Origin of the sequence: Gordonia prachuapensis (assembly GCF_036350515.1) — a bacterium.
GTDB classification, from domain to species: Bacteria; Actinomycetota; Actinomycetes; order Mycobacteriales; family Mycobacteriaceae; genus Gordonia; species Gordonia prachuapensis.
Window position 1 is genome coordinate 172,017 of the sequence record NZ_JAZDUE010000003.1, and the last position, 179,867, is coordinate 351,883.

The window sequence follows — 179,867 nt, forward strand, 5'->3', positions numbered from 1 at the left end:
CAACTTCGTGAAGTACTGGGCAGCCGAGCTCATCGGACCTCGTATCTCTGAGAGGACCACGGCGCCGGCGGAGGCGGATACTGCTCGACAGGCCGTGCTGCTGAACGCCCTCGACGACGTCGGACCCCCAGCGCTCGTGACGGATGGGGCCACAACAGGTACGACGTCCTCGGATGATCCGAAATCGGGCGGCGCAGAAACCGACGCCGCCGCCGGATCTGCGACAGCGGACTCGTCCGCCGGGAGTACGTCGTCGGTGCCCGCCCAGACCACGACGCCGGACGCCGCTACATCCGCTGGACCCGATTTCCCTGGACCCGATTCGACTGCGCCCGATTCCGCGACGTCCGGCGAGCAGACTCCGAAAACGCCCTCCACGCCGCCCGACACGTCCGCGCCGTCCACGCCGCACGCTCCCGACCCCAGCGCTACCGACAGCGACGCCGGCGGGAGCAATGGAGTCGCCGGGGGGGACGTCGAGACCGACGGTGCGGAGGACAACGACGGCGACGGGAACGGCGAGGGCCAGACCACCGGTCCCGGATTGTCGACAACGGGTGCCGGCACCGGGTCCTCGAAGGACTCGTCATCGTCGGAGGCAGGCGACGACCCCGGGAGTGACGAGTAGGAGACGGCCGGCGCCCTTCGCGTGTGAATCAACTCACCTGAACGGTGGGGAATCCCGGTAGGGGAGCCGGGAGTTGGAGACTGAGTGTCCTCAGCGCCAACCGCACCCGCCGCAGCACCGGTGACCGCCTCCGTCCGTCGGTGGGCCGTCATCGCTCTCGCCGTCGGCGGATTCGGCATCGGCACCACCGAGTTCGTGGCGATGGGGTTGCTGCCCAACATCGCGACGACCCTGAGTGTCAGCGAGCCCACCGCCGCCCACGTCATCTCGGCGTACGCGTTGGGCGTCGTCGTCGGCGCACCGCTCATCGCGGCGCTCACCGCCCGGGTGCCGCGTCGCACCCTGCTCATCGGTCTGATGGTCGCCTTCACCGTGGGCAACCTCGCCACCGTGCTGGCGCCCACCTACGGACTGCTCATCGCGGCGCGGTTCGTCGCCGGTCTGCCGCACGGCGCCTACTTCGGCGTCGCCGCGCTGGTCGCCGCCCATCTGGCCGGTCCGCGTGACCGCGCCAAGGCGGTCGGCCAGGTGATGCTGGGTCTGTCGGTCGCCAACGTGCTCGGCGTGCCGATGGCCACCTGGTTGGGCGAGTCCTTCGGCTGGCGGGTCGCGTTCGCCATCGTCGTGGTGATCGGACTGTTGACCATCGTCGCCCTCGTCCGCAACCTGCCCGCACTCGCGGACATGCGGGTCACCAACCCCATGACCGAACTCGGTGCGCTGTCGCGCCCGCAGGTGTGGCTCACACTGTTCATCGGCGTCGTCGGATTCGGCGGGATGTTCGCCTACTACACCTATCTCAACTCGGCGCTGACGACCGTGACCGGCGTCTCGGTCTCGCTCGTGCCCGTGGCGATGATGCTGTTCGGCCTCGGGATGGTGACCGGCAACATCGTCGGTGGTGTGCTCGCCGACCGGAGTGTGCCCGCGGGCATCCTCATCGGTCTCGTCGCCACCGCGGCGTCGTTGGCGCTGTTCGCCCTCACGTTGGACAACGCGTGGGCGGCGATGATCCTCAGCTATGCGATCGGGCTGTCCGGGGCGTCGACGATCCCGGCGCTACAAACCCGGCTGATGGACGTCGCCGATGACGCGCAGACGCTGGCGGCCGCCCTGAATCATTCCGCGCTCAACATCGCGAATGCGGCGGGGGCGTGGCTGGGCGGTCTGGTGATCGCCGCCGGGTACGGCTATCGCGCGCCGTCGCTGTTGGGAGCGGGGCTGGCGCTGGCCGGGATCGTGGTTCTGTTCGTCGCGCTGGCGGCGGCGAGAAGCCGTCGCGGTCAGTCGACGGTGGGTGGCGTCGCGACGGTCTTGGACAGGTAGAGCTGCTCGCCGATCCGGTCCATCAGTTCGAGCTGCGTCTCGAGATAGTCGATGTGGTGTTCCTCGTCCTTGAGGATGTCCTCGAGGATCCTCGCGCTGGTGATGTCACCTTTGCCGCGGCACATCGCGGCACCGGGCCGGAGCCGCTCGACGACCTCCATCTCGATGGCGAGGTCGGACTGGAACTGCTCACGCAGGGTCTGCCCGATGCGCAGCGGCAGGATCTTCTGATAGTTGGGCAGGGCGTCGAGGAACAGGATCCGGTCGGTGAGGACCTCGGCGTGCAGCATCTCCTCGATCGACTCCGCGCGGGTCTTGCTCGCGATCTCGGTCAGACCCCAGTTCGCCTGCATCTTGGAGTGGAGAAAGTACTGGTTGATGGCTGTCAGCTCGCTGGTGAGCTGCTCGTTGAGTAGTGCGATCACCTCATCGTCGCCGCGCATGACCGATCCTCCGTTCGCCGTGGTATTGCGAACGTAGCACGCCGAAACTCCCCGCGTCCGCACTTGGACACGAGGATTGTGTTCGTCGCCGTTGGCCGGCGTGCCTATGCTGCCGTGGTCGCGGTGGCGATCCTTTCATCGACGATCTGCTGAATCCGTTCGAGGCAGGTGCCGCAGCCTTCGCCGGCACCACACCGGTCGCCGATCGCATCCACTGACATGGCACCGGTCGAGCAGTGGTCGTGCACTTCGTCTTCGGTCACCGCTCGGCAGATACAAACGAACATCGGTCTCACCTCGAATCAGTTCAGTTAGGTAAGGGTTACATAAAGCACGCCCTGAAACAAGGGTTGGCTTACCTTTGGTACGGACGCACCATTTCGGCCACGTACGCTCGTCTGCGTGTCGATCACCGTGAGCACCGTCAATGTCAACGGCGTCCGCGCCGCCGTGAAGCACCGGTCGGCCGCCAACCGCGGCCTGCTGGCCTGGCTGTCCGGCACCGAAGCCGACGTCGTCCTGATGCAGGAGATCCGCGCCGACGAGGAGCAGGCAGCCGAGGCACTTGCCCCGGCGCTCGACGACGGCTGGCAGTGGACGATGAGTGCGTCGGTCGTCCGCGGGCATGCCGGGGTGGGGGTGCTGAGCCGGTTGCCGTTGGGAGCGGTGCGCGTCGGTTTCGGCGACGCCGAGTTCGATTCCACGGGGCGCTACATCGAGGTCGATCTCGACTCACCGCTCGGCGCGACGACGGTGGCCAGCCTCTACCTGCCCAAAGGTGCCGCGCAGACGCCGGAGCCGAAGGACGTGGCGAAGTTCGACGAGAAGGTGCGTTTCCTCACCGGCTTCGGCCAACACCTCGACCGGCTGTCGCGGCGTCGGCGTCATGTCGTCGTGGGTGGGGACTGGAACATCGCGCATGCCGAGCCGGACATCAAGAACTGGAAGGGAAACCGGAAGAGTCCGGGCTTTCTGCCGCACGAGCGCTCCTGGGTGAGCGACCGCCTCGCGTCCGGATGGTGGGATGTGATGCGCGACCTCGCGCCCGCGGAGGACGGACCGTACACGTGGTGGTCGTGGCGGGGGAAAGCGTTCGACAACGACTCCGGCTGGCGCATCGACTACCAGCTGGCCAACAAGCGTCTCGCCGATCGTGCCGTCAAGGCGTGGGTCGACCGGGCCGACGCGTACGACCTCCGCTGGTCGGATCACGCGCCGATGACGGTCGTCTACGAGTGACCGGGCCGGCGGACGCTGACACAAAACCGTTCGCGCACGTCTGAGACACTGGGGGACATGAGCAGTGACGTCTCCCCGGCCGGGTCAGCTCGACCGCGCGTGCTGTCGGGCATCCAGCCGACCAGCGACTCCTTCCACCTCGGCAACTATCTGGGTGCGGTGCGGCAATGGGTTGCGCTGCAGGAGGACTTCGAGGCGTTTTACTTCATCCCGGACATGCACGCCATCACGGTGGCCTACGACCCGGCGACGTTGGCCGACCGGACCCGGCTCAGCGTCGCGCAGCTGCTCGCGGTGGGTGTCGACCCGGATCGTTCGACGATCTACGTCCAGTCCCACATACCCGAGATCGCCCAGCTGACCTGGGTGCTGTCGTGCATCACCGGATTCGGTGAGGCGAGCCGAATGACGCAGTTCAAGGACAAATCGGCCAAGCAGGGTGTCGACGCCGCAGGCGTCGGACTGTTCACCTATCCGATCCTGATGGCCGCCGACATCCTCGCGTTCGACGTGGATCGGGTGCCGGTGGGCGAAGACCAGCGCCAGCACCTCGAACTCGCCCGCAATCTGGCGCAGCGCTTCAACTCCCGGTTCGGTGCCGTCCTCAAGGTGCCCGAGCCGCACATCGTGAAAGAGTTCGCCAAGATCTACGACCTGCAGAACCCCACGGCGAAGATGAGCAAGTCGGCCGAATCGGATCGCGGTCTGATCAATCTGCTCGACGAGCCGAAGCGCTCCGCCAAGAAGATCCGGTCCGCGGTGACCGACACCGAGACCGAGATCCGCTTCGATCCGGTCACCAAGCCCGGCGTGAGCAATCTCCTGACCATCCAGTCCGCACTCGGCGGCACCCCGGTCGATGTCCTCGTCGACAAGTACGCCGGCAAGGGATACGGGGACCTCAAGGTCGACACGGCCGAGGTACTGACGGAGTTCGTCACCCCGTTGCGCGGTCGCGTCGCCGAGTTCATGGACGACCCCGCCGAACTGGACGCGATCCTCGCGCGCGGTGCCGAACGCGCGCGCTCGGTCGCTTCGACGACACTGCGCGCGGTCTATGACAAAGTGGGGTTCCTGGCACCCGGCGGGTGATCGAACGTCCATCGGGCTGACCCGCGACCCGACCGAGGAGGCGGTACAGGTGAGTTCGGTGGTTGATTCGGCCAAAGGGGCCGTGGAGCGCGCGAAGACGGGCTTCGCCGACGCCCGCGAACGATGGACCTGGCTGGATCATCTGATCAACACGGTCCAGCGCTACAACGATCGTCGCGGGAACCTGTACGCGGCGAGCATCAGTTTCAACGGCATCCTCGCGCTCGTCCCCATCGTCATGGTCGTCTTCGCGATCGCCGGTTTCGTCCTGGCCAGCCAGCCCGATCTGCTGAGAGACCTCCAGGACGCCGTCGTCGAGAACATGCCCGAGGGCATGGGCGACCAGGTCAACGACCTCATCAACTCGGCGGTCGACCAGCGTGCTGCGGTCGGTGTGGTCGGTCTGCTCGGCGCCGCCTTCACCGGCATCGGCTGGATCTCCGGTGTGCGTGCGGGCATGACCGAGATGTGGGGCGGCCGGGTCAATCGCAACCCGGTGATGTCCAAGGTGTGGGACCTCATCACCTTCGCTCTCCTCGGGATCGCGTTCGCGGTGACCATGGCGATCACCGCGCTCGGCAACTCGGGTCTCACGACCGAGGTGTTGTCGTGGGTCGGGCTAGACGACGCCTCATGGGCTCCCACTGTCGTCCGCGCCGTGTCGATCGCGGTCTCGGTGCTGGCGAGCACGCTGCTGTTTACCTTCGTCATGTCGCGTCTGCCGCTGGTGCAGTTGCCGTTTCGGAACACGCTCAAGGCGGGCCTGCTGACCGCGATCGCGTTCGAGATCGTCAAGACCGTCGGCGGGATCTACCTGGAGTCGGTGCTGAGTGGACCGGCAGGAGTGACCTTCGGTCCGATCATCGGTCTGCTCGTGTTCGCCTACCTGGCATCACGGATCGTGCTCTACGCCGCCGCCTGGTGCGCCACCGACCAGATCAACGAGGCCTACCAGGTCGAGACCGAGGACGAGACACCACCGCCGGTGCTGGTGTCCCCGAACTACGAGGTCCACCCCGCACCACGGCCGTCCACGTTGGTCGCCGTGGCCGGGATCGGTGCCGCGGCCAGTGCTTTCGTGGGGTGGCTACTGCGGCGGTGATCGTCAGGTCAGCGGCGGGAGAACAACCGCATCGCCACCAACAGGAGCAGGACCGACACCAACGCGGCCACCAGACCGATCAGCAGACGAACGGACCAACGGGTGGGTTCGTCGGTGCCGGTGCCGGTGGCGGTGACCGTCCGCGGCGCCGCGGTGGGCGACGGGACGACAGTAGTGGTGGCCGAAGCTTCCGCCGCGGCCTGCGGCGGTGTCACGAGATCACCGACGGTCACGCCCTCAGGCGCCCGAAAACCGTAGTCGAACAACGCCTTCGTCTGGTCCCAGTAGGAGTTGGTGCCGACGGTGAGCCCGAACATCTCCACGACCATGATCTGCCGACCCGACCGCTCCGTCACCCCGACATAGGTCTTGCGCGCGTCGTCGGTGTAGCCGGTCTTGCCGCCGATCATCCCCGGATAGCCTTCGAGCAGCAGCTGATTGGACGTGTGCATCTGGTAGGCAGGGTGATCGGTGTCGCCGGGCACGTCCGGGCGCCGGGGATAACCCGGGAACCGGTACTCCCGCATCCCGATCATCGACCGGAAGGTGCTGTCGTGCATGGCCTCTCGGAAGATCAGTGCCAGGTCGTACGGCGACGACGACATCCCGGGTGCGTCCAGGCCGGACGGTGACGCGGCCCGCGTGTCCAGCGCACCGAGGGCGTGAGCCCGTTCGTTCATCTTGTCCAGCGCGGTGTCCACGCCGCCCAGTTGACGGGCCAAGGCGTTGGCGCAGTCGTTGCCCGACACCATCACCAGCCCGGTCAGCAGATCTCGATTGGTGTACCGACCGCCCGGACCCATGCCGCAGGAGTCGCCCTCGGTGCTCCACTCCTCGGCGGTCGGGGTGATGACGGTGTCGAGATCGAGTTCGTCGAGTGCGACGAGCGCGAGCAGGACCTTGATGGTCGACGCGGGGCGGTACCGGCCGTGGGGGTCCTTGGCCGCTATCACCTCGCCGGTGTCGAGGTCGGCGACGAGCCAGCCCGCAGACGTCAACGCCGGTGGTATCGGCCCCACGGCGGGATCGGCGACGACACCGCATGCGGCCAGTTGCTCACCACCGACCGGTGTCTCCGGGACCGCCAGCGGGGTGGGCGTGGGATCCCCGGGCGCCACGACCTCGGATTCGTCGACAGGTGGTGGCGTGTCGATGCGGTGTGGGCAGTGGTCGGTCACCGGGGTGGTCGTCGGCGGGACGGGAGCTGCAGTGGCGGGCGAACAGAACGGGGCCGGTCCCAGCGTCATGCCGACGGTCACGGCGAGGCCGGCGATCAACGCTCGCGCGAAATGTCGCGGCCTCCCCACCGTCACCGGTCGGAGATTACCAGCGGGACTCTGTCGACGCGGCCAGCCACCCGTCGATTCCGTCGATGATCTCGCGTTGCCGCGACGCCGGAAGGAAGCTGGCGACCACGGAGTTGCGGGCCAGCCGGGCGAGCGTGTCGTCGTCGAGACCGAATTGTTCGGCGACGGCGGTGAAGTTGTCGTCGAGGTACCCGCCGAAGTACGCAGGGTCGTCGGAGTTCAGGGTGACGTGGGCGCCTGCCGACAGCAGGTCGGGCAGTGGGTGAGACGCCAGGTCGCCGACCGCCTGCAGACACACGTTGGACAGCGGACACACGGTCAGTGGCATGCGGGTGGCGACGAGTTCGGCCAGGAGGTCGGGGTCGTCGACGCTGCGGATGCCGTGGTCGATCCGGTCAACGCCGAGGTGATCGATGGCCTGGCGGATGGATTCGGGTCCCGCCTCCTCGCCGGCATGGGCCACGCGGCGGAGGCCGAGGTCCGCGGCGCGGGTGAACACGTCGGCGAACGGGGACGCCGGATTCCCCACCTCGGCCGAATCGAGCCCGACCCCGATGATCGGCGCGTCGACGGCGATCAACTCGTCGAGGGTCTCCGCTGCCTCGGCCGCAGGACGGTCGCGGAGGAAGCACGCGATCAGGTCGGCGGTGAAGCCGAACTCCGTTCGTGCCCGGGCGAACCCGTCGACGAGGCCGTCGACCACGTCGGCCGTCGGTACTCCGCGTGAGCGATGCGCCTGGGGATCGAAGAACACCTCTGCGTGCACCACGCCACCGGAATGCGCCCGGACGGCGTATTCGTAGGCGAGACGGGCGAAGTCGTGGCGCCGCCGGAGTACGTCGAGGTTCTCGTAGTAGATGTCGAGAAAGGACTGCAGGTCGGCGAAGACGTAGCGTCCGCGCAACGCGTCGGCGTCGGGGTAGGGCAGTGTGATCCCGGCGTCGGCAGCCAGTTCCAGCACGAGATCGGGCTCCAACGTGCCCTCGATGTGTACGTGCAGCTCAACCTTGGGTAGCTCGCGGATTCGGGACATCTGTCTACAACAGCGTGTACGCCTCGGTCAGGACCGACCGGAGGATCTGCTCGATCTCGTCGAACTCCGCCTGTCCGGCGATCAGCGGTGGAGCGAGCTGCACCACCGGGTCGCCGCGGTCGTCGGCGCGGCAGTAGAGTCCGGCGTCGAACAGCGCGGACGACAGGAAGCCCCGCAGGATGCGCTCGGACTCGGCGGGCGAGAACGTCTCCTTGGTCGACTTGTCCTTGACCAGCTCGAGCCCGTAGAAGTATCCCTCGCCCCGCACATCGCCGACGATGGGCAGGTCGTACAGACGTTCCAGCGTCGCCCGGAACGCCGGCGCATTGCGCTTGACGTGGTCGTTGAGCCCCTCGCGCTCGAAGATGTCGAGGTTGGCCAGCGCCACCGCCGCCGACACGGGGTGGCCGCCGAAGGTGTAGCCGTGCGGAAAGGTCGTGGTGCCGTCGCGGAACGGCTCGAAGAGCCGGTCACTCGCGATCATCGCGCCGATCGGGGAGTACCCAGATGTCATGCCCTTGGCGCAGGTGATGATGTCGGGGACATACCCGAAGTCGTCGCAGGCGAACATCGATCCGATGCGCCCGAACGCGCAGATGACCTCGTCGGACACCAGTAGCACGTCGTAGCTGTCGCAGATCTCCCGGACGCGCTCGAAGTATCCGGGTGGGGGCGGGGGAACATCCGCCGGCGTTCTGCACCGGCTCCAGGAAGACCGCGGCGACGGTGTCGGGCCCCTCGAACTCGATGGCCTCGGCGATCCGGTCGGCCGCCCACCGGCCGAACTTCTTCGGATCGTCGGCGAGTTCGCCGGTGCCGAACGGATCGGGCGCCCGGTAGATGTTGGTGTTCGGCACACGGAACGCGCCGGGCGTCAGCGGCTCGAACGGCACCTTCAGCGCGGGCACGCCGGTGATGGCGAGCGCACCCTGCGGGGTTCCGTGATACGCGATCGAACGCGAGATGACCTTGTGCTTGCCCGGTTTTCCCGTCAGCTTGTAGTACTGCTTGGCGAGCTTCCAGGCGCTCTCCACGGCCTCGCCACCACCCGTGGTGAAGAAGACGCGGTTGAGGTCGCCGGGCGCGTACGCGGCGAGGCGTTCGGCGAGTTCGATCGCCGGTGGCGTGGCATAGGACCAGAGCGGGAAGAAGGCGAGGTCCTTCGCCTGTCGTGCGGCGGCCTCGGCGAGTTCGTCGCGGCCGTGACCGACCTGGACGACGAACAACCCCGCGAGCCCGTCCAGATAACTGCGGCCACGGTCGTCGAAGATCCGAACACCCTCGCCGCGGGTGATCACCGGCGGCGTGATGCCGTCGCCGTGGCGGGCGAAATGTCCCCACAGGTGGGCCGCGCTGCGCTCACCGAGGGAGTTCGCGGTCGCGGCTGCGTTCGCAGAGGTCATCGGGTTCCCCAATTGTATTGTTGTTTCACGAGTTTCAGATAGACGAGGGTCTCGGTCGCGGTGACCTCGGAATGGACTCGAACCTTCTGGTTGAGGATGCGCAGGAGATGATCATCGTCCTCGCACACGACCTCGATGAGGATGTCGAACGAGCCGGCGGTGACGACCACGTAGTCGATCTCCGGGCAGGTGGCCAGCTGCCGAGCGAGGGTCTCGGTATCGCCGGTGCACCGGATACCGATCAGGGCCTGGCGCGCGAACCCGAGTTTGAGCGGATCGGTCACCGCCACGACCTGGAGCAGCCCGCTCTCGCTGAGCTTCTGCACGCGATTGCGCACCGCGGCCTCCGACAGGCCCACCGCCTTGCCGATCGATGCGTAGGAACTGCGGCCATCAGTCTGCAGTTCCTCGATGATCCTCTTGGCGGTGGCGTCGAGAGCGGGAGCGGACGATTCAACCACACGACGATCGTGACGGATTCAGCATCCATATGCAAGGCGCAGCTATGGAATCAGCAGAGAATGCCTCGTCTGGATCGCGAATCCGTCGGACCGCGGATAGTCTGGGCGCATGCCGAACACGGAGATGATGCCCACCGCCTGGATCGGCGGTACCGCCCGCCATGGCGACGGGCCGGCCCATACCGTGCGCAACCCGGCGACCGGCGATCCGGTCGCCACCGTGGCCCTCGCCGGTACCGGTGAGGTGGACGCCGCGATCTCCGCGGCGCGCGCGGCGCAATCCGATTGGGGCGGAGCCACTCCCGCCGAACGTTCGGAAGTGATGCGATCGCTCGCCGATCTGCTCCGGACCCACAGTGGGGCGCTGGCCGCCGAGGAGGTCGCCCAGACCGGACGCAGCATCCGCCTGGCCACGGAGTTCGATGTCCCCGGCAGCATCGACAACGTCGACTTCTTCGCCGGTGTCGCGCGCAACCTCGATGGCAAGGCCAGTGCCGAGTACTCCGCCGATCACACGTCGTCGATCCGTCGTGAACCGGTGGGTGTCGTCGGGTCGATCTCGCCGTGGAACTATCCGCTGCAGATGGCGGCGTGGAAGGTGTTGCCCGCCATCGCCGCCGGCTGCACGGTGGTGCTGAAGCCGGCCGAGATCACCCCGTTGACGACGATGACGCTGGCGCGGCTGGCCACCGAGGCGGGCCTGCCCGACGGCGTCCTCAACGTGCTGGTCGGCACCGGCGCCGACGTGGGTTCGGTCCTTTCCGGCCACGCGGGCGTCGACATGGTGACGTTCACCGGCTCTACCGCGGTCGGGCGATCGGTGATGGCGCAGGCGGCACGGCACGGCACGCGGGTGCAACTGGAGCTGGGCGGGAAGGCTCCGTTCGTGGTGTTCGACGACGCCGACCTCACCGCCGCCGTGCACGGGGCGGTGGCGGGTGCCCTGATCAACGCCGGTCAGGACTGCACCGCAGCCACCCGCGCGATCGTCGCTGCGAGCGTCTACGACGACTTCGTCGACGGCGTCGCGCAGGTGATGTCGGAGGTCACCGTCGGTGACCCCACCGATCCCGCGACCGACATGGGTTCGCTCAGTTCGATCGCCCATCGGGACAAGGTCGCGGGGATGGTCGACCGCGCCGTCGTGGCCGGGGCCCGGTTGGTGACCGGCGGGACGGTTCCCGACGGCCCGGGCGCCTTCTACCCGCCCACCCTGCTCGCCGACGTCGCCGAGGGATCCGAGATCTACCGCGACGAGGTGTTCGGTCCGGTCCTCACCGTCAGTTCCTTCACCGATGACGACGACGCGATCCGTCGCGCCAACGACACCGTCTACGGCCTCGCCGCCTCCGCGTGGACCCGCGACGTGTACCGCGCGCAGCGGGCCGCCCGCGAGATCCGCGCCGGCTGCGTCTGGATCAACGATCACATCCCGATCATCAGTGAGATGCCGCACGGCGGCTATGGAGCATCCGGGTTCGGCAAGGACATGTCGACCTACTCGCTGGACGAGTACCTGACGGTGAAGCACGTCATGAGCGACATCACCGACATCGCCGAGAAGTCCTGGCATCGTACGGTTTTCACGCGATAGCGCGCCATCGAGCGTCGTCGTCCCACGAACAACGGGCGACGGCGAGGTCCGTGGATCGCGCTCTGATCTCGCGAATCCTGACCTCGTTCACCCAGACGGCGCATGCCGCGAACCGGCCGCTCGATCGGAACACCGCGTCGATCCGTTGGTGACGGACGCGGCTGGTGAACGTGAGCGAGCCCGACCACTGTTCGGTCTTCCGGTCGAAGTGGGTCAGCGGCACCGCGGTCTGGTTGCGGAGCCGATTGTGGCTGTCGTACCAGGAGACCGCGCGGTTGACCTTCGTGTCCGACGTGAGCACCAGCGTGATCCGGTCACCGGTCCCGGGGTGTCGAGGCGACGCGTCGGCGCCCGGCGCCGCGATCGCGAGGGTGAGAATCAGGCCGACGATCACGAGGCGTATGCGTGTCATGGGATTTGGACGCGCAGCGAGTGCCTGCGGTTCCACCGCCCTCATGGAACGACGACGCCCCTCCGCGAGTCGGTCGCGGAGGGGCGTGGTCGGGGCTGCAGAGTGAAATCTGCGGTTTGGCGGCCGGGCTTGGGCCGCCGGGGATCAGCGCGAGAACATGAGGGCGCGCTTGACCTCCTGGATCGCCTGGGTGACCTGGATGCCGCGCGGGCAGGCCTCGGTGCAGTTGAACGTGGTGCGGCAGCGCCACACACCGTCCATGTCGTTGAGGATGTCGAGACGCTCGACGGCGGCCTCGTCACGGCTGTCGAAGATGAACCGGTGGGCGTTGACGATCGCGGCCGGCCCGAAGTAGCTGCCCTCGTTCCAGAACACCGGGCAACTCGTGGTGCAGCAGGCACACAGGATGCACTTGGTGGTGTCGTCGAAGCGGGCGCGGTCGGTCTGGCTCTGGATGCGCTCCCGGGTCGGTTCATTGCCCGAGGTGATCAGGAACGGCTTGATCGCGCGGTAGGCCTCGAAGAAGGGCTCCATGTCGACCACGAGGTCCTTCTCCACCGGCAGGCCCTTGATCGGCTCGACCGTGATGGTGAGCTCCTTGGACTTGTCCTTCGGGAGCATGTCCTTCATCAGGAGCTTGCAGGCCAGGCGGTTGACGCCGTTGATGCGCATCGCGTCGGACCCGCACACGCCGTGCGCGCAGCTGCGTCGGAACGTCAGCGTGCCGTCGAGGTAGCCCTTGACGTACAGCAGGAGGTTCAGCAGCCGGTCGGTGGGCAGCGCCGGAACGCGGAAGCTCTCGAATCCCTGCGCATCCGGGTTCTCCGGATTGAACCGGTAGATCTTCAAGGTCACCATGGTGGCCTCGTCGGGTACCGGGGGCAGTGGCGGTTCGTCGGAGGCCGGTGCCGGGTTGTCCATGATCGCTGTCATCAGTACTTACGCTCCATCGGCTCGTAGCGGGTCTGCACCACGGGCTTGTAGTCCAGCTCGATGTCCGAGAGAAGGCCTTCGCCCTTCTTGTACGCCATCGTGTGGCGCATGTAGTTGACGTCGTCGCGGTCCGGGTAGTCCTCGCGGGCGTGACCGCCGCGGGACTCCTTGCGGTTGAGCGCTCCGGCGACGGTGACCTCGGCCATCTCCAGCAGGAAGCCGAGCTCGATCGCCTCGAGGAGGTCGCTGTTGAACCGCTTGCCCTTGTCGTGGACGCGGATGTGGTTGTACCGCTCCTTGAGTGCATGGACGTCGGTGAGCGCCTGCTTGAGCGTCTCCTCGGTGCGGAACACCGACGCGTTGTTGTCCATCGTCGCCTGCAGTTCCGTGCGGATGTCGGCGACGCGCTCGTGCCCGCGATCGCTGAGCAGCAACTCCAGCCAGTCGTCGACCATCTTGGTCGGGGTGTCGGGGAGTTCGACGAAGTCCGCCGAGGTCGCGTAGTCGGCGGCGGCGATGCCGGCACGGCGCCCGAAGACGTTGATGTCGAGCAGCGAGTTGGTGCCGAGACGGTTGGCGCCGTGCACCGAGACGCACGCGCACTCGCCTGCGGCGTAGAGGCCGTGCACCACGGTGTCGTTGTCGCGCAGCACCTGGCCCTCGATGTTGGTCGGGATTCCGCCCATCACGTAGTGGCACGTCGGGTACACCGGCACGTACTCCGTCACCGGATCCACGCCCAGGTAGGTCCGGGCGAATTCGGTGATGTCGGGGAGCTTCTCGTTGAGGACGTCCTCGCCGAGGTGGGTCACGTCGATGTAGACGTAGTCCTTGTTCGGTCCTGCGCCGCGGCCTTCGAGCACCTCGAGCACCATCGACCGTGCCACGATGTCGCGCGGTGCGAGGTCCTTGATCGTGGGGGCGTAGCGTTCCATGAAGCGCTCGCCGTCGGCGTTGCGCAGGATGCCGCCCTCACCACGCACGGCCTCCGAGATCAGGATGCCGAGGCCGGCCAGGCCGGTCGGGTGGAACTGGTGGAACTCCATGTCCTCCAAGGGGAGTCCCTTGCGGAACACGATGCCCATGCCGTCGCCGGTCAGGGTGTGGGCGTTGGAGGTGGTCTTGTACATGCGTCCCGAACCGCCGGTCGCGAAGACGATCGACTTGGCGTGGAACACGTGGATCTCGCCGGTGGCGAGCTCGTAGGCGACGACACCGGTCGCGACCATCTCGCCGTCGGCGTTCTCACCGAGGCAGATGTCGAGCGCGTAGAACTCGTTGAAGAACTCGACGTCGTGCTTGACGCAGTTCTGGTACAGCGTCTGCAGGATCATGTGGCCGGTGCGGTCGGCGGCGTAGCAGGCGCGCCGGACCGGCGACTTGCCGTGATCGCGGGTGTGGCCGCCGAAGCGGCGCTGGTCGATCTTGCCCTCGGGGGTGCGGTTGAACGGCAGACCCATCTTCTCCAGGTCGAGCACCGCGTCGATGGCCTCCTTGGCCATGATCTCGACGGCGTCCTGGTCGGCGAGGTAGTCGCCACCCTTGACCGTGTCGAAGGTGTGCCACTCCCAGTTGTCCTCTTCGACGTTGGCGAGGGCGGCGCACATGCCGCCCTGCGCGGCGCCGGTGTGGCTGCGCGTCGGATACAGCTTGGTGAGCACCGCGGTCCGCGCCCGGGGTGCGGACTCGATGGCGGCGCGCATGCCGGCACCGCCGGCACCCACGATGACTACGTCGTAGCGATGTTCCTGCATGTCTTCGTCAGTCTCCTCAGCCGACGCTGTTCACGTCGAAGGTCAGCAGTGCGTAGGTGCCGAGCACCAGGACCAGGATCATCGAGATACCCAGCAGGACGTTCAGCCAGAAGCGGGTCGAGTCCTTGCGTGAGTAGTCGGCGATGATGGTGCGGACGCCGTTGCCACCGTGCAGCTGGGCCAGCCACAGCATGGTGAGATCCCAGATCTGCCAGAAGGGTTCGCGCCAACGGGCCGCGACGAACGATGCGTCGATGCGATGCACGCCGTCGTCCCAGGCGAGCATGATGAACATGTGGCCGATCGTCAGGATGATCAGGGCCAGACCCGAGAACCGCATGAACAGCCATGCGTACTTCTCGAAGTTGCCGCCCTTGCGCATCCGCGGCGAACGCGGATTGTCGAGGCTGGCCGGCCGGTCGTACTGGGTGCCCAGGGTCTTGGCGGCACCCGCGGTGTGCGATGCAGTCATCAGGTGCCTCCTAGAATGCGTGGCTGATCAGGATCTGGAGCAGTCGGATCGTGGCCGCACCGAAGACGATCACGAACAGCGTGAGGATCACCCACAGCATCTGACGCTGATACTTCGGTCCCTTGGACCAGAAGTCGACGAGGATGATGCGGACGCCGTTGAGCGCGTGATACAGGACGCAGGCCACGAGGGCGATCTCCATCAGGCCGATGATCGGCGTCTTGTACGTCTCGATGATCTCGGAGTACTTGTTCGGATCGATCCGGATGACCGCCGTGTCCAGGACGTGGACGAAGAGGAAGAAGAAGATCGTCACACCGGTGATGCGGTGCAGCACCCACGACCACATGCCTGGGTCGCCTCGATAGAGGGAGCGCTTGCGCACCGGCTCTGGTGCTACCTCGGTGGGGGTGCTCATCGCGAAACTGGCCTCCAACAGCGTCGATGGATGTGCCGAGTCGGCATTCTCACGCTCGGCCGTGGACCCATGCATGAGACTCTAAACCTATGCTGAGGCCGGGCATAAATTGCCCGAACGGATCTGGGCGACAAGTGATCTCGATTTAGGGTTGCCTAACCAACGTTCGCATTGGTAAGTGACGTCACAAATTGCTCACCCGTACCGATTGTGAGGAGCGCCTGATGCCGGCCGAGGTGGACTGGAAGTTACTGCGGGACAACGCACAAGCGATGATTGGACGCGCCTACGCGCCCTATTCCGGCTTCCCGGTCGGGGCCGGGGGCCTCACAACCGAAGGCCGCGTTGTGCGGGGCTGCAATGTGGAAAATGTCTCATATGGCCTCGGTATCTGTGCCGAGGTCGCACTCGTCGCCAACCTGGTCTCCGCCGGCCGTCAGCGGCTCGTCGCGGTGTCGGTGTGCGACGCTCGCGGCGCGATCCTGATGCCGTGCGGCCGCTGCCGTCAGGTGCTGCTCGAACACGGCGGGCCCGAGGTGGTCGTCGACCACCCGGACGGCCCGCGACGGCTGGCCGAACTGTTGCCCGACGCGTTCGGGCCCGACGATCTGGAGGCCTCCCGGTGACCACCGTGGACGGAGCCGGCGGCGACGGCGCGCAGGAGGACGCGGGGATCATCGACACCATCTCGGTGATCCGCACCAAACGCGACGGCGCCGAGTTGAGCGACGCCCAGATCGACTGGGTGATCGATCGTTATGCCCGGGAGCACGCCCACGTCGCCGACGAGCAGATGTCGGCACTGCTGATGGCGATCCTGCTGCGCGGGATGAGTCGACGCGAGATCTCGCGATGGACCGAGGCGATGATCAACAGTGGCCGCCGGATGGACTTCTCCGGGCTGCGCCGGGACGGACGGCGCCTGGTCACGGTCGACAAGCACTCCACCGGCGGGGTCGGCGACAAGATCACGCTGCCGCTGGCCCCGCTCGTCGCGTCGTTCGGGGTCGCGGTTCCGCAGTTGTCGGGACGGGGTCTGGGACACACCGGCGGCACGCTGGACAAGTTGGAGGCCATCCCGGGATGGCGGGCCGAGATCGATCCGGACGACATGGTGACCCAGCTCGAGCAGGTGGGGGCGGTGATCTGTGCCGCGGGCGGCGATCTGGCACCGGCAGATCGACGTCTCTACGCACTGCGCGACGTGACCGCGACGGTGGAAGCGATCCCGCTGCTGGCGAGCTCGATCATGTCGAAGAAGATCGCCGAAGGGACCGGCGCGCTGGTACTCGACGTCAAGTTCGGAACCGGCGCGTTCCTCAAGACCGAAGCGGAAAGCCGGGAGCTCGCCGAGACGATGGTCGAACTCGGTGAGTCCGCCGGCGTGCGGTCACGTGCGTTGCTGACGGACATGAACACCCCGCTGGGGCGGACCGCGGGCAACGCCCTCGAGGTGGCCGAGTCGGTCGAGGTCCTCGCCGGCGGCGGCCCCGACGACGTCGTGGAACTGACGCTCGCCCTCGCGCGGGAGATGCTCGACGCGGCCGGCCTCGACGTCGATCCGGCGGTGAACCTGGCCAACGGGAAGGCGATGGACGTCTGGCGGGCGATGATCACGGCACAGGGCGGCGATCCCGAGGCGCCGCTGCCGCAGGCCCGCCACACCGACACCGTCGTGGCGGAGGCTTCGGGCGTCGTGACCCGCGTCGACGCGTGGGACGTCGGGATCGCCGCGTGGCGCCTCGGGGCGGGCCGGGCGGTGCCTGGGGAGAAAGTGCAGGCCGAGGCGGGCATCACCGTGCACGCCAAGCCCGGTGAGCGGGTGCGGCGCGGGGATCCACTGTTCACGATGCACACCCGGACACCGGAGCGGTTCGCCGCGGCCCGGGCGTCACTCGCCACGGCCGTCACGGTCGGTGACGCGCCGAGCGAGCGCACCCCGCTGATCGCCGGTCGCGTTACCGTCGGTGCATGACGACCGTCGACGCGACCCCGACACCCGAGCGACCGGCAGACGGCCCCGGCCGGCCCCTCGACCTGCCGAACATCTCGCTGGCACCCAAGGTGCTGTTACACGACCATCTCGACGGCGGGTTGCGCCCGCGCACGGTGCTCGAACTGGCGCACGAGGCCGGGTACTCCGACCTGCCCGCCGACGACGCCGACGATCTGGCCGCCTGGTTCCGCGACGCCGCCGACAGCGGCAGTCTCGAGCGCTATCTGGAGACGTTCACCCACACGGTCGCGGTGATGCAGACGCCCTCGGCGCTGGCCCGGGTGGCGCGGGAGTGCGTCGCCGACCTGGCCGCCGACGGCGTCGTCTACGCCGAGGTGCGGTACGCGCCGGAACAACATCTCGAGCAGGGGCTGACCCTCGACGAGGTCGTGCAAGCCGTGCTCGCCGGGTTCGCGGAAGGGGAGCAGGAGGCCGCGGCCACGGGTCGCCCGATCATCGTGCGGTGCCTGGTCACCGCGATGCGACATGCGGCCCGGTCCCGCGAGATCGCCGAGTTGGCGGTGCGGTATCGCGACGCCGGGGTCGCCGGGTTCGACATCGCGGGGGCCGAGGCCGGTCACCCGCCGACCCGTCATCTCGACGCGTTCGAGTTCATGCGGGCCAACAACGCCCACTTCACGATTCACGCGGGCGAGGCATTCGGTCTGCCCTCGATCCACGAGGCGTTGGCGTTCTGCGGCACCGACCGGCTCGGGCACGGGGTACGCGTCATCGACGACATCACCCTGCCCGACGGCGCCGACCTCACCGCGGAGACCTTCGAGGGTGCCGAGCTCGGTCAGGTCGCGAACATAGTGCGCGACAAGCGCATTCCGCTCGAACTGTGCCCGAGCTCGAACGTGCAGACGGGTGCGGTGGCATCGATGGCCGATCATCCGTTCAACGTGCTCGCGCGGCTGCGGTTCCGCGTGACCGTGAACACCGACAACCGGCTGATGAGCGACACCACGATGAGCAAGGAGTTCCTGCGGCTGTCGGCGCAATTCGGCTACGGCTGGGCCGATTTCGAACGGTTCACGGTCAATGCGATGAAGTCGGCCTTCATCCACTTCGACGAACGACTCGCACTCATCGACGACGTGATCAAACCGGGGTATGCGGTGTTGTTGGGGTGACGGTGGATCAGTGGGCGTGCGCGATCTCGATACGCTCCTCGCTGCCGCTCGTCTGCTACTCGATCAACGGAAAAGCGACTTTCCGCTGGTCGAGTAGCTGCGAGCCGCTAGGCGAGCAGCGTATCGAGACCCGGTGACCCGTCAGCCCTTCTTGACCAGCCGACGCTCGAAGTCGTGCACCAGCGCGCGCCAGGCCTCCGACTCGTTCTCGAACGGCGGGCTCGGTGCCATCCGTTTCGGGTCGGGATTGATCGCGTAGTCGACGAACCAGCCCAGCGGGGTGGTGGTGCCCAGCGCCTCGGACACCGAGTCGTCGTCGGCGTAGTCGGCGGCGTCGGTGAGCAGCTCGACCGCGAGATCGAGCTGGTTGCGGTCCATCCGGCGTGGCCCGTCGGCGATGTCATCGACGAGGCCGGGCAGCACATAGACGTTGTCGTCGATGACGTCGAACTCGAGCGAGCCGTCGGTGGCCGCGGTGCGGACCTCGTCGAAGGTGGAGACGTCGGCGAGATCGTGGTCGTCGGCGTCGGCCAGGTACCGGCCCAGCCCGCGGGCCGAGGTGAACACGAAGATCTTGCCGTCGGCGCCGAGGAACACCGGATCGTCGCCGAGGTAGCAACGCAGAGACAGGTACTCGCCGTCGGCGGTGACGATCTTGATCGGGTCGATACCCACGTTGGCCCAGAAGTCGTCGTCGTCGACTTCGTCGGATTCGTCGTCCTCGTCCTCGTCCTCGTCGGCGGTGTCGCCCTCGTCCGCCTCGGTGTCCGAGTCGTCGTCGGTGTCGTCCTCGACCAGGTCGAGATCCTCGTCCTCGGGCTCGTCCTCGTCCTCGGCCGACGCGGCCGCCTCGAGTTCGGCTGCGGCCGTCGACACGGCTGCGGCATCGACATCGGGGGTGGTGATCACGTCGTCGATGGCGTCGACGACGTCGTCCCAGTGCTTGGCGATGAGGCGCCCGATGCGCACCCACAGGTCCACACCCTCACGGCCGGTGAAGTTCTGGGTTCCGGTCGTCACCGCCCCCAGGATGGGGTTGCCGTTGAAGAACTTGGTGATGACGGTCAGTTCGCAGACCTCGCCGAGGATCCGGACGATCTCGAGGGCGTCCTCGAGTTCGGCGATGACCTCGGGGCTGGGATCCTCGGCGGCCAGTTCCGGCACACCGACGAGGTCGTAGCTGTGTCGGTCGTCCGGGACCAGTTCATCGGCCTGCAGACCTGCCATGGTCTCCCACGCGGGGTGGTCGACGAGGTCGTTGTCGTCGTCGTTGCGGACAAACGCTGCGAGTTCGGCGACGCCGGGGAAACCGTAGAGATCTTCGTCGAGGCCGAGGAAGGCCTCCCATTCGTCGTCACCCTCCCGCCACCGGGGTGCCCAGAGGGTGAAACGGTTTCCGTCGGTGAGTCCGAGCTCGATGGGGACGATGTCTCCGGCCATGAGGACACAGCGTAGCGATCGGACCTGTGAACTCGGGTGGCGCCCCCGCGACCTCTCGGTGAACGTGGATCGATCGACCCTGGTTGTCACCGCGGTCGATAGAACCCTTGGAAACCCTGACCGGCGTTCGTGGTGCGCAGCGGCGACGTCTGTACCGGATCACCGGCCTCGACGAGTTGATTGTTCCCGACGTACATCGCGACGTGCCCGTCCCAGACGGCGAGGTCGCCGGGCGCCAGATCGGACTGGCTCACCGCGAACCCGGCGGTGTCTTGATCCTGTGCGAGTCTCGGCAGCTCGACGCCCGCCTGACGGTAGGCCCACTGGGTGAAACCGCTGCAGTCGAACCCGTCCGGGGTGGTGCCACCCCAGACGTACGGCACGCCCTGTTGACTGAGAGCCGCGCGCACGGCCTTGGCGGCTCGCTCGTTGGGTGCGTGTGCCACCGAGCCGTCGGGCAAGCGGATCGCGACGCCGCCGGAATCCGATGCGGGTGACACGCCGGTCACGGTCGCGGGTGCCTCGGTGCGGGCAAGCGCCATCATCGCGTCGGTATCGGCACGCAGGTCGGCCTGGGTGCGCGCCACGATCTGCATGCCGCGATGGATGTGGTCGAGCGCCACCGGAAGGATCATCGCCACGCCCTGCGGGCTGAACAGGTTCGGTCCCATCGCGGCCGCCACCCGGTGGAAGGAATCGACCAACCCGTTGAGTTGATCGGCGGCGATCTTCACCTTGGCACCCGCGTCCTCGATCAGCGCGGCGATCGCGGCGGAGTCGTCGATCCTCGCGATGGTGGCGCGGTGGGTTCGGTCCGCGGCCCGGACCGCGGAGTCCGCCCCGGTGCCGCGCCACTGCGCGGCCACCTGTTCGGTCGCGGCGGCCGACTGTCTGCGGACACGGTCGAGTTCGTCGGCGGTGGAGCGCAGCCGGTCGGCCGGGTTGCCGGGTGGCAGGATTCCGGTGCCCAGAGCGGTGATCATGATGCGTAGCGGCGCGATGACGATGTCGACGGTCAGCATCTAGAGCCGCAGTTCGGTGTCGGCCATCGCGGCGGCATTGCGGTCGTCGGCGTCGACGTAGCGGGTGTCGGCGGCGCGTGTCGTGGAGTCCTGGCCGCGATGGCGTTGTGCGATCGCGTCGAGTGCGCGCGAACGACAGTCCAGCACATAGGCGGTCGCGGCCAGGAAGTCGGCGCCGATCACACCGAAGCTCATGGTGAGTTCACCGACCTCGCCGCGCTGGGTTGCCGACTGTGCACCGACGTCGTCGGCCGCGGCGCCCTGGCCGCGTGCGTACGCCGTGAGCGCCGCTGATTGGGTGGTTACCTCGGTCATGTAGTTCTGACGTCCCGCCGCGACGTCTGGTTCCACTTAATGTGTTGGCATGCAGGTACAGATCGTCGATCACCCGCTCGCCGCCGCGCGTCTGACCACGATGCGTGACAAGACCACCGACAACGCGGCCTTCCGCGCGGCCTTGTCGGACCTGACCCAGATGCTCGTCTACGAGGCTCTGGCCGATGCGCCGACCGCGACCGTATCCATCGACACGCCACTGGCGGCGTTCGACGGGGCGCGACTCGCGACCCCACCGCTGCTGGTGCCGGTGCTGCGCGCAGGCCTCGGCATGGTGGAACAGGCACACGCGATGGTGCCCGAAGCCCACGTCGGATTCGTCGGGGTGGCCCGCGACGAGACGACCGCCGAGCCCGTCCCGTACCTCGAGTCGCTGCCCGACGATCTGGCCGGTCTACCGGTGTTCGTCCTCGATCCGATGCTGGCGACCGGCGGTTCGATGCTGCACACCATCGAACTCCTGGTGGCACGCAACGCCACCGACATCACCGCGGTGTGCGTCGTCGCCGCGCCGGAAGGTGTCGCGGCTCTCGAACGCTCCGGGCATCCGGTCCGACTCGTGGTGGCGGCGGTCGACGAGCGGCTCGACGAGACCGCCTATATCGTGCCGGGCCTGGGTGACGCCGGCGATCGGCAGTTCGGGCCGCGCTGAGCGCCGGGAGTCGACGGACGGGTCGGTGTTTCAGGCAGCCGTCGCCGACCACCGGCCGCCGGTGCGTCGGACCACCACATCGTGGTCGAAACACGCACTGATCGCGGTCGTGGTCAGCGTCTTGTCGACGGGCCCGGCGGCCACCACCTCGCCGTCGCGTAGCAGCATCGCGTGACTCGTGCTGGCCGGCAGATCCTCGAGATGATGCGTCACGAGCACACTCGCGAGTCCGGGAACCTCCGAACGGAGCAGGTCGATCCCGCTCAGGAGTTTCTCCCGCGCCGCGAGATCGAGGCCGGTGGCGGGCTCGTCGAGCAGCAACAGCGCGGGCCGCGGCATGAGCGCCCGGGCGATCAGGGTGCGCCCACGCTCGCCCTGGCTCATCACCGGCCAGACCGAGTCACGCCGCGCGGTCATCCCCAGCAGATCGAGCAACTCGTCGGCGTGGCGGTGCTCATCGGCGGTGTAGCGATGGCGACGGTCGAGTTCGGGGGTGTTGGTGAGTCCGGTGAGCACCACCTCGTGCGCCGTGAGCGGGATGTCGATGCGCCACCGCGGGTCGACGTGACCGACGTGTGTGCGGAGTTCCCGCATGTCGACCCGTCCCAGCCGTCTGCCCAGCACGTCGATGGTGCCGGTGGTGGGGTGGCCGCGGGCGCCCAGGATCGTCATCAATGTCGATTTCCCGGCGCCGTTGGGGCCGAGCAGCGCCCAGTGCTCTCCGCCGACGACCCGCAGATTCACGTCGCGCAGAAGGGACCGGCCGCTGCGGACCACGTGGATGTCCCGGGCGTCGAGGAGCGTGTCTGCGGGCACGTGACAACGGTAGCCATCGCCCGTGCGCCGACCCAGGCGGGTCGTCGCCGCGTCAGCCGGGCAGCGCGGCGAGGACGTCGTCGGCCAGCGAATCCAGTCGTTCGGTCGTGGCCGCGACATCACCGACCCCCGGAGGGGCGACGAGTTCCAGGTAGTACTTGAGTTTCGGCTCGGTGCCCGACGGCCGCGCGATCACGCGCAGGCGGATCGCGTCCTCACCGGCGGTGCCCGACAGCATGATCGCGTCCGTTCGGAGCCCGTCGTCGCGGTCGGCGAGGTCGTCGGCGGCCACGGCAATCCCGGCGAGCGAGGTCGGCGGTGAGTCGCGCATCGTCGCCATGATCTCGGCGATACGCCCCAGGTCGGTCACCCGCACCGACCGCTGGGCGGTGACGTGCACACCGTGTTCGACGGCGAGTTCGTGGAGAGCAGCGGCCAGATCCGACCCGGCCGCGACCTGTCGGTGGGTGAGCAGAGCCGCGACGACTGCGGCGCCGATGCCGTCCTTGTCGCGGACCGCGACCGGGTCGACGCAGTGGCCGATCGCCTCCTCGTACGCATAGACCAGCGGCTCCCCGGCACGGACCAGCCATTTGAATCCGGTCAGGGTCCGGACGTGCCGGGCGCCCGCGGCATCGGCGACCGCGGCGAGCATCGAACCCGACACGATCGTGCTGGCGACCACCGGGTCGTCGACCGTGGCAGCGTCGAGGAGATACCGGCCGAGCAGGGCGCCGGTCTCGTCTCCGGTCAGCATCCGCCAGGTGCCGTGGACCCGGGCGCCGACCGCACACCGGTCGGCGTCGGGATCGAGCGCGAGCGCGACGTCGGCGTCGACGCGGTCGGCCAGCGCGAGCAGCCGATCGGCTGCACCCGGCTCCTCCGGGTTCGGGAATGCAACCGTGGGGAAATCCGGGTCGGGTGCGAACTGCTCGGCCACGACGTGGATGTCGGTGAATCCGGCCCGTTCCAGGGCGGCGACGGCCAGCGCGCCGCCGACACCGTGCATCGGCGTGAGGGCCACCCGTACCGACGACCGAACCCGGCCGAAGCGGGCGGTCAGCCGCCCGAGATAGCGGTCCGCGTTCGCCAGTGCCCGTGTGTCGGGCGAAACCGGTTGGCGGGCAACGGTGTCTGCCGGCGGCGCGGTGGCGTTGAGGTCTTCGATCTCGTGGTCCGCGGGTGGGATGAGTTGTGCTCCGCCGGCCACGTACACCTTGTATCCGTTGTCGCCGGGCGGATTGTGGGAGGCGGTGACCGCGACCGCGGCCGCTGCACCGAGGTCACGGCACGCGAAGGCGATCAGCGGCGTGGGGGTGGTGCCCGGCAGCCGAATGACGTCGAACCCCGCTGCGGCCAGGATCTCCGCGGCGGCGTCGGCGAACCGCGCCGAGCCGTGCCGCGCGTCGCGGCCGACCACGACCGCGGCGCCGCCGTACCCGCGGTCGGCGAGCCAGCGGCCGAGGGCATGTGTGGTGCGCGTGACGACCGCCACGTTCATGCCGTTCGGTCCTGCCCGGACCGGGCCGCGCAATCCTGCGGTGCCGAAGTGCAGTGTGCCGGAGAACCTTTCGTCGAGTTCGTCCGGCGTGAGGTTGGTGAGCTCCGCCCGGTCGTGCGGGTCGGGGTCGGCGGCGACCCACTCGTGCGGATCGATGGCCGTCATAGCGGCATCACAGCTCGGCGACGATCGACGCGAGCAGCTCACCCATCCGGGTGGCGGACGCGCGGCCCACCTCGAGGACCTCGGTGTGGCTGAGCGGTTCGCCGGTGATCCCCGCGGCGAGGTTGGTCACCAGCGACATACCGAGGACGTCGAGGCCGGCGGCGCGGGCGGCGATCGTCTCGTGCACGGTGGACATGCCGACCAGGTCGGCGCCGAGGGTACGCAGCATGCGGATCTCGGCGGGCGTCTCGTAATGCGGTCCGGGCAACCCGGCGTAGACGCCTTCGGCCAGCGTCGGATCGGTGCGGCGGGCGATGCCGCGCAATCGCGGTGAATACGCGTCGACGAGGTCGACGAACTGTGCCCCCGCCAGCGGCGACCGGGCGGTGAGGTTCAGGTGGTCGGCGATGAGCACGGGCTGGCCCACCGACATGTCCTCGCGGAGGCCACCGGCGGCGTTGGTGAGCACGATGGTGTGGGCGCCGGCGGCGGCCGCAGTGCGCACCGGATGCACCACCCGGGCCAGAGCGTGGCCCTCGTAGGCGTGGATACGCCCCAACAGAATCAGGACACGACGATCGCCGAGACGGACCGAGTGGACCATGCCGCCGTGCCCGGCCGCCTTCGGCGGGGTGAAGCCCGGCAGAGCCGCCATCGCCACGCTGGCGATCGGGGTGCCGAAGGCCGCGGCGGCGGGCGCCCATCCCGAACCCAGCACCACCACGACGTCGTGGGCGGCGCAGTCGGTCTCGGCGGCGATGGTCGCGGCCGCCGCGATCGCAGCGGCATCGGCGTCGGCGGTGGGGTCCATGGGCCCAACCCTAGTGCCCGGCGATAAAGTCCCTACATGCCGTTTCTCCGTTCTGCAGGCGCCGTCACCGAGCTCTACCTCGGAACCGAGGGCGTGGAACTCGACGAGTCGAATCCCGAGAACCGCTTCGGGCCGGGATGGATCGCCTCCGTCGACGACCTGCTCGACCAGGTCGCCGCGGGACCGCTGACCCCGCTCGTCATCACGGCGACGGGCAAGTTCTTCACCAACGGCCTCGACACCGACCACATCGCGAGCAGCCCGAAGGGGCTGCCCGCCTATCTCGACAGCGTGCACGCCCTGTATCGCAAGGTGCTCACCCTGCCGGTCCCCACCGTCGCCGCGATCAACGGGCACGCGTTCGGAGCGGGAGCGATGTTCGCGCTGTGTGCCGATCACCGCATCATGCGGACGGGTCGAGGCTTCTGGTCGCTACCCGAGGCGGCACTGGGCATGCCGTTCCCGCTGGGGATGAGCTCGCTGATCCGGACCCGCCTCGACGACGCGGTGGCCACCGAGGCGATGCTGACCGCCAAGCGCTACACCGCCGAAGAGGCGCTCGAGAAGCGGATCGTCGAGGAGATCGTCGACGTGGACTCGCTGCTCGAGCGTGCCCGCGCCGTGGCCGCCGAACGCGCCCCGCTGGCCGGGCCGAACCTGGCCGAGATCAAGCGCAACCTGCGCCAGCCGCTGATCGCCGACCTCGACATCGCGTATCCGCGGACGGTGTTGTGAGGCACGTCCGATGGCAGTGAGTGAACGCGAGATCCGGCCGGCCGCACCGCGCGACGTCATCGATGCGTGGTGGGCGGCGCATGGCCAGGACGTGGTGCGGTGGCGTCGTCAGATCCACGCCCACCCGGAACTGTCACGCCAGGAGGTCAACACCACCGAGCTGGTGATGTCGGAGCTGAGTGCGGCCGGTCTGGCACCGCGCCGGCTGCCGTTGGGCACGGGAGTGGTCTGCGACATCGGCGGTGACGACCGACCGCGGATCGCGTTGCGCGCGGACATGGATGCGCTACCGATCACCGAGCACACCGGACTGTCGTTCAGTTCGTCGGTGGAAGGCGTCTCCCACGCCTGCGGCCACGATGCGCACACCGCCATGCTCATCGGCGTCGCCAAGCTGCTGGCCTCGGTCGACGAGTTGCCCGTCGGTGTCCGGTTGATCTTCCAGGCGGCCGAAGAGGTCATGCCTGGCGGCGCGCTCGACGCGGTCGCGGCCGGCGTGATGGGCGGCGTCGGCCGGATCTACGCGCTGCACTGCGATCCCAAACTGCCGGTGGGCTCGGTGGGTCTGCGCTCAGGTGCGCTCACGTCGGCGGCCGACCACATCGATCTGGCACTGCATTCGCCCGGCGGTCACACGTCGCGGCCTCATCTCACCGGCGACCTCGTCTATGCGATGGGCACTGTCATCACCGGTCTCCCGGGAATTCTGTCTCGGCGCCTGGACCCACGTTCGGGCACCGTGATGGTATGGGGCGCGGCGAATGCCGGCAGCGCACCGAATGCCATCCCGCAGGACGGTCGGCTGCTGGGCACAGTCCGCACCGGTGATCATTCGACGTGGGCGGAGCTCGAACCGTTGGTGCGCAGCGTGATCGGCGAGCTGCTCGCACCGCTCGGCGTGCGCTACGACCTGTCGTACTTCCGCGGGGTTCCGCCGGTGGTCAACGACGAGCGCGCGGTGGCGACGATGCGGGCCGCGGTGGCGCAGATCGGTCCCAACGCGGTCGCCGACACGCCCCAGTCACCGGGCGGGGAGGACTTCTCCTGGTATCTCGAACACGTGCCCGGGGCGATGGGTCGCCTGGGCGTGTGGGACGGGATCGCGCCGCGCGTGGATCTGCACCAGCCGAATTTCGATCTCGACGAACGGGCACTGGAGGTCGGCGTGCGTACGCTCGCAGGCATCGCCCTGGCCGACGACTGAGGTACGCCGCCGCTACGGTTCGACCGGCCCCGGTCCCGGCCCGACGTTACGGGACTCGCGTAGCCGCAGGTCCTGCACGTAGTCGGCAGGCGCTCCGGCGATCTCCGCGGCCTCGGCCATGACCCCGAGGTAGCGCGCCGAGGGCAGTCCACCCTCGTATGCGTCGAGCACATACAACCAGGCGAGGACCGGTCCGTCCGCGGTGTCGACCCGCACCCGCAGCTTCACGTGGATGCCGAGTTCGGATCCCTCCCACCGGTCGAGGTTCTCCTCGTCCTCCGAAGTCACGTCGTAGAGGACGACGAACACCTTCGCATCGGGGTCCTCACGATCCTCGGTCACGGTCGCGAGCGAGCCCTCCCAGCCGATGTCGCCGCCCCCGAACGTCAGCCGCCACCCGTTCAGCCACCCGGTGCCTGCCATCGGCGAGTGAGGGGCCCGTTCGGCCATCTGCTCGGGATGCATGTTGGACCCGTAGGCTGCGTAGATGGGCATGTATGCCTCTGACCTGCACTTTCTCGTCTCACCGGTCGTGGCGCCAGCACATGGGGATCGCTGGGGTTCCACATTCCCGATAGATCGTATTACGCCGAGCGGTAGATCACGTCGGGCAGCGCGCGGTGTCCACCGGCCGCGGATTCAGCGCGGAGCGGTCGGCGCCGAGCTGCTCGGCCAGTGCTGCGGGCACAGGTGCCGGACGGTGATGAGGAGGACCTGGTCGATTCCGGCCGGATGGGCTGCTGGTGAACCGGCGACCACGTCGGCGATGAAGCCACGTACGCGCTCTGGTGGTGACCCGCCGTCGACCATGTCACACACCTGCCGGCCGAAGTAGATGGAGCGAGGTGGGTGGTCGATCGGGAAGCCTTGGGACGTCAGTTCGCGAACGTAGTTGGTGTCGGCCTGCACGACCTGCGGATCGGCCGCCCCGTCGGGCGCGTCATGGCTCTGGTCCCCGCAGGCGCCGAGGATCAGGACGACAAGGAAAGCGCACCCGAGGACGCGCATCCATCGAGTGTAGGTCGCGACCGTCGTCGCCGATGCGGAGTCGACCAAGTCGCTCGCGGTCGCGGGGACTAGGTTGGGAGGCGGCACGGACGCGGCGACCAGGAGGACTTGTGACCAAGATCGTGATCATCGGCGGCGGGCCGGCGGGGTACGAGGCCGCATTGGCGGCGGCGGCCTACGGCGCCGACATCACGGTGATCGACTCCGATGGGGTCGGCGGCGCGTGTGTGTTGTGGGACTGTGTGCCCTCCAAGACGTTCATCGCCTCGACCGGTGTCCGCACCGAGGTGCGGCGAGCGGTCGATCTGGGCATCAATCTGAGCACCGACGACGCGCTCGTCACGCTGCCGCAGATCCATCAGCGGGTGCGCGACCTGGCGTTCGCCCAGTCCGCCGACATCCGTTCGCGGCTGATGAGTGAGGGCGTGACGGTGGTGTCGGGTCGCGCCGAACTGGACGAGCGGCAGATCGGGGTGTCCACCCATGGGGTCATCGCGACGCTCGCCGACGGGTCGACCAAGCGTTACGAGGGTGATGTCGTGCTCGTGGCGACCGGTGCGTCACCGCGCATCCTGCCCGACGCCCAGCCCGACGGGGAGCGCATCCTCACGTGGCGTCAGCTCTACGACCTGCACGAACTGCCCGAGCACCTCGTCGTCATCGGCTCCGGTGTCACCGGAGCGGAGTTCGTGCACGCGTACACCGAGCTCGGGGTGAAGGTGACCCTGGTGTCCAGCCGCGACCGGGTCCTGCCGGGCGAGGACGAAGACGCGGCCCTCGTTCTCGAGGACGCCTTGGCCGAGCGCGGCGTCGAACTCATCAAGCATGCTCGTGCCGACAAGGTCGAGCGGCACGGCGATTCGGTGACAGCACATCTGGCGGACGGTCGTACCGTGACCGGGTCGCATGTACTGATGACGGTCGGCTCGGTGCCCAACACCGGTGAGCTGGGCCTCGATCGGGCCGGTGTCGAGGTGGATCGCGGCGGCTACATCACCGTCGACCGGGTGTCGCGGACATCGGTGCCGGGGATCTATGCCGCCGGCGACTGCACCGGGCTCCTGCCGCTCGCCTCGGTGGCGGCCATGCAGGGACGGATCGCGATGTACCACTCGCTGGGCGAGGGGGTCAGCCCGCTGAAGCTGAAAACCGTTGCCTCGGCGATCTTCACGCGTCCCGAGATCGCGACGGTCGGCGTCTCACAGAAGGCGATCGACAACGGCGACTACCCGGCCCGCACGGTGATGCTGCCGCTGGCGACCAACCCGCGCGCGAAGATGAGCGGCCTGCGGCGCGGCTTCGTGAAGATCTTCTGCCGTCCGGCCACGGGGGTCGTCATCGGCGGGGTGGTGGTGGCGCCGACCGCGTCCGAGTTGATCCTGCCGCTCGCCCTGGCCGTGCAGAACAAGCTCACCGTGTCCGACCTGGCGCAGACGTTCTCGGTGTATCCGTCGCTGACCGGCTCGATCACCGAGGCCGCGCGCCAACTGGTCCGCCACGACGACCTCGACTGAGCGGCGAGATCTCGCCCATCCGCGCACCCGGCTACCATCCGCGCACGTCGCACAGTGCGCGGATGGTGGCTGGGTGCGCGTGTGGTGCAGGGCGTTCCGGGGCAGGTCAGGCGAGGTCGAGGCTGTGTTCGACCGCGCGGTTCCAGCCCGCGTACAGGCCGTCGCGGGTGGCGGTATCCATCGCCGGCTCCCAGCGGCGGTCCTCGGCCCAGTTCTCCCGGATCTCGTCCTCGGACTCCCAGTAGCCCACCGCCAGGCCTGCGGCGTATGCGGCGCCGAGCGCGGTCGTCTCGTTGACCACGGGGCGCACCACCGGGACGTCGAGGATGTCGGCCTGGAACTGCATGAGTAGGTCGTTGACCACCATCCCGCCGTCGACCTTGAGCGTCGACAACTCGACACCCGAGTCGGCCTGCATCGCCTCGATCACCTCGCGGGTCTGGAAGGCGCTGGCCTCCAACGCCGCCCGCGCGAGATGCCCCTTGTCGACGAACCGCGTCAGCCCGACGATGACGCCGCGCGCGTCGGGCCGCCAGCGCGGGGCGAACAGCCCGGAGAAGGCCGGCACGAAATAGGCGCCACCGTTGTCGTCGACAGACGCCGCGAGCGCCTCGATGTCGGCGGCCTGGGAGATCAGCCCGAGGTTGTCACGCAGCCATTGCACGAGTGACCCGGTCACCGCGATCGAGCCCTCGAGAGCGTACCGCGGGGCCTGGTCGCCGATGCGGTAGCAGACGGTCGTCAACAGCCCGTGTTGGCTGAACACCGGCTCGGTGCCCGTGTTCAGCAGCAGGAAATTGCCTGTTCCATAAGTGTTCTTGGCCTCGCCGGGATCGAGACATGCCTGACCGAAGGTCGCGGCCTGCTGATCGCCGAGGATGCCGGCCAGCGGGACCCCGGGCAGCGACCCGTGCTCACGCAACGGGCCGTAGACCTCCGACGAACTCCTGATCTCGGGCAGCAGCGACGTCGGCACACCCATCTCGGCACAGATCTGTTCATCCCAGGCCAGGGTGCGCAGATCCATCAACATGGTGCGCGACGCATTGGTGACGTCGGTGATGTGCAGGCCGCCGTCACGCCCGCCGGTCATGTTCCACGTGGTCCACGAATCCATTGTGCCGAAACACAGTTCGCCGGCCTCGGCGCGCTCGCGGGCCCCGTCGACGTTGTCGAGCAGCCACCGGATCTTCGGGCCGGCGAAGTAGGTGGACAGCGGCAGTCCGGTGCGGTCGCGGTATCGGTCGACGCCGACGTCCCCGGCCAGTTCGGTGCACAGGTCGTTGGTACGGGTGTCCTGCCAGACGATGGCATTGTGGATCGGTTCGCCCGTCGCGCGATCCCAGATGAGAGTTGTCTCACGTTGGTTGGTGAGACCGCAGGCGGCGATGTCGCCGTACTTGAGGTCCGCCGACGCCAACGCGGCCGCCACCACCCGACGGGTGTTGCGCCAGATCTCCGATGCGTCGTGCTCCACCCAGCCGGCCTGCGGAAACACCTGTCGATGCTCGATCTGCTCGCTGCTGACCACCCGTCCGCGGCGGTCGAAGACCATCGCTCGGGTGGAGGTGGTGCCCTGGTCGACGGCGGCGACGAAAGTGTTTGCGCTACCCACGCCGCCAGTGTCGCACGCGGTGGCATCGGACGAGATCAATTACGCTGGGCAAGCATGAACACCGAGTTCAACCCGGACCGACCAGCGGATATGGGCCCGCTCTACCGTGCGGAGGCGTGGCGGCGACTGGGTGACGAACAGTTCGACATCGTGGTGATCGGCGGCGGAGTCGTCGGCGTCGGAGCAGCTCTGGACGCTGCCACCCGTGGATTGCGGGTGGCGCTGGTGGAGGCGCGCGACATCGCGTCCGGGACGTCGAGCAGGTCGTCGAAGATGTTCCACGGCGGGTTGCGCTACCTCGAGCAACTCGAGTTCGGGCTCGTGCGTGAGGCGCTGCGGGAACGCGAACTCTCGTTGCGGTTGCTGGCACCGCATCTGGTGAAGCCGCTACCGTTCCTCTATCCGCTCACCCAGCGGGTGTGGGAACGCCCGTATGTGGCCGCGGGTCTGTTCCTCTACGACCGGATGGGTGGCGCGAAATCGGTTCCCGGACAGCACCATGTCACCCGGTCCGGGGCGTTACGGGTCGCGCCGGCGCTCAAACGCAACTCGCTCATCGGTGGCATCCGCTATCACGACACGGTTGTCGACGATGCCCGGCACAGTCTCACCGTCGCCCGGACCGCGGCGAACTACGGCGCGGTGATCCGCACCTCCACCCAGGTGACCGGCTTCTTGCGCGAGTCCGACCGTGTTCTCGGTGTGCGCGTGCGCGATTCGGAGAACGGTGAGACCACCGAGATCCGCGGACACTGCGTGATCAACGCGGCAGGAGTGTGGACCGACGAGGTCCAGGCACTGTCAAAGCAACGGGGACACTTCAGGGTCCGCGCCTCGAAAGGGGTGCACATCGTGGTGCCGCGGGACCGCATCGTCAGCGAGACGGCGATCATCCTGCGTACCGCGGCCTCCGTGCTGTTCGTGATCCCGTGGGAGACCCACTGGATCATCGGGACCACCGACACCGACTGGAATCTCGACCTCGCACATCCGGCGGCGACCCGCGCCGACATCGACTACATCCTCGACAAGGTGAACGAGGTGCTGGTCACCAAACTCACGCACGACGACATCGAAGGTGTCTACGCCGGGTTGCGGCCGCTGTTGGCCGGGGAGGACGACGAGACGTCGAAGCTGTCGCGCGAGCACGCGGTGGCGACGGTGGCACCGGGGCTGGTCTCCATCGCCGGCGGGAAGTACACCACCTATCGGGTGATGGCCGCAGACGCGGTCGACGCCTGCACCGACTTCATCCCGACCCGCGTCGCACCGTCCATCACCGAGCGGGTTCCCCTTCTCGGCGCGGACGGCTACTTCGCGCTCATCAACCAGTGCGAGCACCTCGGCCACCGATTCGGATTGCACCCCTACCGGATTCGTCGCCTGCTGAACCGGTATGGCTCCCTGATCGACGATGTGCTCTACTACGCCGACGACGACCCGTCGCTGCTGCGACCGTTGGCGGCGGCGCCGCAGTACCTGCGAGTCGAGGTGGTCTACGCCGCAATCGACGAGGCGGCACTGCATCTCGAAGACGTACTCGCCCGTCGTACCCGGATCGCGATCGAATATCCGCACCGCGGTGTGGATTGCGCGCAGGAGGTCGCCGAACTGCTGGCGCCGATCCTCGGATGGTCCGATGCACATACCGCTTTCGAGGTCGCGACCTACGTCGCCCGGGTCGAGGCAGAAGTCGCCTCGCAGCGGCAACCCGACGACGACTCGGCCGACGCACTACGTGCCGCCGCGCCCGAGGCGAGGCCGGAGATCTTGGAACCCGTACCGGTTCCGGAGTGAATCGGCGGTTCGCGACGGCGGATTCGGGACCTTGGACCCTGGTGTGCACCGTGTCGTCGGGCAGACAATAGTACATGGCAGAAGGGCAGAACATGGTCGACAATGCGGTACAGGAACTCGCCATCGACGAGGCCTGGAAGCTTCTCGGTGACGTCGAGCTCGGGCGAATCGCCCTGAGCGTCAACGGTCAGCCGGATATCTTCCCGGTCAACTTCTATGCGGGTGAGGGACGGATTCTCTTCCGCACCGGAGAGGGCACGAAGCTCTCCGAGATCGTGGTCAACGAGAACGTCGCCTTCGAGGCCGACGCGCACACCGATGCGGGTGGCTGGAGCGTGGTCGCGAAAGGCACTGCACGCGTACTGGTGTCGACACGAGACGTCGCCGCTGCCGACGAGTTGCCGCTTCGTCCATGGATTCCCACGATGAAGTACAACTACGTCGAGATCTCGGTCACCGAGATCACCGGCCGACGGTTTCTGTTCGGCCCTGAGCCGGAACGGTACCCGGTCTGATTCGGGGGCGGGTATCGCCTCGGTACTGCCGTCGCGGACACTTCATGTCTGACACCTCGGACAGAAGTAGATGACGCGATCCTCGCCGATCGAGCCGAGCTGGTCTCGCTCGATCGGCGATCCGCATCTCCGGCACAGTTGGCCGCGCCGCCCGTAGACCCACAGTCGCGCGTTGGGTGCGGTCTGACCGGTCGTCGTGCGCGCGCTGCGCAGCCGGTTCGCCCACAGCACCCGGCGGCTGAGTTCCACCATCGACGCGATGTCGACCTCCCGAACTGCTCGGGTGGGCAACACTTTTCGAAGGAAGCAGAGTTCGCTGCGATAGACGTTGCCGATACCGGCCATGAGTCGCTGGTCGAGCAGCGCGACACCGATGGATTCGTCGGGCACCGCCTCGATCCGTCGGACGGCTTCGGCAGGGTCCCAGTCGTCGGACAGCAGGTCCGGGCCCAGGTAGGCCAGATCCTCCTCCGGGGTTTCGGTCAACTCCAGAATCCCGAGTTCGAACCCGACGGCCTCGCTGGTGGCCGTCCGGAGGACCACGCGCGCTTGGAAACCGGGTCGGCGCCAGCGCGACCCCACCGCGTGTACGTGCCAGGCGCCCTCCATCTTCAGGTGCGAATGAATGCTCACCGCACCAGACTCCGGTCGATCGTCGTCTGCTCCGGCCACGTCGATCAGCAGGTGCTTGCCCACCGAACGCACCGACCGTACCGTCCGGCCCGCCAGGTCGACGGTGGCCAGAGACGGTACCCGGAACTGCGTGCGCACCAACCGTTGTCCCTCGAGCGCCGCGCGCAGCCGGGTGGCTGCCGCGAAGACGGTGTCGCCCTCAGGCATGCTGCCCGTAGCGCATCCGGATCCCGCGCGGCGTGGTGGCGAAGCCGGCCTCGACCAGCGTTCGGCCGAAACTCGACGTCAGGGCGGGCTGCGCATCAACCTGGTCGATCATCAGCCGCGAAACCCTGCCGGAGCGGACGAGTGCGGCGAGCGCGTCGGCCGCCGACCGTAGTGCTCCGTCCGTGTCGGTGAATGTGAGGATGGTCTTGCCGCCTCGCTCGACGAACACGACGAGCTCACCACCCACCACCACGACCAGCGCCCCGGGCTTGCGTCCGGGTCGATGTCCGCCGTCGTCGACGGTCGTGGCAGGCCAACTCAGGGCGGCACCAAACGGATTCGCCGGGTCGGTCGCGGCCAGCACGATTGCCGGCTGCGCACGGCGATCGTCCAGGGAGTGACGCCGGAGTTCGTCGACGGTGGCGGTCGAGGCGAACTGGGCACCCCCGAGGCCGTCGACGAAGTAGCCGCGCCGGACCTGCCCGTTGTCCTCGAACACGGTGAGGGCCTTGTAGATCCGCGCGAACCCGCCGGTGACGCCGTCCGTGGCGACACTGCCGCGGGTGATCACGCCGTGACGCGCGAGCAATTGGTCACACAACGCCTGCGTGGCGACGGTTGCGTCGGTGTCGATCCGGTCGATCGTCACCCAGCGCCCGCTCGCGGTCGGCGCGACCGCGCGACCGGCGCCGTGTTCGGTCAGATATCGCGTGGACAGACGCTGGGCGCGGAGCCGCGGAGCGCGGCCACGGGCCCGGTGGGCCGGTGCCGACCGCGCCGCGGAGGTGGTGCGACGTGGCGCGAGCAGAGCCCGGACCGGAGCGAACGAGTCGTTGCTCGCCCGACCGGCCCACACCAGATCCCACAGCGCTGCTTCGACATCGGCCGCTTTGACATCGGCTGCCGGCGGTGCGCCGTCGCCGGTGAGGGAGTCGACGATCTGACCGAAACGCAGAGCGCCACCCGGGTCCAGGAGCGCGGTCAGGCGCTCGTGCAGGGCGGTGGTGTCGATGTCGTCGGGCGGTGGAAGGGTCAACGGCGCGACGTCCACCGGGTGCATCGCGATCCATCCGTCCGAGCCGCCGATCCGGCCGTGCCCGGACCAGATGACCTCACCCGAGCTGAGCAGCTCATCGAGCATCGACGGTGCGTAGTCGGAGACACGGGCGGGCAGCACCAGCGACTCCCACGCCGAGGCGGGTACGGGATACCCGGCGAGCTGGTCGATCACGGTCGCCACACCGTCCACCCCGGTCAGCTGTCCCTCGGTGGTGACGTGCTGCCAGGACGCGACGAATCGGGCGAGCACATCGTGCCCCACCGGCTCGATCTCGGCGCGGCTCGCGGCCAACGATCCGCGGCGGATCTGTCCGAGGACATCGGCGTGACACCACTGGGTGGTGTACGGGGCGGCCGCGGTGTCGGGCAGGAAATCGCCTTCGATGACCCGCCGCTCACCGGCCAGCCGGATCAGGGTGTCCCGGACGACGCCGACCGCCATGCCCAAGGCCTCGGCGGCGTCGGTGAGAGTGAACGGCCCGTGGGTGCGCGCGAACCGGTTGACCAGGTCTCCGACCGGATCGGCCACCGGTTCGAGGTAGGTGGCGGGGATGCCCCGAGGTGCGGGCACCCCGAGGCCGTCGCGCAGGCGTGCGGTGTCCTCGATGGACGCCCACAACGCCCGTCGTCGGTGATTCACGGAGATGATCTGACCGGTCCGGTGCAGTTCGGTGAGGTGCTCGGACGCGGGCAACTCTCCCTGGTATCTGTCCTCGACCTCGCCGTTGGTCAGCGGCCCGAGCCACCGCAGCAGGTCGACGACGTCCTCGGCGTCGCGGGCGCGGCGTTCCGGCGCGGTGCGCTGCAATCTGGCGGTGACCTCGGCGATGACGGCGGGGTCGAGCAGTTCGCGGAGATCGACACGGCCCAACAGCTGTGCCAGCAGACTGGTGTCGAGGGACAGTGCAGCCGCACGGCGCTCGGCGATCGGCGCATCGTCGGCGTACAGAAAGGCGCCGACGTAACCGAAGAGCATCGACGCGGCGAACGGCGAGGGACTCGGTGTCTCGGTCTCGACGACGCGAACCCGTCGCTGCCGGATGCGCGTGAGCAGATCGGTGAGCGCGGGGAGGTCGTACACATCCTGCAGGCACTCCCGGACGGCTTCGAGGACGATCGGGAAGTCCGGGAATTTGGCTGCGACGGAGAGCAGTTGAGCGCTGCGCTGGCGCTGCTGCCACAGCGGTGCGCGTCGGCCCGGATCGCGTCGCGGCAACAGCAGTGCCCGGGCGGCGCATTCGCGGAACCGGGAGGCGAACATCGACGAATCGGCGAGCGCATCGGTGACGAGTTGCTCGATCTCGTCGGGGTCGAGGACGAACACCGACGTGCCGGGCGGATCGTCGTCGGTGTCCGGGAGACGCACGATGATGCCGTCGTCGGAGGCGGTGGTCGCGCCTTCGAGGCCGAGGGTCTGCAGCAGACGGGCGGAGATGGCGCTCGCCCACGGCGCGTGCACGCGTAAGCCGTAGGGGGAGTGCAGGATCAGCCGCCAGTCGCCGAGTTCGTCGCGGAAGCGTTCCACCACCAGGGTGCGGTCGGTGGGCAGATGTCCGGTGGCGTCGCGTTGTTCGGCGATGAGCGCCGCCAGGTTCTGCTGCGCGTACTCGGTGAGACCGAGTCGTTGCGCATGCTCGGCGAGCACGTCCGGATCGGCGACGGCGCCGGTGAATTTGCCGATGGCGGCGCCGAGTTCGGCGGGCCGGCCGAGTGTGTCTCCGATCCAGAACGGCAGCCGGCCGGGCTGGCCGAACGCCGGTGACACCATCACCCGGTCGTGGGTGATGTCCTCGATCCGCCAGCTGGTGGCGCCGAGCGCGAACACGTCGCCCACCCGGGACTCGTACACCATCTCCTCGTCGAGTTCACCCACCCGGGTGGCCTTCTCGCCGACCATGAACACGCCGAATAGGCCGCGATCGGGAATCGAACCACCGGAGGTCACCGCCAGGCGTTGTGCGCCGCGTCGACCGACGAGCGTGCCCGCATCGCGGTCCCAGGTGACCCGGGGGCGCAGTTCGGCGAACTCGTCGGACGGGAATCGCCCGGAGATCAGATCCAGGGTCGCCTCGTAGACCTGCCGGCCCAGTTCCCGATACGGCGCCGCACGGCGGACCACGTCGAACCACTGGTCCACGTCGAGGTCGTCGACGGCGGCCGCCGCGATCGTCTGCTGCGCGAGGATGTCGAGCGGGTTCTGCGGCACCCGCAGTTCTTCGATGGCGCCGTCGAGCATTCGCTCCACCGTGACTGTGCAATGGATCAGGTCGGTGCGGTGCTTCGGGTAGAGCACGCCCTGCGAGATCTCGCCGACCTGGTGACCCGCACGGCCGATCCGTTGCAGGCCGCCGGCGACCGACGGCGGAGCCTCCACCTGGATGACGAGATCCACCGCGCCCATGTCGATGCCGAGTTCCAGCGAACTGGTCGCCACGACGCACGGCAGCCGTCCCGTCTTGAGGTCGTCCTCGATCTCGGCCCGCTGTTCCTTGCTGACCGAACCGTGGTGCGCCCGTGCCAGGATCGGCTCGGCACCCCCGCTCGATCCGCTGGCCATGATGTTGGCGGGCGCACCACCCGGGACGGTCGGATTCCTCGCCCCGGTGCTCGTCGTGCCGGAGCGTTCGGCATGGATCTCGTTGAGCCGTGCCGTCAGTCGCTCGGCCAGGCGTCGGGAGTTGGCGAACACGATCGTCGCCCGGTTCTTCTCGATCAGATCGACGATCGATGACTCGACGTACGGCCACAACGAACCGGCGGTGGGGGAGAACGCGTCGTCGAGCTCGGCGGCCTCGTCGGCCTGGGGTGGCGGCGGGATGTTGGCCATGTCCTCGACCGGCACGTCGACCCGCAGGTCGAATGTCTTCGCCGCCTTGGGCCGGACGACCTGGTACGGCGCGGAACCGCTGAGGAACTCGGCGACCACCTGCGGCGGGCGAACCGTCGCCGACAGGCCGATCCGCTGGGCGGGCCGGTCGAGGAGTTCGTCCAGCCGTTCCAGGGTCAGCGCCAGGTGTGTGCCGCGTTTGGTCGCGGCCACCGCGTGCACCTCGTCGACGATCACCACCTCGACATCGGTCAGCGTCTCGCGCGCGGCCGACGTCAGCATCAGGTACAGCGATTCGGGGGTGGTGATGAGAATGTCGGGCGGTGACTTCACCAGCGCCCGGCGCGCAGCCGCCGGGGTGTCACCGGAGCGCACCCCGACGGTGATGTCGGGTTCGGGCAGATCGAGTTCCTGAGCGGCGCGGGTGATGCCGGTCAGCGGCGCGCGCAGGTTGCGCTCCACGTCGACGGCCAGGGCTTTCAGGGGGGAGATGTAGACGACCCGCGTACCGCGGCGGCGTTCCGGTCGGGCGGCGAGCCGATCGAGTGCCCACAGGAACGCGGAGAGGGTCTTGCCGGAGCCGGTGGGCGCGATGACCAGGGTGTTGTGGCCATCGGCGATCGACGACCAGGCACCGGTCTGGGCCGGCGTCGGCTCGTCGAACGCGCCGCTGAACCACCGCCGGGTGGGGGCGGTGAAGCGGTCGAGGACGGACGCGGCGCGAGGCACTCTGCCATCATCCCCCACACCTCCGACAACGCCGCGTCGTGCCTGGTGAGCGGGGAATTCGACGGGCCGGCCGGACCCGCAGTCGTGCGTGCCGGCGAGCGAAGACACGAAGTGCCGAGTATGTCTCTTTACTTCGCGAGTGACTCCTGACACAGTAACGTGGCGGTAAGTGAAACATGTTCAGCCCGCTGCGACGCGGGGTCCGGCTGTGGGGAGTATGGCGATGTTCGAGTGGTCCGACGAAGATCTGATGGTGCGAGATGCCTTGCGGGCGTTCGTCGACAAGGAGATCCGTCCGCACATCGACGAGCTCGAGACCGGAGTGCTCCCGCCCTACGACATCACCCGCAAGCTGTTGTCCACCTTCGGCGTCGACGCGATGGCCGCCGAAGCGCTCGAGAAGGAACTCGAGGCCGAGGCCGCCGGCACGAAGCCCACCGGAGGCGGCGGTGGCGGCAACATGTCCAGCTCGATGTTCATGATCCTCAACATCGAACTCGCGGGCGTCTGTCTCGGACTCGTCGGATCGATGGGCGTCAGCATGGGACTGACCGCCTCGACGATCCGCGGCAAGGGAACCCTCGCACAGAAGAAGCGCTGGCTGCCCGAACTGGTCACGATGGAGAAGGTCGGCGCCTGGGCGATCACCGAACCCGACTCCGGCTCGGATGCGCTGGGCGGCATGAAAACCACCGTCCGACGTGACGGCGACGAGTACGTGCTCAACGGCCAGAAGACGTTCATCACCAACGGTCCCTACGCCGACACCATCGTCGTGTTCGCCAAACTCGACGACGGAAGTGACACCCCGATGCGGGACCGCAAGGTGTTGTCCTTCGTCCTCGACAAGGGGATGCCCGGACTGACCCAGGGCAAGCCGTTCAAGAAGATGGGCATGATGAGCTCGCCGACCGGAGAGCTGTTCTTCGACAACGTACGACTCGGCGCAGACCGCCTGCTCGGCGAGACCGAGGACACCGGCACCGACACCCGCGGCGGCGAGGGAGCCAAAGCCGGTTTCACCGCCGAACGTGTCGGCATCGCGGCCCTGTCGCTCGGCATCATCAACGAGGCGCAACGGCTGTCGATCGACTACGCCCGCAACCGCACCCTGTGGGGTCAGGAGATCGGCCAGTTCCAGCTCATCCAGCTCAAACTGGCCGAGATGGAGGTGGCCCGGATCAACGTGCAGAACATGCTGTTCAACGCGATCGAGCGCACCAAGGCCGGCAAGCCACCGAGCCTGGCGGAGGCGTCGGCGATGAAGCTCTACTCCTCACGTGCGGCCACCGAGGTCGCCATGGAGGCCGTGCAACTGTTCGGCGGCAACGGCTACATGGCCGAGTACCGAGTGGAGCAATTGGCCCGCGATGCGAAGTCCCTGATGATCTATGCCGGCAGCAACGAGATCCAGGTGACCCACGTGGCAAAGGGTTTGCTGCGCGGGTGATCTCCGGGCGGTGAGCCTGCGATCAGCCCTGCGCCAGACGCCAGACGCGGTCGCGTGACATCGGCAGTTCGTACGGACGGACGCCGATCGCCCGCCTGATGGCGTTGGCCAGGGCGGGCGCCACCGGGTTGTACGGGGACTCACTCATCGACTTCGCGCCGAACGGACCGAGTTCGTCAGACGTTTCGGCGAAATACACCTCGGTGGTCGGCACATCGGCCATCTGCGGCACCCGATAGGTCCGGAACACGTTGGTCAGTGGTACCCCGCGCTCGAGCATGATCTCCTCGTACAGCGATGATCCGATCGCCTGTGCGACACCGCCTTCCACCTGCCCGATGCATTGTGCCGGGTTCATCACCGTGCCGGCGTCGGCGGACTGGACCGACTGCAGGATCGTCACGACCCCGGTCTCGACGTCCACCGCGACCCGGAAGGCCTGCACGTTGAACGCGATCGAGCGGAACTCGCCGGTCTCCTCGCCGCACGCCTCGAGTCGACGCGTCTGACCCGTGTCGTCGGCCGCGTCGATGAGTTCGCCGAAGGTGATCCGACGATCCCCGACGAGCGCGCCGTCGCGGTCGATCTGCACGGTGTCGGGTTCGGCCTCGGCCACGGTCGCCGCCAGGGTCACCATCGTCTCGCGCAGGGCGACGCACGCCGCGTGGATGGCCTTGCCCGCCACCGTCGTCCCGGCCGAGGCGAAGGCGCCGGTGTCGTAGTCGGCGGCGTCGGTGTCGCCGTGGCGCAACCGAATCCGGTCGAGGCCGGTGTTCATGGTGGTGGCGGCGATCTGGGTGTGCACCGTGGTGGTGCCGTTGCCGAACTCGGCGGTCCCCACGCCGACGCGGTACACGCCGTCTTCGTCGACACTGACTCGGACGCGGGCGATGTGGCCCCGTGGCGCCATCGTCGCGATGGCCGACAGGGCCATTCCCTCACCCACGCGCCACCGGTCACCGGCGGGTGGGTCCACGCCGTTGCCGCGCGCCAGCGCCTGCTGGGCGAGGTCGAGGCACTGATCGAGTCCGTAGCTGCCGAAGAGCAGATCCGGTTCCGGCTCCTCGTGCGCCATCAGCAGCGGGTCGCCGTCGGCCACCATGTTGCGCCGTCGCAGGTCGAACGGGTCGAGGTCCAGGCGCAGCGCGAGCTCGTCGAGCGCCGACTCGACGGCGAAGATGACCTGCCCCAGGCCATATCCGCGGAACGCCCCGGACGGCGGGTTGTTGGTGTAGACGACCTCGGCATCCACCCGCTTCACCGGGCAGTTGTACACCGAGATCGACTCGGCGCAGGCGTGGAACATCACCCCGATCGCGTGGTTGCCGTAGGCGCCGGTATCCGACAGCACGTCGATGCGTAGCGCCGTGAGACGTCCGGTGTCGTCGGCGCCGAGGTCGACGCGAACGCGGAACGGATGACGGTAGGTGGTCCGGGTCATCTCGTCGGCGCGACTCATCTCGTACCCGCAGGGTCGTCCGGTGCGCAGCACCGCCAGCGCCACCAGATCCTCGGTGAGCATCTCCTGTTTGCCGCCGAAACCGCCGCCGACGCGGGCACTGAACACGCGGATCCGGTCGCGGTCGAGGTCGAGGACGTGGGCGAGTTCGTCGCGGACGAGGAACGGAACCTGAGTGCTGGTCCGGATCACCAGCCGGCCGTCCTCGTCGAGCCACCCGATGCTGCCGTGGGTCTCCAACTGCGCGTGGGACACCCGCCCCGTCGACCATGTGCCCGACACCGTCACGGGCGACGCGGCGAGCGCGTCATCGACGTCGCCTCCGAACCCGTGGTGGAAGTCGGCGATGATGTTGCGGTCGGCGTGGTTGACGCGATCGAGCGGGGTGCGGTCGGGGTGGATGACCGGCGCCCCGGGGCGGCGCGCCTCGTCGGGGTCGAACACGGCGGGCAGCACGTCGTAGGTGACATCGATGAGGCGGCAGGCCTTTTCGGCGGCCGCCGGTGTATCGGCGACCACCGCGGCGACGCGCTGCCCGACGAACCGTACGACGGAGTCGAGCATGAGGGTGTCGTCGGGGTCGTCCTCGCGGTGCTCGTGTCGGGCGGTGGAGAAGCGGCGGGTGGGCACGTTCTCATGGGTGAGGATGAGCTGCACACCCTCGACCCGTTCGGCGGCGGTGGTGTCGATCGCGGTGATGCGGGCGTGCGGATGGGGCGACGACAGCACCCGCAGATACGTCATCCCCGGCACGGCGGTGTCGAAGGTGTACGGCTCGGTGCCGGTGACCACCCGCCGGGCAGCCGGTGGCTCGGCCGATTCCCCGACCGTGCATCCGCCCCGGGGAGCGGACACGGGGTGGTCCGCGGCCGCGACGCCCTCGGCGATCGCCGCTCGGATCGGGCGATATCCCGTGCAGCGACAGAGATTTCCCTTCATGCGCCGCGGCAGGTCGTCGACGTCGGCGGCCTCGAGGGTGGATGCGGTGACGATCATCCCGGCCGTGCAGAACCCGCACTGGAACGCGAAGTTGTCGACGAACGCCTGCTGCATCGGATGCAGGTCGGTGGGTGTGCCCAGCCCGGCGACGGTGGTCACCGAACGACCGTCGACGCGTTGCGCCGGATAGATGCACGAGTGCACGGGAACATCGTCGACGAGCACCGAGCACGCGCCGCAGTCACCGGCGTCGCAGCCCTTCTTTACCTCGAAATGCGCTGTCTCCCTGAGCAGGGTGCGCAGGCACTGGCCGGGACGGGGGTTCGCGTCCTGGTCGGTGCCGTTGACCGAGAACCTCACCGGCCCACCTCGTCGGCGAGTTCGGTCCGGATCTCCTCGGCGAGCACCGCGGATACGCCGCGCCGCCAGTCGGCCGACCCGAGGGGGTCGGTGTAGTAGCCGTCGAGCGCGAGCACACGATCGCGGAGTTCGGTCGCCGCCGGCACCCCGGCGAAGCGTAGAAGCCTCGGACGCGCTGTCGCGGCGGTGATCCCGATGACCGTCGTGCCGTCCTCGTCGCGACGCCCGGTCAGTACCGCCCCCGACCGGCCGAGTTGGGCCAGTGCGATCTTGCCGAACGCGGTGTGTGCACGCATCGACGAGCCGGGGATGTCGACGGCGCGCAGCACTTCACCGCGCCCCAGGGCGTTGGTGCCGTTCCCGGTGACGAGGTCGGCGACGGCGACGCGACGGTCGGTGCCGTCGGGGCACCAGATCTCCGCCACCGCATCGAGTCCCGCGGTGAGCGACACCATGGAGGCCGCGGCGAACGAGCGGCAGATGTTGCCGCCCACCGTCGCGAGGTTCCAGATCTTGAACGAGGCGAGCAACGCGTTCACACACTGCGCGAAGAGCGGGTGTGCCCGCCACGCCGGGTGCGGTGTGAGCGTGGCGATCTCGGCGATCGGGCAGGTCGCCGCGATGCGTAATCCGGCGTCGGGCAACTCCTCGATGTGGGGCCAGTCCATCGTGGTCAGATCGACGATTCCGGTGGTGTCGACCTGTGGTTCGGAGAAGAACCAGGTGCCTCCGGCGACGAGACTCTCGCCCGGCGCCAGCCGCAGGTCGTCACGCGTGCGGGCGTGACGGTAGGCCTCGACGGTGTGGAGATCCATCACCCGGCCTTCGCGATGAGTCGGCGGTGTTCGGCGGCGACATCGGCGGCCACTTCCTCGGCGTCCACGGTGAGCACTTGATTGCCGGCCACCACGGGCCGCCCGTTGACCCAGCTGCCCGCGATCGGCGGGATGGCGCCCAACACCAACGCGGCCACCGGATCCTCGATTCCGCTGTGTGCCACCGATGTCAGGTCCCACAGGACGAGGTCGGCGAGCTTGCCGACCTCGATCGATCCGGTGTCGGCCTCGCGGCCCAGCACGCGGGCACCGCCCACGGTGGCGAGCTCGATCGCGGTGCGGGTGGTCAGTGCGGTGGGTCCGCCCCGGGCGCGGGCCATGAGCACCGCCTGATGTGCCTCCTCGAGCAGCCGGCACGACTCGTTGGACGCCGCGCCGTCGACCCCGAGGCCGACCGGCACACCGGCGTCGACGAGGTCACGGGTGCGGCAGATCCGGTTTCCCAGCCGTGCGTTGGAGGTCGGGCAATGGGCGACCCCGGTGGAGGTGGCGGCGAGCCGGCCGATCTCGTCGTCGTCGAACTCGATGCCGTGTGCGAACCACACGTCGTCGCCGACCCAGCCGACCGACTCCATGTACTGCAGGGGAGTGCAGCCGAAATGCTCGTCGCAGTACGTGTTCTCGTCGAGCGACTCCGCGAGGTGGGTGTGCATCCGGACGCCGAGTTCGCGGGCCAGACCGGCGGATTCGCGGAGGAGATCGGTGGTGACCGAGAAGGGGGAGCAGGGGGCCAACGCGATCCGCAGCATCGCGTCGGGCGAGGTGTCGTGCCAGCGCGCCACCGCGTCGGCGCTGGCGGTCAGGATCTCGTCGATGCTCTGCACCACCGAATCCGGCGGCAGCCCACCATCCTTCTCCGACAGGTCCATGGACCCGCGGGTGGGGTGGAAGCGGAGGCCGACCGTGGCGGCGGCGTCGATCTCGGCGCCCAGGAGGTCGCCGCCCTCGGCGGGGAACACGTAGTGGTGATCGGTGGTCGTCGTACATCCGGACAGCGCCAGCGATGTCAGCCCGCCGAGCGCAGCGGTCCGCACGGCCGTCTCGTCGATACCCGCCCAGATCGGGTACAGGGTCGTCAGCCACTGGAACAGGGTGTGGTCGGCGGCGAGGCCGCGGGTGACCCATTGGTACAGGTGATGGTGGGTGTTGATCAGCCCCGGCGTGAGTACGCAGCCGGTGCCGTCGATCCGGGTCACGTCGTCGGGAAGTGTCCCGGGCGGATCGCCGACCGCGACGATTCTCGTCCCGTCGATCAACACCGACGCCGCAGGCAGTTCGCGCCCGTCGGGGTCGACGGTGACGACGTGGGCGTTCTCGATCAAGGTCATGCGGGACACTCGCGTCACGCTACGACCATCGCATTACGGATGCGTTTCGACCACGCGCGGCACACGCAGACGTCCACTCACACGTTCTGCACGGTGATCGGAGGCCGACGCGGAATCGCCAGGGCGAGGACGATCGCGAGTACGCAGGCACCCAGCGAGATGGACGACGCCCACAGATATCCGGTCTCGGACGGGACACTGACCGGAGTGCCGTCGGCGTCGGGGACCGACAGCATCGACCAGGTGAGGATCATGCCGACGACGGCGGCCGACGTCGACGTCCCGACCACTCTCATCAGCGCGTTCACGCCATTGGCCTCGCCGGTCTGCTCCACCCGGACCGACTGCATGATCAGCGCCGGCATCGCCGAGTAGGCCACCCCGAGGCCCGCGCCGATGAAGCAGGCGACCGCGAGCATGATGCCCCAGTTCATCGTCCAGGGCCCGCTCAGGGCGACGATGAAGACGATGTACCCCGCGCCGATCACGATGCCGCCGGTCGCCAGCGAGACGCGTGGGCCGAAGGCGGCGGTCAGCCGGGCGCTGACATGGGAGAACATGAACATCAGGATGCCGCTGGGCGCCAGCACGAGGCTGGCGGTGAGCATGTCGAGGCCGAGCCCGTCGGGTCCGGATGTCGGGGCCATCAGCAGCTGGATGGGGATCAGCTGCATCGAGTAGAAGGCGAACCCGGTCGCGATCGAGGCGATATTGGTCAGCAGAACCGGCCGCTGGGTCGCCACGTGTAGGTCGATGAGCGGGTTGGACCCGCGACGCTCCACGAACCACCACGCGACACCGACCACCACGAAGGCGGCGAACATCCCGAGCGTCAGCGGCGAGGCCCACCCCCACGTCGAACCCTTCGACAGCGGCAACAGGAGGAAGACCAGCATCGCGGCGAGCCCGAGGGCACCGAGCAGGTCGAAACGGCCGCCTGTGCGGGTCGGGCTCTCCGGGACGGTGAGCGCGATCCCCAGGGCACCGGCGAGGGCGGCCGCGCCGCACGCCCAGAACAGTGCATGCCAGCTGACCTGTTGGGCGATGGCGGCGGCGAACGGCAGACCCAGCGCCCCGCCGATCCCCAGCGACGCGCTCATCGTCCCGACCGAGGAGCCGAGATGTCGCGGCGGCACGATGTCACGCATCACGCTGATGCCCAGGGCGATCGTGCCGAAGCCCAAGCCTTGGAGTGCGCGTCCCACCAGGAACGGAGGTAGCGAGGTCGACAGCGCGCAGACCACGGAACCGGCCGCGACACAGCCCATGCTCGCCACCAGCATCAGGCGTTTGCCGTACATGTCGCCGAGGCGGCCGCCGATGGGTGTGATGACCGATCCCGCGAGCAGGGTGATGGTCAGCGCCCACGCCGTGTTGCCGGGGTCGGCGTCGAGCAAGGTCGGCAGCTGTGGGATCAACGGGACGATGATCGTCTGCATCAGGGCCACGACAATCCCGGCGGCACACAGGATGGTGACGGCGAGCCGGGGATGACGTTCGGGTACGGCGACGGCGCCAGGGTCCTCGTCCACCGGCCGACACATCGCACTCACTACTCACACACCTCCGAACGTTCACGGTATCGAGTCGGAGTGCGCGGTGTCGCGGCAGTATCGCGAACGTCGGGTCAGGACACGGTGTACTCCGCGCTGCAGTCCTCGGTGCTGACACTGTTCGGGTTGAGGGTTCCGGTGCTCATGGCGCCGAGGACGAGCGCGATCCGGCCGGGCTCGGTGGCCACGTCGGGGATGGTGAGGACAGTCTCGGAACCGACGACGCGTGCCGTCGTGTTGGCCACGCCGCTGTAGCCCGTGTCGAGGTTGGCCCAGCTCACCCGGAACTGCTGTGAGTACCCGATGAACGACCGGGAATCGGTGGTGAGGCGCAGTGTCACCTTGCCGGGCGCTGTCGGGGTGGCGCTGGCGGTGCTCTCGGCCCAGATCAGGGGCAGGTTGGGATTCGGGTAGGTGAACGAGCAGAGGGTGGTGGTGGGGGCGGCGGCTGCGGATGGCGCCGCGACGGCGCCGATACCGGTGGCGGCGAGGCCGGCCGCGGCGACGGTGGCGGCGATTCTGGGTGCACGATTCATCGGATTCTCCTGACGTTCGGTGGGCCCCACCGGGGACGTCGGAATCCGATGTGGTGTGCGTTACGTCGTCGGTTCGTCGAATGACGGGTCGGGGCGGTAGGGCACCGAGTCGCTGATCGTCGGGTCCGCGTGGATCGGCCGGCCGAGTTGCGGAAAGGCACGCTGTGGGCAGGCGGGGCGGTCGCACACCTTGCACCCCGCGCCGATCGGAACCACGGTGCGCGGGTCGGACAGGTTGACGCCGGTGGAGTACACCAGACGCTCGGCGTGGGTGACGTCGCAGCCGAGGCCGATCGCGAAACTCTTGTGCGGGCTGAGGTATCCGTCGTGTTCGGTGGTCGTGCGGGCCAGCCAGAAGTACGACCGTCCGTCGGGCATGGACGACACCTGGGTGACGATCCGGCCGGGGGTGGCGAACGCATCGTGGACCACCCACAGCGGGCAGCTGCCGCCGACGCGGGAGAAGTGAAATGCCGTGGCGGACTGCCGTTTGGAGATGTTGCCCGCCCGGTCGACGCGGACGAAGATGAACGGGATCCCGCGGCTGCCCGGCCGTTGAAGGGTCGAGAGCCGGTGGCAAACCGTCTCGAAGCCGACCTCGAATCCGAGGCTCAGGAGCTCGATGTCATAGAGCGCGGCCTCGGCTGCGCGCCGGAAGATGTCGTAGGGGAGTAGCAGCGCGCCCGCGAAGTAGTTCGCCAGACCGATCCGCGCGACCGGAACCGATTCGCGACTGAGGTCCTCCGCCCCCGCCACGATCGCGTCGATCTCATCCGCTTGGGTGAGCAGTGCCAACTGCGTCGCCAGTTGGAAGGCGCGCTGCCCGGCGGTGAGGCGACCGGCGAGATGCACCACCCGCTCGTCGGGATCGAAACGGCGCTTGGGTGTCCGGGCGCGGGCCTGCGGATCACGGTCGTGGGCGATAGCGACGCGGATGCCGTGGTCACGGTCGAGTAGCTCGGCGAGCTGGAGGTCGAGACCTCCGATCGACAGGCCGTTGTCGGCGAAGATCTGTTCTGCGGCCTCGTCGAGCACCTCGATGTGGTTGCGGCGGTCGTAGAAGAAGTCCCGCACCTCCTCGAAGGGCATCGGAGTCGATGCGGGTCGTGCCGGGTCGCCGGTCACCTGGGCGCGATAGGTCTCCAGTTCGTTCTCGGCGGCGGTCAACCGTCGGTGCAGACTCACCAGGGTCGACCCCACCGAGGGCATGCGAGCGACCAACTCCGAGATCTCCGCACGGCTGACGTCCGGTGTGTCCGGCTGCGCGGCGAGGACGTCGGAGAGATCGGCGACCAACCGGGCGTCCCCCTCGGCCGCGAAGTAATCGGCCTCCAGATCGAACTCACGCGACAGGGTGAGCAGGACGGGCACCGTGATAGGACGCTGGTCGTTCTCCAGCTGATTGACGTAGCTGGTGGACAGATCGATCCGACGCGCCAAGGCCGCCTGCGACAGTCCACGCTCGTCCCGGAGCCGACGCAGCCGCGCGCCGACGAACATCCGCCGCGCAGAACTCGCCGATGGTCGGGACATGACGCCAGCATAGAACAACGATCATCCACAACATTCGCAAAACTCGGTCCTTGCGTCCGCAAAAATATGCATCTGCCAGGTCTTTTCAACTGACAACAGGCCTGCGTACGGTGCGGACATGATCAATCACTCCGTCCGCACCCACCGCAGTTCCGAGGACTTCCCGCAGTCCGAACACCTCGCCCAGAAGATCGCCGAGGTCGCCGCAGACCCGGTCGAGGTCGGCGCGGACACCCGCGAGATGGTGATCAACCGCATCATCGACAACGCCGCGGTCAGCGCCGCATCGGTGATCCGCCGGCCGGTGACGTCGGCTCGGCGGCAGGCGCAGGCGCACGCCGCGACGCCCGGGGCGACGGTCTTCGGTGTCGAGGGCAGCTACTCGCCGGAATGGGCCGCATGGGCCAACGGCGTCGCAGTCCGCGAACTCGACTTCCACGACACGTTCCTCGCCGCCGAGTACTCGCATCCGGGCGACAACATCCCGGCTCTCGTCGCCGTCGGCCAGCACGTCGGGGCGAGTGGCCACGACCTCATCCGTGGCCTCGCCACCGCCTACGAGATCCAGGTCGACCTCGTGCGGGGGATGTGCCTGCACGAGCACAAGATCGATCACGTCGCCCACCTCGGCCCGTCGGCCGCCGCCGGTCTGGGCACGATGCTCGGCCTCGACACCGAGACCATCTACCAGGCGGTCGGCCAGGCACTACACCTGACCACCGCGACCCGACAGTCGCGCAAGGGTCTCATCTCCAGTTGGAAGGCCTACGCACCCGCCCATGCCGGCAAGATCGCCGTCGAGGCCGTCGACCGTGCCATGCGCGGTGAGGGAGCCCCCGCCCCCATCTGGGAGGGCGAGGACGGCGTGATCGCCTGGCTGCTCTCCGGGCCGGACGCCGAGTACACCATTCCGCTGCCGGCGCCCGGCGAAGAGAAGCGCGGCATCCTCGACACCTACACCAAGGAGCACTCGGCCGAGTACCAGAGCCAGGCGCCGATCGACCTGGCCCGCCGGATGCGGGAGAAGATCTCCAACTTCGGCGACATCGAGTCGATCGTGCTGCACACCAGCCACCACACTCACTACGTCATCGGCACCGGGTCAGGTGATCCGCAGAAGTTCGACCCGACCGCCAGTCGCGAGACCCTCGACCACTCGGTGATGTACATCTTCGCCGTCGCACTCGAGGACGGGACCTGGGACCACGAGAAGTCCTACGCGCCGGAACGCGCGAATCGGCCCGAGACCATCGAGTTGTGGAAGAAGATCTCCACTGTCGAGGATCCGGAGTGGACCCGCCGCTACCACTCGATCGACCCGAACGAGAAGGCCTTCGGCGCCAAGGCGGTCATCACTCTCCGCAGCGGTGAGGTCATCACCGACGAACTCGCCGTCGCCGACGCGCACCCCCTCGGTGCCCGCCCCTTCGGACGCGAACAGTACATCGCCAAGTTCCGGTCCATGGCCGACGGCGTCGTCGACACCGACGAGCAGGACCGCTTCCTCGGCGACGTCGAGAAGCTCGAGAGCGTCTCGGCCGGTGGGCTCGGTGTGCTCAACACCCTCGTCCTCCCGGCGGTCCTCGACAAGGCTCCGCAGACAGGTAGGGGGATCTTCTGATGTTTTCTGACACAACGGTTTCCGGTCTCTTCTCGTCCAGCGTCTCCGCCTCGGCCAAGCGTCAGGCGCTCCGTGCCGGTCTCGCATCCGGGACCCTCCAGCGTTGGCCGGGAGCATTCTCACCACTCGTAGCGAAACTGGTGGCAGAGGTCGGTTTCGATGGTGTCTACGTCTCTGGTGCGGTGCTCTCGGCCGACTTGGGGTTGCCCGACATCGGGCTCACCACCCTCACCGAGGTCGCGGGCCGGGGCGGATCGATCGCCCGGGCCGCCGACCTACCGACACTGATCGACGCGGACACCGGATTCGGTGAGCCCATGAGTGCAGCCCGGACCGTGGCGACCCTCGAAGACGCCGGGCTCGCCGGGTGTCACCTCGAGGATCAGGTGAACCCCAAGCGGTGCGGACACCTCGACGGCAAGGACGTCGTGCCGGTGGGTGACATGCTCAAGCGACTGAAGGCAGCTGTGTCGGCCCGCCGCGACGACGACTTCGTGATCTGCGCTCGCACGGACGCGCGTGCAGTAGAGAGTCTCGACTCGGCCATCGACCGCGCGAAAGCCTATGCCGACGCCGGCGCCGATCTGATCTTCACCGAGGCCCTGCGCGATCTGAGCGAATTCGAACAGTTCCGCAAGGCCGTCGACGTCCCACTGCTGGCGAACATGACCGAGTTCGGCAAGTCCGAACTGTTCACCACACAGCAACTCGGGGATGCCGGCTACAACGCGGTGATCTACCCGGTGACGACGCTGCGGATCGCGATGGGCGCGGTCGAGCGAGGTCTGCGCGAAATCGTCTCGGAGGGAACGCAAGCCGGACTGGTCGATCAGATGCAGCACCGCAGCCGACTCTACGAGTTGCTGCGCTACGCGGACTACAACGACTTCGATTCCGACCTCTTCAACTTCACTCTCGAGGGAGCCACGAAATGACCACAGCAGCAGCGGTGGACGCCCCGAAGATCCACAAAGGTCTCGCCGGGGTGGTCGTCGACACGACGGCCATCTCGAAGGTGGTGCCCGAGACCAATTCACTGACCTATCGGGGCTACGCGGTGCAGGACCTCGCCGCGCAGTGCTCGTTCGAACAGGTGGCGTATCTGCTGTGGCACGGCGAGTTGCCGACGGAGGCCGAACTGGCCCGGTTCACGGAGCATGAGCGCGCCAACCGACGGACCGATCGGTCCACTCAGCTACTGCTCCAACGCATCCCGGAGTCGTGCCATCCGATGGATGTCGTGCGCACGGCCATCAGCTACCTGGGCTCGGAGGACCCGGACGAGGACCTCAGTACGCCTACGGCGAACTACGAGAAGTCGTCGCGGATGTTCGCGGTCCTGCCGACCATCGTCGCCGCGGACATGCGGCGGCGACGCGGTCAGGACCCGATCGCACCGAGCCTCGAGCTGGGGTACGCGGAGAACTTCCTGAACATGTGCTTCGGCGAGGTCCCCGATCCCGTGATCGTGCGGGCTTTCGAGAAGTCGATGGTGCTCTACGCCGAACACAGTTTCAACGCATCGACGTTCGCGGCACGGGTGGTCACGTCGACGCAGTCCGACATCTACAGCGCGGTGACCGCCGCCATCGGCGCATTGAAGGGGTCGCTGCACGGCGGCGCCAACGAGGCCGTCATGTACGACATGATCGAGATCGACCGCCCCGAACGAGCGATCGATTGGCTCGACGCCAAACTCGATGCCAAAGAGAAAGTGATGGGTTTCGGACACCGTGTCTACAAGCGTGGTGATTCCCGGGTTCCGACGATGCAACAAGCGTTGATCGAGGTCGCGGAGCTCACAGGCGAAAACCGTTGGTGTGAGATCTATTCCGAACTCGAGTCCGCCATGGCGGAGCGAACCGGGATCAAGCCGAACCTCGATTTCCCCACGGGCCCCGCCTATCACATGATGGGATTCGACATCGCCTCGTTCACCCCGATTTTCGTGATGAGTCGTATCACCGGATGGACGGCGCACATCATGGAGCAAGCCGCATCCAACGCATTGATCCGCCCGCTCAGCCAGTACTCTGGTACACCCCAGCGTTCGTTGCCGGTGTAGCCAGCGCAGTTGTGTGCGCGTGACGAGAGAGAGCCCAGTGTTCGAGAAAGTCCTGGTGGCCAACCGCGGAGAGATCGCGATCCGCGCCTTCCGAGCAGCCTATGAACTCGGAGCCAGAACCGTAGCGATCTTTCCCTACGAGGACCGCAACTCCGTTCACCGGCTGAAGGCCGACGAGTCCTATCAGATCGGTGCCCCCGGGCATCCCGTTCGTGCGTATCTCTCGGTCGACGAGGTGATCGGCGCCGCGCAGCGCTGTGGCGCCGACGCGATCTACCCGGGCTACGGCTTCCTGTCGGAGAACCAGGGTCTGGCGGAGGCGTGCGCCAGCGCCGGCATCACCTTCGTCGGTCCGTCGGCGGACGTACTGGAGTTGACCGGCAACAAGGCCACCGCAGTCGCGGCCGCGAAGGCCGCGGGGCTGCCGGTGTTGGCGTCCTCGGAGCCGTCGGCCGATGTCGACCAACTCCTGCGCGAGGCAGCCGACATGCAGTTCCCGGTGTTCGTGAAGGCGGTCGCCGGAGGTGGCGGCCGCGGCATGCGACGGGTGGAGAAGATCGAGGACCTCGGGGAAGCGATCGCGGCCGCATCGCGCGAGGCGGATGCGGCATTCGGCGACCCGACGGTGTTCCTCGAGCAGGCGGTCGTCAATCCGCGTCACATCGAGGTACAGATCCTCGCCGACACCCAGGGCAATGTCATCCACCTGTTCGAGCGCGACTGCTCGGTACAGCGACGCCACCAGAAGGTCATCGAGCTGGCTCCGGCCCCGAATCTGTCGCCGGAGCTGCGGGAGAAGATCTGTTCGGACGCCGTCGCCTTCGCTCGCCACATCGGCTACACGTGTGCGGGTACGGTCGAGTTCCTGGTCGACGAGCAGGGTCGGCACGTCTTCATCGAGATGAATCCACGCATCCAGGTCGAGCACACCGTCACCGAGGAGATCACCGACGTCGACCTGGTCGGTTCACAGCTGCGGATCGCGTCGGGCGAGTCGCTCGACGACCTGGGCCTGAGCCAGGACAACCTGCAGATCCGTGGCGCGGCGATGCAGTGCCGCATCACCACCGAGGATCCCGCCAACGGATTCCGGCCCGACGTCGGCCGGATCACCGCCTACCGCAGCCCGGGTGGCGCCGGCGTACGCCTGGATGGCGGCGCGGTGCTCGGCGCGGAGGTGACGGGCCACTTCGACTCGATGCTCGTCAAACTCACCTGTCGCGGTAGGGATTTCGCGACCGCGGCGCGTCGTGCGCGACGCGCGGTGGCGGAGTTCCGCATTCGTGGTGTGGCGACCAACATCCCGTTCCTGCAGGCCGTGCTCGACGACACGGACTTCCGCGAGGGGCGGGTGACGACGTCGTTCATCGAGGACCGGCCGTGGCTGCTCACCTCCCGGTCGTCGGCGGACCGCGGTACCAAGATCCTCTCGTACCTGGCCGACGTCACCGTCAACAAACCGCACGGTGAACGACCCACCAAGGTCTATCCGCGCGACAAGTTGCCCGCGCTGGATCGTGCGACGTTGTCGTCGCCGCCGGACGGTTCGCGCCAGCGACTGCTGGACCTCGGGCCCGAGGGGTTCGCGGCCGATCTGCGCGATTCCAAGCGGCTCGGCGTCACCGACACCACCTTCCGCGATGCGCATCAGTCGCTGCTCGCGACCCGGGTGCGGACCAGCGGCCTGCTGATGATCGCGCCTTACGTGGCGGCGATGACCCCGCAGTTGCTGTCCGTGGAGTGCTGGGGCGGCGCGACCTACGATGTGGCGCTGCGGTTCCTGAAGGAGGACCCGTGGGACCGCCTCGCGCAGCTGCGTGAGGCGATGCCCAACATCTGTCTGCAGATGTTGCTGCGTGGCGCGAACACCGTCGGCTACACGCCGTACCCGACGAAGGTCACGACCGCGTTCGTCGCCGAGGCGACCGACGTGGGCATCGACATCTTCCGGATCTTCGACGCGCTCAACAACATCGATCAGATGCGCCCGGCGATCGACGCGGTCCGCGAGACCGGCACCGCGGTCGCCGAGGTCGCGATGAGCTACACCGGCGATCTGGCCAACCCGGCCGAGGACCTCTACACCCTCGACTACTACCTGCGGCTGGCCGAGCAGATCGTCGAGGCCGGCGCGCACGTGCTGGCGATCAAGGACATGGCCGGGCTGCTGCGGGCCCCGGCCGCCACCAAGCTGGTGTCCGCACTCCGCAGCAATTTCGATCTGCCGGTGCACGTGCACACCCATGACACCCCGGGCGGGCAGTTGGCGACCTACTTGGCGGCGTGGGAGGCCGGCGCGTCGGCGGTCGACGGTGCCAGCGCCGCGCTGGCGGGCACCACCAGCCAGCCCGCGTTGTCGGCGATCGTGGCCGCAGCCGCACATTCCGAGCGCGACACCGGCCTCGACCTGCAGGCCGTCTGCGACCTCGAGCCCTACTGGGAGGCGCTGCGCAAGGTGTACGCGCCGTTTGAATCGGGGCTACCCGCACCGACCGGTCGCGTGTACACCCACGAGATCCCCGGCGGTCAGCTGTCGAATCTGCGTCAGCAGGCGATCGCCCTCGGACTCGGCAACCGCTTCGAGGCCGTCGAGGAGGCCTACGCCTCTGCCGATCGCATGCTGGGCCGGCTGATCAAGGTGACCCCGTCGTCGAAGGTCGTCGGCGACCTCGCGCTCGCGCTGGTGGGGCGCGGGATCACGGCCGAGGAGTTCGCGTCCAATCCGTCGGGTTACGACATCCCGGATTCGGTGATCGGGTTCCTGCGCGGCGAACTCGGCGACCCGGCCGGCGGCTGGCCCGAACCGCTGCGCACCCTCGCCTTGGAGGGCCGCGCGGAGGCGCCGGCGATCGCCGAGGTGTCCGACGACGACTCCGCTGCTCTTGACACTCCCGGGCACAAGCGGCAGCAGACGCTCAACCGGTTGCTGTTCCCCGGTCCCACGCGGGAGTTCGATGAGCATTTCGAGACCTACGGAGACACGTCGCGGCTGTCGGCCAACCAGTTCTTCTACGGCCTGCGCTACGGCGAGGAACACCGCGTTGAACTCGAACCCGGTGTCGACCTGCTCATCGGACTCGAAGCGATCAGCGAGCCGGACGAGAAGGGCATGCGCACCGTGATGTGCATCCTCAACGGCCAGTTGCGTCCGCTGCAGGTCCGTGACCGCTCGGTCGACTCGGCCGTCGAGGTTGCCGAACGCGCCGACCGCTCCAACCCGCACCACATCGGTGCCCCGTTCGCCGGGGTGGTCTCGCTGTCGGTCGACGTCGGCGACGAGATCGCCGCCGGCGCCGCCATCGGCACCATCGAGGCGATGAAGATGGAGGCCACCATCACCGCCCCCATCGGCGGCAAGGTCGCCCGCGTCGCCGTCGGCCAGGTCACCCAGGTGGCGCCGGGTGATCTGCTCATCGAGATCGGCTGAGGCGCAAGCCCGTTCGGTGGTCGAGTAGCCGCGTGCGGTACCTAACCGGTGGTTGAGTAGCGGCGTGCGAGCTTGCGAGCCCGGCGCGTATCGAAACCTGGTGCGCGGGATCTCGATACGTCCTCGGCTGGCGCCTCGGACTACTCGATCAGCGGGGGGTTACGTCGGTGGTTGGGTAGCGGCGTGCGGTATCTAACCGGTGGTTGAGTAGCGGCGTGCGAGCTTGCGAGCCCGGCGTGTATCGAAACCTGGTGTGGGGGATCTCGATACGTCCTCGGCTGGCGCCTCGGACTACTCGATCAGCGGGGGGTTACGTCGGTGGTTGGGTAGCGGCGGTCGGTGCCTAATCGGTGGTTGAGTAGCGGCGTGCGAGCTTGCGAGCCCGGCGTGTATCGAAACCTGGTGTGGGGGATCTCGATACGTCCTCGGCTGGCGCCTCGGACTACTCGATCAGCGGGGGTTACCTCGGTGGTTGAGTAGCGGCGTGCGAGCTTGCGAGCCCGGCGTGTATCGAAACCTGGTGTGGGGGATCTCGATACGTCCTCGGCTAGCGCCTCGGACTACTCGATCAGCGGAAGGTGGTCTCGGCTGGCGCCTCGGTCTACTCGATCGGCGGAAGGTGGTCTCGAACTACCCGATCGGCGGAGGGGCGTCGTCGATGACGATGTCACAGCGGTGACGTGTGGCCGCGATGAGTCGGGCGTTGGGTTCGTCGACGTCGTCGACCCAGGCCTGCGCCTCGGCGCGGGACTTGCCGGCGGCGTGATGGCGTTCGACCAGTCGCGAACGACGCACATCGGCGGGGGCGCCGATGTAGTAGATGCGGTGCAACAGGTGCGGGAGCCTTCGCCACGGGTCATCCTCGAGCGCAAGATAATTGCCCTCCACCACGACGACGCGGGCGGCACGGCCGACGACGAGACGGGCTGCCACCGGTTCGCCCATCGAATGGTCGAAACCGGGGCAGTACACCGGACGGTCGTCGTCGGACGCGATCCGCTCGATGAGGCTGACGAACCCGTCGGCGTCGAAGGTGTCGGGAGCGCCTTTGCGATCGGAGCGCCCGAGGTCGTCGAGCACCCGGTTGGACAGATGGAACCCGTCCATCGGGACGAGCGCGCCGGTACCGACGCCGTAGGCGTCGTCGACGAGCTCCACCACCGATCGTGCGAGTGTGGTCTTGCCGGCACCTGGTGGTCCGATGATCCCGACAAGTACGCGACGGTGCTCGGTCAGCAAGGCGGGCAGGTCGGCGAGAACCGCGGGTCCACCGTCATCGTGAGGCACATCGTCGACGGTAATCGCGGGTCGTCCCGGATGACGCGGTTCGGCCCGGTTCACGCGGGTCGTCGACAACCCGCGTGGACCGAGACGAACCGCGCGCACCGAGAGGACCCGCGTGAGGCGCGCCGGGTCAGCTTGCCGGACCGAAGTAGCTGACGTCGTCGTTGCCGATGAGGTCGGGGACCGTCCAGCCATCCAGGTCGTACTCGGCCAGGCATGCCTCCGCGAGACCCTTCATCTGATCGACGCCGCCGCGGTTCTGCGCGGCGAAGAGCAACTCCGCCTTCACGTTCTCGTGGTTGCCGGAGTAGTTGCGTTCGTACAGTTCGTGTCGGCCACCGAACTCGGAGCCCACCGAATCCCACAGAGCCTTCATGACCTTCACCCGGTCGACGGCCGTGATTCCGTTGGAACCGCGGACGTACTTGTCGAGGTACGGTCGCACATCGGGACTCTTGAAGTCGGCGGCGCTCGACGGCAAGTAGATCAGGCCGGACGCCACGTCCTGCTCGATGATCTCCTTGACGCGCGGATAGCCCTGCATCATGAACATCCGATAGGTCAGGCCGTACTCCAGTTTCGGGATGACGGTGTCGCCGATCCACGGCTCCGGGTTGCGGGCCATCGCATCACTCAATGTCCAGAACAGATTTCGCCATCCGATGACCTCCCCGACCCGCGTCTGGACACCGCGGAACCCGCCGGAACCGGTGCAGTCGAGCGCCTTCATCAACAGTCCGGCGATGAAGTCGAGCTTGACCGCGAGGCGGGTGCAGCCCTGGAAGGTGAAGCGCGGCAGGAATCCCGACTGCGGGAAGAAGGCGTTGATGCGATCCACGTCGCCGTACATGAAGACGTTCTCCCAGGGGACGAGGACCTTGTCGAAGACGAAGATCGTGTCGTTCTCGTCCATGCGGCTCGACAGCGGGTAGTCGTACGGGCTACCCATCACCGAGGCCTGCTGGGTGTAGGAGGTGCGGCAGATCAGTTTGATCCCCGGTGCGTCCATCGGGACGGTGCAGATGAGCGCGAACTCCTTCTTGCGGATGGGGAGTCCGTAGTGGGCGATGAAGTTGTAATTGGTGATGGCCGAGCCGGTCGCCACCACCTTGGCGCCCGAGACGATCAGCCCGGCGTCGGTCTCCTTCTCCACCTTCATGAACACGTCGCCGACCTCATCCGGCGGGAGTTGGCGATCCACGGGCGGATTGATGATCGCGTGATTCCAGTACAGAACCTTCTCCTGGGATTCCCGGTACCAGCGTTCGGCATTGGCCTCGAACGGCGCGTAGAGGTCCTTGTTGGCGTGCAGGGTGCCCAGGAAGCTGGCCTTGTAGTCGGGTGAGCGACCCATCCACCCGTAGGTCATGCGCGCCCATTCGGCGATCGCGTCGCGCTCCTTGACGAGGTCATCCGAACTCGTCGGCGCCTTGAAGAACGGCATCGTCACCCCGCCGTTGCCGGTGTCGGTCGGGGCGGTCACCGTATCCTTGTGCGGCCCTTCGTGCATCGAGTCGTACAGGCGTGCGGTCATCCGCACGGGGTTGCGGAAGGCGGGGTGGGTGGTGACGTCTTTGACTCGCTCGCCATGCAACCAGATCTCACGTCCGTCGCGGAGGGATTCGATGTACTCGTCGCCCGTCATCGGGCGCGACGCGAAGTTGCGGGCCTGATTCGCCGGTGACTCGGCAGCCGGGTTCGTCTGCGGGGCATCGGTCTCGGGTCGCTCGATGGTGGTCATGATTGATACCTCTTTCTGATCGATTGATCGACAGTGCTGATGAATGATGCCGGTGATGAATGACGCCGGTGACTAACAGATCGGTATGAAAGGTCAAGCGGGCTGGTCGGTTCGCGTGAGGTGGAACGGTGTGAAGGTCGTGGCCGAGTCGAACCAGCCGGAGTGTGGGTCGTCGGCGCACAGCGTCCAGAGCGAGTTGACCGAGGGTTTGCCGAGATCGTGAAAAGTGCTGCGGTAGTAGAGTAATGGTGGCTTTCCGCTGGCCTGCGCGTCGACGATCTCGCCGATGAAGATGACGTGGTCGCCGCCGTCGTAGCTGCGCCAGGGTTGGCAACTGAGGGTCGCCGCGGCACCGCAGAGGACGGGTGCGGTGGGGCCGTCCGCCCATCGCGGTCCGGGTGTTGCCGGGCGCCCGGCGAAGTGCATCGCGATGTCGAGTTGATCGGCCGCCATGATGTTCACGGCGAACGGCTGGTCGTGTAAGAAGCCGCAGGCCTTGGACTTTCGCGTCAACGTCACCTGGCAGAGCCGGGGTTCCAGAGAGACGGCCGTGAACGCGGTGACGGTTGCGCCGTGCGGTTGCCCGTCGGCGTTTCTGCAGGTGATCACGGTGACGCCGCTGGCGAACTGGCCGAACACGTTCTGCAAGGCCTTGCGTTCCATGGTGGGCCTCCTTCCTCATCGGGCAGAATGTGATGTAGAACATAGGTCGGCCGTGGCGGTGTGACGATCCGCCGAACGCGACGGTGAGCCGGATAGCGCGGCGAACCGTCGAAGCGCGGAAGAACCGGCGGCCGTGAGGAGTGAGAATGAGCCGACTCGAGCAGATGCGCATTCCCGGCGAACCCGACTGGGATGCCGCGTCGGCCGCGGTGTCCGATGCGTACTTCCCGCACCAGCTCCACCCCCGGGAGTCGCGGAGTTCGGCGGCGCAGGCCGATGTGTCGGTGACCGTGATGGGCCCGTTGCGGATCGCACGTATCGGGTGGGGAGCGGAGGTCGCGATCCATACGGATCATCCAGGGGCCTACGGCATCAATGTCCCGCTCGGCGGTGTGTTGGAGACGCAGGTCGGGGGCCATTCGGTCGTGTCGACGAGCGGGTTGGCGACGATCAACCCGCCCGACACCCCCGCCGACATCACCCGCTGGTCGAGCACGTGCTCGATCGTCGGCGTGAAGATCGACAGAGACTTCCTCCGCCACGAGATGGATCGGGTCGGCGGTGGACCCGGCGCGACGATCCCCGATCAGCTGGATCTGCGAGCGCCGGCCGGCGAGAGCTGGTTCCGGTTGGTTCGTTCCATCGCCGCGCAGCCGGCCGACGACCCCCTGCTGGCGAACCCCTTGGTCGCGGAACAGCTGGCCGCGTCCCTCACCGATGCGTTCCTGCTCGCGGCCCTCCCCGATGATCCCCTCGACCACCATCTCCCACGCCCGCGGATCGTGACCCGCGTTCTGGACGCGCTGCGGGCAGATCCGGCCCGGCCGTGGACCGCGGCCGACATGGCCGACGTCGCCGGGGTGAGTGTCCGGCGACTACAGGAAGGTTTCCGTGAGTACGTGGGCCGTACACCACGCGACTGCCTCACCGAGATGCGCCTCGCCGCAGTGCACGACGAGCTGCGCGCCGGTGCGACGTCGGTGACCGACGTGGCGATGACGTGGGGGTTCACCCACACCGGGCGGTTCGCCGCCGCGTTCCGCCGGAAGTACGGCATGCCGCCGTCCGCGTTGTTGCGGGAGCTGTAGGTGCGGCCGGAGCTGCCCGCCTAGGTGAGCGAGGCCTGCATCCCCACCATCCGCGCACTCGCCGACCACAACGACTCCGCCACGTCGCCGCGGCGAGCGAGCGCGGAGGGCTCGATCCAGGTGATCCGGCCGCGACGAAGCGCTGCGTACCGATGGTGTCCATCGGGCGGCGATGTGCTCCCGAGGGCGAGTCGAGCGAGAGCGGTGCCTGCCTGGGCTCGCGAGTTGAGCGTCGGCGACAGGCGCCGGAGCGGGACGCCCACCGGTGTGCCCAACACCGACCACGCGGTGCGCCGCAGTCGTCCCAGGTCGCGGGCCAATCCGGTCCCGAACACCTGGCCGGGGTCGTAGGCGATTGCCGAGATGGATCGGGATGCGCTGTCCGGCAATGCGTTCAATGCGCGAACGGTGAGCACGGTGCACAACTTGGAGGCGGTGTACGCATGTTGGCCCGCCTGGGCGGGATTCGTGTGTCGGTCCGGGTCACGCTCGGGATGCGCCAGAAGTTCCGCGTCGGCGTGGCGGGGAACCGCCAGGCCCGCACCGGTCGTGGGGTCGTGGGTGCCGCTGGTGGTGAACATCATCCGGCCGCCCTCGGCGAGGTGCGGCAGGAGGAGTCGCGCGATCAGGTACGGCGCCAGATGGTTGGCGCAGAAGGTGGTCTCGATCCCGGCGGTGGTGCGAGAAGTGTCGTCGGCCAGGATGACCCCGGCGTTGAGGACCAGCGCGTCGATCCCCGGCGGGTCGAGTCTGCGCACGACGACGTCGGCGAACCGGCGGACCGAGTCGAGGTCGGTCACGTCGAGTTCGAGGACATCGCCGCGCGGGTTCGCAGGGGCTGATCTGCTGCCGACGATGAGTCGTACGTCGTCGTGTTCGGTCATCGCTCGGGCGGCCAGGGCGCCGAATCCCGACGTGGCGCCGGTCATCACAATCGTGTGCATCTGACACCTCGATTCACGAATGTCGTGCATCAAGTATGCACCCTTGGTGATTATCAATCAATGGGACGATCAATCGCTTTGACTGTCACGCTGCGAGCGTATTGTGGGTGCATGGTGACGTCTGACAAATCATTCCGCCCGCTGCGCCAGCGGCCGAGTTTCGTCCTGTCGCAGTTGGGTTTTCATTCCGACCGTACCTTCGACGAGCTGCTCGTGCCGGTGGGCGTCACCCGCCGCCAGTACGGCATGCTGCGCATCCTGGCCGACGCCGATGGCCGCACCCAGCAGGAACTCTCGTCGGTCCTGCGCGTTCATCGCAACGTGATGGTCGGCCTCGTCGACGAACTCGAGGCGGCCGGCTTCGTCGAACGACGGCGCAACCCGGCCGACCGTCGAGCCCACGCGGTCCACCTCACCGACCGCGGCCGCGCACTTCTCCCGATGGGCGAGGCCGCGTTGGACGCCTGCGACGACCAACTGTTCGGAACCCTGTCGGCAGCTGACCGCGAGACACTCGGTGACCTGCTCGCGCGGGTGGCCGACGCAGCGCACCTGCTGCCGGGCGTGCATCCCGGCTACGAGCAGGCCGGCGACGCACCGCCGAACCCGATCAGCTCCCGCGGTAGGTCGAATACGCGAACGGGCTGAGCAGCACCGGAACATGGTAGTGCCGGTCGGGATCGGCGACCTCGAAACAGATGTCGATCTCCGGGTAGAACGCCGTGATCGAGTGATCGGCGAACCAACTGCCGGTGTCGAAGACGAGGTGATGGATCCCGGCCACCAGCGGCTCGCCGTTCACCTCAGGGATCCGGCCATCCGCGTTGGTCACGCCCGACGCGAGTTCGGTGCCGGCGGCATCCTGCAAGACCACGGACATGCCGACCGCGGGCGCACCCGTCACCGCATCGAGTACGTGTGTCGACAAACCGGTCACGCGGAGACCTCCTGGGTCGCTGTGGATTCGGAGCCGTCGGCACCGAGCAGCCGCTCGAGCCGGAGGCGGTTGATCTTGGCCAGTTCGGATCGCATGACGCGGCGTTCGGTCTCGGGATCGTTGTCCAACCGGTCGGTGAGGATGGCGAGCAGTTCGTCGGCCGACTTGCCGCTCGCGCACACCAGGTAGACGTACCCGAACTTCTCCTCGTAGGCCCGATTGCCGTCGGCGAGTGCATCGAGGACCGACGCCTGCGCCCCGGCGACCCCGGCCTGCTCCCGCTCCGACGACGCGTTGTCGACCTTCCCGCCGATCCGTGGATGCCCGTCGAGGGCGGCGTCGATCTCCGCCTCCGGCAATTCCGCGAGTACCCGATCCGCCCTGTCCAACAACGACTCCCGGCTTTCGAACGGCTTGCCGGCCAGCACACGGCGAGCCCAGATCGATGACGAGCAGCACTCGAACAAGGCGTGCATCGCCTGCCGATCCGTCAGCCGTTCGAACCCGTCGAGGCCGATGCCTTCATTACGCAAATCTCATATCCCATCATGAGTGGGCGGTCGCCGGCCGGATGTCGGCTCTGCCTGCGACCACCGTAGTTCCGAACCGAGCCGCCCGCGAATCACCGACGGTGATCCGCGGGCGCGTTGCTCACGGTGTCGAGGAGTTCACCAACGATGTGGTGATCGGGTTGGCGTCGGCGACCAGGTCGCTGAAGCGGTAGTTGGTGATCTTCGCGATCTCGACCATCGCGAAGGAGCGTTCGGCGTCCTGTGGGTTCTCCATCCGCGACCATCCGGCGGCCAGGACCCGATCGAACCGATCCGCCTCGCGCGCACAGATGACCAGCGGGAATCCGAAGTGGTCCCGGTAGGACGCCGCGAGGTTGACCACGCCGGCGTGCTCGGCCTCGTCGAGGTGGGCGAGCGACTCGTGGTCGCTCGCGGTGAGCGCGCCGGTCTCGTCCTCGGCGCCGAGCGTCGGGAACGAGCGGATCAGTGCGAGTTGTTCGTCCTCGGTGCCGGCCAGCAACGACTCCTGGAAGGCGCTGCGCAGGTCGTGGGCGTCGGCGAACGGTCGCGCGTCGTAGGCGCGGTTGACGACCCAATCGACGTTGTTGACCAGGCCGCCGAACGCGTCGGCGAACTCCTCGCGCGACATCGCGTTGACGTCCTGCAGGTGAATCCGGCCGCCACCGGCGATGGCCTGGCCGCGTCCGCCGACGTGGAAGAACAGGACGTTGAGCAGTATCGCGGTGATGGCGCCCATCGTGATGCCGGCGCCGAACGGGATCTGCAGCAGGCCGGGTACCGCGTCGGCGATGCCCGGCGCGGAGACGGAGACCTCGCCGGTGGCGACGACGTCGCCGGCGGCGTCGGTGACCGTCGCGCCCGAATAGGTGCTGGTGCCGCCCTGCGAGTGCTCGACGTAGAGCCCGAGTGCCAGCGACGTGGAGACGATGATCAGGTTGCGGTGGTCGGTGAAGTCGACCTTCGACAGCGTCTGGATGCCGACCACGGCGACCGTCGCGAACAGGGTCATCGCGGCGCCACCGAGAACCGGCGCGGGGATGGCCTCGACGACGCGGGCGGCCTTCGGGAACAGACCGAGCAGGATCATGATCCCGCCTGCCGCGGCGACCACCCAGCGGCTGCGCACGCCGGTCAGCCGCACCAGTCCGACGTTCTCGGAGAATGCCGTGTACGGGAACGAGTTGAACGAGCCGCCGACCATCGTCGCGAGTCCGTCGGCCCGGACGGTTGCGGCGATGTCGTCCTGCTTGATGCGTTTCCCGACGATCTCGCCGACGGCGAAGACGCTGCCGGTGGACTCGACGGCGATGATCAGCATCACGATGATCATCGAGATGATCGCGATGGCGCTGAACTGCGGCCAGCCGAAGGCGAACGGCGGGACGAATCCGACCCAGCCCGCGTCGCCGACGTCGTCGAAGCCGGTGTCGCCCAACGCCCACGCGACACCCGTGCCGATCACCAGGCCCAGCAGCACGGCGATGGTGCCGAGGAACCCGCGCAGGAATCGTTGCAGCAGAACGATCACCGCGATGGTGCCCAGTGCGTACATCAACCAGCGGGGATTGTCCGGTTCGTGCACGTGGGTGTGTGGGTTGGTGACCGCGTCGCCGATGCCGACGGGCAGCAGCGCGATACCGATGATGGTGATGAGGGTGCCCGTGACGACGGGTGGGAAGAACCGGATCAGTTTCGAGAAGTACGGCGCGATCAGGAACGTCACCGCGCCGGCGACGATGACCGCGCCGAACACCACGAGCAGACCTTCCCGGCCGCCGCCGTTGGAGTTGGCGATCTGGATGATCGGCGCGAGCCCGGCGAAGGTGATGCCCTGCAACAGCGGGAGGCGGACACCGATCTTCCAGATGCCGACCGCCTGCATGATCGAAGCGATTCCGCAGGTGAACAGGTCGACCATGATCAGCATGGTCAGCGCTTCGCCGTCGAGGCCGATGGCGCGGGCGATCAGGATCGGCACCAGGACGGCGCCGGCGTAGAAGGCGACGACGTGCTGGAACCCGAGGACGGCGAGTTTGCCGGCCGGTGGAACCTCGTCGACGGGGTGGCGGCGTCGTTGAGCACGGGAGGGGGGAGCGGATGACGACATGGGGCGGGGACCTCGGTATGGGAGCAGGTGGTCAGAAGGAGATGAGCGCGACACTGCGCCGACCTGCTCAAATATCTCCCAGTCGGCCGGTACGTGCCACCGCGGACGCGACAAAGTTCGACGGGGTCGGCACAACGGGCTTTGTGTGATCCTCCAGATGGCGGCCCAGGCGCAACGGTGTCGAAACATCCGCGCCGTACCGTGCGGGCACCACACCTCTCGGAGGAATCCACATGCGGCTGGGTGACCTGCTGGACGACCCCGACCTCGGTCTGCGTCTGCATCATGACCCGGGGTCGGCTCGTGACATCGAGATCGACCGGGTGTTCACCACCGACCTCCCCGATCCCAGTCGCTACTTGTTCGGTGGCGAACTCGTGCTGTCCGGGCTCATCTTCCATTCAGGGGCGGCGGAGGAGTCCGATGTCTTCGTCGACGCCCTGGTGCGCAGTTCGGTGGTGGCCTTCGGCGTGGGCGAGGAGCGTTTCGGCCACGTGCCGCACCACATCGTCGACGCGTGCCGACGGCGCGGCATGCCGGTCTTCGGGGTGCCCGAGGCCGTGTCGTTCAGCCGCGTCACCGACCACGTGGTGGCCCGATACGCCGCCGACCGCACCGCGGAACTCACGTCGAGCCTGTCGCGGCAGCGCCGGTTGCTCGACTCCGTGGCGTCGGGTCATGCGCTGGACGGGATGGCGGCCGAGTTGGTCGCCACCACCGGGGTCGCCTGCTGGGTGATCACCGTGACCGGACGACAGGTGGTGGCCGTCGCCGGCGGAGGACGGACACTGTCGGCAGAGGTGATCGACGAGATAACCGCCAAGGCACTGTGCACCAATGTGTTTCCGGTTGCGGTGGGTGAGATGACGCTGATGAGGATCGGATTCGCACCGGCCCGTCGCGCGGGCGGTTGGTTGCTGGTGGTGGGACGTCATCTCACCGAGCTGGGGCCCCAGGTGCTCGCGGCCTTCGAGGAGTTCGCGGCGATATGCGCGCTGGTGCGTGCCCGGGAACGCGAGGCCTCGCGTGTGGGGGACCAGATCGGCGATCGTCTCGCCGAACACGTTGCCGGCGAGGCGAGTTCGGGCCAGGTCGACGACGCGCTCGACGACGCCGGTCTCGGGTCGGCATCGACCTGGATCGTGGTGTCGGCCGATCTGGGTGATCGGCCCGACCACTATCCGATGGTCCGTGCGGCCCTACGTGATTCGCTACTCGAATCGGGCCGGGGCACGGTCGGACAGCCGCGCGGGGCGGAGTTGATCGCCGTGGTCGACGGGGCCATCAGCGGTGACGTGTTGGAGTCGACATTGCGTGCGCACCTGGGTCGATTGACCCCGATCCTGCGCGGCACGCTCGACGTCGGGATCAGCGACCCGGTCGGCCGAACGCGGCTGTCCGGGGCGCTCGCCCTCGCACGGCGGGCTCGGTCGCTGCCCGCCATGGGGGTGGGTGCCGACCACGTGGACCGGCGTGTGCGGGTGAGCGGTAGTGGCCCTCTTGCGTCGGGGGCGGCGATCCTCGCGATGCTGCCCGATGCCGTTCGAACCACCTTCGTCGGCCTCGTGCTGGGGCCGCTGTCCGACGGCGACGATCGTTCCGCCGCAGACCTGCTGCGAACGCTGACGGTCTTCCTGGACGAGGATTGTTCGTGGAACCGAACGGCCGCGCGGATGCATCTGCACGTCAACACGGTTCGCTACCGGGTGTCGCGCATCGAGGCACTCACCGGTCGCGACCTGTCGACGACGGCGGACCGGTCCGACTTGTTCCTGGCGATCGCATGCCTGCCGGGTCGTTCGGCTGTCCGGCGGCAGGACCCGCGGTAGGTTGTCGACGATGATCATGGGTGCGGTATTGGCTGCTGGGGCGGGAACACGGTACGGAGGGCCGAAGGTCGCTGCCGAGCGGGGGGATTGGTTGCGTCGAGCGGTCGCGGCCCTGTCCGACGGAGGCTGCGACGAGGTGTTGGTGGCGATGGGCGCGTCGATCGTGGAGCCACCGACGCGAGCGACGACACTCGTGGTAGCGGACTGGGCCGACGGGATGGGCGCGACCGTCCGGGCCGTCGTCGCCGAAGGCGAGCGACGCGGCGCCGACGCCGTGGTCATGGGCGTCGTCGACACACCTGACGTCGGGGCGGACGTCGTGCGCCGCGTGCTGGCCGTGGCCGACGGTTCACGAACGGCGCTCGTGCGCGCCACCTACGGGTCGCGGCCGGGACATCCGGTGTACCTGGGAGCCGAGCACCTGCGTGGCGTCCGAGCGGTGGTCTCCGGGGACGTCGGTGCCCGCCCGTACCTCGACAGCCACCGCGACATGCTCATCGACGTTGAGTGCGGTGATCTGGCGACGGGGCTGGATCACGACGAGCGGTCGTGATCGTCTCGAAGGGCCGCCCTTCGTGACCCTTCGTGACGCTCGCAAGCTCGCTCCTCAGGGGTCGGGGGACGCTCGCAAGCTCGCTCCTCAGGGGTCGGGGGACGCTCGCAAGCTCGCTCCTCAGGGCGGCGCGCTCGCAAGCTCGCTCCTCAGGGAGCGGGGGTCACCGTTACCCCGAGCATGCCGGTGGCGAACCGCGTCACCGGCCCGACGGCGGCGTCGAACGCCTCCGCATAGCCGTCCCTGGCGCGGCCCCGCAATCGCGCCACGTCACCTTCGGGGATCAGCTCGACGACCGCGACCAGTTCGCCCGTCGTGGGGATACAGACGGCCCAGACGAAGCGGCTCTCGTCGGCCCAGCCGGTGTCGGCGGCCGTGACATAGCCGGCGGGGTCGTCGACCCCGAGATCGGACAACGCCGGGACGTCGGTGATCCGGTCGTCCGCACGAAGCGAACGCAGATACCACGTCCCGGCGTTGATCTCGACAGGCTCCACGGTCGGAGTACTCGTTCCGTGTGGTCCCTACTTGAGTTCGAGCAGCACGGTGCCCTGGGTGACCGGGGCACCGGCCTCCACGGCCAGCCCGGTGACCACGCCGTCCTTGTGGGCGGTGACCGGGTTCTCCATCTTCATGGCCTCCAGCACCACGACCAGCTCGCCCGCGGAGACCTGCTGGCCCTCCTCGACGGCGACCTTCACGACGGTGCCCTGCATGGGCGCTGCCACTGCGTCACCGGAGACGGCGGCATTGCCACCCTTCTTGCGGGACCGGGCCTTCGGCTTCTTGCGGACCACGCCGTTGGCGCCGCCGCCACCGCCGCCGAGCGCGAGGTCACCCGGCAGCGAGACCTCGACGCGCCGGCCACCGACCTCGACGACGACGTTCTGCCGCGGCAGCGACTCGTCGTCCTCGATCGGCTCACCACCGGTGTACGGCTCGATCGGGTTGTCCCAGTCGGTCTCGATCCACTTGGTGTAGACATCGAAGGTCTCGACGCCGTTCTCGTCGGTGTGGCCGTGGAAGGCCGGGTTCTCGACGATGTGGCGATGGAACGGGATGACCGTGGCCAGGCCCTCCACATGGAACTCGGCGAGTGCACGCGCCGAGCGCTCGAGCGCCTGCTCGCGGGTCTCGCCGGTGACGATCAGCTTGGCCAGCATCGAGTCGAACTGCCCACCGATGACGTCGCCGGCGACCACACCGGAGTCCACGCGCACACCGGGGCCGGTCGGCTCCTTGTACACGGTGACCGGTCCGGGCGCGGGCAGGAAGTTGCGGCCGGCGTCCTCGCCGTTGATGCGGAACTCGAACGAGTGCCCGCGCGGGGTCGGGTCCTCGGAGATCTCCAGCTTCTCGCCGTTGGCGATGCGGAACTGCTGACGGACCAGGTCGATACCCGAGGTCTCCTCGGTGACCGGGTGCTCCACCTGCAGGCGGGTGTTGACCTCCAGGAAGGACACCAGGCCGTCGCTGCCGACGAGGAACTCGACGGTGCCGGCGCCGTAGTAGCCGGCCTCCCGGCAGATGGCCTTGGCGGACTCGTGGATCTTGGTGCGCTGCTCGTCGGTGAGGAACGGCGCGGGGGCTTCCTCGACCAGCTTCTGGAAGCGACGCTGCAGCGAGCAGTCGCGGGTGCCGGCGACGATCACGTTGCCGTGCTGGTCGGCGATCACCTGGGCCTCGACGTGACGGGCCTTGTCCAGGTAGCGCTCGACGAAGCACTCGCCGCGACCGAAGGCGGCGACGGCCTCGCGGGTGGCCGACTCGAACAGGTGCGGGATCTCCTCGATGGTGTAGGCCACCTTCATGCCGCGCCCACCGCCGCCGAAGGCCGCCTTGATGGCGACCGGCACACCGTGTTCCTTCGCGAATGCGACGACCTCGTCGGCATCCTTGACCGGGTCCTTGGTGCCCGGCGCCATCGGCGCGTCGGCCTTGAGTGCGATGTGGCGGGCGGTGACCTTGTCACCCAGGTCGCGGATGGACTGCGGCGACGGCCCGATCCAGATCAGCCCGGCGTCCAGCACCGCCTGGGCGAAGTCGGCGTTCTCCGAGAGGAAGCCGTAGCCGGGATGGATGGCGTCGGCGCCGGACTTGGCGGCGGCGTCGAGGATCTTGTCGAAGACCAGGTAGGACTCGGCCGAGGTCTGGCCACCCAGGGCGAACGCCTCGTCGGCGAGCTTGACGAACAGCGCGTCGGCGTCGGGCTCGGCGTAGACGGCGACACTGGCCAGACCGGCATCTCGAGCGGCCCGGATGACCCGCACCGCGATCTCGCCGCGGTTGGCGATGAGGACCTTGGAAATACTGTTCGCAGAGGGACTTGGCACTTGTTCTCCTGGGCGTCGTGGTGCTCCGCGGAGCGCCACTGGCGGTCATGACTTACATCACGCGACTGGTTCCCGCTCGCCCGGCCCGGTGTGCGGCCGAACGAGTGAGGCACGACACTCGAGTCTAAGCATCACGCGTTCAGGGCAATACCCTAGCCCACCGATCAATCGTTCGGTCGACCCGTGCCCGGTTACTCGTGAGTATGAAAAACGCTGGTGTCGCCGAGTTCTCGGACAAGCTTCGCAAAATCCTGCAGATAGGTCCGCACAGGCCTCTTCTCGGTGCCCGTCGGCGGGTTCGCGTCGTTCGACGGAGTGGGATGGTTCACATCGTCTCGCGACGTTCCGGGCCCTTCCACGGACCTCGATTCCGGGGGAAAACGTGCGGACACACGCATTCCGCCAGGCGTCCGGTTGATCCAGATGTAGACCTCGTGTGGTGCGTAGCTGTGGCTGCGCAGCACCTTCGCCCGGCCGGCGTCCGCTTCGGCGGCTCCCGGCGCGTACCGGGTGTCGATGAACGAGATCACGAACAGCGGTTCGCCCCGGTGGCCGAGCAACTCGGCAACCCGTAGGAACGGCAGGCTCGCACCCTGGCGCGACCGTTTGAGTTCGGCGGTCGCCCGCACGACCGCCTGGTCGAATGTCGGTGTGTCGGACACGTTGAGCGTGAACGGGGCGACCGCGACGAACCAGCCGAGCGCGGTCAGCCACCGCTGATCGTCGCGGGTGTGCCGTGGCAGCACACACCGGAACTCGGGATCGCCGGTGTGGTGGTGATAGATCAGCGCGAATGCGGCCAGCACCCCAGCGGTGACGGTTCCGCCGGCCTGCGAGCACACCGCGGTGAACCGATTGGCGGCGTCGTCATCGAGGAGCAATCCGTAGAGCGACTCCTGGGCCACCGCGGACTCGTCGCTCGGGTCGGGCGCCGGGGCGTCGAGTTCCGCGCGGTCGATCCGGCGAACGGCGGCGTCGACATCGAAGGCCGGCATCCCGCCACGACCGGACCGCAGGAAGTCTCTCCACGTCCGCACGGCGGGGTGATCGGCGCCGGTCTGGTCGGCGAGCCGGCGTTCCTGGGCGCTGAAGTCGACGTAGCTGCCGACCTCGGCCAGCTCCGGTGGCTTCTGGCGGCGCGCAGCGCGGTACAGGGTGACCAGCTCAAGCTGGGCCATGATCAGCGAGTAACCATCGACCAGCGAGTGATCGGCGGCGAACAGCAGCGTGAAGGACGATTCGCGGCCGACGGTGGCGAACATGTACGCCGGCCAATGCAGTGGCGCGGTCGCCCGGTCGAAGGACCCGGCGATCTGCTCGACGAGCGGTCCGGATTCGGTGTACCAACCGATCCGGCCCATCTTCAGCTTCACCGTGCCCGGATCTGTGCTGAGTCGCGCGAGACCGTCACCCCGGATGATGACATGGCTGCGCAGCACCTCATGGCGATCGATCCACTGCATGAGGGTGGCGCGGATCGCCGGTATCGACAGCGGTTCGTCGAACTCGATGGCCAGGCCGAGCCACGATTCCCGCCCGCCTTCACGGCGCGTCCGAAGTCGATATTCGAACGCGGCACGCAGATGCTGTTCGTGGTTGTGCGATGTGAGGCGGGAGTCACGGCTCCACGCGCCGAGCCCGCCCGGGACATAAGGCGTCCACTCGACGAGTCCGCCGGGTTCGACGGGTTCGTCGCGAATCTGGACGAACTTCATGTCGAACGTGCTGGGGTACCGGGTCCGTCCCCGGTCTGGGTGCGCACCTGGCTCTTGATCCGGGCGAGCATCCCGGCCATCCCACGCAGACGCAGCGGACTGACCGCGGAGTCCAGGCCCAACGCATGATAGAAATCGGCCGGCACGGCGAGGATCTCCTCGGCCGACGCCCCGTCGAGACCCTGATGCAGGATCGAGGCGAACCCGCGCGTGGTCGGTGCCTCCTGAGGGGCCGTGAGGTACAGCCGGACGCTGTCGGTGTCGGCGGCGTCGACCGACAGGAAGACCGGGGACTGGCACTCCGGCACCGGCTCCATCGACTCCTCGTGCAGGTGCTCCGGCAGGTCCGGCAACTCCCGCGAGAACTCCAGCAGCAGGGTCACCCGGTCCGAGTCACCGACCGCGCCGAAGTCGTCGACGATCTCCGCGAGGGCGGCGGGCAGCGTCATGTCGATGCCGGTGCGGCACCGGGCTCGGGGCCGATGGCGATCGGCACCCGGACCGCATTGCCCCATTCGGTCCACGACCCGTCGTAGTTGCGGACGTTCTCGAAGCCCAGGAGGTGGGTCAGCACGAACCAGGTGTGGCTCGAGCGCTCCCCGATGCGGCAATACGCGATCGTCGGGGTCGCGGCATCGAGATCGGCGTAGATCTCCTCGAGTTCGGCCTTGCGGCGGAACCTGCTGTCCGGTGCGGCGGCCTTCGCCCACGGGATGGACACCGCGGTCGGGATGTGCCCGCCGCGGAGCGCACCTTCCTCCGGGTAGTCCGGCATGTGGGTCCGCTCACCCGTGTACTCCTGCGGGGAACGCACATCGACGAGCGGTTCGCGGCCGAGGGCCTCGAGGACCTCCGGGGCGAACGCACGGATACGGGAGTCATCCCGTTCGACGACCGGATAGTCCGAGCGCGGGTATTCGGGGACGTCGAAGGAGGTGTCGCGGTCCTCTGACATCCACGCGTCGCGGCCGCCGTCGAGCAGACGCACGTCCTCATGGCCGAACAGGGTGAAAACCCAGAGCGCGTAGGCGGCCCACCAGTTGCTCTTGTCGCCGTAAATGACGATGGTGTCGTCGCGCTCGATCCCCTTGCTGCGCATCAGCTCGGCGAACTGCTCGCCGTCGATGTAGTCACGCGTCACCGGGTCGTTGAGATGCAGATGCCAGTCGATTTTCTGGGCGGTGGGGATGTGGCCGATGTCGAACAGCAGGACGTCCTCGTCGGACTCGACGATCTTGAGCCCCTTGGCGCCGAGATGCGCTGACAGCCACTGGGTGCTGACGAGACGCTCCGGGTGCGCGTAGTCGGCGAACGCCGGATTCGGATCGGTCTCCACGCTCAACTGAGGTCCCCTTCGTGAGTTGTCGTCGGTCCGCGACTGGGCTGTGCTGCGGACCCCCCGACGTGCGGTCTACCGCACACGAGCCTACCCACAGTCGAGTTGCGACGGGGCGCAGGCTCCGGCGTGCAGACGATCGGTCACGAGGCCGAGCACGTCGGTCATGGTGTGCAACGCCCGGACGGTGTGCGGGTACCGCGCCCGAAGATGGATGCCGTCGGCGTCACGCCAGAACCAGAACTGCGCCGCATCAGTTCTACGGGTGCTCGAGATCTGGCGCACCGGGACCGTGGGCGGTAACCCCAGCCGGCGATAGTCGACATAGGACATCATGAAGACGTCCTGGCGCGCGGCGCGCAGCAGATCGGCAAACGCCGAGTAGACCGGGGTGAGGCCCATGTGGGCGAGGGGGAGGGCCTCACCGAGTCGAGCGGTGTTGGTGCGGACCGCGGTGTCGTGATCGCCGTTGGTGCTCAACCGGATCGGCGCATTGCCCACCAGCCATCCGACGACCCGACGATCGGCCGCCGAATGGCGTGTGTGCACCGGCAGGATGGTCGGCAGTTCGGCGGGCCCACCCGATCGGTGCACCGCGTCGGCGACCGCGGTCAGCAGTGCGGGATAGGTGCGGGCGCCCGCCGCCCGGACGCGGTCGTCGAAACCTGCCGCGTCGTCGGCGTCCAGGAGTGTGCGGATCGCGGTGTGTACCTCGGCGGTGTCGCCCGTGCCGAGGCCGAGGTCCAGTGGGAACTCGGGGACCGTCCAACCATTGGTGCCGAGAAAATCGCCCCACTTGCACAGACGCGGGTCGTCGGCCGGTACATCCGGTGCGGCCTCCTCGGCGGCGCGGATGTCGAGAAAGCTGCCGGGACGATCCACGGCAGCACCGTCGAGGTCGTCGACGAGGTCGGACGCGATGACCGCCAATGAGTAGGCGTCGACGAAGCAGTGGTCGAAAGCCAGTACGACGGTCGTCGACATCGGTCGGCGGACCGCGGCGAGATAGTGGCCGAGCGGGGCGAACGGTGTACACGCTGCCGCGATCTGAGTCAGGCAGGTGGCGGTGAGCGTGTGGGGGGATGTGTCCCCGCCGTCGCGGGCGGTCGCGGGTATCGGCTCGACGCCGACGGAATCCGCGTCCAATCGCCACCGCCGGTAGCCATCGCCATCGGGGACGAAGTGGCATCGCAGCACCTCGTGCCGGTCCAGGAGCGACCGCAGGCTCGCGGTCAGCCGCTCGATCCCGACCGAGCCGGGCAGCTCGACCGTCAGCGCGAGCCAGCCCGCACTTCCGTTACGGCGCATGGCATCGAGATGGAACTGCTCGTTCTCCGACGGCGGTGTCGGCACCGGTATGGCGGGAGCGGTAGCGCAGAGTTGCCATCGGGTGAGCGCACCCGGCTCGATCTCGACGGACCCGACGTCGCACAGTTTCACGTGCTCACCTGCACCGGCGGGCCGACCAGCACCTCACTGTCGTCACCGGCCGCATACGCAGTGATCCATCGTTCGATCGAATCGATGTAGCGATCGAATGATGTTCGTGCCGTGGCATTGTCCGGTATGTGGCCGTCGAGCACGAGGTGGTCGGCGTAGCGCGTGAGCCATGTGTTGGCGTTCTTCGTCTCGCCCACCGCCTGGAAGCACGTAAGCTTCTGCAGCGCCGGGTCATCGTTGCCGGGGATGCGGCGGAAGTCGATGTAGGACACCATCTGTGGCGAACCCGGCGTCGGCACATAGCTGCCGTCGCCGGCCAGCAACGCAAGCACCACATGGACCGGCAGACCCGCCAAGTCGCGCGCGCGGGCGACCGCTGCAGTCGCGGTGGCGACGAGTCCGCCGAAGGCGACCCCCGACGGTATCGCGAAGGCGACCGGGGCGAAGTTGCACAGCCACCCCTGGGTGTCGAGGGTGTCGGCACTGCGGGTGGACAGCACGGTTGCCGTGAAGAACCGCTCGACGCCGAGCAGTTCGCGTTGCGCCGCGGCGAGTGCGGCATAGAGGACGCCGGCCATCGACGCGCCGTCGACCGCCCTTCGCGCGTCGATCGCGGCGAGGTGATCGGCGTCGGCCAGCACGCGTTGCACCGGCAGGGCCGGGGCGAGTTCACCATCGGCGAGCCCGAGGTCGAACGGGAAGCCGGGCACGCGACGGTCATGATCGGACAGGATCTCCCGCCAGATCCCGACCCGCGGGTCGCCGGGATCGACCGACCGGGCCACCTGTGCCTCGGCGCGGATCAGGTCGCCGAACCCGCCGGCGGTCGGCGCAGCGGGTTCGCCCCCGTCACGGATCGAGCGGTAGAGCCGTGCGATCTCGGCGACGCCCATGAACTGCGAGTATCCGTCGGTATGGGAATGATCGCAGGCAGTGTAGAAGGTGAATCGGTTGCCGTCGTCCACAGCGCCGAAGATGATTCCGGGCATCACGTCGAAGTGGGCCTCCGAGACCACCCGGTCGATCACATGGGCCAGGACGTCATCGGCCGCGACGGCGTCGCCGATCTCGACCGTGACGTAACGGGTCGCTTCGGCCGGCGCAACTGCCCGGAAGGGGCCGTGCTCGTCGGCCGGGTACATCGCGCGCAGTTCCTCGTGGCGCCGGGTGAACAGCGTCAGGGCCGCCGCCATCGCGTCGCGGTCGAGCGGTTCATCGAAAACGGTGACGCTCGTCGCCGTTCCGGTGTGCGGGGCACCACGCTCGCGCTTCTCCAGGCACGCACGTACGTGGTCCTGCTGCAGGAAGCTGAGACCCTCGGTTGTGCGCACCGCCTCGGACGCAGCACGGTCGGGCTCGGCGAGGCGCCACTCGACGGTGCTACCGCCCACGAGCGGCGCGCGCAGGATCGGGACGCGGCTCATCGGGCCTATGACGGGCTCGACGCGTCGGCGGTGACCTGGGCGTAAGCGAGGTCACCGTCGGCGATGACGACCTTCAGGATCTGCTGGAACGTGGAGATGAAGCGGTGCACACCCTCCGCCTCGGCTCCGGTGGGGAACCGGGCCGAGATGTTGGTACCGCCCGGCACCCGATTGATCCAGAAGTAGACCTCGTCGGCGGCGCGGGTCGCGCTGCGCAATACCCGGGCCTGCCGTCGATCCCAGTCGTCGGCGCCCTCGGCGTGACGCAGGTCGATGTAGGACACGACGAATCCCGGTGGCGTGGTGTCCCCGCCGATCAGGTCGGCGACCGGCGTGAACGGGGCGGCACCTACCTTGCGGTAGTCGGCGGCACTCGAGGCGATCGGCCCGATCGCCTCCCGGAACGTGGTCGCGTCCTGCGGTCGCAGGTGCACTGGGATCAGACCGACGAACCAGCCGGCGGCCTCGCCCCACTTCACCTCGCTGCGGGTGTGGATGGGATTGAGGAAGCGGAGATCGCCGTTGCCCGACAGCCGGGACGCCGTCATCGACAGCGCGGTGTAGATCCCGGCCTGCATGTTCGCGCCGGCATCCTTGCACAACGCGTGGAAGGCCTTGGTCTCCGCAGCATCGAGCAACCACGACGACAGGGTCGCCTGGTAGCCGTGATCGGGTGTCCGTTCGGCGACGATCGCGGGTGCCGCCGAGCCCGTTGCTGCGATCTGGGCCGGGAAGGCCGGCATCGGCGTCGGCTGCGGCGAGTCGGGGTCGGCAGCGGCGAAGAACTGACTCCACAGCGCGACCGCGGCGTCCGTATGGCGGATCTGATCGCCGATTTCGCGTTCCGCGTCGGAGAAGTCGACGTAGCTCCCGAACTCCGGCAGATTGTCGTGCTCGCCCCGAAGCGCAGCTTCGTAGATGGCGGTGAGTTCCTTGATCGCGAACACCTGCGTGTAGGCGTCCATGACCGTGTGGTCGGCGGCGAACACCAGGAGGAAGGCATCCGCGCGGTCCTCGAGATCGACGGTCACCGCGATGCAGTGGGGCCACGCGAGTGGGCTCACGGTCGTGTTGAAGTACTCGTTGATCTGCTCGAACACCTCGGTGCTGGCCAGATTCTCACCCATCGGCCGGGATGTCACCGAGATGGCGTCGGCGGGAACCGTGGTCCGGCGCAGCCGGTTGTCGTCGTCGGCGATCACCGAGCTGCGGAACGCTTCGTGGCGTGCATACCAGCGCCTCATCGTGCCCGCGAGGGCGTCGTCGTCGAGGGGCAACTCGATCAGGAACGCGGTACCGATCCACTGGCTGTACCAGGCGTCCCCCTCGGCGGCGGCGCGGGTGGCGTGCTCGACGTGCATGTAGGACAGGCGGCGTGGGTCGTCGGTCCACGCCGCAGGGTCAGCCTCGGGTACCCAGGCGGTCAGTGACCCTGCGGGCAACGGATAATCGGCAAGCTCGGTGTACTCCATGAGAACTCCTTCCGGAGCGTTGTCACGGTCGGGTCGGCGTCGTCACAAGCCGTGTGCGGTTGGTCTTCTGGTCGGATGTCTGAAGATGGACAGCAGGATCGGTCAGTTCAGTGCTGCGTCGATGAAGGGCCAGCTGCGATGGAGCTGGTCAACCCAATAGGGCCACGAGTGCGTGCCCGGGTCCTCGTAGCGGAACGTTGCGGGGATTCCCTGGGCGTCGAGTTGCGCTTGGAGATTTCTTGTGCACCATAGCGATCCCACTTCGATCGCACCACCCACGAGCTGCCGGTCGGTGGGGTTCGAATTGCCCGGGTAGCCGGGTGCGTCGTATTCGCCCGACCGGCCGGTGCCCGTGGAGACGTAGACGGCGCTGCCGCGCAGTCCGCCCGATCGCTGTAGGACGTCGTGGGCCGCCCAGTCGGGGTCGTTCGGGGGACCCCACATGTTGTCGGGGTTGCCGCCGAAGGCCGAGACGATGCCCCGCGGGTACGCCTGACCGGCGGGACCGGTGGTGGTGTAGCAGCCGCTGAACGCGGCGACCGAGTCGTAGAACCCGGGGTTGCGCGCGGCGAGGGTCAGACTCGACCCGGCGCCCATCGACAGCCCGGATATACCGCGGCTGCCGTTGCCGTCGAAGCGGGCCTCGAGCAGGGGTGGGAGTTCTTTGGTCAGGAACGTCTCCCACTTGTACCGGCCGAGTTCGGGATCATCGCGCTGCCAGTCCGTGTAGAAACTGCCGTTGCCGGCGATCGGCATTGCGACGGTCACGTTCTTGTCGGCGAAGAACTTGTCGGCGTCGGTCTTGATCAGCCAGATGCTGTTCTCTTCGGACTCTTCGCCGAGTCCGCCGAGCATGTACAGGAACGGCCGTGGGCCGTCGGAGTCTCTGGGGACGAGTAGTTGGACCTTGATGGTCTTGTCCATCGAACCCGAGTGGACGTAGGCCGCGAGCCGCGTGGGTCCCTCGCGCACGATCCGTTCGATGCGGGATTCGCTCGGGGCCGCGGATGCCGGGGCGGAGACACCGATGAGGCTGATGGCGGCGGACGCGGCGACGGCCAGGCAGGTGATCACCGCGACGAACGAGCGGGACCCGCCCGTGTCCCTACGCGCTGTGCGCGCAAGTGAATTCGCCATCAATACCCCTCTGCGCTTCGTCCGCCCGATTTGCGAAACTCGGACGATCCATCGTCGTTATTAGTTTGCAACAGAAAGTAACAGAGTCCGGCGGCAGTGCCGGTTCAGTGAGGAATGTCACCACGCCGACGTGGGCAAACCCCAACGGGCACATTCCTTCTCGACGCTCTCCCGTAGCTCTGTCGAGGACGGGAACGCTACCGGGTCCAGCCCGGACACCGCGATCGTGACCGTTTCGCCCGTGTCGTGAAACCACGACGCGAGTCCTCCGCGCAACCGCGCCAAGCGCTCTCGGCTGACGCCCTGTGTGGTGGCCCGCGACGCGAACGCATCGACACGGGAGGGAACGCCGAGCCCGGCGAACAGGGGATCGACGACGCCGCCGTTGGACGCGAGGGCCAGCGGCGTCGCGGCGTTGCGGCTGAGTGTGCCGACGACGCCGTCGGGCAGCGCCTGCATGAGTGGCTGCAGCCGCGAGAGGCGGCTCGACTGCGCGGCCGCATCGACGTAGGTCTGTTTGGCCTGCCGGCGGATCGCGGTGAGGTCGCGGTCGCGGCTCCACTCGGCCGGCAGGTCGAGGGTCACCCCGGTCGTCGAGTTGGCGCGGGTGTCCTCGGTTTCACGGAGCGACATCGGCACCGAGACCCGGACGGTGTCCTCCCAGCTCGCCCGGCCGGCCGCGACGACGAGCCCCACCACGATCGCGGAGAACAGCGCGTTGTTCGAGCCGTCGTGGGTGGCGACGGCCGCTCGCCAGTCGTCGCCCGGGATGGCGACGACCGCCAGAGGGGTGCGGATCGGTTTCTCGGCACGGAGTTGCTCGTCATCGGGCATGGGCGGTGCCGGGATGGATCGTGACGTGACGGGCTCGGTGGCCTGCTCGGCGGAGGCACCGCGCGCTCCCCAGGTGTCGCGGGCCAAGGCGGCGAGGTTGATGCCGATGGCGGACGCCTGGCCGATGGCGTCGCGGACGTCGTCGAGGAGGGCCGCGGGCTTCGGCTCGTAGCGTGGGTGGTGGCCCTCGGTGATGGCCTGCATCACCGCGCGTCCGCCCAGCCAGCCGTCGCCGACCGCATGCGACGAACACAGCGTCACCATCCCGCCACCGGAGGCCAACGGGGCTGCGCGCAACTCCCAGACGGGTCCCTCGGCCAGGTCGAAGCGGACCTCGGCGGCCCGTTCGATCCAGTCGACGATCGCGTCCTCGTCCATTTCGTCGTCGAGATACGTGCGCCCGGCAGCTGTGGGCTCGGCGGTCCAATAGTCCCTGGCGAAAGGGATTCGGCTGCGGTGCAGTCGCCGACTGATCGGGCTCGCGAGCAGACGGCGACCGATCTGTTCGAGTTCGTCGGCGCTCAACGGCTCGGTCAGGCGCCAGATCGCCTGACTGAGCACCGGGACCCCGAAAGCACGGTCCATCCGGATGAACAGATCGTCGTCGTGAGTGGTGCGCTCGACGTGAGTGGTCACAACCGACAGGGTAGCCATGCCTCACCCTCGCGGCAGTGCCACGGCCGGTCAGCGCCAGAGGGACGTGACGTCGATCCCGACCGCACCGAGGAGCCGGTGGACGGTCGGCAGCCCGATGCCCAGGACCGACGACGGATCGCCGTCGACGGCGTCGACGAACCACCCGCCACGCCCGTCCAAAGTGAACGCACCCGCGACGGCCAACGGTTCACCGGTCGCGACGTAGGCGTCGACGGTCGCGTCGTCGATGTCGGCGAACCGGATCGTGGTCGATGCGGCGGCATGCGCGGCATCGCTGACCGCGCCGGCCCGGACTCGGGTCACGCAGTGGCCGGTGATCAGTTCCGCCTCGCGACCGCGCATGCGGCGCCACTGCGCCCGCGCCACGTCCTCGGTATGCGGTTTACCACTGAGCCGTCCGTCGAAGAACAGCATCGAATCGCAGGTCAGGACGACGGCATCGGTGGGCGTGGCATCCTCGGCGAAGAGTGCGGCGACCACGGCGTCGGCCTTGGCCTGCGCGAGGCGGACCACCACGTCGTCCGGTGGAAATGCCGCCAAGGTCGCCAACAGCGCGTCCTCGTCGACATCGGAGACGAGCACCCGCGGGTCGAGTCCGGCGTCACGCAGCACCCGTAGTCGGGCCGGTGACGCCGACCCGAGGATCACCGCGGGAGCGGTCACCACCTCTGGTTCGTGAAGCTGCCGGGGGCACCCCAGATCGGCCGCAACAGGTCGACGGGCCGCCCCCAGTCGTCACGCGGACCGGTCTCGGCGGGACCGGGCTCACCCGACCCGGCCGCGGCGGCGACGACCGCCACCAGCGCGGCGACCTCCTCGTCGGACGGGTTACCCCGGACGACGCGCAGGAAGGGTGCCGCAGCGGGTGACGCGGTGTCGGTGGCGTCGGTGGTGTCGATGTCGTCGCTCACAGCGGGATGTTCCCATGCTTCTTCGGCGGCAGGTTGACCATCTTGCGTTCGAGCAGACGCAACGCGGTGGCGACCTGGCCGCGGGTGTGGCTCGGCGGGATCACGGCGTCGACGTATCCGCGTTCGGCGGCGACATAGGGGTTGACGAGGGTGTCCTCGTACTCCTGTTGCAGCTCCAGACGCAGCGCGTCGACATCCTCGCCGTTGGCCTGGGCCTCCTTCAGCTTGCCGCGGTACACGAACCCGACGGCGCCGGACGCCCCCATGACGGCGATCTGCGCGGTCGGCCATGCCAGGTTGACGTCGGCACCCATGTGCTTGGAACCCATGACGTCGTAGGCGCCGCCGTAGGCCTTGCGGGTGATGATGGTGATCTTGCCGACCGTCGCCTCGCCGTAGGCGTAGAGCAGCTTGGCGCCGCGGCGGATGATGCCGTTGTATTCCTGGTCGGTTCCGGGCAGGAAGCCGGGGACATCGACCAGGGTGACGATCGGGATGTTGAAGGCGTCGCAGGTCCGGACGAAGCGCGCGGCCTTCTCCGACCCCTTGATGTCGAGGCAGCCGGCGAACTGCGTCGGCTGATTCGCGACGATGCCGACACTGCGACCGTCGACGCGTCCGAACCCGACGATGACGTTGGTGGCGTACTCGGCCTGCACCTCGAGGAACTCGTCCTCGTCGAGGATGCGGCGGATCACCTCGTGCATGTCGTAGGGCTGGTTGGGGGAGTCGGGGATCAGGGTGTCGAGTTCGAGGTCCTCGTCGGTGAGGGTCTCCTCGATCGAGCCGGCGGCCGGTTCGTCGACGGGCAGGCGCGGCGATTCGGCACGGTTGTTGCTCGGCAGGTAGCCCAGCAGTTCCTTGACGTATTCGAGGGCGTCCTCTTCGTCGGACGCCACGTAGTGGGCGGTGCCCGACTTCGTCATGTGGGTGTGCGCACCACCGAGGTCCTCCATGGTGACGTCCTCACCGGTGACGGTCTTGATGACGTCGGGCCCGGTGATGAACATCTGGCTGGTCTGATCGACCATCACCACGAAGTCGGTGAGTGCCGGCGAGTAGACGTGGCCGCCGGCGGCGGCTCCGAGGATGAGCGAGATCTGCGGGATCACACCGGAGGCGCGCACGTTGCGGTGGAAGATCTCGCCATAGAGGCCGAGCGAGACGACGCCCTCCTGGATGCGGGCGCCCGCGCCGTCGTTGATGCCGATCAGCGGGCGGCCGGTCTTGATGGCGAGGTCCATCACCTTGACGATCTTCTCGCCGTACACCTCGCCGAGGCTGCCGCCGAACACGGTGACGTCCTGGCTGAACACGCAGACCTCGCGGCCGTCGATGGTGCCGTAGCCGCTGACCACGCCGTCGCCGACCGGGCGGCGCTCGGCGAGACCGAAATTGGTGCTGCGATGGCGCGCCAAGGCGTCGAGTTCGACGAAAGAGCCCTCGTCGAGCAGATGGGTGATCCGCTCACGGGCGGTCAGCTTGCCCTTCTCGTGGACCTTCTCGACCGCGGCCTCGCCGACCGGATGCTTCGCCTCCTCGAGGCGGTTTCGCAGGTCGGCGAGCTTTCCCGCCGTCGTGTGGATGTCGGGCGCGGCGCCGTCCTCGCGTGAAGCTGTCGTCATGAACAACGATGCTAACGACCTGAGTGTGAGCCACGTCAACCGGATCAAAGTGAGATTTCCCTCAGGTTCCCGAGCGATCGGTCGGGGATCGCGGATCCGGCGATGACCTGGGCCGCTCGGGCGGTAGCGTCATCGCATGACCTCCTCGGCCGATGATCTGAACGCTGACCGCCTCCACGAATTGCTCGCCGGGACCCGATGGCGCGACGTCGAGGTGGTGGACTCCACCGGTTCGACCAACGCCGACCTGATCACGCGTGCCGCGTCCGAGGACGTGGACGGCACGGTGCGGCTGACCACCGATCAGACGGCCGGCCGCGGTCGGCACACGCGGCAGTGGGTCGCGCCGGCGGGCGGCCAGCTCGCGATGTCCGCGGCGTTGGCGGTCGGCGACGACACCGAACACCTCGGATGGCTGTCGTTGATCGCCGGTCTGGCCGCCGTGGAGGCGCTCGACGAGGTGGTCGGGATCCGGCCCACCCTGAAGTGGCCCAACGACGTCCTGATCGATGACCGCAAGGTGGCGGGCATCCTCTCGGAGTACACGCGCACCCCCACGGGCGGGTTGGCGGTGATCGGGACCGGGATCAACACCGCGATGTCCGCCGACGAGCTGCCGGTTCCCACCGCGACATCGCTGCAGATCAGTGTCGGCCGGCCGGTGTCGTCGACCGAACTGGCGGCGACGTTCCTGCGCGCGCTGGGCGACCTGTTGACGCACTGGCCGGGCGATCTGGACCGGTTGATCGGCACTTATCGCGACCGCAGTGACACGATCGGCCGCCGGGTGAAACTCGCGCTACCCGGCGACCAGGAGGTGACCGGGACGGCGGTCGGTGTCGATGCGATGGGCCGCATCGTCGTCGACGCCGACGGGCGAGAGGTGGTCGCGGCCGCCGGCGACGTGACCCACCTGCGGCCCGTCGACGACTGACGCGTCAGCCGCTCTGGATGCTCTTGCGTCCCATCGCGGGTACGAGCGTGGCGATCGGCAGGCCGATGATCAGGTGCACCACCGCTGTCGCGATGCCCACCGAGAGCTCCGCGGACAGGATCAGCGGGATGATCACCGCCGCGGCGATCAGCAGTCCGACGATCCAGCGGAAGAACTGGTCGGGTGACGGGGTGACGAGCTGCAGGACGTACCACAGCGCCCCGGCGGCGAGTGCACACAGGAACCCGACCACGGCGAACCAGAACTCGTCGCGAGCCAGCGGATTCCACACCCCGAAGCGTCCCGCCGCGTTCACCCGATCGACGATCGCGCGAATGATCCACGCCGCCAACCAGGCGGCGAGCCCGGTGACGACGCCGGTCATCACGACCCCGCCGACGAACATCGTCGGATTGATGTCGGGACCGGTCTTGGGTTTGCGGGGCTTCGCCTCGCCCTTGCGGTACGGGTCGCCCTGCTGATACGGGTCGGCGGAATACGCGTAGGTCGGCTCCGAGTGGTCGGACCGCGGCGCGGACTGCCCGTACGCCCGGGACTCCGGGTACCCGGGCTCGTAGCGCGCGGTCCTCGGATCGCGTGGGTCGCGTGGATCTTGGTAGCTCATGTCTGATCGGACCTCGAGACTGATCGTCATGGGACGCCTTCTCCGGCAGTGTACCGACCCCGGTGTCGGGATCGGCTGTCCGTCACGCGGCGAGCATTAAGCTGACAGCCATGTCCTATCCACGGGAGAACCTCGCGCCCGGCGAGGAGGTGGTCCTGCATCGCCACCCCCACTGGAAATGCCTGATCGGCCCGTTTCTCCTGTTCCTGGTGGTGACGGCCGCGGCCGGGTTGCTGGCCGGGGTCATCACCGGCGCACAGATCGGCTCGACGACGCGTCTCGTCCTGTTCATCATCGTCGGCGTCATCTGGCTCGCCGCTTTCGCCTGGTACTTCGTGCGCCCGCTGGTCTCGTGGGCGTCTACCCACTTCGTCCTCACCGATCGGCGGGTGATCTTCCGCAACGGGATCATCACCCGGTCCGGGATCGACATCCCGGTGCGGCGCATCAACACCGTCGAGTTCCGGCACGGGCCGATCGATCGGCTGTTGAGGACCGGCACACTCATCATCGAATCGGCGTCGGACGAACCGTTGGCGTTCGACGACATCCCGCAGGTCGAGCGTGTGCATGCACTGCTGTATCACGAGGTACTCGACGTCGCCGACAACGAGCCGGTCGCGGGGCAGGCAGACGCCGACGAGGTGCGCGTGCATGCCGACCGCAGGACCGAACGTGGCCACGACGAGGGGGACAGAGGATGACCGACGTGCTGCTGGCCGAGGACGACGCCGCCATCGCGGAGCCGTTGGCCCGGGCGCTCACCAGGGAGGGATACGGCTGCGAGGTCGTGACCGACGGGGCGCAGGCACTCGATCAGGCCATGGACAGCCGTTTCGAGTTGCTCATCCTCGATCTCGGTCTGCCGGAGATCGACGGTCTCGAGGTGTGCCGTCGGGTGCGGTCGGCACGTCCGGCGCTGGCGGTGTTGATGCTGACCGCGCGCACCGACGAGGTGGACTTCGTCGTCGGGCTCGACGCGGGCGCCGACGATTACGTCGGCAAACCGTTTCGGCTGGCCGAGTTGCTGGCACGGGTCCGGGCGCTGCTCCGGCGACAGCAGAGTGCCGACGTGGTGCTCGACGGCGGCGACATCCAGCTCGACACCCGCGGACGCCGGGTCCTCGTCGACGGTGAGGACCTGGTGCTGGCAAACCGCGAGTTCGATCTGCTGCGGTTCCTCATGGAGCGGTCGGGCCAGGTCGTGAGCCGCGACGAGATCCTCACCGAGGTGTGGGGCTCGGCGGATCTGCGCTCGTCGAAGACGTTGGACATGCACATCTCGTGGTTGCGACGCAAGATCGGCGACGACCAGCACGACCGGCCGCGCCACATCGTCACCGTGCGCGGCGTCGGCTTCCGATTCGATCCCTGACGCCCGCCCGGGATCTCGACGATGCGCCGCCGGATACTGAACACGATGATCGCCATGTGTGTGGCGGTCGGCCTTCTGCTGGGCATCCCGCTGAGCGTGATCGCGTGGTGGTGGGTGTCCGACAATGCGCATCAGACCCTCGACAGCCGGTTGAAACTGATCTCCGATCAACTCATCCGGCAGGAGGGGGCCGAGGGCACGGTGCCGCCGGGCGAGCTCGACATCGACGCCTTCCGTCTGCTGATCCCCGAGGACGGTCGGCTGACGGTGCGCTACCCGGTGGACGGCGGGTCCGACGCCATGGTGGTGATCGGCGACCGCATCGAGGGGGCGACGATGGGTGACTCGATCGGTCTCGGCAACGCGGGGTCGCTGCTGCTGGAGATCCCACTCGATCAGGTGCGCGACGACCAGGTCGCGGCCGTCGGGATCGTGCTGGTGGTGGTCGCGAGTTCGATCGTCGCCGGCACGATCGTCGCGGCCGTCACCGCGGGCCGGATCGCGGACCCGCTCATCGATCTCGCCGACCGGGCCGCGGCGATGGCCAAGGGTGATTTCCGGTCGGAATGGAAGTCCTACGGCATCGGCGAACTCGACCGGGTGTCCCGGGCGCTCGGCGACGCGAACGCGGAGATCGCGTTGCGGCTCGAGCGTGAGGGCGAGATCGTCGGCGACGTGTCCCATCAACTGCGCAGCCGGCTCACCGCCATCCAGCTGCGCCTCGACGAGTTGTCGATGCACCCTGATCCCTCGGTCGTCGAGGAGGCCGAGGCCGCCCTCGAGCAGGTCGAACGGCTCTCCCGGGAACTCGACGAGATGGTCGCGGCCTCCCGCAACGACCCGGCCGTACCCACCGACATCGACGTCAGAGAGATGGTGCACACCCTGATCGGGGATTTCCGGACGTCGTTCGACGCGGCGGGCAGGACGATATCCACGGGTTTCGACGGCCGGTCCGTCGCGGTGAGCGCGCGGCCAGGACGGCTCCGTGAGGCCATGAGCGTGCTCGTCGACAACGCCCTGCAGCACGGGCGGGGGACCTGCCACATCCAGGTCGACGACCTGCCGTCGGGCGACATGCTGCGGGTATCGGTGTCCGACGAGGGCGACGGAGTCCCGGACGAGTTGGTCTCGCACATCTTCCGGCGCGGGTTCTCCGCCGGGCGCGGCAACGGGGTCGGTCTGTCACTGGCCCGTGCGCTCGTCGAGGCCGACGGTGGCCGGCTCGAGCTCACCTCTCGGCGGCCTGCGCTCTTCTCCCTGGTGATCCCGTCAACGTTGGGTCGTCGGGCGCCCGGCCAGGACGTCCAGCCCGCCGACGAGCCGGGCCCCGGCGTCAGGCATGACCGAGTTCCTCATCGGTGAGTTCCTCGAGCGTCGGATGCAGGTCCGTGGAGCCGGCGTCGCCGCCCCGCAGCTGCTCCACCGGGAAGGCGAACTTGCGCAGCGCCCAGAAGCGGAACCCCATCTGCAGGAGATTGCCGATCAGGAACCCCAAAATGAAGTCGACGACGACGAGTTCGGTGACCGTGAGGTTGCTACGCAGGTCGAACACGTTGTTGGCGACCCACAGTGGTGCCGCGGCAAGGATCACCCCGATGCCGCTGATCGCGAAGAAGATCAGCGCCTCGTGGTGCCGTTCGCGGCCGCCGCGGTTCTTGAACGCCCACTCGCGATTGAGGATGTAGCTCAGGATGGTGGCCAGCACGCCCGAGATGACGCGCGCGACCACCGGCTTCGGTTCGAGCACGGTGAAGGTGAGTGTGTAGAAGATCACCAGGTCGAAGACGAATGTGGTGCCGCCGACGAGAGCGAACTTGATCAGTTCGTGGTGTTGCATCGCGAGCCGACGAACCGGCTCGGGAAGTCGAGCGACCAGCTCGTCGATGAAGGGCACAAGGACCGATTGTACGAAACAAAACCGAACGGTAACTTCGGCGGTCGGTCGTGCACATGACGAAGCGGCCGTGCCACGATGATCGGCGTGACGATCAGCATGCCCACGGTGACCATGATCGGCGGTGGTCAGCTCGCCCGGATGACCCATCAGGCGGCCATCGCGCTCGGGCAGTGTCTCCGTGTCCTCGCCGCGAGCGAGTCCGATCCCGCCGCGCAGGTCAGCGCCGACGTCGTCCTGGGCTCCCACGACGAACTCGACGATCTGCGGCGGGCGGCCGCGGGTGCCGTGGCACTCACCTTCGATCACGAGGGTGTCCCGCTGGAGCACCTCCGGGCGCTGGAGGCAGAGGGCGTCACGATCCGGCCGCCGTCGTCGGCGCTGCACTTCGCGCAGGACAAACTCGCGATGCGGACGCGCCTGGCCGAACTGGGCCTGCCGGTGCCGGACTTCGCCGACCTGACCGGGGATGTCGCGCAGGCGCGTACCAGGTTCGTGGAGTTCGGTGAGAACCACGACTGGCACATCGTGCTCAAGACGATTCGCGGGGGATACGACGGCCGCGGGGTATGGCTGCTGCGCGATCGCGACGAGGCTCTCGCGGTGTTCGACGAGACCGCCGGCGGCGGGCCAGGGCTGATCGCCGAACAGATGGTCCCGATGCGCCGCGAATTGTCGGCGATGATCGCCCGTTCGCCGTTCGGCCAGGGTGGCGCATGGCCGGTGGTCGAGACGGTGCAACGCAACGGTCAGTGTGCAGTGGTGCTCGCGCCGGCTCCCGATCTCACCGACGACGTCGCCGAACAGGCCCAGCAGATGGCGCTGCGGCTCGCCGAGGCCCTCGGGGTCGTCGGCGTGATGGCGATGGAGCTGTTCGAGACGACCGATGGCGCGCTGTTGGTGAACGAACTCGCGATGCGTCCGCACAACAGCGGACACTGGACGATGGACGGTGCGGTGACCTCGCAGTTCGAGCAGCATCTGCGCGCGGTGCTGGACTACCCGCTGGGGGACACCGCGCCGCGGGCCCCGATCACCGTGATGGCGAACATCCTGGGAGCCGAAGTGGCGCCGGAGATGTCGATGGACGAGCGGCTGCACCACCTGATGGCCCGCATGCCCGACGCGAAGGTCCATCTGTACGGTAAAGGCGAACGTCCCGATCGTAAGATCGGTCACGTCAACATCGTCGGCAGCGGCGATGATTCTCCTGCGACGGTCCGGGAGCGCGCCGAACGTGCCGCGCACTGGATGTCGCACGCCGAGTGGACCGATGGATGGGATGCGCACGCATGACCGAAACCGAGATCGTCGACTCCGGGCACGCCGAGCCGGGCCGGCCACGTGTCGGATTGATCATGGGCAGCGATTCCGACTGGCCGACAATGGAAGCCGCCGCCGAGGCCCTCGCCGAGTTCGAGGTGCCGTTCGAGGTCGGTGTCGTGTCGGCGCACCGCACACCGCAACGCATGCTGGACTACGCGTCCGGTGCTGCGGCCCGGGGGATCTCGGTCATCATCGCCGGTGCCGGTGGCGCCGCGCATCTTCCCGGCATGGTCGCGTCGGCGACGCCGTTGCCGGTGATCGGTGTGCCGGTGCAGTTGCGGACCCTCGACGGCCTCGACTCGCTGCTGTCGATCGTGCAGATGCCGGCCGGCGTTCCGGTGGCGACGGTGTCCATCGGCGGCGCGCGCAACGCGGGCCTGCTCGCGGTTCGCATCCTGGCCTCGTCGGACGCCGATCTCCGTTCTCGCATGGAGGATTTCCAGCAGGGGCTGGAGGCGATGGTGCTCGAGAAGGACGAGGCACTGCGGAAGAAGCTGCTCGGCGACGACTGACCGTCGGCCGTCCCGGCGCGCCTTCTTCACGTTCTTCCCCCGGAAATCGGTTCCTCCGCCCGAAGTAGATGGAGGACGAAACGATTAGTGGGGGAGAAACTCTCGGGTTTGAGGACTGGTCGAGCAGTGGGGTGAGAGTGCGCGCGATCGAGATGGCTGCGGCCGAGCGGCGTGAGCTGGGCGAACTGTTGGCGAACCTGTCCGACGACGAGTGGCACGGACCCACCCTGTGCCCCGGATGGACGGTGCGGGATGTCGTCGCACACCTGGTGGGATATCTGGACCGCTCCCAGTGGTCCTACCCGGGTGCGATGCTGCGCCAACGCTTCTCGCTGCACGGCCTCAACGCCGACGACGTCGCAGCCGCCACCGGGATCGGCAGCGAGAGCCTGCTCGCGCAGGTGCGCTTGGGCACACCGCCGAACGGAGTCGGTGCAGTCCTCGGCGGACGCATCACGCTGGTGGAGTGCATGATCCACCGAGAGGACATCGCGGCTCCGCTCGGCATCGAGCGGAGCGTACCTCCCGAAAGGCTGTGCGTGTCGCTCGACTTCGTCCGGATCGCACCGCTGATCCGTGGGGCATGGACGACCCGCGGTGTCCGCCTTGTCGCAACCGATCTCGACTGGTCCGCGGGCCGAGGACCGGAAGTCCGTGGTCCCGCGATGTCACTGCTGCTGGCAATGGCGCGTCGCCCACACGCGCTGACCACCCTCTCGGGTCCCGGCGTCGCCCGCCTCGACCGACGACTCGCCTGACCTGTCAGCCCAACAACTTCTTCGCCAGGAAGTCGAGCACCTGCTCGCGGGCGTCGTAGGTCGCCTCACCGGGCTCGTCGATCAGATCCTCGGTCAGCACCGAATGCGGTTGCGGGAACGCCGAATCAGGGTTCTGGGCGGCGTCGGGGAGTTCGACGGCTAGGAACGCGTCGCCGAGTTGTTCGCGCAGGTACTCGAACCGGATGCGCGGTGAGAGTCGGTCGCCGGCGAACCGCAGGCCCATCACTTCCAGTCCCGCCGCGCACCGACTCTTCACTCGCGCGAGGTCGGCATCGGACAGATCGATGGATCGGTTGCGTGACCCGATGACGCCGAACGGCAGCGACGGCTGCGACAGCACGGGCGCAAGCAGGCGGTCGTCGGTGGCCATTGCGAGGGCGAAGCCACCCGTGAAGCACATGCCGACCGCGCCCACGCCCGAACCGCCACACCGCTCGTGCTCCTCGGCGGCGAGACCCCGCAACCAGTCGGCGACCGGAGACGTCTTGCCGGTGGCCAGCACGGTGAACTCCCGGCTGATGCATGCCCGCGAGATCGACTCGGTCATGTAGCGGGCGGCCCCGACGCGGCCCAGGTTGTCCGGTCGCGGGTCCCGCCCGTCGACACCGAACAGCGAGGGCATCACCGCGGTCAGTCCGCGCCCGGCGACCTTGCGGGCGAAGTCGGCCACTTTCGGGCTGATACCGGGCATCTCGGCGATGACGACGACCGCCGGGCCCTCACCCTTCGACCAGACGCGCCGGGTGGCAGTCCCGACGGTGACATCGCGACAGGAGAAATCGTCGAGGGCGTCATCGGCCACGGCGAGTCAGCCCTCCACGATCGTGCCGATGAGAACCGAGTCGAACATCCGGGCCGGCAGACGCGCACCGGAGGCGACGTCGGGGGAGTCGGAAGGAACGATACGAGGGCGGACGACTGTGTAGTGCTTGGACTTTCGCACCACGCCGAACTGGCCGGCGGCCGTGACGTTGCGCACCCAGTCGGTGTGGCGCCCGTAGGTCAGCACGATCGAGATCCGATCATCGTCCACCCAGGCCAACACCGGAATCGAGTACGAGTTCCCGGTTTTGCGCCCCACGTGCTCGATCATCGCCCAGGGCGCCAGGCGCGGAGCCCACTGGCGTTGGATGGGGTTACCGACAGCCTTGTTGAATCGGGTTACCGCTCTGGGGATCTTCATGGTTTCGAGGATGCCGTACCGCGGCCGGTTTCGGGAGGGGGTGTTCGGAGGAATCCGCGTCGGACGGGGTGACCGCACATCGTCGTCGATCCAGACGAGCGTCAATACAGCGAGATCGTCGCCCGCTCGGTGTCCGCGACCCCCGCGAGGCGGTCCTCGGCGGGATTGGTCACCGCAACCAACGACGCCCCGACCACCAACGGGGCGAGCAGGTTCGCGATGACGCCCGCGGAGTCGTGCCAGGGGCGCGCGGAGAGCACGCGGGCACCCGCGACGATGTCGTCGGCGCCGGCGGCATCGCGCGCGGCGGCGAGCACCGTGTCCGTGGACTCGCCGTCGAGCACCGGTCCGGTCGGCGTCTGCGACGGCGAGTACTGATCGCCGTGCACCCGGACAGCGGTCGCGAAGTCGGTCACGCCGACGGGGAGGTCGCGGACCCCCATCGCGAACGGGTCGAGCGATGCGACGAGGAGTTCGTCGACGCCGTCGTGATCGTCGATGCGGCCGGCGGATGTGATCGCCGCGCCGAGACCGGTCGGGTCGATCGCGGTGGCGTCGCCGTCGGGCCCGGGCAGCCGCACATGAGCTCCGGCCCACCATGCCCCGAGCAGGATGGCCGCCGTCTGCCAGTGCTCGGGCAGATCGACCAGGACCTCATCGCCCGGACCGAGTCCGAGTTCGTCGACGAAGAAGTTGGCCGACTTGGCCGCCCAATTGCCCAGCGTCGCACCGGAGAGTTCGGTGCGTTCGCCGGTGGCGTGGTCGTAGTAGGTCAGCAGCGGCTGCGACCAATCCGTGACGGCGGCGAAGACCGCACCCGTGATCGTGTCCGATGACATCAGTTCACGCACGTCGGGCCGTCGGTTCCGGCGGTGATCGGTGGCCGGTTGTTGCCGACACGTTCGCTGGCCGGGACGTTGTCGACCTGTGCGCCGGTGTCGAGGATCGAACCGGGGCCGCCGTAGGTGTTGGTGAGTACGGCCTTGAGGCGCTTGTCCGGCAACGACGAATCGACCCGGACCTCGGCACCTCCGAGATCCTGCGCGAGCTGCCGTGCCCCGGCGTCCTCGGCATGCGCGTAGACGACGGTGTCGCGGTCGTCGGCCTGTCCGCTCGCGGTCTCTCCGCTCTGGAAACCCTTGGTGGTGAGGATGTTCGCGACGTTCGCGCCGAGGCCGTCGACCGTCCCGGCATTCACCACGTCGACCGTGTAATCGGCCCGCTCGACGGCGTCGGCGTCCTTCTTGCTGTTGAGGAGATCATCGGTGAACGACCGTACCTGGCGGGGGTCGACCTCGACCACGCTCTGCTGACCGTCCTCACTCCACCCCTGCTCGGTGACGACGGGGATGGTGGCGAACTTGACGCGTCCGCCGCTGAGGTCCTTGAGCTGTTCGGCGAGTTTCACCACGTCCCAATTGTCGTCGATGACGACCGACCGCGACACCGCCCGCTGGAGCTCGGAGAGCTTCCCGGGATCGGCGAGCATGTTCGCCGAGAGCATCTTGTTCGCCAACGACGCCATGAACACCTGCTGACGGGTGATGCGGTCGAGGTCGCCGCGCGGCAGCCCATGGCGCTGACGCACGAAGCTGAGTGCCTTGGGCCCGTTCAGCGTCTGCTCGCCGGCGCGGAACCTGGCTCCCGACAGAGGTTCACGCACCGCCTCCTTGAGGCACACGTCGACGCCGTCCACGGCATTGGTGAGCAGCACGAAGCCCAGAAGTCCGACCTCGGCGTAGTGATCGACCTCCACGCCGGTCAAACCGGCGACGCTCTCGATCAGCGCGCCACGCCCGGCCTGCGTCCCTTCCTTCTCCGCGGTCGCCTCGCTCTGCCCGGCCTCGACGGCGCGCTGACGCACACCCTCTTTGGTGGTGCCGTAGGCGGCGTTGATCTTGGACATCCCGATGCCCGGCACCTCCACGTACGAGTCCCGGGGGATCGAGATGGCGGTGGCCGACGATCCGTCGTTCGGGATGCGGATCAACAGAATCGTGTCGGTGTTGGTGGCGATCTCCTCGCCGGAGCGCAAGAGATCGAGTTCCTCCTGCGACAACGGGTTGCCCTTGGCGTCCGTGCGGGAATCGGTGCCGACCAGCAGGATGTCGACGGCGCCGTCGTCGGCGCCGCCGAGGCCCAGACCACCCAGCTGGGTGATGTTGGAGTTCAGGTTGTTGACGTTGTTCCACGCGTAGCCGGTGCACAGCAACACCGAGATCGACAGGAACGCGATGAGCCCACGACCGACTCCGGCGCGAGTGGTCTTCGCGCGCCAACCCGGCCGAGACGTCGCCGGTCGGCCGGTGGGTGGAGCGGACCCCGTGGACCGGCGGGTCCGCGGTGCGGCCTCGCCAGATGGGGCGGACGGCCGACGCCGGCCACCGTTGTCCAGCGCGGCGGCGGGACGTCCCGACGGGTCGGCCGGCCGGGCGCGTCGACGCTTGGGTGGCGTTTCGCCCGACCCGCGGTCGCGGGTGTGGATCTCGTCCGACGTCGCGCGGCGTTCCGTCGTCGTCGACTGTGGTGCCGGACGTCGCCTGCGGGGCGGCGCGTGCTGTCCGTCCGCCCGGGGTCGACGGCGGTCCTGAGGCGCCCGATCGCCCGACGGTGCGGGTCGTCGGGGAGGGCGCGCCCGCTGCTGGTCGGGGCCGAGTTGCTCCGGCCTCGGCTGTCCCGGACCCTGCTCTCCGGGACGGGGTCGCCGGCGACGGGGCTGGTCAGGGTGGGGTCGTTCGGAACGTGGCCGCTCGGGGCGGGGTTGGTCAGATCGGGACTGTTCGGACCGGGGCTGTTCAGACCGGGGCTGATCGGGACGGGGCCGTGCCCGGCGCGGTTGCTCCTGTCGCCGGCGACCGCCCGCGTGATCCCGGGCGCCGGTGGACTCGTCGGGACGTGCGCGACCGCTCCGAGGTCGGCGTGCATCACCAGGTCGAGACTCCACGTGCGGGCCGTCACCTTTCATCGTCGGTCACCACCTCCAGCGACCGCCGCCCGGTCGGGTGTTGCGCAAGTGCATGCAGATGTCTGGAGGTGTTGGCGTTTCAGATGTTGCTGTTCTGACGTCAGGCTATTGAAGTGACGAACGAAATCCGGGTCCGCCACGCCGAGACATTGCGTCGAGACCCACATCACGGGCCGCTGTCGCCTCGTCGGCGCCTCCGTGCGGCACGATGTCATCCATGGGATCGACGATCTTCGTCCTCGGTGCGGCCGGGCAGCTCGGTGCCGCGCTCCTGGCCGACCCGCCCGTGCCATCGGTCGAGGTGAAACCGCTGACCTCGGCCGACATCGACATCGCGGACGCCTCGTCGGTGGCCGACGCATTGTCGGGCCTGCGATCGGGCGACGTGGTGCTCAACTGTGCCGCCTACACCGACGTCGACGGCGCCGAATCCGACTCCGCGCGGGCGTACGCCGTCAATCGGGACGGCCCGGGCAATCTGGCGCGCGCCACCCGGGCGTCCGGCGCATGGCTGATCACCATCTCCACCGACTACGTGTTCTCGGGTGCCGCGGCCGCCGAACAGGCACCCCGACGCGACACCCCGTACCAGCCGGACGACGTCTCCGGTCCCCCCGAGACGGTGTACGGCGCGTCGAAGCTCGCCGGAGAGCGACTCGCCCTGGAATCCGATCCGACCGCGACGGTGGTCCGCACCGCATGGGTCTACACCGGTGGGCCGACGAGTCGAGACTTCGTCGGCACCATGCGACGTCTGGAGGCCGAACGCGACACACTCAGCGTCGTCGACGACCAGACGGGATCGCCGACCTACGCCGTCGACCTCGCGGCCGGACTGTGGGAACTCGTGGGACGCGGGCCAGTGGAGGGCACCTCCGGTGCGGTGCTGCACGCGACCAACGCGGGCAGTGTCACCTGGTACACCGTGGCGCGGGAGGTGTTCGCCGAGGTCGGTGCCGACCCTGATCGCGTCCACCCCTGTACCACCGCCGACTTCCCGCGTCCGGCGCCGAGACCTGCGTATTCGGTGCTCTCCGGCGACTCGTGGGCATCCGCCGGGCTGACGCCGCTGCGTGACTGGCGGATGGCGCTGCATGCCGCGGTCACCCTCGACCACGCCGCGGTGGACTGACACGTGCCGCACCCGCAGAGTGCGCCGGCGCAGGTTGGTTACCCTTACCCGGTGACCGCTGAGCTTGCCGTCGTGACGGTGACATATTCGTCGGGGAAGTACCTCGCGACGTTCTTGGAGAGCCTCGAGAAGGCGACGGAGTCCCCGGTGCCGCAGGTCGTGATCGCCGACAACGGTTCCACTGACGGCGCGCCCGAGGCCGCCGAACGCGACCACGACAACGTCACCCTGGTGCGCACCGGCGGCAACATCGGCTACGGCGGCGGGATCAACCGGGCCGTCGCGGAGGTCGACTCGTCGGTGGAGTTCATCGCGGTGGCCAACCCCGATGTCGAATGGTCTCCCGGCGCCCTCGACGACCTCCTCGCCGCCGCCCGCCGCTGGCCACGGGCCGGCTCGCTCGGGCCGCTGATCCGCGAGCCCGACGGATCGGTGTACCCGTCGGCGCGACGGGTACCGGACCTGATCTCGGGTGCCGGTCATGCCATCTTCGGGACCATCTGGAAATCCAATCCGTGGACGACCGCCTACCGCGCCGACAACGCCGAACCCAGCGAGCGGCCGGTCGGCTGGTTGTCGGGGTCGTGTCTGCTGGTCCGCAGGGCGGCGTTCGACTCGGTCGGCGGCTTCGATTCCCGCTACTTCATGTACATGGAGGACGTCGACCTCGGCGACCGGCTGGGACAGGCGGGCTGGCTCAACGTCTACGTCCCCGGGGCCGAGGTCGTCCACACCAAAGGGCATGCGGCCGGACGTGATCCGGACACGATGCTGCCTGCTCACCACCGCAGCGCCTACCGATTCCAGGCCGACCGGCACCCCGGGGTGCTGCAGGCGCCGGTCCGGCTGGCGTTGCGTATCGGGTTGGCCGTGCGTTCGCGGGTCGCCGTGATCGCGGCCCGTAGGTCAGGGGAACGACACCGAGGAGGAAGCCATGACCAGTGACAGCCCAGTCGGGCCGCCGAAAGGGGACACCGGCGCGGTGCAGGCCGTGGTCCTGGTGGGCGGGAAGGGCACACGGCTACGGCCACTGACGTTGTCGGCGCCCAAGCCGATGCTGCCCACCGCCGGGGTCCCGTTCCTGACCCATCTGCTCTCCCGGATCAAAGAGGCCGGTGTCGTCGACGTCGTGCTCGGAACCTCGTTCCAGGCGCATGTCTTCTCCGAGTACTACGGCGACGGTTCCAAACTCGGCCTGAATCTGACCTACGTCACCGAGACCGAGCCGCTCGGCACCGGCGGTGCCATCCGCAACGTCCTCGACGAGCTGACGGCCGACACCATTCTGGTGTTCAACGGCGACGTGCTCGGCGGTACCGACGTCCGCGAGGTGCTCGCGACGCACCGCGAGAGCGGCGCCGACGTCACGATGCATCTCGTGTCGGTGAGCGATCCGCGCGCCTTCGGCTGCGTGCCGACCGACGAGACCGGGCGGGTCACCGACTTCCTGGAGAAGACCCAGGACCCGCCGACCGATCAGATCAACGCGGGCACCTATGTGTTCCGGCGTTCGGTGATCGAGGAGATCGAGCCGGGGCGCGCGGTGTCCGTGGAACGCGAGGTGTTCCCGAAACTGCTCGCCGACGGCCGGCACATCCAGGCGCATGCCGATCACGCCTACTGGCGCGACATGGGCACCCCGGAGGACTTCGTTCGTGGTTCAGCCGATCTGGTGCGCGGGATCGCGCCCTCACCGGCGCTGGGGGACCGGCGTGGCGAGTCGCTGGTGCACGAGGGTGCGGGCGTGGCGCCCGGTGCGGTGCTGATCGGCGGAACCGTCGTCGGCCGCGGCGCGGAGATCGGCCCCCGGGCCCGTCTCGATGGCGCGGTGATCTTCGACGGTGCGGTCGTCGAGGCCGGTGCGGTGGTGGAGCGCAGCATCGTCGGCTTTGGTGCGCGGCTCGGCCCTCGCGCCCTCGTCCGGGACACCGTCATCGGGGACGGCGCCGACGTCGGGGCTCGCTGCGAACTGCTGCGTGGCGCTCGGGTGTGGCCCGGAATCCAGATCCCTGACAACGGAATCCGGTTCTCCACCGACGTGTGAGCCGCCCAATCGACGGCAAGTAGCGCCCAGTCGACGGCAAGTAGCGCCCAGTCGACGGGATGTAGGACCCAGTCGACGGGATGTAGGACCCAGTCGACGGGAAGTGGCGCCCAGTCGACGGGAAGTGGCGCCCAGTCGACGGGAAGTGGCGCCCAGTCGACGGGGTGTCCGAATGGATGCGGTGTCAGCGCGCCTTCGTCGCGGCCAGGACGCCGGCGCCGAGCGGGATCACGACCGGGAGCAGTCGTTCGTCGTCGGCGATCAGCAGTGCCGCCTCCCGGGCCGCGGCCACCGGCGGATCGGTGCGTGCGGGGTCGGCCACCGCGCCGTCGGCGGTGGCGTTGTGCACCACCACCACGCCTCCGGGGCGGAGCATGCGGATGGCTTCGGTGACGTGTCGCGGATGGTCGATCAGCGGGCCGTCGACGAACACGAGGTCGTAGGATTCGTCGGCCAGCCGGGGCAGCACGTCGCGGGGGGCCCCGTTGATCAGCCGGGTACGGCCCGGTGCGATGTCGGCTCCCGCGAATGACTGCCGGGCCGCACGGTGATGCTCGGGTTCCGGGTCGATCGTGGTCAGGACGCCGTCGGCGGCCATGCCGTTGAGCAGCCAGAGCCCGCTGACGCCGACGCCGGTGCCGATCTCCACCACGGCATGCGCATCACACGTGCGCGCGAGCAGCGCCAGCAGCGCGCCCACGGCCGGTGCCACGGCCGAGGCGCCCAGTTCATCGGCCCGGTCACGCGCGGCCAGCAGGGCATCGTCCTCGACGATCGCCGACTCGGCGTAGTCGATGAGTGCACTGTCGGGCGATGCGGTCGGTGGGTGCGGGCCGCCTTCTGAATCGGTCACTCTCCGAGGTTATGTCCCGGCGTCGGGTTTGCGTGGGCGGCGCGCCACTGTCGGTCCGAAAACTCGGTGGTCAGCGCGCCGACGCGACTCTCGCCGACCGGCCGTTCACATCCTCAGCGAAACCTCAGGACTCTCATACGGCGACCACACCACGGTGCGAGAGGGTTCAACTAGCGCACTGACGGCTCGACCGGCGGAATAGATCGTCGAGAGCCCTGGTTTACCATCGTGAACATCCGTCATCCTTCGCGATGACCGGGGAAGGGAACTGGCCACTCAACATGACTGATCCCCTGGGGTCTGCAGACGTCGTCCCCGCCGGCACCGCCGGCTTCGATGCCACCGGCGACGACACCCTGATGCCGTCGTGGGATGAGTTGGTGCGCGAACACGCCGACCGCGTGTATCGCCTCGCCTACCGCCTGTCCGGTAACCAGCACGACGCCGAGGACCTGACCCAGGAGACGTTCATCCGGGTCTTCCGCTCGCTGAAGAACTACAAGCCGGGCACATTCGAGGGCTGGCTGCACCGCATCACGACGAACCTGTTCCTGGACATGGTGCGACGCCGGAGCAAGATCCGGATGGAAGCGCTGCCCGACGAGTACGACCGCGTACCCGCCGACACCCCCGACCCGCAACAGATCTTCCACGACGCCAACCTCGACCCCGATCTGCAGGACGCGCTCGACGCCCTGCCGCCGGAGTTCCGCGCGGCGGTTGTCCTCTGCGACATCGAAGGGCTGTCCTACGAGGAGATCTCGGCGACGCTGGGTGTGAAACTGGGCACCGTGCGCAGCCGTATCCACCGTGGTCGGCAGACCATCCGCGACCACCTCAACTCCCGCGGTCACACCGACAGCCGGTCGGTCGCGATCGGCTCTGCTCGCTGATCCGTTCACCCGACTTCCGTCTCGCGGGAACCGCTCGCGCCCGGGCGTCGTTGTCATCTTCGGATAGGCTGGGTGGCTGCGCGTCGTCGACGAGGCGTGCGCACCCCAGCACGGTGAAAGAGGTGAACGTCAGATGGAGATGAACCGGGGTCGACCCACCTCGGGGCAGCACAGCCAAGGTCTCGACGGCTTCCTTCCCGCACCGAATCTCCGACGACGACGCCGCTCGGCGTGGAATCCCGCGACCTGGTCCCCGGTGGGCACCTCGTTCGCCCCCAATCGCAGCTATCGGGCGCCCGGTACCCCCGGTGGGCGCCGTTTCGCCCCCACCGAGCACCTCGCCCCCGAAGCCGTCGCCGCGTTCGTCGATGCCGAACTCGGGATGAACGCCCATCTGCGGGCGACGCAGCATCTCGCGCACTGTCCGGAATGCATGGCTGCCGTCGACGCCCAGGTCAGCGCGCGCACGCGACTGCGCTCTGCCTCCGACGTGTCGATTCCGGACTCCCTGCTCGGTCAGCTCAGTCAGATCCCCACCCGGGAGATCGACGTCACCGACATGTCGCCGGACGCCCAGACGGTTCGGCACGACCGCTCCCCATGGGAGCACTCGGACGCAGCCGAACCCGTACCCCTTCCGCCCGGTCTGGTCGGAGGCCGGCCCGCCGGTCCGCAGTGGTCGTGGATGAGCCGTCGGCGGGGCCGCTGACCGGTGGAGGCCAGAGGGGACAACGAACTCGACAGGTCGACGTGGGGGCCCGACGACACCGAGCTCCATGACACCGACCGCGATGACACCGACGTCGATGCCACCGGGCCCGATCGGTCGGCGACGACCGAGGCCACGCCCGGCGAGGCGGGAGACCGCCACGTCCCGGTGTCGCCGAATACAGCTGCAGTGTTCGGCCGTCCCGCAGGAGTCGAGGGCTCCTTCGCGAACCCGGCTACGACGCACCCGGGCGGGGTGGACGATCGCCCGATGCCCGAGGTCGCTGCGCCCGATCCGGTTCTCGCCGAGGCATTCGGTCGTCCCGTCGGCGCGACCGAGACCCTGCAGCGAGACCCCTTGGCGTCCTACGGGGAACCGGACGCGCCGGACGACCCGGCCGATCCGTGGCGCGACCCGGAGAGCATGGCGTCCCTCACCGACCCCGCACTGACCCCGCCGGTGGTCGCCGAACCGACCGATCCCGGACCCAAGCTGGGCATCCAGGACATCCTGTTCGGCAAGCGGGTGAGTTGGCACGCGCTGGCGACGCTGGCGGTCCTGGCGCTGGTGGTCGGGCTCTTCGGCGGACTCATGGGACGATGGACCGCCGAGGTCGTCGCGCCCCTGAACTCCGACTCGGTGCAGCTGTCCACGGGCGACGCGGAGGACGGGGCGCCGCCGCGGTCCCCGGTGGCGGGCGTCGCGCGGGCGGTGGAGAAGTCCGTGGTCGCACTCGATGTCCGGACCGCGAGTTCGGTCGGTACCGGGTCGGGATTCGTCATCGATCCGGACGGCTACATCGTCACCAACAATCACGTCATCGCGATGGCAGCCAACGACCGCAACGCCAAGTTGGAGGCCGTGTTCTTCGATCGCACGCGGGTTCCCGCCCGCATCGTCGGCCGTGACATCAGGACCGATCTCGCCGTGGTCAAGGTCGACAACGTCGACAACCTCACGGTCTCCTCTCTCGGCAACTCCGATGACCTGCAGATCGGGCAGGAGGTCATCGCCTTCGGCTCCCCGCTGGGCCTGGATCGCACCGTGACCAGCGGCATCGTCAGTGCGCTGAACCGGCCGGTGCCGTTGCGTCCGGACGCCGAATCCGACACCGACGCGGTGATCGACGCCATCCAGACCGACGCGGCCATCAACCCCGGCAACTCCGGCGGCCCGCTCGTCGACGACGACGCCGAGGTCGTCGGCATCAACACCGCCGGACTCGTGCCCGGAGGTGGGTCGATCGGTCTGGGCTTCGCGATCCCGATCAACCAGGTGGTGCCGATCGCGCAAACCCTCATCCGGAACGGCGAGGTCCGCCATCCGCAGATCGGGGTCAACGCGAGTTCGGTCCGCAACGACCGCGTCCTCGGCGCGCAGATCCGCAACGTCGTCGCCGGTGGGCCCGCCGACCGTGCCGGGGTCCGCGAAGAGGATGTGATCACCTCGTTCAACGGCCGCACCATCGAGAGCGCCGATGAATTGACGGTGGCGGTCCGGACGGCGAAGATCGACGACGAGGTGCCGTTCACATACTGGCGTGACGGGCGTACCTTCACCGGTACGATCACTCCGGCCAGTGACTGATCACGGTCCGGCGAGGGGAAGGCGACATGTTCAGCAGCATCGGGTGGGGTGAGATCGCCGTCCTGCTGGTCGCCGGTCTGGTCATCCTCGGCCCCGATCGTCTTCCGGGCGCGGTCTCCTGGACGATGAAGTCCCTACGACAGGTCCGCGACTACGCGACCGGCGCCACCGACCAGCTCAAGAACGAACTGGGCTCCGACTTCGACGACCTACGCAAACCGCTGTCCGACCTCAACGAGCTCCGTGGGATGACCCCACGCGCGGTGGTCACCCGGCACCTGCTGGACGGCGACGATTCGATCTTCAAGCTGGGTCTCGACAACACCACCGTCGACCGGTCGACGACCGACACCCCGGAGATCAAACCGGTGTCCGCGCCGCTGCCGGCGCCACACGGGGAAGACGACGCATCGTCGTCCGACACGACCACCCGGACTCCCGGGTCCCGTCAGCACCAGGTCGGCGACTGGGACGCGACCTGACAGACACCCGTCAGCCGTGCCGCGTCGTGTCGAGCCCGAGGCTCATCCCGGCGAGACCTCGTCGGCGAACCGCCAGTTTCTCGGCGACCGCTCGGAGCGCGGAACCGGACGCGGACTCCGGATCGGACAGAACCACCGGCATGCCCGCGTCACCGCCCTCACGCAGGGTCGTCTCGAGCGGCACCTGACCGAGCAACTCCACCGACGAGCCGACCGCGCGGGTCAACCGTTCGGCGACCATCTCGCCGCCGCCCGAACCGAACGGCTCCATCCGCGAGCCGTCGGGCAGTTCCATCCAGGACATGTTCTCCACCACACCCAGGATCTTCTGCCGCGTCTGCAGGGCGATCGCGCCGGCACGTTCGGCGACCTCGGCCGCCGCCTGCTGCGGAGTGGTGACGACCAGGATCTCCGCACCCGGGATGAGCTGGGCGATGGAGATGGCGACGTCCCCGGTACCCGGCGGGAGATCGAGGAGCAACACGTCGAGGTCGCCCCAGTAGACGTCGGCGAGGAACTGCTGCAGCGCCCGGTGCAGCATCGGGCCGCGCCAGGTCACCGGGGTGTTGCCGTCGGTGAACTGGCCGATCGAGATGAATCGGACGCCGTGGCTCTGCGGCGGCATGATCATCTGCTCGACCTGCGTGGGCTTGGCGTCGCTACCGAGCATCCGGGGCACCGAGTGGCCGTAGATGTCGGCATCGAGCACACCCACACTGAGTCCGCGTTCGGCGAGCGCGACGGCGAGGTTCACGGTGACGCTGGACTTGCCGACGCCGCCCTTGCCGGAGGCGACGGCGTACACGCGCGTGAGTGAACCCGGTTGGGCGAACGGGATCACGGGTTCGGCGCGGTCTCCGCGCAGCTTCTTGCGCAGTGTGGTGCGTTGCTCGTCGTCCATCACGTCGAGTTCCACCCGAACCGTCCCGACTCCGGGGACATCGGCTGCGGCGGTCTCGACGCGCCCGCTGATCTCGTTGCGCATCGGGCAACCCGACGTCGTCAGGTACACGACGATGTCCACGCTGGCGTCGTCGTTGACGGTGATCGACTTGACCATGCCGAGGTCGGTGATGGGTTTGCCGATCTCGGGGTCGTTGACCTTGCTCAGTGCGGCACGGACCGCTGATTCGGTGGGGAGAACTCCGGTAGTCATCCCTGCCAGCTTAACGCTCGGGCATATCGGTCCTGGCAGACCGTGTGGCCGACGTCAGCGGGCGGCGTCGGGAACCGGTGTCGTCGTCGGCGCACCCTGCCGGCGCGATTGCGGGTTGTTCCGCGGCGTCGGCTCCTGTCCGGGGGCGGTCCGCGGCTGCAGCTGCGGCGGCAGCATCTCCCGGGGGATCAGATCGGGCGGCAGACACAGCTGACCGATACAGGTGGGCGGGGGAGTGCTGCTGGTCTCGGGCGTCGTCGACGACGGTGCCGACGAACTCTCGCCCGGGGTCGTCGGGGTGGACGGTTTCTTGGTCGAGGACTTGCTCGGCTTGCGCTTCGGTTCCGGGATGGGATCGGTCGGCATCACGCCGGTGGCGTAGGCGCCTGCCCAGCTCAGGACGTTGGCCACGTACTCCATCGAGCGGTTGTAGCGCAGGATCGCCGAGACCTTGTTCTCTTCGGCCAGGATGTCGGTGACGCCCGCACACAGGTAGCGGCCGGCGGAATAGGTGGCGTCGAAGACGTTGTTCGGGTCCGACTTGCCGTCGCCGTTGGCGTCCGATCCCCAGCTGGCCCAGGTGCTCGGGATGAACTGCATCGGCCCCATGGCGCGGTCGTGTGACGCGTCGCCGTCGATGCTGCCGCCGTCGGTGTCGCGGATCACCGCGTTGCCGGCGAGGGAGCCGTCGAGGATCGGCCCGGCGATCGGGTTGATGGTGGTGCCGAATTCGTCGACCGAGCCGTTGGACGCGTGATTGGACTCGATCCGGCCGATTCCCGCCAGCAGGAACCACGGCAGCTTGCACTGCGGGGACTCGGCGTCGACGCGATTGGCGGCGAGCTTGTAGGCCTGCAGCACCACCCCGGGGATGCCGAGCGGGCCGCTCGGCAGACTCGCGGCGATCCGGAATTGTGGCGCGACGACCGGCTCGGGGGTCTTCGGCGGCGGTGCGAAGCCCAGCAGCGTGACGGGCGCGCCGGGCACGATCTGCGCGGCAACGACGGGGGTGTCCTCACGCACGGTTTCCGGTTGCGCGAGCGATCCGCCGGCTGCGCTCGACGTCGCCGCTCCCAGCATCATCGCGCCGACCAGCACGCCGCCGGTGCCGACCGCGAGCGCGCGCCGGGACACACGTGCCCGGCGTGGTCCGCGGGTACGGCGGAACGGTCGCGGGCTCACCGCTCACCCCTCGGCGACATCGTCCCTCCCGTGGCCGGTGCGGTCTGCGACCGCGAAACCGACGTCGACTGCCTGTCCACACCCACTCCGTCTGTCCACCACTCGTGTATGTCCGCCTGACCTGCGCGGGGATATGCCGGAACCGGCCGTGTCATTCCCCCGGGATCTCCCCCGGACACCTGCTCCCCGGACCGGCTGACGTGTGACCCACGATACATATGGGTCGACTGCCCCAGTACAGGAACCCGACAATTCTTGACCACATGCATCTGATCGGGCGATGAACACTCGTGTGTTACTTGTCGGGGTCCCGCGAGCCGCCGGATCGCGGATCGAACTCGTCGTCCTCGTCGGTGGACGGTGACAGTCTCTCGGTGAGTTCGGTCAGCAGGTCGTCGAACTCCCGTCGCAGGTAGTCGCGCGTGACGGTGTCGCCGACCGCGAGTCGCACGGCCGCCAGCTCACGCGCGAGGAACTCGGTGTCGGCCTTGGTCTGCGCTGCGCGCATCCGATCCTCGTCGAGCGAGACCTTGTCCCGGTTCTCCTGCCGGTTCTGCGCGAGCAGGATCAGCGGTGCCGCGTAGGCCGCCTGGGTGGAGAAGGCGAGGTTCAGCAAGATGAACGGATACGGGTCCCACCGCCAGGAGACCGCGACGAGGTTCAGCGCGATCCACACGATCACGATGACGGTCTGGATGGCCAGATATCGTCCGGTGCCGAGGAACCGGGCGATGCGTTCGGCGTACACCCCCACGACGTCGGAGTCGAGATTGAACGAGAACCGGCGGCCCTGTCGCGGGGTGTCGAGGCGACGCCCGGACGGTTCGGGGCTCACGCACCCGCTCCTGCGGCGTCGGCATCGGTGATCTTCGGGATCGGTCCGGTGTCATCGGAGTCGGTCTCACGCCAGTCGCGGGGGAGGAGCTCGTCGAGGAGGTCGTCGACGGTGACCGCGCCGAGGAGGTGACCTCCCTCGTCGACCACGGGACCACACACGATGTTGTAGGTCGCGAAGTACCGGGTCACGGTTTCCAGGGAGTCCTCGGGGTGCAGCCGCGACAGGTCGGTGTCCAGGATTCCGGCGACGAGGTCTGCGGGCGGCTCACGCAGGAGCGCCTGCAGATGGGCGCAGCCGATGTACTTGCCGGTTGGCGTGGCAGTGGGTGGGCGCACCACGAAGATCTGACTCGCCGCGGCCGGGGTGACATCCGGATTGCGTGCGCGGGCAAGGGCTTCGGCGATCGTCGTCGCCGGCGTGACGATGATCGGTTCGGTGGTCATCAACCCGCCCGCGGTGTCCGGTGAGTGGGTGAGCAGACGGCGGACCGGCTCGGAGTCCTCCGGGTCCATGCGTTCGAGCAGCGATTCGGCCTCCGCGTCGGGCAGTTCACCCAGCAGGTCGGCCGCGTCATCGGGGTCCATCGCCTCGAGCACGTCGACCGCGCGTTCGAGCTCTAGATGGGCCAGGACGTCGGTCTGGTCGTCGGGTGGGAGCTCCTGCAGCACGTCGGCCAGCCGCTCGTCGTCGAGAGCCGCGGCGATCTCGTCGCGGCGTTTGACGGGGAGTTCGCGCAACGCGTTGGCGACGTCCGCGGCGCGCATGCCCTCGAACTGCTGCAGCGCCTGCGCGACTCCCTGTCCGGGGAGGTTCAGCTCGGTGGGGGTGAGGCCGATGACGTGGTTCCAATCGACCACATGTGTCTCCCCGCGCCGGCGGAGACCCTTGCGGCCGGTGCGGACGGCGACACGCGACACCACCCAGTCGCGGGTACGGGTACGTTCGATACCCAGATCGACGATCATCACATCCACGCCGGCCAGGTCGACCAGGTCGGGATCGTCAACGCGGACACGGGAATCGAGGATCTGGCCGATCGCCAGCGCCTCGCCCGGCCGCAGGTGCAGCCGCCGGAGGCTCACGTTGCCAGTGTTCAGGGTGACCGCCTGGGGCTCGATCGACGTCACCCGCAGCATCGGGACGAAGATCCGGCGACGGGTGGTCAGTTCCACGGCGAGTCCGAGTGCACGTGGCTGCTGGCCGGACAGCCGGACCGCGACGACGACGTCGCGAACCCGTCCGATCGACTCGCCGTCCGGTCCGAGCACGGCCAATCCGACCAACCTGGCCACGTACACCTTGCTCACGACCGCCATGGGAGTAAGGGTAGTGGCAGCGGGATGCGTGCTGCGCGTCCCGGCTGTCGGTCACCGCGCCCCCGGACGTCGACAGGGTGTGCACCGAAGGCACCGAAGAGTCGCGCCGGAGGCGCCCGAATAGTCGCGCCGAAGGCGCCAGAACAGTGAGGACGCGAGATGACGAACCCGATGCGCCCAGGCCGCGAGACCCCGGGCCTGCCGACGCCGCCGAAGGGTTGGCCGATCGGTTCGTACGGCACCTACGCGGAGGCGCAGCGCGCCGTGGATTACCTGTCGGATCAGAACTTCACCGTGCAGGACGTGACCATCGTCGGTGTCGACCTGATGCAGGTCGAGCGGGTGATAGGTCGTCTGACCTGGGGAAAGGTGATCGGCGGCGGTGTCGTCTCGGGTGCCTGGCTGGGCCTCTTCTTCGGTCTGCTCGTGTCCCTGGTGGTGACCGGCGCCGGATTCGCCCCCATCGTCTTCGGTCTGGTCGGCGGCATCATCTTCGGGTTGATCTCGACCACGATCCCGTACGCCGCGACCCGCGGGCAGCGCGATTTCGCCTCCACGATGCAGCTGGTCGCCGGGCGATACGACGTGCTGTGCGACCCGCGCACCGCCGAGCAGGCGCGCGACATGCTGAGCCGGCTGGCGACCTGACCGCGGAATCCGAGACCAGGATCACACGTCCCGAATTCACGGGGGCGAAGTCCCGATGTAGTTCGACACAGTCGATTTCGGCTCAGATCACGATTCACCTACGTTCTGGCACGCCCTTACCGAATGTGTTGCACGTCACGAACTGCGAAGGCTAACGTAACGCAGACGCTGACCGGTGCGGCCTCGAAGTCTTGCACCGCGAACGACATCGAGGAGGCTGCGTGCGGTTGTGGGCTGGCAGTTCCGATTTCGGTAGATCTTCCCCGGGTCTGAGACGAAGACTGGTGATCGCGGCTGCTGCACTGGCGACCGCGTTGCCGATCGTCACGGCCTGCGGTTCGGGCTACACGCCCCGGGTCATCAACATCTATCCGCCGGCCGACGGCGCCTCGTTCATCGAGAGCGTGGGCGAGCAGTGCACGGAGCAATCCAATGGCGCGTACCGCATCGTCACGACTCCGCTGCCCAAGTCCGCCGACGACCAGCGACTTCAGTTGGCGCGCCGACTCGCCGGCAATGACGCCGGACTCGACCTCATGGGCATGGACGTCGTGTGGACCGCGGAGTTCGCCGATGCCGGATGGATGGTGCCGGTGCCGGACGACCTGGCCGAGACTGTCGAGGAGGACACGCTCGGCGGTCCGCTGGAGACGGCGATGTGGAAGACCGACGACGATGCCGAGCAAAGGCTGTATGCCATCCCGACGTGGACCAACACCCAATTGCTCTGGTACCGGCCGGACGTCCTGCGGCAGTACCTGAACAAGTCCCGCCCGGCGAGCACCTGGGAAGAGATGCTCGCGGACACCGAGAGGATCTACGAACAGGGCGGACCCAGCTACATCATGGTGCAGGGTCGGCAGTACGAGGGCCTGATGGTGTGGTTCAACTCGGTGCTGGCCAGTGCCGGAGGGCAGGTCGTCGACCCCGATGACCCGAACAAGGTGACGCTGAACGACACTCCCGAGCACCGCGCCGCCACCGTGCGCGCACTGACGATCCTCAAGGCGGTCGCCACCGCGCCCGGCAGTGATCCCTCGCTGACGAACTCCGACGAGTCCGCTGCCCGTCTGGGCATGGAGAACGGCAGCGCGACCTACGAGGTCAACTGGCCGTTCGTGTTCTCGTCGATGCGGAGCAATGCCGCCGCCGGCGACGTGCCCTTCTTCCCGGAGATGACCGAGTTCGGTCCGATGTTCGCCGATCCGGACAATCCGCCGGCCGACACCGAACTCGCCCCGGTGAATCGCGTGGTGCGCTCCAAGTTCAACTTCGCCCGCTATCCGGGGGTGAGTCCGGAACTCCCCACCAAGACCACGCTGGGCGGGGTGAACATCGCGGTGGCGAGTACGTCGCAGCAGCCGGAGTTGGCCTTCGAGGCCGCGGCCTGCCTGACCAGTCGCGAGGCGCAACGCGTGTACTCGATCGAGGGCGGCACCCCACCGACCATCGAATCCATCTACGACGACCCGGATTTCCAAGCGGCCTACCCGATGGGCAATGACATCCGTGCGCAGCTCGAGGAGAACACCGCGGCGCTGCGGCCGGCTTCCCCGGTCTACCAGGCGATCTCGACGCTCCTCACGGCCAAGCTCAGCCCGGTCGGGCAGTGGGACCCGGAGACGCTGGTCGACGAACTCGCCGAGCAGGTCGAGGCGGCGATCAACGGAGAGGGGCTGATCCCATGACGACCGGCGGCAACGACGATCCGCGTTCGCGCCCCGGGCGGCACGCGATGCCCGAGGACAACACACCGGCCCGCGAGCCGTCGGTGCGCCCACCCACCTCGAATGCGGGATCCGGTTCCGCGGGACAGGGTTCCGCAGGCCAGGGATCGGGGGGTGGATGGATTCCGCCGGAGGGTTCCGCGCCGGGTAGGGAACCCGCCGGGACCGCAGGTACACCCGCGACCGCTGTCGCAACGGCCGTCCGCGAGACCGCGCCCCCGGACACCGCGCGGAAGAAGGCGATCAGCGAGGGTAAATCGGCCGAGCGTCGGCTTGCGTTCTGGCTGGTGGCACCGGCGGCGCTGATGATGTTGCTGGTGACCGGCTATCCGATCGTCTACGCCTTCTGGCTGTCGCTGAACAAGATGAGCCTGTCGGCGCCCGGTGAGCGAGAGTTCGTGTGGTTCAGCAACTATGCGACCGTTCTCACCGACAGTTACTGGTGGACCTCGTTCTTCGTCACGACGGGGATCACGGTCGTCTCCGTCGCGATCGAACTCGTCCTCGGCATGGCGATCGCACTCGTCATGCACCGCACCATCTTCGGCCGCGGCACCATCCGCACGGTGGTGCTGATCCCGTACGGGATCGTGACCGTCGCGGCGGCGTTCTCGTGGTACTACGCCTGGACACCCGAGACCGGCTACCTGGCCAATCTGCTGCCCGACGGCACCGCGCCGCTCACCGAACAGTGGCCGTCGTTGGCGATCATCGTGCTCGCCGAGGTGTGGAAGACGACACCGTTCATGGCGCTGCTGCTGCTGGCCGGCCTGGCATTGGTCCCCGACGATCTGCTGAAGGCGGCTCAGGTGGACGGTGCCGGTGCGTGGACCCGCCTGTGGCGCATCATCATCCCGCTGATGAAGCCGGCCATCCTGGTCGCCTTGCTGTTCCGGACGCTCGACGCGTTCCGCATCTTCGACAACATCTACGTGTTGACCCGAGGCTCGAACAACACCTATTCGGTGTCGATGCTCGGCTACGACAACCTGTTCAAGGCGTTCAACCTCGGTATCGGCTCCGCCATCAGCGTCCTCATCTTCGTCTGTGTCGCGATCATCGCGTTCATCTTCGTCAAGGGCTTCGGTACCGCGGCGCCCGGTTCCGAGAACGAGGGGAGGTAGGTCCGGACATGTCGCGCAACACATCGAGCAGGGTCTGGTGGGCGATCGCCAACGTGCTGGTGATCCTCTACGCCGTCATTCCGCTGCTGTGGATCATCAGCCTGTCGTTCAAGCCGCCGGGCAGCGTGACCGACGGGAACTTCATCCCGCAGGAATGGACGTGGGACAACTACGCGGGCATCTTCGAGACCAGCGCCTTCACCAGCGCACTCCGCAACTCCATCGGTATCGGTCTGATCACCACCGTCATCGCGGTGCTGCTCGGCACGATGGCTGCGTACGCGGTTGCGCGCCTGGACTTCCCGGGCAAGCGACTGCTGATCGGAGCTGCGCTGCTGATCGCGATGTTCCCGCAGATCTCGCTGGTCACACCGCTGTTCAACATCGAACGCAGCATCGGCCTGTTCGACACCTGGCCCGGTCTGATCCTGCCTTACATCACCTTTGCGCTGCCCCTCGCGATCTACACCCTTTCGGCGTTCTTCCGCGAGATCCCCTGGGAGTTGGAGAAGGCCGCGAAGATGGACGGTGCGACGCCGTTTCAGGCCTTCCGCAAGGTGATCGCGCCGCTGGCGGCACCCGGCGTGGTGACCGCGGCGATCCTGGTGTTCATCTTCGCCTGGAACGATCTGCTGCTCGCACTGTCGCTCACGTCGACCGAGAATGCCATCACCGCGCCGGTCGCGATCGCGAACTTCACCGGTGACTCGCAGTTCGAGGAGCCGACCGGTTCGATCGCGGCGGCGGCGGTGGTCATCACCATCCCGATCATCATCTTCGTCCTGTTCTTCCAACGCAGAATCGTGGCCGGTCTGACCTCCGGCGCCGTGAAGGGATAGCCCGTGGCCGAGATCATCCTGGAAAAAGTGACCAAGCAGTACCCGGACGGCTCGACCGCGGTCCACGGGGTCGACGTGGACATCGCCGACGGCGAGTTCATCATCCTCGTCGGTCCGTCGGGATGCGGGAAGTCGACCACCCTCAACATGATCGCGGGCCTGGAGGACATCACCTCGGGCGAGCTGCGGATCGAAGGGGAGCGGGTCAACGAACGCGCGCCGAAGGACCGCGACATCGCGATGGTGTTCCAGAGCTATGCGTTGTATCCGCACATGTCGGTGCGCGAGAACATCGCATTCCCGCTGACCCTGGCCAAGATGAGCAAGTCCGAGGTCTCCGCCAAGGTCGACGAGGCGGCCAAGATCCTCGATCTCGGACCGTATCTCGACCGCAAACCGGCCAACCTGTCAGGTGGTCAGCGTCAACGCGTCGCCATGGGGCGTGCGATCGTCCGGTCGCCCAAGGCATTCCTGATGGACGAGCCGCTCTCCAACCTCGACGCCAAACTGCGCGTGCAGATGCGCACCGAGATCGCCCGACTCCAGCAGCGACTCGGGACCACGACGATCTACGTGACCCACGACCAGACCGAGGCGATGACGCTCGGTGACCGCGTGGTGGTCCTGCGCGGCGGATACGTGCAGCAGATCGGTACGCCGCAGGAGCTCTACAACGAACCGGCCAATCTGTTCGTCGCCGGGTTCATCGGATCACCGGCGATGAACTTCCTGCCCGGCCGCATCGACGGCGATGCCATCGAGACCCCGATCGGACGGATCTCCGTGCCCGACCACCAGAAGGTGGTCGCCAATGCGGAGAAGGCGCGCAGCAACGGCGAAGTGCTGGTGGGTATCCGGCCGGAGCACCTGGAGGACTCCGCGCTCGTCGACACCGACACCCGGGAGCACGGCGCGACGTTCACCGCATCGGTCGACGTGATCGAGAACATGGGTTCCGACAACTACGTGTACTTCTCGGTGGACACCCCGCATGCGACCAGTGATGCCCTCGCCGAGCTGTCCGCCGATGCCGGCGGTGTGGACATCGGTGGCGGTCAGATGATCGCCCGGGTGTCGCCGGAGTCGTCGATCAGCCGCGGTAGCAACGCCGAGTTGTTCTACGACGCAGGGCGGGTCGCCGTCTTCGACCAGGAGTCGGGCACGAATCTGCGTCTCGGGTGACCGCAGACGTCGTCGCCGGGCGGTCTCACCGGCGACGGCGGCGTCCCTGGTCGTGTAGCTCCTTAAGGATCTCGTCGTCCCAGATGTGCTTGCGCACCAGGCGGTATCGCTCGCAGGCGAGCCACATGTAGAGTTCGGCGTCGCTGTTCAGGTCCGGCCGGATCTCGGCCCGTCGGGCCATCCGCACCACCGGCAGGAACTCCTCGCCGAACCAGCGCCGCGCCACCTCGACCCGGCTGAGGTACTCGCCGAGTTCCTGTGACAGCCGGAATCCCCAGGCCTCGACGTTCTCGGCCAGTTCGGCGTAGTCGAACGGGTCGGCGAGCCGGATGGCCTCGGCCTGGGCACCGCCGAGCGGCACCCGGGACAGGAACAGTCGGCGGTGGTCTTTGAGTAGCAGGTCCGAGGTCACGTTGATGCCGTCGGGCGAGATCCGGGTGTGGATCTCGGTGACGTAGGCGTCGATGGTGTGGAAGTGGCGGGCGATCGCGATGGAGACGCGATGGTGTCCGTCGAGGACGAAGTGCATCGAACCGACCCGATAGAGCGCGACCGGCGGCACCGATTCCCCGCGTCGCTGCGCGGCGGCGAGTCGTTGCCACCGCTCCCGGATCCGGGACGACGTCGGCCGGAAGTAGCGATCGAAGTCCTTGGTGCGGTCGACACTTCCGACGATGGAGGAGACCTCCACCTGCTGCAGTCCCAAGGTGGTCTCGCCGATACGGCCGAGTGCGGTGACCACCTCGTCGAACGGCAGCACGGTGTTGACGTCGGCGGGCTGTCGGGTGAACCAGGCCATCAGCCGCGACATCTCGGCGTGCCGCCGCATGCGCATGAAGTCGTTCTGCGCGTCGGCGTCCGGGAATCCGGTGTCACGCGCCATGACGTCGCCTCACCACTCGGAATTCCCTTGTGCCGGGATCGATGTCGAACTGGCAGTAGCCGACCACGTTCATCGAGATGGTGAGGTCGCCGATCATCTTGTCCGACGGCCGCATTCCATACGGGTGTACGTGTCCGTGCACCATCAGCGTGGGTTGCAGGGACCGCACCAGGCGGTGATAACAGTCGAATCCGCGGTGTGGCGGGTCGTCGCCGTCGCCGACCCCACGCGCCGGACTGTGGGTCAGGAGGATATCGGGTGCCTGCCGGGAGCAGGTGAGGCGCCACGACCGCAGCCGTTGATGCACGTCGGTGTATTGATTGGGCCCGTCGTTGTAGCGCCGGCACCCGCCGAGCCCGCTGATCCGCAGGCCGGCCACCGAGACCGTGCGTCCGTCGACGTTGATCGCCCCGCGCGGTCCGGGCTCGGTCGACGGCAGTCCGGCCCGCACCCAACCGGCTCGGGCCAGACGGTAGCCCGAGAGGTCCCGGTCGTGGTTGCCGGGCACGAAGACGCAGGGTGCGTCACACAGGGTCGCGAGAACCTCCAGGTATTCGAACGGCAGGTCACCCGCACCCAGGATCACATCGGGGCGGCTCTCGATGCCGACACCGAAGGTCAGCGACTCCACGACCTCGTCGGCCACGGCCAGGACACGAACCACGTGTGCCAGAGTACGGTCCCGACGGCGTATCAGACCATGTCGTGCCCACACCGAGGTCGTGCTCACACCGAGGTCTGCTCACACCGGAGTCGCGGAGACCGCCGGGCCGCCCGCAGCGATGTCGGCCGACTACGGTGGGAGCGGTGAGCGACGCCGTCACCGACCGGATCAGTGAGTTCCTCGCCGAACGCCTGTCCGCACAACCGCAGCGGGCGTCGGTGACGTTTCTCGGGGTCGAACCCATCGAGGTCCTGCGATTCGTCACCGGCGACGACCTCGTCTATGTCACCGTCGGCTGTGCCCGGCACCCGATGTCGGAGCCGACCGACATCCACGCCGATCCGGTGCGCGGACCGCGTGCCGAGCTCGTGGTGCGGATGCACGCGTCGGCCCCACTGCCCGGCCTGCACCGTCGGATGGCCACCGTCGCGGCGGCTCCGGCCGTCGAAGGTCTGATCCTGGCCACCGACGCCCTGGTCGACCTGTCGGAGCCGATGTGGGACGGGGCGGCCGCGACGGCGATGGTCCTCGAGGACGACGACCTCGGCGACCTGACGCTTCCCGCACCGATGGATCCGGTGCGGTTCCTGCGCGCTGTGCCGATCACCGCCAACGAGGCCGCATGGGTGCGGCTCAAGGGTGCCGACGCGCTACGGGAGGCCTGGCGAGAGGCGCGGATCGACGTGATGGCGCCCGACCGGGCGGCCGCGAAACTCTGATGCCCCGGGGCGCCTCGGGAGTGAGCGTTCCACACGCACTCAGAGCCATCGGTGATGGCGGAACACCACCCACAGCGTGCTGCAGGTGACGAGAAGTCCGATGATCACCGCGGGGTAGCCCCATCGCTCGTCGAGTTCCGGCATGTACTCGAAGTTCATGCCGTAGATGCCGGCGACGAGTGTCGGGACCGCCGCGATCGCGACCCAGGCCGAGATCTTGCGCATGTCGGTGTTCTGCTGGATGCCGACCTTGGCCGCGGCGGCACCGAGCAGTGAGGTCAGCACCTCGTCGTATTCGACCACGCGTTCGATGACCGTGGTCAGGTGGTCGGCGACATCGCGGAAATGTCGTCGGATCTCCTTGGGCACCAGCGGGTTCTGCGCCGTGAGCCGGGCCAGCGGGCCGGTGAGCGGGGTGACCGCGCGCCGGAGTTCGAGGACCTCGCGTTTGAGCAGGTACACCGGGTCGATGTTCAGCGATCGTTGCGGGCCGAACACCGCAGCCTCGATCGCGTAGATGTCCGATTCCATCCGCTCGGTCACACCGAGATAGCTGTCGACGACGAGGTCGGAGATCGCGTGCAACACCGACGTCGGGCCCAAAGCGAGCCGTTCCGGGCGGGCCTCGAGCCGGCGCCGCACCCCCGACAGATGGGTGTGGTCGCCGTGGCGGACCGTGATGACGAAATCGGATCCGGCGAAGATCATGATCTCACCGGTCTCGACGACCTCACTGGCCTTGTCGATCGACTCGTGTTCGACGTACTTGACGGTGCGCAGTACCAGGAACTGGGTGTCGTCGTACACCTCGAGCTTGGGGCGCTGGTGGGCGTTGACGGCATCCTCGACGACCAGCTCGTGCAAACCGAACGTGCGGCCGACGCCCTCCATCTGCTCGTCGTCGGGGGAGTGCAGGCCGAGCCAGACGAAGCCCTCGCCGGTCGAGCGGACCTGTTTCAGCGCGTCGACATACGAGATGTGCCCGGCCTGACGATGACCGTCGATGTAGACGGCGCAGTCGACCACCGCCCGTGCCGCGGGTACCGGGATCCGCGGCAGAAGCCGTTTCTCGCGTCGCTGGCCGACGAGTCCGCTCGGACGCAGGTGTGGCATCGAAGGCACGGTTGGGATGCTACTCGTACGATCAGCGCGTGCCCTTCGACGTGACCGTGTACACCACGACGTTGATCACGCTCGTGGTGATCATGGACCCACCCGGCCAGGTCCCGGTGTTCCTCAGCCTCGTCGGCCATCGGTCCGTCGAATACCGTCGACGCGCGGCGTGGCAGGCGCCGCTGGTCAGTCTGCTGGTGATCAGTGTGTTCGCGATCGGCGGCAAGGCGATCCTGAACTACCTGCACATCGGCATCCCGGCACTGCAGGGCGCCGGCGGACTGTTGCTGCTGCTCGTCGCGCTGCAGTTGCTGACCGGCCTGGGCTCCGCGGGCAAGCCCGAGGCCAGCGATGACGTCAACGTCGCGTTGGTACCGCTGGGCACGCCGCTGCTGGCCGGTCCGGGTGCGATCGCGGCCGTGATCGTCGCGGTCAGCGCCGAAGCCGGGAACGCCGGCGGCTACATCGCGATCGCGGCGGCCATCGTCACCGTCCACCTGATCGTGATGATCGTGCTGCGGTATTCGACGGTCCTCATCCGCCTGCTCGGGATCGGCGGGATCACCCTGCTGGCCAAGATCGCCGGTCTGTTGCTCGCGGCGATCGCGGTCCAGCTGATCGCCGACTCCATCGCCGGGTTCATCGCCGAGGGCGGCTAACGTGGGTGCGTGATCAAGCGCGCAGCGACAGCGATCCTGGTGGCCTGTGCCCTCGTCGTCTGCATGGCGGGGTGCTCGGACGACGAGTCGGCGCCGCGCGAGCTGGTTCTGGGCGCTACCGACTCGCCTGCGATGCAGGTGATGGTGCGGGTCTACGCCGGGGCGCTGCGCCACACCGGCACCCAGGTGTCGTCCGAGATCCACACGGCCGACTACCGGACGCTGCTCGACGACATGGACACCACGTCGGTGGACCTGTTCCCGGCGTTCAGCGGCCGGCTGCTCGCACAGCTGGCTCCCCAGCTCACCCCGGCGACCGCCGACGACGTGTTCATCGACCTGAACCGGTCACTGCCCCAGGGAGTTTCGGTGGGCGACGCGACGATGGTCACCGGCACCCCGCGCCTGTTCGTGGCGTCGACGGTGGCCGATGAGGGCGAGGTGACCGATCTGTCGGACTGCGACCGGATCGCCGCGGGGACACCCGTCGTGGTCGTCGGCGCCCCTGATCAGGGGGTGATCGAGGCATTCGCCGCGGCCGGGTGTCGCTTCGGCGCGGTGGAATCGGTCGAGTCGGTTCCGGTGGTGGTCGACCGTGTGGCCGGCGGCGGGGCGGTGGGAATCCTCACTCCGCTCGACGTCGCGGGCGACGACGCCGAGGGCGCGGTCGGCGACATCCGCGCGCTACGCGCGGATCAGCCGGAGCAGCCCGCGGCGACGGGCACGACCCCGACGTCGAGGGAAGTGCGGGTCGCGGCGGTGGGCCCCCGGCCCGAGCAGTTGGTGCCGGTCTACCGCAGTGCGGCGTTCACCCTCGACGAGGTGAAGACCATCAACACCGTGGCCGGTGAGATGACCACGGCCGATCTCGCCACGCTGGCCCGACGTGCGGTGGCCGGCGAGAATCCGGACGATCTCGCGAACGGATGGCTGGCCGAGCACGACCTCTGATCGCGCCCGGCCGGCCGCGCACCCGGGTGGTCAGGATGCCTTGGACAGTGCCCAGCCGGTGACCCGGGCGACGATGCCCTGGTATCCGGACGCGACGATGCGGACCCACAGGTCGAGGAGTTTCGCGTCGGCACCCACCAGGACCCGCGCCCGGTTCTTGCGCACGCCCGCGATGATGGCGTCGGCGGCGTCCTCCGAGGTCATGCGCGCCAGATGCCGGTCGAAGAAGTCGGCCGTCTTCTTCTGGTCGTGGTCGCCGGAGGCCGTGGCGTTGCGTGCGATGGCCGTCTTGATCCCGCCGGGGTGCACGCAGGTGACCTTCACCGGGTGCTTGGCGACGATCATCTCCTGGTTGAGGGCCTCGGTGAAGCCGCGCACGGCGAACTTCGCCGAGTTGTAGGCGGCCTGACCGGGTTCGGACAGCAGGCCGAACAGCGACGACGTGTTGACGATGTGGCCGTCGCCCGACGCGATGATGTGCGGCAGGAATGCCTTGGTGCCGTTGACGACCCCCCAGTAGTCGACGTCCATCACGCGCTCGATGTCCTTGAACTCGGTGCGCTCGATCTCGCCGTGGTGCGCGATCCCGGCGTTGTTGAAGATGACGTTCACGGTGCCGTAATGGGCAACCACGGTGTCCGCGTACTCCAGGACGGCCTCGCGCTCGGCGACGTTGAGCAGTTGCGCGTGCACCGGTGCACCCGTCTCGGCGACCAGTTTCTCGGTGACCGCCAGGCCCTCCGGGTTCAGATCGGAGATGGCGAGCTTGGCACCCAGCTGCCCCAGCTTGACCGCCAGGTCGCGGCCCATTCCGGAACCGGCGCCGGTGATGACGACGACCTTGTCACGAAAGTCTTTCATGATGTCCTTCTCTCGGCGGTGGTCAGGCGTTGATCGTTGCCGGTTGGTTCTCGGTGACCTCGACGGCGGGCGTCCCACGACGGCGTTCCACATCGTAGGCGGCGATGTCGAAGCGCTTGGTGATTCGTCGGAAGTTGAAGGTGAAGCCCGGCCAGAGGGTGGTGATGTTGCCGTGGTGATCCTTGTACCACGAGGCGCAGCCGCCGTTCACCCACACGCTGTTGCGCAGGGTGTGCTGGATCTCGGCGTTGTACGCGCGCTGGGCGTCGAACTTCACCTCGGTGCGTGTGATTCCTTGTGCGCGAACAGTTCTGACATAGTCGACGAGATAGTTCAGCTGGGATTCGATCATGTAGACCATCGACGTGTGTCCCAGTCCGGTCGACGGTCCGATCATCAGCATCATGTTGGGGAAGCCGTTGACGAAGGATCCCTTGTAGCCCTGCATGCCGATCTCGTCCCAGACCCCCGACAGGCTGCGCTCGCCGGTGCCGACGATCTTGTCGAACACGGGGGAGTCGGTCACGTGGAATCCGGTGGCGACGACGATCACGTCGACGTCGCGGATGGTGCCGTCGATGGTGGCGATGCCCGACTCGGTGACCGATGCGATGCGGTCGGTGACGAGGTCGACGTTGCGGCGGGCGATCGCCGGATACCAGTCGTTGGAACGCAGGATCCGCTTGCAGCCGACCTGGAACGTCGGGGTCACCTTGCGGCGCAGCTCCCGGTCGCGGATCGATCGGGCGATGTTCGCCCGGCAGATCATCTCGACCGGCTTGAGTGACTTGGGGGAGTAGGTGAGACCGAACGCCGTCACCTCGTTGGCCGCGTACACGACGCCGCGCATCGCCGTCTGGAATCCGGGCACGTTCTCGAATGCCCAGTGCTCGGCCGCCGAGTACGGCCGCTCGGTGCGCGGCACGATCCACGGCGCCGTGCGCTGATAGACATCGAGACGCGCGGCCACCTTGGCGAGTTCGGGCACGAGCTGAATCGCCGAGGCGCCGGTGCCGATGACCGCGACCCGCTTGCCGGTGAAGTCGTAGTCGTTGTCCCACCGTGCGGAGTGCACGATCTTGCCGTCGAAGTCGTCGAAACCGTCGATGTCGGGCAGGTTCGGCTCACACAGCGGGCCGACCGCGCCGACCATGATCTGCGCGCGGATCTGTTCGCGTTCCCCGTCCCGGACCACGTCGAGGTACCACCGCTGCTCGTCGTCGTGCCACTGTGCGAGTTCCACCTCGGTGCGGAAACGCGTGTGTGCACGGACGCCGCGCTCGTCGGCGACGTCGTTGATGTAGCGGTGGATCTCCGGCTGGTGGGAGTACGAGCGCGACCAGCGGGGATTGTGGGCGAATGAATAGGAGTAGAGCTGCGACGGGACGTCGCAGGCAGCTCCGGGGTAGGTGTTGTCGCGCCACGTACCGCCGAAGTCGGTGCCCCGATCCAGCACCACGAAGTCGTCGACGCCGTTCTCCTTGAGCTTGATGGCTGCGCCCAGGCCGGAGAAGCCTGCCCCGACGATGGCGATCTGTACATCGATCATTGTCATGGTCTCACCATAGGGTCCTACTGAATGTGCGTCAATAGTTTGTTGAACTTCGATCAATAACGGCCTACCGTGGAGTGGACCAGCAGGAACACGGCGAGAGGACACGGAGGCTGTGACGGTGACCCGAGGTTCCGCACCGTCCGCCAAGCGGACCCGGATGAGTCCGGAGGCACGACGGGACCAGTTCATCGAACTGGGCTTGCACATGGTGCGCGATCGGCCGCTCGAACAGGTGTCGATCGACGTCATCGCGGAGGCGGCCGGCGTCTCGCGTGCGCTGCTCTTCCACTATTTCGCGTCGAAGCAGGACTTCCACGTGGCCATCGCGCGGGCCCAGGCCGACGAGATGCTCGAATGCACCGAGCCCGACCGTGGGCTCGGTGACCCCCTCGCCATGCTGTCGGGTTCGATGTCGGCATTCGTCGACTACGTCAGCGCCAACCGCGAGGCGTACATGGCGTTCATGCGCGGCTCGTCCAGCGCCGATCCGGCGATGCGTGAGGTGTTCGACCACACTCGCTCGGTCATGGCGTCGCGCGTGCTCGAACACGCGCCCGCGCTCGGCATCGCGATCACGCCGGTCGTCGAGATGACCGTGCACGGCTGGATCTCGTTCGTCGAGGAGACCACGATCCGGTGGCTCACCGAGCCGGTGATCGGCCGCGACGAACTGCTGGCATTGATCACCACGTCCCTGCCCGCGCTGGCGGCGGTGGTCCAGGTCCAGTAGCCCCCGCAAGGCAGCCACCCCGGTTCTGGAACATCACCTTGCTTTCGAAGCAAGGTGATGTTCCAGAACCGGGGTGGCTGTGGCCGACGCGACCGTGAGCGTCGGTCAACCGATCAGATCACGAGAAGCACTCGTCGAGGATCTCCTGCTGCTCCACGGCATGGACCTTGCTCGAACCCGACGACGGCGCCGACATGGCCCGCCGCGAGATGCGCTTCAACCCGCTGAGCACGTCCGGCAGCACCTCGGGCAACCACAGGCCGAGGAACGGCCACGGACCCTGGTTGGCCGGCTCCTCCTGGACCCAGCGGAAGTCCTCGGCGTTGGCGTACTGCTCCAACGTGTTGCGCAGACGACGGTGCGGAACCGGGTAGAGCTGTTCGATGCGGACGACGGCGACGTCGTCGCGCTTCTCCTTGTCGCGGCGAGCAGCCAGCTCGTAGTAGAGCTTGCCGCTCACCAGCAACACCCGCTTGACCTTGCTGCGGTCGCCACCGGCGACGAACTTCGGGTCGTCGATCACCGAACGGAACTTGTCGTCGGTGAACTCCTCGACCGGTGAGACCGCTCTCTTGTTGCGTAGCATCGACTTCGGGGTGAACACCACCAGTGGGCGGCTGATGCCGTCGAGCACGTGGCGGCGAAGCAGGTGGAAGTAGCTCGCCGGGGTGGACGGCAATGCGACGGTCATCGACCCCTCCGCGCACAACTGCAGGAAGCGCTCGATACGACCCGACGTGTGGTCGGGTCCCTGACCCTCGTGCCCGTGCGGGAGCAGCAGGACCACGTCGGAGAGCTGACCCCACTTGGCCTCACCCGACGAGATGAACTCGTCGATGATGGACTGCGCGCCGTTGACGAAGTCGCCGAACTGGGCCTCCCACATCACCAGCGCATCCGGGTTGCCGACCGAGTAGCCGTACTCGAAACCGACCACCGCGAACTCCGACAGCGGTGAGTCGTAGGCCATGAACCGGCCGTCGGCACCCTCACCGGACACCGTCTTGAGGTGATTGAGCGGGGTGTACTCCGAACCGCTGGTGCGGTCGATGAGCACCGAGTGCCGCTGGGTGAACGTGCCGCGACGCGAATCCTGGCCGGACAGGCGAACCGTACGGCCCTCGAGGACGAGCGAACCGAATGCGAGCAGTTCGGCGAACGCCCAGTCCACGTTCCCGTGGCGCGACATCTCGTGGCGGCGTTCCAGAATCGGCTTCACACGCGGATGCGGATCGAACCCGTCCGGGGTGTGGTAGAACGCGTCGCCGATCGCCTCGAGGACCTCCTTGTCGACCGCGGTCACCAGCTTGGTCGGCAGCGTCTGGTCCGACTCGACCGACGGACTCGGCTCGGCGTGGTACTTCTCGAGTTCCTTGACCTCGTTGAACACCCGTTCCAGCTGGCCCTGGTAGTCGCGCAGGGCGTCTTCGGCTTCCTTGGTCGAGATGTCACCGCGGCCGATCAGGGCTTCGGTGTAGCTCTTGCGGACGCCGCGCTTGGTGTCGATCACGTCGTACATCGCCGGCTGGGTCATCGACGGGTCGTCGCCCTCGTTGTGACCGCGGCGGCGGAAGCACACGAGGTCGATGACGACGTCCTTGCCGAACGCCTGCCGATAGTCGACGGCCATCTTCGCGACCCACACACACGCCTCGGGATCGTCGCCGTTCACGTGGAAGATCGGCGCACCGATCATCTTCGCGACGTCGGTGCAGTACTCCGTGGACCGCGAGTGCTCGGGTGCGGTGGTGAAGCCGACCTGGTTGTTGACGACGATGTGGATGGTGCCGCCGGTGCGATAGCCGGGCAGCATCGCCATGTTCAGCGTCTCCGCGACGACGCCCTGACCGGCGAAGGCCGCGTCGCCGTGCAGCATCAGCGGCAGCACCGAGAACTGGTCGTCGTCGTCGAGCTGATCCTGCTTGGCGCGGACCAGACCCTCGAGCACCGGGTCGACGGCCTCGAGGTGGCTCGGGTTGGCGGTCAGCGAGACGTTGATCTCGTTGTCGCCGAACATCTGGTAGTACTTGCCCTCGGCGCCGAGGTGGTACTTCACGTCGCCGGAGCCGTGCGCCTGCGACGGGTTCAGGTTGCCCTCGAACTCGGTGAAGATCTTGGAGTACGGCTTGCCGACGATGTTGGCGAGCACATTGAGACGCCCGCGGTGCGGCATGCCGATGACGACCTCGTTGAGGCTGTGCTCGGCGCCCTGGTCGATGACGGCGTCCATCATCGGGATCACCGACTCCGCGCCCTCGAGCGAGAAGCGCTTCTGCCCGACGTACTTGGTCTGCAGGAACGTCTCGAACGCCTCGGCCGCGTTCAGCTTCGACAGGATGTACTTCTGTTCGGCCACAGGGGGTTTGACGTGCTTGATCTCCACCCGGTCCTGCACCCAGCGCTGCTGTTCGGGTTCGAGGATGTGGGTGTACTCGACGCCGACGTGGCGGCAGTACGCGTCGCGCAGGATCGAGAGCACGTCGCGCAGCTTCATCTTCTCCTGGCCGTGGAAGCCACCGACCTTGAAGCTCCGGTCGAGGTCCCACAGGGTCAGGCCGTAGGTCAACACGTCGAGGTCGGGGTGGCTCGCCCGGGCGTCGCTGTCCATCATCAGCGGATCGATGTCCGCCATCAGGTGTCCGCGATTGCGGTATGCCGCAATGAGTTCCAGAACCCGGGTGCTCTTGTCGACGAGGCCCGCGGGGATGTCGCGACGCCAGCGGACCGGCTCGTACGGGATGTGGAACGCCGTGAAGACCTCGTCGTAGAAGGCGTCGTCGAGCAGCAGCTGATGAATCGTGCGCAGGAAGTCACCCGATTCCGCACCCTGGATGATGCGGTGGTCATAGGTAGACGTCAGCGTCATCAGCTTGCCGACACCGAGGTCGGCGATCTGCTCGTCGCTCGCACCCTGGAACTCTGCGGGGTACTCCATCGCGCCGGCGCCGATGATGGCGCCCTGGCCCTTCATCAGGCGCGGCACGGAGTGCACGGTGCCGATGGTGCCCGGGTTGGTCAGCGAGATGGTGGTGCCGGCGAAGTCCTCGGCGGTGAGCTTGCCGTCGCGGGCCCGGCGGACGATGTCCTGATAGGCGGTGTAGAACTCGGCGAAGCCCATCTTCTCGCACTCCTTGATGGCCGCGACCACCAGAGTGCGATTTCCGTCCTTGCCGACCAGGTCGATGGCCAGGCCGAGGTTGGTGTGAGCGGGGGTGACGGCGTTCGGCTTGCCGTCGACCTCGGCGAAGTGCCGGTTCATGTTCGGGAACGCCTTGATCGCCTGGACGATGGCGTAGCCGAGGATGTGGGTGAAGCTGATCTTGCCACCGCGGGTGCGGGCGAGGTGATTGTTGATGACGATGCGGTTGTCGATCATCAGCTTCGCCGGAACCGCGCGCACGCTGGTCGCGGTGGGGATCTCCAGCGACGCCGACATGTTCTTCGCGATCGCGGCAGCCGGTCCCCGCAGCACCTTGTTCTCGTCCTCGCTGGGCGACGACGCGGCGGACTTGGCCGGTTCCTTGGACTTCTGCGAGCGTGCCGAGCCGTCGCGGCTGGCGGTGCTCTGACCCGAGGCCGCCTTGGTGGCGGTGGATTCCTTGGCCGGCCCGGACTTGCGGGCCGCAGCCTTCGTCGGCTGCTGGTCGAGGGTGACCTGCTTGGTGGACTTCGGCTTCTCGGAGGGCGTTGTCGCGCCGGTGGAGGTGGTGGACGGGGTCGAGGCGGGTGTGCTCGGCTTCTCTGCGGCGGGGGCCGCGGCGGTCGCCGGCGAGCCGTTCGAACTCGGGTCGTAGTCGGCCAGGAAGTCGTGCCAACTGGGATCGACCGACTTCGGGTCCTTCTTGTATTGCTGGTACATCTCCTCTACCAGCCACGCATTTTGTCCGAAGTCTGAAATCGAACTGCTCACAGCTCTAACTCGCCTCAATTCCCTCTGGTGTCGGGTCGCTTGTCACCATGTAGGTCCCTTGTGAAGACTATCGGTGAACCACCTGCCGATGGTACGCGTGCCGAGTTGGCCGTGTGCGTCTGACCTCACCGAACAGCCTCATCTGAGGCGCATGTCACCGGCGGTGGCGATACCGTCAGCGTCGGGCGCGACACCGGCATCCCAGAACGCGCGGTACCTCTTACCCAACGCGAGCAACTCGCGGTGTGTTCCCAGCTCGACTATTCGCCCGTCGTCGACGACCGCGATCACGTCCGCCCGTGCCGCGGTGGCCAGCCGGTGCGCCACGATCACCGACGTCCGGCGGTGGGTGAGTGCCTCGCCGGCGGCCAGGACGAGGGCCTCCGTGGCCTGGTCGAGTGTCGCGGTCGCCTCGTCGAGCAGCAGCAGGTCGGGCCGGACCAGTTCGGCGCGGGCCAGAGCGATGAGCTGGCGCTGGCCGGATGACAGGCCCTGGCCGCGTTCGCCGATCGGGTGATTCATCCCGCCGGGCAGCTCGGCGATCATCGTCGCGGCGCCCACTGCGGCGGCGGCCGCGGCGATCTCGGTGCGATCGGCGCCGGGGCGGCCGTAGGCGATGTTGTCGGCGACGGTGCCGGTGAACAGGTGGGGTTCCTGGGGTACCACGCCGATGCGGGCGCGGTACTGCTCGAGTGGATGGTCCCGGATGTCGGCGCCGTCCATCCGGACCGAGCCGGAGGTCGGATCGTAGTAGCGGGCGAGCAGCTTGACGATGGTGGACTTCCCGGCGCCGGTCCTGCCGACGAGCGCCAGCGACGTGCCCGGCGGAATCGTCAGATCCACCTCGGTGAGTGCGTCCCGGTGGGCGCCCGAGTAGCGGAAGGTCACGTCGTCGAGTTGCGCGCATCCGTCGAAACCGTCTGCCGGGACCGGGATCTGCCGGTCACGGTCGGCCAGGGAACTCCGGGTGCGGATGAGGTCGCCGATGCGTCGTAGGCCCACCGCCGCCTGCTGATACCCGTCGAACACCTGCGAGAGCTGTTGGACCGGCCCGAACAGCATCGACAGGTAGAGGACGAAGGCGACGAGCGTGCCCGCCGACAGCGAGCCCTGGGTGATCTGGTGCGCACCGACGGCGATCGCGACCGCGGTCGCGATGTCGGACATGAAGGTGATGAACGGGAAGTAGATCGATATCGCCTTCTGCGAGACCATCCGCGCGGCCACCCAATCGTGGGTGCGGCGGGTGAAGCGATCCGTCGCCGCAGGGATGTGGCGGTAGGTCTGCGTGGTCTTGATGCCGGCGATGTTCTCCTGGAAATCGGCGTTGACGACGCTGACGAGCTCACGCGATCGGGTGTAGGCGACCGAGGAGATGCGTCGGAAGACGATGGTGGCCGCGATGAGGACCGGTAGCACCGGCAGGATCAGGGCACCGAGCAGCGGGTCGGTGAGAACCAGGGCGATCGTGACCCCGACCAGCGTGAGCGCGGCGACGACGGCCGTCGACAACCCGGTCTGCATGAACGTCGACAACGCGTCGACGTCGGTGGTCATCCGGGTCATGATGCGACCGGACAGTTCCCGCTCGTAGTAGTCCAGGCCGAGGCGTTGCAGGTGCGCGTAGCTGCGGACGCGCAGTCCGAACAGCACACGTTCGCCGGCGCGGGTCGAGGTCATCGTCATCGCCGACGATGCGACCCACCCGACGGCGACGAGCACGATCCCGAGGCCGGTCGCCCACCACAGCGTCGACTCGTCGGCCTGGGTCGCCGCGTCGATCACCGCGCGGGCGAGCGACGGGAAGGCCAGCCCGATCAGGGTGTCGACGGCGATGGTGGCGATCGCGGCGGCGAGCAGCCACCGCACCGGCCGCAGCAGTCGTCGGAGCGAGAACTGCCGGCTCTCCGCGCGGACCTCGTCGACGTCGACGGAGGGCTGCTCGTCGGCCGGGGGAAGTGCGTCGACCGCCGCGGTCAGCTCGGGGGTCGCCGGCATCGATCCGAGCGCGCCGCCGATCCCGCTGCCGCCTTTCGGGCCGCCGCCACCCGGGCCGGTGGTCGGGACGGCCGGGCGGCGAATCGCCGGCCTCTCCACCGATATCGACGGCGGGGTCGACTCGGCCGAGCCGCTCGGCCACAGCTCGTCGAGGTCGGGGGAAGAGAGGGCGGGGGACGGGGGGAGTTCGGCGATGACGTCGCGTCCCACCTGTTCCGGGTCGGCCGATGCCATCAATGCGCGGAACAGTTCGCAGCGGCGATCGAGTTCGGCGACGGTCCCGATGTCGACGATGCGGCCCCCGTCGAGTACCGCGACCCGGTCTGCCAGGGCGAGGGTGGATCTGCGGTGGGCGAGGAGCAGCATCGTCCGGTGTTCGTCGCGCAGTGAGCGCAGGATCTGCGCCTCGGTCGTCGCGTCCACCGCCGAGGTCGCATCGTCGAGGACGAGGATGCGCGACTCCGCATAGAGCGCCCGCGCGAGCGCGACCCGCTGTCGTTGGCCGCCGGAGAGGGTGAGCCCACGCTCGCCGACGACGGTGTCGAATCCGTCCGGCAGGGCCTCGATGAACTCGAGTGCATCGGCGCGGCGGGCGGCGGACACCAGTCGCGGTTCGGGTTCTCCGGTCGCAGCCGTCTCGGACGGTCCGAGCAGGATGTTGGCCGCGATCGTGTCGGAGTAGAGGAAGGGTTCGTCGAAGACCACCGACACGGCACCGTGCAGGGCATCGGGCGCGAGTTCGTCGACGGGATGCGCGCGGTCGGCGGCGATGAGCTCGACAACGCCGGTGTCCGTGCGGTAGTAGCGTCCCGCCAGGTCGGCGAGGGTGGACTTCCCCGAACCCGGACGTCCCACCACCGCAACGCATTCCCCGGGCTCGACGGTGAGGTCGACGCCGGTCAGTACAGGTCGGTCGCCGAATCCGAAACCGACGTCGCGCAGTCGCAGGCCGAGCGGGCCGTCGGGCACCGTCGCGGTGTTGGATGCGGTCGGGTCACGCGGCTCGTCGATGACGTCGTACACCCGGTCGACCGCTGCGCGCGCGAGCTGGGCACTGACCACGAGGTTGGTGAGCAGCCGCGCCAGGGCGGTCATCGATGCGATGTACGTGGCGAACGCGAGGAAGGTCCCGGCGGTGATCTCCCCGTGCATGGTCAGGTATCCGCCGACGGCGATGACGCCCACCATGCCGAACTGCGGGATGGCTGCCATCGTCGGGGTGAAGCGCGCGTTGATCCGGCCTGCGCGCAGACGACGCGAGAACAACCGCTCGCAGAGTCCGATCAGTTCGTCGACGGCGCGGCGTTCCTGGCCGAAGCCCTTGACGACACGGACTCCGGTGACGGTCTCCTCCACGTGCTGGGCGACGTCGGCGGCGGCCTGCTGCGCCGACCACGTGGCGGCGAAGAGCTTGCGGCGCATGCGGAACACCACCAGCGCCACCAACGGGAAGATCAGCAGGGCCACGCCGGTGAGCAGCGGGGACAGATAGGTCATGATGCCGATCGCGAACACCACCTGGACGGCGGCGCCGAGCGACAGCGGCGTCATGGCCAGCAGTCCCTGCACGATCTGCAGGTCGGAGATCGACCGGGAGACGATCTGCCCGGTGCGGATGCGGTTCTGCGCGTTACCGTCCAGATGGAGCAGGGTGTCGAGGAGCCGCAGGCGGAGACCGTTCTGCACCAGGATCGACAACCGGCCCGCGGTGAGCCGCCGACCGAACTGGCACCCGTAGCGGACCACCGCCAGGACAACCAGCCCGGTGACGATGAGCTGGATCGACAGTCCGTCGCGGACGGCGCCGGTGGCGTGGTCGATCGCTGCTTTGGCGAGCAACGGGGCGACGAGGTCGACCGCCACGGCGACGGCGGTGACCGCCAGTGTGACACCCACCAGCCCGGGGTGCCGGAGGCACTCTGTGGTCAGTCGTCGGATCCAGCCGACGCGTTCAGGGGTGTCCGGGGTGTTCGGTGTGTCGCGGCCCGGCCGCGTCGGTGAGTGAAGCGCGCTGATCACCGACGGCCTGGTGGGAGCCCGGTGTTGGTGCCGACGACCTCGCCGTCGATCGTCCACGTGCTCGGCGGCGAACCGAAGGCCTCGCGGGCATTGGCGATGACCCGTTTACCCAATGCGCGGTTGCCGACCCCGCCGATCATCGCGCCGATCCCGGCCGGCAGCAGTTTGCCGAAGACCAAGGGTGCGCGCTTGAACGCGTACTTCTTCGCGACCTTGTTGACCAGGGTCTTGTTCAGCTTCGCGAGCCCGCCCCCGGGGATGCTCGCACCGCCCAGACGCCGCAGGGCACCACCCCGCGTGCCGACGAGGCGGCCGAGTGCGACCACACCCTCCTCGCCCAGGGCCACCGCGAGGACGAGGGTCTTTCGTCGTTCGGTGTCGTGCACCGGGATGCCATGCACCTCGGCGATCGACAGTGCGAGCAGTGCTGATGCCTCGAGGAAGAAGGCGGTCTCACCGGTCATCGCACCGAGTGCGGTCATGGTGCCGACGCCGGGGATCGCCGCGGTCGCCCCGACCGCACCGCCGGAGCTGGTGACGGTGGTGAGATAGAGCTTCTCGAGTCGGGCGATGATCTGTTCCGGGGTCTCCTCCGGGTGCGCGTTGCGCAGGCTCCGCACGTACTTGGCCACCGCCGGCGCCTGGAGTCGCTGTGCGCGGTCGAGGAGACCTCCCGTCACCTCGACGGCCTTGCCGGGCGGCTGCTGATCCGCGCTTCCCCGGCCGGCTCCGGTCCTGCGGTTCTCAGCCATTGGCGGGTACTCCGTTCTCGGGGGCGACGACCTCGCCTGGTTTCGGTGGCCCGGGCGGCGTCCCGTCGCCGAACGGTCGACCGCCGAGTTCCTCGCGATGATGGGGGGTCAGCCAGTTGCGCAGGTCCGGGCCGACCGGAACGACGCCGGTCGGATTGATGTCGCGGTGGACCTCGTAGTAGTGCCGTTTGATCTGGGTGAAGTCGATCGTGTCGCCGAACCCCGGCGTCTGGAACAGGTCGCGGGCGTAGGCCCACAGCACCGGCATCTCCGACAGTTTGCTCCGGTTGCACTTGAAGTGACCGTGGTAGACGGCGTCGAAGCGCGCCAGCGTGGTGAAGAGCCGGACATCGGCCTCGGTGATGGTGTCGCCCACCAGGTATCGGCGGTCGGCGAGCCGGTCGGACAACTCGTCGAGTTTGGTGAACAACCGGTCGTAGGCCTTCTCGTAGGCGTCCTGGCTGCCGGCGAATCCGCAGCGGTAGACGCCGTTGTTGACCTCGGTGTACACGCCCCGGTTGACGTCGTCGATCTCGTCTCGCAGGTGCTCGGGGTAGAGCTCCGGGGCGCCGGACCGATGGTGCTCGGTCCACTCCAGTTCGAGGTCGATGGTGATCTGCGGGTAGTCGTTGGTCACGACCGCGCCGGTCGGGATGTCCACGACCGCCGGGACTGTGATGCCTTTCGGGTATCCCGGGTACCGCTTCTCGTACGCGTCCTTGAGCCGGGGGATCTGCAACACCGGATCGAGTCCACCGGGGTCGAGGTCGAACGTCCACGAGTCGGAGTCATGCGTGGGACCGCACATTCCCATCGACAGGGCGTCCTCGAGACCGAGCAGTCGCCGGACGATGATCGTGCGGTTCGCCCACGGGCAGGCACGGGCGACGACAAGGCGGTACCGACCGGCCTCGACCGGGAACCCGTCGCGTCCGTCGCGAGTGATGCGGGTGTCGATGTACTGCGTGTCCCGGACGAACTCCTGTCCGGTCATCACGTAGACCCCCTGTTCCGTCGCCGCGCCTGCGGTGTCCGGGCTGCTGGTGTTCATGAGAACCACAGTAGTGACCCCGTCTGACTGTTGGCACGAGATGACCGGCGCGGTATATTCCATCCGGAATATTTCAGTTCGGACAGTGGAGGGCCCATGGGAGCGACCGCCCCGACGGCGGCGATGCCGCCGCTCGCGGTTCTGGTGCTGGGTCTGGTCGCCGAACGGCCGATGCATCCCTACGAGATGTTCCAGACGACGATCGAACGCAACGAGGACCGGCTGGTCAAGTTCCGTCCCGGCACGCTGTATCACACGGTCGATCGCCTGGCCGACAAGCAATTGATCGAGGTACACGACGTGGAGCGGGAGGGGAATCGTCCCGAACGCACCGTGTACCGGATCACCGGCGCGGGGCGCACGGCGCTCGCGGACAGCCTGGAGGAGATCCTCGCCACCCACCCGACCGAGTACCCGCAGCTCTACCTCGCATTGTCCGAGGCCCATGGGCTGCCACGGGCACGCGTCATCGAACTGCTCGGACGGCGGCTGGCGGCGATGCGGACGGAACTCGATGCGCTGCGTGCGGGCGCCGACGATGCCGCCGAGCGTGCGGTCGCCGAGATGTTCTACCTCGACATCGGTTGCCGGATCGCGACGTTGAACGCACAGGTCGACTGGCTCGATGACCTGGTCGGCCGGCTCGAGGCGCAGTCCATCGGTTGGTTGGACGACCCGGATTCCTCCTACCGCACCACCACCCTCGCCGGCGACCCAGGCGAGCACGACCACGCACACGAGAAAGCAGCCGACGAATGACTCTCCCGACGACGTCACCGACGCCGGTGACCACCCGCCCGTGGGCGGCGATGCTGGCCCTGTGTGTCGGCTTCTTCATGATCCTCGTGGACATGACGATCGTCGCGGTGGCGCAGCCGCAGATCCAGGTGGCCCTCGACGCCGACGTCAACGGCATCGTCTGGGTGACCAGCGCCTATCTGCTCACCTACGCGGTGCCGCTGCTGATCACCGGACGGCTCGGTGACAAGTACGGACCCAAGCGCGTGTACCAGATCGGTCTGCTGGTGTTCACCATCGCCAGCGTGTGGTGCGGCTTCGCGTCGACGATCGGTGAGCTGATCGCCGCCCGCGCGCTCCAGGGCGTCGGCGCCGCCCTGATCACCCCGCAGACGATGGCGCTGATCACCCGGATGTTCCCGCCGGAGAAGCGTGGCGCCGCGATGGGGGTCTGGGGCACGGTCGCCGGCGTTGCGACGCTGGTCGGCCCCTTGCTCGGCGGCGTTCTCACCGACTGGCTCGGGTGGGAGTGGATCTTCTTCGTCAACCTGCCGGTCGGTGTGATCGGACTGCTCCTGGCCGCGGTGCTGGTCCCCGACGTCGACACCCACGACCATCAGTTCGACTGGCTCGGTGTGGTCTTGTCGGCGGTCGGCATGTTCGCCCTCGTCTTCGGTATCCAGGACGGGGAGAAGTACGGCTGGAACGGCTGGATCTGGGCCCTGATCGGCGGCGGCCTGGTGTGCATGGGCCTGTTCGTCTTCTGGCAATCCCGGATCACCCGAGAGCCCCTCGTCCCGCTGTCGTTGTTCGCCGACCGCAACTTCTCGCTCGCCAACATCGGCATCGCGTCCATGGGGTTCGCGATCTCGGGCCTGATGATCCCCGTCATGTTCTTCCTGCAGCTGGTGGGCGGTATGACGCCGACCCAGGCCGCGGTGATGATGGTGCCGATGGCGGTGCTGACCGGGGTGCTCGCGCCGATCGTGGGACGGATTCTCGATCGGGTCCATCCGCGCGTCATCATCGCCTCGGCGTTGCTGCTCAACGCGGTCTCCGTCGGTTGGCTGGGAATTATCGCCCGCCCGGAGACACCGGTGTGGGAGCTGATCATCCCGTTGAGCCTGATGGGCGTCTCATCCGCCGGCATCTGGGCGCCCTTGGCCGCGACCGCCACCCGGAACCTGCCATGGCATCAGGCCGGGGCCGGGGCCGGTGTGTACAACACGACCCGGATGATCGGGTCGGTGCTCGGCAGCGCGGCCGTCGGTGCCCTGATGCAGACCCGGCTGGCCGCCCAACTGCCCGGCGTCGACACCGAACACAACACTGCCGGCGGCCCGCTGCCGGAATCGGTGCGCGAGGGATTCGCCGTGGCGATGGGCCAGTCGCTCCTGCTGCCGGCCGCGGTGTTGCTGATCGGTGTCGTCGCGGCGCTGTTCTTCGCCAAGCCCCGCCACCAGGCGGGTCCGCCGGCCACGGTGGGACCTGGCGACACCTCCGCGGCAGGCCCGGTCGTCACGCGCTGAGTGGCTCACCGTGGCCCCGGGCTTCGCCTCCCACAGTCTGTCGGCCGACGCTCGTAGGATGCGGCACGAGAGTGGGAGGTGAGAGATGACCGTGCCGTTGTTCGAGCTGCCCGATCCCGAGCAGACCGATGCCGAGCTGCCAGTTCCCCGGCCGCGGGTGATCGGCCGGGCCGAGTCGCGCCGCGAGCACGCGGCTCCGGGATCGGAGACGGCCCACGAGGTCACCTTCGTGCACACCGCCGACTGGCAGCTCGGGATGACCCGCCACTACCTCGGTCCCGAGGCGGCGCACGCCTACACCGCGGCCCGCCACGAGGCGATCGAACGAATCGGTGCACTCGCCGCGGAGGTCGACGCGGAGTTCGTGGTGGTGGCCGGGGATGTGTTCGAAGACCAGCGGGTGTCGTCGAGGATCATCCGGCGCACGCTCGACGCCCTCGCAACCTTCGGCGTTCCCGTCTATCTGCTGCCGGGCAACCACGATCCCTACGACGCGGCCGGGGTCTACCGCTCGCGGACATTCGTGCAGGCCTGCCCGGACAACGTCACCGTCCTGTCGGGCGACGGCGTGCATCAGGTCCGCGACGGGGTCGAACTCGTGGCCGCACCATGGGCGCACAAACATCCCGGCGCGGACCTCGTCGGCCGTCAGGTCGCCCGCCTGTCGTCCGGCGACGGCATCCGGATCCTGGTGGGGCACGGGGGAGTCGACGAGATGACCCCCGGCAACGGCACGTCGCTCATCGGCCTCGGATCGCTCGAGACCGCGGTCGAGTCCGGGATCGTGGACTACGTCGCGCTCGGTGACCGCCACTCGGTGACGTCCGTCGGCTCCACCGGACGGATCTGGTATCCGGGTGCGCACGAGGTGACCAACTTCGACCACATCGAGGAGTCCCCGGGGCACGCACTCGCGGTCACCCTGCGCCGGTCCGGCGCGGCGCGTGAGATCGAGGTCGCGCCGCATCGCGTGGGGCAGTGGTCGTTCCGGACCATCTCCACCGACCTCGGCGGCCTCGCCGACATCGAGGCCTTGCGTGCCCGGCTCGACGACATCGACGACAAATCCCGCACGGTGCTGCAGCTGGGTCTCGTCGGGTCGATCTCGGTCGCCGACAGTGCCGTGCTCGACGATCTGCTCGACGAATGCGCCGACCGGTTCGCCGCGGTGACCCGGTGGGGACGAGCCGACGACCTCGTCGTGCTCGCCGACGACGCCGACCTCGGCGAGCTCGCCGTCGGCGGATATGTGCGTGACGCGGCCGAGGAACTGTTTGCCCGCAGCCGATCCGACGATCCTGACAGCGCGGGCAGTGCGCGTGACGCACTGGCGTTGTTGCGGCGGCTGGCGGGGAACGCACGATGAGGCTGCACCGGATCCGCCTACAGGACTTCCGCGGTGTCGCCGACCGGGACGTCCGCTTCGCCGACCGGGGGGTGACCGTCGTCGAGGGTGCCAACGAGGCGGGCAAGTCGTCGATGATCGAGGCGCTCGCGCTGCTGCTCGACACCCGCGCCGATTCCAAGTCGGCGAAGGTACGGTCGATCATGCCCGCCGGGCGCGAGGTCGGAACCGAGGTCGAGGTCGAGATGTCCTGCGGACCTTGGCATTTCACCTACGGAAAGCGGTTCAACAAGCAGCCTTCGACCACCTTGACGGTGCATCGGCCGCGGCCCGAACACATCACCGGGCGTGATGCGCACGAACGAGTCGGCGAGATCATCGGCGCGCACGCCGACCTCACCCTTTTCCGCGCCCTGCGCATGTTGCAGTCCGGTGAATCGAGTGGTGTTGCGGTGGGCGACAGTTCGGCCCTGGCGCGTGCGCTCGACCGTGCTTCCGAGGCCACCGACGGTGCCGCCGACCGCGGGGACGGTGGCGGCGACGTCGAGGACCAGACGCTGATCGATGCCGCCGCCGCGGAATGCCGGCGCTATCGGACACTGGGACAACGACGTCCGACCGGCGAACTCGCCGACGCGATCCGGGCTGCCGATGAGGCAGCGGACCGGGTCACGGCGTTGACGCGGGCCCGGGAGGCCGTCGACGCCGATGCGCGTCGGCTCGACGAGATCCTCGAGCGCCGAGCCGAGTTGGCGCGGGCCCGGGAGCTCCGTGAGGTCGAGCGCGACGAACTCGCCGTGAGCTGGGCGGAGATCGAGCGGCTGCAGACCGAGCTCGCCTCGGCGAGCGCGGAGGCCCGGCACCTGCTCACGGTCAGCCAGCTCGCCCGGCGTGACGTCGAGGAGCGTGAGCGGGTCGCCACCCAGATCGATACGACAACACGTGAAACAGAAGAACTGGCGGCGAGTATCCGGGCGCATGGTGTCCGGGCCGAACGCGCTGCCGCCGACGGTCGCGCGCTGCAGGATGAACTGCGCGCGGTGCGTGAGCGGTGGGAGATGGTACGCAGCGCCCTGTCGGCTGCGCAGGCCACCCAGCGTAGCCGGGAGCACCGTCGGACGTTGCGTGACCTCGAGCAACGGATCGCCGAAATAGACCGCATCGCAACTCAATCCGCCAGTATCGACGATGCCTTGGCGGCCAACGGGATGGACGGGGCGGCGGTCCGAACCGCGGTCGAACTGGCCCGGCGCCGGGCGGTTGCGCAGGCGCGCCTGGAGGCGACGGCCGCGCGTTTCACCGTGGAGCGGACCGGTTCGGTGCCGGTGACCGTCGACGGCGAACCCATCGACACCGTCGCCGACCGGGTGGCCGTCGACGATGCGCTCATCGAGGTCGACGGGATCATCCGCGTCGCCGTCCGGCCGGGTGCGGACACCGCAGGTCCGGCCGACGAGCTGACGACCACGGACGGTGAGATCCAAGCGTTCTGCGCCCACCATGGACTCGACGCCCTCGACGACCACACGGACCGGGCTCGTGAGCGCGCAGACCTCGTCGAACGGCGTTCGGTGTTGCGGCGCCGCGCCGAGGACCTGCTCGCCGGCTCCGCGCGCGACGCCCTCTGCGCGCGTCGTGACGAGCTGGCTGCCCTCGTCGATGCCGATCCGTCGTCGGGCGACGTCGACCCCGACGACATCGCATCCCTCGCCGACACCGAGCGTGAGCTGTCCGAACTCGTCATGTCGGCGGAACGCGCAGTGACACAGCGTCAGTCGGCCGAACGAGACGCGCGCACCCAGGTTCGTATGGCCGGGGAGGAGCGTGACCGACTTGCGGAGCGGGTGGCCGAGTTGCACGAGCGCCGCGCCGCGCTTCTCACGGAGCTCGGCGATGACGACGCCCGCCGCACCGTCGAGCTCGCCGCCCGGCGTCTCACCGAGGCTCGCGATCGCGTCGGCCACCTCGAGCGTGAACTCACGCGCCTCGACGTCACCGAGATCGGACTCCGCCGCGAGCGGGTCGGCGGCCACCTGGCTGCCATCGACCGTGAGCACGCCGAGCTCGAACGCCAGGCAACCGAAGTGCGCACCCGGATCGAGCTCTACCGCGACGAGTCCCGATTCGACGATCTCCAGGAGGCCGCGGCCGAGCACGACGCCGCGCGCGCGACGCTGGCCCGCGTCACGCGGCGCGCGGATGCGGCCGAACTGCTCTTCCGGACCCTCACCGACAAACGGCAGCAGGCGCGTACCCGCTACGCCGATCCGTTCGCCCGTCGTCTGGAGGAGTTGGGCGCCTACGTCTTCGGCGAGGGAGTCCGGTTCGACGTCGACGACAGTCTCGACGTCGTGTCGCGGACCGTGGACGGCGTCACCATCCGACATGATTCTCTGTCCGGGGGTGCGCGCGAGCAGCTGGCGCTGCTCACCCGGCTGGCCTGCGCCACCCTGGTCGACGAGGACGACGGCGTGCCGGTTCTCGTCGACGACGCGCTCGGCTACAGCGATCCGCAACGCCTGGCGGCGATGGCCGGGGTCCTCGGTGCGGCCGGCCGCGATGCCCAGGTCATCGTGCTGACCTGTAGTCCCGACCGATACCGCGACGTCCCCGGCGCCGAGGTCGTCGCGGTGTGACGCCGACGGCCCGCGAGGCGACGCGCCGCATACGTTTTGGGGTCACCGCGACGCGTGCGCTAGGCTGACTCTCGCCCGTTGAGCCCCCGTAGCTCAGGGGATAGAGCGTCTGCCTCCGGAGCAGAAGGCCATAGGTTCGAATCCTATCGGGGGCACAGTATTGATTTCGCCCGCGCGCGCCCCTCTGACGCGCACCCTCCAACCACATGTGCAGGTTGCAGCCTGCGCGTCTGGTGGCAAGCTGCGCGTCGCCGGCCCGACGGCAGGAGGCGATTGTCCCCGCCGGGACGTGGGCCAATAGGATGGTGCACCGTGACTCCCGCCGACCTCGCTGCGCTGTTGCGCACCGTGACCCTGACCGTCGTCCGCGACCGCGGCCTCGACGATTCACTGGTGCCCGAGACCGTCGTCGTGGAGCGCCCGCGGCACGCCGACCACGGCGATTACGCGACCAACATCGCGCTCCGGCTCGGCAAGCAGCTCGGGGTGGCCCCGCGTGATCTCGCGGGCTGGCTCGCCGATGCCTTCGCGAACACCGACGGCATCGCGAAAGCCGAGGTGGCGGGCCCCGGATTCGTGAACATCTGGCTGGCGGCCGCCGCGCAGAACTCCGTCGTCGCGACCGTCCTCGACGATGCCGCCGCCTACGGTCGCGGGTCCGAGCTCTCCGACCGCACCATCAACCTCGAGTTCGTCTCCGCCAACCCGACCGGGCCCATTCATCTGGGCGGCACCCGGTGGGCCGCGGTCGGTGACGCACTCGGCCGTGTCCTGTCGGCGCGCGGCGCCGACGTCACGCGGGAGTACTACTTCAACGATCACGGCACCCAGATCGACCGGTTCGCCAGGTCGCTGGAGGCGTCGGCGAAGGGGGAGCCGACCCCCGACGACGGTTATGCCGGCGACTACATCGCCGAGATCGCCGCGCAGGTCGTCGAACAGGTGCCCGGTGTGCTGGACCAGCCCGACGCGCAGCGGCTGGAGACCTTCCGGTCCATCGGCGTGGAGTCGATGTTCGACCAGATCAAGACGAGCCTGCACGACTTCGGCACCGACTTCGACGTCTACACCCACGAGAACAAGATGTTCACGTCGGGTCTGGTGGACAAGTGCATCGCCGAACTCAAGGCCAACGGCAATCTGTACGAGGCAGACGGAGCCTGGTGGCTGCGGTCGAGCGACTTCGGTGACGACAAGGACCGGGTCGTGATCAAGAGCGACGGTGACGCCGCCTACATCGCAGGTGACATCGCGTACTACAAGGACAAGCGCGAGCGTGGCTTCGATCTGTGCTTCTACATGCTCGGCGCCGACCATCACGGCTACATCAGCCGGCTCAAGGCGGCGGCCGCCGCACTCGGCGACGATCCGGCCACCGTCGAGGTCCTCATCGGCCAGATGGTCAACCTCGTCCGCGATGGCAAACCGGTCCGGATGAGCAAGCGGGCGGGGACCGTCATCACTCTCGACGATCTCGTCGATGCCGTCGGTGTGGACGCCGCCCGGTATGCGCTGATCCGATCCTCGGTGGACGTCAACATCGACATCGACCTCGACCTGCTCCGCAAACAGTCGAACGACAACCCGGTGTACTACGTCCAGTACGCGCACGCGCGGCTCTCGGCGCTGGACCGCAACGCCGCCGAGTTGGGGCTGACGATGTCGACCGCCCACCTCGACCTGCTCGACGACCCGGCGGAGGGCGAACTGATCCGGACGATCGGCGATTTCGACGAAGTGGTCGCCACCGCCGCGGAACTGCGTGAACCGCACCGGATCTGCCGGTACCTGGAGAGCCTGGCCGGTGCCTACCACCGCTTCTACGCCCGGTGTCGCGTCCTCCCGCAGGGCGACGAAACGCCCGGCGACATCCATGCCGCGCGACTGGCACTGTGCGACGCGACCCGACAGGTCATCGCCAACGGCCTCGAGCTCGTCGGCGTGAGCGCACCGGAGCGGATGTGAACGCGCACCCGGCCGGCCCCCGGCACGCCGAACTCCTTGCGGCGCCGCATCTCGCGGAGCGGCCCAACGATCCTGCCGAACTCGCGACGATCCCCGCCAACGTGTGGCCGCGGCACGCCGCCCGCGACGATTCCGGCGAGGTCCGGCTCGCCGGAATCGGTGTCGGCGAACTCGCCGAGACCTACGGGACACCGTTGTTCGTGGTCGACGAGGCTGACTTCCGGTCGCGATGCGCCGACATGCTCGCGGCCTTCGGCCCCTACGGGCGGGTCCACTACGCGTCGAAGGCCTTTCTGTCCACCGAGGTGTCTCGCTGGGTCGAGGAAGAGGGCCTGTGCCTCGACGTCTGCACCGGCGGCGAACTGGCCATCGCCCGTCATGCCGGGTTCCCGCCGGAGCGGATCGCGTTGCACGGCAACAACAAGAGCGTCGACGAACTGGCCATGGCGCTCGACATGGGCGTCGGGCACATCGTCTGCGACTCGATGATCGAGATCGAACGGCTCGACGCGCTGGCCGGCGAGCGCGGGATCGTCGCCGATGTCCTCGTCCGTGTGACCGTGGGCGTCGAAGCACACACGCACGAGTTCATCTCCACCGCGCACGAGGACCAGAAGTTCGGATTCGCACTGGCCGGCGGTGTCGCAATGGCCGCGGTGCGCCGGGTGTTCGCCACCGACAATCTGCGCCTGGTCGGCCTGCACAGCCACATCGGTTCGCAGATCTTCGACATGGACGGATTCGAGCTCGCTGCCCACCGCGTCCTGGGACTGCTCAAAGATGTCGTCGCCGAGTTCGGCGTGGACAAGACCGCGCAGCTGTCGGTGGTGGATCTCGGTGGCGGACTGGGCATCTCCTACCTGCCCGACGACGATCCGCTGCCGATCGGTGACGTCGCGGAGACGCTCGCCGACATCGTCCGCCGCGAATCCGCCGCCCTGGGCTTGCCGATGCCGACCATCGCGGTCGAACCCGGTCGTGCGATCGCCGGCCCCGGCACCGTCACCCTCTACCGGGTCGGAACGGTCAAGGACGTGACCGTCGGCAAGAACCTGACCCGCCGCTACGTGAGTGTCGACGGCGGCATGAGCGACAACATCCGCACCGGGCTCTATCAGGCCGAATACGACATCCGCCTGGTCTCCCGGGTCTCCGATGCCCCGGCCGTGGTCAGCCGGGTGGTCGGCAAGCACTGCGAGAGCGGTGACATCGTCATCAAGGACTGCTGGTTGCCCGGCGACGTCGCACCGGGGGATCTGGTGGCCGTGGCGGCCACCGGGGCCTATTGCTACTCCATGTCGAGCCGCTACAACATGGCGATGCGGCCCGCGGTGGTGGCGGTCCGCGACGAATCGGCACGACTGATGCTGCGCCGTGAGACGATCGACGACTTCCTCGCCCTGGAGGTGACCGAATGACAGACAACCCGGACCGCACGATCGGCGTGGCCGTGCTCGGCATGGGCAACGTCGGCGCCGAGGTCGTGCGCATCCTCGACGAGAGCGCCGGCGACCTGCAGTCGCGGGTCGGCGCCCCGGTCGAGCTGCGCGGGGTGGCCGTCCGCGATCTCGGTAAGCCGCGCAAGGTCGCCCAGGAGTTGCTGACCGACGATCCGGCCGCACTCGTCGCCCGCGACGACGTCGACATCGTCGTCGAACTGATGGGCGGGATCGACCCGGCGCGTGGACTGATCCGCACGGCACTGGAGAACGGCAAGTCGGTCGTCACCGCCAACAAGGCATTGCTGGCGGAGTACACCGGTGAGCTGGCGACCGCCGCGGCCAACCGGAAGGTCGACCTGTACTTCGAGGCCGCGGTCGCCGGGGCGATCCCGGTCGTCCGCCCGCTGATGCAATCGCTGGCCGGTGACACGGTGGAGCGGGTCGCCGGGATCGTCAACGGCACCACCAACTTCATCCTCAGCGCGATGGACGAGACCGGCGCCGACTACGGCGACACGCTCGCCGAGGCCGGCCGGCTCGGGTACGCCGAGGCCGATCCGACGGCGGACGTCGAGGGCTACGACGCCGCGGCCAAAGCGGCCATCCTGGCGTCCATCGCCTTCCACACCCGGGTGACCGCGGCCGACGTGCACCGCGAGGGGATCTCGTCGGTCACCTCCGCCGATCTGGTGGCGGCCAAGAAGTTCGACTGCACCGTGAAGCTGCTGTCGATCTGTGAGCGGGTGCACGGCACCGACGGCCGGCAGAGCATCTCCGCGCGGGTGTATCCCGCCCTCATCCCGCTGAGTCATCCGCTCGCGTCGGTGAACGGCGCGTTCAACGCCGTCGTCGTCGAGGCCGAGAACGCCGGCCGGTTGATGTTCTACGGGCAGGGTGCCGGTGGCTCGCCCACCGCGTCGGCGGTGCTCGGCGACATGGTGATGGCCGCGCGCAACAAGGTGCACGGCGGGCGAGGGCCGCTCGAGTCGACCTACGCGTCACTGCCGATCGCGCCGATCGACGATGTGCCCACCCGCTACTACATCTCGATGAAGGTCGCCGACAAGCCCGGTGTGCTCGCCCAGGTGGCCGGTGAGTTCACCAAGCGGTCGGTCTCCATCGCCGCGGTCCGGCAGGAGGGTGCGGGCGACGACGCGCGCCTCATCCTGGTCACCCACCGCGCGCCGGACCGGGCGCAGTCGGAATGCGTTGCCGCACTTGAGGACATGGACTCCGTGCTCAAGGTGTCGAGTGTCCTGCGATTGGAAGGAACCGATGACTGACGTGACCCCGGTGCATCAGCGCTGGCCCGGACTGATCGAGGCGTATCGCGACCGGCTGCCGGTCGGCGACGACTGGCAGGTCGTCACCCTCCTCGAGGGTGGGACGCCGCTCATAGCGGCCCCGCATCTGTCGCAGCTCACCGACTGTGAGGTGTATCTGAAGGTCGAGGGCCTGAATCCGACCGGATCGTTCAAGGACCGGGGGATGACGATGGCCGTCAGCACCGCGGTCAACAACGGCAAGACCGCCGTGCTGTGCGCGTCCACCGGCAACACCTCCGCGTCGGCTGCGGCCTACGCGACCCGGGCGGGGATCACCTGCGCGGTCCTCATCCCGGAGGGCAAGATCGCGATGGGCAAACTGGCCCAGGCGGTCATGCACGGCGCGAAGATCATCCAGGTCCAGGGCAACTTCGACGACTGCCTCGAACTCGCCCGCAAGGCGACCGCGGAGTTCGGCGAGATCGAGTTGGTGAACTCGGTGAACCCGTCCCGGATCGAAGGACAGAAGACCGCGGCCTTCGAGATCGTCGACGTGCTCGGTCGCGCGCCCGACGTCCACGCCCTGCCGGTCGGCAACGCGGGCAACATCACCGCCTATTGGAAGGGCTACACCGAATACCATCGCGACGGGGTCAGCGCATCGGTGCCGCGCATGCTGGGGGTACAGGCTGCCGGCGCCGCACCGCTGGTCAACGGCGCGCCGGTCAAGGACCCGGAGACCATCGCAACGGCCATCCGCATCGGCTCCCCGGCGAGCTGGAACCAGGCGGTCGCGGCCAAGGACGAGTCCGCAGGGCAGTTCCGCGCGGCGACCGACGAGAAGCTCCTCGAGGCGTATCGGTTGGTTGCCGCACGTGAAGGCGTCTTCGTCGAGCCTGCGTCGGCGGCCAGCGTCGCCGGTCTGCTGGCCGCGCGCGCCGATGGCTGGATCGAGGCCGGGTCGACCGTCGTCTGCACCGTGACCGGTAACGGGCTCAAGGACCCGGACACCGCGCTGGCGGGCATGCCCGAGGTGGAGGCGATCCCGGTGGACCCGATCGCCGTGGCCGATGCCCTCGGTGTCCGCTGAAGCGCCCGGAGCGGGCAGCACGATGACCGACGACATTGCCGTGACAGATGCGAAAGTGCTGATTCCCGAAGGGATCTCGGTCAGAGTTCGGGTTCCGGCATCGAGCGCGAACCTCGGTCCCGGTTTCGACTGTCTCGGAGTGGCGCTCGGCATCTACGACGAGGTCATCGTCGAGACGACCGCCGACGGCATCGAGGTCGAGGTCGCCGGTCAGGCCGCCGACGAGGTCCCCCATGACGGGTCCCACCTCGTCGCTCGGGCGATCGCGCGTGGGCTGAGTGCCGGTGGGGTGATCGCACCAGGTCTGAAACTGCGCTGCGTCAACGCGATTCCACATTCGCGCGGCCTCGGATCATCCGCGGCGGCCGCCGTGTCGGGCCTGGCGGCGGCGTCCGGTCTGCTGGCCGAGGCGGGCATCCGGCCACCGTTCGACCCCGACGAACTGGTGCAACTGTCGTCGGAGTTCGAGGGGCACCCCGACAACGCCGCCGCGAGTGTGCTCGGTTCGGCGGTCGTCACCTGGACGGAGCAGGGGGGCGCCGGGTCGACGCCCGAGAACCGGTACCGGGCACGACGGCTCGTGGTGCACCCCGACATCACCGCCACGGTGTTCGTCCCCGACACGGAATCGTCGACGTCGTTCACCCGCGGACTGCTGCCGGACTCGGTGCCGCGGCACGACGCGATCTTCAACGTCAGTCGAGCGGCCCTGGCGGTCGTCGCCCTGACCGCGGACCCGACCGCGCTGTTCGCCGCCACCGCCGATCGGCTGCATCAGGGCTACCGCGCCGAGGCGATGGCGCCGACCGCCGCGCTGGTCGCGGAGCTGCGCGAGCGCGGATACGCCGCGACCGTCTCCGGCGCCGGACCCACCGTCCTCGTGCTGTCGATCGGCCCGGTCCCCGGCGACGTGCGTGAAGTGGCCGCGGCATCGGGATTCGTGGCATCCACGGTGGCGATCGCCGGCGGCGTCGAGATCACCCGGTCGTCGGACTGACCTCGATGTGAACACGCCGTTCTCGGGAAATCGAGGGTGTGTTGCCGGAATCCTCTCGAGCGAGTTACCATATACTGGTCTAGCCGCGCAGGCTTGTCTTGCCGTGCTCCTCTCCGATCTATGATCCAGGCTGCTGGCCCGGTGCCGGTCGCACGATCTTCTGTCCGGAGTCCCTGAGCACGACCAACGGACACACCGCAGCGGACACATTTCTTCTGACCGTCTTCTGAGGAGATTCCCAGGGACACCTCCGACGAGGACGAAGCCCGCCCGAAGTACGGCGGGGTGACAAAGGAACCCCAACGCAGTCCAGATCTGTGTGGGGGAACGAAAGGACATCCGTGACGGATACGGACCTGATCACCGCACCAGCCCCGACAACGAGCGCCGCCGACGGCGACTCCTCGTCCGCGGTGAGTTCGACCACCCGGGCGTCGGCGACCAAGTCTCGTTCCGGCCTCTCCGGGATGGTGCTGACCGAGTTGCGCGCCCTGGCCGGAGAGCTGGGCATCAAGGGAACCTCCGGGATGCGTAAGGGCGACCTCATCGCGGCCATCAAGGAGCGTCAGGCCGGCACGTCGTCGAAGGGCGACGCCGACGGCCAGATGACGCTGTCCGAGCCGGAGTCGGGCAAGGGCAGGGGTCGCGCGGCCAAGACCGACGAGTCCGCCGGGCTGAAGGCCCCAGAGTCCGGCTCGTCGAAGGCCCCAGAGTCCGGCTCGCCGAAGGTCGAAGAGCGCGAGCCGAAGGCAGACGAGGGTGACGCGCCTGCCCGGGGTCGTCGCCGCGGGCGCGCGGGGTCCGACGAAGCCGCCGACAACGGTGCTGCCGCGTCGGCAGGTGCCCCGGCCGCCGAGGCCACCCGGACCGATGGCGGCTCCGCAGATGCTGCCGAGAGCTCGGGCACGAAGGCCCAGGCTGACGAGTCGACCGGCGATGACCAGCGTGGTCGCAACCGGAACCGGAACCAGGGACGCGACGGCGGCCAGAACCGGAACCAGGGCGGCCGCGACGGTCAGGGCCGGGACAACAACCAGCGCGACAACAACCAGCGCGACGGCCAGAACCAGCGCGACGGGCAGGACAAGCAGGGCGGCCAGAACAATCAGGGCGGCCAGGGCAACCAGAACAACCGCGATGACGACGGTGACGGTGGTGGCCGGGGTCGCCGCGGACGTCGGTTCCGTGAGCGGCGCCGTGGACGTGACCGTGATTCGTCGGGTGGGGGCGAGCCCCAGGTGTCCGACGACGATGTGCTGCAGCCCGTCGCCGGCATCCTCGATGTCCTCGACAACTACGCCTTCGTCCGGACCTCCGGCTACCTGGCCGGCCCGAACGACGTGTACGTGTCGATGAACATGGTCCGCAAGAACGGACTGCGGCGCGGCGACGCGATCACCGGTGCGGTCAAGGTGCCGCGTGAGGGTGAGCAGCCCAACCAGCGGCAGAAGTTCAACCCGCTGGTGCGTCTCGATTCGGTCAACGGCACGGACATCGACACCGCCAAGAAGCGTCCCGAGTTCGGCAAACTGACGCCGCTGTACCCGAATCAGCGGCTCCGGCTCGAGACGTCGCCCGAGCGACTCGACACGCGTGTCATCGACCTGATCATGCCGATCGGCAAGGGGCAGCGCGCGCTGATCGTCTCTCCGCCGAAGGCCGGTAAGACGACCATCCTGCAGGACATCGCGAACGCCATCACCATCAACAACCCCGAATGCCATCTGATGGTCGTGCTCGTCGACGAGCGTCCCGAAGAGGTCACCGACATGACGCGTTCGGTGAAGGGTGAGGTCATCGCCTCGACCTTCGATCGTCCGCCGTCAGACCACACCTCGGTCGCCGAACTCGCCATCGAACGCGCAAAGCGCTTGGTGGAGAACGGTAAAGACGTCGTGGTGCTGCTCGACTCGATCACCCGGCTCGGCCGCGCGTACAACAATGCGTCGCCGGCGTCCGGCCGAATCCTGTCCGGTGGTGTCGATTCCACCGCGCTCTACCCGCCCAAGCGCTTCCTCGGCGCGGCGCGCAACATCGAGCACGGCGGCTCCCTGACGATCATCGCCACGGCGATGGTGGAGACCGGATCCACCGGTGACACGGTCATCTTCGAGGAGTTCAAGGGCACCGGCAACGCCGAGTTGAAGCTCGATCGCAAGATCGCCGAACGCCGGGTGTTCCCGGCGGTCGACGTCAACCCGTCGGGTACCCGCAAGGACGAGTTGTTGCTGTCGCCGGAGGAGTTCCAGATCGTGCACAAGCTCCGGCGGGTGCTGAGCGGTCTGGATTCGCAGCAGGCCATCGACCTGCTCATCAGCCAGCTCAAGAAGACGAAGTCGAACGTCGAGTTCCTCATGCAGGTGCAGAAGACCGCGCCGGGAGCGATGAACGACGACTGATCGCCTCGTCCCGACCGGTGCCGGATCGGCGCCGGTCGGCGAGCGGAGTCAGTCCGCGACGTCGGTCACCAACTGGTTCCACGCCTCGAATGCGGCCATGGACACCGGACCGGTCTGGGTGACGACCATGCTGCACCGGCCGTGGCGATCGTAGAGCTCGATCGAACCCGTTCGGCCCCACACTCCGTCCGACCAGGTGACCCAGCATTCGGACACCAGCTCGAAATTGATCATCGCGCGGCACGTCCCGCCTGCGATGACCATCGATCCACGGTGTTCGCGTGCGCCGTCGAGCTGATCGTGGTGCATCTGCAGGCAACCCGGCGCGGCGGTGACGAGAGTGGCCGGCATACCCAACAGCGCGGCGTGCTCGAGCGCCGCGATCACCCGTCGCGATTCGACGCGGGTGTGGCCCGAGTGCCGCAGACCGGGAAACGTCGTGAGCCGACCGGCGCCCCCGTCGTCGAGGATCGCATCGAACTGGGCGACCTGATCGGTACCGGCCTCACCGATCGCGTCGCGGTCCGCCTCCGGCGTGGTGAACGCGCCGATGTCCGGCACCGACCTCTCCTCGTCCGCGGAACCCACACCGAGAGCAAGAGATTCGAACGCCAGGCGATCGGATCGCTCGGTCAGGTAGGTGGCGTGCGCGGTGTTGCCGTCGGTGTCGAAGAGTCGCAGGGTCGGCGGGATGTGCGCGGCCGGATCGGTGATCAGAGCCGAGCCCAGACGGGCGGGGTTGATCCGCAGCGTGATCCGCGACGGCCGGCATCGGATGGCACCGCCGCTTCCCACGGGGGTCTCGTGCATCCCGACAGCGTTCATGAGTACCGGTCCGGCGACCGTCACCCCGACGACCTGGTCGAGTAGCGGGAGTCGGCCCGCGACGGCGGTCACGTCGGCACCGAGCAGACTCCCGGAGAATCCGGGAGTCGCCAGGAGGGTGTCGAGGTCATTGGTCGCATGGGACGACCGAGCGCACCGGCAGTGGCGGCCGCACGCGCGCAGCGGTGTCCCGCCGGGTCCCTCGGAGTCGGATGAGCGGGGCGATTCTGGCATCGTTGCCGGTCCTTTCCCGTTGGTCACAGGGTTGTGGATGTCTGGTCAGTACACGTCTCGGGCATACCGTTTGGCCCGTTTGAGGTCGTCGACGTAGTCCTTCGCCGCATCGGCGGACACGCCGCCGTGCTCGGCGACGATCTCGACCAGGGCGGTGTCGACGTCGCGGGCCATCCGGGTCGCGTCGCCGCACACGTAGAGGTGGGCGCCGTCCTCCAGCCACGCGAACAGGTCGGCCCCGTTCTCGCGCATCCGGTCCTGCACATAGACCTTGTGCTCCTGGTCGCGGGAGAACGCCAGGTCGAGCCGGTCGAGCACGCCGTCGGCGACAAAGGTGTCGATCTCGTCGGCATAGACGAAGTCACGATCACGGTGCTGGTCGCCGAAGAACAGCCAGTTCGCGCCTCGTGCTCCACGTGTGGCGCGTTCATGTAGGAAGGACCGGAACGGCGCGATGCCGGTGCCGGGTCCGATCATGATCGCCGAGGTGTCGTCGGCGGGCGGCCGGAACGAGTTGTTCGCCGAGATGAACACGTCGACCTGTGATCCCTCCGGCCGCCTGTCGGCGAGGTAGGTCGAGCACACCCCGCCGCGCTGCCGGTCGCCGGAGCGATAGCGCACGGTGGCCATCGTGATGTGCACCGTGCCCGCGTGTGCGAGGGGGCTCGACGAGATCGAATAGACCCGGTGCTGCAGTGGACGCAGCTCGGCGAGCAATTCTTCGGGGGTGATGGTGAGCGCGGGATCGATGTCGAGGAGGTCGAGGACGTCTTTGCCCCACAGCCACGCGTCGAGCGCCTCGTGGTCGCCCGTCGCGGTCAGATGTGTGAGCTCGGCATCCTGAGTGCGGGCGGCGATGTATTCGACGAGGTACTTCGAGGGGGTGGAGATCTCGTAGTGATGCGTGAGTGCATCACGCAGCGATCGCTCCGACTTACGGTCGGTGATCACCGTGTCCGGTGGCACCCCCAGCCGGGCGATGACGCGGTCGACCAGCTCGGCGTCGTTGACCGGTGTGATACCGATCCCGTCGCCGGGTGCGTACTCGATACCGCTCTCTCCCAGAGAGATCACCAGATGCCGGACCTCTTTCTCAGAGTGCGGGGCCGACAGGACGGTATTGGAGACGACCGTCGCCGGGTACGGATTCTTGCGTGTCCATTTCGACTTCGGACGTCGTGGCGCCCGTGCCGGCGTCGTGGCCGGCTGCTCGGGTGCGACCTGCTCCGTCGACGGTGCCACGGCGTCGGCCGGTGTTGCGGCATCGTCGACGGAGGCGAGAGCGGGGACGGCACGCGAGATCCACTCGGTGGAGGGATCCTCGTAGTCGACGTCGCAGTCGACGCGATCGACGACACGGGTGGCGCCGAGCTCGGCCAGGCGGTTGTCGATGTACTTGCCGGCCTGGCAGAAGCCGTCGTAGATCGAATCGCCGAGTGCCAGCACGCCGTAGTACAGCCCGTCGAGGCGCGGGGCGTCGGGAGCCGCGAGGGATTGCCAGAAGAGCTCGGCGTTGTCCGGCATCTCACCCTCGCCGTAGGTGGAGGTGACCACGAGGAGCCGCCGCGCCGCCGACAACGCGGTGATGTCCAGGGCGTCGAGGTCACACCGGACGGGTTCGAATCCGTGCTGGCGGGCCAGGTCCTCGATCTGCTCGGCCACCGATTCCGCTGTGCCGGTCTGACTTCCGTACACGATCTGCAGTGTCACCGCGCCGCCGGGGGAGGCCTCGGCACCCTGCGGCCCGCCCGCCGGAACCGCCGTGGGAGACGTCGGCATCGCGATCCGGGTGTTGAGGCCCGCGAGGAAGCCGGCAAGCCAGGCCTTCTGGTCGCCGGTGAACGGGACATCCGCCGGGATGTAGGGGAGTTGCATGTCATCCCACCTTTGCTGTGTCGGTCGAGGTCCGGACGCCGGCTGCGACGTCGGGTAGCGCCAGGGCGGCGAACAGGTCGTCGAAACCGGGCAGCGCGCCCAACTTCTCGCGATTCTTGCGATCCTGCAGAAGGATCCAGCCGTAGGTGCCGGGCGCGTCCATCGACCAGACGTTGCGTCGGGCGAGCGCCTGCTTGTAGTCGTCGACGCGTTTGGCGGCGATGAGAGCGGCCAGATGCTCTGCCGTATAACCGGCCAGGACGTCACGCGCGTACCGGGCCACTCGCGACACCAGGTCGAAGTCCTCGGTGAGTACCAGGTTTCGAGCGCCGAGAGCGACCGCGTGCTCATCTGCCGCCCCGCCCCGACCCCCGATACCCCGACCCCCGATACCCCGACCCGCAGCGCCGTGCCTCTTGGCCAGTCTCGTGCCGGCAACCTGACGCGCGAGCTCGAACACGGTGAACGCGTTGAGCAATCGGTACATGTCGAGGGTGTCGGTCTCGCCGTACGCGGGCACCACGCCGTCGGCGACGGGCGCGCCGCTGCGGATCGCGACCTTCAGTGACCGGACCTGGTGACCCGCCAGTGACGACGAGAGTTCGTCGAGCAGTGCGCGATGCGACATCGACGCGACCAGCGCATCGCTGTCCTGGTAGGCGACCAGCGCCCGGGGCATCGCGTACGCGATGTAGTGACGTTCGGTCTCCCAGTTCTCGAGCAGCCGCGTGCCCAGAGCCGAACCCGTCGCCGCGACATGCATCTCGAGCATCTGCCGAACGGCGTGGTGATGGATGGGGGCGAGCGGATCGTCGACACCGGTGATGGCACCGACCACCATGTCCGCGCCGCTGATGCGGTTGTCGAGGACGCAGGCCGGGTCGTACTGGTACAGGAATCCGCCGCTCATCCCGTTGCCGAGGCCCTTGCCGAACCCGCCGAGGTTGAGCACGGCCCCGTTCGTCATGTACTCACAGGCGAACTCGCCGACACCCTCGACGACCGCGGTCGTACCGGAGTTGCGGACGGCGAATCTGTCGCCGGCCTCACCTTCGACGAACAGCCGACCGCCGGTGGCGCCGAACAGCGTGAAGTTGCCGATCAGGACGTTGCCGCCGACCGCCGTCGATCCGCCGCCCGGGGAGCGGACGACCACCGTCCCGCCCGACATCGACTTGCCGACACCGTCGTTGCACGTGCCGGTGTGCTCCAGCCGCATGCCGTCGTTGCAGAAGGCGCCGTAGGACAGCCCGGCGGAGCCACGAGTGGTGACCCGAACCGTGTCCGGCGCGAGGAAACGACGTCCACGTTCGTCGACGTACACGCTCGGGAGGTTCTCGGCCTCGGCCCCGGTCAGTCGGTGGTTCAGTGTGCGTTCGATGTCCACGGCGAGTTGTGCCCCGACGCTCTTGCTGCGGTTGCCCAGGACCGGCGCCGTGACGTCGACGTCGACGGCGCGGGCGTCGATCAGAGCGGTGCGAACCTGCTCGCCGATCTCGTCGTCGATCGCGAAGTCGCGCTCCAGATAGACCGGGTCGGTGATCGCCACCGGATCGATACGCGCCAGCAGTGCGTCTGACCGCAGTTCACCGACCATCGCGGGGTGATCCATGACCGACAGCAGATCTGTTCGCCCACGCGCGGCCCGGAGGCTGTTCAACCCGAGATCGGCCAGGAGTTCACGGACCTCGTGTGCGACGTTGAGCAGGTACTGGGCCATCGAGCGTGGATCACCGTCGAACACCTCGGGATTGGTGGTCAGACCGGCTGGGCATTTGATGTTGCAGTTCTTGGCCATGACGCAGCCGATCATCATCAATGCCGAGGTGCCGAACTCGAAGCTGTCCGCGCCCAGCAGGGCAGAGGTGACCACGTCGCGTCCGGTCTGGTGTGCACCGGACGTCCGGAGGACGACCTTCTGGCGAAGGCCATTGGCGCATAACGCCTGATGTACTTCGGCCAGACCGATCTCGGCGGCCCGGCCCGCATACCGCAGGCTCGTCACCGACGCCGCCCCGGTGCCACCGGTGTTGCCGGCGACGTTGATGACGTCGGCACCTGCCTTCGCGACACCGACCGCGATCGTCCCGATGCCCTCGGACGAGACGAGTTTGACGATGACGCGTACTCGGGCGGCCTTGCAGTCGTGGATGAGCTGGGCCAGGTCCTCGATGGAGTACGTGTCGTGATGCGGTGGCGGCGACACGAGTTCCACCCCGGGCGTGCCCCCGCGGGCGGCGGCGATCTCCACGGTCACCTTGGGTGCGGGGAGTTGTCCGCCTTCGCCGGGTTTGGCGCCCTGGCCGATCTTGATCTCGAGTTCGCGCAGCATCGGGTCGGCGAGATAGCCGGCCCAGATGCCGAACCGGCCGGACGCGAACTGTTTGATCGCCGAGGCGCGGATGGTCCCGTAGCGGGACATGTGCTCACCGCCCTCGCCGCTGTTGGACAGCCCGCCGACCATGTTGGTGCCGTGGGCGACCGCCTCGTGGGCGGGGGCCACCAGCGCACCGTGACTCATGGCGCCGGAGGCGAACGTGGCGGTGATCTCGTGGGCCGGTTGGACGTCGGTCAGGCCGATGGCCCCGGAGGTGTCGGTGGACAGGCCGAGGATGTCGCGCAGTGCACTCGGCCGGATTCCGCGGCGGGCGTTGATGTCGTCGACGAACGCGCGATAGGCGTCGGTGATCGTGAACGTGTCGATGTCGTTGTCGGACAAACGGTCATACGAACTGTCCGTGTAGGCGGCGGCGTCGAGGCCGAAGGCGTCGTCGAGTGTGCCGAGGGTCAGCAGCCGCAGCCCGTCGGTCCGGTCCGCGTCGGTCGCCGACGGGGATTCCCGGTCGGCCGTCGCGAAGCTGATCTTCTCGGTGGTGAGGTCGGCATAGCGGCGGACGGCGGTGGCGCCGAAGGAGTGTCCCGCACCGTCGGATCGCTCCTTGAAGAGGCCGAGCAGGGGGAGATCCTTGTCCGAGGAAGGCGCCTCGGTGATCGCCGCCCGATGGGCCCGGGTGAGCGCTGCGACGATCGGACCGAGTCCGACGCCACCCACCGGGGCACGCAGGTTGGGGAACCACCGTCGGAGATGGTCGTCATCGGTGTCGAGGAAGTTGGGTTCGAAGAACTCGCCGCCGATGTAACTCTCCACCGTGCACAGCCCGACTCGCCCCATCGTCTTCATCAGCGACTTCTCGGCTGCCTTGGCCCACCGGGCGAAGGCCTCGGCCGGCTGTGTCGCGTCCCCGCCCAGTGCGGCCGCCCGTCGCACGATCGAGTGGGGATGTACCGCGGCCGCACCGAATCCCAGTGTGGCGGCGAGATGATGCGACGACTCCACCTGCCCGGTGTCGGCGACGAGGGACACCCGTAGCCGCAGGCCGGCGGCGATCAGGCGCTGGTTGACGGCGGATATCGCGAAGATGATCGGAATCGCCGCGCGGGTCGGCGAGATGTCGCGATCGGTGAGGACGGCTATCCCGCCGCCGCCACGGGCGAAGTCGACGATCTTGTCGCCGAGCCGACCGAGCGCCGCCACGAGTGCGTCGCGGTCCTCGATGTCGGTGCCGGCCGGCGGGATGGTGAAGCATGAATCGAACACGCCGACCGGTGTAACAGGCTGCCTGAGTAGGATTTCGAGCTGCGAGACATCGAGTATCGGTGTGCGCAGGATGATCTGGCGGGTGCGCTGCCCCGATTGCGGGACGGTGGCAGGACGTGGGCCCAGCGCGACCCGCAGGGTCATCCCGTCCGCTTCGCGGATGCTGTCCAGCGGCGGGTTCGTCACCTGGGCGAACCGCTGGGAGAAGAATCGCGCCACGCTGGGTTCGATGTCGGTCAGGGCGTTGATCGCGTTGCCGAAACCCATGGCGGAGACGCGTTCGGCCCCGTCGGTGAGCATGGGATCGACGAAGTAGCGGAAGCTCTCCTGGTCGAGGAGATATGCACGGTAGCGCTGGTGGTCGGTGAGCGGGTCGTCGGCGGTCGGCACCGCGACCGGTGCGTCGTCGACGACGATGTCATCGAGGTCGACCTTCGCTGCCCGCAGCAGGGCCGGGTAATCGCGTGCGGCCGCGAGCTTCTCGTAGGCGTCGTCGGTGGTGTAGGTGCGGTGCTCGCGGTGGTCGTAGTAGATCATCCCGCCGGCCGACACACGTCCGCGCGCGATCACCGACTCCGGTGGGAAGGCGATCTGTCCGGCCTCGGAGAAAGCACAGAGATAGTCGGTGGTCTCGACGGTCCGCAGGGGTCGCAGCCCGAGCCGGTCGAGACGTGCGCCGATGACGGTTCCGTCGCCGAAGACGACCGCCGCGGGACCGTCGTTCTTCTCCTCGGTGAGGGAGAAGTACTCGAACATCGCCCGGACCGGTTCGGACAGGGTGGTGTCGTTCTCCCACGCCGGGGGCATCATCGAGACGATCGCGGTGATCAGATCCACGCGGTCCTCGATCACTCGTGCGGCGACCGTCTGATCGAGGCGGCTGCTGTCGGACTGTCCGGGCGGGCGCACGATGCTGCGGTGTTGCGCGGTCGCGGCGGTCACCTGGGCGATCCGGTTCTTCTTGTCGGTGTTCAGTTCTCCGTTGTGGGCGAGGAACCGGAACGGCTGCGCCATCGTCGGGTGCGGGTCGGTGTTGGTGGAGAACCGGGTGTGGAAGTAGAGAGTGTGGACGGCATGGTCCTCGTCGGACAGGTCGGTGAAGTAGTCGATGACCTCGGGCGAGGACAGGCGACCCTTGAGCACTTGGGTGCGTGCCGACAGGGACAGGGGATACAGACCCGCCAACTGGGGCTCGGTGTACGCGACGGCCTCGATGTCGAGCAGCGCCTGCTGAACCGCATGGTCGAGTTCGGCGGGGTCCGGACACGGTTCGGGGGCCGAGAACACCCACTGGCGGATGGGTAGCTGATACGACAGGGCGGCAGGCCGGAGCGCGGAGTCGTCGACGGGGACCTGACGGACGGTCAGCACACCGAAACCCCGCCCGCGCATGGTGCGTTCGATCAGCCGTGCGGCACGGTCGGCGCCATCGGCCTCCGTCGGCAGGAAGAAGTTCCCGACACAGAAACGCCCCAGGGCCAGATCGGCACGACCGGTGACCTTGCGGAAGAACCGTAGCGACAGATCCATGGACACACCACCGCCGTCGCCCACCCCCAACGCAGACATGCCGCCGCGGTGGGGAACCGAGCAGAGCGCCTCTCGTGCCTTGGTGATCACCGAATGCTTCTGCACGCCGTCCTTGCGGGTGATGAAGCCCACTCCGCAACTACTCGTCTCGTCGCTCGGGTCCCACAACAGGTGTGGTCGGTCCAGATCAGGGCGCATTCGATCCTCGTGTCCGGGTCCGCCCGGGTGTGGGCGGACGATCGGGCAGCCGCTCGCCGGCGGCGCTTCGGTCGGGGTTCGTGTCACTGCGACGGTGAAGTGACCCGTGAAGAGGCTAACTTAGCTAAGCCTAACTATCCTAAGGTGGCCCTAACCCAGGAATGAAACCCGCCGGTCCGGCGTTGAGCGCGATGACCGCCGAAGATGCCTGCTCACGGACGAATCCGCGGATTTCGGACTGGACGTGTCCGCGTGGCATACTGAGCGGTCGAGTCCGGTTCCGGTTCACACCGTCGATCCCCGACGGTGACCCGGCGACCACAGAAAGGGACAACCAGATGAAGCAGGGAATTCACCCCGAGTACGCGACGACCACCGTCGTCTGCGGCTGCGGCAACACCTTCGAGACCCGCAGCACCGCCGACAACGGACGTATCAACGTCGAGGTCTGCTCGCAGTGCCATCCGTTCTACACCGGTAAGCAGAAGATCCTCGACACCGGCGGCCGCGTGGCCCGGTTCGAGAAGCGCTACGGCAAGCGGAGCAAGAACGCCGACGCCAAGTAGCCCGATCGACGACGCCCACCGTGCGCGTGCCCAGGCACGTCCGGTGGGCGTCGTTTTCATCTCCAGCGATTTCTGTTTCCAGTGATGTCAGAGTGAAGTGAGGTCAGGTGCCCACCCAGAGTCCCTCGGCGATCGACGACATCCTCGCCGAGCATTCGGGCCTCGAGGCGCAGCTCGCCGACCCGTCGCTGCACGACGACCCCGCGGCCGCGCGCCGGGTCGGTAAGCGCTTCGCCGAACTCGCCCCGATCATGGCGACGTATCGACGCCTCGAGACCGCCCGCGACGACTTGGCGGCCGCGCGCGAACTGGCCGCCGATGATCCCTCGTTCGCCGAGGAGATCCCGGCACTCGAGGCAGTCGTGACCGAACTCGACGCAACGCTGACCGATCTGCTCGCGCCGCGCGATCCCCACGACGGCGACGACGTCGTGCTCGAGATCAAATCCGGCGCCGGTGGTGAGGAGTCCGCCCTGTTCGCGTCGGACCTGGCGCGCATGTATCTCAAATACTGCGAACGCCGCGGCTACAAGGCGCAGGTGCTCGGTGTCACCGAGAGCGACCTCGGTGGCTACAAGGAGGCCACGATCTCGATCAAGGCCAAAGAGCAACTGCGCGACGGGGTGTGGTCGAGGCTGAAGTTCGAGGGCGGGGTACACCGGGTGCAGCGAGTTCCGGTCACCGAATCGCAGGGGAGAATCCACACCTCGGCCGCCGGCGTCCTCATCTATCCGGAACCGGAGGAGATCGAGCAGGTCCAGATCGACGAGTCGGATCTGCGCGTGGACGTGTACCGGTCGTCGGGTAAGGGCGGTCAGGGCGTCAACACCACCGACTCGGCGGTGCGCTTGACCCACCTGCCCACCGGAATCGTGGTGACCTGCCAGAACGAACGATCCCAGCTCCAGAACAAGGCGCGTGCCATGCAGGTTCTCGCCGCCCGGCTGCAGCTCGCGGCCGAGGAGGAGGCGCAGGCGGCGGCCGCCGAGGGCCGCGCCGCGCAGATCCGTACCGTCGACCGCTCCGAACGTATCCGTACCTACAACTTCCCGGAGAACCGGATCTCGGATCACCGGATCGGTTACAAGGCAAACAATCTCGACGTCGTCCTGAACGGCGACATGGATTCGCTGCTCGACGCTCTGGTCGCCGCCGACCGGCAGGCGCGACTCGAAGCCGAGTGAGGCAATGAGCCGAGCCGGCCGGCCATCAGGTCACGGCCACCGCGTCGATGCCGAGATCCGGTGGGCGCACCAGGTGCTGTCCGCCGCCGGGATCGACACCGCACGCACGGATGCGGAGTGGCTCCTGGCCGCGACCCTGAGGGTGGACCGGGGACGCCTGGTGATTCTCGACACCGTCGATGACGCTGCGCGAGCACGATTTCACGATGCGGTGCAGCGGCGTGCGCACCGGGTCCCGTTGCAGCACATCATCGGTACGGCACCCTTCGGGCCGGTCGAACTCGAGGTGGGGCCCGGTGTGTTCACCCCGCGGCCGGAGACCGAGTTCCTCGCCGAATGGGCCGCCCGCAGCGTCGAGGGGAGTGGGCAGGCGCGCGTCGTCGACCTGTGCAGCGGAAGCGGTGCCCTGGCGATCGCCGTGGCGACGATGGTTCCCACCGCACAGGTGACGGCGGTTGAGCGTTCGCCGGATGCCTTGATGTGGTTGCGACGCAATGTCGAGCGAGCGGCGCCCGCGGTCGCCGAGCGCATCTCGGTGATCGCCGCCGACGTCACCGACGTCGACCAGATGTGCGCGATCATTCCCGATCGGTCGGTGGACGTGGTCGTGTCGAATCCGCCCTATGTGCCCGAGGGTGGCGTGATCTCGCCGGAGGTCGCCCACGACCCGCACGAGGCGGTCTTCGCGGGAGACGACGGCATGTCGGTCATCACCCCGATGCTCGTCGTCATCGGCCGCATACTGCGGCCGGACGGGGTCGTCGGGATCGAGCACGACGAGACGACCGCAGCGGCGGTTCTCGCCGAACTGGGCGCCGACGGACAATTCCTCGACATGCTCACCCGGACCGACCTCGCCGGTCGCCCTCGCTTCGCCACGGCGCGCCGGGCCCCGGACCCCGTCGCCGACCCGCGTGGCAGGATGGCCGGGTGAGCACGGTATTCGACTGCGGTGAACCGAGCACCCGGGCAGCTGGAATCCGCGCGGCCGTCGGAGCGGCGAAGGCCGGCCGACTGGTCGTGCTGCCCACCGACACCCTGTACGGGATCGGCTGCGAGGCCTTCGATTCGGAGGCGGTCGCCTCGCTGCTGGCCGCGAAGGGGCGCGGGCGCGACATGCCCGTGCCGGTCCTCGTGGGCTCGTGGCACACCATCGACGGCCTGGTGCTGTCGGTGTCCACCGCCGCCCGCGACCTCGTCGAGGCGTTCTGGCCCGGTGGGCTCAGTCTCGTCGTCGAACAGGCGCCGTCGCTGGCGTGGGACCTCGGCGACACCGACGGCACGGTCATGCTGCGGATGCCGCTGCACCCCGTGGCGATCGAACTGTTGCGCGAGGTCGGTCCGATGGCGGTGTCGAGCGCGAACGTCTCCGGTCGGTCGCCGGCGACAACCGTCGAGGAGGCGCGCGAGCAACTCGGCGAATCGGTGTCGATCTATCTCGACGGCGGTCCGGCCGCGGCCGCCCAGGCCTCCACGATCGTCGATCTCACCGGCACCACGCCGCGGATCCTGCGCGAGGGTGCGGTGTCCACCGAGGCCATCGCCGAGGTGCTCGACCTCGACGCCGATGCGCTGACCGCGCGCTGACGTATGCCGGAATCCGTGTCGGGTCCGCCGTTGTCGGATCCCGAGCTCGCCGAGCTCCTCGGGCGTGAGTCGCGACGTCGCGAGTCCACGCTGCAGCTCCTGGCCAGCGAGACACCTGCCAGTCCGGCCGTCCGCGCCGCGTTGACGTCGGATCTCGGCGCCAAGTACGCCGAAGGATATCCGGGAGCCCGCTATCACGGTGGTTGTGACGTCGTCGACGACGTGGAGCGTCTCGCCGTGGACCGGGCCGCCGAGCTCTTCGGTGCCGAGTACGTCAATGTCCAGTCGCTCTCGGGCAGTGCCGCCAATCTCGCCGTCTATGCGGCGTTCGCCCAGCCGGGCGACCCCGTGCTGGCGCTGCGGCTGCAGCATGGTGGCCACCAGACGCACGGGTCGCGTGCCAACTTCTCCGGCCGGTGGTTCGCGCCGATCCACTACGGCATCCGGGCCGCCGACGAACGGATCGACTACGACGAACTGCGCGATCTCGCCCTGCTGCACCGTCCGCGGATCATCGTCGCGGGTGGCGCGGCCTACTCGCGACTCATCGACTTCGCGGCGCTCCGCGAGATCGCGGACGACGCCGAGGCGATCCTGTGGGTCGACGCCGCGCATCTCGCCGGCCTGGCCGCGGCCGGGGTGATCGGGTCCCCGGTCCCGTACGCCGACGTCGTCACGCTGTCCACCCACAAGGTCCTGCAGGGACCCCGGGGCGGCATGATCGTCGCGTCCGAAGCCCACCGTGCCGTGTTGCAGAAAGCTGTCCATCCGTTCGTGCAGGGTGGTCCGGCGATGAACTCGATCGCCGCAAAGGCCGTGTGCATGCGGGAATCCGGTACCGAGCGGTTCGCGGAGTACGCGGCCGCCACCGTCGCCTGCGCCCAGCGGCTCGGCGACGAGCTGGCGACTCGCGGACTCCGGATCGTCAGTGGCGGCACGGACCTGCATTTCGCGGTGGCCGATGTGTCCGGTCTCGACGTGACGGGTGCCGAGGCGCAGCGGCGGCTCGACTCGGCGGGGATCGTCGTCGACCGGACGGTGCTGCCGTTCGATCCGCAGCCGGTCACCGAGGGGTCGGCGATCCGGTTCGGGACGCCGTGCGCGGTGCTCGCCGGCCTCGGTCGCGATGACATGGTCACCGTGGCCGAGTGGATCGTGCGCGCACTCGAGGCGGAGGTCGGGAGCACTCAACACGCCGAACTCCGGCGGGAAATCCGTCTCCGGCTCGGCGGGTAGCGTGAAGCCGGTGTTCGATACCGTCGCCGGCCTGTCCGGTGTGTCACCGGGTGCTGCGGGACCCGGGGTACAGCTGACGGCGCTGTCGGTGGTCGACACCGGTGGGGCAGGTGTGCCGTTGCGCGAGCTGGCGCTGGTCGGCCTGACCGCTGCCGCGGTGACGTATCTGCTGACCTCGTTGGTGCGCGTGTTCGCGATCCGCGTCGGCGCTGTCGCCGTGCCCCGGGTGCGCGATGTGCACGTGATCCCGACACCCCGTCTCGGTGGACTCGGCATGTTCGCCGGCGTCGTCGCCGCGATCGCCCTCGCCGCCAACCTGCCGGCGCTCACGCGCGGCTTCGCCTACACCAGCGACATGAGCGCGGTGATCGTCGCCGGCACGGTGATCGTCGTGGTGGGCGTGATCGACGACCGCTGGGGTCTCGATGCGCTGACCAAATTCGCCGGTCAGCTCACTGCGGCCGGTGTGCTGGTGATCATGGGGATCAGCTGGTATCTGGTCTATGTCCCGTTCGCCGAGATCGGCACCGTGGTTCTCGATCCGCTGCAGGCCGGGTTGTTGACCGTTGCGATCACCGTCGCCACCATCAACGCGGTCAACTTCATCGACGGTCTGGACGGCCTGGCCGCCGGACTGGGGTTGATCGCGGCCTCCGCGATCGCGATGTTCTCACTCGGGCTGCTCAACGACCAGGGCGGCGATGTGAGCTACTACCCGCCGGCGCTGATCTCCACCGTGTTGGCGGGTGCGTGCCTGGGGTTCCTGCCGCACAACTTCTCGCCCGCCCGTATCTTCATGGGCGACTCCGGTGCGATGCTGATCGGGTTGATGCTCGCCGCGGCATCGACGAGTGCGTCGGGCAGGATCGCGATGAACGCATACGGTCCGGCCGACGTCTTCACCCTGCTCTCGCCGTTGATCCTGGTCGCCGCGGTCGTCTTCGTGCCGATGCTCGACATGCTGATGGCGGTGGTCCGGCGAACCCGGGCTGGGGTCGGTTTCTACACCCCTGACAAGATGCATCTGCACCATCGGCTGCTGGAGTTGGGACATTCACAGCGGCGGGTGGCGCTGATCATTTACCTGTGGGTCGGGGTACTGGCGTTCTCGGCAGCGGCGGCGACGCTGTTTCCGCTGTCGGTGGTCATCCCGATGTTCGCCGGCGGGCTGGTGATCGCGATGCTCGTGACCATGGCGCCGCGCCTGCATCGGCGGTTCGCGCAGCTGCGCACAGCCAGCCGCGCGTACCGGTGAGGGCACGGTAATGACTCCGTAAAATCTCGTGTACTATCAGCCGTAGTAGTTCGACGGAAACCGGCTGGCCCCACTGGGGGATCGCGGGGCCGACCCGGTCGACATCCGCCTGCGCCCACCCGACGGTGAGCGTGTCGGGCGCCTGTTGGTAGGGTCCTAAAAACGTGAGCTTACGCCCAGCGGCGTGTCCGCTGAACGCAGGCTCGATGCCCCGTGCCTGCCGGAGTGGAAGAAAATGAGGAGTGGCAAATGACGACGTCTGCCCCTGACTCCGCTCCGGTGTATCCAGTCGCGCCGACGGGGCTCAAGCGGCCCGCGATCATCGCTGCGGTGCTGTCGACCATCGTCGCGGTGGTGGCCGTCCTCATCGGGCATCCGCTGTTCGCGGTGTTCTTCGCGGTCGGTGTGGTCGGAGTGCTGATCAACGCAAAGATGGTGGCGCTCAGCGTGTCCCGCGTCGCCGCCGAAGAAAATCCCCGAAAGAAGCTTCTCGCCGTCGACTCCGCGGTGCGTCTGGGTGCGATCACCCTGCTCGCGTTGGCGGCGGCCTTCCTGGTCCGGCCCGACGGGCTCGGCGTGATGTTCGGACTCGCACTCGGCCAGGTGGTCCTGGTCCTGAACGCGGTTATCCCGGTGATGAAAGGACTGCGTAAGCAGCTATGACCGAAACGTCCTACCTGGCAGAGTCGACTATCGAGGTCGGTCACCACACCGAGGTCGAGTGGTTCGGACTCACCTTCAATCTGGACACCATCATCTCCACGTCGATCGCAGCACTGGTCGTCATCGCACTGGCCTTCGTGGTCCGGTTCAAGGTGACGTCGAAGCGACCGAACACCGTGCAGCTCTACTTCGAGACCCTGACCGGGCAGATGCGTTCGCAGATTGAGAACTCGATCGGCATGAAGATCGCGCCGTACCTGCTGCCGCTGGCCGTCACGCTGTTCACGTTCATCCTCATCGCCAACTGGATCGGTGTCCTGCCCGTCCAGTACGGCACCACCAACGCCGAAGGCCTCGACGTCTCGCACGAGTTGCTGAAGACGCCGACCAGTGACGTGAACTTCGTCTACGCGCTCGCGCTATTCGTCTTCGTCGGATACCACCTCGCCGGCTTCCGTCGACGGGGCCTGCTCGGACACCCGGCGCGCCTGGTCAAGGGTCACGCGATCGGATTGGCGCCCATCAACATCATCGAGGAGCTCGCCAAGCCGGTCTCCCTCTCCCTCCGACTCTTCGGAAACATGTTCGCCGCGGCTACGATGCTTGCTGTCATCGCGCTCCTGCCGGCCTGGGGAATGTGGCTCCCGAACGCACTGTGGAAGTCCTTCGACCTGTTCGTCGGCTTCATCCAGGCGTTCATCTTCTCCCTGCTGACGATCCTGTACTTCAGTCAGGCAACAGAGATGGAAGACCATCACTGACCCACCCACGAACTGACCGGCGCCGCCGGGCAGTCCCGAAGACCTGGCAATCCGATTGCCAGTTTCACCGAAAGGAAAGTTCTCAATGGATCCAATGATCGGTATGGGCGCGTTGATCGGCGGCGGCCTGATCATGGCAGGCGGCGCCGTCGGTGCCGGTATCGGTAACGGTCTGGCCGGTTCGCAGTTGGTTGCGGGCATCGCGCGTCAGCCGGAAGCCCAGGGCCGACTGTTCACCCCGTTCTTCATCACCGTGGGTCTGGTCGAGGCCGCGTACTTCATCAACCTGGCGTTCATGGCGCTGTTCGTGTTCGCCACCCCGATCTCCGCAGGCTGACGACCGAACCGATAGGAAGCAAGCGACAACATGTATCTCGCCGCAGAAGAAGGTGGGACGAGTAACTTCCTCATCCCCAACGCCACGTTCTTCGTGTGCCTGGCGATTTTCGTCATCGTGTTTCTGGTGATCCGCACGATGGTGGTCCCGCCGATCGTGCGGGTGATGCAAGAGCGCGACGACCGTGTCGCGAAGACCGTGGAGGACAACAAGTCCGCCGCGGCGAGCTACGAGGAAGCCGATTCCGGGTACCGGGCCGCCGTCACCGAGGGACGCGCGGATGCCACCGGTATTCGGGATCAGGCCCGCGCCGAGGGCAACGAGCAGTTGGCCGAGGCGAAGAATCGGGCGACACGGGAAGCCGACCAGCAACTGGCTGCCGTGTCCGAGCAACTGAAGGTCGAAGGCGACACCGCAGCCGACACCGCACGACGTGACGTCGACGCCCTGTCGGCGACGCTCGCGGCACGGGTGCTCGGAAACGAAGCCACGTCGTCGACCACGGCGCAGACATCGGGAGCGGGTAGGTAAGTGGACGTCTTCATCGGGCAACTCGTCGGGTTCGCCATCATCGCCTTCCTGTTCTGGAAGTACGTGCGCCCACCCCTGCAGCGGATGGTCCGCAAACAGCAGGACGCCATCGATCGGCAGGTCGCCGAGAGCGAAGAGGCCGCGCACCGCGTCACCGATGCGAAAGCCGCACACGAACGTGCCATCACGCAGGGCAAGGACGAGGCCGAGGAACTCCGCCAGGGTGCCGCCCGCGATGCGGAGGGCATCAAGTCCGACCTGTCGGCGCAGGCCGACCACGAGGTCAAGCGGATCACCGAGCACGGCGAAGCGCAGGTCTCGCTTGTCCGGTCGAACCTGGTCCGCCAGCTGCGGACCGATCTCGGTCTGACCGCGATCGACAAGGCAGGCGAACTGGTCCGTGGACACCTGTCCGACCCGGACGCGCAGGCGCAGAGTGTGGACCGGGTCATCGACGAACTCGAGTCGATGTCCGCAGGCGGTGCGGACACCGTGCCGCACAGCGCCGAGCTCATCGGACTGCACTCGATGCGCGCCGGCAGCCGCGAGGCCGCGCTCAACGTCGCCCGCGAGTTCGACTCCGCCGCCGGCGATCTGGACGGTGCCGCACTGACCGAAGCATCGGTGGAGCTGACCCAGGTCATCGAGTTCCTCAACGGGAATCCGGTGTTGCGCAAGCGTCTCACCGACGACGACGACAACCCGCAGGGCAAGAAGCAATTGGTCCACACGCTGCTCGACGGCAAGGTGGCACCGATCGTGGTCGACGTGGTGGCCTCGGCGGCGTCCCAGCGCTGGTCGTCGACGGCGGACTTCGTCGCCGGACTGCGGCGCCAGAACGCACTCGTCGTGCTGACCGCCGCCGAGAAGGACGGCACCATCGAGCAGGTCGAGGACGAACTGTTCCGGGTGAGCCGTCTGCTGGAGGCGAATCCGCAGCTGGCCTCGCTGCTCTCCGACCACACCCACGACGCGGACAAGCGTGTGGGTCTGCTGGAGAAGCTGGTCGGCCAGCAGGTCAACTCGCACACCTGGTACCTGCTCTCGCACACCATCCGTCTGCTGCACGGGCAGCCCGCCGACATGGCGGTCGATCGGTTGGCCGAGCTCGCCGCGGCACGTCGCGGTGAGTCCGTCGCCCACGTCGTCTCGGCCGCAGAGCTGTCGAGCGCGCAGACCGATCGGCTGTCGAGTGTGCTGGGCCGGATCTATGGCCGCACCATCTCGGTGCAGACCGAGGTCCGCCCCGAGCTGCTGGGCGGACTGCGCATCGGCGTCGGCGACGAGGTGATCGACGCCGACATCGCCACACGCCTGGCCAAGGCGGCGGAGACCCTGCCGCGCTGACGCGCCCCACAACCATCCACCACCCGAGTACCCGAGCCACCGGCCGACTGATCAAGAAAGACGAGAACCCATGGCGGAGTTGACGATCTCACCAGACGAAATCAAGGGAGCGATCGAGCAGTACGTCTCGTCGTTCGAAGCCGAAGCCTCGCGTGACGAGGTCGGCACGATCACCGACACGGCGGACGGCATCGCGCATGTCAGCGGCCTGCCCAGCGCCATGGCGAACGAACTGCTGCAGTTCGAGGGCGGTGTGCTCGGTGTCGCCCTGAACCTCGACGAGGACGAGATCGGTTGCGTCATCCTCGGTGACTACGAGTCGCTGGAAGAGGGCCAGCAGGTCAGTCGCACCGGCGAGGTGCTGTCGGTGCCGGTCGGCGACAAGTTCCTCGGCCGCGTCGTCGATCCGCTGGGCAAACCGATCGACGGACTCGGTGACATCGAGGCCCAGGCGGAGCGCGTCCTCGAGCTGCAGGCAGCGTCCGTGCTCGAGCGGCAGCCGGTCGAGGAGTCCCTGGCCACCGGCATCAAGGCCATCGACGCGATGACCGCCATCGGCCGCGGCCAGCGTCAGCTGGTCATCGGTGACCGCAAGACCGGCAAGACCGCCGTCTGCATCGACGCCATCCTGAACCAGAAGGCCAACTGGGACTCCGGCGATCCCGACAAGCAGGTGCGCTGCATCTACGTCGCGATCGGCCAGAAGGGTTCCACCATCGCAGGCGTCAAGACCGCCCTCGACGAGGCCGGCGCGATGGAGTACACCACCATCGTCGCCGCCCCGGCATCGGACTCGGCCGGCTTCAAGTGGCTCGCCCCGTACACCGGCTCGGCCATCGGCCAGCACTGGATGTACGAGGGCAAGCACGTCCTCATCGTGTTCGACGACCTGACCAAGCAGGCCGAGGCGTACCGCGCGATCTCGCTGCTGCTGCGTCGCCCGCCGGGCCGCGAGGCATACCCGGGTGACGTCTTCTACCTGCACTCCCGTCTGCTGGAGCGTTGCGCGAAGCTGTCCGACGAGATGGGCGGCGGCTCGATGACCGGTCTGCCGATCATCGAGACCAAGGCCAACGACGTCTCGGCGTTCATCCCGACCAACGTCATCTCGATCACCGACGGCCAGGTCTTCCTCGAGTCCGACCTCTTCAACAAGGGTGTCCGCCCGGCCATCAACGTCGGTACCTCGGTGTCGCGCGTCGGTGGTGCCGCGCAGACCAAGGGCCTGAAGAAGGTGTCCGGCTCGCTGCGTCTGGAACTGGCACAGTTCCGCGAGCTCGAGGCGTTCTCGGCGTTCGCCTCCGACCTCGACGACGCCTCGAAGGCACAGCTCGAGCGTGGCGCCCGCTGGGTCGAGATGCTCAAGCAGGACCAGTACACGCCGTTCTCGGTCGAGGACGAGATCGTGTCGATCTACCTCTGCGGTGAGGGGCACTACGACTCGGTGCCGGTCAACGACATCCGCAACTTCGAGACGCAGCTGCTCAGCCACCTGCATCACGAGGCCAAGGGCGTGTACGACTCGATCGCCGGCGGCAAGGTGCTCGCCGACGACCAGGCCGAGGCACTGGTCAACGAGACCAACAAGTTCAAGAACAGCTACCTCACCCACGACGGCAAGCGCGTCGTGAACGAGGCCGAGACCAAGGCGATGGACTCCGAGGACGTCGCGCACGAGCAGATCACGGTTCGCAAGTCGTGACCGCATCGTCCGATGTCCGTTCGAAGGAAGGGGTGAGGGCTCATGGCCAGCATTCGTGAGCTTCGCTCGCGCATCCGTTCGGTGAAGTCGACGAGGAAGATCACCAAGGCTCAGGAGCTGATCGCCACCTCGCGGATCACCAAGGCGCAGGCGCGTGTGGCCGCGGCCAAACCGTACGCACACGAGATGACCGAAGTGCTCTCCGAACTGGCGAGCAACGCCGGGTCGCTCGACCACCCGCTGCTGGTGCAGCGGGAGAACCCGAAGCGCGCCGGCATCCTGGTCATCACCAGTGACCGCGGCATGTGTGGTGGCTACAACGCGAACGTGCTGCGTGCCACCCGCGAACTGATGGCCCTGGTCCGCGACGAGGGCAAGGAGCCCGTGCTGTTCGTCATGGGGCAGAAGGGCGTCGGATTCTTCAGCTTCCGTGGCTCCGAGATCGCCGATTCGTGGACCGGCTTCTCCCAGTCGCCCGAGTACACCGACGCCAGCACGGCGACCAACTTCCTGGTCGACCTGTTCCTGGCCGGCGCGGGCGAGCAGGTGGAGCGTCCGGGTGGGGACGGCTCATTGGAGGGCATCGACGAACTGCACCTCGTCTACACGCGTTTCGTCTCGATGTTGACCCAGACTCCGGAGGTTCGGCGAGTGGCCCCGCTCGTCATCACCGAGGAGGATGACGACATGGAAGCGGAGATCCACAACCCGTCGCGCAACTACTCCTTCGAACCGGCGCCCGAGGCGCTGCTGGAGGCGCTGTTGCCGAAGTACGTGGCCACCCGCGTGTATGCCGCCCTGCTCGACAGTGCGGCGTCGGAATCGGCCGCGCGACGCACCGCCATGAAGGCCGCGACCGACAACGCCGACGAACTGGCCACCACGCTCTCTCGTGAGGCCAATCAGCTCCGGCAGGCGCAGATCACCCAGGAGATCAGCGAGATCGTCGGTGGCTCCAGCGCCCTCGCCAATTGACCTTATTGACCCAAAGAGGAAGTGACCCAACGACAATGACCGCAGCAGTAACCACCCCCTCGGAGAACAAGGCGGGGTCGTCCGACGGCCGCGTCGTCCGCATCATCGGCCCGGTCGTCGACGTCGAGTTCCCGCGCGGCTCGATCCCAGACCTGTTCAACGCGCTGCACGCCGAGGTCAACCTCGAAGCCGTGGCCAAGACCCTGACCCTCGAGGTCGCCCAGCACCTCGGCGACAACCTCGTGCGCACCATCTCCATGCAGCCGACCGACGGTCTGGTTCGTGGGGCCGCGGTGAGCGACACCGGCAAGTCCATCGTGGTCCCGGTCGGTGACCAGGTGAAGGGCCACGTGTTCAACGCCCTCGGCGACTGCCTCGACACCCCGGGCCTCGGTCGTGACGGCGAGCAGTGGAGCATCCACCGCAAGCCGCCGGCCTTCGACGAGCTCGAGGGCAAGACCGAGATCCTCGAGACCGGCATCAAGGTCATCGACCTGCTGACCCCGTACGTGAAGGGCGGCAAGATCGGCCTGTTCGGCGGCGCCGGTGTGGGTAAGACGGTGCTCATCCAGGAGATGATCACCCGTATCGCCCGCGAGTTCTCCGGCACCTCGGTGTTCGCCGGCGTCGGTGAGCGCACCCGTGAGGGCACCGACCTCCACCTCGAGATGGAGGAGATGGGCGTTCTGCAGGACACCGCGTTGGTGTTCGGCCAGATGGACGAGCCGCCGGGCACCCGTATGCGCGTCGCCCTGTCGGCGCTGACCATGGCGGAGTACTTCCGCGATGTGAAGCACCAGGACGTGCTGCTGTTCATCGACAACATCTTCCGGTTCACGCAGGCCGGTTCGGAGGTCTCGACCCTGCTCGGTCGTATGCCGTCCGCGGTGGGCTACCAGCCGACCCTGGCCGACGAGATGGGCGAACTGCAGGAGCGGATCACCTCGACCAAGGGTCGTTCGATCACCTCGCTGCAGGCCATCTACGTGCCCGCCGACGACTACACCGACCCGGCGCCGGCCACCACCTTCGCGCACCTCGATGCGACCACCGAGCTCTCGCGTCCGATCTCGCAGCTGGGTATCTACCCGGCCGTGGACCCGCTGACCTCGACCTCGCGCATCCTCGAGGCCTCGATCGTCGGTGACGAGCACTTCCGCGTCGCCAACGAGGTGAAGCAGATCCTGCAGAAGTACAAGGAACTGCAGGACATCATCGCCATCCTCGGTATGGACGAGCTGTCCGAAGAGGACAAGGTGACCGTGCAGCGCGCGCGTCGCATCCAGAAGTTCCTCGGCCAGAACTTCCTCGTCGCCGAGAAGTTCACCGGTGCGAAGGGCTCGGTCGTCCCGCTCGCGGACACCATCGAGGCCTTCGACCGTGTGTGCAAGGGCGAGTTCGACCACCTGCCCGAGCAGGCGTTCAACAGCTGCGGTGGACTCGACGACGTGGAGGCCGCCGCCGCCAAGATCGCCGGAAAGTAGCGGATCGCCATGGCTGAGAAGTCCTTTCACGTCGAGGTCGTCGCGGCCGACGACAAGCTGTACTCGGGAGAGGCCACCTTCGTCATCGCGGAGACCACATCCGGTGAGCTGGGTGTGCTCGCCAATCACGAACCGCTGCTGGGCCAGTTGGTCCCCGGTGGTTTCGTGGTGATCGACGACGAGAACGAAGGCCGTCGCTCGCTGGCCGTGCAGGGCGGGTTCCTGTCGGTCACCGGGGAGACGGTGACGATCCTCGCCGAGTCGGCGCAGTGGGCCGACGGCATCGACGCCGCCGCCGAGAAAGCGGCGATGGAGCAGGCCGAACCCGGCAGCGACGAGTACAACCGCGCGCATTCGCGGATGGTCGCGGCCGAACACGCGAGCAAGTAGAACGATCGGCACGACGGCCGGTCACCGCCTCGACGGCGGTGACCGGCCGTCGTCGTTTCGTCGACTCGCGTCTGGCATGCTGGTGACAGGAACGGCCGTGATCGAGTTTCGACTCACCCGGCGCGCGTCAGCCCACGTAGCGCTCTCAGCCCCCACCGCGGCCACTCCCGGGAGGTACGCCTGGTGTCGTTCGTTGCGATCCTGCTCGGTGTGCTGCTGGGCGTTGCGCTGGTCATGTGTGGCCTGCTCGCGTACCGGCTCAGTCAACTGCGCCGCATGGGCACCCCGGTGTTGCTCCGCCAGATCCCTGCCGCCGACGACGAAGGCTGGCGCCACGGCACCGTTCACTACAGCGACGACGCCCTGCGCTATTTCCGGCTGACCGCGCTGCGACCCGGACCGACCCGGACCCTGGTTCGCCAGTCGATCGAGATCACCGGCCGCCGCCGGCCCTTCGGTTCGGAATCCGACATCCTCGAAGGCATGGTGATCCTGGAGCTGGGTGCCGGCGCCGACGACGAGGGCCGAGCGTACGAGCTGGCGATGGCTCCGGGCGGGGTGACTGCGTTCCAGTCGTGGCTCGAGTCCCGGCAGTCCAAGCGCTCCCAGCGCCCTCAGCGCCGCCGCAGCGCCTGACCCCTGGTATCCGCACCGGCGCCCTGCACCCGCCCGAGGAACCCGTGGGCAGTAGATTCGGGACATGGCGGTTCATCTCACGCGCATCTACACGCGGACCGGAGACGACGGGACGACCGGTCTCAGCGACTTCTCGCGGGTTCCGAAGACCGACGTGCGAGTGGCGGCGTACGCCGACTGTGATGAGGCCAACGCGGTCATCGGGGTGGCGCTGGCGCTCGGTGACGACGTGCCCGCCGGTATCGCCGACGTGCTCGAGACCGTCCAGAACGATTTGTTCGACGCCGGGGCGGATCTGTCGACGCCTGTCGTCGAGAACCCCGAGTACCCGCCGCTGCGCATCGAACAGGACTACATCGACGCGCTGGAGGCCTGGTGTGACGAGTTCGGCGCGGATCTGCCGTCGCTCGACTCGTTCATCCTGCCCGGCGGGAGCGGGCTGAGTGCCCTGTTGCATCAGGCACGGACCGTCGCCCGACGCGCGGAGCGGTCGGCGTGGGCGGCGGTCGACGCCGATCCCGACGCGACCAGTGTCCTGCCGGCGCGATATCTGAATCGGCTGTCCGACCTGCTGTTCATCCTCGCGCGCGTGGCGAATCGTCCGCCACTCGGCGACGGGGACGTCAAGTGGGTGCCGGGAGGCGATCGTCGACGACCACCGGTCCGTGGCGGCGGTCGCGGTGCGGCCGGAGACGGCGAGCGCGACCGCTAAGGTGGCAGCGTGAGTGATCGTTTTCTGGTGTCGGGGGGTGCCCGGCTCGCGGGAGAGGTCTCGGTGGGTGGGGCCAAGAACAGCGTGCTGAAGCTGATGGCGGCAGCGCTGCTCGCCGAAGGCACCACCACGCTGACCAACTCCCCGGAGATCGCCGACGTCCCGCTGATGGCCGACGTCCTACGGGGTCTCGGGGCCGTGGTGGCCGTCGATGGTGACACCGTGACCATCGACGCACCGGCGGAACCCAAGTTCCACGCCGACTTCGACGCCGTCAAGCAGTTCCGTGCGTCGGTCTGCGTACTAGGACCCCTGATGGCGCGATGCCACCGGGCCGTGGTCGCGTTGCCGGGCGGCGACGCGATCGGCTCGCGTCCGCTCGACATGCACCAGGCGGGTCTGCGTGCGCTGGGCGCGCACAGTTCGATCGAGCACGGGTGTGTCGTGGCCGAGGCGGACGCACTCGTGGGAGCGCCCGTCGCGCTCGAGTTCCCGTCCGTCGGCGCCACCGAGAACATCCTGATGGCCGCGGTGCTCGCCGACGGGGTGACCGTGATCGACAACGCCGCCCGCGAACCCGAGATCGTGGACCTGTGTGTGATGTTGCAGCAGATGGGCGCGAAGATCGACGGCGCGGGTTCGCCGACACTGACCGTCACCGGCGTCGATCGCCTGAGCCCGACGACACACCGCGTCGTCGGTGACCGCATCGTCGGCGCGACGTGGGGGATCGCTGCGGTGATGACCCGCGGCGACGTCACCGTGCATGGGGTGGCACCCGACCACCTGCAGCTGGTGCTGAACAAACTCGGAGATGCCGGCGCGACGGTCGACCGGTTCGACAACGGCTTCCGGGTGCGTCAGGATCGCCGGCCCATCGCGGTCAACGTGTCGACCCTGCCGTTCCCCGGGTTTCCCACCGACCTGCAGCCGATGGCCATCGGCATGGCCGCGATCGCCGAGGGGATGTCGGTGATCACCGAAAACGTCTTCGAGGCGCGGTTCCGGTTCGTCGAGGAGATGGTCCGGCTCGGCGCCGATGCCCGCACCGACGGTCATCACGCGGTACTGCGCGGGATCGAGCAGTTGTCCAGCGCCCCCGTCTGGTGCTCCGACATCCGTGCCGGAGCCGGTCTGGTGCTCGCGGGTCTGGTCGCCGACGGGGTGACCGAGGTCCACGACGTCGAACACATCGACCGCGGTTACCCGCGATTCGTGGAGAACCTGCGCCGTCTCGGCGGTGAGATCGAGCGCGTGCGCGGCTGACGCGCGGGCGGCACGCCTCAGCCCGGTCCCTGAGGAGCGAGGCGCTAGCCGAGTGTGACGAAGGGCGGCCCTTCGTGACGACCCTTCGCAGGCTCCGGGTCTCCTCAGGGAGCTGGTGGTGACGACCTCCGGTGCTAATCAGGGAGCTGGTGGTGACGACCCTTCGCAAGGTCAGGTCCTCCCCAGACTTAGCGCGCACCTATCCGACCGGACAGGTGATGCACTCACCCGGCGGGCGAAGCTGCGTCGCCGAGGGTCAGGAGGCCTTGTCGACCGTGTGACGCACGGAACATTCTCGATGGGACAGCACGATTCGTCGTCACAGGACCGTCGACAAGGAGCATTCCATGGCCATCGAGCTCAACCAGATCTGGGACTTCCCGATCAAGGAGTTCCATCCATTCCCGAAGGCGAAACTCGGTGTCGGGGCGCACGACATGCTCGGCGTCGAGGCCAAGGACCTCGGCATGACGCGTGCGTTGCTGATGACCACCGGTCTCCGCGGCTCGGGGATCATCGAAGAACTCATCGGCAAGATCGAGTACCAGGGCGTCGACGTCGTGCTGTACGACAAGGTGGAGTCCAACCCCAAGGACTACAACTGCATGGACGCCGCCGCCCTGTATCAGTCCGAGAAGTGCGACGGGATCATCTCTGTCGGTGGTGGTTCCAGTCATGACGCCGCCAAGGGTGCGCGCATGGTGATCGCGCACGACGGACGAAACATCAACGAGTTCGAGGGCTTCTCGAAGGCGACCAACAAGGAGAACCCGAAGCACATCGCGGTCTCCACGACGGCAGGCACCGGCTCGGAGACGTCGTGGGCCTACGTCATCACCGACACGTCGGACATGAACAAGCCACACAAGTGGGTGGCCTTCGACGACACCTGTCTCGTCGACCTGGCGATGGATGACCCGCTGCTGTACTACTCGTGCCCCGAGCATTTCACGGCGTTCTGCGGATTCGACGTCCTGGCCCACGCGAGCGAGCCGTACGTCTCCCGTCTGGACTTCGCTCCGTCGCTGGGTAATGCGAAGTACTCGATCGAACTCATCCGCGACCACTTGCGCACCGCGGTCTACGATCCGCGCAATCTCGTGGCGCGCACCGGCATGATGCACGCGCAATACATTGCCGCACAGGCGTTCAACTCCGGTGGGCTCGGATTGGTGCACTCACTGTCGCACGCGGTCAGCGCTTTCTACGACAGCCACCACGGACTCAACAATGCGATCGCGTTGCCGCGTGTCTGGGAGTACAACCTGCCGTCACGCTTCGAGCGGTATGCCGAGATCGCCGCCCTGATGGGTGTCGACACCAGCACGATGACGACCGTGCAGGCCGCCGACGCCGCCGTCGAGGAGGCGATCCGACTGTCCAAGGACCTCGGCATCCCGGACAACTTCGGTCAGCTCAGCGTGAACAGCTACGAGAAGAACCGGATGAACAGCGGCAAGTACGAGGGTCGCGGCGACACCATGGACACCTCCGACAAGCAGGTCCGTGCGATCGCCGAGCACATGATGGACGACTGGTGCACACCGGGCAATCCCCGGGAGAGCACCGTCGAATCGCTCATCCCGATGGTGGGTCACGCGTTCACCGGGTCGTACTGACCCGCGGGCAGACCGGTCCGGGGAAGGCTGCCCCCGCCTTCCCCGGGCCTCCTCCGTCAACCGTGCGTCGGCCCAGCCGCGGTGCCGACCGTCGACCCGAAAGAGCAAGCCGATGCCCGATTTTCCCGCGGCGGACGCCGCATATGACCCACCGGTCGACACCGTGTTCGAATCGGTGGACACTCTCCGCGACGCACTGAGCGCACAGGGATACCTGATCGACGACGACCTCGCGGTGGTCGTCCACCTCGCGACGATCCTGGACCGTCCGCTGCTGCTCGAGGGGCCGGCGGGCGTGGGCAAGACCGAACTCGCCAAGGCGCTGGCCGCAGCGTCGGGGCGCGAGCTGATCCGGCTGCAATGTCATGAGGGCCTTGATGATTCGCGGGCGCTCTACGAGTGGGACTACGCCCGCCAGTTGTTGCATGTGCAGATGCTGCGCGACCGGATCGGGGCGGAACTCGCCGCGCAGACCAGCCTCGCGGCCGCGTCGGCCGCTCTTGCCCGGACCGACGTCGGTGTCTACACGGAGGACTTCCTCGTCGCGCGTCCGCTGCTGGCGGCGATCATGTCGCCCACACCGACCGTGTTGCTCGTCGACGAGATCGACCGCACCGACGAGTCGATGGAGGCGGTGATGCTCGAGGTGCTCGCGGAACGGCAGGTGACGGTACCCGAACTGGGGACGTTCACGGCGCGGTCGGCGCCGTGGGTCATCTTGACCTCCAACGACACCCGTGAGCTGTCGGCCGCGCTCAAGCGGCGGTGCCTGCACTTCCAGGTCGACTACCCGAGCGCTGACCGGGAACGGCGCATCGTGGCAGTGCGCGCACCTGATGTCGAGGAATCGGTCATCGGCGAGGTCGTCGCGCTGGCGCGACGGTTGCGCGATCTCCCGCTGCGCAAGAGTCCGTCGATCGCGGAGGTCATCGACGCGTGCCGGGCGGCGTCCTATCTGCAGGAAGCCGAACCGAGTGATCCGGACGCGCACGAGCGTGCGTTGCTCGCACTGCTGGTGAAGTTCGGTACGGATCTCGAACTCGTGCGCCGAGAACTGTCGGCGACGGACCGTGGTTCGTCGGGAGATCGGCTGGTCGGCGTCGACGGTTCGACACCGTCGGGGTCGGTCACCGCGACCGCGTTCGGTGCGGGGCGTGCCCGTAGCGCGGCCCTGAGTGCGCACCGCTGACATGGCCGGGGCGACCACCATCCGCGGCGTGCACGATCGGACACTCGATCGTCTCGCAGTCGCCTTCGGGCGTGCCTTGCGGATGCACGGAGTCGAGGCCTCACCGGCGGAGGTCATCGAGGTCCGGCGTGTGATGGCGATCGTCGGGGCGCGTGATCTGTCCGTGCTCGCCGCCGGATTGCGCAGCGTCTGCGTGAAGTATGCGTACGAGTCGGACGCGTTCGACCGGGTGTTCTGGCTCTTCTTCGCCGACGCCGGGAGCGGGGCCGCCGACCAGGAGCTGCCGCGTCCGCGCGGGGTCGCGGCGGAGTTGCCTGCCGAACTCCGGTGGGATGAGGATTTCACCGGTGCGGCGCGGATGATCGGAGCGGACGAGCACACCGACGAGATCGGCAACTGGATGATCGACGATCCCGACGCGGGGGAGCGTCACGCCGAGAGCGCGCATCGGGAGGAGAACGATTTCTCGGTGTCGTCTGGGACCGACCGGCTCGATGTCGATGTCGACGGCGGTTCGGTGGCCGGCGGTGTCACCTACACCGTCGAGGTGGACAAGGCCGATTCCGGCGAGGTCGGGGAGTTGGTCGGGGTCTCGACACGGGTACGGGGAACGCCGATCGGGATCACCGACGCAGCCGGGATTCTGCGCGCCCTGGATGCCTGCGATGCCCGGCACGCCTACGGGCCGGACGGTGCGGAAGGACTGGACGAGCGCGGCCTCGCGGAGCTGGAATCGGCGCTGTCGGCATTCATCGATGCGTTGTCGGCGCGCCTGGAGTCCCTGCCGATACGGGATCGCGCCGACGACCCCGACCAGCGTGTCGCCTCCGATCAGGCCGACATCGACCGTGCCTGCCATCGCCTGGTTGCGCGGCTGCGTGGCGCGCCCCGGCGTTCCGTCGGGCGGTTCGATCGCGGTGCCCTCGACATCCGACACACCATGCGCGCCTCCGTGGCGACGGACGGTGTGCCGATCGCGTTGTGGCGGAGACGTTCTCGTCCCGGACCGGTGCGCCTGTTGGTGCTCATCGACGTGTCGTTGTCGGTACGTCCGGTCACCGGGTTCATCCTCCGATTGGCGCAGACACTGCACCGCTTGGGCGATCGATGCGAGGTCGTGGCGTTCGTCGACCGGCCGGTCCTTGTGACGACCACACTGCGGACCGCGCACGCCGACCGCGCGCTGGCCGCGGTGCTGTCGGCCGATGGGCTGGACCTCGCCGCGACCAGCGATTATGGGCAGCTGTTCGGCGGACTGCTCGGCGACTTCGGTGACCTGCTCACCCGTCGGACCTCGGTGCTGATGGTCGGGGACGCCCGCAGCAACGGCTTCGACCCCCGCCTCGACCTGATGGCGGAGATGTCGCGCCGAACCCACCGCGTGGCCTGGGTGACGCCGGAACCCTCCCGCTACTGGTCCCAGACCGGCTGTGCACTGTCGGACTACGCGCAGTTCTGCGGTGGCGTGGTGAGTGCGCGGGACGGCGCAGAGATGGTCGGTCGGTGCGACGAACTCGCGGCCGCGCTCGGCTAGACCCGACTACCGTCGGCTCAGGCGACCGCGCCGGACGAATCGACGCCGCAGGGTCGACACCGCAGAGGGACACCAGTGAGGATGCCGAAGAGGATGATGAAGCGATGACGGGTGTCCTCCCGGGACGCGCCACCAGACGTCCCCTCACGCGGGTGTCGAAGTTCCACACGCCCGAGATCATCATCGGTCCGCAAGCGATCGCGGAGGTCTCGACGGCGACGTCCAATCTCGGTCTGCGCCGACCGTTCGTGATCTCCGACCGGCATCTGCAACACACCCCGTGGTACGCCCAGGTGATGGACGATCTGCGCGGCAGCGGCCTCGCCGCGGGGTCGTTCCTGGACATCTCGCCGAATCCTCGCGCAGCGGAGGTCGCCGACGCCTTTCTGGCCTACCGGGCCCACGACTCCGACGGTCTCGTCGCGCTCGGCGGTGGCTCGGTGATCGATGCGGCCAAGGGCGTGGCCGTGCTCGCCGCCAACGGCGGCCACATCCTCGAGTACGAAGGAATCGACAAGGCGCCACGTCCGCTGCCGCCGGTCGTCGCGGTCCCGACCACGGCGGGCAGCGGGTCGGACGTCTCGCAGTTCTGCATCATCAACGATGCCGAGCGCCGCACCAAGATCACCATCATCGGTCGGGCGCTGGTTCCCGATGTCACGGTGATCGACCCGGTCATGCTGACCACCGTGCCGCCGGAGGTGGCCGCCCAGTCCGGGATGGACGTGCTGACCCACTGTGTCGAGGCCTACGTGTCGCTGGCCCGTGGCCGCCTCACCGACGCCCTCGCCCTCGAATCGATCGCGACTGTCTGGCACAACCTGGAACGCCTGGTCAACGACCCCCACGATGCCGCGGCCGGCGCCGAGATGTCGCTGGCCTCGTTGCAGGCGGGAATGGCGTTCACCAACGCGATCCTGGGTGCGACCCACGCGATGAGCCATCCGGTCGGCGGTCGCTGCGACGCTCCCCACGGATCGATCAACTCGGTGCTGCTGCCGCACGTGATCCGCTACAACGCGCAGGTGTGTGCCGACGACTTCATCGATCTCGCCGGATCGATCGGTCTCTCCACGGACGGCTCCGCGCGTGCGGTCGCGGACCGGCTGGCCGACGCGGTGGCCGCTCTCGCCGGTCGGGTCGGGATGCCCGAGACGCTGAGTCCGTTGGGTGTGCGGGTGGCCGACCTGGACCGGCTCACCACCCACGCGCTGGCGGACTCCTGCATGACCACCAACCCGCGGCGTCCCGTGCCGGCCGGTATCCACGACCTGTATGAGCAGGCGTTGTAGGTGGTGGGCCGACGATGAACGACGCGCCGGGACTCGAGCCCGATCTCGCCACGCTGGTGGGCCTGCGCACGGTGAAGGGCAGCCACTATGCCCAGTATCGCGGGGTCGAGGCGCGATTGACGCGGGTGATCGGAGCGCTCGACCGGATCTCGCGGGCCCTGGTCCGCACCGCGGAGGGGCCGGAGGCCCTCGTCGTCGCCGTCGTCGACGCGGCCCGCGACCACCTCGGCGCGCAATGGGCGCTGTTCGCGCTGGCCGACGGTCAGCTCGAACAGACCGCTCCGCGGCACGTCATCCTCTCGCGGGAGGGCACACCGTTCGCGTTCGAGGGGACACAGTTCGCGAACGTGCCCGCCGACCTGCCCGATCAGGTCCTCAACCGACTCAACGACCTCCTGCGCGGGCACGACGAGGTGCTGCACCGCCCGATCATCGACGACCACCATGTGCACGTGCCGGTGGAACTCGACGGGCAGGTGGTGGGGGGAATGTCGGTGTGGACACCCGCCGACCGGATGGTGGACCCGACCGACGTCGTCGTCCTGCGGATTCTGGCGAGTCAGGCGACCGTGGCATTGGTGAACGCGGAGCTCTTCTCCGAGACCTCGCGGCACGCGCGGGCGCTCGCCGAACGCAACGCCGAACTCGAGCGCACGCAGCGTGAGTTGTCGGCGGCGATGCGCGCGACAGTGGTGGACGAAGAACGGTCGCGTATCGCACGCGAGTTGCACGACTCGGTCACCCAGTCGGTCTTGTCGGCAGGAGTCCAGATCGAACTGTGCCGTGGGGCGGTGGACGGGCCGGCAGGCGAGCGTCTGGAGGTTGCGGGCCGGTTGACGCGCGACGCCGTCGAACAGCTCCGTTCGTTCATCTCCACGCTCAACAACTCGCGCCGGGTGCAGTCCTTGAGCGTTCGCCATGCGCTGGTCGAACTGTGCACGCTCCACATGCCGCCGGACCTGCGCACCGACGTCGTCATCCGCGGTCGCGAACGCGACCTGGCCGACGATGTCCAGCACGCGGTGCTCCGGATCGCGGGCGAGGCCCTGTTCAACGCGGCGGTCCACGCGCACGCCGCCGGGGTGACGGTCACGCTGACGTACGCGACCACCCAGGTCACCATCGCGGTCGACGACGACGGCACCGGTGACCCCGACCACGTGCGTCGCGTCATGCGGACGACCTCGTTGGGTGACCTCGCCGCCGGCCGGCATCGAGGACTGGCCAACATGCGTTCGCGCGCCGAGGAACTGGGTGGTGAACTGCGGATACGTCGATCCCGCCTCGGCGGTATCCGAATCGTGGCGGTGGTGCCGACCCGGTCTGCGCACATCGGCGACTCGGCCCTGTCTGGTTCGGCCCTGGCTGGTTCGGCCCCGTCGGGTTCGGCCCCGCCTGTCACCGGACCGGCCGATGCGCCGGACACCAAGGAGTTGTCATGACCCAGACCCGACCCGTCAGCGGAGCCGCGATCCGGACGATGCTCGTCGATGACCACGCGCTGCTCCGGGAGGGTATGCGGTCGCTGCTGGACCGCGAGACCGTCGTCGAGGTGGTGGGCGAGGCGGCGTCGATGGACACCGCGCTTGCCGAGGTCAACCGGTGCCGGCCCGATGTCGTGGTGGTCGACCTCAAGCTGAGCGCGGGTGCCGACTACGAGGGCCTGCGACTGGTCGCCGAACTCGCGCGGCGCCATCCGGGGGTCGCCACCCTGGTGCTGACGACCTTCCTCGACGAGGACCTGGTGGTCCGCGCCGTCAAGGCCGGCGCCCGCGGCTACGTGGTCAAAGACGTCGACACCACGGAACTGGTCCGGGCGATCCAGGCGGTGTCCGGCGGCGGCAGCGCCTTCGACCCCCGCAGCGCCGAGATCGTCCTCCGGACGGTCTCCGGCGAGGGCGATGCACCAGAGGCGTTGACCGAGCGCGAACGGGAGATCTTGCGGCTTCTGGCGGAAGGTTTGTCCAACAAGCGAATCGGGCAGACGCTCTACATCTCCGAATCCACCGTCAAGTTCCACATCCGCAACATCATCCGCAAGCTCGGGGTGTCGAAGCGGACGGACGCGGTGTACATCGCGAGCAAGCGCGGATTGATCTGAGCGCGAGCTCGCTCAGCGTGGGGCGAGGACGAGCCAACCACCGTGATGGTCGACCAGTCGAGCGCCGGCGTGGTCGACCGACGATGCCCATCGGTGCAGGTCGGCCTCGGTGAGTCGGACACGATGCCCGAAGTGCGCGCTCGGGTTCTCCTCGTAGGGGACGGCGACCACCACGCGACGGCGTGCCACCCGCAGGGCGTCGACGAGTGCAGCGATCGCCTGATGGTCATCGAGATGTTCGAGCAGGTGGATCAGGGTCACGCTGTCCACCGAGGAGTCGTCGAAGGGGAGGTCGGTCGCGTCGCCGACCACGGCATTCACCCGTGCCTTACGGCGGAAAGCGTGTGTTCGAAGCAGGGAGACCGCGCCCGGCGAGATGTCGCAGGCATGCACGTTGTGTCCGTCATCGGCGAACTGCAGCGCGAGGAAACCGAAGCACGAACCGACCTCGAGAACACTGGTGCCGACGACGAGTCGGCGGGCGTGCCGGTGGATTGCGGAGAACGGCGCTGTGCCGGCTTTCAACTCGGCGATCGAGTTGTCGTAGAAGGCCGACCAGGCCTTGCGTGCGGTGCCGGCGGAACTGCGGATCACTCCCAGGGCCGCCTCCTCGAACATGTCCTGTCCGGCGATGACGCCGAGGTCGACCAGGGGCAGCAGACCGTCGAGCATCGTCGAATCGCTGATGGACGCCGCATCGAGGTCATGCGAGATCTCCACACGCCCGCCGTCCACCCGCCAGGAGCACCGGCCACCGTGCCGAAACCCTGCTGGAGGGGACGCTGCCCGCCGGACCGTGACGCGAATGCCGTGCTGCGACGGGTGCTGATCGAGGACGATGCTCACCCACTTCACGCTAGAAACAGCTGTGGCCTGCGGGAACTGTCCGATCGGGCGCTCACACTGTCCGAAAGGGCAGGATTCATGGCGCAGATCACAGTTGGGTACGGACGTCCCAATCCGCGGATTCGCGGGGGTTCGCCGGCGGTTGTGAGCCGCTGACCTGCGTCGACGTGTCAGACCGAGGGACGTGAGCAGGCGATTTGATTCTCGCCGGACAACTGCGTAACTTTCTTCAAGTCAGCGCGCCACGGCGCCGCCCCGGACAGCCCCGAGAGGGGAGCGAAGGGGAAGGGAAACCGGGTTCTGCACTGACCGCCCCCGAGAAATCGACCGGGTCGCATCATGCGCCTGGCACGAAATCTCGGACTGCCAGACACTCCCGATCGGAACCACGACCGAGAGTTGCGGACCGCGAAGAGCGTCTGGTAGGCTGGAAGAGTTGCCCCGGAGAGGGACAGCGAATCCAAACAGAACGTAGAACTTGCTGGTCAGCGCCCTTTACAGGGGTAGCGCCGGTGGGTGTGTGTTCTTTGAGAACTCGATAGTGTGTTGATGAATTGTCTGATGCCATTGTATTGGCATCGTGTGTCCAAGGAATTGGATATGGGATGATTTTTTTGTAGCACCTGCTCGATGAGTGGGTGTTGCTAGTTTTTGTTTGGTCAGGTCTTTATCTCTCTGACTGAGATTGTGTTGAAATTGCGTCGGTTTGCCGGCGTGTTTCGATAGGTTTTCATGGAGAGTTTGATCCTGGCTCAGGACGAACGCTGGCGGCGTGCTTAACACATGCAAGTCGAACGGAAAGGCCCTGCT

At 68.0% G+C, this 179,867-nt stretch carries 152 protein-coding genes, 1 tRNA gene, 1 rRNA gene and 1 pseudogene (1 of these 155 only partly in view); 83 read left to right on the forward strand and 72 right to left on the reverse strand.

What is annotated here, in order from left to right:
• Positions 1-628: the 3' end of a PE-PPE domain-containing protein gene (locus V1Y59_RS04915; protein ID WP_330503718.1), read on the forward strand. Its footprint begins 1,316 nt before the window's first position; only the last 628 of its 1,944 coding nucleotides appear in the window; the start codon falls outside the window, past its left edge; the stop codon is at positions 626-628.
• Positions 629-712: 84 nt separating this feature from the next.
• The gene (locus tag V1Y59_RS04920; RefSeq protein ID WP_330503719.1) at positions 713-1,954 is read left to right on the forward strand and encodes an MFS transporter; all 1,242 of its coding nucleotides are present in this window, start codon (positions 713-715) and stop codon (positions 1,952-1,954) included.
• Here the strand turns inward: V1Y59_RS04920 and bfr are convergent.
• Positions 1,912-2,397: a bacterioferritin gene (gene bfr / locus V1Y59_RS04925; protein ID WP_330503720.1), complete on the reverse strand. Its 486-nt coding sequence runs from the start codon at positions 2,395-2,397 to the stop codon at positions 1,912-1,914. The two genes, V1Y59_RS04920 and bfr, sit on opposite strands and share 43 nt — an antisense overlap.
• A 104-nt stretch (positions 2,398-2,501) precedes the next feature.
• The gene (locus V1Y59_RS04930; protein ID WP_330430518.1) at positions 2,502-2,684 is read right to left on the reverse strand and encodes a (2Fe-2S)-binding protein; all 183 of its coding nucleotides are present in this window, start codon (positions 2,682-2,684) and stop codon (positions 2,502-2,504) included.
• A 115-nt stretch (positions 2,685-2,799) separates the two neighbouring features.
• Here V1Y59_RS04930 and V1Y59_RS04935 point away from each other — a divergent pair, with 115 nt between their 5' ends.
• From V1Y59_RS04935 to V1Y59_RS04945, 3 genes are read left to right on the forward strand one after another with little or no spacing between them, the layout of a single operon-like run.
• Positions 2,800-3,636 (forward strand): exodeoxyribonuclease III, encoded by an 837-nt coding sequence (locus V1Y59_RS04935; RefSeq protein ID WP_330503721.1) that lies wholly within the window; start codon positions 2,800-2,802, stop codon positions 3,634-3,636.
• Positions 3,637-3,693: 57 nt separating this feature from the next.
• Positions 3,694-4,728, forward strand: a complete 1,035-nt coding sequence (gene trpS / locus V1Y59_RS04940; RefSeq protein ID WP_330503722.1) for a tryptophan--tRNA ligase — start codon at positions 3,694-3,696, stop codon at positions 4,726-4,728.
• A 49-nt stretch (positions 4,729-4,777) separates the two neighbouring features.
• A complete protein-coding gene (locus V1Y59_RS04945) occupies positions 4,778-5,830 on the forward strand; it encodes a YhjD/YihY/BrkB family envelope integrity protein (protein WP_330503724.1) in 1,053 nt (350 codons plus the stop codon).
• Between the two features lie 8 nt (positions 5,831-5,838).
• Here the strand turns inward: V1Y59_RS04945 and V1Y59_RS04950 are convergent, their stop codons facing one another.
• The 4 genes and pseudogenes from V1Y59_RS04950 to V1Y59_RS04965 all read right to left on the reverse strand — a co-directional run bounded on the left by V1Y59_RS04950 (position 5,839) and on the right by V1Y59_RS04965 (position 10,034).
• Positions 5,839-7,143, reverse strand: a complete 1,305-nt coding sequence (locus tag V1Y59_RS04950) for a D-alanyl-D-alanine carboxypeptidase family protein (protein WP_431309101.1) — start codon at positions 7,141-7,143, stop codon at positions 5,839-5,841.
• Between the two features lie 10 nt (positions 7,144-7,153).
• Complete coding sequence (locus tag V1Y59_RS04955; protein ID WP_330503725.1) at positions 7,154-8,170, reverse strand: adenosine deaminase; 1,017 nt, start codon at positions 8,168-8,170, stop codon at positions 7,154-7,156.
• A gap of 4 nt (positions 8,171-8,174) precedes the next feature.
• Positions 8,175-9,573, reverse strand: a pseudogene (locus V1Y59_RS04960) (aspartate aminotransferase family protein).
• Positions 9,570-10,034, reverse strand: a complete 465-nt coding sequence (locus V1Y59_RS04965) for an Lrp/AsnC family transcriptional regulator (RefSeq protein ID WP_330503726.1) — start codon at positions 10,032-10,034, stop codon at positions 9,570-9,572. Before V1Y59_RS04965 ends, V1Y59_RS04960 begins: the two are co-directional and overlap by 4 nt.
• 109 nt (positions 10,035-10,143) lie before the next feature.
• On the opposite strand from V1Y59_RS04965, the gene V1Y59_RS04970 reads away from it, so the two are divergent.
• Complete coding sequence (locus V1Y59_RS04970; RefSeq protein ID WP_330503727.1) at positions 10,144-11,628, forward strand: gamma-aminobutyraldehyde dehydrogenase; 1,485 nt, start codon at positions 10,144-10,146, stop codon at positions 11,626-11,628.
• Here the strand turns inward: V1Y59_RS04970 and V1Y59_RS04975 are convergent.
• The 5 genes from V1Y59_RS04975 to sdhC all read right to left on the reverse strand — a co-directional run bounded on the left by V1Y59_RS04975 (position 11,618) and on the right by sdhC (position 15,617).
• Positions 11,618-12,040 (reverse strand): hypothetical protein, encoded by a 423-nt coding sequence (locus V1Y59_RS04975; protein ID WP_330503728.1) that lies wholly within the window; start codon positions 12,038-12,040, stop codon positions 11,618-11,620. The genes V1Y59_RS04970 and V1Y59_RS04975 overlap by 11 nt on opposite strands.
• 144 nt (positions 12,041-12,184) lie before the next feature.
• Entirely contained in the window at positions 12,185-12,973 is a 789-nt protein-coding gene (locus V1Y59_RS04980) for a succinate dehydrogenase iron-sulfur subunit (protein WP_330503729.1), read from the reverse strand.
• Positions 12,973-14,727, reverse strand: a complete 1,755-nt coding sequence (gene sdhA / locus V1Y59_RS04985; protein WP_330503730.1) for a succinate dehydrogenase flavoprotein subunit — start codon at positions 14,725-14,727, stop codon at positions 12,973-12,975. The genes V1Y59_RS04980 and sdhA overlap by 1 nt, the downstream gene beginning before the upstream one ends.
• A gap of 16 nt (positions 14,728-14,743) precedes the next feature.
• Positions 14,744-15,199: a succinate dehydrogenase hydrophobic membrane anchor subunit gene (locus tag V1Y59_RS04990; protein ID WP_330430507.1), complete on the reverse strand. Its 456-nt coding sequence runs from the start codon at positions 15,197-15,199 to the stop codon at positions 14,744-14,746.
• A 10-nt stretch (positions 15,200-15,209) separates the two neighbouring features.
• Entirely contained in the window at positions 15,210-15,617 is a 408-nt protein-coding gene (gene sdhC, locus V1Y59_RS04995) for a succinate dehydrogenase, cytochrome b556 subunit (protein WP_330430506.1), read from the reverse strand.
• Positions 15,618-15,841: 224 nt separating this feature from the next.
• Between sdhC and V1Y59_RS05000 the strand changes: the two genes are divergently transcribed.
• The 3 genes from V1Y59_RS05000 to V1Y59_RS05010 are packed head-to-tail and all read left to right on the forward strand — an operon-like array spanning position 15,842 to position 18,749.
• On the forward strand, positions 15,842-16,243 hold the full coding sequence (locus tag V1Y59_RS05000) for a cytidine deaminase (protein WP_330503732.1): 402 nt from the start codon (positions 15,842-15,844) through the stop codon (positions 16,241-16,243).
• Positions 16,244-16,248: 5 nt separating this feature from the next.
• Positions 16,249-17,592 carry a thymidine phosphorylase gene (locus tag V1Y59_RS05005; RefSeq protein ID WP_330503867.1) on the forward strand — a complete coding sequence of 448 codons (1,344 nt, stop codon included), beginning with the start codon at positions 16,249-16,251 and terminating at the stop codon, positions 17,590-17,592.
• Entirely contained in the window at positions 17,589-18,749 is a 1,161-nt protein-coding gene (locus V1Y59_RS05010) for an adenosine deaminase (protein ID WP_330503733.1), read from the forward strand. The genes V1Y59_RS05005 and V1Y59_RS05010 overlap by 4 nt, the downstream gene beginning before the upstream one ends.
• 141 nt (positions 18,750-18,890) lie before the next feature.
• Here the strand turns inward: V1Y59_RS05010 and V1Y59_RS05015 are convergent, their stop codons facing one another.
• The 3 genes from V1Y59_RS05015 to V1Y59_RS05025 form a co-directional block, all read right to left on the reverse strand.
• Positions 18,891-20,189, reverse strand: coding sequence for a primosomal protein (locus V1Y59_RS05015; RefSeq protein ID WP_330503734.1), 1,299 nt, complete (start codon positions 20,187-20,189; stop codon positions 18,891-18,893).
• Between the two features lie 86 nt (positions 20,190-20,275).
• Positions 20,276-21,211 (reverse strand): C40 family peptidase, encoded by a 936-nt coding sequence (locus V1Y59_RS05020; RefSeq protein WP_330503735.1) that lies wholly within the window; start codon positions 21,209-21,211, stop codon positions 20,276-20,278.
• Positions 21,212-21,526 carry a type VII secretion target gene (locus V1Y59_RS05025; protein ID WP_330503736.1) on the reverse strand — a complete coding sequence of 105 codons (315 nt, stop codon included), beginning with the start codon at positions 21,524-21,526 and terminating at the stop codon, positions 21,212-21,214. It abuts the gene before it with no gap.
• Between the two features lie 49 nt (positions 21,527-21,575).
• Between V1Y59_RS05025 and upp the strand changes: the two genes are divergently transcribed.
• Positions 21,576-22,199: a uracil phosphoribosyltransferase gene (gene upp / locus V1Y59_RS05030; RefSeq protein WP_330503737.1), complete on the forward strand. Its 624-nt coding sequence runs from the start codon at positions 21,576-21,578 to the stop codon at positions 22,197-22,199.
• Between the two features lie 30 nt (positions 22,200-22,229).
• Here upp and V1Y59_RS05035 read toward each other — a convergent pair whose 3' ends face one another.
• From V1Y59_RS05035 to V1Y59_RS05045, 3 genes are read right to left on the reverse strand one after another with little or no spacing between them, the layout of a single operon-like run.
• Positions 22,230-23,015, reverse strand: coding sequence for an ABC transporter ATP-binding protein (locus V1Y59_RS05035; protein ID WP_330503738.1), 786 nt, complete (start codon positions 23,013-23,015; stop codon positions 22,230-22,232).
• Between the two features lie 52 nt (positions 23,016-23,067).
• Positions 23,068-24,681, reverse strand: a complete 1,614-nt coding sequence (locus V1Y59_RS05040; protein WP_330503739.1) for a phospho-sugar mutase — start codon at positions 24,679-24,681, stop codon at positions 23,068-23,070.
• Positions 24,682-24,688: 7 nt separating this feature from the next.
• Positions 24,689-25,492, reverse strand: coding sequence for a purine-nucleoside phosphorylase (locus V1Y59_RS05045; protein ID WP_330503740.1), 804 nt, complete (start codon positions 25,490-25,492; stop codon positions 24,689-24,691).
• A 36-nt stretch (positions 25,493-25,528) separates the two neighbouring features.
• On the opposite strand from V1Y59_RS05045, the gene V1Y59_RS05050 reads away from it, so the two are divergent.
• Positions 25,529-26,227 carry an enoyl-CoA hydratase/isomerase family protein gene (locus tag V1Y59_RS05050; protein WP_330503741.1) on the forward strand — a complete coding sequence of 233 codons (699 nt, stop codon included), beginning with the start codon at positions 25,529-25,531 and terminating at the stop codon, positions 26,225-26,227.
• Positions 26,228-26,237: 10 nt separating this feature from the next.
• Complete coding sequence (locus V1Y59_RS05055; protein ID WP_330503742.1) at positions 26,238-27,431, forward strand: amidohydrolase; 1,194 nt, start codon at positions 26,238-26,240, stop codon at positions 27,429-27,431.
• Between the two features lie 12 nt (positions 27,432-27,443).
• Here the strand turns inward: V1Y59_RS05055 and V1Y59_RS05060 are convergent, their stop codons facing one another.
• Positions 27,444-27,926 carry a gamma-glutamylcyclotransferase gene (locus tag V1Y59_RS05060; RefSeq protein ID WP_330503743.1) on the reverse strand — a complete coding sequence of 161 codons (483 nt, stop codon included), beginning with the start codon at positions 27,924-27,926 and terminating at the stop codon, positions 27,444-27,446.
• Positions 27,927-28,070: 144 nt separating this feature from the next.
• Positions 28,071-28,439 carry a DUF732 domain-containing protein gene (locus V1Y59_RS05065; RefSeq protein WP_330503744.1) on the reverse strand — a complete coding sequence of 123 codons (369 nt, stop codon included), beginning with the start codon at positions 28,437-28,439 and terminating at the stop codon, positions 28,071-28,073.
• Positions 28,440-28,549: 110 nt separating this feature from the next.
• Between V1Y59_RS05065 and V1Y59_RS05070 the strand changes: the two genes are divergently transcribed.
• A complete protein-coding gene (locus V1Y59_RS05070) occupies positions 28,550-29,953 on the forward strand; it encodes an NAD(P)H-quinone dehydrogenase (protein WP_330503745.1) in 1,404 nt (467 codons plus the stop codon).
• A 106-nt stretch (positions 29,954-30,059) separates the two neighbouring features.
• On the opposite strand, the gene glpK is transcribed toward V1Y59_RS05070, so the two are convergent.
• Positions 30,060-31,568, reverse strand: a complete 1,509-nt coding sequence (gene glpK / locus V1Y59_RS05075; protein WP_330503746.1) for a glycerol kinase GlpK — start codon at positions 31,566-31,568, stop codon at positions 30,060-30,062.
• A 54-nt stretch (positions 31,569-31,622) separates the two neighbouring features.
• Between glpK and V1Y59_RS05080 the strand changes: the two genes are divergently transcribed.
• Both V1Y59_RS05080 and V1Y59_RS05085 read left to right on the forward strand, forming a co-directional pair.
• A complete protein-coding gene (locus V1Y59_RS05080; RefSeq protein ID WP_330503747.1) occupies positions 31,623-33,365 on the forward strand; it encodes a glycerol-3-phosphate dehydrogenase/oxidase in 1,743 nt (580 codons plus the stop codon).
• A gap of 92 nt (positions 33,366-33,457) precedes the next feature.
• A complete protein-coding gene (locus V1Y59_RS05085; RefSeq protein ID WP_330503868.1) occupies positions 33,458-33,880 on the forward strand; it encodes a pyridoxamine 5'-phosphate oxidase family protein in 423 nt (140 codons plus the stop codon).
• Between the two features lie 42 nt (positions 33,881-33,922).
• On the opposite strand, the gene V1Y59_RS05090 is transcribed toward V1Y59_RS05085, so the two are convergent.
• Positions 33,923-34,720: a DNA-formamidopyrimidine glycosylase family protein gene (locus V1Y59_RS05090; RefSeq protein WP_330503748.1), complete on the reverse strand. Its 798-nt coding sequence runs from the start codon at positions 34,718-34,720 to the stop codon at positions 33,923-33,925.
• Positions 34,713-39,335: an ATP-dependent helicase gene (locus V1Y59_RS05095; RefSeq protein ID WP_330503749.1), complete on the reverse strand. Its 4,623-nt coding sequence runs from the start codon at positions 39,333-39,335 to the stop codon at positions 34,713-34,715. The genes V1Y59_RS05090 and V1Y59_RS05095 overlap by 8 nt, the downstream gene beginning before the upstream one ends.
• Positions 39,336-39,558: 223 nt before the next feature.
• Between V1Y59_RS05095 and V1Y59_RS05100 the strand changes: the two genes are divergently transcribed.
• Positions 39,559-40,785: an acyl-CoA dehydrogenase family protein gene (locus V1Y59_RS05100; RefSeq protein WP_330503750.1), complete on the forward strand. Its 1,227-nt coding sequence runs from the start codon at positions 39,559-39,561 to the stop codon at positions 40,783-40,785.
• Positions 40,786-40,807: 22 nt separating this feature from the next.
• Here V1Y59_RS05100 and V1Y59_RS05105 read toward each other — a convergent pair whose 3' ends face one another.
• From V1Y59_RS05105 to V1Y59_RS05130, 6 genes are all read right to left on the reverse strand, one after another.
• Positions 40,808-43,543: a molybdopterin-dependent oxidoreductase gene (locus tag V1Y59_RS05105; protein WP_330503751.1), complete on the reverse strand. Its 2,736-nt coding sequence runs from the start codon at positions 43,541-43,543 to the stop codon at positions 40,808-40,810.
• The gene (locus V1Y59_RS05110; protein ID WP_330503752.1) at positions 43,540-44,358 is read right to left on the reverse strand and encodes an FAD binding domain-containing protein; all 819 of its coding nucleotides are present in this window, start codon (positions 44,356-44,358) and stop codon (positions 43,540-43,542) included. Before V1Y59_RS05110 ends, V1Y59_RS05105 begins: the two co-directional genes overlap by 4 nt.
• On the reverse strand, positions 44,358-45,716 hold the full coding sequence (locus V1Y59_RS05115) for an 8-oxoguanine deaminase (RefSeq protein WP_330503753.1): 1,359 nt from the start codon (positions 45,714-45,716) through the stop codon (positions 44,358-44,360). The genes V1Y59_RS05110 and V1Y59_RS05115 overlap by 1 nt, the downstream gene beginning before the upstream one ends.
• Before the next feature lie 68 nt (positions 45,717-45,784).
• Positions 45,785-47,251, reverse strand: coding sequence for an MFS transporter (locus V1Y59_RS05120; RefSeq protein ID WP_330503869.1), 1,467 nt, complete (start codon positions 47,249-47,251; stop codon positions 45,785-45,787).
• 83 nt (positions 47,252-47,334) lie between these two features.
• Positions 47,335-47,796, reverse strand: coding sequence for a hypothetical protein (locus V1Y59_RS05125; protein WP_330503755.1), 462 nt, complete (start codon positions 47,794-47,796; stop codon positions 47,335-47,337).
• 60 nt (positions 47,797-47,856) lie between these two features.
• A complete protein-coding gene (locus V1Y59_RS05130; protein ID WP_330503756.1) occupies positions 47,857-49,329 on the reverse strand; it encodes a short-chain fatty acyl-CoA regulator family protein in 1,473 nt (490 codons plus the stop codon).
• Between the two features lie 118 nt (positions 49,330-49,447).
• On the opposite strand from V1Y59_RS05130, the gene prpD reads away from it, so the two are divergent.
• From prpD to V1Y59_RS05150, 4 genes are read left to right on the forward strand one after another with little or no spacing between them, the layout of a single operon-like run.
• On the forward strand, positions 49,448-50,950 hold the full coding sequence (gene prpD / locus V1Y59_RS05135; protein ID WP_330503757.1) for a 2-methylcitrate dehydratase PrpD: 1,503 nt from the start codon (positions 49,448-49,450) through the stop codon (positions 50,948-50,950).
• A complete protein-coding gene (prpB, locus tag V1Y59_RS05140) occupies positions 50,950-51,885 on the forward strand; it encodes a methylisocitrate lyase (protein ID WP_330503758.1) in 936 nt (311 codons plus the stop codon). Before prpD ends, prpB begins: the two co-directional genes overlap by 1 nt.
• Entirely contained in the window at positions 51,882-53,015 is a 1,134-nt protein-coding gene (locus V1Y59_RS05145) for a bifunctional 2-methylcitrate synthase/citrate synthase (protein WP_330503759.1), read from the forward strand. Before prpB ends, V1Y59_RS05145 begins: the two co-directional genes overlap by 4 nt.
• Before the next feature lie 37 nt (positions 53,016-53,052).
• Complete coding sequence (locus V1Y59_RS05150) at positions 53,053-56,442, forward strand: pyruvate carboxylase (RefSeq protein ID WP_330503760.1); 3,390 nt, start codon at positions 53,053-53,055, stop codon at positions 56,440-56,442.
• Between the two features lie 630 nt (positions 56,443-57,072).
• Here V1Y59_RS05150 and V1Y59_RS05155 read toward each other — a convergent pair.
• The 3 genes from V1Y59_RS05155 to V1Y59_RS05165 all read right to left on the reverse strand — a co-directional run bounded on the left by V1Y59_RS05155 (position 57,073) and on the right by V1Y59_RS05165 (position 60,130).
• A complete protein-coding gene (locus V1Y59_RS05155) occupies positions 57,073-57,729 on the reverse strand; it encodes a nucleoside/nucleotide kinase family protein (protein ID WP_330503761.1) in 657 nt (218 codons plus the stop codon).
• A gap of 127 nt (positions 57,730-57,856) precedes the next feature.
• On the reverse strand, positions 57,857-59,467 hold the full coding sequence (locus V1Y59_RS05160) for a 4-hydroxyphenylacetate 3-hydroxylase family protein (protein ID WP_330503762.1): 1,611 nt from the start codon (positions 59,465-59,467) through the stop codon (positions 57,857-57,859).
• A gap of 93 nt (positions 59,468-59,560) precedes the next feature.
• Entirely contained in the window at positions 59,561-60,130 is a 570-nt protein-coding gene (locus tag V1Y59_RS05165) for a flavin reductase family protein (RefSeq protein WP_330503763.1), read from the reverse strand.
• A 146-nt stretch (positions 60,131-60,276) separates the two neighbouring features.
• On the opposite strand from V1Y59_RS05165, the gene V1Y59_RS05170 reads away from it, so the two are divergent.
• Positions 60,277-61,218 (forward strand): AraC family transcriptional regulator, encoded by a 942-nt coding sequence (locus V1Y59_RS05170; protein ID WP_330503764.1) that lies wholly within the window; start codon positions 60,277-60,279, stop codon positions 61,216-61,218.
• A 20-nt stretch (positions 61,219-61,238) separates the two neighbouring features.
• Here the strand turns inward: V1Y59_RS05170 and V1Y59_RS05175 are convergent, their stop codons facing one another.
• Positions 61,239-62,162: an SDR family NAD(P)-dependent oxidoreductase gene (locus tag V1Y59_RS05175; protein ID WP_330503765.1), complete on the reverse strand. Its 924-nt coding sequence runs from the start codon at positions 62,160-62,162 to the stop codon at positions 61,239-61,241.
• A gap of 111 nt (positions 62,163-62,273) precedes the next feature.
• On the opposite strand from V1Y59_RS05175, the gene V1Y59_RS05180 reads away from it, so the two are divergent.
• Entirely contained in the window at positions 62,274-62,810 is a 537-nt protein-coding gene (locus tag V1Y59_RS05180; RefSeq protein ID WP_330503766.1) for a MarR family winged helix-turn-helix transcriptional regulator, read from the forward strand.
• Here V1Y59_RS05180 and uraH read toward each other — a convergent pair.
• The 3 genes from uraH to V1Y59_RS05195 all read right to left on the reverse strand — a co-directional run bounded on the left by uraH (position 62,773) and on the right by V1Y59_RS05195 (position 65,739).
• Positions 62,773-63,099: a hydroxyisourate hydrolase gene (uraH, locus tag V1Y59_RS05185; protein ID WP_330430466.1), complete on the reverse strand. Its 327-nt coding sequence runs from the start codon at positions 63,097-63,099 to the stop codon at positions 62,773-62,775. The two genes, V1Y59_RS05180 and uraH, sit on opposite strands and share 38 nt — an antisense overlap.
• On the reverse strand, positions 63,096-63,632 hold the full coding sequence (gene uraD, locus V1Y59_RS05190) for a 2-oxo-4-hydroxy-4-carboxy-5-ureidoimidazoline decarboxylase (protein ID WP_330503767.1): 537 nt from the start codon (positions 63,630-63,632) through the stop codon (positions 63,096-63,098). The genes uraH and uraD overlap by 4 nt, the downstream gene beginning before the upstream one ends.
• A 118-nt stretch (positions 63,633-63,750) precedes the next feature.
• A complete protein-coding gene (locus tag V1Y59_RS05195) occupies positions 63,751-65,739 on the reverse strand; it encodes a solute carrier family 23 protein (protein WP_330503768.1) in 1,989 nt (662 codons plus the stop codon).
• 233 nt (positions 65,740-65,972) lie between these two features.
• On the opposite strand from V1Y59_RS05195, the gene V1Y59_RS05200 reads away from it, so the two are divergent.
• Both V1Y59_RS05200 and V1Y59_RS05205 read left to right on the forward strand, forming a co-directional pair.
• Positions 65,973-67,568 (forward strand): helix-turn-helix domain-containing protein, encoded by a 1,596-nt coding sequence (locus tag V1Y59_RS05200; protein WP_330503769.1) that lies wholly within the window; start codon positions 65,973-65,975, stop codon positions 67,566-67,568.
• 10 nt (positions 67,569-67,578) lie between these two features.
• Positions 67,579-68,121, forward strand: a complete 543-nt coding sequence (locus V1Y59_RS05205) for a nucleotidyltransferase family protein (protein WP_330503770.1) — start codon at positions 67,579-67,581, stop codon at positions 68,119-68,121.
• A 149-nt stretch (positions 68,122-68,270) separates the two neighbouring features.
• On the opposite strand, the gene V1Y59_RS05210 is transcribed toward V1Y59_RS05205, so the two are convergent.
• The 13 genes from V1Y59_RS05210 to V1Y59_RS05270 all read right to left on the reverse strand — a co-directional run bounded on the left by V1Y59_RS05210 (position 68,271) and on the right by V1Y59_RS05270 (position 83,005).
• Positions 68,271-68,618 (reverse strand): hypothetical protein, encoded by a 348-nt coding sequence (locus tag V1Y59_RS05210; RefSeq protein ID WP_330503771.1) that lies wholly within the window; start codon positions 68,616-68,618, stop codon positions 68,271-68,273.
• A 27-nt stretch (positions 68,619-68,645) separates the two neighbouring features.
• A complete protein-coding gene (locus V1Y59_RS05215; protein WP_330503772.1) occupies positions 68,646-70,454 on the reverse strand; it encodes an acetyl/propionyl/methylcrotonyl-CoA carboxylase subunit alpha in 1,809 nt (602 codons plus the stop codon).
• Between the two features lie 191 nt (positions 70,455-70,645).
• Positions 70,646-72,169 carry a condensation domain-containing protein gene (locus V1Y59_RS05220; RefSeq protein WP_330503773.1) on the reverse strand — a complete coding sequence of 508 codons (1,524 nt, stop codon included), beginning with the start codon at positions 72,167-72,169 and terminating at the stop codon, positions 70,646-70,648.
• Positions 72,166-72,618 (reverse strand): SufE family protein, encoded by a 453-nt coding sequence (locus tag V1Y59_RS05225; protein WP_330503774.1) that lies wholly within the window; start codon positions 72,616-72,618, stop codon positions 72,166-72,168. Before V1Y59_RS05225 ends, V1Y59_RS05220 begins: the two co-directional genes overlap by 4 nt.
• Complete coding sequence (locus V1Y59_RS05230) at positions 72,615-73,511, reverse strand: sulfurtransferase (RefSeq protein WP_330430456.1); 897 nt, start codon at positions 73,509-73,511, stop codon at positions 72,615-72,617. Before V1Y59_RS05230 ends, V1Y59_RS05225 begins: the two co-directional genes overlap by 4 nt.
• 84 nt (positions 73,512-73,595) lie before the next feature.
• Positions 73,596-74,945: a condensation domain-containing protein gene (locus V1Y59_RS05235; protein WP_330503775.1), complete on the reverse strand. Its 1,350-nt coding sequence runs from the start codon at positions 74,943-74,945 to the stop codon at positions 73,596-73,598.
• Positions 74,942-76,369, reverse strand: coding sequence for a condensation domain-containing protein (locus V1Y59_RS05240; protein WP_330503776.1), 1,428 nt, complete (start codon positions 76,367-76,369; stop codon positions 74,942-74,944). Before V1Y59_RS05240 ends, V1Y59_RS05235 begins: the two co-directional genes overlap by 4 nt.
• 5 nt (positions 76,370-76,374) lie before the next feature.
• Positions 76,375-77,841, reverse strand: a complete 1,467-nt coding sequence (locus V1Y59_RS05245; RefSeq protein WP_330503777.1) for a condensation domain-containing protein — start codon at positions 77,839-77,841, stop codon at positions 76,375-76,377.
• Between the two features lie 102 nt (positions 77,842-77,943).
• Positions 77,944-78,978, reverse strand: a complete 1,035-nt coding sequence (locus V1Y59_RS05250; RefSeq protein WP_330503778.1) for an alpha/beta hydrolase — start codon at positions 78,976-78,978, stop codon at positions 77,944-77,946.
• Between the two features lie 117 nt (positions 78,979-79,095).
• Complete coding sequence (locus V1Y59_RS05255; protein WP_330503779.1) at positions 79,096-80,448, reverse strand: hypothetical protein; 1,353 nt, start codon at positions 80,446-80,448, stop codon at positions 79,096-79,098.
• A gap of 48 nt (positions 80,449-80,496) precedes the next feature.
• Positions 80,497-81,135 carry a Maf family protein gene (locus V1Y59_RS05260; protein ID WP_330503780.1) on the reverse strand — a complete coding sequence of 213 codons (639 nt, stop codon included), beginning with the start codon at positions 81,133-81,135 and terminating at the stop codon, positions 80,497-80,499.
• Positions 81,129-81,380, reverse strand: coding sequence for an acyl-CoA carboxylase subunit epsilon (locus tag V1Y59_RS05265; protein WP_330503781.1), 252 nt, complete (start codon positions 81,378-81,380; stop codon positions 81,129-81,131). Before V1Y59_RS05265 ends, V1Y59_RS05260 begins: the two co-directional genes overlap by 7 nt.
• On the reverse strand, positions 81,377-83,005 hold the full coding sequence (locus V1Y59_RS05270) for an acyl-CoA carboxylase subunit beta (RefSeq protein WP_330503782.1): 1,629 nt from the start codon (positions 83,003-83,005) through the stop codon (positions 81,377-81,379). The genes V1Y59_RS05265 and V1Y59_RS05270 overlap by 4 nt, the downstream gene beginning before the upstream one ends.
• A gap of 136 nt (positions 83,006-83,141) precedes the next feature.
• Here V1Y59_RS05270 and V1Y59_RS05275 point away from each other — a divergent pair, with 136 nt between their 5' ends.
• Complete coding sequence (locus tag V1Y59_RS05275; protein WP_330503783.1) at positions 83,142-83,939, forward strand: biotin--[acetyl-CoA-carboxylase] ligase; 798 nt, start codon at positions 83,142-83,144, stop codon at positions 83,937-83,939.
• Positions 83,940-83,943: 4 nt separating this feature from the next.
• Here V1Y59_RS05275 and V1Y59_RS05280 read toward each other — a convergent pair whose 3' ends face one another.
• Positions 83,944-84,564: a hypothetical protein gene (locus tag V1Y59_RS05280; protein WP_330503784.1), complete on the reverse strand. Its 621-nt coding sequence runs from the start codon at positions 84,562-84,564 to the stop codon at positions 83,944-83,946.
• Positions 84,565-84,674: 110 nt separating this feature from the next.
• Between V1Y59_RS05280 and V1Y59_RS05285 the strand changes: the two genes are divergently transcribed.
• The 3 genes from V1Y59_RS05285 to V1Y59_RS05295 are packed head-to-tail and all read left to right on the forward strand — an operon-like array spanning position 84,675 to position 87,304.
• Complete coding sequence (locus V1Y59_RS05285; protein ID WP_330503785.1) at positions 84,675-85,268, forward strand: PH domain-containing protein; 594 nt, start codon at positions 84,675-84,677, stop codon at positions 85,266-85,268.
• A complete protein-coding gene (locus V1Y59_RS05290) occupies positions 85,265-85,939 on the forward strand; it encodes a response regulator transcription factor (protein ID WP_330430444.1) in 675 nt (224 codons plus the stop codon). Before V1Y59_RS05285 ends, V1Y59_RS05290 begins: the two co-directional genes overlap by 4 nt.
• 21 nt (positions 85,940-85,960) lie before the next feature.
• Complete coding sequence (locus tag V1Y59_RS05295; protein ID WP_330503786.1) at positions 85,961-87,304, forward strand: sensor histidine kinase; 1,344 nt, start codon at positions 85,961-85,963, stop codon at positions 87,302-87,304.
• Here the strand turns inward: V1Y59_RS05295 and V1Y59_RS05300 are convergent.
• Complete coding sequence (locus V1Y59_RS05300; RefSeq protein WP_330503787.1) at positions 87,276-87,836, reverse strand: GtrA family protein; 561 nt, start codon at positions 87,834-87,836, stop codon at positions 87,276-87,278. The two genes, V1Y59_RS05295 and V1Y59_RS05300, sit on opposite strands and share 29 nt — an antisense overlap.
• A 99-nt stretch (positions 87,837-87,935) precedes the next feature.
• Here V1Y59_RS05300 and V1Y59_RS05305 point away from each other — a divergent pair, with 99 nt between their 5' ends.
• From V1Y59_RS05305 to V1Y59_RS05315, 3 genes are all read left to right on the forward strand, one after another.
• Positions 87,936-89,132 carry a 5-(carboxyamino)imidazole ribonucleotide synthase gene (locus V1Y59_RS05305; RefSeq protein ID WP_330503870.1) on the forward strand — a complete coding sequence of 399 codons (1,197 nt, stop codon included), beginning with the start codon at positions 87,936-87,938 and terminating at the stop codon, positions 89,130-89,132.
• Positions 89,129-89,674, forward strand: coding sequence for a 5-(carboxyamino)imidazole ribonucleotide mutase (gene purE / locus V1Y59_RS05310; protein ID WP_330503788.1), 546 nt, complete (start codon positions 89,129-89,131; stop codon positions 89,672-89,674). Before V1Y59_RS05305 ends, purE begins: the two co-directional genes overlap by 4 nt.
• A gap of 137 nt (positions 89,675-89,811) precedes the next feature.
• The gene (locus tag V1Y59_RS05315) at positions 89,812-90,432 is read left to right on the forward strand and encodes a maleylpyruvate isomerase family mycothiol-dependent enzyme (protein WP_330503789.1); all 621 of its coding nucleotides are present in this window, start codon (positions 89,812-89,814) and stop codon (positions 90,430-90,432) included.
• Positions 90,433-90,436: 4 nt separating this feature from the next.
• Here the strand turns inward: V1Y59_RS05315 and V1Y59_RS05320 are convergent, their stop codons facing one another.
• The 4 genes from V1Y59_RS05320 to V1Y59_RS05335 form a co-directional block, all read right to left on the reverse strand.
• Positions 90,437-91,255, reverse strand: coding sequence for a dienelactone hydrolase family protein (locus V1Y59_RS05320; RefSeq protein WP_330503791.1), 819 nt, complete (start codon positions 91,253-91,255; stop codon positions 90,437-90,439).
• A 6-nt stretch (positions 91,256-91,261) separates the two neighbouring features.
• Positions 91,262-91,636 (reverse strand): nitroreductase family deazaflavin-dependent oxidoreductase, encoded by a 375-nt coding sequence (locus V1Y59_RS05325; protein ID WP_330503792.1) that lies wholly within the window; start codon positions 91,634-91,636, stop codon positions 91,262-91,264.
• Positions 91,637-91,737: 101 nt separating this feature from the next.
• Complete coding sequence (locus tag V1Y59_RS05330) at positions 91,738-92,475, reverse strand: TIGR03089 family protein (protein ID WP_330503793.1); 738 nt, start codon at positions 92,473-92,475, stop codon at positions 91,738-91,740.
• Positions 92,475-94,601, reverse strand: a complete 2,127-nt coding sequence (locus tag V1Y59_RS05335; RefSeq protein WP_330503794.1) for an LCP family protein — start codon at positions 94,599-94,601, stop codon at positions 92,475-92,477. The genes V1Y59_RS05330 and V1Y59_RS05335 overlap by 1 nt, the downstream gene beginning before the upstream one ends.
• Positions 94,602-94,809: 208 nt before the next feature.
• Here V1Y59_RS05335 and rfbD point away from each other — a divergent pair, with 208 nt between their 5' ends.
• The 3 genes from rfbD to manB are packed head-to-tail and all read left to right on the forward strand — an operon-like array spanning position 94,810 to position 97,777.
• A complete protein-coding gene (gene rfbD, locus V1Y59_RS05340) occupies positions 94,810-95,733 on the forward strand; it encodes a dTDP-4-dehydrorhamnose reductase (RefSeq protein WP_330503795.1) in 924 nt (307 codons plus the stop codon).
• Positions 95,734-95,784: 51 nt separating this feature from the next.
• Entirely contained in the window at positions 95,785-96,678 is an 894-nt protein-coding gene (locus tag V1Y59_RS05345) for a glycosyltransferase family 2 protein (RefSeq protein ID WP_330503796.1), read from the forward strand.
• A complete protein-coding gene (gene manB, locus V1Y59_RS05350; RefSeq protein ID WP_330430433.1) occupies positions 96,668-97,777 on the forward strand; it encodes a mannose-1-phosphate guanylyltransferase in 1,110 nt (369 codons plus the stop codon). Before V1Y59_RS05345 ends, manB begins: the two co-directional genes overlap by 11 nt.
• A 184-nt stretch (positions 97,778-97,961) precedes the next feature.
• Here manB and V1Y59_RS05355 read toward each other — a convergent pair whose 3' ends face one another.
• On the reverse strand, positions 97,962-98,630 hold the full coding sequence (locus tag V1Y59_RS05355; protein ID WP_330503797.1) for an O-methyltransferase: 669 nt from the start codon (positions 98,628-98,630) through the stop codon (positions 97,962-97,964).
• Between the two features lie 281 nt (positions 98,631-98,911).
• On the opposite strand from V1Y59_RS05355, the gene sigE reads away from it, so the two are divergent.
• The 4 genes from sigE (at position 98,912) to tatB (ending at position 102,301) form a co-directional block, all read left to right on the forward strand.
• Positions 98,912-99,523, forward strand: coding sequence for an RNA polymerase sigma factor SigE (gene sigE / locus V1Y59_RS05360; RefSeq protein WP_330430431.1), 612 nt, complete (start codon positions 98,912-98,914; stop codon positions 99,521-99,523).
• 133 nt (positions 99,524-99,656) lie between these two features.
• Positions 99,657-100,232, forward strand: coding sequence for a hypothetical protein (locus tag V1Y59_RS05365; RefSeq protein ID WP_330503798.1), 576 nt, complete (start codon positions 99,657-99,659; stop codon positions 100,230-100,232).
• 3 nt (positions 100,233-100,235) lie between these two features.
• Entirely contained in the window at positions 100,236-101,819 is a 1,584-nt protein-coding gene (locus V1Y59_RS05370) for a S1C family serine protease (RefSeq protein WP_330503799.1), read from the forward strand.
• 26 nt (positions 101,820-101,845) lie between these two features.
• A complete protein-coding gene (tatB, locus tag V1Y59_RS05375) occupies positions 101,846-102,301 on the forward strand; it encodes a Sec-independent protein translocase protein TatB (RefSeq protein WP_330503800.1) in 456 nt (151 codons plus the stop codon).
• Between the two features lie 10 nt (positions 102,302-102,311).
• Here tatB and V1Y59_RS05380 read toward each other — a convergent pair whose 3' ends face one another.
• The 4 genes from V1Y59_RS05380 to V1Y59_RS05395 form a co-directional block, all read right to left on the reverse strand.
• Positions 102,312-103,457 carry an Mrp/NBP35 family ATP-binding protein gene (locus V1Y59_RS05380; RefSeq protein WP_330503801.1) on the reverse strand — a complete coding sequence of 382 codons (1,146 nt, stop codon included), beginning with the start codon at positions 103,455-103,457 and terminating at the stop codon, positions 102,312-102,314.
• Positions 103,458-103,511: 54 nt separating this feature from the next.
• Positions 103,512-104,639, reverse strand: coding sequence for a lytic transglycosylase domain-containing protein (locus V1Y59_RS05385; RefSeq protein WP_330503802.1), 1,128 nt, complete (start codon positions 104,637-104,639; stop codon positions 103,512-103,514).
• 295 nt (positions 104,640-104,934) lie between these two features.
• Positions 104,935-105,474, reverse strand: coding sequence for a DUF1003 domain-containing protein (locus V1Y59_RS05390; protein ID WP_330503803.1), 540 nt, complete (start codon positions 105,472-105,474; stop codon positions 104,935-104,937).
• On the reverse strand, positions 105,471-106,793 hold the full coding sequence (locus V1Y59_RS05395; RefSeq protein ID WP_330503804.1) for a magnesium transporter MgtE N-terminal domain-containing protein: 1,323 nt from the start codon (positions 106,791-106,793) through the stop codon (positions 105,471-105,473). The genes V1Y59_RS05390 and V1Y59_RS05395 overlap by 4 nt, the downstream gene beginning before the upstream one ends.
• Positions 106,794-106,952: 159 nt before the next feature.
• On the opposite strand from V1Y59_RS05395, the gene V1Y59_RS05400 reads away from it, so the two are divergent.
• From V1Y59_RS05400 to V1Y59_RS05420, 5 genes are all read left to right on the forward strand, one after another.
• Entirely contained in the window at positions 106,953-107,441 is a 489-nt protein-coding gene (locus V1Y59_RS05400; RefSeq protein WP_330503805.1) for a YflT domain-containing protein, read from the forward strand.
• Between the two features lie 284 nt (positions 107,442-107,725).
• A complete protein-coding gene (locus V1Y59_RS05405; protein ID WP_330503806.1) occupies positions 107,726-109,129 on the forward strand; it encodes an extracellular solute-binding protein in 1,404 nt (467 codons plus the stop codon).
• Complete coding sequence (locus V1Y59_RS05410; protein WP_330503807.1) at positions 109,126-110,292, forward strand: carbohydrate ABC transporter permease; 1,167 nt, start codon at positions 109,126-109,128, stop codon at positions 110,290-110,292. The genes V1Y59_RS05405 and V1Y59_RS05410 overlap by 4 nt, the downstream gene beginning before the upstream one ends.
• Positions 110,293-110,300: 8 nt before the next feature.
• Positions 110,301-111,131, forward strand: coding sequence for a carbohydrate ABC transporter permease (locus V1Y59_RS05415; RefSeq protein ID WP_330503808.1), 831 nt, complete (start codon positions 110,301-110,303; stop codon positions 111,129-111,131).
• 3 nt (positions 111,132-111,134) lie between these two features.
• Positions 111,135-112,313, forward strand: a complete 1,179-nt coding sequence (locus V1Y59_RS05420; protein ID WP_330503809.1) for an ABC transporter ATP-binding protein — start codon at positions 111,135-111,137, stop codon at positions 112,311-112,313.
• 25 nt (positions 112,314-112,338) lie between these two features.
• Here V1Y59_RS05420 and V1Y59_RS05425 read toward each other — a convergent pair whose 3' ends face one another.
• Positions 112,339-113,196, reverse strand: coding sequence for a chromosome partitioning protein ParB (locus V1Y59_RS05425; RefSeq protein WP_330503810.1), 858 nt, complete (start codon positions 113,194-113,196; stop codon positions 112,339-112,341).
• A complete protein-coding gene (locus V1Y59_RS05430; protein WP_330503811.1) occupies positions 113,186-113,860 on the reverse strand; it encodes a metallophosphoesterase family protein in 675 nt (224 codons plus the stop codon). The genes V1Y59_RS05425 and V1Y59_RS05430 overlap by 11 nt, the downstream gene beginning before the upstream one ends.
• A 143-nt stretch (positions 113,861-114,003) precedes the next feature.
• Between V1Y59_RS05430 and V1Y59_RS05435 the strand changes: the two genes are divergently transcribed.
• On the forward strand, positions 114,004-114,579 hold the full coding sequence (locus V1Y59_RS05435) for a suppressor of fused domain protein (protein WP_330503812.1): 576 nt from the start codon (positions 114,004-114,006) through the stop codon (positions 114,577-114,579).
• Between the two features lie 39 nt (positions 114,580-114,618).
• On the opposite strand, the gene V1Y59_RS05440 is transcribed toward V1Y59_RS05435, so the two are convergent.
• Positions 114,619-115,692, reverse strand: a complete 1,074-nt coding sequence (locus tag V1Y59_RS05440; protein ID WP_330503871.1) for a magnesium and cobalt transport protein CorA — start codon at positions 115,690-115,692, stop codon at positions 114,619-114,621.
• Positions 115,693-115,730: 38 nt separating this feature from the next.
• Between V1Y59_RS05440 and V1Y59_RS05445 the strand changes: the two genes are divergently transcribed.
• Both V1Y59_RS05445 and V1Y59_RS05450 read left to right on the forward strand, forming a co-directional pair.
• Entirely contained in the window at positions 115,731-116,351 is a 621-nt protein-coding gene (locus V1Y59_RS05445) for a MarC family protein (RefSeq protein ID WP_330503813.1), read from the forward strand.
• A gap of 9 nt (positions 116,352-116,360) precedes the next feature.
• Positions 116,361-117,302: a type 2 periplasmic-binding domain-containing protein gene (locus V1Y59_RS05450; protein WP_330503814.1), complete on the forward strand. Its 942-nt coding sequence runs from the start codon at positions 116,361-116,363 to the stop codon at positions 117,300-117,302.
• 30 nt (positions 117,303-117,332) lie between these two features.
• Here V1Y59_RS05450 and V1Y59_RS05455 read toward each other — a convergent pair whose 3' ends face one another.
• Both V1Y59_RS05455 and V1Y59_RS05460 read right to left on the reverse strand, forming a co-directional pair.
• Positions 117,333-118,163, reverse strand: a complete 831-nt coding sequence (locus tag V1Y59_RS05455; RefSeq protein ID WP_330503815.1) for an SDR family NAD(P)-dependent oxidoreductase — start codon at positions 118,161-118,163, stop codon at positions 117,333-117,335.
• A gap of 22 nt (positions 118,164-118,185) precedes the next feature.
• Positions 118,186-119,718 (reverse strand): flavin-containing monooxygenase, encoded by a 1,533-nt coding sequence (locus V1Y59_RS05460; RefSeq protein WP_330503816.1) that lies wholly within the window; start codon positions 119,716-119,718, stop codon positions 118,186-118,188.
• 157 nt (positions 119,719-119,875) lie between these two features.
• Here V1Y59_RS05460 and V1Y59_RS05465 point away from each other — a divergent pair, with 157 nt between their 5' ends.
• Positions 119,876-120,448, forward strand: a complete 573-nt coding sequence (locus V1Y59_RS05465) for a TetR/AcrR family transcriptional regulator (RefSeq protein WP_330503872.1) — start codon at positions 119,876-119,878, stop codon at positions 120,446-120,448.
• A 118-nt stretch (positions 120,449-120,566) separates the two neighbouring features.
• Here the strand turns inward: V1Y59_RS05465 and V1Y59_RS05470 are convergent, their stop codons facing one another.
• The 4 genes from V1Y59_RS05470 to V1Y59_RS05485 form a co-directional block, all read right to left on the reverse strand.
• The gene (locus V1Y59_RS05470; protein WP_431309102.1) at positions 120,567-124,307 is read right to left on the reverse strand and encodes a multifunctional oxoglutarate decarboxylase/oxoglutarate dehydrogenase thiamine pyrophosphate-binding subunit/dihydrolipoyllysine-residue succinyltransferase subunit; all 3,741 of its coding nucleotides are present in this window, start codon (positions 124,305-124,307) and stop codon (positions 120,567-120,569) included.
• A 189-nt stretch (positions 124,308-124,496) separates the two neighbouring features.
• Positions 124,497-128,372, reverse strand: a complete 3,876-nt coding sequence (locus V1Y59_RS05475; RefSeq protein WP_431309107.1) for an ABC transporter ATP-binding protein — start codon at positions 128,370-128,372, stop codon at positions 124,497-124,499.
• Positions 128,372-129,127, reverse strand: a complete 756-nt coding sequence (locus V1Y59_RS05480) for a hypothetical protein (protein WP_330503818.1) — start codon at positions 129,125-129,127, stop codon at positions 128,372-128,374. The genes V1Y59_RS05475 and V1Y59_RS05480 overlap by 1 nt, the downstream gene beginning before the upstream one ends.
• The gene (locus V1Y59_RS05485; protein WP_330503819.1) at positions 129,120-130,178 is read right to left on the reverse strand and encodes a glutathione S-transferase family protein; all 1,059 of its coding nucleotides are present in this window, start codon (positions 130,176-130,178) and stop codon (positions 129,120-129,122) included. Before V1Y59_RS05485 ends, V1Y59_RS05480 begins: the two co-directional genes overlap by 8 nt.
• Before the next feature lie 96 nt (positions 130,179-130,274).
• Here V1Y59_RS05485 and V1Y59_RS05490 point away from each other — a divergent pair, with 96 nt between their 5' ends.
• From V1Y59_RS05490 to rho, 11 genes are all read left to right on the forward strand, one after another.
• Positions 130,275-130,937: a PadR family transcriptional regulator gene (locus tag V1Y59_RS05490; RefSeq protein ID WP_330503820.1), complete on the forward strand. Its 663-nt coding sequence runs from the start codon at positions 130,275-130,277 to the stop codon at positions 130,935-130,937.
• A complete protein-coding gene (locus V1Y59_RS05495) occupies positions 130,934-132,445 on the forward strand; it encodes an MFS transporter (RefSeq protein WP_330503821.1) in 1,512 nt (503 codons plus the stop codon). Before V1Y59_RS05490 ends, V1Y59_RS05495 begins: the two co-directional genes overlap by 4 nt.
• An 85-nt stretch (positions 132,446-132,530) precedes the next feature.
• Entirely contained in the window at positions 132,531-133,811 is a 1,281-nt protein-coding gene (locus V1Y59_RS05500; RefSeq protein WP_330503822.1) for a metallophosphoesterase family protein, read from the forward strand.
• Positions 133,808-136,426, forward strand: a complete 2,619-nt coding sequence (locus V1Y59_RS05505) for an AAA family ATPase (RefSeq protein ID WP_330503823.1) — start codon at positions 133,808-133,810, stop codon at positions 136,424-136,426. Before V1Y59_RS05500 ends, V1Y59_RS05505 begins: the two co-directional genes overlap by 4 nt.
• A gap of 82 nt (positions 136,427-136,508) precedes the next feature.
• Positions 136,509-136,581, forward strand: a tRNA-Arg gene (locus tag V1Y59_RS05510).
• 157 nt (positions 136,582-136,738) lie between these two features.
• Positions 136,739-138,391, forward strand: a complete 1,653-nt coding sequence (gene argS / locus V1Y59_RS05515; protein ID WP_330503824.1) for an arginine--tRNA ligase — start codon at positions 136,739-136,741, stop codon at positions 138,389-138,391.
• Positions 138,388-139,809: a diaminopimelate decarboxylase gene (lysA, locus tag V1Y59_RS05520; RefSeq protein ID WP_330503825.1), complete on the forward strand. Its 1,422-nt coding sequence runs from the start codon at positions 138,388-138,390 to the stop codon at positions 139,807-139,809. Before argS ends, lysA begins: the two co-directional genes overlap by 4 nt.
• The gene (locus V1Y59_RS05525) at positions 139,806-141,116 is read left to right on the forward strand and encodes a homoserine dehydrogenase (RefSeq protein WP_330503826.1); all 1,311 of its coding nucleotides are present in this window, start codon (positions 139,806-139,808) and stop codon (positions 141,114-141,116) included. Before lysA ends, V1Y59_RS05525 begins: the two co-directional genes overlap by 4 nt.
• On the forward strand, positions 141,109-142,188 hold the full coding sequence (gene thrC, locus V1Y59_RS05530; protein WP_330430400.1) for a threonine synthase: 1,080 nt from the start codon (positions 141,109-141,111) through the stop codon (positions 142,186-142,188). The genes V1Y59_RS05525 and thrC overlap by 8 nt, the downstream gene beginning before the upstream one ends.
• Complete coding sequence (gene thrB / locus V1Y59_RS05535) at positions 142,169-143,185, forward strand: homoserine kinase (protein ID WP_431309103.1); 1,017 nt, start codon at positions 142,169-142,171, stop codon at positions 143,183-143,185. The genes thrC and thrB overlap by 20 nt, the downstream gene beginning before the upstream one ends.
• A 341-nt stretch (positions 143,186-143,526) precedes the next feature.
• The gene (rho, locus tag V1Y59_RS05540) at positions 143,527-145,584 is read left to right on the forward strand and encodes a transcription termination factor Rho (RefSeq protein ID WP_330503828.1); all 2,058 of its coding nucleotides are present in this window, start codon (positions 143,527-143,529) and stop codon (positions 145,582-145,584) included.
• A 48-nt stretch (positions 145,585-145,632) separates the two neighbouring features.
• On the opposite strand, the gene V1Y59_RS05545 is transcribed toward rho, so the two are convergent.
• The 3 genes from V1Y59_RS05545 to V1Y59_RS05555 are packed head-to-tail and all read right to left on the reverse strand — an operon-like array spanning position 145,633 to position 153,844.
• A complete protein-coding gene (locus V1Y59_RS05545) occupies positions 145,633-146,643 on the reverse strand; it encodes a ChuX/HutX family heme-like substrate-binding protein (protein WP_330503829.1) in 1,011 nt (336 codons plus the stop codon).
• A gap of 45 nt (positions 146,644-146,688) precedes the next feature.
• The gene (locus tag V1Y59_RS05550; RefSeq protein ID WP_330503830.1) at positions 146,689-148,518 is read right to left on the reverse strand and encodes a sulfite reductase subunit alpha; all 1,830 of its coding nucleotides are present in this window, start codon (positions 148,516-148,518) and stop codon (positions 146,689-146,691) included.
• A 1-nt stretch (position 148,519) separates the two neighbouring features.
• A complete protein-coding gene (locus tag V1Y59_RS05555; protein ID WP_330503831.1) occupies positions 148,520-153,844 on the reverse strand; it encodes a glutamate synthase-related protein in 5,325 nt (1,774 codons plus the stop codon).
• A gap of 338 nt (positions 153,845-154,182) precedes the next feature.
• Here V1Y59_RS05555 and rpmE point away from each other — a divergent pair, with 338 nt between their 5' ends.
• The 24 genes from rpmE (at position 154,183) to V1Y59_RS05675 (ending at position 178,211) form a co-directional block, all read left to right on the forward strand.
• Positions 154,183-154,410, forward strand: a complete 228-nt coding sequence (gene rpmE, locus V1Y59_RS05560; protein WP_330430394.1) for a 50S ribosomal protein L31 — start codon at positions 154,183-154,185, stop codon at positions 154,408-154,410.
• 107 nt (positions 154,411-154,517) lie between these two features.
• Positions 154,518-155,594: a peptide chain release factor 1 gene (prfA, locus tag V1Y59_RS05565; protein WP_330503832.1), complete on the forward strand. Its 1,077-nt coding sequence runs from the start codon at positions 154,518-154,520 to the stop codon at positions 155,592-155,594.
• A 4-nt stretch (positions 155,595-155,598) separates the two neighbouring features.
• Positions 155,599-156,528, forward strand: a complete 930-nt coding sequence (prmC, locus tag V1Y59_RS05570) for a peptide chain release factor N(5)-glutamine methyltransferase (protein WP_330503834.1) — start codon at positions 155,599-155,601, stop codon at positions 156,526-156,528.
• Complete coding sequence (locus V1Y59_RS05575; RefSeq protein ID WP_330503835.1) at positions 156,525-157,181, forward strand: L-threonylcarbamoyladenylate synthase; 657 nt, start codon at positions 156,525-156,527, stop codon at positions 157,179-157,181. The genes prmC and V1Y59_RS05575 overlap by 4 nt, the downstream gene beginning before the upstream one ends.
• 3 nt (positions 157,182-157,184) lie before the next feature.
• A complete protein-coding gene (glyA, locus tag V1Y59_RS05580) occupies positions 157,185-158,417 on the forward strand; it encodes a serine hydroxymethyltransferase (protein WP_431309104.1) in 1,233 nt (410 codons plus the stop codon).
• 40 nt (positions 158,418-158,457) lie between these two features.
• Positions 158,458-159,672, forward strand: a complete 1,215-nt coding sequence (locus V1Y59_RS05585) for a glycosyltransferase family 4 protein (RefSeq protein WP_431309108.1) — start codon at positions 158,458-158,460, stop codon at positions 159,670-159,672.
• A 249-nt stretch (positions 159,673-159,921) separates the two neighbouring features.
• Positions 159,922-160,335, forward strand: coding sequence for an ATP synthase subunit I (locus V1Y59_RS05590; RefSeq protein ID WP_330430388.1), 414 nt, complete (start codon positions 159,922-159,924; stop codon positions 160,333-160,335).
• Entirely contained in the window at positions 160,332-161,096 is a 765-nt protein-coding gene (atpB, locus tag V1Y59_RS05595) for a F0F1 ATP synthase subunit A (RefSeq protein WP_330503837.1), read from the forward strand. The genes V1Y59_RS05590 and atpB overlap by 4 nt, the downstream gene beginning before the upstream one ends.
• Before the next feature lie 85 nt (positions 161,097-161,181).
• A complete protein-coding gene (locus tag V1Y59_RS05600) occupies positions 161,182-161,433 on the forward strand; it encodes a F0F1 ATP synthase subunit C (protein WP_330430386.1) in 252 nt (83 codons plus the stop codon).
• Positions 161,434-161,463: 30 nt separating this feature from the next.
• Positions 161,464-161,964 carry a F0F1 ATP synthase subunit B gene (locus tag V1Y59_RS05605; protein WP_330503838.1) on the forward strand — a complete coding sequence of 167 codons (501 nt, stop codon included), beginning with the start codon at positions 161,464-161,466 and terminating at the stop codon, positions 161,962-161,964.
• Positions 161,965-163,311, forward strand: coding sequence for a F0F1 ATP synthase subunit B/delta (locus tag V1Y59_RS05610; protein ID WP_330503839.1), 1,347 nt, complete (start codon positions 161,965-161,967; stop codon positions 163,309-163,311).
• A 70-nt stretch (positions 163,312-163,381) separates the two neighbouring features.
• On the forward strand, positions 163,382-165,013 hold the full coding sequence (gene atpA, locus V1Y59_RS05615) for a F0F1 ATP synthase subunit alpha (RefSeq protein WP_330503840.1): 1,632 nt from the start codon (positions 163,382-163,384) through the stop codon (positions 165,011-165,013).
• Positions 165,014-165,055: 42 nt separating this feature from the next.
• Positions 165,056-165,988, forward strand: coding sequence for a F0F1 ATP synthase subunit gamma (locus tag V1Y59_RS05620; RefSeq protein ID WP_330503841.1), 933 nt, complete (start codon positions 165,056-165,058; stop codon positions 165,986-165,988).
• Positions 165,989-166,023: 35 nt separating this feature from the next.
• Entirely contained in the window at positions 166,024-167,472 is a 1,449-nt protein-coding gene (gene atpD / locus V1Y59_RS05625; RefSeq protein WP_330430381.1) for a F0F1 ATP synthase subunit beta, read from the forward strand.
• A gap of 9 nt (positions 167,473-167,481) precedes the next feature.
• Positions 167,482-167,862, forward strand: coding sequence for a F0F1 ATP synthase subunit epsilon (locus tag V1Y59_RS05630; RefSeq protein WP_330503843.1), 381 nt, complete (start codon positions 167,482-167,484; stop codon positions 167,860-167,862).
• A 183-nt stretch (positions 167,863-168,045) separates the two neighbouring features.
• The gene (locus V1Y59_RS05635; protein ID WP_330503844.1) at positions 168,046-168,498 is read left to right on the forward strand and encodes a DUF2550 domain-containing protein; all 453 of its coding nucleotides are present in this window, start codon (positions 168,046-168,048) and stop codon (positions 168,496-168,498) included.
• 64 nt (positions 168,499-168,562) lie between these two features.
• Positions 168,563-169,210 carry a cob(I)yrinic acid a,c-diamide adenosyltransferase gene (locus V1Y59_RS05640; RefSeq protein WP_330503845.1) on the forward strand — a complete coding sequence of 216 codons (648 nt, stop codon included), beginning with the start codon at positions 168,563-168,565 and terminating at the stop codon, positions 169,208-169,210.
• 9 nt (positions 169,211-169,219) lie between these two features.
• The gene (murA, locus tag V1Y59_RS05645) at positions 169,220-170,476 is read left to right on the forward strand and encodes a UDP-N-acetylglucosamine 1-carboxyvinyltransferase (protein WP_330503846.1); all 1,257 of its coding nucleotides are present in this window, start codon (positions 169,220-169,222) and stop codon (positions 170,474-170,476) included.
• Between the two features lie 347 nt (positions 170,477-170,823).
• Entirely contained in the window at positions 170,824-172,095 is a 1,272-nt protein-coding gene (mdo, locus tag V1Y59_RS05650; RefSeq protein ID WP_330503847.1) for an NDMA-dependent methanol dehydrogenase, read from the forward strand.
• A gap of 112 nt (positions 172,096-172,207) precedes the next feature.
• The gene (locus tag V1Y59_RS05655) at positions 172,208-173,284 is read left to right on the forward strand and encodes a MadB family AAA-type ATPase (RefSeq protein WP_330503848.1); all 1,077 of its coding nucleotides are present in this window, start codon (positions 172,208-172,210) and stop codon (positions 173,282-173,284) included.
• A gap of 1 nt (position 173,285) precedes the next feature.
• Positions 173,286-174,818, forward strand: coding sequence for a MadC family VWA domain-containing protein (gene madC / locus V1Y59_RS05660; RefSeq protein ID WP_330503875.1), 1,533 nt, complete (start codon positions 173,286-173,288; stop codon positions 174,816-174,818).
• A gap of 104 nt (positions 174,819-174,922) precedes the next feature.
• Positions 174,923-176,110: an iron-containing alcohol dehydrogenase gene (locus V1Y59_RS05665; RefSeq protein WP_330503849.1), complete on the forward strand. Its 1,188-nt coding sequence runs from the start codon at positions 174,923-174,925 to the stop codon at positions 176,108-176,110.
• Between the two features lie 14 nt (positions 176,111-176,124).
• On the forward strand, positions 176,125-177,552 hold the full coding sequence (locus tag V1Y59_RS05670; RefSeq protein ID WP_330503850.1) for a MadS family sensor histidine kinase: 1,428 nt from the start codon (positions 176,125-176,127) through the stop codon (positions 177,550-177,552).
• Complete coding sequence (locus tag V1Y59_RS05675) at positions 177,549-178,211, forward strand: MadR family response regulator transcription factor (protein WP_330503851.1); 663 nt, start codon at positions 177,549-177,551, stop codon at positions 178,209-178,211. The genes V1Y59_RS05670 and V1Y59_RS05675 overlap by 4 nt, the downstream gene beginning before the upstream one ends.
• A 12-nt stretch (positions 178,212-178,223) precedes the next feature.
• Here the strand turns inward: V1Y59_RS05675 and mftM are convergent, their stop codons facing one another.
• Positions 178,224-179,057 carry a mycofactocin oligosaccharide methyltransferase MftM gene (mftM, locus tag V1Y59_RS05680; protein ID WP_330503852.1) on the reverse strand — a complete coding sequence of 278 codons (834 nt, stop codon included), beginning with the start codon at positions 179,055-179,057 and terminating at the stop codon, positions 178,224-178,226.
• A gap of 729 nt (positions 179,058-179,786) precedes the next feature.
• Here mftM and V1Y59_RS05685 point away from each other — a divergent pair.
• A 16S ribosomal RNA gene (locus tag V1Y59_RS05685) occupies positions 179,787-179,867 on the forward strand; the annotation flags it as partial.

Excerpts from the sequence above, each read along its gene's own strand:
- V1Y59_RS05415 (WP_330503808.1), top strand. The coding sequence starts at position 110,301 with ATGTCGCGCAACACATCGAGCAGGGTCTGGTGGGCGATCGCCAACGTG.
- V1Y59_RS05195 (WP_330503768.1), bottom strand. The coding sequence starts at position 65,739 with ATGTCGTCATCCGCTCCCCCCTCCCGTGCTCAACGACGCCGCCACCCC.
- V1Y59_RS05555 (WP_330503831.1), bottom strand. The coding sequence starts at position 153,844 with ATGCGCCCTGATCTGGACCGACCACACCTGTTGTGGGACCCGAGCGAC.
- V1Y59_RS05500 (WP_330503822.1), top strand. The coding sequence starts at position 132,531 with ATGACCGTGCCGTTGTTCGAGCTGCCCGATCCCGAGCAGACCGATGCC.
- V1Y59_RS05630 (WP_330503843.1), top strand. The coding sequence starts at position 167,482 with ATGGCTGAGAAGTCCTTTCACGTCGAGGTCGTCGCGGCCGACGACAAG.
- V1Y59_RS05020 (WP_330503735.1), bottom strand. The coding sequence starts at position 21,211 with ATGCTGACCGTCGACATCGTCATCGCGCCGCTACGCATCATGATCACC.
- V1Y59_RS05280 (WP_330503784.1), bottom strand. The coding sequence starts at position 84,564 with ATGAGCTACCAAGATCCACGCGACCCACGCGATCCGAGGACCGCGCGC.
- V1Y59_RS05470 (WP_431309102.1), bottom strand. The coding sequence starts at position 124,307 with ATGTACCAGCAATACAAGAAGGACCCGAAGTCGGTCGATCCCAGTTGG.
- V1Y59_RS05205 (WP_330503770.1), top strand. The coding sequence starts at position 67,579 with ATGATCATGGGTGCGGTATTGGCTGCTGGGGCGGGAACACGGTACGGA.
- V1Y59_RS05485 (WP_330503819.1), bottom strand. The coding sequence starts at position 130,178 with ATGAACACCAGCAGCCCGGACACCGCAGGCGCGGCGACGGAACAGGGG.
- V1Y59_RS05050 (WP_330503741.1), top strand. The coding sequence starts at position 25,529 with ATGCCGTTTCTCCGTTCTGCAGGCGCCGTCACCGAGCTCTACCTCGGA.
- upp (WP_330503737.1), top strand. The coding sequence starts at position 21,576 with ATGCAGGTACAGATCGTCGATCACCCGCTCGCCGCCGCGCGTCTGACC.
- V1Y59_RS04955 (WP_330503725.1), bottom strand. The coding sequence starts at position 8,170 with ATGTCCCGAATCCGCGAGCTACCCAAGGTTGAGCTGCACGTACACATC.
- bfr (WP_330503720.1), bottom strand. The coding sequence starts at position 2,397 with ATGCGCGGCGACGATGAGGTGATCGCACTACTCAACGAGCAGCTCACC.
- V1Y59_RS04930 (WP_330430518.1), bottom strand. The coding sequence starts at position 2,684 with ATGTTCGTTTGTATCTGCCGAGCGGTGACCGAAGACGAAGTGCACGAC.
- V1Y59_RS05010 (WP_330503733.1), top strand. The coding sequence starts at position 17,589 with ATGACGACCGTCGACGCGACCCCGACACCCGAGCGACCGGCAGACGGC.
- V1Y59_RS05060 (WP_330503743.1), bottom strand. The coding sequence starts at position 27,926 with ATGCCCATCTACGCAGCCTACGGGTCCAACATGCATCCCGAGCAGATG.
- atpD (WP_330430381.1), top strand. The coding sequence starts at position 166,024 with ATGACCGCAGCAGTAACCACCCCCTCGGAGAACAAGGCGGGGTCGTCC.
- V1Y59_RS05480 (WP_330503818.1), bottom strand. The coding sequence starts at position 129,127 with ATGGCTGAGAACCGCAGGACCGGAGCCGGCCGGGGAAGCGCGGATCAG.
- V1Y59_RS05080 (WP_330503747.1), top strand. The coding sequence starts at position 31,623 with ATGAACACCGAGTTCAACCCGGACCGACCAGCGGATATGGGCCCGCTC.
- V1Y59_RS05490 (WP_330503820.1), top strand. The coding sequence starts at position 130,275 with ATGGGAGCGACCGCCCCGACGGCGGCGATGCCGCCGCTCGCGGTTCTG.
- atpB (WP_330503837.1), top strand. The coding sequence starts at position 160,332 with ATGACCGAAACGTCCTACCTGGCAGAGTCGACTATCGAGGTCGGTCAC.
- V1Y59_RS05225 (WP_330503774.1), bottom strand. The coding sequence starts at position 72,618 with ATGACGCTGCCCGCCGCCCTCGCGGAGATCGTCGACGACTTCGGCGCG.
- V1Y59_RS05600 (WP_330430386.1), top strand. The coding sequence starts at position 161,182 with ATGGATCCAATGATCGGTATGGGCGCGTTGATCGGCGGCGGCCTGATC.
- V1Y59_RS05220 (WP_330503773.1), bottom strand. The coding sequence starts at position 72,169 with ATGAAGTTCGTCCAGATTCGCGACGAACCCGTCGAACCCGGCGGACTC.
- V1Y59_RS05495 (WP_330503821.1), top strand. The coding sequence starts at position 130,934 with ATGACTCTCCCGACGACGTCACCGACGCCGGTGACCACCCGCCCGTGG.
- V1Y59_RS05670 (WP_330503850.1), top strand. The coding sequence starts at position 176,125 with ATGAACGACGCGCCGGGACTCGAGCCCGATCTCGCCACGCTGGTGGGC.
- V1Y59_RS05395 (WP_330503804.1), bottom strand. The coding sequence starts at position 106,793 with ATGGCGGTCGTGAGCAAGGTGTACGTGGCCAGGTTGGTCGGATTGGCC.
- V1Y59_RS05455 (WP_330503815.1), bottom strand. The coding sequence starts at position 118,163 with ATGAAAGACTTTCGTGACAAGGTCGTCGTCATCACCGGCGCCGGTTCC.
- V1Y59_RS05325 (WP_330503792.1), bottom strand. The coding sequence starts at position 91,636 with ATGAAGATCCCCAGAGCGGTAACCCGATTCAACAAGGCTGTCGGTAAC.
- V1Y59_RS05590 (WP_330430388.1), top strand. The coding sequence starts at position 159,922 with ATGACGACGTCTGCCCCTGACTCCGCTCCGGTGTATCCAGTCGCGCCG.
- V1Y59_RS05620 (WP_330503841.1), top strand. The coding sequence starts at position 165,056 with ATGGCCAGCATTCGTGAGCTTCGCTCGCGCATCCGTTCGGTGAAGTCG.
- sdhC (WP_330430506.1), bottom strand. The coding sequence starts at position 15,617 with ATGAGCACCCCCACCGAGGTAGCACCAGAGCCGGTGCGCAAGCGCTCC.
- V1Y59_RS05655 (WP_330503848.1), top strand. The coding sequence starts at position 172,208 with ATGCCCGATTTTCCCGCGGCGGACGCCGCATATGACCCACCGGTCGAC.
- V1Y59_RS05085 (WP_330503868.1), top strand. The coding sequence starts at position 33,458 with ATGGTCGACAATGCGGTACAGGAACTCGCCATCGACGAGGCCTGGAAG.
- V1Y59_RS05305 (WP_330503870.1), top strand. The coding sequence starts at position 87,936 with ATGCCCACGGTGACCATGATCGGCGGTGGTCAGCTCGCCCGGATGACC.
- madC (WP_330503875.1), top strand. The coding sequence starts at position 173,286 with ATGGCCGGGGCGACCACCATCCGCGGCGTGCACGATCGGACACTCGAT.
- V1Y59_RS04970 (WP_330503727.1), top strand. The coding sequence starts at position 10,144 with ATGCCGAACACGGAGATGATGCCCACCGCCTGGATCGGCGGTACCGCC.
- V1Y59_RS05125 (WP_330503755.1), bottom strand. The coding sequence starts at position 47,796 with ATGAATCGTGCACCCAGAATCGCCGCCACCGTCGCCGCGGCCGGCCTC.
- V1Y59_RS05285 (WP_330503785.1), top strand. The coding sequence starts at position 84,675 with ATGTCCTATCCACGGGAGAACCTCGCGCCCGGCGAGGAGGTGGTCCTG.
- V1Y59_RS05640 (WP_330503845.1), top strand. The coding sequence starts at position 168,563 with ATGGCGGTTCATCTCACGCGCATCTACACGCGGACCGGAGACGACGGG.
- V1Y59_RS05380 (WP_330503801.1), bottom strand. The coding sequence starts at position 103,457 with ATGACTACCGGAGTTCTCCCCACCGAATCAGCGGTCCGTGCCGCACTG.
- V1Y59_RS05460 (WP_330503816.1), bottom strand. The coding sequence starts at position 119,718 with ATGACAATGATCGATGTACAGATCGCCATCGTCGGGGCAGGCTTCTCC.
- V1Y59_RS05675 (WP_330503851.1), top strand. The coding sequence starts at position 177,549 with ATGACCCAGACCCGACCCGTCAGCGGAGCCGCGATCCGGACGATGCTC.
- V1Y59_RS05245 (WP_330503777.1), bottom strand. The coding sequence starts at position 77,841 with ATGGAGTACACCGAGCTTGCCGATTATCCGTTGCCCGCAGGGTCACTG.
- sigE (WP_330430431.1), top strand. The coding sequence starts at position 98,912 with ATGACTGATCCCCTGGGGTCTGCAGACGTCGTCCCCGCCGGCACCGCC.
- V1Y59_RS05160 (WP_330503762.1), bottom strand. The coding sequence starts at position 59,467 with ATGACCACCATCGAGCGACCCGAGACCGATGCCCCGCAGACGAACCCG.
- manB (WP_330430433.1), top strand. The coding sequence starts at position 96,668 with ATGACCAGTGACAGCCCAGTCGGGCCGCCGAAAGGGGACACCGGCGCG.
- purE (WP_330503788.1), top strand. The coding sequence starts at position 89,129 with ATGACCGAAACCGAGATCGTCGACTCCGGGCACGCCGAGCCGGGCCGG.
- trpS (WP_330503722.1), top strand. The coding sequence starts at position 3,694 with ATGAGCAGTGACGTCTCCCCGGCCGGGTCAGCTCGACCGCGCGTGCTG.
- V1Y59_RS05505 (WP_330503823.1), top strand. The coding sequence starts at position 133,808 with ATGAGGCTGCACCGGATCCGCCTACAGGACTTCCGCGGTGTCGCCGAC.
- V1Y59_RS05440 (WP_330503871.1), bottom strand. The coding sequence starts at position 115,692 with ATGCCACACCTGCGTCCGAGCGGACTCGTCGGCCAGCGACGCGAGAAA.
- V1Y59_RS05200 (WP_330503769.1), top strand. The coding sequence starts at position 65,973 with ATGCGGCTGGGTGACCTGCTGGACGACCCCGACCTCGGTCTGCGTCTG.
- atpA (WP_330503840.1), top strand. The coding sequence starts at position 163,382 with ATGGCGGAGTTGACGATCTCACCAGACGAAATCAAGGGAGCGATCGAG.
- V1Y59_RS05000 (WP_330503732.1), top strand. The coding sequence starts at position 15,842 with ATGCCGGCCGAGGTGGACTGGAAGTTACTGCGGGACAACGCACAAGCG.
- V1Y59_RS05130 (WP_330503756.1), bottom strand. The coding sequence starts at position 49,329 with ATGTCCCGACCATCGGCGAGTTCTGCGCGGCGGATGTTCGTCGGCGCG.
- V1Y59_RS05240 (WP_330503776.1), bottom strand. The coding sequence starts at position 76,369 with ATGAGCCGCGTCCCGATCCTGCGCGCGCCGCTCGTGGGCGGTAGCACC.
- prmC (WP_330503834.1), top strand. The coding sequence starts at position 155,599 with ATGAGCCGAGCCGGCCGGCCATCAGGTCACGGCCACCGCGTCGATGCC.
- V1Y59_RS05330 (WP_330503793.1), bottom strand. The coding sequence starts at position 92,475 with ATGTCATCGGACACGATCACGGGTGCGGTCTTCGCCGCCGTCACGGAT.
- V1Y59_RS05250 (WP_330503778.1), bottom strand. The coding sequence starts at position 78,978 with ATGGCGAATTCACTTGCGCGCACAGCGCGTAGGGACACGGGCGGGTCC.
- rpmE (WP_330430394.1), top strand. The coding sequence starts at position 154,183 with ATGAAGCAGGGAATTCACCCCGAGTACGCGACGACCACCGTCGTCTGC.
- V1Y59_RS05120 (WP_330503869.1), bottom strand. The coding sequence starts at position 47,251 with ATGTGTCGGCCGGTGGACGAGGACCCTGGCGCCGTCGCCGTACCCGAA.
- V1Y59_RS05045 (WP_330503740.1), bottom strand. The coding sequence starts at position 25,492 with ATGGACCCCACCGCCGACGCCGATGCCGCTGCGATCGCGGCGGCCGCG.
- V1Y59_RS05365 (WP_330503798.1), top strand. The coding sequence starts at position 99,657 with ATGGAGATGAACCGGGGTCGACCCACCTCGGGGCAGCACAGCCAAGGT.
- V1Y59_RS05270 (WP_330503782.1), bottom strand. The coding sequence starts at position 83,005 with ATGACGACAGCTTCACGCGAGGACGGCGCCGCGCCCGACATCCACACG.
- V1Y59_RS05465 (WP_330503872.1), top strand. The coding sequence starts at position 119,876 with ATGAGTCCGGAGGCACGACGGGACCAGTTCATCGAACTGGGCTTGCAC.
- V1Y59_RS05400 (WP_330503805.1), top strand. The coding sequence starts at position 106,953 with ATGACGAACCCGATGCGCCCAGGCCGCGAGACCCCGGGCCTGCCGACG.
- thrC (WP_330430400.1), top strand. The coding sequence starts at position 141,109 with ATGACTGACGTGACCCCGGTGCATCAGCGCTGGCCCGGACTGATCGAG.
- V1Y59_RS05065 (WP_330503744.1), bottom strand. The coding sequence starts at position 28,439 with ATGCGCGTCCTCGGGTGCGCTTTCCTTGTCGTCCTGATCCTCGGCGCC.
- V1Y59_RS05110 (WP_330503752.1), bottom strand. The coding sequence starts at position 44,358 with ATGGATCTCCACACCGTCGAGGCCTACCGTCACGCCCGCACGCGTGAC.
- V1Y59_RS05040 (WP_330503739.1), bottom strand. The coding sequence starts at position 24,681 with ATGACGGCCATCGATCCGCACGAGTGGGTCGCCGCCGACCCCGACCCG.
- prpD (WP_330503757.1), top strand. The coding sequence starts at position 49,448 with ATGATCAATCACTCCGTCCGCACCCACCGCAGTTCCGAGGACTTCCCG.
- V1Y59_RS05055 (WP_330503742.1), top strand. The coding sequence starts at position 26,238 with ATGGCAGTGAGTGAACGCGAGATCCGGCCGGCCGCACCGCGCGACGTC.
- V1Y59_RS04980 (WP_330503729.1), bottom strand. The coding sequence starts at position 12,973 with ATGACAGCGATCATGGACAACCCGGCACCGGCCTCCGACGAACCGCCA.
- V1Y59_RS05180 (WP_330503766.1), top strand. The coding sequence starts at position 62,274 with ATGGTGACGTCTGACAAATCATTCCGCCCGCTGCGCCAGCGGCCGAGT.
- V1Y59_RS05295 (WP_330503786.1), top strand. The coding sequence starts at position 85,961 with ATGCGCCGCCGGATACTGAACACGATGATCGCCATGTGTGTGGCGGTC.
- V1Y59_RS05425 (WP_330503810.1), bottom strand. The coding sequence starts at position 113,196 with ATGGCGCGTGACACCGGATTCCCGGACGCCGACGCGCAGAACGACTTC.
- V1Y59_RS04975 (WP_330503728.1), bottom strand. The coding sequence starts at position 12,040 with ATGACACGCATACGCCTCGTGATCGTCGGCCTGATTCTCACCCTCGCG.
- V1Y59_RS05025 (WP_330503736.1), bottom strand. The coding sequence starts at position 21,526 with ATGACCGAGGTAACCACCCAATCAGCGGCGCTCACGGCGTACGCACGC.
- V1Y59_RS05100 (WP_330503750.1), top strand. The coding sequence starts at position 39,559 with ATGTTCGAGTGGTCCGACGAAGATCTGATGGTGCGAGATGCCTTGCGG.
- V1Y59_RS05665 (WP_330503849.1), top strand. The coding sequence starts at position 174,923 with ATGACGGGTGTCCTCCCGGGACGCGCCACCAGACGTCCCCTCACGCGG.
- mdo (WP_330503847.1), top strand. The coding sequence starts at position 170,824 with ATGGCCATCGAGCTCAACCAGATCTGGGACTTCCCGATCAAGGAGTTC.
- glyA (WP_431309104.1), top strand. The coding sequence starts at position 157,185 with ATGCCGGAATCCGTGTCGGGTCCGCCGTTGTCGGATCCCGAGCTCGCC.
- V1Y59_RS05410 (WP_330503807.1), top strand. The coding sequence starts at position 109,126 with ATGACGACCGGCGGCAACGACGATCCGCGTTCGCGCCCCGGGCGGCAC.
- V1Y59_RS04990 (WP_330430507.1), bottom strand. The coding sequence starts at position 15,199 with ATGACTGCATCGCACACCGCGGGTGCCGCCAAGACCCTGGGCACCCAG.
- V1Y59_RS05335 (WP_330503794.1), bottom strand. The coding sequence starts at position 94,601 with ATGAAAGGTGACGGCCCGCACGTGGAGTCTCGACCTGGTGATGCACGC.
- V1Y59_RS05545 (WP_330503829.1), bottom strand. The coding sequence starts at position 146,643 with ATGCCAGAATCGCCCCGCTCATCCGACTCCGAGGGACCCGGCGGGACA.
- V1Y59_RS05275 (WP_330503783.1), top strand. The coding sequence starts at position 83,142 with ATGACCTCCTCGGCCGATGATCTGAACGCTGACCGCCTCCACGAATTG.
- V1Y59_RS05015 (WP_330503734.1), bottom strand. The coding sequence starts at position 20,189 with ATGGCCGGAGACATCGTCCCCATCGAGCTCGGACTCACCGACGGAAAC.
- V1Y59_RS05175 (WP_330503765.1), bottom strand. The coding sequence starts at position 62,162 with ATGCACACGATTGTGATGACCGGCGCCACGTCGGGATTCGGCGCCCTG.
- rfbD (WP_330503795.1), top strand. The coding sequence starts at position 94,810 with ATGTCATCCATGGGATCGACGATCTTCGTCCTCGGTGCGGCCGGGCAG.
- sdhA (WP_330503730.1), bottom strand. The coding sequence starts at position 14,727 with ATGCAGGAACATCGCTACGACGTAGTCATCGTGGGTGCCGGCGGTGCC.
- tatB (WP_330503800.1), top strand. The coding sequence starts at position 101,846 with ATGTTCAGCAGCATCGGGTGGGGTGAGATCGCCGTCCTGCTGGTCGCC.
- V1Y59_RS05290 (WP_330430444.1), top strand. The coding sequence starts at position 85,265 with ATGACCGACGTGCTGCTGGCCGAGGACGACGCCGCCATCGCGGAGCCG.
- prpB (WP_330503758.1), top strand. The coding sequence starts at position 50,950 with ATGTTTTCTGACACAACGGTTTCCGGTCTCTTCTCGTCCAGCGTCTCC.
- V1Y59_RS05550 (WP_330503830.1), bottom strand. The coding sequence starts at position 148,518 with ATGCAACTCCCCTACATCCCGGCGGATGTCCCGTTCACCGGCGACCAG.
- V1Y59_RS05145 (WP_330503759.1), top strand. The coding sequence starts at position 51,882 with ATGACCACAGCAGCAGCGGTGGACGCCCCGAAGATCCACAAAGGTCTC.
- thrB (WP_431309103.1), top strand. The coding sequence starts at position 142,169 with ATGCCCTCGGTGTCCGCTGAAGCGCCCGGAGCGGGCAGCACGATGACC.
- V1Y59_RS05090 (WP_330503748.1), bottom strand. The coding sequence starts at position 34,720 with ATGCCTGAGGGCGACACCGTCTTCGCGGCAGCCACCCGGCTGCGCGCG.
- V1Y59_RS05165 (WP_330503763.1), bottom strand. The coding sequence starts at position 60,130 with ATGGAACGCAAGGCCTTGCAGAACGTGTTCGGCCAGTTCGCCAGCGGC.
- V1Y59_RS05170 (WP_330503764.1), top strand. The coding sequence starts at position 60,277 with ATGAGCCGACTCGAGCAGATGCGCATTCCCGGCGAACCCGACTGGGAT.
- V1Y59_RS05605 (WP_330503838.1), top strand. The coding sequence starts at position 161,464 with ATGTATCTCGCCGCAGAAGAAGGTGGGACGAGTAACTTCCTCATCCCC.
- V1Y59_RS05525 (WP_330503826.1), top strand. The coding sequence starts at position 139,806 with ATGACAGACAACCCGGACCGCACGATCGGCGTGGCCGTGCTCGGCATG.